Here is a 230,686-nt window from a genome sequence, read left to right on the forward strand (position 1 = left end):
AGCCTTGAGAGGCCATTACGGTTGCGATCACCCTCAAATTCGCAGGCGTCGCCTCAGCGTCGCTTCCCTCGAAAAAATCCGGACGAGCCGGGCGGACGTACCGCAATCCAAAATCGGCCAGCGGAAAGTCTCCGAGCCGGAGAATGGTCGAAACCTCCAAAAAATCCAGTTTATTCGCCACGACGCTAGCGCGCGGCTTCGGTAACGTGTTGCCGGGAATATCTCGAAGCACCGTCATTACCGCGACGCCGTCGTCCGTCCGGACGAGAACTCGGAGTAATTCGCGCGAAGGGTGAGTAAAAATCGTTGAGTTGTCTTCAAACGTAAACGCGATATACGCCGGATATGGTAAGACGTTTACAGCTCGCTGCATTCGCTCGAAGACACACGTCGCGACGCACTGTGTGGGAGCCGGCACGGGCGAGGCCGGCGGGGCAAGGATCGGCATAACTTACACCATACGCTATATCTGTATCAATAAAGATTCCTGGGATGGCCGGGACTCGAACCCGGACGCCCTTTCGGGCTGCAGATTTTCGCACCACTTCGGCTTTCGCCGCCGCAACGTATTGCGTTCGTGGTCCGGACTGTGCCTTGACCGTGTGAACGATTCGTTCAGGTAGGCCGCGCCCGTCCAGTCTCTACACCTTCCCGTTTTACACGGGCTTGGCTCGGCGTCGTCACGTCACGCGACAGAGAGTTCGCCGAATTTGAGCGCATCCCGCAAGCAGTTTCCCGGCTTGCGGCTCAACGTTAGGTTAAGTCTGCTGTGTCTACCGATTCCACCACCATCCCACGATTATTGTTCGTAATGCTCCACGACTTCTTCGGTGCGCAAATGCGCGACCGACGGGTCTTGCCCGGCGTCGCGACGTGCGCGCCGTTGACGCAATAAATCCCAAAACCGGTCGAGCTGTACTTCGAGTGCCTCGAGCCGACCGCGATCCTCATCGGATAGCTTGCCGTTCTCTCCGTGCTCGAGCAGCGCGTGCTCTTCGGTGACCAAGCTCGCGATGTGATCGCGAATCTGCGTATCGTCCATTCCGGGGTGTCCTTTCGTCGCCAGGTCGTGTGTGCGTCAGCGCCCGCCGGCTCCTTCTGCTTCTGCCCGCTCGACTCGGTCGAGCAACACGCCCAAGAGTAAGTCCCAACGCGACGCAACCGAAAATCGTGCCTCGAGCAATTCCAAGGCCGTGTCCAGGATGACGATGCCGGCCGGCAAGATGTCGGCTCGCTGAACGCGCATGCCCCGCATCCGCTTACGGCGGTCGAGATCGAGCGAGCACAACCGCCGCAGCACGCGTTGCAAATCGGCGCGCGATAAATCGACCACATCGTGCCCCATCAGACCACCACGGGCGATCGCGCCTGCGGTGGACGCCGAGCCACCCACGAGTGCCACCTTCGCACCTCGCTCGAAACCGCGTAACGGTTCCAAAGCAACCCGCGCCAGCGCGCGAGCACGTTCGATCGCCGCTGCCGGCACTGGACCGGTCCGGCCATTCAGCTCGGGGACCGCCTCGGTCAAGACGACCGCCCCGATCTCGCACGAAACGACTGCGTCCGGCTCGATCCCAGTACCGATGGCGAACTCGGTGCTGCCGCCACCCGAATCGACAACGCCGATTCGCTCGCCTGGAATCGGCCGCACGGCCGCTGCGGCACCGCGATACGCCGCGCGCGCCTCTTCCGGCCCGCTCAGGACGTCCATCCGCACGCCAAACCGCTCGCGCACCAACTCGAGAAAGAGGGTGGCGTTGTCGGCTCGCCGCACCGCGCTCGTGGTAACGGCCCACAACCGGTCGTAGCGGCCGGCCAACTCGCGATGCAGCCGGTCGAGAGCCCGCAACGTGCGAGCGATCGCTTCGGGGCGCAAATCGCCGGTGCGGCCGAGGCCTTCGCCTATTCGAGTGCCGATCGAACGCGCAAAGGGAACGCGAATGCTGTCGGTGTCATAATCTGCCAGCAGGCCGCGCGTGGAGTTGGTGCCGACGGATAGGACGGCGCCGGTCACCCGCTATGACTCGTGTTGGGAGCGAAAGACTTGGGCGCGTCGTTTCTTATGCAAAAAGTGACGCTGGGCCGACGGAACCCCATCGCGTTCGTCCCACTCTTGCGTGCTTTGCAGATAGGCCGCGATACGCTCGTCGAGCACTTCATCGCTGATTTGCGGCACCAGAACGACGACCGGACGACGGCCGCTCTTGCGAACTTCGAAGTTCAGCTCGGTGCGGCGCAGAAGCGACTGCTGGTATTTTGCGCGATGCGCTTCGACGTCGGCGGACGGCGCGGTGGCGAGGTCGCCGCTGCCAAGGCGCACCGTGGCACCGTAGGAGTTCAGGTTGATGACGATTCCGGCGGCCGGTTCGCTCACGGAGTGGTCGACGGCGCCGGGCTCACAAAAACGATCGCCTCGTTCGCACGAACCAGACGCAGCCGGTCGTGAATCTCAGGGATGGCGCCCAGCGGGTCTTGCAGCCGGCGGATTTCAGCACGCTGCGCCCCCTGGTGTTTTTGCATCGTAGCGACCTGCGCCCGAATCGATGCGAGCTTCCGGCTCATCGCGACGTTCTCGGCGATGGCCCGCGCGAACTGAATGCCGACCAGCACGATGATCAACACGGCGATGGTCAGCGCGCCGACGCGGCCGCACCAACGAACGAATTGCCGAAACGGATTGGTGCGCTTCACGAGGCGCCCGCTACCGGATCGAGCGAGCGAGCCCATTGGCCGATGGCGCGGTATTTATCGTAGCGGCGGTCGAGGAGTTCAGCCGGCGGCAACGGCGCGAGGAGCGAGAGCGCGGCGGAGACAGTCGACCAGACGCGCTCGATCACGGCGTTCGTATCTCGATGCGCGCCGCCGAGTGGTTCGGGAACGATGTCGTCGACGATTCCAAACTGTTGCAAGTCCTGTGCGGTTAACTTCAACCGTTGCGCGGCTTCTTCCGCCTTGCCGGCGTCCGACCACAGAATCGCTGCGCAGCCTTCGGGCGACGCGACCGAATAGATGCTGTGCTCGAGCATCAGAACGCGGTCGGCAATGGCTAATGCCAATGCACCGCCCGAGCCGCCTTCGCCGATAACGGTGGCGACGATCGGTACGCGCGCGATCGTAAATTCGTGCAAGCACATTGCGATAGCTTCGGACTGAGCATGCTCTTCCGACGTAATCCCGGGATCGGCACCCTTCGTATCGACCAGCGTAACGATCGGCACCGAGAGACGCGACGCCAAGGCCGCGAGACGGCGAACTTTGCGATAACCTTCGGGCGCCGGCATGCCGAAATTGCGCTGAAGATTCTCTTTGGTATCGCGCCCGCGTTGCTGTCCGATCGCCATCACCGGACGGCCGTGCAACAGTGCGAAACCGCCGACGATCGAGGGGTCGTCCCGGAATTGCCGATCGCCGTGCAGCTCGTCAAAGCGGTCGAGGCGCTCGATGTATTCCAACGCGGTCGGGCGACTCGGATGCCGCGCCATGTTGACTTTTTCCCATGGCGTCAGCGAGCCGAAGACTTCGTTCTGAATCGTCCGGTATTTTGTTTCCAGCGCGGCGATCTCGGCCGACATATCGACCGGTTGCGTCGCGTTGGCGGCGCGGATCTCGTCGATGCGGCGCTCGAGTTCGACCAAACCGCGTTCGCGCTCGACGATCACGTTGTTGCTCATCGTGCCACCGGCTTGGCGTATTCCAGCAGGCGCATCAGCGTCGCCTTGACGTTCTGTCGCTCGACCACCATGTCGATGGCGCCCTTTTCCAATAGAAACTCGGCCGTTTGAAATTGATCCGGAAGCTTTTGGCGAATCGTCTGTTCGATCACGCGCCGGCCGGCAAACCCAATCACGGCACGCGATTCGGCGATGACGACGTCGGACTGAAACGCAAACGAGGCCGAGACGCCACCGGTGGTCGGATCGGTCAATACCGTCACGAAGAAATTGCCGGCCGCGCCAAAACGCGAAACGGCCGCGCTGGTCTTCGCCATCTGCGCCAAGGCCAGCATGCCTTCTTCCATGCGCGCGCCGCCCGATGCCGTAAACACGATGCAGGGCACGCTTCGACGCAGCGATTCTTCCAACAGCAACGCGATACGCTCTCCGACCACGCTCCCCATGGTGCCGCCACGGAAATGGAAATCCATCACGCCTAGTCCGACTTCGAATTCGCCGATATTGCCGAATCCGCAAACGACCGCTTCGACCAATCCGCTTTTTTCGCGATCGGCTTCGAGTTTATCGGGATAGGAACGGCGGTCGACCCAATCGAGCGGATCGGCGGGAGTGATGTCGGCGCCGATTTCGACGAATTCGCCGTCGATTAACGACGCGATTCGATCGTAGGCCGACATACGAAAGTGGTACTTGCAGCGCGGACAGACGAACGCATTTGCAGCGAGATCCCGGCGGTACACCACCTCACCGCAGTTCGGGCACTTCGACCACACCGCGACATCTTGCGTGCGGCCGTTGCGACGGTTGGAGAGCCACTCCGGCATCGACATCGGCACAGCGCTAAGGAGCGCCGGCGTGCCGCAGCCGTCCGAGATAGAGTTTGCGCAGTTGCTTCAAATAATTGAAAATCTCGTTTTGATTGAGCTTCGACTCGCCGACGATGCGATCCGTAAACGTGTATGGGACTTCCAGCACCTTGCCGTACTTGCCCTTGACGATGACTTCGAGTCCGATCTTGAAACCGATCGGATCCAGCGTGATTCCATCGAGTGCCTCGCGACGCACCAAGAGATAACCGCTCGTAACATCTTTGACGCCGGTGAGTGGGCGCGCCAGCCAGCAAGCGATGCGGGACGTAACGATGCGCCGTTTTGGCCAATTCGCGATACCGCCGCCCGGCACGTACCGGCTGCCGACCGCAAGCCCGTATTTGCCCGACTCGAGCGCCGCGACCATTTTTGGCAAAGCGCCGACATCGTGGCTGAAGTCTGCGTCCATCGCACCAAGTGCGACCGATTCGGGGCGGGCAGCTTTCCAGCCGTCGATGACACCCGATGACAGACCCATTTTGCCGGGACGATGAAGGCATTTCACCGGCAGTTCGTGCGATAAGCGGTCGACGATTGCACCCGTCCCATCGGGAGAGTTGTCGTCGACTACCACGATCTCACCGTCTAGCCCATTCGCACGGAATGCTTCGCCAAGGGTCCGGAGCAGTTTTTCGATGCCACCGGCCTCGTTGTACGTTGGGATGACGATTGTAAACGGCAACGCCATATTCGCTCGCGTAAGTACGACAAGGGCGCGTTCAGTTCCGGCCCGTCGAAGCGCCAGCGATGGCCTCGATAACTGCCAGGAGCGCGAGTGCGGCCGTTTCAGCGCGCAGAATGCGCGGTCCCAGCCACAAGAGTTCGGCGCCGGACTCCGCCGCCGCGTCGGCTTCGGCGTGGCTGAAGCCGCCTTCGGGGCCGATAACGACGATCGCCGTCCGGGCATCGCGCAACGAAGATCCAAGACGTTCGAGTAGCGGCACGTGCGGCGCCAATTCCCACGCGAACAGTGCCGCATCGTACGAACCGAACGCCGATACGACGTCGTCGAAAGAACGAACGGGATCGATCCGGGGTATGTCGAGACGGCCGCATTGCTGCGCGGCCGCCTCGGCCAGACGCCGCCAACGCTGCAGTTTTTGCTCGCCGCCATCGCGCACGACGCTGCGTTCGGAAGTGAATGGGATCACGGCGCCGACACCCAGTTCTGTCGCTTTTTCGACGACGTAATCCATTTTCGCACCCTTCGGCACGGCTTGCGCTACATCGACGCGCAACGTTGGCTGCGCTTCGGGTGCGTGCTTAAATTTCAGCGACGCGTACAAGCGGCCCGAATCTTCAACAAGTTCGGCGTCGAATAACGTACCGGCGGAATCGACGATTTCCAGCGCGTCACCTTGGCGCAGGCGAAGCACGTTGGCGATTTTATGTGCGTCGCTGCCGGCGAGTTCGACGGACGATCCGACGCGGTGGGCTCCCGGCACGAAAAACCGTCGGGCGGGCATTACTCCGGGCGGAACGCGTCCTTGACGCGGTCGAAGAACGAGCGCTCCTCGACTTCGTCGCCTTCCTCGCGTGCGTATTCTTCGAGCAGCTCGCGTTGGCGGCGCGTCAGTTTGGCAGGAACGGCAACGCGGACGGTTACGAAATGGTCGCCACGTTGCGCACCGCGTACGTGCGGCATGCCATGCCCGCGCACGCGTAGCCTCGTTCCCGTTTGTGTGCCGGCGCCGATCTCGAGCTCGACGTCACCGTCGAGCGACGGCACGAGCACCGTCGCACCCAGTGCCGCTTGGGCGAAGCCGATCGTGACGTCGACATGCGTGTCGGTGCCTTCGCGACGAAATAACCGGTGACGCGCTACGTTGAAATAGACGTACAAATCGCCGGGCGGTCCGCCGTTAGTACCGGCCTCGCCGTTTGCACCGATACGGATGCGCGAACCGTCATCGACGCCGGCCGGCACTTGCACGGTTAGACGTCGATCCATTTGACGACGCCCGCTACCGGCACATGCGTGACACGGATGTGCGATCGTATGGCCCTCACCGCGGCATTTCGGGCATGTCGTTTGCGTGACCATCTGCCCCAGCGGCGTGTTTCGCACGACGCGCGCGATGCCGGCGCCACCGCAACGATCGCACGGCGTGACGAGGGTTCCGGGCTCGGCACCACTTCCTCGGCAGACGTCGCATTGACCGACGTGTTGAAATGCGATCTCGCGACTCGTTCCGCTAAAAGCTTCCTCGAGCGTTATCTGGAGGTCGTAACGAAGATCGGAGCCTCGCTGCGGACCGGCTTGCCGCGTGCCGGCGCGCGCGTTCCCGAAGAACATATCGAAAATATCGCCGAACGATCCGCCGCCGAAGCCGACATCGGCACCGTTTGGCGCCCCAGCGCGACCGTAATGATCGTACTGTTCGCGCTTGGCCGGGTCCGACAGCACTTCGTACGCTTCGTTGATGCTCTTGAAGTGCGATTCAGCCGCCGACTTATCGTCGGCGACGTCGGGATGATGCGTACGCGCCAGTTGGCGATAGGCCCGCTTAATCTCGTCCCCGGAGGCGTCGCGCCCGACGCCGAGGATTTCGTAATAGTCGATCGTGGACATGAAAGAAGCGCGCTACCTGCCCGTCGCGTCGGAGAGACGCTCGTTTAATGTTTTTGCCGTGCCCGCGGCAAGCGCGACCATCCGTCCGTACGGCATACGCCTAGGGCCAAGAATCGATAACGTTCCCATGGCATGCGGGCCGAAACGGTACGGCACCGTAACCACCGAAAGGTCGGTGAGTTCGTCGCTGCCGAGTTCGCGGCCGATCTTCACGCTCACGGATTCGTTCGACATCGCGTCGGCAACGATTTGATACAGCGTCTTCTGCTCTTCGACGATCCGCAAAATCGAACGCAACTTCCGCAAATCGTGAAACTCGGGTTGATCGAGCAAGTTTTGCGCGCCGGCAGCCGCAATTGGCGGACGATCCGTCGAACGCGCCGATGCCAGCGCGGTGATAACGGCGACGCGTAAATCGTCGGCCGCTCCAACTCGTTGCGCTAACTGACCGACGGCAGAGTCGGTGACCTCCAGCAATGGGCGATCGGCGAACCGGCCGTTTAGCGCGTTCGACAGTCGCGTGAGATCGTCCGCAAGCAAATCGTCGGACGTTTCGAACAGGCTTTGCGCTGCGACGCCCAGCGTCGTTACTACGATCGCGACGCCGGTGCGCGGAGACAGCCAGATCAGCTGGATGTGTTTGAACGTTTCCGTTAGTTGATATGGCTTGGTGACGAACGCCAAGTTATTGGAAAGGCGGCCCAACAGCCGCGTCGTGCTCTCGACCAACTCGTCGAGTTCGTGGCTGGCGTCCCGAAGCTCGTCGTGAATTCGACGTCGGTCCTCCAAGCTCAACTCTTCGGGGTCCATGAGCCGGTCCACATACTCGCGGTACCCGGCGTCGGATGGAACGCGCCCGGCGGACGTATGCGGTTGAACCAAGTAACCGCCTGCCTCTAATTCGGCCATCTCGTTGCGTACTGTCGCGGAGCTCACGCCCAATTGGTACTTCTGTGTAAGCGTTTGCGAGCCGACGGGTTCGGCAGTCGCGATGTACTCGTAGACCACCGTCGCGAGAATGTAGGCCTTGCGCTTGTCGAGGCCGCCCGGGTCTTCCCTCATAGCCTCATACAATAGCACTCTGGCAGCCGGAGTGCTAGGACCCAGCTCGGTGGCCGCCCGCCGCCGGAAGGCCGGCGCCCGCACGCTCTGAAAGTTTGCTCGCCATGAGCGAACGTAGCCACGCGATCGAAACGCTGCTCGAGGAGACGCGCCGCTTCGAACCCCCCGCGAGCATTGCGACTGACGCCAACGCGCAGCCTGGCATCTACGAAGAGGCCGAACGCGACCCTGTCGAGTTTTGGGCGAAATGGGCGCGCGAGCTCGACTGGATAACGCCGTTTACCACGACGCTCGAGTGGAACGAGCCGTTCGCGCGATGGTTCGGTGACGGCGAACTCAACGTTTCCGCCAACTGTCTCGACCGCCACGTCGCAGCCGGACGCGGCGAACGCGTCGCCTTCTTTTTCGAAGGCGAACCGGGCGATCGGCGCGCGATCACGTACCGCGAGTTGCTCGACGATGTTTGCCGCTTTGCAAATGGTTTGCGCACGCTCGGGATCGAGAAAGGCGACCGTATCGCGATCTACATGCCGATGATTCCAGAGTTGGCAGTCGCGATGCTGGCTTGCGCGCGGATTGGCGCCATACATTCGGTGATCTTCGGGGGATTTTCGCCCGATGCGATCGCCGATCGCGTCAACGACTCGCAATGTGTCGCGCTGATTACGTGCGACGGCGGGTGGCGTCGCGGCAAACACGTTCCGCTGAAGCGCAACTGCGACGTCGCGATGGGGTCGACGCCGTCGATCCGTCATTGCATCGTCGCGCGGCGCACCGGCGATGACGTACAGATGCACGCCGGCCGCGATCGCTGGTGGAGCGAGGTGATCGTCCATCAATCGACGAGCTGCCCGCCCGAACCGATGAACGCAGAAGATCCGCTCTTCTTGCTGTATACCAGCGGAACGACAGCCAAACCGAAAGGCATCAAACACACAACCGGCGGCTATCTGACGCAAGCACTGATGACGCACCGTTTAGTTTTTGATGTGAAGCCCGAATCCGACGTGTATTGGTGCACGGCCGACCTCGGATGGGTGACCGGACATACGTACGTGTTGTACGGTCCGCTCGCGAACGGATGCACGAGCGTACTGTACGAAGGTACGCCCGACTATCCCGACAAGGATCGCTTTTGGGAAATCATCGAGCGCTATCGTGCGACGATTTTGTATACCGCTCCGACGGCGATTCGCACGTTCATGAAATGGGGCCCGGCCTATCCGCAAATGCACGACCTCACGTCGTTGCGCTTGCTGGGAAGCGTCGGCGAGCCAATCAATCCGGAAGCATGGATGTGGTATCGCGAGTGGATCGGCGGCAATCGAACGCCCGTGCTCGACACGTGGTGGCAAACCGAAACCGGCGGCATCATGATCGCACCGCTCCCCGGGATCTCGACGCTGCTCCCCGGCAGCGCGACGCGGCCGTTGCCCGGCATGGCTGCCGACGTCGTCGACGACAAAGGCAATTCGGTCGGACCCGAGGGTGCGGGTTATGCGGTTCTCACGCGTCCATGGCCGGGCATGTTGCGCGGCATTTGGGGCGACGACGAACGCTATCGCGAGACGTACTGGAGCAAGTTTCCGCACGTGTATTTTGCCGGCGACGGCTGTCGCCGCGACGCCCATGGCAACTACTGGTTCATGGGCCGCATAGACGACGTGATGAACGTGAGCGGCCACCGCATCTCGACCACCGAAGTGGAAAGCGCGCTGGTCGATCATCCGCGCGTTGCCGAAGCGGCGGTGTGCGGGCGCTCCGACGATACGACCGGACAGGCGATCTATGCGTTCGTGACGTTACGCGGCAGTGAAAACGGCTCCGAAGAATTGGCCGACGATCTGCGAGAACACGTCGCCAAGAAGCTCGGCAAGTTCACACGTCCGAAGTACGTTACGTTCACGCCCGAACTGCCGAAAACGCGCAGCGGAAAAATCATGCGGCGTCTGCTGCGCGATATCGCCGAAGGGCGCACGTTGGGCGACACGACAACGCTCGCCGATTCCAACGTGGTGCACGAACTGCAAGAACGAGCCAAAAACGAGGCTGGCTCGTCCGATTAGCCGGCCACGTCGGGCATTACCACACTTCGTCAAAGAACGGCGCGAGTTCGTCCAGGTGTTCGATGCGTCGGGCCGGCGGTAGTGCGTTGAGAATCGTCGCTCCGTAGCGCATCGACGTAGCGCGTCCGTCGAGAAGTGCGACGACGCCGCGATCGGTCGTACTGCGAATCAGCCGCCCGAAGCCCTGTTTGAGACGCACGGTCGCAGCGGGAATCATGTAGTCCGCAAAGCCGTCCAGGCCGCGCTCTTCAAGTGCGCGGATACGGGCTGCCACAAGCGGGTCGCTCGGCGTCGGGAACGGTAAGCGGTCGATGATCACACACGACAGCGCGTCGCCGACAACGTCGATGCCTTCCCAAAACGTTCCGGTCGCGAACAGCACCGCGTTCGGCGTGCGGCGGAACCATTCGAGCAACGGTGTTCTCGGCAGTTCGCCTTGGAGTTTTACGGGGTAGGGCAATCGTTCGCGCAGGAGGGCGTACACTTCACGCAGCCGCTCGTGCGATGTGAACAGGACGAACGCGCGGCCACGCGTCCGATCCAAGCACTCTTCGATCAGCGGTGCAGCTCGTACGCTGAAATCTTTGTCTTTCGGATTGATCGCGCCCGGCGCAACGAACAACCGCGCCTGCCGATCGAAATCGAACGGCGACGGCGCGATCAGTTCGAGCGCATCGTCGATGCCGAGCGAGCGTTTGAAAAATCCGAACGGTCCTGCATTTTCGCTGCCGGCATCGACCGCGATGGTGGCGCTGGTCATCACGACGCTCTGGGTGCGTGCAAATAGCGTCGTTCGTAGAAATTCCGAGACGTCGTGAGGCGCGCAGTTCAACGCATAACGTCCGTCATTTTCAGTGCGTTCGACCCAGGCGATCGTTTCCGACTCGGCTGCCCCGGCACGTTCGATAGCCGAGGCATGTGCGGTCACCGCTCGGACGGCGAGGTCGCGCCGGCGTTGCGCTTCGGCTTCGTTATCGACGCGCTTCTTTAGGCCGTCGTGCCAGTGAGCCAGAATCCAGTTTTCGAGATCGTAAAAGACGGCGCGCAATTCTTCCAGCGTCGGCCACGCGCCCTCGTTGGCGCTGAGCGGGTAGCGTTCGCCGCGCACGGTAGCCAGCGCGGATTCCAGCCCGCGTAGCGATTCGTCGACGCGCCGCTCGAAGTCCGGCGGCAGGTGATACGAGCGATGCAGCTTACGCATCGTTCGCCCGATGGTCGCACGCGACACCGTTGAGGTGAGCGCGTCAATCGCCCACCGCTCGCACTGATGGGCCTCATCGAGCACTGCGACGTCGTAGGCTGGCAACAAACCGCCCCCCATCGCCAGATCGAGAAAAAACAGCGCGTGATTGACGACCACAATATCGGCATACTTCGCTTCGTCGCGTTTACGAAAGAAATGGCAGTCGCGGAAGCGTTCGCAAAACTCTCCGGTGCAATCGTCGGCATCCGCGTCGAGTTGCTCCCACTCGAGCGATGACGGCACGAAGGGCAATTCCGCACGATCGCCCGTGCCGGTTCGATCGCCCCACTCCCACATGCGTTGCATCGAATCCGACGATGCGACGAGCCGCTCCGAGCGCAAGCGTTCGAATTTCTGCCGGCACAGATAGTGGCTGCGACCCTTGAGCAGCGTCACGCGCAACGGGATCCCAAGCGCGCGCGCGACTAACGGCACGTCTTTGGTAACGAGTTGTTCTTGCAACGCGATCGTGCCGGTCGACAGCACGACCTTCTTGCCGCTGCGGATGGCTGGCAGCAGATAGCCCAGCGACTTCCCGACGCCGGTACCGGCCTCGACGATTGCGTGCATCCCCTCGAGCAGCGCGCGTTCGACCAACTGCGCCATCTGCACTTGTCCGGCGCGCGGCTCGAACGCGGGCAGAGCGCGTGCGATCGGGCCGCCGGGCGCGAAAACGCGCTCGATCGGCGCGGTCACGAGCGTGCGTGCGGCGAGTCGGGCGGAGCTTGGTACTCCGTTTCGAGTGCGCTCCCGGTGCGCGCGTCGACCACCATCGGTGCGACGCGAACCGGTGGCACGAAGATCAGCAACGTGGCGACGAAACCGGCAGCCAGGCCGCAAACGTGCGCTTGCCACGAGATCGAGGGCACCGTGAATGAAATGATCAGATTGATCACGAGAATGCCGATGTTGGCGCGTACCAGCTCCATTCCAGGCTTGCCCAAGCGAAATCCGATGGCAAACAACGCACCGAACAAGCCGAAGATCGCACCGCTCGCGCCAAGCGTGGGAACCATCGGGCTGCTGAAATAAACCACGCCTAGTCCGGAGGCTAGCAACGAGATGAAGTACACCAGCAGCATTCTCACCGGGCCGAGTGCGGACTCCACGAAGCGCCCCAAGATCCACAGCGAAAACATATTGACGGCGATATGCAACAAGCCGCCGTGCAAGAATGCGCTGGTGAGAATGCGCCACCATTCTCCATCGTGCAGCACCGCGTACGGGAACAGCGCGCCGTCCAGAAGGACGCGTGTCATGTCGCCTCCCCCAATCGATACCATCGCGGTTCCGGAGACGCTTATTTCCCAAACGAAGGCGAGAACGTTACACGCGATCAGCAGTCGCGTGATCATGCGACGGCATCGTCCCCCACGACAACCATCCGCGCGAGCTCGAGGGAGATCGCGTGGCGTACGTCGCCGACTTCGACCGTTACCGGTCCGCCCAATGGCGCTTTTTCGAGAACGCGCACCTGGGCGCCGGGGCACAGACCTACTTCACCGAGATATCGCAGAATTTCAGGTACGCCGTCGGTGACGCCGCTGACGACAGCGTCGCGTCCTGCCTCGATTTGCGCTAGGGGGACGCCGGTGCGGACGGGCTCGCTGAGGTCGCGCGACGGAATCGGATGACCGTGCGGGCAGGCTTGCGGATCGCCGAGCAACTCGACGAGCTTGTCTTCGACGCGCTGCGAAATCGCGTGTTCCAGCATGCACGCCTCGGCGTTGACTTCGTCCCACGACATGCCGAGCACGTCGGTCAGCAGACGTTCGGCCAGCCGATGCCGGCGTAAGATGCGCACACCGACTTCGAGCCCCTTGCGCGTAAGCTTCACCTCGCCGCGCGCGACGTACGCTACGTAGCCCTCTTTATCGAGTTTTTTGAGCATACCCGACGCCGAGGCCGGCGTTACGCCCATGGCCGACGCCAGGCCGGACGTGGTTACGCCTGGGCCTTCGAATTCGAGGCGGTAGATCGACTCGAGATACTCCTCGACCGATTCATCGAAATGACTATGTCCCGACATGCTCCCCTGTAGTTCTACGCGGCGGCTGCAGTTCCGCGATTGACGATAGGAACTCGTGCACCATCGAGATCGAACTCGACCCTTCGCCGACGCCGGAAGCGACGCGTTTGAGCGAGTCGAGACGGGCATCGCCGACGGCGAACACGCCTGGCTGGTTAGTTTCCAAGAAGTACGGATGGCGCTCGAGCGGCCACGGAGCGCGAGCTTCGATCACATCCGGACCGGTGAGGATGAACCCGTCGCGGTCGCGGGCAACGACGCCCTCGAGCCAATCGGTGCGCGGCACGGCGCCGATGAACACGAACAATCCCGCCGTGTCGACCGTCTTCGACGTTCCGTCGCCGTTGTTCGCGATCGTAATACGCTCCAACCGCTGCGCGCCGTGCGCCGCGGTTATTTCAGACGACGTGAGCACCGAAATGTTCGCTGAAGCGACGATGCGATCGACCAGATACTGTGACATACTTTTTCCGAGGTCGGTGCCGCGGATCACGATCGTAACGGTTTTCGCATATCCCGAAAAATTCAGCGCGGCTTGTCCTGCGGAGTTGCCGCCACCCACGATATGCACGTCGTTTCCCGCAACGGCGAACGCTTCGGTTTGCGCGGCGCCGTAATACACGCCGCGATTGACCAACTCTTCGCAACCTTGCGCGTTGAGCGAACGGTATTCGATGCCCGGCGCGAGCACGACCGCGCGCGCCAGCACCGACTGTCCGTCCTCCAGTGACAGCTTGCGGTCGCCGGCCTCACCCGTGAGGCGGCAGACTTCGCGAACGACGACGATGTCCGCGCCGAACCGCTGCGCCTGTCGCAACGCACGATCGGCCAAGTCCTCACCCGAAATGCCGGCCGGAAACCCGAGATAATTTTCGATTCGCGATGACGTGCCGGCTTGTCCGCCGGGGGCGTACCGATCGATCAATAACGCGTCGAGCCCTTCGGACGCTCCATACACCGCGGCGGCAAGACCGGCTGGCCCGGCGCCGACGATCGCGACGTCGTAGTGCGCCTGTTTCGGCACGGCCGACATGCCGAGACGTTCGGCCAAATCGCGAATTCCAGGCGATTTCAACGGCGCGCCTTCGTAAAAGTTCACTTCGCATTCCGGACCGTCGCGTTCGGTCCAGTCGAATGGGACGTGCATGCGCGACAAAAAGTCACGCAACTGATGACACGCCCCCGAACGGCTATCGCCGACTACCGTGCAAACCGTCGACGGATGCTCGATCGCAAGATGGCGTACGAGCGCGACACGGCGCCCCATGTTGTTGCTCACGGTCTCTGCGAAACGCTCGTCGTCGTGCATCATGCGCCAAAAGATCGTGCCGTCGACTCGGGCGACCCGCACATCGGTAATGGCTCGCACGCCGGCGAGCGCGCTCGCGCCAAGCAACAACGGGATTTCGCCGAAACCGTCGCCCGGCTCGTACTCGCCGAGCTCGGTCGGTCGGCCGTTCATCGACTTTACGATGGCGGCGCGGCCCTCGACCAGTATGTAAAAACGCGCTCCTTCGTCTTCACGCACCACCCAGTCGCCGGCCAGTACGTGCAGGTCGGCGCAGCGGCGAGCGAACCAGGTAACGTGTTCGGGCGCGCAGCCGGCGAATAAAGAAAGACCGACGAGGTCCGAAAGGTCTAGCATGGTCGCCCTTAAACGCCAAGCCCGGGCGTTAGGGTTGCGCTTCCTGACCGGCAGGTGGGACGTCCGGCGGCAAAAGCGCTCGTAACTGCCGCTTGAGATCGGCGTCCGCGAAGCTGCCGTCAACCGCGTTTCGGACGAATCGCAGCAGCGTTTGCGAGCCGCACGCCGCCTCCACGCGCGCATATTCTCGTTCGATCGTCGTGCCGAACATCGGCGGATCATCGGCATCGATGACAACGACGCAACCTTCGTGGTCGAAGCGTTCGAAGGCGTCACCGCGCGGTAACGCGGCGCCGGTGCGATCGTTCGAAGTCGGGCAAACTTCCAGCGGTATTTGGCTCTCTCGCAGGAGCCGCACGACGCTATCGTCCTGTAACGCCGCGATGCCGTGGCCGATCCGCTCGGCGTGCAGCAGTTCGACGGCGTCGCGAACGCTTTGTGGACCGGCCGCTTCGCCCGCGTGCGCCACACAGTGCAAACCGGCGGCGCGCGCATAGTCGAACGACTCGACGAAGAGTTCGGGCGGAAAACGCGACTCGTCGCCACCCAATCCGATGCCGACCACGCCGTCGCCCGCAGCCTCCACCGCTAAGCGCGCCGTCCGCAATGCGCTCTCTGCGCCGAAATTGCGCGTGAGGTCGACGATTAACTGAAAACGCGTCTCGCCACCGGCATGTAATTCCGCGGTGATATCGCGCAGTGTCGCGCGCACGTCGAGTTCGGGATGGAAGAACGTCCAAACCGACGGCGATACAAACAGCTCGCCATACACGACGTTTTGATCGCGCGCCCCTTCGGCGAACTCTCGCGCGAGACGCGCGAACCGATCGGGCGTCGAAAGCGTTCGATTAACCGCGGCGAAGCCGTACAGAAAGTCGCGAAACGATAGGAAGCGATACGGGTCGGCCGCGCTGACGGACTCGCTCGCCTCGTCGCCCGAGCCATCCGGACGGTAGCGAAGCGGCAGGCCCTGATCGCGCGCAAACTCGACGAAGGTCGCCGGGCGCAAGCTGCCCTCGAGGTGACAGTGCAGATGGATTTTGGGAATTGGACTGGCAAGGCTCACTCGGTCGCCTTCGGCGCACGGTCGATCTTTCGTTGCGCCACGCGCGGGAGGTGGCGCGGTGGGACCGTCGTATTCTTGTCCGCCGCGGGGTGGAGCAGTCCGGTAGCTCGTCGGGCTCATAACCCGAAGGTCGGTGGTTCAAATCCATCCCCCGCAACCACGTCCGGGTCCAGAAACGGCAACGTCTCTGGACCTTTTTTATTTGCCGCCGGGAATCGGCGTAGCAATCGGTTGGGGAATGCCCAGCTGAGCCGGCGAGTGTAAGCCGGTTGCGTTTCCGCGCAGGATCGCGATCGGCTTCGACGGCCCGCGAGCGGTTGAAGCGAACTCGTAGAGCGTGTCGAGCGATGGGTCGCTAATCACGAGATTGTCGCTGGTGTCGATCGCCACGCCATACGGGCGGAACGGTCCGCCGGCGAGCGCGATCGTGCCGATCGGCGCCGCATTTCCCGTAGCGTCCGTATCGAACTCGAGTACGTCACCGCCGCCCGTATTCGCGACCCACACATCGCCCTTGGAGTCTTGCTCGATCTGGCCGGGATCGTCCAGGCCCGTTTCCGATCCTTGGATACGCTGAACCGGCGGCGTATCGCCGTCCGACCCCTCAGCGAAGACCTCCAATGAATTCGACCTGCGATTGCTCACATAGACCTTGCCGGTTCGAAACGATACGTGGAAGCTTTCCGGCCCGGTAATGCCCGTATGCGGGCCGGCGATGCGCGCAATCGGCGCGACGTTGCCATTGGCACCGGCGGCAAATTCGAGCATTGCGTCGTTGCCTTCACTAGAAACCCAGATGTGCTGCGCGGCGTCGAGCTGAACGCAGGACGGTGACGCGATACGCGTTTTCGGGCCGGCTATGCGCACCGAAGGCGCGACGTTGCCGGCGTTCGGGCCCGGGTAACCGGTGATCGAGTCGCTGTCGCGATCCGAAACGTATAGAAGCTCGCCCGTGATCGGGAATGCCCGCGTCGGCCCTCTGAGCAGCGTGCTCGGCCCTTGCAAGGTGCCTGCCGGCGCGACATTGCCGTTCGCGCCCACCGGATAAAACGTAATCGAGTCGGACGCAGCATTTGCGACTTGAACGCTCGGCGTCTCGGACGGTTCCGGGTGTGACACCGAAGCGGTCCCGTTCGACGTGCAGCTACCGATGCCAAGTGCAATAAACGCTGCGACTACGTAGAGCGAACGTCTCATCGGTCGCAACTTCGGGCGGTTAATTTAGGTGTTCTTGCCAGTCCGCCGGTACTTTGCCGTGCGGCCCCGGCGTCGGTTGATTTGCCGGATGCGAGTGCGGCGCCGCGAGCGCCGGGCCTTCGACGAAATCGTCCGTCTCGAAACTATATAACCAATCTTCGCCCGGCTCGAAGCTCGCGATCACGCTGTGATTGGCATCTTCGTAATGCTTTCTCGCGTGTTGACTTGGCGAACTATCGCAGCAGCCGATGTGCCCGCATTTCGCACAGCGACGAAGATGCAGCCACCATCCGTCGCTCGCCAAACATTCGGCACATCCGGTTCCGCTCGGTTTGGATTGCGGATCTATTTCACTCATGAGTTGTTGGTGCGCACGGTTGCGAACGTTGCGCGAACGTCTTCGGTAAACAGTTGTGGTTGCTCCCAGGCGGCAAAGTGGCCGCCGACATTGTGCTGCTTGTAATATGCCAGCTTCGGATACGCGCTTTTCGACCAGGTCTCCGGCGCGGTGTACAGCTCGTACCTGAAGGCACTGACGCCCACCGGAATCGTAACGCCCTTGACGTCGAAGAATCCCAACTTGTTTTCCCAGTACAGTCGCGCCGACGGTACGCCCGTGTTGGTCAACCAGTACAGGGTAATGTTGTCGAGAACGTCGTCGCGCGAGAGTCCGCCCGGATTGCCGAAAAATGCCGGTCGAATCATCTCGTAGCTGTCCTTGTCGTGATCCAGAATCCACGCTGCCAAGCCGATCGGCGAATCGCTCAACGAATACATCGTTTGCGGCCGGTTCGCCATCTCGACCGCATAGCCGAGATGCTTGCCGTAAAAATCGCTTAATTGGTTGAAGGCACGAAGTTCGTCGGCCGATAGGTTAGATGGCGGTTTACCACCGGACGTGGCCAACGCCAACGTCTCGGCCGGTACGGTGCCGGGCATGTTTGAATGAATCGCCAGCACCGTCCCGGGTGCCACCAGCGCCATTTCTTGCGTGATGCTCGCGCCCCAATCACCGCCCTGTGCTACGAACTTTTGATATCCGAGGCGTTGCATCAGCACGATGAAGGCCTTCGCAATCCGGATCGGATCCCAGCCGAGCGTCGTTGGAGCGGGAGAGAATCCGTAGCCGGGTATCGACGGAATCACCACGTCGAATGCGTCAGAAGCGCTCGCCCCGTGCGCGGTAGGATCGGTCAGCAAATCGATGACCTTCGTTTGCTCTATAATGGAACCGGGCCAGCCGTGGGTGATGATGAGCGGCAGCGCGTTCGGGTGTTTCGACTTCACGTGCATGAAGTGAATTTTTTGACCGTCGATCACGGTCGTGAACTGCGGAATCGCGTTCAGCTTGGTTTCGCACGTCCGCCAGTTGTAGTCGCCGCCCCAGTAGGTTGCCAGCGCCTGCATCGTCGCGAGTTGAATGCCCTGCGACTGGTCGTCAACGAGTTCGCGACCGGGCCACCTGGTCGCGTTGATGCGCCGGCGCAGATCGGTGAGGTCGGCTTCGGGGATGTTGATCGGTGGGAACGCGACGATCGCGCTCGAGCCCCCGTTATCTTGCGCGAGTTGCGTCACGGCAGTACCTTCTGAAGGAGCGTGCGTAGCATTTTTGGATTGCGCGCGGCCGGCCATCCCAAGCTGCAGGGCAGCGATGGTCGTCGCCACCGTGCCGACGAAGCGACGGCGGTTGAGGCCAGTTCGGTCGGACATCATACACCTCATGCGGACGCCAGGCAAGCTTATATGGCCAGCCGCCTGGCGTCCCTTAGTTAGTAAGAGAATAGCCTCGGAACGAGGTGCACGCAAGTGGCCGGGAACGACCCTTTTTAGCCGCCGTGCGGCGGTCCCAAGTACGGAAACTCGGCCATTAGGTCTTTATGCGGCGAGAGGCCATCGCTGGTGACTTTCCCGTTCGTCAGTATTCCGAGGAAATACGCCGAGACGTCGTCGGTGAGCGCCCGGCCGTTCGTCGGATACGATGCCGGCGATCCGGGTCGATACGGTTGAAGGTCGGGCAACATTCCGGATGCAACTCGCGCGGCTTCCTCCGGCGTGTATCCTCCCGCGTGTTCGAGCGAATGCGCGAAGGTCGCCACGAATTGGGCGTCGTTAGCGGGCTCTGCGGTGATGTATGCGGCCTTCTGATCGCCGGCGAGGAACGGCACTTGCGAAGCACGCGCGCCCCGATCGACTTGTTTCCAACTGCCCGACGAACCGTCGACCGTTCGCGCCCAGATTTTAAGACTGTCGGATCCGAGTGCCGCGTTTGGCACTTCCAAGATGACCGACGCGACGTTCTTATCGATAAAGAAATCGTCGCCGGTAAACGTCAAGTTGTTAATCGCGCCGGCCGCGTCGAAAAAGAACGGGTCGCTGCGCCGTCCGGCAAAAAAGCGAATGTCGCCGGCAGTCATCACCTTCGAATCGCCTCCGGTCGAAACTGCGACGCCGTCGGCGACGATCTCGCCGTCGTCGCCGGTACGATGCAAGCTATCGCCCTCGATCCGGCGCAGCGTCGCAACTTGTCCGCTGCCGGGTGCCGCCATTATTTTAACGCTATAGGCGATATTGACGATCGCATCGCCATCCGTGTCGATCAAAATCTCGTACAGTGCGTTGCTCGCAAACGGCTCGATCGGCGTGGGCCCCGGCGGATTCACGCCGAACGACGGGTGAACGTTCATGATCAGGATGGATTTGCTGTTGTCGCCGGGCTTCGGAAACGCATAGAGGTCCGTAAAGTTGAAGCGCGCATCGCCACCGGGAAACCCAAAATCTGGGCCCGCGAAATGATGGGACATCGAATCTTTTCTCCTAGCGTACTATCTTGTTATGAAAAAACTGCTTTGGGACTACTGTGAGACTTACCTCCGCCAAATTCTGGAGGAAGCCACTATCTTCGAGGGAGTAGCAAGAAGCGCTCACTCAACCGAGGATAGGACTCATGGTGAAATTCGTATCGAGACACGTTTTCGCGTTATCTTCGCTCGCAATTTTGAGCGCCTGCAGCGGCGACGGCACCGCGCCTGCGGCGGATACCGCCAACGCCTTTCCAACGACTGCCCGCGGCGGTATCGCGATTTCGGCGCACACCAATCACGGGCACTCTTGGATGAACCCGGTCGCGAAAAGCGGCGCGCTGGTCTATATCACCGATAACGGCGCCGGTACCGTCGTCGTGTATTCGTATCCGGCACTTAACGTCGTCGGGACGCTCGCCGGCTTCGACAACGTGCAGGGCGACTGCGTTGATGCGAGCGGCAACGTTTGGATCGATAATACCCAGGCCTCGCAGCTTCTCGAATACGCGCACGGCGGAACGTCGCCGATCGCGACGTTAAGCGATCCCGGTCAGTACCCGGTTGGGTGTTCCGTCGACCCCACAACCGGCGATCTGGCCGTTTCGAATTTTTATAGCACGAACGGCCCACCGGGAAGCATCTCGATTTACAAAAATGCGACGGGCACGCCGGCAACGTTCACTCCGCCGAATTTCGCGGTCGTCTACTATCTCGGGTACGACAAGCACGGAACGCTGTACCTCGATGGTATCGACAGCGGTAGCGCTTTCTTATTCGCTTCTTTTAACGGGAAGAAATTCAAGGCGATCACGCTGCAACAGCCGATCGGCGGCCCCGGAGCCGTCCAAGCCGTGGGCGATAGCATCGTGGTCGGCGATCAGACCAACGGAAACAACGCGGCCTATGCGTTCACGATCGCGGGCAGCACCGGAAAGCTCGTGAAGACGACCCCGCTGACCGGCGCCAACGATATCGTGCAGTTCAACATCTATAAGAACGCCCTGGTAGGCGGCGATTTGAATTTCAACGGTTCGACCGCAGATCGATTCAAGTATCCGGCCGGAGGAGCGCCGAAAAAGACGGCCGCGGGCTTGAGCGCACCCATCGGCGCGGTCATCAGCCCGTGACCTGCAACTTCTCGCGCCCGGAGGATGATTTCGCGCACTATGACTGATCAAGAGATTAAACCCTACGTCGGCAAAGCGGTCCGCGTGACGTTGGCCGACCGTCGCACGCTCGCCGGCGTTCTACACGCCTCCGACACCCATGGCCACGGCCACATCCACTACGTAGTCTCATCCGACCCGATTCGCGAGGGCGATCCGCCCGTGGCTGAAGTCATCCACGGTGGAGACCAGATCACCGAGATCGAGGATGCTTCCGGGGATCCCGCAGCCACCGAGTAGCCAACCGGCGTGGGATACTCCGAAAAAGCGCTGACGCCGGCAATCGGTTCGGTCGTTCGAGGCATCGACCTCGGCGCCAAGCTGGAGGCCGGCGACGTCGCGCACATTCTCTCGTCGCTCGATGATCGTCTCGTTCTGTTTTTTAAAGATCAATCGCTCACGCCGGTGCAGCAGCGCGATTTCGCGGCGCGCTTTGGGACGCTGTACACGCACCCATTCTATCCGGGCCGCGCCGAAGCGCCCGAAGTCATGATCCTCGAACACGATGCCGCACGTCGCGCCAACAGCGATCGATGGCACAACGACGTTACGTACCTCGCGACGCCGCCGATGGGTGCCGTCCTGTACGCACAAGAGATTCCGGAAATCGGCGGCGATACGCTCTGGGCGAACATGTATGCGGCGTACGATGCGCTTTCGGAGCCGATGCGAAAGTTCGTCTCCGGATTACGCGCCATCCATTCGTTTGCAAGAAACTTCACGCCCGAGCGATTTGCCGCGCTTGGCCTTGAAGAGCGCCGCGAGCGAATGTATGCGGAGCATCCGCCGGTTTCGCATCCCGTGGTTCGGACGAACCCAAACACGGGACGCAAGGCGCTCTTCGTCAATCAAGATTTCACCTCGCACATCGAGGGTGTCTCCGCGCGCGAAAGCGACACGCTGTTGCGATTCTTGTTCGAGCACATGGCGCAGCCGGAGTTTCAAGTGCGTTGGCACTGGGAAAACGGTGACGTCGCCTTTTGGGACAACCGCTGGACCCAGCATTGCGCCCTCGCCGATTACTATCCGCAGCGGCGCGTCGTTCGGCGTGCAACGATTCTCGGCGAACGGCCCATCTGAACATTCCGCTTTCCAAAGGGACGCAGCGGCCTCCAACCCCCGCGCGAAAACTCGGCGTCGCCGACATCGCGCTGCTCGTGATGGGCAGCGTCATCGGATCGGGCATCTTCCGTACGCCGGCGGTCGTAGCGCAACGGATACCCGCTCCGACGTTGATCGTCGCCGCGTGGTTGACGGGTGGACTGATCGCGCTCTTCGGCGCTTTTGTGCTCGGAGAACTCGGCGCCCGTTGTTCGCAGGAGGGAGGCGCCTATGCGTACTTGCGGGTCGCGTTTCATCCGGTCGTGGCATTTGCGTACGGGTGGACGTCGCTACTGGCGTCGTTCAGCGGCGGATTGGCGGCGGCGGCCGTTCTATTCGCGGGATATTTTCTTTCGTCGACCGCGATGTCCGCACCACCAACGCTCGTCGCAATCGTCACGTTGACCATTCTGGTACTCATCAACTCGTTCGGAGTCCGAGCCGGCAGTAACGTCCAACATGTGTTGACGCTTCTCAAGCTTCTCGCGCTAGCAGCGGTCGTAGTCGCCGCGTTCGTCGTTCCGGCAAATCACCATCTGCCGCTTTCGCACGTCGCGGGTTCGCCGGTCGGCGTAACCCTCGCGTTCGGCGTTGCCATGATTCCGGTATTGTTTAGCTATGCCGGAGCGTTGGTTGCCAATTTCATGAGCGACGAAGTGCACGACCCTCCGAAAACGTTGCCGACCGGTTTATGGGTTGGGATGGCGGGTGTCGCGATGCTCTACGTACTCGTGAACACCGGCTGTCTTCGCGCGCTTGGAGTCGACGGATTGGCACGTTCCATGGTTCCGATTTCAGCAGTACTGCAAGAGGCGACGGGATCGATCGGAGCACGATTGACATCAATTGCAATCGCCATCGCGACCCTCGGTTTTTTGAGCAACCGAATGTTGACGGTCCCGCGGATGTACCGATCGATGGCCGATGACGGTCTCTTTTTTCGTTGGGTCGGGTGGATCGATCCGCGGACGCGCGTTCCAGTCATTGCGATCGCTCTGCAAGGGATTGCGGCCATCGTCATCGCGCTGTCAGGCGACTTCAATCAAGTCCTCAATTTCGTTGTATCGCTGGTCTATCTGTTCAACGGCCTTCTAGCGCTCGCACTGTTCGTGCTTCGCGCGCGCGACGACGCTGGAGGGGCGACGCAGGGCGGCTTTCGCGTTCCAGGCCACCCCGTGACCACCGGCCTTTATCTCATAGCTTCGTGGAGCATCGCCATCGTAACGTACGTCACGGACCCCCGCTCCGGGCTGATCGGACTGGGGATCGTTCTCTCCGCGATTCCAATATATGCGTTATGGGCGCGCAGTGCCGCGAGAAAACTGCAAGCCTGATGTTACCCAATATTCTTGAATGCTCGCGCGACGCCGCGCATACGGTCTCAGCGACGTCGTTGGCGACGGTGTGCCCGTGCGACGGTGCTCCGTTGCTGGTTCTCTATCGCAGCGGGGAGATGCCCCGCGAGGTTGTTGCATTACGCCCGTGGACGATGTGGCGCTATCGTGAGATGTTGCCGATCGACAGCGACGAGCAGCCGATCTCGCTCGGTGAAGGCGGCACGCCGCTTCTCCCTCTCGCCAATATGAAGTCCGAGCTCGCTTGTGGCGAGATCTTCGTAAAGGACGAATCACAAAATCCGACCGGTTCGTTCAAAGCGCGCGGCATGTCCGTCGCGGTGACGGTAGCTAAGCGGCTGGGTGTGCGATCGCTGGTCGCGCCGAGCGCGGGAAACGCGGGCGGCGCATTGGCCGCGTACGGAGCGCGCGCACAGCTGCCGGTACGCGTCTACGTTCCGCGAGATACGCCGGCGATGTTAACCGAGGAGATGCGCGGCTACGGGGCGTCCGTCGTGCTGGTCGACGGATTGATCGACGAGGCCGGGCGGCTGGCCGCGCAGTTCGCGCAAGAGAGCGGAGCGTTCAACGTCGCGACGTTTCGCGAACCGTATCGGGTCGAGGGAAAAAAGACGATGGGATACGAGCTTGTCGAGCAGCTCGGCCGCGTTCCGGGAACGATCGTGTATCCCACTGGCGGCGGCACCGGACTCGTTGCAATGTGGAAGGCTTTCGGCGAGCTGGAACAACTCGGGTGGATCGATGCGTCGAGGCCCGTGATGGTGTGCGTCCAAGCCGAGGGTTGCGCGCCGATCGTCCAAGCGTTCCAGCGCGGCGACACGTCGGCCCAACGTATCGAGAACGGAACGACCAAAATGTGGGGGCTACGTGTTCCTGGCGGGATTGGCGATCGCCTCAGCCTCGCAGCGCTACGCGAATCGCACGGACACGCGATCGCGGTTTCGGATGAAGCATCGGAAGCGGCGATGTGGGACCTTCACGAGCGTGAAGGCATCGATGCAACCGAGGAAGGCGGGGCGACGCTTGCGGCGCTTCGCTCGCTCGTATCGAGCGGCGTGGAGTTGCCCTCGCCGATCGTTCTTTTCAACACCGCAACGTCCTTAAAATACGCGCCGCGATAAGGGACAGCCGACAACATGACCATCGCGCTCAAGACGCTCGGGATCGCACTGGCCGTCGGTCTCGACGTGTTGGCGCTGTCGATCGTCGTCGGCATCATGGACATTCCGCGAAGCGCACGGATTCGAATGGGCGCAGCGTTCTCATTTTCCGAAGTGCTCATGCAAGTCATCGGATATGCGATTGGTACCGGTGCCGGCCGTATCGCCGGAACCATCGCACCGTACGTTGGCTTCGCGATTTTGGCGGGCGTCGGCGTGCTGGTCATTCGCGAGAGTTTCGAGAGGGCGCCGGTGCTCAAGGTCGATTCGGGCTGGGGGCTCATCGCCGCGTCGGCATCCATCAGTCTCGATTCGCTCGGGATCGGCATCTCGTTGCCCGGCGTACCGATTCCGCTGCTGCCCCTGCTGGCCACGGTTGCGGTCACGACGGTGTTGTTTACGATCGCCGGACTATCGTTCGGGCAACATCTCGGCGAGTCGAATCGGACTCGCGCACAGCTCGGCGGCGGGATCATCCTGATCGTCTTGGCCGTCGTGTTCGCCGCGCAGCGCGCGATGGGAGCGAGCTGATCGAAGGCGTTGAGGCGTCGTCTAGTCTCGGCGTTCGCCGAAGACGTCGTTTCGCAAACGTTTTAAATCGCTACCGGCTTGGCGCCGGTCGAATTCCGGCGTTCGCATGTGCTCGAGTAGCGCGTGCGCGCGTTCGATCCATGTCGCGGGGTGCGCGTGAGATTCCCGCTGACCCAGCGTCGCGCGATGCAAACGCCAGGCCGGTGCGATGCGTTCGAGCTGGTTGGTGTGATGGTGCAGATCGCGTTTTTCGCCGCTCAATACGTCGCGCATATCACCCATCGCGTCTGCCAGTCGTCGCTTGACGACGTGCGAGCTGCGAATCGGGACGACGAACCACGTAGCCGCGACACCGCACACCGCTCCGACGACGATGCAGAGAACGCGAATACCGAACACCGAAAAACTCGAACCGCTTTGCGGATCCAGAACGAGCCCGAATAAGAGCGTCGTGCAGGCCGCCCAGTACGCGTAATTGATCGGGCGAAGCCACATACCGAAAAATAATACCGCAAACATTACCATCGCATACTCGGTCGAGTTGGCGATGTGTACGAATCGCAACGACTCGGCGACGAGCGTTCCGAAGATCGCTCCGCCTATTCGCAACAACGCTTTGTACAGCGCATCAGCGCGACCGATCGCACCGCTGGTAACGATGAATGCGCTCAGCACGACCCACGGCCAGTGCATGCGGAAGGCCGTCATGCCGATTCCAAACGCGAAGGCGAGCGCGACGATCATCTGCAGCGCCATGCGATCGGTTGCGGCCAAGCGGCGCGTTGGCTCGGGGGCACCCGTCTTGCGAGGCGGCCGGGATGCCTCGACGGTGGTCGTCCAACCAGCTAGTTTTCCGGCAAACGCGGCGGCCCACGAGCATAGCTGCGCGATAATCGCGGCGGCGATCACGAGCGCGATCGCGACGGGAACACCGGCAGCTCTATCGATCGGCGCGGGAACGATCAACATCGCCATCAGCGTCAGAGCGATAACGCCGCCGATGGCCGAGGCCGAACGGCCGTACCGGCGCAACGCCACCGACGCACCCATCCCCAGCACGAAAACGATCGCCGCAATTGCGGGCAGGTGCAAGAACAGTGCGCCCACCAAAGCGCCGCCGAGTGCGATAACGGGGATCGTGACGATACGCCGCCATAGCACGTGAAATCCGTGCTGTTGCAACGAGCGCGTCAGACCGACCGACAATACCACCGAAAGAATCGCCGGCGAGTTGTTCGCTCCGAATCGCACGCACAGCGCGTACGTCAGCAAAAAACTTGCGAGCGTGCCGGCCATCGCCGGCGCCGCCGCTCTCAGCGCTCTAAGAAGCGCTGAGGATTCCCACGGCTTTTCCGACATCTTCAAACGCCGCCAAGGCACGGTCCATCTCTTCCTTCGTCAGCGCCGCACTAATCTGTACGCGAATTCGTGCCGCTCCTTCGGGCACAACCGGAAAGCCGAAACCGGTGACGAACACGCCGGCGGCCAAGAGCTTGTCGCTCATCGCGATTGCAAACGACGTTTCACCAACGATGATCGGAACGATCGCGCTCTCGCCTTCGAGCGGCGAATACCCGATGCGTTGCAAGCCGGTGCGGAAGTAGGCGGTGTTGTCGCGCAGGCGTTGCACCAGATCGGGATGCGCGTCGAGATACTCGATCGCTTCCAGCGAGCTGCACGCGACCGTCGCCGGTAACGCATTCGAAAACAGCTGCGGGCGCGAACGCTGAATCAACGTCTCGATCAGGGCAGTGCTTCCGGCAACGAATCCCCCTGCGGCACCGCCCAGCGCTTTGCCAAGCGTCCCCGTGATGATGTCGACCTGGCCGGTCAAACCGAAATGCTCGATGGTGCCGCGGCCGGTCTTGCCCATGACGCCGGTGCCGTGCGAATCGTCGACCACCACGATCGCATCGTGCGCTCGCGCGAGCTTCACGATCTCCGGCAGCTTCGCCAGATCCCCTTCCATCGAGAATACGCCGTCGGTGACGATCACGATCGGGAAGCAGCCTTTAACGGCCTCGAGCTTTTCGCGCAGCTGATCCATGTCGCTGTGCTTGTAGCGTTCGCGACGCGCTTTGGATGCCAACCGTACGCCGTCGATAATCGACGCGTGGTTCAATTCATCGGAGATAATTGCCGAACCCTGATCGCAGATCGTCGCAAACAACCCTGTATTGGCATTCCAGCAGGCGACATACGAGAGCGACGCCTCGGTTCCTAAAAACGATGCGATGCGACGCTCGAGCGTGCGGTGAATGTCGAACGTCCCGCAGATAAAACGAACCGATGCCGTGCCGGCCCCATATTGGTCGAGGCCACGCTTGCCAGCTTCGACGACTTCGGGCAGGTCGGCTAAACCCAAATAATTGTTACTCGATAGCACGATGACGTTGCCGGCCTCTTCCATATGGACTTCCGGCGCCATCGGCGTGGTGATGTGGCGTAAATGCTTGTAGGTTCCGGCCGCGCGCAGCGCGTCGAGATCGCCCTGTAGTTTCCGTTCGAAGGTTTGGCTCATGCCGTTGCAAGGTCTCCTTTAAAGTCGAGTACCACCTTCGCCGCTTCGCCGCTTTCCATCAGAGCAAAAGCACGATCGTACTCCAAGTACGGCAGCACGTGTGTCACGACCGGCGCTAAATCGATGCGACCGCTCGCCAGCAGCGTCTGCGCCTGATACCACGTTTCGAACATGCGGCGTCCGTTGATGCCCAGCATCGTGATGCCTTTGAAAATGATGCGCTGTGCCAAATCGATACGGATCGGTTGACTCGGGATACCGAGCATCGCTGCGACCGCACCGTTGCGCAACGTCTCCAAACCCGCGTCGATCGCGGACTCGGCGCCCGACATCTCGAGCAACACGTCGGCACCGTTGCCACCGGTTTTCTCTCGCACGCGGTCGGCGATGCTTTCGTCGCCGGCAAGAAACGTTTCGTCTGCGCCGAGTCGTCGTGCGATTTCGAGTTTAGCGGGATTGCGGTCGATTGCGAAGATCGCGTTGGCGCCGGCCGCACGCGCAACGCCGACGGCCATCAAACCGATCGCGCCGACGCCGGTAATCACCACGTTCTTGACGCTAACGCCGGCCGCCATTACCGTGTGGACCGCGTTGCCGAAAGGGTCCAAGATTGCGGCGTATTTATCCGGAATCGCCGGGTCGAGCTTCCAAACGTTATACTCGGGCATCGCGATGAACTCGGCGAAGGCGCCGTCGCGATCGACCCCGATAATTTCCACTTGCCGGCAAATGTGCGCTTGGCCGGTGCGGCACAACAGACACGTTAAATCGGCGATGTGCCCCTCGGCGGACACGCGGTCGCCGGGCACCACCGATCGCACCGCCGAGCCAACCTCGGTAACGGTTCCCATGAACTCGTGTCCGACGATCAAGGGTGGATGAACACGTTCCTGAGCCCATGCGTCCCAGCGATAAATGTGCTGGTCGGTTCCGCAGACGCCGGCTTTTTCAACGCGAATCAAAACGTCGTTCGGGCCAATTTGCGGAATCGGAGCGTCGGCCAGCGTGAAGCCCGGGCCCGGGGCGGCTTTGGTAAGTGCTCGCATGGATGACATGACGGCCCCAAGTATTGCACTTGGGGCCGCCGCGGTCATGCTCGACGCGGGGAGTTTAGAAGTCGTACTCGAGCTGCGCCCGGTTGTACTTGAACACCGGCAGACCGCCGAGGTACTGCGCGCCGTACGCGTATCCAACAGGACACGTCGTGCTGCTCGCTCCACAGAACGTGTTGCCGATGTAGCGATTGAAGAATCGATCGCGCAGCATCAGGCCTTTGTAGATCCCCTTACCACTCCATTTGTTAAACCGGTACGTGCCGTCGATGTCCCACTCCCAGGTGTTCGCGTTCGACACGAGCGCGTTTCCGTATTGAAGCCAGCCGTACGCGGCGAAGAAGGTGATCCGGTTGTTGGTGGACGTGTACGTGAGGGCGAGCTTCTCCGAGGAGCCGGCCGAGCGACGCTCGATCATGCCCTGCGCGCCCATCGTAGTGAAGAACGGGTCGGACGTATAGTTGTCGGTGTACGGGCTGGCCCAACCGCCGTAGTACAGGTTGACGGAGCCATTAGCATTATTCGAGCACACGGCGGTGCCGTTGTTCGTCAGCGGCAGAAAGTTCGCAACCGTAACGCCCTTGGTCGCGAGTTGAAAAGTCGAACTGCTGCAGCTCGCGCCTTTGGGAAGAAATGTCGTTTCATTGTGCCACGGCAATCCATCGTAGGCGAAGGTGAGCAGAATGTTCTTCGTAACGTTCGCACCGATGCGTGCACCGATCACCTGGCTGTCGATCTTGCCAATGTAGGAGACACCGGCATTTGATTCAGTACCGCCTTGCATCTCGACGAACGGCTTATACTTCGACTCTGTAAAGACGTATTTTCCGTCGAACCACCACATGTTAGCGAGATCCGACACGCCGTAGAAATAACCGTCGAGCGTGAGGCCGGACGGACTCGAGTAGCCGGCCTTCCCGTAGAAGAACCCGCTCGTGTTGATCGAGCCGCCGCCCGGCACGTAAATGTTGGCGGGCATACCGCTGTTGCCGGCCGGGAAGCTCGTGAGCAGGGTGGTATTCGAAAAGTTGTTGGCAGTGCGATTTTCGAACTGCCACATATCGGCAGCTTCGAACGTGAAATTCTTGAGACCGGTGAACGCAACGTCGACGCCTTGATACGCTTCCGGCTTTAGGCGCGAATCCGACGGGCCCGCCCACGGCGAGCTGAACACCTGGTCGCCGCCCTTGGCGTACCAATCGGCATTCTTAAAGCCGATGTATCCTTCGTAGAACGTGTCGAGTCCGAATCCCGGCAACGTGTCGTCGGGGTTCGTGTTGGGCGGAGCTTGGCTCACGCACGGGTCGCCCTTCGCGTGATTCGCGGCAACCGAACATGGGCCGTCGACCGGGTTCGCAAGGATGTACGAACCGCCGATAAACAGGCCTTTGAGATCCGGCAGTTGGTAGTCGGCGTGTAGGCCTATGGACGAACTCCAGGACGCCTGGTTCACGCCGGTCGAGCTATATTTCGGGCTGCTGAAGTTGAACTGCGCACCCGGATTGTTCGACGCGTTTTGACGCGTGAAATAATACGAACGGAACTGTCCGTTAAATGTTAGCGGGCCGGGGGTCGGCGTGCCCGTGACCACCGTTGCCGGCGGTGGGACTGGTGTTGGAGAGGTTTGCGCCTGGGCGTGCGCCCCCATGGCCGTCCAAAGGACGCCGGCGGCGACCAGGCCTTGCGTAATACTCCGGTAACTCAAAAGGTGCTCCCTCTAAGAAGATGACTCAAGTCACCTTTTCTTTGTGCACAGAAAATAACCTAGGTTATAAAATCGGATGGACCGCCGTTGCCGGCGATCCATCCGCGCGATGCTCTCTTGACCTACTTAGAAGTCGTACTCGATCTGAGCACGATTGTATTTGAAGAGCGGTAGGCCGCCGAGGTAGCTGGTGCCGATCGCCAAGCCCCCCGGGCACGAGGCGTGCATGTCACCACAGTATGCGTTAGATTCGGATCGCTGCGCGTAACGGTACCGCAGTAGTAATCCGCGATAGAACTTACCCTTCACCTGGCTGAAGTGGTACTGCCCGTCGAGGTTCCACTCGTTGGTGTTCTCGGGCGCCAGCGCGTTGCTGTAGTCGAACCACGAGTCGGCCGCCGTGAACACCCAACGCTTGTTGTCGGACGTGAACGTCGCTGCGATCTTGTAAGACGTACCGGGCGCGCGACGGTCGGCCATACCTTGGCTGATGCTCGTCGTGAAGAACGGGTCGGTTGCATATGAGTCGGTGTACGGGCTGGCCCAACCGCCGTAGTAAATGTCGGTCGTGCCGTTCGGATTGGTAAAACAGACGCCGGCTTGCCCAGACGATCCGCCGTTACCGGGCAAGAAGTATCCGAGCGTAGCACCCTTACTCGAGATTTGATTGGTGGCGTTGTTACACGTCACGCCTTTCGGCAAGTTCACCGTATCGTTCTGCCAGGGAATCGAATCGAAACTCGCCGCGACGACAACGTTCTTGCTAACGGCCGCGCCCAGCTGAACGCCGATGTCGGAACTGCGGATCTTGCCGATATACGACTGACCTGCGTTGCTTTCGGTACCGCCTTGCAGCGCGATGAACGGCTTGAACCGCACTTGTTGAAAAGTGTACTTTCCGTCGAACCACCACATGTTCGCCAAGTCGGAAAAGCCGTAGAAATAACCGTTTACCGCGACGGGGCTGTCCGGCGGCGCATAACCGACGTGTCCGTACGCGACGCCGGAGGTATTGATGCTACCGCCGCCCGGCTCGTAAATATTGGCGCCCATGCCGCCGCCGCCGGCGGGGAAGCTGGTAAGCAACGTGGTGTTTTCGAAGTTATTGCTCGTGCGGTTTTCGAACTGCCACATGTCGGCGGCTTCGAACGTCCACGACTTGTCGAAGACGTACGAAACGTCGGCACCTTGAAAGGCTGCCGGTTTCAAACGCGAGTCCGACGGATTGGCCCAGGGCGTATTGAACAACTGGTTGCCGGCTAAGACGCTGAGACCGTCGCCCTTGAAACCGAGGTAGGCTTCGGGGAACGTGCTCATCGCAAATCCCGGAAGCGTGTCGTCGGGGTTTGTGTTGGGCGGGGATTGAGAAACGCACGGCATGCCTTTCGCGTGCGTCGACGCGACCGTACACGTGCCGTTGATTGGATTCGCGTAGAAGTACGAACCACCGATGTACAGTCCGGGTAGAAGGCTATTCAGTGCGTAGTCGGCGTGCAGGCTGAGGCCGTTGTTCCAAGATGCTTGGTTAACTCCGTTCGAGTTGTACTTCGCGCCCGGCGTGAAGTTGAATTGGACGCCTGGATTGTTCGATGCGTTCTGACGCGTAAAGTAGTACGAGCGGATATATCCGCGGAACGTGAACGGATCGGGCGTCGGGCTCGGCGTCGGCACAACGTCTTGTGCGACGTTCGACTGCCGTACGGCCGCCGGCACGACCGAAGCCGGGGCGGATTGCGCAAATGCGCCGGCGGCCGTTGCCGCTACCGCCGCAGCGGATATCAAGAAATAGCGAAATACTGAAACAGCCACGCGGAACACTGCTCCCTTCAATAGCCGTGTGGGTCAGAGAAATTGTATCCGTTGGGGATTAAGTTATTGTTATGAAACGCTTAAGGGGCGTACCCAGCGTACACCGGTACATAAGCCCCGGCGCAGACCTCGGATCAGCCGTAGCGTCCGGTGATATAGTCCTCGGTACGCTTATCGCGGGGTTTCGTAAAGATCGACGATGTGGAATCGGTTTCGACCATTTCACCCAGTAGAAAGAACGCCGTAAAGTCGCTGATGCGGGCGGCTTGCTGCATCGAGTGCGTGACGATCGCGACCGTATACTCTTGTTTGAGAACGTGAATCAAATCCTCAATCTTGCTGGTCGCGATCGGGTCGAGGGCCGAAGCCGGCTCGTCCATGAGGATGACCTCCGGATCGACCGCTAAGCAGCGTGCGATGCACAGCCGCTGCTGCTGCCCGCCCGAGAGGTCGAGCGCGGAGCGGTCGAGGCGATCCTTGACCTCGTTCCAAAGTGCCGCGTGCGTCAGGCTCCGCTCGCAAATTTCGCGCAATACCTTCGGCCGGCGTTCGCCCTGCAAACGTGGTCCGTAGGTGACGTTTTCCATGATCGACTGCGGAAACGGATTCGGCCGCTGGAACACCATGCCGACTCGCGCACGAATCGTCACCGGATCGACGCCGCGATCGTAGATGTCGGAGTTATCGAGCAGAACTTGCCCTTGAACGCGCGCGCCCGGCGTGAGATCGTGCATCCGGTTGAGCGCACGAATAAACGTCGATTTGCCGCATCCCGAAGGACCGATGAGCGCGGTGACGCGACGGTCGGGGATGGTGAGGCTCACGTTCTTGACCGCATGGAACGACCCGTAATAGACGTTCAAATCGCGGGCTTGTAGTTTCGCTTGCGACGAAACCATCGGTCGCTGGGAGCCGGTCGCGGTCATGGCGCGGTGGTGTTCGCCGGATGCCGCCGCCTCGCCCTGGGACCGCCGCTAGAAACGATCGCCCATCGATTCGGCGTACCATTCGCGCACGTCGTGCAGGGTGAGGTCCCGGCAAAGTTCCTCGAGGACGGCCAGCACCTGCAGGCGCATCGCGACGTCCGGCCCGTCGGGGAGACTCGTCGTAGCTGCAGCTTCCATACGTTTAGGGTGCCACACACACGTTATGCGCGTCTTATGCCTGGCTTAAGCGTGCCTCAGCTCTCTCGTTTGATCCGCACGATCGGAATTCGGATCGTGAACGTGGTGCCGCGGCCTAGTGACGACTCGGCCGAAATGGCGCCGCCGTGCGCGTCCACGATGCCCTTGACGATGGCCAGCCCTAAACCGGCGCCGCCGCCGCTTTCTCGCCGGCGCGAGCGGTCTACAACATAGAACCGTTCGAAAATTCGCGGCACGTCGCGATACGGAATGCCCTCGCCGGTGTCGCGGACTCGAATGACCGCGTCGCTTCCACGGGCGTCGAGTTCGATTGCGATGCGCCCGCCGGAACGCGTGTGGCGCAACGCGTTGTCGATCAAGTTGACGAAGACTTGCGACAGACGATCGGGATCGGCTTCCACTTGAACCGGGCGTAGCGTAACGAGCTCGAGATCGACGCCTTTGCTGACGGCCTGCGGCTCGAACGACGAAATGATCGGATGCGCCACTTCTTCTAAGTCGATTTGACGTAGCGCGAGCTTCATCTGACCCGACTCGGCGCGCGCCTGTTCTAAGAGTTGACCGACCAACGCCACCAGACGATCGACTTGTTGCAACACTTGCGGCAAAAAAAGATCGCCGGCTTCGTCGTCGGGCGATGCCAGCACCGTTTCGATCATCAACTTGATCGACGATAACGGCGTTCGCAACTCATGCGACACGTTCGAAAGAAACTCGCGGCGAGCGCGCTCGAGGCGGGTCAGCGCGGTTTGATCGTCGGCCAAAACGACGACGCGCTCCATCGTACCGGTTTCGCCCAAGAGCGGGTACACCGAGACGCGATACACTCGCCCGCCGTCCTGCGCGCTCAGCGACATCGGTGCAACCGAGGCTTCACCGGTTAGGGCATCGCCGATGCGGCGTTCGATCTCGACGCTGGGAATGGCTTCGATGACGTGCGATCCCACCGCGCGCTCGAGATCGAATCCGAAGATCGCCCCGGCCGCAGGATTGGCAAATTCGATCCGGCGCTGTGCGTCGACCAACACGACACCGATCGGTAACGCGCGAGCCAGCCGTACGAACGCACCTTCTATGCGATCGTCCGGCACCGCGCCGGCGGAGGCCGCGACATCGGACGGAACTGCGCGGCGGCGCGAAATGACTGCGGCGGCGATCGTCGCGCACGCGGCTCCTGCGATCGCCCCGGGTAATCCCCAAACTATCGCGTCGGGCACCACGGCGTTACGAAGCCTTGAACATGTAACCCCGGCTGCGCACCGTCAGAATATGACGTGGCGTACGGGCGTCTTCCTCAATCTTCTCGCGCAACCAGCGAACGTGTACGCTGACCGTTTGCTGCTCGCCCTCGAAATCGTAACCCCAAACTTTATCGAGCAGTGTCTGGCGCGTCACTACTCGTCCGTTGTTTTCCATCAGGACGCGTAGCAGCGCGAATTCTTTGGGGGCCAATGCAACGATCGTGCCGCGCACCGTGAGCTGTTGCCGGGACGGGTCGAGAACGATATCGCCCAGCGCGATCGCCTCGTCGTGGCCGGACTGGATCGGCAGCTGCCGCCGCAATCGCGCTTTGATGCGCGCTAGAAATTCGTGCAGCGCGAACGGCTTGGTAACGTAGTCATCGGCTCCCAGCTCGAGCGCCAACACCTTGTCGATCTCTTGATCCTTTGCCGTCAGCATAATGATCGGCACCGAACTAAACTTGCGGATTTCCTTGCAGGCCTCGATCCCGTCGAGGGTCGGCAGCATGATATCGAGCACGATCAGATCCGGTTGTTCGCGCTGCGCGGTCGCGATCGCACTACGCCCGTCACTGGCCGTGACAACCGCGTAGCCGCTTCGTTCGAGATTGAAGCGTAGCGTCTGCAAGATCGCCGACTCATCGTCGACGACCAAGATCTTCTTGTTGAGCTCGCGTCCCCGGATAAATGGGTTACGCGTCGTCTTCGCTTCCAGCGATCCGTTCATACGATTTTGCGATCGCGCTGTAGTCCAGCGCGCCGTCCCCTTCTGCGGAGCGGGCAGTATACAGTTGATAGGCCAATGCGGTGGCCGGCATAGAATGTTTCGCCACACGCGCGGCATCGAGCGCCGCCGCTAGATCCTTACGTAACAGATCGAGCGCGAAGCCGCCTTCGAACGTCCCGGCAAACCAGGTCTTCGGTAACCATTGTTCGAGGACGTAGTTAGAACCCGTCGCGGACGAAAGAATTTGCCGGACCGCATCCAGATCCGCGCCGGCTCGTTGCGCAAACGTCAGCGCCTCGGCGTTGGCGATCATGACGTTGGCGATTACGATTTGGTTAACGAGTTTAACGGTTTCACCCATGCCGACATCGCCGACGCGATGCGCGTTGCCCATTGCGGCTAACATCGGCCGGATGCGTTCGTAGTCATTGGGCTGAGCGCCGGCCATAATCGTCAAGGTTCCCGCGGCGGCGCGCGCCGGTCCGCCGCTAACGGGAGCGTCGGCAAACCGTATCCCGCGTTCGCGCAAGCGGGCGGCGAATGAAACCGACGAGATCGGCGAGATGGTAGAGCAATCGACCACTATCGAACCGGGTGCCAATCCACCCGCCAACCCGTGCTCGCCGAAGAGCGCGTCTTCGACCTGTGGAGCGTCCGGAACGCACACGAATGCAACATCGGACTCGCGCCCGACCGCCGCCGGATCGGCAGCTTCCACAACCCCGTCGCCGGAGATCAGCCGATCGAGCGCATCCCGGCGCCGGTGCGCGCAGGCCGTAACCCAAAACCCCGACCGGCGCAACGCTCGCGCCATCGGTTCGCCCATCGTACCGAGTCCGACGAAGCCGGCGCGCTCACTCACGGCGGGCACTTTGGGCGGCGAGCGGAGCCTTTCCCGCCGCACCTAGGGGGCGCTCTCGCGCTGGCCGAAGCCCAATACTATCCATGTCGACGATCGAAGAACGCGTCAACGCAGCGCTCGACCGGGTGCGCCCCGGCATCGCTGCCGACGGCGGCGAGGTCTGGTTAACCGAAGTGCGCGACGGCGTTGCGTTCGTGCAAATGCTGGGGGCGTGCGGAGGTTGTCCCGCTTCGACGATGACGCTCAAGGGCGCGATCGAAACGGTCGTGTGTGCCGAAGTGCCGGAGATTCGAGAAGTGGTTCAGATCTGAGGGGTGTCGCCGCTAACGCTTAGTGCGTTGCGGCCATCCGTGCAGCGCAACGGCCGCAATACCAGCTCATGGCGCCATCGTGTTCGCGCGGAACCATATGCTCGCGGTGGCCACGCCGGCCGCAGGATGCGCAGGCGAAGCTCTGGCCGATCGGCGACGGTCCGTTTGCGGCCTCGTGGCGCTTCGCGACGAAGAACACCGCATAGATGACGAGCCCGATGATCAGCGGCGCCCAGGCGAAGAACGAGTTGAACGTGTTTGGCGAGATTTGTGGATTCACGACGACTTGTTCTCGTCGCGAAAGTACGCGGCGTTGATTTCGGTGTAGCTCTCATACTGCGCCGGTACGTCGGAGTCGGCAAAGATGGCTTCGACCGGGCAGGCTGAAACGCACGCTCCGCAATCGATGCACACTTCGGGATCGATGAAGAGCATTTCGTCGTCATCTTTTCCGTGGATACAGTCGACCGGACAAACGTCGACGCACGACTTGTCCTTCGTGCCGATACACGGTTCGGTAATGACGTAGGCCATAGCGTAATTTTACCGCATCGAGGCGAAAAACGCCTGCCCCAATCGGCGGAATGCAGTCGAAGCTATGCGGTTCGGCCGCGAACCAAGCGGATGAGAAACAGCGTGATGACGGCGCCGAGAACGGCGCAGACGATACTCGGGAAATTGAACCCGGTGATCCCGGCGTGACCGAACTCGAAATAGATCCAGCCGCCTATAAAGGCGCCGATGACTCCAACGACGATGTCACCGAGAATCCCGGCGGGTCCCTCACCCGGGATGATCCACTTCGCGACGATGCCGACGATTAACCCGAAAACAAGCCAAGCGAGAATGCCCATCTGTTGTCAGCTCCTTTGTGACGCTAACGTCCCCGGGCGAGCGCTCCCTTAAACTTTAATGGCTAACTTAGCCGCCCAGGGCACAGGCGTCGCGGCGTCGACGTTATTCGGGTATGCAGAAGTGGACATCCGCCCTCGCCGCCCTGCTCCTGGCCGCAGCGGCGTGCGGGCCCGCCCTCGCGGCGAGCACGACCGAGATAACGGTTACGGGAAGCGGCAGCGTCGCGCTCACGCCCGATACGGCGACGGTCAGCGCCACGGTCGAAACCAACGCCGACAACGCCGCCCGCGCAGTCTCCGACAACAACGCGCGGTACGAGCGGGTTGTCGGCGCACTCGTGCAGGCCGGTATCGCGCGGTCCGATATCACGCTGTCGTACTACACCGTCAACTACACACCCAAGCCGCAAACACCCGCGCCGGGCGACCGTTATGGCTACGCCGTGCGCCGTCAATTTGACGTAAAGGTTCGTGAGATCGGCAAGGCCGGCGCCGTGGTCGACGCTTGCACCGGAGCCGGCGCCACCGGAATCGACAACGTCTCGTTCGGCACGGCCAACCCCGACGCGGGTAAAGCTGAAGCGATCCGCCGGGCCGTCGCAGACGCGCGCACGACCGCCAATGCGCTCGCGGCAGCCGCCGGACTGCACGTCACCGGCATCGAGAGCATCGGTCAAGGCGGCGGCGAGTTCCGGCCGCAGCCGATGATGCGCATGGCCGCCGTCGCTGCGGCGCCGACCACGTTCGACCAGTCCAACGTCAACGTGAGCGCCACGGTCACCGTCACCTTCACAGCCGAGCCCTAGCTCCCGGGGCTCCACGCGCGAAACCCCGATGCGACGGCCGGGGTAGATGATGGCGATGAACACCCTTTGCGACGGTTGCGGCAACCGCCCAGTTCCCACGATCGCCGGCATCAAGCAGCTCTGCGCCGACTGCGCGCGCAAACGAATCGGATCGGGCGCATTGCCCTTCCTCGGCGCTGCCGTCGCAGCTGCCGGTCTGATTGCCGGCGGTATTCTACTTTCCGAACGGATGCAAAACGGTGACGAAAGCCGCAAAGGCGGATCGCCGCTCGACGAGCTGAACCGCCGCTTTCGAGGAACGCCCACGCTGGCGAATTTCTCGCGCGATCTCACCGAGCTCGCTCGCGAAGGCAAGCTGGATCCGGTGATCGGACGCGACGACGAGATCGAACGGGTCGTTTCGATCTTGGCGCGTCGCAGCAAAAACAACCCCGTGCTGGTCGGCGAACCCGGCGTCGGTAAAACCGCCATCGTCGAGGGTCTCGCGCAACGCATCGTCGCCGGATCCGTACCGCCCTCGTTAGCAGGCCGGCGCGTGCTGGCGCTGACACTGGGGCCGCTCGTCGCGGGAACGAAATATCGCGGCGAGTTCGAAGGCCGCGTCAAGAAGATCCTAGATGAAGTCAAACGCAGCGCGCGCGACGTCGTGCTGTTCATCGACGAGTTGCACACCCTGGTCGGTGCCGGCGCTGCCGAAGGATCGCTCGATCTCAGTTCTATGATCAAGCCGGAGCTAGCGCGCGGCGAGTTGCAATGCATCGGCGCGACCACGTTCGTCGAATACCGCAAATACATCGAATCCGACGCCGCCTTGGAACGCCGCTTCCAACCGGTGATGGTCGACGAGCCGAGCGTCGAGGAAACCGTTACGATTCTCGCAGGTTTGAGCGACGGCTACGCTCGCCACCATCGCGTTCGAATCGAACCCGAAGCCATCGAGGCGGCCGCCGCCCTTTCGGCGCGCTACATCGCGGATCGATTCTTGCCGGATAAAGCGATCGACTTGATGGACGAGGCGGCCGCCTCTGTGGCATTGCGAAACCGCGGGGCCTCCGACTCTCCGTCCGTAACGGCAGAAGACGTCGCAGGTGTCGTCACGCGGTGGACCGGCATCCCGCAAGCCGCGCTCACCGAATCGCAAGCCAACCGGCTTCTCGCGCTCGAAACGACGTTAAGCGACCGAGTCGTCGGACAAGCGCCTGCGATCGCCGCGGTGGCATCGGCGATTCGTCGCGCGCGAGCGGGTCTACAAGACCCGCATAAACCACTTGGCACGTTTCTTTTTCGCGGTCCCAGCGGCGTCGGCAAAACCGAACTCGCAAAGGCGCTGGCCGAGGCGTTGTTCGGCAGCGAATCCGCACTCGTGCGGATCGACCTGTCGGAGTTTGCCGAACAACATTCGGTGTCGCGCTTGATCGGCGCGCCTCCCGGATATGCCGGCCACGACGAACCGGGTCAATTGACAGAACCGGTGCGTCGCCGTCCATATTGTGTCGTGCTGTTCGACGAACTGGAAAAAGCGCACGCCGACGTTGCCGCGTTGCTCCTACAGTTGCTCGATGAAGGGCGGGTGACCGACGCCAAGGGACGCACGGTCGATTTCCGTCATGCGTTGATCGTGCTCACGACCAACTTAGAAGACGACGAGATGACGTTCGCGCTACGGCCCGAGTTTCTCAATCGTATCGACGAGATCGTAACCTTCGCACCATTAGGCCTTCCGGAAATCGAAGCTATCGTCGCGATTCATGTCGATGGATTGGCGGCGAGGCTGGGCGCGCGCGACGTACGTCTGCGGCTCAGCGAGACCGCCAGGCGTTTCTTGGCCGACGAAGCGCTGGCGGCCGGATCGGGTGCTCGATATGTCGGGCGGACGGTCTCGCGACACGTTTCGACGCCGCTGTCGACGGCGATACTGCGCGGTGCCTTGCCGCCGGGAAGCACCGCCGGTGTGGACGTTTCCGATGGAGCGTTAATCGTACGCGCTGCGTAGGCAGCGCGATTTAGGGGACTGCGAAGGCGCTGGTCGCCGGCGATAACGCTAGCGCTTGCGGCGCACCGACTCCGGTCGACAGCGTGAGCCATGACATTCCGGAATACGGAGGCGCGTATTGCGTGATCGTACTGTTTCCGTAGTTCGCGACGTAGAGATTGCCTTGCGCATCGATTGCAAGCGCGACCGGCTGATTTTGTCCGCCGGTAATCGTCGTAGGCGCTCCAGAATACGGCGGACCGTATGCCGTGACCGTATTCGCGCCTTGGTTGGGAACGAAGAGCGTCGCGGCAGGCGTTAGCGCAATCGCGCCTTGCTCGTTCACACCGCTTGTGATCGTCACTGCGGGCTGACTCGAAGCGGCGAACGGCGGCACAAACTGAACGACCGAGTTCGGCGTTGCGTTGACGTTCGAAACGAAGAGATTGCCGCGGCCGTCGATTGCGACGGAGTTCGGCCCATTCAAACCATTCGATAGCGTCACCGCCGGCGCGAGGTAGGGCGGCGCATATTCGGTCACCGTTCCGGCGCTTTGGTTCACGACGAATACGTCGTTGGCCGCGTCGAGCGCGAGACTCACCGGATCGTTGACGCCATTGCCGATCACCGCCGTCGGCGAACCCCCATATGGAGCGGAATACACCGTAACGGAGTTGCTGCCGTTGCCGTTAGCGACGAATAGGTTTCCGCGGGAGTCGAGCGCGAGGGCCTGCGGATGATTGACGCCGCTTCCAATCGTCGTCGCGCTCCCGGTGTAGGGTGGCGCATATTCGGCTACGCTGCCGGGCGTGCTCGCGACGAACAAATCGCCGGACGGATCGAACACCAGCGCCTGCGGATTATTCACCCCGGGAATCGTTGCCAATAAGGCGGTCGATCCGGCGGCGTACAGCGTTACCGTGTTTGCCGCGGAGTTTGCGACCGCGACGATTTGCCGCACGTCGACGGAACTCGTCCCGCTACAGGAGGCAGACGGCGCCGAACATGGATTGGCAGGCGTCGAAAATGCAGCGTTCGTGCGCAACGTCGCAGTACCGGAATATGGAGCTGACGGCGACACGACGAACGCGTTTGACGAACCTCCTTGAGGCAACACGGTCATGGCTGCGGCGCCGCTCGTTTGCATCACCGAATACGCCGGCTGCGACGGCTCCAGTAAGACGTTTTGATAGGCATCGACGAGCTGAGCGAGCAGCAAGTGTTTACCGGCGCCAAAGAGATCGATCCCGCCCTGCGCGTTCGCAGCTGCGTTCGATGCACCCGGCACGAGTTGCGCTTGCGCGGGCGTTCCGCCGTATGCCAAGTTCACGACGTTCGAACCGGCATACGATACCGTGAACGCGATGGTCTGCTGCGCGTTGAGCGCCGCCACCGGCGATGGAACGCTGGACGAATACAGCGTGACGGTTGCAGTGTAGGTTCCGGGTGCCAACGGGAACGCGGCTTGGCAGGTCGTGGCATTTGTTGCGGCAACACAATTCGATGTCGGCGATCCGAACGACACCGTCTGCGACATCGTGGTCGGACCGCTGAACGAAATCGCCATGCTTTGCGCGGCTAGGGTTGGAGCCGTCGAAACGCCGGTGACCGGAGGGGGCGACGACGCGAGCGGCGGCTGCGCGACCGGTCCGGTCGTCGGCATCGCACTCGCCGTCGGGAAGGCCGACGACCCGGGCATACGCACGCGCACAACGGTGGTACCGCTCGGCACCGGGCCGAACGCACTTTGCGCGTTAGGGCCGCCTGGAAGCAGCGACGAACCACCTTGTCCGCCGCCGCCCGCGCATGCGGCGACGCCGGCCAAAGCCGCTGCGGCAAGCAGCTTTCCGGCGCGCACGTTCATCGCAAAAGTTGCGCTACCGTGCTTTGTATTTGCGACGGCGACATTTCACCAACGACGATCTTGCTCACAACGCCCTTTCGATCGATGAAGGCGTGCACCGGCAAACCGTTGATCGAATACTCGGTGCGTAAGGTACCGTCGTCGGCGACGATCGGATACGTCAGAGAATGCTCGGTGCGAAAGAACTTGGCTTTGGCCGGGGACTCGAGAACGTCGATGCCGACGACTTGCAGGCCGGCCTTGCTCTCCGCCTGAGATTCCTTATCGATCGAAGGCGCCTCCTCGTTACATGGCCCGCACCAACTGGCGAAAAAGTTGAGGTACACGACCTTGCCGCGGAGCGCTTTGAGCGAAAACGGCTTGCCGTCGATCGTCGTGCCGCTATAGTCGGGCGCCTGCGAACCCGCGGCCGCGACCTGCGCCGCACCTTGCGAACCGCCGCTGCACGCGGCTACGGCGATCAACGCTATCGGCGCGAGAGCACGCAACGAACGCTCACCCATAGCTCGGATACGCCACCGCGCGAAGGTCGCGCTCCATTTGTTCGACCAACTCGGCGACGCTTGAAAAGCGGCGCTGCTCGCGCACGAATCGCAGGTCGCGCAGTTGCAACTCTCGTCCATAGATCGTCTCCTCGAAATCGCGCATCCACGCTTCCACCGTATGCTGCGTTCCCGTGAACTGCGGGTTGCTACCGATCGACACGAGCGCGGCCCGGTCGCGCCCGTCGAAGCGAGCGGTTGCCGAATACACGCCGTCGCGCGGCAACAGTTTTGTTGGGACCGCGACGTTCGCCGTCGGGAAACCTAACCCGTGTCCCCGGCCGGCGCCGATCTCGACTACCCCGCTCAAGGTGTAACCAGTGCCGCCGAGTAGCGCATCGGCCTCGGGCAGGTCGCCTGCGGCCACCAGGCCGCGAATGCGCGTGCTCGAGATGCGCCCGTCGTCCTCCACGTTATCGACTGGGTCGAACGCAATGCCGCGCTCTTTGAAGAACTCGCGCATCTTGGCCGCGTCGCCGGCCCGTTTGTGACCGAAGCGAAAGGTGGAACCGACGACGACCGCTCCGACGTTCAGCGCAACCAGCTTTTCCAGAAACGCGTCGGGCTCGAGGGTCGAAATACGCTCGTCGAACGCCGGAAATAAGCATTCTTCAAAGCCGGCCGAGGCGAAAAGGTTCAGCCGCTCGGCTTCCGTCGTCAAGAGCGGCGGCTCGTTTCCGGGCCGCAAAAAGGACGATGGATGATTTCGGAACGACAACACGCCGCTGCGCCACCGGGGCCGGCGCAGGCGCAGCGTCCGCCGTGCGAGCTCCTGATGGCCGCGGTGGAAACCGTCGAAGAAGCCGATCGCTAATGCGAGCGGCCTCGTGGGTGTGCGTTCCAACGCATGCCAAACCTGCATGGAAATTAAATGAACACCTTGCGGGGAGCGAGTAGGGCCCCGAGCGTTTCTCCGACGCCTACCAGCGTCCTCGATTCGTCGCGGACGAAGACGTGCCGGGACCCAACGCCCGCGGGCAACGGAACCATGCGACCGGCCCGAAAATCGGCCGACTCCCGTAGATCGAGCACGATGGTCGGAAACGGGACGATGTTCTCGGGAGCGATCAAGGCGGCCAAGGGGTCGCCTGCGATTGCCTCCATCGTCAGGGCCTCGGACAGCACGAACGGGCCGGAAGCTTCGCGGACGAGCGATCCCATGTGTGCGGGCAATCCGATCCGCTCGCCGATGTCGCTGCATAGGGTGCGGATGTACGTGCCCTCGCTGCAGGCGATGCGAATGCGCGCGATGTTGATCGATTCGACCCCGAGCAACTGCAACGAATAGATCGTGATCGTACGGGCTTTCCGCTCGACGACGACGCCCTCGCGCGCGAGCTCGTACAGCCGCTTTCCGCCGTGATGCAGCGCCGAAAACATCGGCGGCGTTTGCTCGATACGTCCAACGAACGACTCGAGCGCGGCGGGCAGCGCTTGCGCCCAGTTCGCTGGAACGGGCTGCGACGCGATCGTACGCCCGACTGCGTCCTGCGTGTCGGTCGCGATGCCGGCGACGAAGGTGCACGCGTACGCCTTGCGGCGATCGTCCAACAGCGGGATCAGACGTGTCGCTTTCCCGACGGCGATCGGCAACACGCCGGCGGCTTGTGGGTCGAGCGTCCCCAGATGGCCTGCCGGCAGCCGGCGATCGCCTGAAGCAATTCGCAATATCCGGCGCACACGGCTTACTGCCTGCGTCGACGTCAAGCCGGCCGGTTTAAAAAGATTGATGAAGCCGAGCATGGTTTCGAAGACGTCCGCGGACTACAGGGTTCCGCGCAGCTCCTTGCGCAATGCGCCGATCGCTCCAAGCACGGCGCCGGCCGCAACGATCAGGGCGGCCGCTACGCCGAACGCTAACACGCGCGTTACCGCCCACACGGCGAATAGCGCACCGCCAGCGCCCATCAGAAAATATCCCGATCGCAGCCAGCGCGCCGCCGGAAAGCGGCTGCCGATGAACCAGCCACCAACTATTCCAAACAGTGCGATGAAGATGCCGGCGCACAACGGCACGGCACCGTGCGTCACAGACCTTCTTCGACCAGCGCCGCATCGACCGCGGCGAACGCATCTTGGAGCGGGCCGGTGTACGATAGTCCGGAGGCGCGGAAATGACCGCCGCCACCCAACCGCGCGGCCGCAGCTTGCACGTTCACGCGTCCGTTCGAGCGCAGGCTAACGCGGATCTCGCCTTCGATCGCTTTGAATAACGCCGACACTTCGACGCCCTCTTGCCCGCGTATCGTGTTCACGGTGTCCTCGGTATCTTCACCGTCGGCCCCCGTCTGCTCTAGCATCTCGTCGTCGACGTACGAGTAACAATAGCGTCCGTCGTGCGCGAACGTCATGTTGTCGATGATCCGTCCCAACAGACGCGTTGCGGCAACGCGTTTGCGCAAAAAGACTTCTTCGGTGATCTCTTCTTTATCTGCGCCAAGCCGCATGAGTTCGGCACCGAGTTCCAACACGTCCGGTAATGTGTTGGAGTGCATGAAACCGCCGGTGTCGGTCATTACCGCGGTAAGAATGCACGTCGCGATATCGGCGTCTAGCGGGGCACCGAGTTCGCGCAGGATGTGCATCACCGTGCTGCCGGTCGAGCACTCTTTCTCGAGTACATAGTTAAATTTGCCGAACAACGAGTTGCCGAGGTGATGATCGATGTCCAGCACGTTGTCCCGGTCGATCGCGGGCAAGGATTCGCCCGCCCGTCCACTGTCGCTCATGTCGCAAAACACGAAAAGGGTATCGGCCGGCAAATCCTCGGGCAATTTGGACTGAACGCGATCGGCCGCCGGCATGAAACGAAGATTGCGCGGAACCACGCCCTCTTGGAAATAGAGCACGCGCTTGCCGAGCTTTTCGAGCGCCAGACCCAAGGCGAGCCCTGCGCCTAAGGTGTCGCCGTCCGGCTTCACGTGGCTGACCATCACGAACGTCGAGCGTTTGCGCAGCTGAGCGACGACTTCGGCGGTCGTCGCCAACCGCGGCGTTTCTTGGATCATGCTTGGGTCTCGCCCGCCGCTTCGCGCAGCGTTTTTGCCAACGCGATCGCCCGTTCCGACGACCGGTCTTCAATGAATGTAAGATCCGGCGTGTGCCGGAGTTCGATCTTGCGGCCGAGTTCGCCACGCAGAAACCGGCTGGCGTGCTGCAGCGCTTCGAGCGACTGCTGCGCCGCGTGCCGGTCACCGATGACCGAAACGAACACCTTGCAGTGTTGCAAGTCGTCGCTCACTTCGGCGCGCGTCACCGTGACGAACGCCAAGCGCGGATCCTGCAGCGACTGCGAAATCAGGACGCCGAGGATGCGCTGGATCTCGTGATCGATTTTGGCGAGACGCTGCTGCTTCACGCGCGCACCAACTCGGCTGCGACCTTCTCGATCGTAAACGCTTCGATGACGTCGCCTTCTTTAAGGTCTTGGAACTTGGCGATCTGAATGCCGCATTCGAACCCTTCGGCCACTTCGCGCACGTCTTCTTTAAAGCGACGCAACGACTCGACCTCACCGTCGAACACGACGACACTATCGCGAACGACGCGGGCCTTGTTGTTACGACCGATCTTACCGCTGGTGACGTAACAGCCGACGATCGTTCCAACTTTGCTGACCTTGAAGACTTGGCGCACTTCGGCCCGGCCCAGCGCGACCTCGCGCTCGATCGGCGCGAGCAAACCGCGCATCGCCTTTTTGAGGTCTTCTTCGATTTCGTAGATGACTTGGTAGAAGCGCAAATCGACGCCTTCGTTTTCGGCCAACCGGCGCGCCGTTTCGTCGGGCCGGATATTGAAGCCGATGAGGACGGCGTTTGAGGCGCTCGCCAGGTTGACGTCGTTGGGCGAAATCGCACCGACGCCGCCGTGGATGACGCGGATGTCGACGTTGTCGGTCGATAGCGATTCCATGCGCGAGCGCAGGGCTTCGAGCGACCCTTGTCCGTCGGCCTTGATGATCAAGTTGAGGGTCTTCTTGCCCTCGGTCGGCATGCTCATGAACGTTTCGAGCGAGACGCGCTGCGAACCGGTTGCCGCCATACGGACGTCGCGACGGCGCGTCGCCCGTTTTTCGGCGGTTTCGCGCGCGACGCGTTCGTCGCTAACGACCGAGAGCGAATCGCCGGCTGCCGGTACGTCGGACAAACCCATGATCTCGACCGGAACCGAAGGTCCGGCTTTCTTGACTTGTTTACCCTTGTCGTCGATGAGCGCGCGGACTTTGCCAAACGTTCCGCCCGCGACGATGATGTCGCCGACGCGTAACGTTCCATTTTGCACGAGCACGGTTGCAACCGCACCGCGTCCGCGGTGGAGCGCGGATTCGATCACGATGCCGGTCGCGCGGCGATTACGGTTGGCTTTGAGATCGCGGATATCGGCTTCCAACAGCACCGTGTCGAGCAAGCCGGCGATGCCGTCGCCGGTACGCGCCGAGACGGGCACCATTTCGATCGTGCCGCCCCAGTCGACCGGCTGCAGCCCCTGTTCGGCCAACTGCTGCTTGACGCGGTCGGGTTGCGCATCGGGCTTATCCATTTTATTGATCGCCACGACGATCGGAACTCCGGCCGCCTTGACGTGCGCGATGGCTTCGCGCGTTTGCGGCATCACACCGTCGTCGGCCGCGACGACGAGAATCGCCACGTCGGTGACTTTGGCGCCGCGGGCTCGCATCGCCGTAAACGCTTCGTGGCCGGGCGTATCGATAAACGTGATCTTGCGATCGTTGCGCTCGACGGTATACGCACCGATTTTTTGCGTGATACCGCCGGCCTCGCCGCCCGCCACGTCGGCTTGGCGGATCTTGTCGAGCAACGACGTCTTGCCGTGATCGACGTGTCCCAGAACGGTGACGACCGGCGCACGCGGCGTCATCATTTCGGGTTTGTCTTCTTCTTGCTCGACTTTGACTTCTTCGCCGGCTTCCTTGACGACGGCATTGAACCCGAACTTTTTCGCGACCGTGATTGCGACGTCGCTTGGGATGTTCTGGTTGATGGTCGCCATCGTGCCCACGCGGATGAGCTCGGTGATCACATCCTTGACCGGGACGATCATCGAGGTCGCAAGTTCTTGCACCGTGAGCAAGTCGGGAATTTCGATCGCCTCGAGGGAGCGCGCCGGCGAGGTGACGGCGGAGTGGTCGCCCTTCTTCTTGCGCTGACGCTCTTTTTCGAGCAGCAGTTCGGTTTCGCGATCTTTCTTTGCGGCGGCTTTGTCCTGATGCGACCGCACGCGATCGCCGGGACGACTGCCGCCGGCCGACGGTGCGGGCGTTTGGTCGGTTGCGCCTGGAGCGGCGCCCGGACGCGCGAACGGGGTGGCAGCAGGACGCTGGGCCGGCGCGAGCGGCCGGAACGGACCGTTACCGGCATGCCGGCGTCCCGGAGCGGTGGCCGGCGCTTGACCGGCGGGCCTCGCGACGAACGCTCCCGGTTTACCCGGAGGGGCCGTTGGCAGCGATTGGCCGGGTCGAGGTGCCACGCCGGGACGGCCGGGTAAACCGGTTTGCGGGCCGGGTGATGCGGATGCAGTGGTCGTTGGCGGCGGCGGAGCCTGGCGCCGGACAATCGATTGCTGGCCGGCCGGAACCGGGCGCAATTGCGGGATCGGCTCGTGCGCCGGCGGTTTAATCGGGCGGCGGACGGGTGCCGTAGGCGTCTCCTGCACGTCCGACGGCGGCCCGGCAGGAGCGGTTTGCTCGACGGGTGCGCTAGCTGCAATCAGCGGAGCAGTAGGAGCCTCAACCTCGGCAACTGCGGGCGGCGGCGCAACAGCCTCGCCGGCCGGCGGCTGCGTTGCTGCAGGCCGGGCCGGACGAGGGGCGGGTCCAGTGACCGGACGCAGACGCGGAACGGGTGCATCGACCGGCGCGCTCGGTGCGGGCTTGGGCGGGACCGCGGTCGCAGCCGCTTGGGACGGCGCCGGCGGCGAGACGGTCGCCGCGCCAGCCGCCGGAACGGATGGCGCCGGCGATACCGGCTTCGGGTTGGATTTGAGCAGCACGCTGCGTACCAGATCTGCGATCTGATCGGGCACCACGCTCAACTGATTTTTTGCTTCGAAGACGCCGCCCAGCCGCTCGTTGAACAGCGTGACCAGCTCTTTCGATGAGAGCCCGAGCTCCTTCGCGAGCTCGAAGATCCGTACTTTTGCCGTAGCCAAAACTCCTTACAACATGGGTCGTCCCGACTACGGACGCGCCCATTACGCGCTCAAATGCCGTCCCTCATCGCGCTAGCGCGCATGGTGGTCGACGGGGTCGATCGTGACACGAGGTTTCATCATGATCCGCTCACTAGGCTATCATATTCGGCCGCGGCGACCGAAAGACCCGGGTAACGTTTATTCTTTGCCGTTCGCGTGCCGCACGCGCTCGAGCAGAGGTAGGCGCCGCGGCCAGGCTGCCGTGGCACGTGGTGCGGATCCGCCGACCATGCGGTCCCCCGGCGAACGAACCGCTGCAGTGCTTGCTGCGGGTAGCGTTTGCGACAACCCACGCACTGCCGAACCGGCTGCACCAGCCGCTACGATCCTTCTTCCGGTCCAAGACGCTCGCGGCGGAACTCCTCGAGCTTCCGGATGAGATCCGCGTCGATATCGACACCATCGCTGTCGTCGGCTGCCGCTACCGGTTCCGAAGCCTCGGCAGGCGTTTCGTCGGCGGTGCGCTCGGCGCGTTCGACCAGATATCGATCGCGCGCTTCAGCGGATTCGCTTTCGCTGGCGATGTCGAGGCGCCAGCCGGTCAATCTTGCCGCGAGGCGCACGTTTTGCCCATCGCGTCCGATCGCCAACGAGAGTTGGTAATCGGGCACGATGACGAGCGCGACGCCATCGTCTTCAAACAACTCGACTTCGACGACTTTGGCCGGCGCCAGCGCCTTCATGATGAACGAATCGTGATCGCTCGAATACGGAATAACGTCGATCTTCTCGCCACGTAAGTTATCGGTAACGTTCGCAATGCGGCTCGACTTCGGACCTAAGCATGCTCCGACGGGATCGACTTCTGGACGGTTGCTTTTCACGGCGACCTTCGAACGGCTACCGGCTTCGCGTGCGATGGCCATGATCTCGACGGTGCCGTCGGCGATCTCCGGAACCTCGAGCTCCATCAATCGCTGCACCAATCCCTCGGCGGTGCGCGACAGAATAACTTGCGGTCCTCGCGGCGAACGTTTGACGTCGAGCACGTACGCGCGGATAAAATCGTTGATGCGATACGACTCGCCGGGAACTTGCTCGTCGAGGTACATGACCGCTTCGTCGCGGCCTTCCAGCGTAATGAACATGTTGCGCTGCTCGTAGCGTTGGATCGTTCCGGTCACCAAATCGTTGAGCTTACGAACGTATTTGTTGTAGACCGTATCGCGTTCGGCTTCGCGAATGCGCTGTACGATGACTTGCTTGGCGGTCTGCGCGGCGATTCGTCCGAAATCTTTCGGCGTCACTTCTTCGTCGAAGAAATCACCGGACTGGTACGGTTCGCCGGCTTCGCGAACGGAGATCTCGAGTTTGGCATCGGCGACTTCGTCGACGATCGTCCTCCGGTGATACACCTTGTAGGCGCCGCTTTGGCGGTCGACGACCACGATCGCGTTCGATTCGCTGCCGAAATGCCGCTTGTACGCGGTCAGCAACGCTGCTTCCAGCGCTTCGAGCAGCATCTCGAAGGCGATGTTTCGGTCCTTCGCAATCGAGTGCAGGACGTCGATCAAGCGTTCTTCGGGGATCGTTTCAGTCGGCATGTAATTTCTTTCGTTCGCGTTTGGCGCGCTGCAAGTCGGCGCGGGGATCGTATTCGAGGTTGGCGTTGCGGATGGCCGCAAAAGGTACGGGCAGTTCGCCGCTATCGGTGAGTAACAACACCGACTCGCCGCGAAGACCGGCTAGCGTGCCGCGATGCGTCTTGCTGCCGTTGACGGTCAGCGACGTCACGATCTTGGCGCGTTGTCCGGCGAATCGTTCGTAGTCGGCCGGACGCAGCAGCGGACGATCGAGCCCAGCGGATTCGACTTCGAGAGCGTACGGAATGTCGAGGGCCTCCAACGAGCCGTTCAAACGCGCAGCGACTCGCTCGCACAGCGCAATGTCGACGCCGCCTGGCCGATCGATGGTCACTGCGAACGACGTCAAGCGCTGCGTCGTACGAGCCCGCCGTGCCACGATTTCCAACATCGGAAATGCTTGCCCGTCGTGCGCGATCGCGTCGAGTTCCCGTTCGAATGCCGTTTGTAATTCGCTTCCCACGCTGTCCTGAAATAACGAAGCGCGGGACGTGCCCACGCTTTCCTACTGCTTGACCATATCATACCCAAAAGGGTTTCGGGTCGCAAGCCCGCCTTATGGCGCTTGCTCTTTGGTGTAGGGTTCGAGCAATCGCCCTTCGCACGCCACGGTAACGATGCCCTCGACGATCGGCGGGAGCGTTCCGCGCCCGGACGCGCCGCCCACGGCGGCCTGAGTGCCGTTCGGAGGCGCGAAATCGCCGGCATGATAGGCCACGGCGTTGAGCGGATAGCGCACCAGCCAGCCGGTGCACATCGTTGTCGGCCCCGATTTGTGCGCCGCCGTGACCCACATCTCGACCAATCCCTCGGAAGAACCGCCACCGCTCGACCGGTAGATGTACTTCGTTTCGGCCAGCACCTCCGGCGGCGGGGTCGGGCGCAGCGAGCCGTGCAACGAGATTTGCGGCGTGAACTGCTTGGATTGCGGATGCACCGGACCCGACGGCAGCAGGGCGCGGAGGCGAGAGTTGATGTCGGGCACGGGTGCCCGCGTCTTTTGCGGCTTCGGCTCCGGAGCCGGTGACGGCGTGGGCGCGATCTCGACCGGCCGGCGCGGTGCCGGTACCGTCTTGGCGCCCGTGCCGGGGCGCGGTCCGGGCGATCCGACACCCTTCGGCCCGGGACTAGGGGCGGTGCCCGCGGTCTTGGCGACGATGGCGGCGGCGCTGGGTCCCGGGGACGGCACCCCCGCATGCGGGGCCGGGCTGGGCGAGCTATGCTCGGCCGGCGCCGCACTCGGCTGCGGCCGGGCGGTCGCACGAGCAACGGCAGCAGCGGTCGGCACCGCGGTCGCTCGCTGTGACGGGGCCGGGCTGGGCCGCTCGGTCGGAGCAGAGGTCGGGGACGGCGGCTTCGGCGAGCGGCTCGGAACCGGACGTGCGCTTGGAACGGGTGAAGGCGCCGCGCTCGGCTGACGAACGGACACGACGACCGGTCCGATCGTCGGAACCGGGATGGGGGCCGCGGGAGCCGCCTCCTGGGGCTGCACTTCGTAGACGTTTTCGGTGGGTTGCGGCTGCGGCTGAACGTGCTGCTGCGGCACCGGGCGGGGATTCGGCGGCGCCTTACGGTCTTGTTTGGCCAGCTCGTGCCGGTTTTGCGGAAGGCGCTGCGTTTGCGGCTGCGTTATCGGCGCGTGCTGCAGCGGCGCAACGCGCGTGACGTGCGGCGGCACGGGAACGGCGAGCGCGACTTCTTTACGGCTGGCCGTCACGGCGGGCACGCGCTGCTCGACGGTAACGATCGTACCGCCTTCAACGTTCTCGGTCGCGCCTTCTTGCGACGAGCTTGCGATCACGCTCACGAGCAACAGCGCCAGCAGCGCATGTAAAACGATCGATCCAATCGTGCCGGCGGCCAGGCGCTCGCGATAGCGCGGATCTCGCGGATCGCGTTCGAACATTAGCGGCCTTTACTTGCGCTTAACTCTTCGCAGGAGCCTGCCTTCCCGCGCGCAAGGCAACGCCCCCATGGAACCCGCCGTACGCAAACGCACGAAAATCGTCGCGACCATCGGACCGGCGTCACGCGAACCGGCGATCATGCGCTCGTTGTTCGTCAGCGGCGCCAACGTGCTGCGATTAAATTTCTCGCACGGCCGCCCGGAAGAGCACGCCGAGGTGATTCGAGATGCGCGCGCCATCGCCGCCGATTTGGGCATGCAAATTGCGCTGCTGCAAGATTTGCCCGGACCGAAAGTCCGAACCGGACCGTTGGCAGACGGCGTCGCTTCGGTGCGTCTCGAAAAAGGTGCGCCGTTCGTCGTCACCATCGAGAGCATTCCCGGCACGGCCGAACGCGTGTCGACCACCTATCAAGACTTGCCGGCCGACGTTACCGTCGGCAACCGGCTGTATCTGCAAGACGGCGTCATCGTTCTTCGAATCGTTGCGAAAACTGCAACCGAAATCGAAACGATCGTCGAGTTCGGCGGCTCTCTGCGTTCCAGCCAAGGCATCAACTATCCGGACGGCACGCTCAACGTACCGTCGGTCACGCAGCGCGATCTCGACTATCTCGAATTCGGTCTGCAGCAAGGAGTCGACTTCGTCGCGCTGTCGTTCGTTCGCAGCGCGGCCGACGTCGCACGCGCCCGGGCATTCATGGCCGAGCGCGGCAAACGAGTGCCGATCATCGCCAAGATCGAAAAACACGAAGCGCTCGACGATCTCGCCAATATCATTCGCGCGGCAGACGGCATCATGGTAGCGCGCGGCGATCTCGGTATCGAGATACCGATCGAAACCGTGCCCGGCGTGCAGAAGCGTATCATCGCCGAGTGCAATCGCGCCAGCAAACCGGTCGTCACCGCCACGCAAATGCTTGAATCGATGATCGGTGCACCGCGGCCGACGCGTGCCGAAGCGAGCGATGTCGCCAATGCGATTCTGGATGGAACCGATGCCGTGATGCTATCCGGTGAAACTGCGATCGGGCTGTACCCGACCGAAGCCGTACGCACGATGGCGGAAATCGCACGCGAAGCCGAACGCGGCTATCCGCACGCGACCTTGCGCGACCGGCGCCTAGAAGACATGGAACCCACGGTCGCCGCGTCGCTAGCCGAAGCTGCAACGCGCGCCAGCGCGGAACTGAACATCCCGTATATCGTCACCGGAACGACGACCGGCAACACGGCACATCAAATCGCCGCCTTTCGTCCGCAGGCGCGGATCATCGCGCTCACGCCCGATCCGACCGTCGCGCGCCGGCTCGCACTGCTGTGGGGCACCGAGTCGTTGATCATCGATACGTACAGCTCGTTCGACGTACTGCTCTACATGACCGAACGCGAGATGTTGCGCGAAGGATTAGTCAGTACGGGCGATTTTATTGCGTTTACGACCGGCATGCCGGTCGGCGCGGGCGGCACGAACGTTCTCAAGATCCATCAGATCGCCTGAACGGACGCCGGTAAGCAGCGTGCCCGCGTGCGCCAACGCTGCGTCGTGCGTTTCCCCCGAGAGCATTCGCGCCAACTCGGCGATGCGTTGCTCGTCGCTGGAAAGTTCTTCGACGGTGATTTCGGTGCGGCCACGCGTTTCATGTTTGCGTAACGCGTAATGCCGGCCGGCCCAGGCCGCCAACTGTGCCAAGTGGGTGACGCAAACGACCTGTCCTCCGCGCGCCAATCGCCCGATGCGCGCGCCTACCGCGCCGCCGGTCGCACCGCCGATGCCGGCGTCGATTTCATCGAAGATCAATGCCGCCGTTGCATCCCGCTCGGCGGCCAACGCTGCGATCATCGCGAGTAGCACGCGCGAACGTTCGCCACCGGACGCGATGCGGGCGAGCGGCCGCGGCGTTTCGCCCACATTGGCGGCGAAGAGCAGTTCGGCGCGTTCGGCTCCGCGAACGCCGGGTTCATCCAGCGCACGCAGCGCCACCTCGATCGAACCGGATGCGAGCGCGAGGTCGGCAAATTCGTCCTTCACATTGCGTGCGAGTCGGGTAGCCGCATCGCGCCGAAGCTGCGAAAGCGTCGCGGCAACTGCGACCGCTTCGCGCGATAGCGTCACGATCCGTTCGCGCAGTTGGGTGGCGCCCGCGCCGCCTTTTTCGTAGCCGTCGAGCGTGTCTCGCGCGGAACGCGCGCGTTCCAATACGGCATCCAGCGTTCCACCGTATTTTCGCTTGAGCCGTTCGAGCTCGTCTAAACGCTCTTCGATGCGTTCGAGCTCTTCCGGATCGCCTTCGCCGTCGTCTCGCACCGCGCTCACGTCGCCGGCTAAATCGGTCGCGTCGGCTTGCAATGCATTCGCACGCGTAACCAGCGTTTCGAAGCGTTCGCCGTAGGTAGCGAACGGCGACAGCGCTGCGACGGCATCGCCGATCGAATCGGACGCTCCGCCGTCGCCCGACCCTAACCGCGCGGCAGCCGTCGCGAGCGCTTCATCGATACGTCGCGCGTCCAGCAGATATCGCTGTCGCTCGTGCGCGCGATCGTCCTCACCGAGTTGCGGAGCGGCGCGTTCGATTTCGTCGATGGCGTAGCGCGCATCTTCGAGCGCGCGCGCGATTTCGCGCGCGTCGGTTTCGAAGCGTTCGAGCCGCCGCAATGCAACGTCACGCTCGCCGATGATACGCGCGAGGCGTTCCCGCGCCGCCAGCGCATCGGGTCCGGCAAAACGGTCGAGCAAATCTTCGTGATATGCCGGCGAGAGCAGACGCTGGGCTTCGTGCTGACCGACGATCTCTGCAATCGTCGCGCCGATCTCGCGAACGACCGCGGCCGTCGCCGTGCGCCCGTTCAGGCGCACGCTACTGCGGCCACCGGAACCGGCTTCGCGTTCGATCGTCGCGTCCTCATCGGGATCGAGTTCGAAACCGCCGGTCGCCAATTGCGCGCGCAGTTCGGGAGTCGGATCGAAGCGCAACGTTACGAGCGTTCGTGCCCCGGCACGTCCCAGCGCATCGCCCGGTCCGCGCGCACCCAACGCAAAGTCGAGCGCGGCCAGCAGCATAGTCTTTCCGGAACCGGTTTCTCCGGTGAAAATCGTCGCGCCGCTCGAGAAATCGACCGCCGCACTGGCGATCAGACCGAAGTTTTCAATTTCCAGACGCCGCAACATGCGTCGATCTCGCTACCGGCGCGAGCTTTTGATCGAAACGCCCCACAACATTTTTTCTTCGAGGCGCTCGAAGAAGCGTAGCGGCGCGAGACGCGCGAAGCGCACGCTCTTCGGGTGGCGGCGCACGAGAACGCTGGTGCCCGGCTCCACGTCGGACAGGACGTCGCCGTCGCATTCGAGATGCGCTTGCGCGATTTCGGAATCGCACGAAATCTCTACGTGCGAGCGGCTAGGCACGATCAACGGCCGTGAAAATAGCGTGTGCGGTAACAACGGCGCAACGCCGAAGGCCTCGACCCGTGGTGAAATCAACGAGCCGCCCGCAGACAAGAAATACGCCGTCGAGCCGGTCGGTGTCGCCACGCAGATACCGTCGGCAGGAATGCTGACGATCGTTTCGCCGTCGAAGCGCAGTCCGAAAGGAACGACTCGCGAGACCTCACCTTTGCGCACCACCACGTCGTTGAGGGCGAAATACGACCGTTCGGCGTAGGACGCTTCGAGTGCGAGACGCTCTTCCAGGTACAATCCGCGCTCGACGGCCGCCGGCAGATCGTCGATGGCCGGATCGTCGGCGTCGAACTCCGTCAAAAAGCCGAGACGCCCGGTATTGATTCCTAACACCGGCGTATCGTGCACGATCGCGCGGCGGGCCGCGCGTAGCAGCGTGCCGTCGCCGCCGACCGTTATCAGCAGTGCCGCGTCTTGCGGATCGCCGTCATCCGGCGCGAATCCAAGTTCGCCGTGCCGTTCGTTCGAAAGCGTTACGGCGAAACCGTGTGCGCGAAAATCTGATGCCACACGAGCTGCGATAACGCGCGCGTGTTCGCGCGCGACGTCGACGTACAACGCGACGAGTTTCCGCTCGACCGACAGCATGCGATTCACTCCAGCGGTGCTCCCGATACGATACGGTCGACGTCATCTTCTGCGAAGGGCGTACCGTCGAGACGCACGCGCATGAAGAACTCACGATTCCCGGCCGGTCCAAGGAGCGGCGACGCGACCAAGGCAACCGGAACGAGTCGAAGCTGGACGATAGCATCGCGCGTTTCGAACAGCACCGCGCGATGCACCGCCGGATCGCGTACGACGCCGCCCGAACCGAGCCGGTCGCGGCCTGCTTCGAACTGCGGCTTGACCAAACAGACGGCATCGGCTCCGGCGCGCAGCTCGCGAGCGGCTCGTTTGAGGATCGTGCGAATCGAAATGAACGATGCGTCGACCACGATGAGGTCGAAACCGCCGTCGAACGCATCGTCCGGGAGCAAGCGAAAGTTCGTGCGCTCCATGACGGTCACGCGCGGATCGCCGCGTAAGCGCCAGTCGAGTTGGCCGTATCCGACATCCACTGACGTCACATGGGTGGCACCGCGCTGCAGCAGGCAGTCGGTAAACCCGCCGGTCGACGCGCCGACATCGAGCGCCTGCGCGCCGCGCACGTCGAGTTCGAACGCCTCGAGCGCGGCTTCGAGTTTTTCGCCGCCGCGGCTGACGTAGCGCCGGGGGTGCTCGATCTCGATGGCGGCATCGGCCGGCGTCGGATGACCGGCTTTGGTCGCCACCGCACCGTCGACCCGCACGCGAGCTTCCATAATGAGACTGCGCGCCTGCGAGCGCGTCATGCCCGTACGTTCCGACACTGCGGCATCGAGTCGTGTCCGCGCCGGCCGGCTCGCGGCCTTATCCGGCAGACGGCTCCTCTCGTCCGGCCCGGTCGATCTGCTCTTGCGCGCTCTTGAGCAACGTTTCGCATTCGCGCGACAACGTTTTGCCTTCTTTGAACAGTTCGGTCGCCCGCTGCAGCTCGACCGTGCCGGACTCGAGCTGTTTCACGATCGCATCGATTCGTGCGAGCTTTGCTTCAAACGTTTCGGGCAGCGCGTCAGCCATCGTCGTTCACCGCTTCCACGCGCGCGGCGAGGGTTCCGCGTTCTAACCGCGCGACGATCGCATCGCCGGGGCGCAGCGAAGACGCGTCGCGAACCGCCCGCCCCCCGGCGCTCACAATGGCGTAGCCGCGCGTCAGCGGCGCCAGCGGATCGCATACGGCCAGCGCGGCGAACGCATTCTGGAGCCGCATCGCGGCAGCATTAGAACGGCGATCACCGGCGCGATTCAGCGCGCTTTCGCTGTCGGCCAGCCTTCGCACGCTTGCGCTGAGTTGCCCGCGTATGGCCGAATCGAGGCGGGCGCTTAATCTAAAAGTTCGCGCGCTGTTGTCAACTAGGACCTGGCGCGGGCTGAGCCGCTCGAGCCTAGCGTCCATTTCCGAAAACGATGCGCGTTTAGATTCGATGATGCGCAGCACAGCGCGTTCCCCCTGAAACGAACGCGTCTCAATCCATTGAAAGTGGCGTGCCACGATCTCGCGCAACGCGCTCTCAAGATTCTGAATTCGACGGGTGAGGGTGTCCTGAGCCAACAGCCACGCATGCGCGATGAAGGCAGCCGCCTTCGAAGGTGTCCCGAAGACGCGGTCGGCCACCTCGTCTGCTAGATGACGATCCGGCTCATGGCCAATCGCCGTTATCACCGGAACGCGCGCTCGAAGGATGGCTCGGACGACTGGTTCGAGATTGAAAGGGAACAAGTCGGCGTACGTTCCACCGCCGCGCGCCAAGACGATTGCATCGATGTCATACGAACCGGCGCGATCCAACGCGTCGGCAATGTCGATTTCAGCGCCCTCGCCCTGCACGCGCGTCTCAACCAGCACAACTCGCACGGCGGGAACTTCCTCGCGCAAGGTCTTTAGGAAGTCTTGGGCTCCTTTACCATCCTTGGCCGTTACTAGGGCAACCCGGCGGATCGGCAGCGCAATTGCACGCTTGCGTTCGTCCTCGAATAGACCTTCGTCGATAAACTTTTTCTTTAGGCGCTCGTAGCGTAAGAATAGTTCGCCCAAACCTGTCAGCTCGATGGACTCGACGTCTAGGCTGAATGCGCCCCGATCGCGGTAGATTCCGAGTTTACCCACGACGATGACCGAATCGCCGTTCTTGATATCCGGTAATTTGAGCCGAACGCTGCTCCAGGCGACGCAGGAGATAATCGCGCGATTTTCTTTTAAGTCAAAGCGCAAAGCTCCGTCGCGCGATACCTTTACCTCAGAAACCTCTCCTCTAACGCCAATAGGATTGAACCACGGTCGATCGTTGAACCATTTAGCGATGTAATTGACGATCTCTCCGACGGTGCGAACCGGATAGTCGCGTTCGCCGTTCTCGATCACGGCGAAGGCGACATCTGCGGAGCTTCGGTTGCGCGATCGATCGGCGATAGTGACGGCAGCGGCGCTTCGGTTGCGCGAGGATCGAGCGTGGCATACGGCGCGGCTTCGCCGTTGGACGCATCTTCGACGCTGCCACACGACGGTTCGGTTCCGCGAAGGTAATATTCGTAGCCGCCGCCGCATCCGGCCGACTTCGCGAGCTCATCGGTGGGGACGGTGAAATCGTGCGGAGGCGTTGTCGCCAAAGCGGCTTTCATAAAACGCGCCCATATACGCGCCGGCACGTTGCCGCCGTACGATTCGTTCATTTGCGTATAGTCGTCGTTGCCGAGCCACACAGCGGTGACGAGATCCGGCGTGAAACCGACGAACCACGCGTCTCGGAAGTTCGAGGTCGTTCCGGTCTTGCCGGCGGCCGGCCGGCCGATGATCGCGTTCGGATAGCCCGTGCCCTTGTTGATTACGTCCTCCAACATCGAGGTAACGATGTAGGCGGTCCCGGCGCTCACTACGTCGGTGGCTTGCGGGTAGCGTTCGTCGAGCACGACGCTTCCCAACGAATCCTTGACGACACGAAACGGCGTCGGGTCGACGTGCAGACCTTGATTGGCGAGCGTCGAGTAGCCGCTGGCCTGATCCAATACCGAAACCACCGACGAACCCAGCGCCAGCGACAAATTGGCGTCGAGTTGCGACGTGACACCCATACGGTGCGCGTATTCGATCACGCGATCGACACCGACGCGTTCGGCGAGTTTCACCGCAACGACGTTGCGCGACTGGGTCAGCGCGTAACGCAACGTGATGTCGCCCAAGTAGCGCCCGTCATCGTCGTACGGCGACCAACGCGTGCCGTCGCCCATCGGGTAACTGACCGGCGTGTCGGCGACCGTCGCAGAGGCCGGTATGCCGGAGTCGATCGCAGCGGTATACACGTATGCTTTGAAGGAGGAACCCGGCTGACGTTTTGCCTGCCACGCGCGGTTGAACTGATTTTTTAGCGAAAACCCCGTGCCGCCCACCATCGCGAGGATCTCTCCGGTCGACGGACGGATCGCGACCAAGGCAGCTTGATGGGCGTCGATGCCGCTGCTCAGTGCTTGATTCACGCCCCAATCGATGGCGTCTTGCGCGGCACGCTGCATGCGCGGATCGAGCGTCGTGCTCACCTGCAATCCGCCTTGCTCGACGGCGTTGACGCCAAACGTTCGCTCGAGCTGCGCGATCGCGTACGTTGTGAAGTACGGATATGCGTAACTCTGTAAGCCCTCGACTCGCTGTGGAATAAGCTCGAGCGGCGCTTCATATGCGGATTCGGCTTGTTCCTGCGAGATGAAGCCACTCTCGGCCATGCGCTGCAGAACGTGCCGTTGGCGTTCGCGCGCGAGCTGCATATTGACGAACGGCGAATAGTCGGAAGGGGCTGCGACGACGCCGGCCAGCATGGCGGCTTGCTGCACGCTGACGCTGCGGATCGAGCGGCCAAAATACGTATGCGCCGCAGCATCGACGCCGTACGCGCCGGCGCCGAGATAAATGATGTTGAGATAACGCTCGAGGATCTCGTCTTTGGTGTAGAAGCGCTCGATCTCCATCGCCAGCAGCGCTTCTTCGATCTTTCGCGAGAGGGTCGGTTCGTCGTTGAGAAACAAGCGGCGCGCCAACTGTTGGGTGATGGTCGACGCACCCTGCATCTGCTGGTGCGTTAGATCGGCATACGCGGCGCGAACGATACCGCCGAAATCGACGCCGTGATGGCTGTAAAAATTATGGTCCTCGTTGGCGATGAACGCGTCGCGGGCGATTGCCGGAATTTGCGACAGCGGCGTCCAGACGCGATTCTCGCGATAGACCGACGCAAGCGGCGTGCCGTCACGCGCGAACAAACGCGTGGCACTCGCGGGCTGATAGTCGGCCATGCGTCCGATATCGGGAAGATTGCGTGCGTACGCCGCGACGATGCCGGCGATCGTGCCGGCAGCAAACAGCACGATCATCAACAGGGCGATCGCGGCTCCCCGCAGCAGCCCCCAAAAGCTCCGCCGTTTACGGCGTTTCGGCATCGACCCCGGCCGCGCGGTTGCGAGCGACCGCGTTGAGCACGCCGTTGACGAACTTGCCGGAATCCTCGGTCGAAAACCGTTTGGCCAGTTCGACGGCTTCGTTGATCGCAACGGCGGTCGGGATATCGGATCGGCACTCCAACTCGTAGGTGCCCATCTGAATCAGCAGACGATCGATGGCGGGCAATCGGTCGATGGCCCAGCCTTCGAGCAGCGGTTGCACGATCGCATCAGCCCGGTCGCGAAAATCCAACGTTCCCAACACTAACTCACGAACGAAAATTCGGTGCTCGGCGTTCTCTCCGTCGTCGCCGACCTCGGACAACGCATCGGACGGATCGCGGCTGCCGATCTCAACCGAGTACAACGCTTTGAGGGCTTGCTCGCGCCCGATTCTCCGCGCCGGCACGTCAGTGCACCGCCCGGGCGTACGCAGGGAGAAAACCGATATCGTAGCGGCCAGATCGAAACTCCGGCGTCCGCAGCAATTCCTGACACACCCCGACGGTCGTTCGAACGCCTTCGATCACCGTTGCCGAAAGGGCGCGTTCCATGCGCTCGATGGCCGCCTCGCGGGACGTTCCGAACGCCACGATCTTTGCCAGCATCGAATCGTAATACGGCGGGATCGTCGCGCCGGCGAACATGTGCGTGTCGACCCGCACGTCCGGTCCGGAGGGTAACACGAGCCGCGTCAGCGTGCCGCATTGCGGCGCGAAGTTGGCGTTTGCGTCTTCGGCATTGATACGGCATTCGATCGCGTGTCCGCGCGGCACAATGTCAGTCTGCCGCAAGCCCAGCGGCGCGCCGGAGGCGATCAGAATTTGTTCGCGCACGAGGTCGACTTCGTAAACCATCTCGGTTACCGGATGCTCGACTTGGATGCGCGTGTTCATCTCCATAAAGTACGCTTCGTCGCCCGCGCACAAAAACTCGAGCGTACCGGCATTGGTGTAACGCACGTGTTGGCACGCCCGCACGGCCATTTCATACAACGACGCTCGCACGCCGTCGGCGAGGTGCGGCGCCGGAGATTCTTCGATCAGCTTTTGATGCGACGGCTTTTGCATCGAACAATCGCGCTCGCCCAAGTGGATGATGTTTCCGAGATCGTCGCCGAGCACTTGGATCTCGATGTGGCGCGGGTTGGCGATCAAGCGCTCGAGGTAGACGCGCCCGTCTTTGAAACTGGCTTCCGCTTCGGCCGTGGCCGAGGTAAACGCGCGTTCCAGATCGGCCTCGCGGTCGACCACGCGCATACCCTTACCACCGCCACCGGCGGTCGCCTTGATCAACACCGGATAGCCGATTGCCGCAGCGGCTTTAGCGGCGTCCGCGAGGGTTGCAACGATTCCGCTGCCGGGAGTCGTCGCAACGCCGGCCTCTTGCATCACGCGTTTGGCCGTTGCTTTGTCGCCCATGGCAGCGATCACTTCGGGCCGCGGACCGATAAACGTCAGTCCGTGATCGGCGCAGATTTCGGCGAATCGCGCATTTTCTGCGAGAAACCCATAGCCCGGATGCACCGCGTCGCAGCCGGTGATCAACGCCGTCGAAATGATGTTCGGAATGTTGAGATACGAACGCGCGACCGGTCCCGGTCCGACGCAGAACGCCTCATCGGCTTGCGCGACGTGCTCGGACTCGCGGTCCGCTTCAGAAAATACCGCAACGGTAGCGACGTCCAATTCGCGGCACGCGCGTTCGACCCGGACCGCTATCTCGCCGCGGTTGGCGATTAGGACCTTGCGAAAGATTGCCTTATCCTCGATCGAGCAAGAACAGCGGCTGACCGTATTCGACCGGCAATCCGTCGCCGGCCGCGATAGCAACGATTCGTCCGCCGCCGAGACTGTGAACCGCGTTGCGAATGCCCAGCGCTTCGATGTACGCCAACTCGCGATCGGCAGCGAAGGACTCGCCGGCCGCCGGAGCAGGCTTTGCGAGCCGGAAGATGCCGACCACGTCGGCGCGGATCGTATCGACGCGTTCGGCTTGGGGCGGTGCGGACATCCCGGCGGCGCTTCGCGCGCTACGGCCGAGTTCGATATGCGCCTCGCCACGTTCGATCCGCAACGAAACGATGTCGGAAGCTGCCAAGAACTCGGCGAGCCGGCGGATACGATCGGCTCCATACGCGTCCTGAGGCATGGCCGTTAGGCTTCCGCCCGCCATTGACGAGACCCTCGGCGGCACCAGCGGCGCGACGGTTGCCAGCTCTTCCGGCGGCAGAGCGTCTCGATCTGGCGCGTACGCCGGATCGATCTCGGCCAGCGGCACCAACACGAACGCGCGCTCGCGCAGTCGTGGGTGGGGCAACACAAGCGCTCCCACGGACCGCACGTCGTCGAACGTGAGGACGTCCAGGTCGATCGCTCGTGCCCCCCATCGCGCGCCCGGCCGGCGACCCAACCGGCGTTCCAACGACTGCAGCGCGCGGAGAAACGGAACCGGATCGAGATCGGTTCGCAGCGCGACCACCGCGTTGATAAAGTCGGGCTGGTCGATTCCGCCCCACGGTTTGGTGCGATACAACTGCGACCGCACGTCGACCGCTCCCAACTCACCAAGTGCCGCGATCGCGCGCTCGATGGTCGCGGCGGCGTCGCCGAGATTCGCTCCCAGACCGACGTACGCGCGGTGAGCGCCTATGGGTCGCGCCTCCGGGACAGCGTCACGGCCGGCGTCGCGCCGTCGAGGATATCGGGCTTGGCAACCGTCACCTCCGCCGACAAGACGCGTGGATCTTCCAAGACGGCGTCGATCAGTGCGGCTGCCAGACGTTCGAGTAGCGCGAACGACGTTTCGGCGACAATCGATACGAGGCGCCGATGCAACGCATCGTAATCGATCGTGTCGGCAAGATCGTCGGACGCCGCCGCCGCGGTGAGATCGGCATCGATCGAAACGCTGAGGTCGAACGGTGCGGGGGTCTCGCGTTCGTGTGGAAATACACCGTGCCGGCCGTATGCTCGAATGCCGCTCAGCGTTATCCGACCCACCCCGCCGGCCTCCAATCGCGCAACGTTGCATCGGCCACTCGCAGCGCCTGCGAGGCCGCCGCGACGTCGTGCACGCGAACGACGTCCACACCGCCGACGACGGCTAGCACGTTGGCGGCAGTAGTACCGAACAGTCGCAAATGCGCGTCCTCACCGGTTAGCTTGCCGATCGTACTCTTCCGCGACCACCCGATCAGCGTTGGATAGCCGAGCGCGACGATGCGCGAGACGTTTTGCAACACGGCGATATTGTGATCCGCGGTCTTACCGAATCCGATCCCCGGATCGAGCCAAATACGCTCGCGAGCGATTCCTCGCGCTAACGCTCGTTCCACACAATCGAGTAAAAATGCGATGACGCTGTCGACCACATCGCCGTCGTACTGCGTTCCCACTTGATTGTGCATCGCGACGATCGGAACGGCGAACTCAGCGGCAACATCGAGCAGCTCGTCCGGCGCGCCCCACACCGAGTTGATCGCATCGGCGCCGGCGGCGCACGCCGCGCGCGCGACGCCCGGCTTGTACGTATCGATGGAAATCGGTGCCAAGGGACAGCGCAGTCGAATCGCGCGAATCGCGGGTAACACTCGACCGAGTTCGACGGACTCATCGATGGGCAAATAGCCCGGTCGCGTCGATTCACCGCCGATGTCGAGCAGGTCGGCTCCAGCCAACCATAAGCGTTCGGCATGCGCCGCAAGGTCGTCGGGGTCGGTTAAACCGTCTCCGGAAAACGAATCGGGCGTCGCGTTGACGATGCCCATGACGTAGCTTCGACTTCCCCAATCGAAGCGCCGCGATCGCAGCTCGAGCGGCGGAGGATCAATGCGCACCGGACGCCGCACACCCATCGCGTAGCCATGCATCGCGCAACTCGGCTACGAGGAACGTCGAACCGGTTACGACCACGACGTCGCCGCTCGTGGCGCGCCGCCGCGCCGTTGCAAAGGCGTCTGCGGCGGGCTCGACGGCATCGGCCGTCATGCCCGCCGAACGAGCCATCGCGGCTAGCGCATGCGCGTCGACGGCGGTGCGTCCCTCGGTTGAAAAACGAGTCGTGACGGCGTCGGTACCGGCCGTTGCCAACTGTTCTAAGATGTGTGGCGCGTCTTTGCTTTCACCTACCGCCAATACGTAGACGATGCGCCGGTCCGGGAAAAGATCGCGTAACGAAGCGGCCAGATACGACGCCTTCTCGACGTTGTGCGCGATGTCGTAGACCAACGTAACGCCGCCGTCGGCGAACATCTCCATGCGCCCGGGAATAGCGGCCGCCGACAGCCCGCGCTCGACTGCATCCGCGGAGGGTTGTAACGACGTTCGCAATCGTTCGACGATCGCGATCGCCGTGGCGGCGTTCTCTCGTTGAAAGAGCCCGTGTACGGTCAAGCGCACGCGATAGCGGTTGGACGCCGTGATGGCTTCGAACGCTTGCGCCAACGGAGGCTCGGCGCGCATCGGCTGCATCGAAACGACGTCGCGCACGCGTACCATCGGCGCGCCGGCCGCAAGCGCGCACTCTGTCAGCACACGCAACGCTGCCGGGTCGCTTGCAGCCACGACGAGCTGCACGCCGCGTTTTGCGATTCCGCCTTTTTCGCGGGCGATCGCTTCGATCGTGTCGCCCAAAACGTCGGTATGGTCGAATCCTACCGACGTGATCGCCGCCACTTCGGGCTCAACGACGTTGGTGCCATCGAGGCGTCCGCCCAAACCGACCTCGATGACCGCAACGGCCACGCGTTCGCGCGCGAAATGCAAGAATGCCAGGGCGAGCAGCGCTTCGTAGTAGGTCGGGCGGCCATACTCGGGCGTCACGCGGTCGAAAGCCGGCAACATCTCCTCGAAGAGCTCGGCAAAGCGCTCTTGCGATATTTCGGCACCGTCGACGCGCGCGCGTTCGGTCATCGAATGCAAATGCGGTTTGGTATGCAGTCCCGTCGTGTGACCGGCGGCCTGTAGAATCGACGCGACCATCGTCGACGTCGACGTTTTTCCGCTCGTACCCCCGATGTGAACGACCGGATAGGCTCGGTGCGGATCGCCCAGTTCGGCCAGCAACGCGCGCATACGATCGAGTTTGTACGAGGTGCGCGGCGAGAGCGTCTCGCCGATGGTCGATAACAAGTACGCGTGCGCTCGTTCGAACGGCGAAAACGAGCTCATCCGTCGTTGACGCGATCCGACAGCAGTTCGATCGCATGCGGCAGCACGGTAACGATCGCATCCAACGACTCGCCGACCGCCTTCGGACTCCCCGGCAAGTTGACGATCAGCGTGCGATGGCGGACGCCCGCCAGCAACCGCGAGAGCATTGCGGTGCGGACGATCTTCAGAGACTCCGCACGTATCGCTTCGGCGATACCCGGTACTTCGTAATCTAAAATCGCGGCGGTCGCCTGCGGCGTGCGGTCGCGCGGAGAAAGTCCGGTGCCGCCGCTCGTGAGAATGAGGTCGGCCGTTCCGGCGTCGGCGATATCGATCAATTCGGCTTGCAGCTGTGCCGGATCGTCGGGCAGCACGCGTTCCCGTACGACCTCGAACGCGGCGCCCAACTTGGCTTTCATCACCGGGATCGTTGCATCCGGACGCGTTCCCGCAGCGGCGCGATCGGAGAGGACCAGCAACGCCACCCTATACATCCGGCGTCTCGCCATCGCGTCGCCACTTGCCGCTTTTGCCGCCGGTCTTTTCGATCAAATAGGCCGATTCGATCGCGATACTTTTATCGAAGGCTTTGCACATGTCGTAGATCGTCAGCGCGGCGACGGTCGCGGCGACCATGGCCTCCATTTCGACGCCGGTCCGCGCGACCGTGCGCGCGTGCGAGTTGACGTGCAGCGTGCCGTCGCCGTCCCAACGAAATTCGACATGCACCGCCGAAAGCCCGATCGGATGTGCTAACGGAATCAGCGTCGACGTTTGCTTGGCCGCAGCGATGCCGGCCAGCTGCGCCGTAACGAACGGATCGCCCTTCGGGCCAGCGCCGCGCTGCAACGCGTCACGCGCATCCGCGTTCATGCGCACCGTAGCCCGCGCCCGAGCGGAGCGAACCGTTTCCGGTTTTTCCGTGACGTCCACCATGCGCACTCCGGCCGGCGTGAAATGGGTCACTAGCGTAGCCTAATAGCGCGAAGGCGCCCGTTGAAAGCGTGCCCAGATCAGGCACAAGAGCGCCAGCACCCAAAGGATGATCAGGTGTGACCAATGGCCATGGTGTGCCGAACCCGATTGCGTGAAGGCGTTAATTTTTCCCAGTCCATATAAAATGCCGAGCACGAAAAAGACGACGGCTAAAACGACCGCTACAACTTTCATTTACGTAATAATCCCCCTTAGACCGAGTAGCAACGTGATGAGTCCGAACACGACGCAATACCAACCGAACGGACGCAAGTCGTTCGTTCGAAAGTAGCGCGTAAGAAACGCGACCGAACAATAGGCGGCAACGCCTGCGACGACCGCGCCAAGGAGCGCTTCGAGAAGAGCGAGGTGCGCGTCGGGCGCCAGTAGCCGCGGAATTTCCAGCAGTCCCGCCGCCAGAATCACGGGCGTCGCGAGAAGAAACGAAAACTCTGCGGCGTCTTCGTGATTCAATCCGCACAGCAAACCGGCGACCATGGAAATTCCCGACCGCGAGATGCCGGGCAACAGCGCCAACGATTGCGCGAATCCGACCAGCACGCTCTGACCGAAACTCAGCCGTTCGATGGGCCGGGTGACGATCGAGTGCGAGCGGCGGCGTAAGCGCTCGCCAAAAAACATCGTCGCGCCGTTAATTGCAAGAAACGCCGATGCAGCGACGGGCGAACCGAATAGCGCGCGCACCGGATGCTCGAGCACGACGCCGAGCACGCCCACCGGAATCGTGCCGACGATCAGCCGCCATCCCAAGCGTTCGTCGCGATCGTCGCTCAGCCGGCCGCGCACGACGCTCGAGACGAGGCTGCGGGCGATCCCCCACCATTGCGCGCGGTAAAAAATGATGAGTGCCAGCGCCGTGCCGAGATGCAGCACGACGACGAACGCCAAAAACGACGGGGCGGAGCGGTCGATGTTCTTCCACTGCAGCACGGCGGGCACCAGAATGGTATGGCCGAGGCTGGACACCGGGAAGAGTTCGCTCACGCCCTGCAAGAGCGCCAGAACGAGCGCCTGCGTCAACGTCACGGCGCACCGTTACGCGCAGCGACGCGGCGCGGCCTTCCCCGGCTGTCGCCGGTCACCACGCGAAAAACTTGATGGTGAACGTGTAATCGCCGGGCACGGCGTGACAGTCGTGTAACGCCGGAGTGTATCGCGCTTGTCGCGCCGTCGAAACGGCGACCAGATCTAATTGGCTATTGCCGGTACTCCGCGCGACCAAGGCTGTGGTCACCTCACCGTGCTCGTCCAGCTTAACGTCGATTGCCGCGACGCCGGCGGTGCCTTGGGTGCGTGCGGCGTTCGGAACGTCCGGTTGAGGCGGCATCTCGGAAACGGCCGCTTTAATGTCGTTACCGCCGCACGGCTTCGGCGTCGGCGCGGCAGCCAGCGTCGCGACCGGTGTGGGGACCGCGGTCGGCACGGGCTTCTGGGCTACGCCACCGTTACCGGGTGCAAAACCCTGGGCTGCCGGTGTGGCCTTCGGCGCGGACGGCTGCGGATGCGGGTGCGGTTTGGGCGTGGCGGGCGGCGGCGGTTGCGGCGTGCGCACGACGATTGCCATGCTGCGACGCAGGATCGTAACGGTTTCCACGTCGCTCGACCGTCGCGGCCGCTGGATGTGATACAAAATCGCGAAAAGGAAATGCAGGATCAGCGAGATCGCAAAGGCTGCGATGAGGACTCGCTGCGAACGATTCAGTCGATGCATCGCGGCGGCGACCGTCTCGAGCGGCGCCGCGCGAAGGCGGCGCGCTCGAGCAACGGCTTACGACTCAGGCTGGAAGTCGGCGGTGAACAGATAGCTCCCCTGGACCGGCTTGCACTCTTCCAACTTCGGTGAGTAGGTGGACTGCCGCGCCGCGCGCAGCGCTGCCTGGTCGAGCGACATGTTGTTCGCACTCTTGTAGACTGACGCGGCAATTAAGTTGCCCGACGGACCGACGGTGACTTCGATCTGCACGGTCACGGCTCCGAGGCCGAGATCGCGCGCCGATTCCGGATAATCCGGTGACACGGCGTTGGTGACGGTCGCTTCGACGTTCGGATTCGCGCAGGCCGGTTTCGGAGTTCCGGGCGGAGCCGTCGACACCGGTGCCGGCGCGTTACCATGGCCGCCGGGCGCTCCGTTTTGACTACCGTTGGCCGGCTGGCTGACCGTGTTTTCGGTTGAGGAACCCGCCTTTGCAGCAGCCGATTGATGCACCAAATTGACCTTGAGCGGCTTTGGCTGCACCTGGACCTTTTTGGGTGGCGGCGTAGCTTGCGGCGGCGGAGTGGGCGTCGGCGGCGGCGTCGGAGTCGGAGGCGGCGGCGTGTGGACGCGAACGCGGATCTTCTTTGCTACCGACACTTTTTCCACTTGTTGGTCGTCGTGCTGATTCTTGAGGTTCGGTAAAAACGCACCGACGATTAAATGGACCAGCAACGAGAGGACGATCGCCCAGCCGATAAAGCTGCCGACGCGCTCGCTCGTCGTTAAATAGCGATTCTCACGCTTTTGGGGCGGCTGAGGCGGTTTGGGTGGCGGAGGCGCAGAGGATGCCATCGTTTACGGGCTCTGACCCTCGGGCGTGCCCTGGACATGGTTGGCCAAGCCGAAGTCGGTGAGATCGACCGACTTTGCCGCATCCATGATCTGCAAAATAATGCCGTAGCTGGCGTGCGGATCGGCCTTGATGATCACGCTCTTGAAGCGATGCTCGGTCTGATCTTGCAGGTCCGAAAAAGCTTGCTTTGCCTCGCCGATCGATACCACGTTCGAACCGATCGAAATATTGTTCTTATCGTCGATCCGAACCAGAATCTGCGACGCCGTTACTTTGTCTTTGTTATGCGCGTCGGGAAGTTTCGGTTCTTTGGTTACCGACGCAAGAATGATGAAGATGATGAGGAGAACCAGCAGCACGTCCGTGAAGGGCGTGATGTTGATCGTCGACATTACCTCATCTTCACCGCCACCGGTCGAAACGGCCACGTTGCTCTATCCTCTCGCTTCGGTTATGACGTGACGAAACCGACGTCTTGAAGGCCGGCCTCTTTGGCCGCGTCCAGGATACGGATGATAATTCCGTACTGTGCCTTCGCGTCGGCTACGATCGCGACGTGGTGATTCGGCTTCTTTTTGGAGGCATCGTACATGACACGGTAGATTCCCACTTCGTCGGTCTTCTCACCGTCGACGTAGATCACGCCCTTGTTGTTGACGTCGACCTCGATGTCGTTCTTGTTCTTGTTCTGTTGATTCTGATTGTTGTTGTTGTTGTTCGGAAGCTCTTTTTCAAAGCCGGGAGGGGCAACGAGCGCCGCCAGAATCATGAAGATGATCAGGAGAACGAGCAAGACGTCGGTGAACGGCGTGATGTTGATCTCCGCCATTACCTCTTCGTCTTGCCGGGCCGATAACAGGCTCACGAGATGCGATCCCCGTCCGTCAGCTTACTTGACCGGTTTGGTGGGCTGGTAGAGGTCGGTCGGAATCGGCGAACCGGTGTTGTGGAAGTGAAGCATCTCGGCCAGTTGATTGGCTGCGACGATCATTTCTTGGTTGTAGTTCTTGATTCGCGACTTGAAGTAATTGAAGAACACGACCGCGATGACGGCGATGATAAGACCGGTAGCGGTGGTGATCAATGCTTCCGAGACACCGGCGGCAACGACGGCCGGCGTCGAGTTGCCCTTGAGCGCGATATCTTGGAACGCCTTGATGATACCGAGAACGGTACCGAACAGTCCGACGAACGGCGCGATAACTGCGATCGTACCGATGATCGGCAGATTGCGCTCGAGCGCGTTCAGATGTTCCATCAGCGCGATCGAAAGCGCGTCGGTGATGTCGGCACGATTCTTCTCACCGCGCTTGAGACCGAACTCGAGAATGCGTGGCAGCATGCCTTTTTGGCTGGCGCAGATCTTGATCGCGCCTGGCAAATCGTTGTCGGAGATGCGCTGCCCAATTTGTTTGAGCAGGCCTTTGGTATCGCCGTGCTGCGAGGCAAAGAATACCAAGCGCTCGATGGCGACCGCGACGCCGATGATTGAGATGCCCAGGAGCAGCCACATATCCCAGCCGCCCTGCATCATTAGACCCCAAAATCCGGAGAACACTATGTGCGACCCTCCCGTGACGGGCTGCGTTTTCGGTGATGTTGAGCGCGTCCCATTGGCCTACGCCCGTAGAAAGTCCTGGTGCTGTTTGCCGTCCGCAAATCCGGCTAGGACCCGGACGTTTGCGGCAAGCTGTTCTTGATGAAGGCTTCGATCGCCAACGCCAGTTGCTGATTGCCTGCAGCCTTTGCAAGGGTGTCGGCTTGCGTCAACGTGTCCAGCGCTTTCTTTTTCATCGAGTCGTCGTGGCTCTGGCTCCACTCTCCGGTCTGTGCGATTCCGAGTGCATACATCGCTTGCGGATCGTTGGGTTTCGCCACGAGTGCTTTCTCTGCGTAGGCTTGCATTTGCTTGTAGTCTGGCTTTGCGAGTTTTGCTGATAAGAACGCAGCTTCCGTGTCGGCTGTGACTGCGACCTCGGGGTCGCCCTGCGCGGCGGCGAGGTCGAAGTTCTTAAACGCTTCGTCGTAATTCTTCGCATCGGCCGCAGCGACGCCGGCTTTTAAGTAGCCGTTACCGAGAACGCGTCCCGGCAGCGTGCTATTCGGATTAAGCTGCTTGATCTCTGCAGCAATCTTAGCTGCTCCCGCTGCATCATTATTAGCCGAATACGCCGCCATTAAACGTGCGTCGATATTCACTTTTGCGGTAGCCGACATTTTTGGGTCGTTCATCGCAGACGCGTGGACGCTCTGCAGCGTTGCGAGTGCGGCGGCGTTCTGTCCGGCGGCCAGCTGTGCAGTTCCGAGTGCGAAACGTGAATCCGAATTGGGCTGCAACGATACTGCTTTGGTTGCGTACGCTACGGCTTGGGACGGATTCTGATCGGCTTGCATCACGGCGGCGGCTGCGAAGCTGGCCGCAGCCGCCGGCTTGAACTGCGTTCCGATCGAGCTGACACCGTCGAACGCTTGCGCCGCGCCGGTCACGTCGCCCGAATCGTATGACGCGACCCCAAGCATCTGCTTGAGCGACTGGTCGTCGGGTGACGTTGCGAGTTCGGACTGCGCCTTGGCTTTGGCGGCGGCGTAATTTTTCTGGTGGATCAGAGCGGCAACCGCTGCGGCTGCGGGACTCAACCCACCGGTCGCGCCGCCACCGGTGCCCGAGCTTTCGCCGGACGACGTCGCCACCGATTTACCGTTGAATTTGAGCGTAAAATCGTAGAATGCCGCCACCGGCGTCGTGCCGCGGTGCGCGGGGCGATAGGTGGAGGCTTGCGCGATCGAAAGCGCGGCGGCGTTGTCGCCCTGATTGGTGCTGCGAATCACCTTCGTCGCTTTGTGCGAGCCGTCGGGGTTGATCTGCACCTGCACCACGACGATCCCAGTGCCGGCAATCGGCACCGTCGTCATCCCTTGCTTGATGAGTTTTGCGGGAACGAATTCGGTGGCGTACTGCGCGTACGCCGGCGCGGATGCCAACGCGACGGCGGCGGCAAGTGAGGCGGCGAATGGCGAAAGACGTTTCATCGAATCCTCTGCGTTAACGGTATGAGTGCGACAACTAAACGGCGATGCCGAGTTCGGGAACGCGGCGGCCGATCGCCGAAGCGACCTCCGCCAACTTGCGAGACAACACTGCGAATTGTTCGGGTGTCAACGACTGCGGGCCATCGGACGCCGCGTGCGCTGGGTCGGGATGAACTTCAACCATCACGGCATCCGCGCCCGCCGCTACCGCGGCGAGGCTCATCGGTTCGACGAGCTGCGCGACGCCGGTACCGTGCGACGGATCGACCATGACCGGTAGGTGCGTCATTTCGTGTAGCAACGGAACCACCGAAACGTCGAGCAAGTTACGCGTCGTCGAATCGAACGAGCGCACGCCGCGCTCGCACAGCACGACGTTCGGGTTGCCGGCGATCAGTACGTATTCGGCCGCCATCAACCACTCGTCGACGGTAGCGGCGAAACCGCGCTTGAGTAAGATCGGCTTGCCGGCCATTGCCGCCTCGCGCAAGAGCGCAAAGTTTTGCATGTTGCGCGCGCCGATCTGTAACATGTCGGCGAATCCGGCGACCATCTCCACATCGCGCGGATCGAGTACTTCGGTGACGACACCCATGCGATGGCGATCGGCGGCCGACCGTAAGAGCGATAAACCGTTCCGGCCCAGCCCTTGAAACGCATACGGAGAGGTTCGCGGCTTGAACGCGCCGCCGCGCAGCACGCTGGCACCCGCGGCCGCCACCGCGGCCGCCGTGGTCTCGATCTGTTCCTCGGACTCCACCGAGCATGGACCGGCGCACAATACGACAGCGTCCCCACCGAAGGTGGCACCGTTGGGGAGTTTTACGAGGGTTCGCTGAGCGGTCGTGCCGCGTCGGACGAGGTGGCGATCGGGCGGGGGCATCGGCCCCGGATTCGCTTTTGGTGCCCTAGGCTCCGTCCGAACGATGGCGCTCGAGCGCGCGCACCTCGGCTTCGAACAAGGGGCGCGACGCGCCCGGCATCAGATCGCCGAGCGCAATCGGACCGTAGCGTAACCGCGTTAGTGAGAATAGCGGGTGATCGACTGCCTCGAACATCCGCCGAACCTGTCGATTTCGGCCTTCGTGCAACGTCAGATCGACGACGGTTTCGGCGCGGCGGCGCGAAACGACGCGCACCTTCGCCGGGGCGGTGAGCCGGCCGTCGAGCGGGATGCCGCCGATCAAACGCTCGATGTCGCGCGGCAACAGCTCGCCGCGCACGACGGCGCGATAGGTTTTTTCGACGCCGTATCGCGGATGCGATAAACGATGAGCGAGATCGCCGTCGTTCGTCAGTAAGAGTACGCCGCCCGAATCGAAGTCGAGACGTCCGACGGGGACGACCCGCGCGGACGAACCGATGAGGTCGGCGACGGTGCGACGTCCTTGCGGGTCGGACATCGTCGTAACGACTCCGACCGGTTTGTGTAGCACGATGTACGAAAACTCGGAGGCCGGCATAACCGGCGTCCCATTGACGTCGACCGCGTCGCCTGGGGCGACCATCGTTCCGAGCTCACGTACCGCGCGTCCGTTGATGCGAACGCGACCGGCGGCAATCAAATCGTCGGCCGCGCGCCGCGACGCGACGCCACAGCGCGCCAGATACTTGTTCAGCCGAACCGGGCCGTCGCCGGCGTTAGTGTTTGCCGTTATCCTCGTAACCACGCGACATCGAGAGCGCTTCTTTCGTCACCGACTGGAGGAACTCGTCGTTGGTGCGCGTCTGCGCCATCTTGTCGAGAATGATCTCGGTGATGTCGCCCGTGTTGAGCACGGCCGTCGCCCGGCGCAGCATCCAAATCTTGCGCATCTCATCGGGCGACAGCAACAGCTCTTCGTGACGCGTTCCCGAACGCTTGATATCGACTGCAGGGAACACGCGCGACTCGGCGAGTTTGCGCGTCAGGTTGAGTTCCATGTTGCCGGTGCCTTTAAACTCTTCGAAGATGACGTCGTCCATCTTGGAACCGGTTTCGATCAGGGCGGTAGCGATAATCGTTAACGATCCGCCTTCTTCGATCTTGCGCGCGGCGCCGAAGAATCGCTTTGGCTTGTGCAGCGACGCCGTATCGAGTCCGCCCGAAAGCGTGCGCCCCGAGCTCGCGATGACTTGGTTATACGCTCGCGCCAAACGCGTGATGGAGTCGAGCAGGATCACGACGTCTTTGCCTTGCTCGACGAGGCGCTTGGCGCGCTCCATCGCCAGCTCCGCAACGGCGGTGTGATTCTCGGGATGCTCGTCGAAGGTCGACGCAACCACTTCGCCGTCGATGGTGCGCTGCATGTCCGTGACTTCTTCGGGGCGTTCGTCGACCAGTAGCGCGATGATGTGCGCTTCCGGATGGTTGATCGAGATCGCATTGGCGATGTTCTTGAGCAACGTCGTCTTACCGGCTTTCGGCGGCGAGACGATGAGGGCGCGCTGGCCTTTGCCGATCGGACAGAATAGATCGATGACGCGCGTCGATAGCTGGGTCGAACGGACTTCGAGCTTAAAGCGCTCCTGCGGATAGATCGGCGTGCCTTTTTCGAACACGCGGCGACCCTTGATCGCGTCGGGCTCGAGATCGTTAATCTTGTCGACCCGGATCAGGCCGTAGTATTTCTCGCTCTCTTTGGGACGGCGTACCTGACCTTCGACCAAGTCACCGCGCCGAAGTTCAAAACGCCGGATCTGCGATTGACTTACGTAAATGTCGTCGTTGCCGATCACGTACCCGGCGCGGCGTAAAAATCCGTAGCCCTCGGGAAGAACGTCGAGAATACCGCTGGCCATCTCGAGTCCCGAACGTGCGGCTTGCGCGGCAACGATCGAGGCGACGATCTCGTCCTTCTTCACCTTCGCCGGCGTTAGAATTTCGATTTCCAATTCGCCGGCAAGCGCGATTAGTTCGGTCTTTGTTTTTTCGGCGAGCTGCTCGGCGGTGAGTAGCATTGGCCCGTTGTCAGCTGTCGGGAACTGCTCGTGAAACTGGCCAGGCTGTTGAAAGCGGCGGTGACGGGCGCGACGGCGACGGCCTCCATTTTGCGGAGGGCGCATGTCGTTGTTCGGGCGATGTTCGGTTTGCAGAGGAGTGTCTCTCTCAGGAAACCGCACGCGCATCACAACGTCGATTCGCGGGCGAGGCTGCCTCGCGATCGGAACGGCGGCGCGTCACGGGGAGGGGGATGTCAAATGTCGTCGCGGCCGAAACACGTTCCGTGCTTCGCGACGACCACACTATATCACAGCCGAATCTCGGGTTCAAGGTCGAATCGATTTGCGTGGGCCGCTCACGTACGGATTACCAGCTTCATAATAGCGCAGCGGCCGCGACGCGGCGCGTGTAATGCCGATGCGGGGGCTAACGCGCACGCGCGACGGACGAAGCGGTTGACCGGCCGACAGCCATAAGGCCGCATCGGTCAACAGATTGACGCCGTCTAAAGAGCGGTCGATCGCCAACGCAGCGCACAAACGGCCCGGCCCCCGGCAAACATCTGCCGCCGACGCCCCGGGCCGGAGTTGCAACATCATGTCGTGCCCGATGACCGGCTCTAATGCTCGCACTAAAACGCCGGCGCCCTCGCCTTCCGCTTCGCCTGAAACGTTGAAGCAGAACGACGTGCCGTAAATTTGGTACACATACGAACGATGTGGGGGCCCGAATAGGGTGGCGTTGCGCGGCGTCGGCCCGATGAACCCGTGGCACGCAGGATCACCTAAGAGATAGGCTTCGGTTTCAACGATTCGTCCGGCCACAATCTCGGATCCAACTTTGCGGACGACGTATCTTCCTAAGAGCGCGCGTGCCAGCGCACGCGTTTCTTCCGGCAGTTCGCCCGCCTCGAGCCGGCGGAAGTCCGCTGAGAATGCGTCAGGCAGCGGCGTTTAGAGCGACTTCAGCTCGCGCCCGTTGTGTGAGATCGTTCTCGATGGCTTCCACGATATCGAAATCGCCCAGCTGGTTCAGCGCACATCGCAAGTGGACGTATGGCATCACGAGACTTGCCGGTACGTCACGGTGCCCGCCGAGATCTGCAATCAAGACAGGATCGTCGACCGCAAAACGCACGCGTTCGACCTTCCAACCGCGCAATGCGCGCGCGATCGCCGTTAGTGCAGCATAGCCGACGGCGCGCGATTCGGAACCGCGGGACTGCACGCTGAATGGAACGCGCATCACCCGGCTGCGCCCCGCGAGCGCGACATCGGCGTAAGCCACACCCGTACCGTGCGAGCCGGCCGCAAAGCCGATCTCTGCCGTTACCCAGTCCGGAGTCTCATTTCGTGCTGTTCGCATGATGATTCTATACCCAATTATATGCGAACATATGTTCGGAGTCAAGCGATTCGATCGCACACCATGAGGTCGCGATACAGCTCGAGCATCCGATCCACATGGCGATCGATGCCGAAGCGATCGGCGTTGCCGTTGGCGCGCCGGCGAGCGGAAGCGCCCGGGTCGAGTTCGACCCCCTCGAACGCGCGGGAGAAGCCGTCGGCGGTGGGCTTCGCATAGGTTCCCTCGCCGGCCAAGACGTCGCGACTCTGCGGGACGTCGGCCGCGATCGGCAACGCTCCGGCCGCCAGCGCTTCAACCAGGACTAAGCCCTGCGTTTCACTCGTGCTCGGCATACAGAAGGCATCGCACGAAGCGTACAGGTCGGGCAAACGTTCGCGCGGCTGAGCTCCCAAGAATCGGGTTCGTCCCATCACGTTCAATTCGGAGGCGAGCGCCTCCAGGCGTTCACGATCCGGGCCTTCTCCGGCGATGGCGAGCCGCAACGACGGGTCCGCTCCTGCGAGCGCCGCCAGGAGCACTTCGATATTCTTTTCTTTGCCCAAGCGCGAGACGCACAGCAAGAGACGCTCGCGTGGGCCGGCGCCGGCCGACGCCCGGACGGCATCACTGCGCCGGCCGGCCGCGAACCACGCAACGTCGATAGCACTGGGGACGATCTCGATCCGGGTGCGCACGCCCACCTCCCGCAGCCGGCGAGCCATCGATGCCGTCGGTACGACTACCGCATCGGCTAGGTTACCGAACGTGCGCGTTAGTTGCGAGGCCGCGTAGCGCGTCGCGTTGCGCTCGAAAGGAACGTAGTGCGCGTACTCTTCCAACTGCGTGTGATACGTAAACACCAGCGGTATGCGGTACCTGCGAGCGTAATGCAGCCCGGTCCATCCGGTAACGAATGGTGAGTGCGCGTGCACGATCGACAAGCGCTTGATAACGTTATTCACGTTGCGGCGCGCGACCAGCGGCAGGGTGAGGCGATACGGTGTCTTCGTCGGCAGCGGCAAAGACGGCATTCGAAAAACCGGGCCGTCCGGCTCGACGAATCCGGGCATGTGCGGCGCGAAGCAAAACGTCGAGTGGCCGCGCGCTTCCAACCCCTGTGCCAACGCCTCGATCGACGCCACAACACCATTCACGACGGGGCGGTAGATCTCGGTAAAAAAGCCGATTCGCAACCGGTCCACGGCACCGTCCTTCGCCCCGCCCGCGGGCTCTCCGCCCCGGCCAGGTGCGACTTTCGCCCTAGGAGAACTTCGCGTTCCTCGTGCTATAGTGCCCGGGCCACATGGCCGCCCCGAGGCGGCTCGAGCCAGCGCATCAGCGAGGCTCCTTTCTCGTGGCGTGCCGGCGCACCGCGCCGGCCGGAAAAGAAAGGCCGCCCGGCGGCCGTCCGACTCGACCTGCATCGTTTGCTTTCTCGAGGTGTTGAGAGCTGATCTTGCGGCGAGCTGGGAGCGAAAGGCGTTCGTTTGTCCCTCATTCGCATCGGCAGTTTGCGCCGATTCGTTGCAGCAGCCGTTCTGTTTGCGGCCATCGCGCCGGCATCGCGCGCCATGGCTGCGACGCCGAACGGCCGCGCGCCGTCCCACACGGTTGCGTTGGCGGCCAACGGCACCATCGTCGACATAACGACCGACGCTCCGACCGTCGCGGATTTTCTGCGCGAAGAGGGTATCCGGCTTGGCGCCCACGACTCGATCCGGCCCGCACTCGACGTCCCAATTACCGATGGAACGATCGTCGCGTATCGGACGGCCGTCCCGGTGACGCTCGCCGTCGGCGGACGCCGCACGAAGGTCTGGAGCACCGCCGACTCGGTCGCCGGTATGCTGGCCGACAACCACGTGGCGTTAGGCCGTTACGACATCGTCGTTCCGGGTCGCGCGGCAGCGGTTGCGCCGAACGGCATCGTGCGCGTCACGCACGTTACGACATGGACGAGCACGATCGTCAAGCACATCGCGCCTGGTATCGTTCATCACCTCGATGCGTCGCTCGCCTCCGAGGCTTCGCTCGTTCGATCGAACGGATCGTCCGGCATGCGCGTTTCGGTGGTGCGCTCGTTTCAAACGGGCACGACCGTACGCCACGTCACGTTATCGTCGCAGCTCGTACGGCGCGCGAAGCCTCGGGTAATGGCCGACGGATCCGAAGCGTATGCCGCGTATCAACGCTTGAGCGCGATCGGCGCGATCGACGCGCGCAACTTTGCGGCGCGCGCGATGCAAATGATTTCGATGGAGATGATCGCCACCGCATACACCGCCGATTGCGCGGGATGCAGCGGTATGACGGCGATCGGCCGGCGCGCCGGATACGGCATCGTCGCGGTCGATCCTCGTTATATTCCGATCGGCACGCACTTGTATATCGCCGGTTACGGCTGGGCGATCGCCGGCGACACCGGAGGCGCGATTCGAGGAAATCGAATCGATCTGGGTTTTAATTCGACCGGCGCAGCGCTAGCGTTCGGGCGCCGTCAAGTTACGGTATATCGTTTGAAGTGAGCGACACACCCCATCCGCGGGCGGTGCTGGCCCGTTGGGGTTTGCGCCCGCAAAAGCGGTACGGTCAACATTTTCTGGTCGATAGCGCCGTGGCAATAGCTGCGGCGCGTTTATGCGTCGACGGCGATCCGGGGATTCCGGTGTTGGAGATCGGCGCCGGAACTGGCATGCTAACGAGCGCGCTGCTGCAGCAAGGCGCGAACGTCACCGCGATCGATATCGACGCCGCGCTCTTGACGACGCTACGCGAACGCGACGACGTGCGCGGCGCGCGCTTCGAACACGGCGACGCGCTGGAGTTCGATTACGAGGCGTGGGCGGCGCAACGGACGTGGCGCGCCGCCGGCAATCTTCCATATAACATCGCAACGCCGTTGATTCTACGCCTGCTCGAGCTACCAGAAGGTCCGCGCACGATGACCTTTATGATTCAAAAAGACGTCGCCTTACGATTGAGCGCGAAGGCCGGTTCGGCGTCGTACGGCAGTCTGTCGGTTGCAGTGCAGTACGCGGCGCACGTCGAGTACGGATTCTCGGTCGGACCGAGCGCGTTCTACCCGCCTCCGAAGGTGCAATCTGCGGTCGTACGACTGATACGCCGCGACGTACCGGCGGTGCGGCCGCGCGATCTCGAGTTGTTCCGGAAGGTCGTCCGCGGAGCGTTCGCGTACCGCCGCAAAACTCTAGTCAACAGTCTCTCGCTGGCGTTAGGTTTGCCGCACGAACGTATCGAACGAGCGGCCGCGGCCGCCGGCATTCCAACGGAACGACGCGGTGAACGACTCGAACTCGACGATTTCTCCCGGTTGGCCGACGCACTGGCCGAAGGATAGTTTTAGCGGGTTTACCGCGTGGGCGACGGGGATCGTCATCGTTGCGATCGTCGTACTCTCCGCAATTGGCTCGGCGCAGCAAGTTTCCGGTCCTGTCGACCCGCAACGACTCGTCTTCGGCCTTACGCTACAAGCGCTGCTCGAAACGGGTCTGATCTCGTGCGCGTTGTTGGCGCTCCCCAGCATCGCCAAAATACCGCGTAGAGCGCTCGGCTTCACGGCTCCGACGTTGACCGTGTTCGTCGGCGCCGTGCTCGGGGCGATCGCGATGATCGTAGTCGTCGACGGCTCTTCGGCAATCGTGTCGATCTTGACGCATACCGATCACCAGCAGCAACCGGTCGAAGTGTTCGCAGGCTTGCATCAGCCGGCGGCCATCGCCGCATTCGTCCTCTTCGCTACCGTTTTCGCCCCCGCGGTAGAAGAAACGATCTTCCGCGTCTTCGTCTTTAACTTTGGAATGCGCTACGGCGGTTTTTGGCTTGGTGCGGCAGCGAGCGGCGTGTTGTTTGCCTGCGCGCACGGCGACAAGTACGCGGCAATTCCATTAGGTCTCGGCGGTGTGGTTCTGTGCGCTGTCTACTACAACACGCGCAACGCGTACGCGTCGATGATTTCGCACGCGCTGTTCAATGCGTTCACGTTGGTTGCGCTGTTGATGGGAGCGCATGCTGCGGCGGGGCATCCGCGCGGTCCGATCGCACCGTAACGTTCCTTACAGCCCAAGCTGCGAAATGCCGGCGAGCACTGCTTCGGCCGGAATTTCTTCCGTATCGCAATACTCGATGCGATGATGCAGCGACGCCGGTTTCGTGAGCGTCGCAGCGCGCCGGTGAAATCCGCGATCGGTCACGATTCGTCCGGCCAGGTGAATCGCACGCCGGTTGGGTTCGTCGTACCAGTCGGGATGGTGCGCTCGCCAAATTCCGACGATCGCTACCAAATTCGACGCCATCGCAAGGTGGAGCGGCCCGGCCGGAACGCCGACCAAGAGTTCGCTGCGTTGTAGTAGCGCTTTGAAGGTCGTCGAGAATGGCTCACCGCCGCCGGCGAACAGCCGCCGGAAACCGGCAGTTCCCTCGAACTCGTCGTCGTCCATCGAAACGATGCGCCACCGCGAATCGCGGGCTCGCAGTTCGCGGACGAATCGTTCGGCCTGCACCGCGTCCCAATTTTTCCGAGGCGCGGTGACGCCGGCACGAGAGAGGATGGCAATGCGCGTGCCGGGCGGCGCGAATTCGTGCAATCGTCCTTCGACGTTCGCAAGCACGCCGGCGGGCGCCGAAAAATCCAGAACGTTGGGCAGCGGCTGGGAAAGATCGAATCGCTGTAAGCGTTGCGGCGTTACCAGCGCGCGCGCGAGATTGCGCATCTTGGTGTGATACGGATAGGCGGCGCGGCCTTCGGTTTCCGGATAGTCCGTCCACAATAGCGTGTCCGGAGCGAAGCCTCGCACCGTTTCGGCAGGCGCTCGTGCGAGCTGCGCGATGGCCGCACCGCCGCGCAACGACGACGATCGCAAACCCCAATGGGGCGGTTCGCCGTCTACCCGATCCGACGGCGCGAGTATTCCTGAGTACAACGGTCGCAAGAGCCTTTGGCCTTCGAGCATCGCCACGTAGTCGTCGCCCGATCGCGTCACTGCGTATTCGTTACTGGGCTCGAGCAACGGCGCCAGTACGCCCAAATGCACCCAATCGCCGAGGCCGTGCGGCCAATAGAGCAACACGCGCGCATCGCGCACGCTTGCGAACCGGCCGCGATCCTCGCGCATGGCACGTTCGAAACGAATCGTTTGTAGCGCCAGGTTCATCGTACCGGAACGCCGCCACACAGATGGGCCGGCATCTCGCCGCGCAGGCTTCGGAAGAATGCGCCGGCATCGGTGTCGTAGGCCGGACATGCAACGAACGCCGGATCGTGTCGCAAATCGAGCCGCACCTGCGGGTTGGCCGCAGCGACGGCCCACACGCCCTCTTCTCGCCGCGGCAATAGTGCCGGGGCGGATCCGTCGCGCACCGCTTCGGCCTGGCGGTATGCGTTCCAATCGACGACGTACGGCCATCGTCCCGGTCGCAGCGCGGTGTCGCTAAAGATAACCAACGTGACGATCAGCGCGCAAGGAATAACCGCCGGCACGAGCTTCGGAAAGCGCCGCAAACCTACGACGGCAGCAACCGAGGCGGCCGCCAAGAGCGGAGCGACGTAATGCGAACCGATTCGACTAGGTTCGTAGTTCCACGGCTGCATGAAGACGATCTCGGCTAACAGCGGTGCGCTCAACAACAACCAGCGTCCGGCGCCGACCGGCGCGAACGCAAACGGCGCGAGCAGCAACGCGATCAAGGTGAACTTACCGCTCACATCGTGCACGCCCCAGCCGTACGGCGGATCGTTCGGCCGAACCCCGGCCAGCGTTTCGATCGACCAATACGTTAGAATCGTCACCAGACCCACCGCGCAAATGGCGATTCCCATTCGCCGGTCGCGCCATACCGCACACGCGACCCCGAACCAAATGACGAACAGCGCGGAATCTTCTTTGATACCGCATAGCAACACGACGAGAACGATCGATGGCCACCACGCGCGGCGAACGACCGCTAACGCCGCTCCGAGCGCCAACACCGGCACGAATACGTTCTCCGAGAAATTATCGTACGCAAGACCTTGCGCCGATGGCGTCAACAAATATGCAACGGCCACGACGGTAGCCGCTCGCGACGACAACCCGAGTTGGCGAGCGAGGAGGGCTAACGGAATCGCCGCAGATGCTACCGCGACCACCTGCACCGCAAGCAGCGTTTCGGCCCGCGGAATGAGGGCGAGGAGTGGAACCAACGCGATCAGTGCCCAAGATTCGTGCACTTGCAGGTGCGGGCGCCACTCGCCGTAGTTAAACGTCGAGCCGTGGCGCCAGTTCACGAGGGTCTGCAGATAGATCCCGAGATCGGCGCCGTATCGGAGCGCGTAGAGTTTGTTGAGGTCGTATGCAACGAACACCACGATGAATGCGACGACGGCCCAAAACACCGCTCGCATATGAGTTATTAGCGACCGCTCGCGCGAACGCGCTCGACGATCGCCCGCAGTTCCCGCGAAAACGTTTGTGGAGCGAATCGCTCGGCGTGCGCACGCAACATTTGCGGATCGTAGCGCGTGGCGTCGAAGGAACGCAACACCCCAGCCAGTGACTCGGGCGTAGGATCGTCAAAAAACGTTCCGGTCACGCCGTCGACGACCGTTTCGAGCGCCCCGCCGCGACGCAATGCGACTACCGGCCGTCCGGCGGCGGCAGCCTCGAGCGGCAATAGCCCAAAATCTTCCTCGCCCGGCAAGATCGCCGCGCGAGCGTCGCCCATCAGTGCGTTCAACTCGCCATCTTCGACGTATCCTAGCAACGTCGTCGTCGAATCGCGAGCTAACGCGCGCAGCTCCGCTTGCGCGGGTCCGGTTCCGGCCACCAACAGCCGTACGCCGGCCGACTGCGCCGCCCGAATTGCGAGATCGATGCGTTTGTACGGAAGCAGCCGCGAAGCGATCAAAAAATAGTCGCCGGACCCGCGTCCGACGGTAAACCTGTCGAGCTCGACCGGACAGTGCAGCACGTCGGCATCGCGTTCGTAGTAGCGGCGGATGCGCTCTGCCACATTGCGAGAATTAGCAACGTACGCAGTCGGGCGTTGCGCCGCAAGCTTATCCCAGGCGACGAGGCGTCGCACGACCGGCCGAGCCAGCATGGGCAAGAGCTGGTTGCCGCTGGAACGGCCGAAACCGCCGACGTAATCGTCGTACGCAAACGCAAAGCGGCTCACGGTATTCGTATAACAGATGTGTACGCTCCCCGGCGGAACGATCACACCTTTCGCCCACGATGTGGTCGAACTGATAATCGTGTCATAACCCGAAAGGTCGAACGCTTCGAAAGCCCGGGGATAGAACGGTGCCAGCGCCCGAAAATACTTCCCGGCGAACGGAACGCGCGCCAGATACGACGTTCGAACCCGTTCGCGCGGAATCAAATCGCCGACCGCGGACTCGTCGTAGAGCGATGTGTAAATCGGGGCGTCCGGCCACTCTTTGGCGATGGTGGCAAAAACGCGTTCGGCTCCGCCGCGCTGGTTCAGGTAGTCGTGAACGAGTGCGACGTTCAGTTGTGCGTGCTTTCGTCCCGCGGCAAGACCAACGCGATGGTCGGATTGCCCAGATACAACCGCGCAACGCGTTGCACGTCGCCAGGGGTGGTATTGGAGATTGCCTGTAGCGCGCGATTCAAGAAGTCGGGCGATGCATCGCCGCGTGCGAAGACGGCGGCTAGCCACGCGCGGGTTTCCAACGTCGTCGCGCCGGTTGCGAAATCGCCGGCGGCTTGCGCCTTAAACTGGTCGATCGATCCTTGCAGGCGCGTCGCCGCCAACACGCTCACGACCGACAACGCGGTCGCGAACGTACGCGTCGGATTTCCGATGCCACCGTTGACGTACAACACGAGATGGGCGGGTGCCCGATCGTAGGCATAATCGGCTCCAACCGCCCTCGACATGAAGGTAGGAGAAACGACGCCCGGCACTTGCGCGATATCCGATAGCGTGCGCCGCAGAAATGCAGACAACACCAGCATCGGCCCGAAATCGCGGCTAGCCACGTCGGGGGCGGGATACTGAGCGATCAACCAAGGCGCGGCGATGTCGCGGTGCGCGATCACTTCGCGCGATGCTCCCTGCAGGGGAGCAACGTGCGTCGTAACGACCGACGTAGTGCCGTCGGGTAAGGCCGATGCGAGCGAACTCAGATCGGCTGCGCCCAGCGCGTCGAGGCGACCGACCGCGCTCACCAGCGCTCCGCCGCGCCGATAGTATGTACGGTAAAATGCCGCAGCGTCGGACGGAACCAGTTGGGCCAACGAAGTGCGCGTTCCGAGCGCGGGAAAGCCGGCATTCGCCTGCGTCGAAGAGGCCTGATTGAGCATATCGACGCCGACCTGCAGTGCGTATTGCGAATACTGTGCCGACTGTGCGAGCTTCGTCGACAACGCCGTGCGCGCATCGACGACGGTCGCCGGCGCAAAATCCGGTGCGGTCAACGCCTGACGGAACATCGCAAGCACCGCCGGCGCGTCTTGCGCGAGCGCTTCGACGTAGAAATGAACGTTATCCGGATCGATCGCAAATCGAATCGATCCACCGCTCGCCGCAATCGCTCGTTCGAGCGGAACGGGCGACGCGCCGGCGACGGTCACCGGCGTCTGCAAAATCGTTTGCGCGACCAATGCCGCCAGTCCGTTCTGGCGAAGGGTTTGTCGGTCGAGCCCGGCCGGGATGACCACCTCGACGCCGACCAGTGCGGCTTGCGGGTCGCTTTGACTCACGATCGCGACGCCGCCTTGGCGGACCACCGCAGGCTGCGTCGCATCCGCCGCGGCAGCGGCGCTCGAGGGAAACGTCGTCGCAAGTGTGGCGAATAACGTCACCGCGATCAGGCTCTTCACGACGCATTCCCTTTCGGCTGATTCGACGGAACTAATAATTTGATCGAGAGCGGATTTGCCAGATAGCGACGCACGACGTCCGCTACGAATTGCGGATCGAGCGAGCGCGCCATCCGTTGGTACTCCTCGCTCGCATCGCCGGGTGCATACGACAAGTTACCTTCAACCGCATACCAGCCTAAGTTATCGGCGCGCTCGAGCGGCGCTTGCGTATCCGACGCCACGTGGTATATGAACGCTTCTAATGCCGCGGCAAACGTGTGCGCGTCGAGCGGCCGCTCCATTGCGGCCAGGCGATCGAGCATCGCGCGCTCGGCTTTGGCTTCGTCGTTTCCGCCCATCGTAACGACCATGACACCCGGATTGTGCAGCGTTACGAACTGCCCGGCAACGTACGCATCCGCGGGCGCGACGTCGCGCGATACCAAGCCGGTACCGTCGCGAAACAGATAGTCGGCGATGAAATCCATCGCGGTCGCAGCGCGCGCGTCGGCGATCGGCGGCCCAACCCATGCAAAGCCCGTACCGGAAACCGCTCCGTTCGCGTCGGCGGGACCGGTTGCACCCGACAGCGTCGAATCGAACGGCGCATCCATATTCGTCGATCCGCTGCCGTCGGTTACGGCCGAGAGCGAGGCGGCATCGACGTCGCCGGTGAGTGTGAGCATCGCGTTTCCAGAACGAAACGCCCGCTTCGCGAACGTGCCGATACTCGAGGCGGACAACGACGCAATCGCCGCGATCGAATCCGGAAGCGGCGAGTAATGCGCCGGGCCGGCCGAAAACACGTGCGCGAACAACAGGTCGTGCAGTGCGAGATCGGCGGAATACCGCTGCGCGACCGCGGCAACGGCCGCATCGCGTTGCGCCGTCTTGACCGCCGAATCGTCGATTGCGGGCGAAAAATATGCCGCGGTCATCGCGGCAACGACTCGCCGGATGGCCGAAGCCGGCACCGTGACGCCGATCCCAACGATATCTGGATAGACACTGATATTGAGTTGTCCGCCGACGCTATTGACGAGCGCGAACAGCGATTTTCCTCCGGAGAGCGGTGCCACGGCCGCCGCCGTCGCGGCCAACCGAGAGATACCGGGGGTCGCGTTATCGTAGCCGGCCCCGGGCGCACGAAACCACAGTCCCGCTGCGGCCACACCGATCGTCGGATTGGGCTCTACGACGTACGAGCCGCCTTTCGCTAGATCGCCGCGTTGCTGCGCGATGCCGGCTGCGGCGCACGGCAGCGCCGCCGCGGGCACCGCTAGCGTTAGCAGTGCGGCGGCGATCGCCGTCGTTACCTTCATGCCGGTTCCGGCGATATGTTCGGCGGGAGCCGCTTCGGTTTTTCGGCGCGCTTGAGCTCGTCGGACGGCAACCGTTCGACGTCGGCGCCGGCGGGCGGCGTCAGTTCGGCGGCCGGACGATCGAAGGGCCGGTTTTCTAGAATCGCTCGAACCTCCTCGGCATCGACCGTTTCGTACTCGAGCAGCGACTCGACCATCCGCTCGACTTTGCTCCAGTTGGTCTCGAGCAGCTGCTTGCCGTTCGAATATGCCGACTCGATGATCGCCCGCACTTGTGCGTCGATCTTGCTGGCGATTTCTTCCGAGTAGCTGCGTTCGTCGCCGAAGTCGCGGCCTAAGAAGACTTGATGCGCGCCGCGGCCATACTGAATCGGCCCGAGTTCGCTCATGCCGTATTGCGTCACCATACGGCGCGCCAGCTCGGTGGCTTTTTCGAAGTCGTTGCTGGCGCCCGTCGTGACGTCGCCAAACTTGATCTCTTCGGCCAAACGTCCGCCCAGCGCCATCGTGATCTGCGCGATCAACTCTTCGCGGGTGCGGCTATGACGGTCGTCCTCGGGCAGCGACCAGGTGAGACCCAACGCCATTCCTCGCGGGATAATGGTGACTTTGTGAATCGGATCCGATTTATCGAGCAACCCGCCGAGCAACGCGTGGCCCGACTCGTGAAACGCGGTCGTTTCCTTTTCGCGCGGCGACATGATTAGCGACTTGCGCTCGGGCCCGACCATTACGCGATCGATCGCTTCGTCGCACTCGTGCATCTCGATCGTACTTTTGTTCCGCCGAGCCGCCAGCAAGGCGGCTTCGTTGAGCAAGTTCTCAAGATCCGCTCCCGAGAAACCCGGCGTGCGCTTAGCCAGCGTCGTCAACGACACTTCTTTGCCCAACGGTTTATTGCGGGCGTGCACTTCCAGAATCTTCTCGCGGCCTCTGAAGTCGGCGCGGTCGACGACGACTTGACGGTCGAAGCGCCCGGGCCGAAGCAGCGCGGGATCCAGCACGTCGGCGCGGTTGGTCGCCGCGATCAGAATCACGCCGGTGTTTTGATCGAATCCATCCATCTCAACCAGCAACTGATTGAGCGTCTGTTCGCGCTCGTCGTGGCCGCCGCCCAAGCCGGCGCCACGCTGGCGTCCGACGGCGTCGATTTCGTCGATGAAGACGATGCACGGAGCCGATTTCTTTGCTTGGTCGAAGAGATCGCGAACGCGCGAGGCGCCGACGCCCACGAACATCTCGACGAAATCCGAACCCGAGATCGACAGAAACGGTACGCCGGCTTCGCCTGCGATCGCGCGCGCCAGAAGCGTCTTACCGGTGCCCGGCGGACCGAGCAGCAACACGCCCTTGGGTATTCGCGCGCCGACCGCTTGATATTTTTTCGGGTACTTCAAGAAGTCGACGATTTCGGCAAGCTCTTCTTTGGCTTCGTCCACGCCGGCAACATCCGCGAACGTTACCTTGGGGCGATTCTCCGACTGCATCTTGGCGCGCGATCGGCCGAACGACAACGCTTGACTCCCGCCGCTTTGCGCCTGGCGCAAGATGAAGAACAGCAGCGCTACCATCACGACCAATGGCGCGAGCGACATCAGGCTCGTAAACAGTCCGCCATTACTTTGCTGCTCGAAACTGATCGCGCCGCTCTTGACCTTACGATACACGTTGTCCACGAACGTTTGATCGACGTTCGGTACCGATACCGTATATTTGGCGCCACTGGACAGATCGCCGGTCGCGGCCAAACCGACCGCGTGAAACGACTGCACTTGGCCAGCCTCGAGCTTCTGGTAGAACGTGCCGTAATCTAATCGCGTGGCGCCTTCACTAGGCTGCACGAATTTTTCTACGATGACGAACACGGCTACGATTGCCAGGATGATCAGAATGATCGAGCGGAGATTCTTGCTCACGTGGTTGAAACCGTATACTTTCTATGAATCGTCTCGGCCCTGCCGAACGTACCGGGTGCTATAAACCGGGCCCGATGGCCGAGTTCGAGGTACACGTTTTCTGGAACCCCTCCTACGTTACCCGCGGTTTCCGTTCGCCCACGCCTCGCGGCGCGGGTTTTACCGCGGAAATCTCGCCATCGCTCACTTCGAGCTCGATGCCGGCCTTTAGAAGAAAGCGCCCGCTCGCTCTGCGCTCGAGCGCTCGAACCGCAGCCTCGACGTGCTCGAAATCGACATCGTCCAGGCCGCATTCAGCCTCCACGAGGGCGCGAACGTGGCGGCGCAATGCCGCTCGCTGCGAGCCTACCGCCTCGTCGGCGGCGATGGCTGCGGCTCTCGAAACCGCACGATCGAGCTGTGGGAACAGCGGACGCAGGGCGGTCAACGCCTCGCGCACGCCGTTACGGGCGATACTGCCGTCGGAGTTCGTCGGATCGACCGCGTACGGCGCACCCGCATCGTGACAGAACGCACGCAGTTCGGCGGCACTGTGGGCGAGGAGCGGGCGCACGAGGTCGATCGAGCCCGCAAGTAAGCGGCGGGCAGGCATACCCGCTAAACCAGCCGCACCGCTTCCTCTAAAGAGCGCCAGTAGAACGGTCTCGCTCTGATCCTCGGCATGGTGGGCGGTAACGACAGCACGAGCGCCGGTGCGTCGCGCCACGTTGAGCAATGCCTCGTAGCGGGCGTGGCGCAACTGGGCTTCGCTGGCCGCGGTTCCGTCGAGAGACGCCGTTTCGAACGGGATCCCGAGTACGGCCGACGCATTCGCGACCACGCATTCGTCTTGCAGCGACGAGCGTCTGCGGGCGTGGTCGACGTAGACCAACCGAATATCGAGTTCGAGCGGCCGCGCCGCCGCTAACGTCCACGCCAACGCGATCGAATCGGGACCACCGCTGCAGGCGACGATCAGCCGTTCGTTCGGGCGGAGGACGCCATCGCGAACGATCGCGTCGACCAGCGCTTGCTCCGGACGCGCTCCCCTCACCGCATCTGGCGCGCGATGTCGCGTTCGACGTCGCGCTTTGCGATGTCCGCGCGCTTATCCCACAACTTTTTACCTCGGGCCAATCCAAGTTGCACCTTGACTTTCCCGCGCGTAAAGTAGAGTCGCAACGGAACGATCGTCAGGCCCTTTTCGCCGACGCGGCTGTGAAAGTGCTCGATCTGTTCCTTGTGGAGTAACAGTTTGCGCGGCCGGTTGGCCTCGACGTTCGAGAAGCTTCCCTCTTTGTAGCCGGCGATGTGCATGCCCATCAGCCAGGCTTCACCGTCGCGAACTCGAGCGTACGCTTCGTTTAAACTCGCACCGCCCGCGCGAATCGATTTAATCTCGGTTCCGGTTAGCACCAGTCCGGCTTCGAGCGACTCGAGAATTTCGTATTCATGGCGAGCGCGACGATTGTCGAGCGTTGGCGTCGCGGTGTTCCGCTTCTCGGCGGTAGCTTGTCGTTGCTGTTTGGATTTCACGACAGTGGATTACGCCTGTCGTCGACGGCATCCAGCGAACCTCGCGATACGAAACTGCCCTCGGCTTGCGCGAGGACCACGCCCGCTTCGAGAATGGTCGCCTCGACGCCCAGCACGTTGCGCCGATGCCACGTCACCCGGCCGCGAACGTCGACCGTGCGATCGATCGGAACGGGCCGGCGAAAGCGAACCTTGACACTGGCCGTCACGCCGCGATGTCCGGCAAATCCGGCGGCATGCGCCATCGCTTCGTCGAGCAGCGCCATGACGATTCCGCCGTGCGCGATATCGCGCCAGCCTTGATAGTTCGACGCAAGACGGACCTTCGCGGCAACGTGGTCTCCGTCGACGTCGAAATGCAAATGCAAGCCGACCGGGTTGTCCGGCCCGCACGCAAAACAATTGCCGTCGTCGAACGGAACGTCGCTCAACGCCCCGCCTCCAACCGGTCGGCGAGATACTCGGGAAGGTTCGCTTCGCGAATTTTCGTTTGCACGTCGGCCACCGGATACGCGTAGCGAATCCATTCGACCCGCCGGGCCTCGGCGTCGAACCGCACCATCGACGGATTTGGATTCAGATCGCGCGGCTGGCCGACGCTTCCGACGTCTACGATATACCGGCAGCCTTCTTCCAGAATGAGTTCGCCGCCGTGCTGCATGTGCCGATGACCGATGGTTCCGTCCTTTTCGCGCACCCAATACTCGGCGATGTGCGTGTGTCCGACGAACACCAGCGGAGCGTCGGTCCAGTCGAAGGCGCGCGACGCCGTTCGTTTGTCGAGAATGTACTCGAAGTAATGGACCGGCGCGCCATGCACCAAAAGAAAATCCGGAAACCGCAGCTCGTACGGTAACGCGTCGAGCCACGACCGGCTTTCGGGCGTCAACATTTTTTGCGTCCACTCGATCGCCGCACGCGCTGCGTCGTTGAAATATTCGGTGCCGTAGTTTTCGAGCGCCGCGAGATCGTGATTGCCGATAACGCCGTGCCGCACTCGCTCGCGCAATAACGTCACGCACTCATTCGGATTCGGGCCGTATCCGACGCAATCGCCCAAACACAGCAATTCGTCGTCTTCGCGAACGAAGCTCAATGCGCGCTCGAGCGACTCCAGGTTCCCATGAACGTCCGAGACGATGGCGTGCGTCACAACTTCTCCAGCACGCCGGCAAAGGCGTCCGCAAAGGCTTCTCGCATCGGCGGCGTTCCCGCACTGACGCGCACGAAACGGTCTAGCGGCGGCAAACCCGGCTTTCGAATCCAAACGCCGCGTTCGAGCAACCGCGCGACAACCGCATTCGCGCGTTCGACGGTTTCGAGGTCGAAGCAAACGAAGTTGGTGCGCGACTCTATATACCCCAAACCGAGGCGTCGCGCCAGCGCGTAGTAATCGGCGCGCGCGGCGGCGGTTTGCTCCAACACCCAGCGATGGAACGTTGCGTCGTGCAGCGACGCGAGCGCGCCGATCTGCGCGTTGCGATTGACGCCGTAGTGTAAGCGGATCTTCTGAAAAATGCTCGCGTTGCGCTCGGATGCGAGCGCGTATCCGATTCGAGCGCCGGCCATCCCGTAGGCTTTCGAAAATGTGCGCAAACGCACGATTCGATCGTCGATCTCCGGACCCAGCAGTTCGTCCGCGTCCACGAAATCCGCGTACGCTTCGTCGAGCAGCAACAACGTTTCCGCAGGTAACGCTTGAGCGAACCGCGCCATCGTTTCGCGGCCGTGAAAACGGCCTCCGGGATTATCCGGGTTCGCGCAATACACCAGCGACGGCACGCGCGTTGCCGCCAGATCTAATAGCGCGTCGAGGTCGACCGTGCCGTCGGCGCGATAGTCGACGGACGCGATCGTTCCGCCGTAACCCGTCACGTGATATGCGAACGTCGGATACGTCCCGCGCGTCGCGACGGCGACGCCGCCCGCACCGACGAAGGCGCGTACGGCCAGGCCCATTACGTCATCGATGCCCGCGCCGACCAGCACTTGCGAAGGACGGCAACGGTGTTTAGCGGCCAGCGCATCGCGCAGATCCAGCGACTCGGGGTCGCCGTACCAGCTGAGGCGCGGTAACTCGGCGGTCATCGCTGCAAGCGCACCCGATGAAATTCCAAACGAACTCTCGTTCGCGCCGAGACGCACGACCTCGGTGCGGCCCAGCGACCGCATCAGTTCTTCGGGGCCGACGAACGGCGTCGTCGGTGGAATCGCCTCGACGGCGGCGGTGGGGCGCGGCATGGGCCGCTGGGTTTGGCGCACGTTCATGCCTCGACCTACGTTCCCCAAAACCGATGGACGACGACCTCATCGCCGGCGTCGATCGCCGGCGCATCGGGATGCACCACGACGTATCCGTCGGCTTGCGCGGCCAGACGAACGGAAAACGAGCGTAACTCGAGCGGCCGGGCCCGAGCATCCTCGATAGCGACCGGAACGTACCACGTCCAGCCCGGCCGGCCGCGCAACGCCGCCGTTAGCGGCAAGCGCTCGACGGACTGGCGGTGGTTCGCTCCGGTCAGCTTCAAAAAAATCGACGCTGCCACGGCTTCGAGCACGATCGATGCCGACGCGGGATTTCCGGGCAGGCCGACGATCGGCGTCGAGCCGGCGGCTCCAAACAGCGCGGGCTTTCCGGGCTTGATGCGTAGGCCGTGAACGACGACGCCCGGTTCGAACTGCGCGACGGCTTCAGGCAACCGGTCGTGCGCTCCGACCGAGGAGCCGCCACTGGCGACGATCGCATCGCATTCGGCCGCCATCAACCGCAGCGCATCGGCCAACTCGCCCGGCGCATCGCCGACCGTCGGATAGTGTTTCGTCCGCAACCCCATGGCTTGCAGCGACGCGGCAATCGCGTAGCGGTTCGAATCGCGTACTTCGCCGGCACGCGGGCGCTGGGATACCGGCACGATTTCATCGCCGCTCGAAACGATGCCGACGAGCGGAGTTCGATACACCGGAACGCGCTCGATGCCCAGCGATGCGAGCAAACCGATATGCGCCGCGTGCAGCGTACGACCGGCCGACAATACCACGTCGCCGGCACGCATATCGGCGCCGCGCGGAATGACGTTTTGGCCTCGCTCCGCCCGTCCCTCGATCGAAACGGTCCCGTCGCCTGCGCGCGCCTCCTCGATCGGCACGACCGCATCCGCGCCGGGCGGCAGCACACCGCCGGTCGGAATTCGCGCGGCCTGCGTTCTGTCGATCCCGCATGCAGTTGCTTGACCCATGCGAACGTCGCCGGCGATCTGCAGCGTCCCTGGAACGCTCGCTGCGAGGATTGCATAACCGTCCATATTCGAGCGGGGAGCGAGCGGATAATCGGCATCCGTTCGAATTTCGGATGCAAGCACTCGTCCGCGTGCCGCATCCCGTGTCACCTCTTCGACCGCCGGTGCTTCGAATAGAACGCGTGCGAAATACACCGCCAGCGCTTGCGCGGGGGCGAGCAGCGACTCGGCTGCAAAACCGGTCTCCGATAGGAGAGCCTTTTGCGGCTGCATAAATGCGCGCTTCTCCATGTTAGACATCGGCGTCGTTCGGCGCGATCCGGATCGCGTGAGGCGCTCCGCCGTTCGTCGCGGGCTCGATCCGTCGTTCGTCGACGGCATTCTGCGCTACGACGAAGAGTACCGCTCCGCGTTGTCGGTCGCGGAAACCGCAAAAGCCGAAAAGAATCGCATTTCGGCCGAGATCGGACGCGCCGCCGACAAAGCGTCTGCGGCAGCCGCGCGTCGCGACGAGTTGGCCGCCCTCACGCAAACGATCGCGTCGTCGGAAGAGAGCGCGCGCGCGCTCGCACCGGATCGCGACGATTCGCCCTTGCGTGCGCTGCTCTCCAGCTCGCCAAATCTTCTCGACGACTCGGTGCCCGACGGGAACAACGAGCGCGATAACGTGATCGTGCGCGTCGTCGGAACCCCGCGCGAATTTCCGTTCGAATCGCGCCCGCATTGGGAGATTGGCGAGACCCTGGGCGTGTTCGATTTCGAACGTGCCGCCAAACTGTCGGGAAGCCGCTTTACGCTGCTGCGTGGACCGGGCGCGCGTTTGTCCCGAGCGCTGGCATCGTTGTTCCTCGATTCGGCCGCCGAACGAGGCTACACCGAAGTTTCGCCGCCGTATCTCGTCAGCCGGGCGACGATGTGGTCGACCGGACAGCTGAGCAAGTTTGCCGATGCGATGTTCCGCGATCCCGATGCAGACTTATTCATGATACCGACCGCCGAAGTGCCTCTTACGGCGATGCACGGCGGTGAAATCCTCAATGCAACGACATTGCCGCGCCAGTACACGGCGTACACGCCGTGCTTTCGAAAGGAAGCCGGTGCCGCCGGCAAAGACACGCGCGGCCTTATTCGCCAGCATCAATTCGAAAAAGTAGAACTCGTTTGGCTGGCCGATCCCGAATCGTCGTTCGACGCGCTCGAACGCCTCGTGTCCGACGCCGAACGCGTGCTGCAAGCGCTCGGCCTTCCGTATCGCGTCGTATCGTTGTGCGCCGGCGACACCGGATTCAACGCGGCCAAGACCTACGATTTGGAAGTATGGCTGCCATCGGCTGCGACCTATCGCGAGATCAGTTCGTGTTCGAACTGCACCGACTTTCAAGCGCGCAGGTCGGCGATTCGTATGCGGCGAGCGGACGGTAAGCCCGAATTAGTGCATACGCTCAACGGTTCGGCGCTCGCGATCGGGAGAACCGTCGCCGCAATTTTAGAAAACTATCAATGCGAAGACGGCTCGGTCGACATGCCGCCGGCGCTCGTACCCTATACCGGCTTCGACCGCATCCTTCCAGAAGAACTCAGATAATTCGCTCGTCGCGGCCGAGCGCCGTCAGCAGCGCATCGACCGACAGCGAACGTTCCGGGGCGGGGCTCCCGGGCGGATATACCGCCTCGACTCGTACCCGCGTTTGTCGCTCCTCGGTCGAGCTGAGACTGCAGCGTAGGCGTTCGCTGCGCACTAATCCGAACGCGACTTCGATCGTCTGCCCATCATCGGACGTAACGTGCGCGCCGAGCACGTCGGCGACCGCGCGGCGCACGCGCGTTGCAGTATCTTCGCACGTCGCGGAAACCGTGACCTCGCCGTGCGGACGCAAACCGACCGGCCGGCGTTGCCGCCGCAAGTCGAGCCAACGCAGGATAAAACTCACGGCGCGACCGCGCGCCGGTTATGAAAGCTCGCGGATCAACTCCATGAGCTGTTGACGATCGAGATAGCGAATGTGCCCGCGCTCGCGCTGCAATGCGCTGCGCGCCTCCAGCTCGGCGATCGCCCGCGCGGCGACTTCTTTCACCGTCCCGGCTGCAGCCGCGATTTGCGATTGCGTAATCGTGGACAAGCTCGGCGACGCCGGAACCAGCCCGCGCTCGGGCATGGCGTATGGCAACAAGACACGAGCGATGCGGGCCAAGATTGGCAACGCACCTTGCGCGGTAATCGTATCGTTGACTTCACGCAACCGCTGCGCGATCACGACGCCGAGCGCCGTCGTTAACTGCGGATGGCGGAAAGCGGCTTCTTCGACCAAATCCCACGGCAGTTTGATGATGCGGGCCGTTTTCGAAAATGCCACGATGCGCGCGTTGGAAAGGCCGCGATCGAAGTACTCGGCGACGCCAAATACTTCGTGCGGAAAAATTTCGTACAAGATGCGCTCGCGGTCGACATCGTGCCCCTTGGCGCGAACGACGATGCCTTCGGTCACCACGCCGATAAACGGCCAGCTGGAGTTTTCAGCGACGAGCGCTTGCCCGCGGCGACCGGTCTGGGGGATTGCCGACGCGGTGAGCTCCTCGAGTACTTCGACGCCAAGTCCGTGGAAAGCAGGGCAACCGGCCAAGAACTGCGCCAGCGGATTTCGCTCGCTCGAGCGGCCCGGACGGGGCGTAATGCTAACGCGCCACAAACCACGCCCCACTCGACGGGTTTCTACGATATAATGTTCGGGATGCTCTTGCGTAATGCGGGCGGAGAGGCCGCGCGGTTCGTGTTCGGTGATGAAGGTGAGCGCCGTTCCGGCCGGTAGGCGGTCGAGGGCTTCGCGGATGAGGTTAGGACGGTCCCAAAAAGGAAGACCCCTAAGGTCGATTTCAGAAGGGCTCGTCACGCCGGTCACGTTCTCGGCAAGCAAAGCGCTCTACTCCTTAGAACGAGCATTTGAGAGGACGATAGGATGATACGATTTTCGGGTTTGCGCCAATTGGCGTGCGCCGCAGTGATGGGGGCGACGGTCGCATGGCCGGTCGCCGCTGCCGCCGATGATACCGCGAGCGCGCCGTATACGCATTACTCGACTGCGATTACGACCGTGTACGGATCGCAGTATCCGATCGCCGGGCACCTCGACCTGCAGCTATACGCCAGCGGCATCGTGCGCGGTTACTATCACAACGCGTATCAGAAGGCGTTTATTCAAGTCGTGGGTGGTCGAGACGGATCGTACATGTGGTTCGACATCGGACCGAGTCCGGTCGATCTTGGGCTCGGCGTCGCGAATAACGCACGGCTGCACATCGTCGCCACGATGAACTCCGACGGCTCGTTCCGTGGCCAAGCGTTCCCTCTCAACCCTGGCCTCGCCGCCGCCTTCTCCTCGCCGGCCCAGGCCGGCGGTGCTGACGCGCGCTATCCGACGAGCCAGGTCGGGCAATCACAGTTCAGCGTCTCGCCGAACAACGACGATGGTCCCGGCCAGCAATACATCTTTGCCGGTAAACCGGCTGATCCGAGCGGCGAGGACTACCCGGCCTCCACGCCCGCACCTACTCCCTAGAAAGCGGCGAGCGGCGCACCTCCGGGCGCGCCACGTGTTCCGGCCGGATACCCAGCCCGACAAGACGGGCGGGTATCCGCGTTAGGAAGGGCAGCCGCCCGACGAGTTTTGGAACCGCCCGCAGCACCGGCGAACTTCCGGTACGTAAGACGCGGCCGATCACATGGCGGCCCACCATCACCTGCAACGCTTGCGTCACGCGCGCTGCAAACTCGCGACGCCGTTGAATTCGGCGCAACGTTCGAAGGCTGACTGGCCCCTCGAGCAACTCGCTCGCCAGCATGTTGGCGGCCGCGACGGCATCTTGAATCGCCAGGTTAATGCCGACGCCGCCGATCGGGGACATCGCGTGTGCCGCGTCACCCAAACAGAGCAATCCGGAGCGGTACCACCGACGCAAACGGTCGACGCGCACCGTCAACAACCGGACGTCATCCCAGCTCGCAATTTCGTTAAGACGATCTCGCAGAAATGGCACGGTCTCGGCGATTTCTTCTCGGAACGCCTCTAAACCGCGCTCGTGAAGTCCGTCGATCGCCCCCTTCGGTATCACGTACGCCGATTGCCAATACTCACCGCGATCGATGAGGGCTAGGATCCGCCCGTTCCGAACGTAGCCGAACGTATCGTGCGGATCGTCGTCGCGTTTGGAAACGCGCAACCACAGCACGTCCATCGGTGCACCGACGTCGATCACGTCGAGTCCGGCTCGATCGCGCACGACCGATCCGCGTCCGTCGGCCGCTACCGTCAGCGCGGCCCGCACCTCGATCGGTCCTTCTGGAGTCGCCGCGCGCACGCCCACGATCCGATCGCCGTCGAGCAGTACGTCTTCGACCGCAGCGTGCATACGCAAGCGGAAATTCGGATACCGCGCCGCTTGGCCGGCTAAAAAGTTGAGAAACTCCCACTGCGGCATGAACGCCAAAAAACGACAGCGCGCACGAAGTCGCGTGAAATCCGCGACGGTCACGGTGGTATCGCCCACCTTCCCCGCCAAGCGCGTCACCCGCTGGTGCGGCTGCTGCAAGAACGCTTCTAGAACTCCCAGTTCCGACATGACGTCGAGCGTGGACGGGTGAATCGTATCGCCGCGAAAATCCCGTAGAAAATCGGCATGTTTCTCCAACACGACGACGTCGACGCCGGCGCGAGCCAACAACAGGCCGAGCATCATGCCGGCCGGTCCTGCGCCGGCAACGCAACACTGCGCCTGAATCGTAGTCGTGGACGTCATGCTCGAATCAGCGCTTCACTCCGCACGTTCGGCGGGCCTGGCGACACACGCATCGCGGACTTGCGGCACTGCCTGCCGAACTGCCGCGCATGGCCTTGTCGCACGTCATACTGCACGTCGGGTTGTGCAGCGCCATCGCCCGAGCTAGCGAGTCGACCCGCTTCGATCTTCAGCTTCGCCTCGTCGACTTGCGCGGCAACGCCCGGCTCACGCGCGGTTTTCGTATAGAACGCGGCGACGACGACGCACCCAAGATCGTCGAGTTCGATATCGCTCCCGGCACCTATGGCCTGAGCGCGGTGGTCCCGAAATACGGTTGCTCGGCCTCCGACTTCATCACGATCCTCGACGGCCACGATCGAAGCGTCAACGAAACCTTGGCAAGCGGTTCGCCGCGGCCGCCCAAAACGTTGCTGATCTCCGGTTCGTCCCCGCAATCGTTCCTCTACGTCAACCCGACGTTCGTGCTGCTGAATAAGAACACCAGCGCCTGCAATAAGCCGACGGTCGACTTCGTCCCGCTACAGGTCAGCGTCGAAAACGATCAGGACGCCTACTATGCGACCCTCGACACCAATCCCAGCGGAATTTCAGGTCCGGTTCAGCTCGCATTGCGCTTGAAAACGCCGACGCATCAGTATCACTACATCCGGGTACCGTTACCATTTCCCCCTTCCTGGGGAGGCTGGCCGGAGATGGTGCATTTCGACGTTACGCAGGGTGAGGTAGACGATTTGGCCACAGAACCGGTCAACACGTTGCTCTGTCTCAAGCTGTGGGAAACGAAAGTCCACTTTTGACGGAGCGAATTGCCGCGGGCCGGCAGCTGCCCCCGTCCGCGTTGGCACTTGCGGCGCTTGGAATTGTGTTCGGCGACATTGGAACCAGCCCGCTGTACGCGTTCCGCCAGTGTTTTACCAGCGTTTTGCACATCGAGCCAACTCACGAGAACGTGCTCGGCATCGTCAGCTTGATTCTGTGGTCGTTGATTTTGATCGTCTTCGTGCGCTACATCGGCATGGTGATGAAGGTATCGCACGACGGCGAAGGCGGCATTCTCGCGTTGCTAGCATTCGTGCTTCCCCGGGTGCAGCGCGGCGTTCCGCCCAGAGGCACCTGGCTCACGTTCTTGATCATCCTCGGGGCAGGTATGTTGTTCGGCGACGGTATCATAACGCCGGCGGTCTCGGTGTTGTCGTCGGTCGAAGGCCTCGAAGTCGCCACCTCGGCCGCGAAGCCATTCATTCTTCCCGCGGCAGTCGGCGTGTTGGCAGCGTTGTTTTTGGTGCAGCGACGCGGCACGCAAAAAATCGGTAACGTTTTCGGACCGATCATGCTGATCTGGTTCGTCACGATCGGTGCGTTGGGCGTGGGCGGCATCGTTCAACATCCGAGCGTGCTGCATGCGATCGAACCGTGGTACATCGTGTCGTTCTTCGCACGCCACGGCATCGCGGCGATCGCCGTTTTCGGCGCGATCGTCTTGTGCGTTTCGGGCGTCGAAGCGCTGTATGCCGACATGTCGCATTTCGGGCGCGGCCCGATCGCCAAAGCCTGGACGTTTGTCGTGTTTCCGGCGCTGGCATTGAACTACATCGGACAAGGCGCGCTGGTGCTGACCGATCCGAGCGCCATCCGCAACCCGTTTTACAACTTGGTTCCATCCGCGATGCTGTTCGTCGTCGTCGGGATCGCGACGCTGGCGACCATCATCGCGTCGCAAGCCTTGATATCGGGCGTCTTCACACTCACCAAACAAGCCATCGCACTCGGCTTTATCCCGCGGATGCGCGTCGTCTACACCTCGATGATGCACCGCGGACAGGTCTACGTGCCCGCGATCAATTGGTTACTAGCGGTCGCGTGCATCTCGTTGGTGATCGCTTTCCGCAGTTCGGAACGGTTGGCCAACGCATACGGACTGGCCGTCGCCGTGACGATGGTCGTTACGTCGATCGCGTACTACGTGGTCGTCAAAGATACGATGCAGTGGTCGCCGTGGGTAGCGGCACTCAGCACCGCGCCGTTTCTTGCCATCGAAATTCTCTTCGTCATCGGCGGGCTTCCGAAAATCCCCGAAGGCGGCTGGTTTCCGATCGCCGTCAGTTTGGTCGTGTTCGCGATCGCCTACACGTGGAGATTCGGCCGGCGACGCATCGCACTGAGCCACGTGGAGCAGTCGCAACCGGTCGAGGAATTTTTGGCCGAGGTTGGCGACCGCCTCGGACGTCCGTACGAAGGTACCGCCGTCTTTTTAACCGCCGACCATCAAGGCGTTCCGTTCGTCCTACGCCACCACTGGGCACGAATGCACAGCGTCGACGAACGAATCATTCTGCTAACTGTCGTGCCGACCAACGACCCGTATCTCAACGACGAGCGCCGGGTAGTCGTGGAGCGGCTATCGCCCGGCTTGATTCGCGTCACCGCTCGCTTCGGCTTCATGGAAAAACCCGATATCCGGTACATCGTCAAGGCGTGCGAGGTTTCCGGACTACGACTCGACGATCCCGACACGACGTATTACATGGCCGATCCGCAAATCGTCGCGCAGCGGCCCGGCATTCTTCACGCGACGCGTCGCGCGTTCTACGTCTTCTTGAAGCAGAACTCGAGACCGATCGGTGCGAGCTTGGGCATTCCCGCCGATTCGCAAGCCAAGCTCGGCCTCGAAGTGCCGATGTAATCCGTCGTGCTTGCGGCTGCATTGCTCGCCGGTTCGCTCGTGTTGCACCCGTGCGGCGCGCATCAAGCATACTACTGTGGATCGCTGGCACGTCCACTCGACGCCACCGGACGAATCGCAGGTCGCATCGACATCGGCTTCACCTGGCTGCCGCACGCGCTTCGCAACGCACCTTCCGCGGGAACGATCGTCGCCGCCGAAGGTGGGCCGGGCTATCCATCGGGCGCTTCGCGCGATGCTTACCGCGCGCTGTTCGGACCGCTCCTGTCTACCCACGACATGCTGTTAATGGACGATCGCGGAACCGGCCGCTCGGGCGCGATCGATTGTCGCGCGCTGCAGGGCGGCTCGATGACGTTGCCCGCCATCGCTCGTTGCGGCGCACAGCTCGGCTCCGCAGCGGGACTGTACGGATCGGCCGAAGCGGCAGACGATCTCGATGCGTTGATGGGACGGCTGGGCGTAACGCGAGCGGACCTATATGGCGATTCCTACGGCACATTTTTCGTTCAAACGTTCGCGGCCCGGCATCCCGCCCGAGTGCGCCGCATCGTGTTGGACGGTGCATATCCGGCGGGCGGCCTCGATCCATGGTATTCGAGTACGACACCCGCGATCGCCGCTGCATTCGATGCGGTCTGCAGGCGCTCGACACAATGCGCGGCGCGCGGTGCAGCCATGACTCGCATCGATCGCGTTCTTGCGCGACTGCGGTCCGGACGCGGACCGATCGACCCATCACAACTGGCATTCGTGATGGATACCGCCGGCCTCGATTCGCTGGTGTATCGCGAATTGGACGCGGCAGTTCGCGCGTGGCTAGAACGCGGCGACGGCATACCGCTACGGCGGCTAGCTCGCGAAGCATGGGATTTCGAAGAATTCGCTTCGAGCGACCCGCGAGAAGATAGCAACGGGTTGTTCGTCGCTGCGAGCTGCGCGGATAACCCGCAAGCGTACGATATGCGTTTCGCGCCGGCGCTTCGGCAAGCGCAATGGCGATCGATCGAACGTCGTACGGCCGAATCGAATGCGCAACTTTATGCGCCGTTTACGGTCAGAGAATTTTTGAGCATTCCTCTGGATTACGCGTACGTGCCGCTCTGCCAGAACTGGCCAGTCGCGCCTGCCGGGCACCCGGCGGGACAACCGTTTCCACCCGGAACGCATATGCCGGACGTGCCGGCTTTGGTGTTGACCGGCGATCTCGATACAATCACGACGCCGTCGGAAGGCGACGCGGCTGCGAAGCTGTTTGGACGCTCGCAACGCGTCATCGTTCGCAACACCGGTCACGTAACGGCAATCGACGATCCGTGGAACTGCGCGTCCGCGCTCGTGCGAACGTTTCTGGCGGGGCACTCACTCAACACGAGCTGCGCCGCTCACATTCCAGCCACGCGACTGATCGACACGTTTCCCGGGACGCGCTCCGAAATGCCGCCGGCTGCGCTCGCACGCGGTTCCGCGTCGCTCGCTACGCTTCGGGACGCTGCAAACGCAGTGGCAGCCGCCGGCGATGCGTTGGCCCGAGCGCAACAGTTCGGCACTGCCGCCGGGGACGGTCTGCGCGGCGGCCGCTTTAAGGTCGCGCCGACGGCAACCGGGAGCCGCATCGAACTGCACGCGGTGCGCTGGACCGCTGACTTTCCCGTGTCCGGAAACGTGGACTGGAACCGAGCGACGGGTGCCGTCGCCGCTCGGTTGCGAGCGCCGGGCCTCCGCGAGACCGCGAGTTGGAACGTCACGGCCGGTTCGCGTGCACGCCTCCGCATGGTCGAACCCGGCTCCGTCGAGGCGACCGCGCCGGCGCCATAGCCGCTCGTACCGCACGAAAGGCAGAGGACGGACCGCCTGCACGGGCCGAAGGAAGCGAGCGAAGCGGTACCAGAGTCCGCGTCAGATTGGTTCACCTAGTTCTCGAAAGGAATTCCTCATAATGAATATCTTCGCTCGGCTTGCCATTTCGATCGGCGTCGCGGGCGTCCTGACGGGCATGTCGCTAGCTCCGGCTCAGGCGGCCGCTCCGGTTGTCGTGAAATCGTGCAACATCATCGCCCCCAAACTGGCGAGCAAAAAGGCCGGCGGCACGCAAATCGACTACATCATCTACGGCAAGAAGCCGGCGGCACAGATCACGTTTGCGGTCGGCTACCGCAACGCGGCGCAGCATTTTTTGCGTACGGTGACCGACTATGGCACGTTCTCGCCGGGCGTCCAAATCAACCATCACTTCTCGCTGTACAACGACGTGACGTACGCCGGAAGTCAAGTGAGCTCGTGCGTTCCGATCAAAGTGAAATGGCAAGACTCCACGCTGTGGGTCGCGCCCTCGTCGCACTAACTCGCACCTAACTCGGTAAAACGAATCGGCGCGCCGTCAAACGACGGTGCGCCGATTTTTGTTAACCAGCCGCTATTCGCTATCGGGAACGCGGTGATCGGGTGGCTGCGCTAAGATCCCTTTCATGTCGAGCGAGGCCTTGAACGGCTTGAACTTGCGCGGCTTCTGTGTGAAGTCGAAGCAATCGTCTTCCGGCGAGTTCGCCCGCGTATCGGATGCTGCCAATCGCGGTAGTCCGAATTGATCTTCGGTGAACCGTAAGATGCTGCCGTGCTCGTATTGGACGTGCGAAACGAAGCCCTTCTTGGCGTACGGCGAGATGATGACGAGCGGCACACGCATGCCGAGACCGTCGTAGTCGACCATCTGCGGCGGCACGTGGTCGTACCAGCCGCCGTACTCGTCCCACATGATGAAGATCGCAGTCGATTTCCAGTATTTGCTTTCACCAACGGCATTTACGAGCGACGTCACCCAAGCGGGGCCGCTGTTCGAACCGCAGCCCGCGTGGTCGGAGTTTTCACACGTGGGCGTCACCCAACTGACTACCGGTAATTTTCCGGAACTGACAACGTCAAAAAACTTCGACTGCGGCGTGATGACGTTGCGACTCCAGTCTTTACCGTAGCGAATGTGCTTGATGGCCTGATAGGCATTCCATATATTGCCGTCGCCGTAGATCGAGGCGGTGTAATATCCCCAACTCAGCTTGGCGGTGTCGAGCTCGTCGCCGAGCGTCTGCGTGTCGTAACACGGCGTGATCGGCGACCCGATCTGACGCTGTTGATTGATGGTGTTCACCTGATCGCTGGGACCACCATCGCAGCCCCACGTGCTCGACGGGTAATCGACCGACGAGCTGGCATTACCGCGAATGATGTACTGGTGTGAAATAAAGCTGCTGGCGTCCAGATGCGACGTGAACATCCGGTCGCCGATCACGTATTGAGACGCCATGTCAAAGTACGGCTGCGATTCACTGCGCGGCACGTACCCGTACATCGGATGCGCGTTCGGACACGGCGGACCGCCGCCGCCGCAACCGACGTATTCGCGATCGAACCCGTTGTTTTGGCAATTCGTTCCGGGCAGTGACCCGGTGCCGTTGCAGGCTTGAAAAAATGACGTCGAGCTATGATCGATGTCCCATGGCGCTTCGAGTCCAACGGGTTGCAGCGTGACTTTAGCGCCCGTGCTCGTGTACCCGTACGACTGCGTGTCGGCGCCTGGAAACCCTTGAAAGAGATCGTCGAAACTCCGATTTTCTTGAATGATGATAACGACGTGTTTGATCTTACCGCTGATCTTACCGCGTGGAGCGGCCACGCGAACCGCGTCGAGAATCCGTGAAGATTGCGACGTGACCGGAAGCGGTGCCGAGCCGCTGCTCGGACTTCCGCTGCAACCGGCAATGACGGCAGCGAGCGCGACCGAAACGATGCGAATCGGGCGCCCTGAGTTTCGATACATAGATTCCCCCTTAAAGTAGCGGCTGCAAACGTACGACGGACGCTCGGCCGCCCCCCCGGGACCGGAAATTGCGCCGAACGATCGCCGCCGGCACGAAACATGTAATCGTGCGAAAATTGGGAAGAAAACCGAAGTTACTAAATATTAGGTCAGCTTATGGACGGCGCACGATTTTTGAGTTCCGACAGTGAATTGACTCAAGTTATCTTTTGCAAGCTCCATTGACGGCCTCGTCGAACTGGCAAGCGAGCGCCGCCGGACGAGGGAGTTGCCGTTGAACCACATCGCGTACCAAGGCCCAGAACGCATCCGCGCATACCGTTTGCCGGCTTCGATCGTAGCGGTACTCGCGCTGATGACCATCATCTCAGCGGCGCGTGCGGTCGCGCAGACCGCTCCCAACTCGACACCCGCTCCGGCAACGAGTTCCGCGCCGGCGGCCCCGAGCGACCCCTGCTCGAGCCTCATGGCGATCGTCAATCGACCGAGCTTCGGAACCGGCGTTTGCACCGTTCGTCCGGACCACGTCGAGTTAGAAAACGGCTACACCAACCTGGTTACCGCCGGCGGAGCAAATACCATAAGCTATCCACAATCGCTGTTGCGCATCGGTACCTTCGATCCGCACCTCGATTTCGAAGTTGGCCCGGTCACCGAAAATCATTCATCGTCGATGGGCCTTCCGGTCGACGGGATGAGCGATCTCGGCTTTGGTGCCAAGTACGAACTCGGGTATTCGTCACGAGCGTTGTGGGGCGTCAACGCCTCATTCACCGTTCCGACCGGCTCGTCGGCATTTGGGGGCGGAAACGCGACGTTTACGGGAAACTTCAATTGGGGCGACACGCTGAACTCCGAATTTTCGCTCAGCGGAACCCTCGGATTCAATGCCTCGAGTGCGTATAATGCCGGCGGCGTGCCGCAGTCGTACTTCGCCTTTACGCCGACGATCGCCCTAACCGCCGCGCTTCCCGGCGGACCCTCGCAAATCAGCGCCGAGTATGCGTATTTTTCGTCGGCCGGGCCCAGTTTGGGCTCGAAAAGCTTCGTCGATGTTTTCTATCAACGCGATTTTGGCCAACACGTGCAGATCGATATAGAGTATGGATTCCAACCGTCGTTCATCCCGGGCCAACGGCAACACTACGCCGGCGCCGGGATTTCGTTCATGAACTAGAACGTCTCGTCAGGAGGACTGCCGATGAATTCCGCAACGGCCTCGATCAATATCGGAAATACCGCTTTCATGTTGTTATGTGCGAGCCTGGTCATGCTTATGACCCCGGGGCTCGCATTTTTTTACGGCGGCCTCGTTCAGCGCAAAAACGTGCTGACGATCATGATGCAAAGCTTCATGTCGTTGGGGTGGACCACCGTCTTATGGTTCATTTTTGGATACTCCGAGTGTTTCGGCCAAGACTGGCATGGGATCATCGGCAATCCTGCGACGTATTTCTTTCTCAACGGCGTAACGCTGCACACGATGTTTACCGGGAACGACGCGGGTATTCCGCTGATCGTGCACATCGCATATCAGATGATGTTCGCGATCATCACCCCAGCATTGATAACCGGCGCCTTCGCAAATCGGGTCACCTTCAAGGCGTACTTTTGGTTCTTGACCGCATGGCTGATTTTCGTGTACTTCCCGTTCGTCCACATGGTCTGGAGTCCGGACGGCATGTTAGCGAAGTGGGGAGTACTCGACTTTGCCGGCGGCATCGTGGTGCACGCGTCGGCCGGTTTTGCGGCGCTCGCCTCGGTGCTGTATCTCGGAAAACGCGCCGTCGTGGAGAACCGGCCGCACAACGTTCCGCTGATCGCGTTGGGCACTGGTTTGCTGTGGTTCGGTTGGTATGGGTTTAACGCCGGCTCCGAACTTCGGGTCGACGCCGTCACCGCATCGGCATTTCTCAACACCGACATCGCCGCGTCGTTCGCAGCAGTCGCGTGGCTCGTAATCGAGTGGGCGAACGGCCGCCAACCGAAGTTCGTGGGTTTATTGACCGGCGCGGTCGCCGGCTTGGCAACGATTACGCCCGCCGCAGGGTACGTGTCACCGGTGACCGCCGTGATTATCGGACTGGCCGCTGGGTTGGTGTGCTACTACGCGGTCGCACTCAAGAACAAGATGGGCTGGGACGATGCACTCGACGTTTGGGGCGTCCACGGCGTCGGTGGATTCCTAGGAATCGTGCTCCTTGGCGTATTTGCGTCGACGCTGTGGAACCCGGGCGGCGCGGATGGCCTACTGCGCGGAAATCCGTCGTTCTTCGGTAAGCAGCTCACCGCAGCGATACTCTGCAGTGCCTATGCGTTCGTCTTTACATGGGTATCGTTGTGGTTGATCAACTTCGTTACGCGCGTGAAGGTCGATGAGGCCGCCGAACAGCAAGGCCTCGACATCGCCCTCCACGGCGAGGAGGCGTATCCGGTCGGCATCTAACGTGCGCGTTCTCGTTGGCTCGGCCGGACATCGCGCTCGCCGTTCACATCGGCACGCTAGCAGTGCTCTCAGGGCAGCGTGCCGATGACGCTCGGCAAGTTCTACTCGTTGGAACGCGGGTTGTAAGCGGCGCCTTTCACCGATGCGCTGGGCGTAAGACCGTTGTTGTAGCTGTATAAGAATGTGAGAGCGGTCGTGCTGTACTTATACACGTCGATCTCGCCGGCTACGTAATTCGCCGTCGCAAATTCCGTTGACTTTTGGTTAAGATGGCCCCAGAACGTTTCGCCGTGCAACGAGAACGGGCCGCCGACGACCGTGCAAGCCGGGTTGCATCCTGAGTAGATCATCAACGCTCCGATGTTGTTGGCGGAATTATCGATCGCAACGAGATGACCGGCGCCGTCGATGTCGAGGCCGCCCGGGCTGGTGTTTATATACCCGGTCGCAACGACCCCGGCACCCTTGCATTTCGCGAAGTAGACCAACTTCGGCGTGAACTGCGGGCTATATGCAGATGCCCAGCAGTCGCCTTTCGGGTCCATAGCAACGCCAACCATCTCGAAGATGGCGGGATTCGTCAGGTTGACTTTACAGCCGCCCTTCATCGTACATAACGAGACGCTGCCGTCCTTGCTGTCGTTGTCCATCATGTTCGCAACGGCAATTTTGCCGGTAAGCGAGTCGTTGCTGGCAGCATCCACCGGTTGTCCGTACGGATCGCTAGTCGACGCGGCTCTGGCTCCGCACATGCCTGGGCCTTTGAAAATAATGATCGAGCGGCTGCCGCCGTCGGGATCGATCACGTTGCCTTTACCGTCGACGGCCACCCCGTTGAGGTACAGCACGCCCGGAATGCTGCATGCCGGCGGCTCATTCTTCTTGTTGTTACTCTTGTACGCTAAGATGCTCGTGCTGTTGAATTGGCTGACATACAGGCCGCTCTTCATCGCGTCGGGCGCTTCCAGGGCTGCGATGATGCCGGCGCTGGAATACTGCGGCGCGGTGGCGGGGGCACTTGGCGAAACGCCATTGCCCGCACAGCCGGCAAGAAATCCAATGGCGACTGCACTGAGGAACGTCGCTAACAAACGCATGCCAAATAAGCTCCTTGAGGGGAATCGCGGTCGCTAGGTAACCGGATTCAGCCACGTTCCGTCCATTAGCCGGCGCTCCTCGCAGCAAAGTCTCACGTTAGTTCCATCGGGCGGCCCTCTGTCTTGGGGTCGGCAATAGGGAGCGAATCCGGTCGGCATGTAGCCACACATCGAGCGAAGCGGGCGCAAATCTGCGCCCGCTCTGCTCTGCAACGATTCATTCGTCTATCCGGGATTTTGCGGACTACATTCGGTCGCGCTGTTTTGTTTGACAGAGGCGGCGCCGTGTCTCTGTCAAAACGTGCGAATGTGTCAAAGTCGGCCGCTGAGTACAAAGTGCAGCAGCGCCATCACGCCGCGGCACTTGGCATGTGCCAAACGTGCTGCGCCGTCAAAATAGCGCCGGGCCGATCGACCTGCTCGAAGTGTTCGGCGGATGCTTCGGCGCGAACGATGCGCCGGCGACGGGTTCTTCAAGCCAAGACCGAAACGCAACGCGGCGTCTCGACGTTGGAAACGCTCGGTGACACGTATGCCGGCGACGGAGCCTACCATGCAGCGCTAACGAACTACCAACGCGCCTTGGATCTCTCCGCGGACGACCCGGCAGCGCATGCGCGGTTGTCGGTCAAGGCCGGTAACACTGCCTTTCATCGCGGAGTCGCAACCGATGTCGAGAGCTGGTGCGATGCTCCGCTCGAAAAAGCCGAGCCGGACGCGCGTGGCGCTGCCCATCTCAACATGCAGATTCGTACCCTCTGGTCGAGCTCTCGAACGGCAGACATCGTACCGCTTTCCAAACATCTGCTCGATTTCGCAATGGCTGTCGACGACGACGACCTGGCTCTCAATACACGCTTGTCATTAGCGATGGTTCTTCACTTGTTGTCTCGATACGACGAGTCGAAGTGTTATCTGCACGCGATCGACGAATCCGCCTTACCCGACGATCCCAAAGTGCTCTCCAAATACCATCGGGTGTGCGCGTTAGCGTTCACGTCTTCGGGCAACGGCGAGAAGGCGCTCGCGAGCTTCACGAAAGCGCTGCACTATGCCGAGCAAGATCGAGATCCATACGCGTACATTAGCGTCCTGCAGTCGCAGGCATTGTGCGCCAGTATACTCGGGCAGACCGAACGCGCTGCCGGCTTGTACCTTCAAGCGTTGACGGCGGCACGCGATAAGAACCTCGGCTGGATCGTCGCGTGCATTTCGCTCGAATACGCACGAGAGCTTAGTCGCCAGGGAAACCGGCATTTGGCCCACGCATACGTGAGCCAGGCGGCAATGGAAAAGAATCGCCCGCCCGTTTTACTCGAAGCGTTGGCAGAGATCGGAATACCGATCGCTCTCGAATGCAACGATGCACACCTTCTCCGCCAGTGCGCCAACGAGGATGCACTGACGTTCGCGTTTCGGTCGGGTGAGCCGCCTCGCCTCGGCCCGGTCGCGTCTTCGTTCGCCCGTTATTTCCACCGCAACGGACAGCCGCAAAAGGCTCGAGAGGTGCTCGCCAAAGCATTAAAGCACGTGAGGCACGCGGACGAAGCGTGCGATCTGCCCCTTGCGATCGCCCAGTTCGGCGACAAGCGCCACTTTGGGCAGGCTCGCGAGACGCTGCGACGCCGAATGCTGCTGCCCCATTCCGAAGTGGCGATCGCGCATTTACATTACTTTGAAGCGATCGTCTTCGATCGCGAGGGCGACGCAGAAGGATGTGCGCGCGAAGCGACGGCCGCAGCCGGCGTCTTTCGAGAGCTCCAATGGAGCAGCCACGAGCTGGCGGCAACACTTCTTGCCGCCTCCGCGCATGGTGCCCGCAACTCGGTCGATGCATCCACGAGTTCGTCGATTCCGCCCGAGCTGACGTTACGAGAACAAAGCGTCGTTCAGTTAGCGACCGTCGGGCTGTCAAATCGCGAGATCGGCCAACGACTCTCCATCTCGGCACGCACGGTCGAGTGTCATATGACCTCGATCTTACACCGATTGGGCCTGCGTTCTCGCCATCAACTACTCGAAGCGATACGGCGCTAAACTCGCTACGGGTTTCCACGATTGTACCGAACCGCCGGGATTGCTACATTTAAACCCTAGAACCCACTGGAGGCGACCCTCAAGACCGTTGTTCACGAGTTGGACGATCGATACTTTTCTGGGAGCAAACCAGTGGAGCAGAAAATGGTAGTCCGACTTTATGGCTATATCTCGCAAACTCTATGCCGCGCTCGGCGCGTCGGCTACGCTAGCAATGCTAGCGGGTTGCTCCGGCGGTAATTCGCCCGCAGCGCCTCCCGGCGCACCAGGCTCCACCGGGCAGTCCGTCCACCGACAATTTGCGACCACGGCGCGCACCGACAACAGCCTGCTCCCTCCAGGCATCGCGCGAATCACGCACGAGCCTATCGCAACGAAAAGTTTTATGGATCCGCGTGCAGCGGGTAAGCCCCTCATCTTCGTGTCCGACGCGGCCAACGGTGTTGTCGATATCTATCCTCAGGCCGGAAAGAACCAGAAGATGGTCGGTCAAATCACCGGGCTCACGCAGCCGCAGGGAATTACCACCGACAAAGCCGGCGATCTGTACGTCGCGAACACCAACAGTTCGAACGTGCTCGAGTACGCGCCACCCTACACCGGCGCACCCAAAATGACGATTAACGACCCGCACGGGTTTCCGGCAGACGTAGCGGTCTCCAGCACCGGAATCGTCGCCGTCACGAATATTTGTAACGCCCCGAAATGCCAGATCGCCAGTGGCAACGTTGTGTTATATGCCAAGGGTAGCGCGAAGAGCTGCGCCACCGTTTCCGATACGGCGTTCAACTTCACGCGCGTCATGTTCGCCGAATTCGATAGCAAGGGCGTGCTGTACGTCGATGGCATGAATGGCGGGTACCAGACATCGTTCGGGCTCGTCACGGGCGGCTGCAGCGCTACGGCCCTTACGTATTTGAACTACGTCTATACGGTGAGTTTTCCGGGCGGCATTCAGATCGATAAGGCGGGCAACATCGCCTTTTGCGACGAGGCCAACTTCGTCGTCGATACATTCGCCCCGCCGGTGAACGACGCGTTCGGATCGCCGACATCGGTCATGCCGATAACGGGATCGACCTTCCCGATCGGCATCGCTCTACTCGCATCGGGTAAGAGCCTCTACGTTGCCGACTCGGGCGGCTCCGGCGTTGCCAACGAGTATAAGTACACCGCCGGCGGCGCGGCCGAAAACTCCATCGCCGTCGGCGGCCAGCCGATCGGCATCGCGGTCACCCCATCGCTCTCGAAGGACAAGAATTAAGTGCGGCATTTACTAGTACTTCCAAAGGCCGTAGGCACGGCTGCGCTTCTTACATTTCTTGCGGCTTGCTCGGGCGGCACTTCTCAAACCCCCGCGCTATCCAGCTCTGCACATACGCTTGGACAGGCATCCGTTCGGCAAGGAACGATTTCGCCGCGTTCACCGAATGCGAGCCCCGGTTACATGCGGGCGATGAACGCCGGAACGCACCTCGTGTACATGGCGAGTTGGGGAACTGGTTCCGTCGTCGATGTCCTAACGATGAGTGGGCAACAGGTTGGACAGATCGCAAACGGATTGTCTGAGCCCGAGGGCCTGTTCGTCGACGCCAAGGGAAACCTCTGGGTTGCAGATATCAGCAACGTCCTAGTGTACCCACACGGCGCTTTATCTCCAAGCAAAACGCTCTCGGATCCGGTTGGTTATCCGGTCGACGTAACGGTCTGTCCAAATGGAACGGCGTATGTCGCAGATCTGTACGTCACCAGCAACGGCAACCAGTCGAGTATTCAAGGTTTGCGCACGGAAGCACCAAGCCGACGGGTAGCCTCACGTATCCGACCGACTTCCGAAACCCGTACCTAACGTGCGACGCTGCCGGCAACGTTTTCGTGGCGGTGTTGACAGCCGATTCTGTCGGCGCCGGCCGCGTCGTCGAATTCCCGCACGGTAAACAGTCCGGTGCGAAAGACCTCGGTATTACCCTGCAATCTCCCGGCGGCATCAAGCCGGACAATGCAGGCAACTTACTCGTGAACGATTTGGTCGCTCAGACGATCACGGAATACGCTGAAGATGGCTCGCCGACCGGTCAGTCAATCGCGACCGGCACACAAGTCGAAGGCATCGCGGTAAGCGAGAACGGTCGCATCGTTCTTGGGGCGGCCGAGAACCTCACCGGGCCATATGGGGTTTCCTGGTCGTTCCCTGGCGGCAAGCAACTGCGTACGTACACATGCTGCTCGCGCATCGGTCCTCCGCTCCAAGAAAATTATGACGACGCATTCTACCCGGGCCAAAAGGGCATCTAAATACCCCGGGCCGGCAACGTATCGTGAGATGAGCAAAGCGGGTGTAAAGCCCGCTTTGCTTGTCCGCTACAGTAGCCGTTCGAGCATACTGCCGCCGTTCTTTAGACGATTCGTCGTCGCCGATCCGGATGCAGTACCGAGATGATATTCCAATACACCCGATTTTGTCACCGGACCAAAGTTTGTGCACGTAGCGATCTTACCGTTACCGTTTCCCGTTATCGTGCCGTCAGCCGGATGCCTTCCGGTGATCTTGAACGTTTCGGCGAAGGTCCAAGTCGTCTGTCCACTGATGGTGAAAAAATTCCATTCGCCTTTGACAGTAACGGTGCCAGGAAGCGGACCTTTGGCCGTGCCCTTTGCATGGAACGTGACCGTTCCAGTTCCCGATATGCAAGACTGTTTCTGGACGGTCGTGCGCTTCGATGAAAGTACCTCGCCGAAGGACGCGGCAACCACGCCGTCACCTACGAGGTTCGCGACCGGAACCGCCGGCTCGGAAGGCGCTCCGTTCGAACAACCGGCGACTATCAGTACGACGATCGCCGCGGACGATGAAAGGCGTATGGCTTTCATGATCATCTCCCGTGATGTGTAGCTGGTCACTCCGTTGGAGGAGAGAGTGGGATTCGAACCCACGGAACGCTCGTCACGTTCTGCGGTTTTCAAGACCGCCGCATTCAACCGCTCTGCCATCTCTCCACGGCTCCGCAAGTAGTTACTGCTTGCGGGTTTCCGAGCTTCTTAGCTTCTCACCGCATTACGCCTCGACCTAGCCATGCGAACAAACTTGCAGCCTAGTACGGAGAACTATTCTAGAAACTTCAGCTCTACCGGCGAGAGGTTCTTTAATTTAGACGGATCGAAATGCGGTCGCGGCTTAGAAAGAATGTAGGCGGAAACGTCGGCCGCTTGCTGATCCGTTAGCGTTCCCGCGCGCCCAAGCGGCATGTTCGCGTGCACGAAACCGGGCATCAGGCGAGCCATCCCAGCACGGTCGTTGAATGAAGTCGGTCCCCAGAGCGGCGGAAAGTTGGCGGTTTGGTTTCCACCACCGTTCGAGCTGTGGCAGACGGCACACTGTGCGGTGTAGATCGCCGCACCCGATTTCAGATCGGCGGTCTTCGGCGCAGCGTAAGACCGAACCGGCGCGGGAGCTGGGCCGACTCGCGCGCCACGCGAAAGAAATGCAATGTAGGCTTCGATCGCAATGAGATCCGGGCCGTAATACGACGGCGGTTTGCCGTTCATGCTGAAGAAAAAGCACTCCGCGATGCGATCGCGCAGCCCGACGAAGTGTTTGGTGCGTCGACTAAACTGCGGATACTCACCATAGATCCCGGCGAGCGAGAGCGGTCTCCCTGGCCGGTCGCCGAGTAGATGACATGACGCGCAATTCAACTGTGCCGTCACGTTGCCGGGCAATAGCTGCTTGGTGTTTCTTACCAGGTCCTGGCCACGCTGGATAATCAAACCGTCACGGCCCGGCGGCATCGTCGACGCTTGCACGGTAGGCGCCGATGTCGAAGGCTTGCCGCATGCAACAAGCGCAGTCGCTATGACGATCAGAGCCAACTTGAGCGTAGTCATCCGCGTCCTTTTGCACCGGTCCGCCGGCCGCGCAGACCGATTACCCATCGCCGGACTTTCCCCTATTGATCGCACGTTGGTTGCATAGCCTTAGCTGCGTGGACGCAGGGCGCCGACCGTTACCGCGCCGAGGGTGACGATCGCCATTGCAAAGGCCAGTGTCCAAATCAACGGCTGTGGAATGCCGGCGCGTAGCCCCGGCGAACGTTCACTTGTAATTCCAGCGAGCCGCGCCGTGGCAAAGGCGCGAGGGTTGTCATGCTCTAGTAAGGTGCCGAGGTCGTACGTGGGGGCTTGCGCGTGGGTAGATCGCGTGAGCGCATACGAGCTTCCTGAGCGAGCGACGAAGACGATTACGCGCCGCGGACCGAAGATTGAGACGCTAAGGTTGGGCAGCGGCGCATCATTTCCGTTTGCGACCTCAGCCCGCACGTAACGCGCCCCGGCCTCCGGTATGGAAACGTCAAGAACGGGAGCGCCATCGGCAAAGCGCTTAATAGGGCCACCGCCGGCAAAGTCCCAGTGTTCCCCGTCGTTGCTGGTCTGGATCGATACGTCGCGCGAGAATTCGGCCTGCGTCGTACGAAAGCGTATCCGCGCGATGCGTGTGTTCGGCGTGCCGAGATCGAGGGTTACGACCGAAGTCCGGTCTTCGTCGCGCCAAGCGGACGTAGCAGAGGCATCGAGTCTTTTCATCGCTTCGGGCACCGTCGACTCAGTGGAGACGAGCGTTGCAGTATCGATCGGAAACAGCGCGTTACCATCGATAATTCGGATGCGAATCCAGCGTGCCCGAGACGGTAAAAACAACACCGTTTGGGATCCCGGATCGCTGGAATCAGCGACGCGGTAGATCAGCGCCTCGTTACGAACCTCACGCCACGTTGACCGGTCGTCTGAGATCGCGACGTCGACGCGATCGAAATACGTGTTACGCGGAGTGTCGATCGAGACGCCGGAGTAGAGCGTCCCGCTGTTGCCGGCATCGACGAGTGCTTCGGTGTAGCGGCCCGGCACGAATCCCGCGTCGCTGAGGATTGCCTGCCGCGCCGGAATCGCTGCGCATTGAGGATCCACGACATAGGGCGTTTCATTCCCTCGATCGTCGATGACACGCAGATCGTCGTAGTTGCCGTCGGGGCCAGACTCGATTTGCTGCGGTAACTCGAGCAACGCCCAGCTGGGCCGCTCGCGAGGTGCGATTGCGATCGCACGAGCGGTATTCGCCGAAAGGACGCCGGCGAAGAGCACGGCGCCGATCACGGCTGCGGCTCCTCTGCGGGTAGGCGGCGCTGATAGGCATACGAGACGCCGATCAACGCGACACCCACGAGCACGGCCGAGATAACGCGGTAACCAAGATCCAAGAACGAGAGATCGAGCAGTACTACTTTGCCCGCCGTCAGGATGATAAGACCGAGTCCCTCCCAGCGCATGAACGAGTCACGTTTGTAGAGGCCGCAGCCGATAAGAATCGCGGCAAAGATCGCCCACAAAATTGAGAGTGTGGCGCTCGAAGCTTGCAATGTTCCGCCGTAATAGGCTACGGAGTTCCACGCCTCAGCCGACAGCGCGAGCAGAGCAATCGCGTGGCTGGCCGTGCGGAGCGTCCGCACGATCGTTGCGTCGTACTCCGACGTGCCGACGACATCGATGGCTCGTGCGATTGCGTACGTCGCGACAAAGGCTGCGGCGCACGCAGCGAAGCGCTCGTTGAGGATTGGACGGATCGAGAGGATTGGATGGATCGAACCGTAGCTGTTGTACAAGGACGCGTCGCACATTACATCGAGTGCTAATAAACCGAGGCCCGCGATTTTCAGAACGTTATCGCCGAACCGCAAGCCTGCGATCGTTAGAACCGCTGCCTCCGCCGCCCAGGCGACGCTTACGAACACGGCCTGATCGAAGGCGGCGGGAATGGCGAACGTGAGAGCGGCGACTGCCAGCCACGAGTGATAGCGCGACTTCAGAACGATCGCCGCGCCGAGGTGCGCGATCGTTAGCCCGATCAGTATGGCAGCGAGCAATGTCCGGTGCTCCGGGAACAACGAGGCTTCCAAACCTACCAGAAGACCGCCGAGCGCGACCGCGCTAACGATCGAGCGGAATGGATCGAGCGAGCCGCGCACTTTCGTTACGATCCATCCTGCGAAAGCGAATGTCGCGTAAAGCCCGGTGTAGATGATCGCCCGTTGCATGTCGTCGAGACTCTGCGCGTGCGAGAAACTGCCAAGCATGTAGAGCATCGTGCCGCCAAGCGCGATGGGAGCAATGATGCGAGTATCGATCAGTTCGGCGAGCAGAAGCAAGCCGACATCGAGCACGCCAACGTATGCCGCCAGCATCCATTGATCGGCACTTTGCGTCCCGGCCAGCATCGGCGCAAGAAAACCACCAATCGCTGCGAGGATTCCCAGACGCTCACTGCGTCGACGCCAGGCTAACGAGGCGATCACCGCATTGACGGCGACCATTCCAGTCAGGGCTAACGCGGGCGATGCGAGGTGGAACAGCGCATTCGAGGCGTAGAGCGAGAGAAACTCGATCCCGATGCCAAGCGCGGTGATGCCCTCGGAGAAATACAGTTGGCCTTTATTGGCAAGGCGCTGAGCGTAGACGATTGCGACAGCCCCGGCGACCAAGCCGATTGTGACGCGAAGGACCGGCGTGATCCAGTCGTGATCGAAGGCTACTTTCAGGAAGAATGCCGTGCCGATAAAGACGAGCAGTAACCCCACAATGTGGAGCCATCGGCCGGCCAATAACGCCTCGAGGTCACCTCCCGTCAATGCGGCTCTTCCAACCGGTGCCGCCTCGAGGGCCGGGGGTTCGACCATTTGCGACGTCGCGGCGACCGGCGGGGCTGGCTCCCCCATCTCTGTGGGGGCCTCTTCTAGGGTTGCGCGAGCGCTAGCCGCCGCAACGGCGGCGCGGAGATCCCGTCTGATCATGCCGAGGTCCGTCTCGACGATCGAAAGCCGCGGAATCAGACTCTCAAATTGGGTGGTTTCCATGAAACGTACTCCTCTGTAACGAGTGCACGTTCAGGCTAGCCCTTTCAAAGCTCGGAGGCGTCCGTAGTCCTACGGATGTTGCTCCGGAGGCCCGGCTGGGGGTTGCATTCGAACTCCCCCACCCTTGAATCCCGAATTGATCTCGCGCCCAGACGTCGAGCGGCGGCTCCGAAATGCCGTCGAGCACACGCCGCTTACGCTGTTGCACGCGCCGCTTGGCGCGGGGAAGACGGCGGCGGCGAAAATGGCTTTTGCCGGGACGCCCGGAGTCGTTTGGATGGAGGCGCGCCCTTGGCACCGAGATGCGTTCATCCGTGGCGTCGTCGAAACGGTCCGCGGCGCACGCGCGAATTTCGGGCGCATGACGCTCGGCGCTCTAGATGCCGGCGCGAGCGCGGCTCACATCGGCGGAACGTTCGCGACGGAACTCGCCCACATCGATGAGCCCTTAACGCTGATCGTCGACAACGCTCACGTCTTTACTGGCGAACCTGGCTTCTCGCACTTCGTCGATGCGGCCGTCAACGCGCTTCCCGCCGGCGCTCACATTCTCGCGATGGGCAGATCGCTTCCGGACATTACGCTCGGAAGAGTCTTCCCGCGTGGCAAGGCGCAGATCGTAGACGGTGACCTACTGGTTTTCAACAGCGAGGATATTCGCGCGCTCGGGCGCCATTTTGGGCGCGAGATCGACGGCGAAACGATCGCTGAGATTGAAAAGAGCACCGAAGGGTGGGCGGCCGGCGTTACGCTCGCGGTTAGCGGGCAACGCATTCTCGTACCGACAGCAAAGGGGCCACGCAACGCGGCGGAAGTCTACCTTACGAAGGAGCTCTTGTCACGTCTCGATCGGCACGTCATCTTTTTTCTCGAGCGGGCGGCGGTATTCGAGACGCTCGATCTGCGAGTCCTAGATACGATCAATGCATTCGCTGGGGCTCGCGATCTGATCGCGAGCTTGCGCCGAGAGGGCGCGCTGTTGAGCGAGATCGGCCCCAATTGCTATCGCTTACATCCGGTGTTACGCGAGCTGGCCGAACGGCGGCTACATAAACGCGGCGCGGCGGGTGCGGCCCATCGCGACGCCGCAGAAGCGTACATTCAGGCGGGTGAACCCGCGGCAGCCCTTTTTCACGCCGACGAGAGTAGCGACCCCACAACGGCTGTCGCGTTTCTACGGAATCATGCAGCAGCCTTAATCGCCACGGGCGATCGCGTCCGAGTGCGCGGCCTAGCGACCCGCATCGATCCCAAGGGGCCCGATGCCGGCGTACGCTGGTTCGTCGACGCGCTCTTGGAAAAAGCCAGCGGGTCCGCCGATGTGCGCGCTACGCTTTCACGCGTCGTCGATGCTGCCGATGCATCGAACGATGCTACGATCGCATTTCAGGCTCGTGCCCAAGCCATCGAGCATGACATTGGGCATCTGGTCTCCGTCGACGACGCGATGCTGGACGATCTCGCACGACGCGCAGAGCCGCTGGGTCTACCTGCGGTAGCAACGACGTTGGTGATGCGCGGGTGGTCTCGAGCTATCGGTCACGACTTCGTTGGCGCCCTTGCCGCTGTTGCTACGCTGGACGTCGGCGATGCGGCGGTGCGGTTCAACGTGGATGTTTTACGCGCCTACGCACAGACGTCGCTTGGCCAAGTCGATTCGGCCGAGGAAACGCTCGACGCGTTAATTGGCTTGCTTGAGAATGACGATCAAGTGGTTCTCCAAACGTTGACGCTTGTATGGTTCGCGCGTCTCGGGCTGGTCTGGGGTCAGACTACAGCGGCAAGTGATGCAGCCGCACAAGCCGAACGGCTTGCTGCCGCTCTGGATCTACGAGCCGAAGAGGCCGCATTATACGTAGCGCTCACGGAAATCGCAACGCACAATGGAGACGTCGATGCCGCAATGCGCTATGCAGAGCGCGCGAAAAGCCGCTCCGGCCAAGCATGGTATGCCGGCGACGTTAGCCGCGTTCGGGCGTTTGCCGAGATCGCGCTGGCGCGCGCGGCGTTTCTCGGCGATGACTATGCAGTCGCGCGAGAGCTCGCAGATCGCGCAGCGGCGCGGATCGATTTTCCACCGGTACAGCGGGCCGCTGCGCTGGGCGAATCTGCAATCTATACTCTGCTATGCGAGCCTAGTGCTGCGGCAACGGCGATCGCTCGCGCTCGCGAGGCACTATCGATAGCTTCACCCTCCGATGCTGCCGACGCGGCGACGCTCGCCACTGCCGATGACCTACTGGCATTCCTCGATGCAGCCAATGGTGTCGTGCATGCTTCGCTATTGACCGGCTGCGAACGTTTTGCATCGCTCATCGCGCATCGTCGAGGTTTGGTAACCTTGGAACACGCCGGTATCGCCGTCGGAAGCGCTCGGCGCGGTAGGAATAACAGCTCGGTTGCCTTTGACGCTACGCTCGAACTCCTCACGCGAGACGGTCCGCGTTTCGAAGCTCGGCTCGCACGTGCCTACGCATCGTCGTTCATGAAACCAAACTCTACGCAGCCCGTCGCGCCGGATTTGCATCTGACGCCACGCGAGCGAGAGATTCTCTCGCTGCTCATCGATGGCTTAACGAACAAAGAAATTGCAGAGCGGCTGATCGTAAGCCCCCGCACCGTGGAGACGCACGTCGAGCGTGTCCTCGGAAAGCTCGAAGTTGGCTCGCGCTCTCGCGCAATTGCAAAGGCGATACGACTTGGTGTACCTTCGCTCGATAGCCCGGGATGAGCGGCGTTACCAAGGTTTCCGATTTGGTACGGTTTGGCGGCGGTTTCCCTGCAATTCCTGCCACGATCGATATCGGCCGAATCCGACGTACTGCCCCATGGAGTAGAAGTCGTAAACTCTAAGGACTAGAACCTGAGGTTTTTCGTGTCACAGGTGGAGCTTCTGCACCTTTGCCGAAGAGTGCCACGAAACCGGTAGATCCCAACTCGACGCGAAATCACGAGGCTCCCATGGCATGACGCCGACAGTTGTTGCTCCACGATCGCCGCGATTCTCCATCGTCATTCCAGCGCAAAACGTCGACGAAACCGTCGTTGCTTGCGTCGAACGTTATGCCGACGCGTTTGCCGATTCCGAAATCATCCTTGTTCTATACCGCCAGGCCGACCCGGCGTCCGATATCATCGAACGTATAACCGCCACTAAAGGCAACGTCGTCGGCCTACGCGTCCCCGATGGAGTCGGCAGAGGCGGCGCCGTTCGCGCGGGCATCCTCGTGGGGCATGCAGACATCGTCGGATATGTTGATTCGGCCGGATCGACGCCGCCCAGCGAGATGCGCCGTCTATGCGAGTCGATGGGTGACAACGACGGCGTTATCGGGTCGCGCTGGCTGCCCGCGTCGAAGGTTTCCGGCAGCCGGCCCCTACGCTTGAAGATCGCGAGCCGCAGCTACAACCTGCTTGTTTGTCTGCTCTTCGGGCTTCGCTACTCGGACACGAAATGCGATGCCAAGGTTTTTCGCCGCGCGGCACTGGATCGCGTTATGCGTGTGGTCGAGACGTCAAATATCGCGTTCGATGCCGACATACTATACGCAATGAAACGCCTCGATATGCGCGTGCACGAAGAACCGATCTCGTGGACGGAAGCACCGGATTCGCGCTTAAAGCTTTTGCCCGCGTCGCTGCGCTCGTTTGCCGCCGTCGTACGCCTCCGTCTCCATCACTCGTTTTTGTCGGGCATCGTGCCGTTGTACGACCGCGTGTTTCCAACCAATCCGGTTCGGTTACGCGATAACTTACGGATTTTGATAATCAACTGGCGCGACCCTAAACACCCGCAGGCCGGTGGCGCTGAAAACTATCTCCTCGAGCAAGCCAGGCTCTGGACGCAGTGGGGTCATCACGTCGAGTGGATCAGCGGAGGATTTCCGGGCGGCTCTTCGCGTGACTCAATCGATTCTATTCCGATACGACGCGTCGGAAATTTCATGACGGTGTACGCGGGCGTACCGTTCGTGTACCTCAAAGAGTTTCGCCATCGGTTCGACGTCATCGTCGACTCGTTCAATGGACTGCCATTTTTCTCGCCGTTGTTTTCGATGAAGCCCAAGGTCTGCATCCTCTACCACGTTCACCGGGAGCTTTTCAAAAAGCACCTGGGAGGATGGTTGGGTAACGCGCTCGCGTGGTGTGAAGAAACGTTCGTTCCGATGATCTACCGCAAAGTGCATTTCGTGACGATTTCACAAGACACGCGCCATGAAATGCTCGCGGTGGGAATCGGCGATTCGAGCGCCGGACTCGTGCGCTGCGGCGTGGGCTCCGAACTCGGGCCGGGCAGCAAATCCGACGTTCCGACCGTTCTGTATCTCGGAAGACTCAAGGCGTATAAACGCGTCGACGAGCTCATCGAGATCTTTGCCAACGTGCGAAAAGAGATGCCGGCGGCGGTTCTTCGCATCGCCGGAACGGGCGACGCGCTGCCGACGTTGCGCGCGCTGGTCCAGCGCCTAGGGCTCGGTGACTCTGTGGTCTTCGAAGGGTTCGTCGATGATGCACGCAAGCTCGAGTTGCTGCAAGGCGCGTGGGTGATGGCCAGCCTTTCCGAAATCGAGGGATGGGGCATCAGCGTGATCGAGGCTAACGCCTGCGGTACGCCGGCCGTCGTTCACGACGTTCCAGGACTGCGCGAAGCGATCGTCCACGGCACGAGCGGTCTGATCGTTCCGGACGGGCAAGACGTTGGAGCGGCGATTCTGCGGATTCTGCAAGATGCGCCGTTGCGCGCCGCCCTCGAGCGCGGATCGTTGGCTCGCGCACAGACGTTCTCGTGGGAGATCGCCGCGCGAGAGATGTTGTACGAGATGATGCGCGCGATATCGGGCCTCGAAGTTCGCGGCGTGGACTTGGACCGGAGGTGGACGTTCTTCGGCGCCGTCGGAGGCCGCAACTCATCGAGCCTCCTCGATACGTACTCGCTGCGACAGTAACGGGAGCGCCCACACCCTCCAGCATTTGGCTCGTACGACGATGCAATCGCGTTGCGCGGCCGGGAAGGAAGCCCAGCACTCGGCGCAAAGGACCAATGACCCTATGTCCCAAGCCCTTACGCGCCGATTATCCGGCTGGAACGTCGCATTGCCCGTCTATGCAATTGCGGCATTCATCGGTCTTGCAGGTTTGCTGTTGCAGCCCGGGACCGTGGGCCATCACTGGGATTGGCTCATTCCATCGGACCCCATGGAATTGCGTCACTTCGCCCAAACATCGGCTTCCGCGTGGCAAGACTTTGCCTTCGGATCGTACGTAACATATCGCTACGGAACGACCTTAACGAGTTTTCTATTAGGAGCGCCGGGCTTTATCGGACTAGGCGGATCCTTCGTCACCAAAGCGTTGCTCGTCTTCAGCGTCTTCACTTGTGGAGCCGGCATGCGGTTCTTGCTGCTGACGCTCGTACGGACCGAGCCGGACGAACGCGACGGCCTCTATGCGACGTTATGCGGATTACTGTATGCGCTCGCACCGTTTGCCTACAATCAGATGATCGCCGGTGACCAAAGTGCGCTGATCTCTAACGCGCTCAGCCCGATCGCGATCGCACTTGCCATCCGTGCCATGTCCGCTCAGGGCAGGATGTGGTGGGCATTCGCGATCGGCTCGGCACTGCTGCTCATGCTCGTCGTTGCATCGGCGCAAGTTTTCTTGTTCACCGCCGCGATCATGTGGATCGTTTGCCTCGTGCTGTGTAGGTCGTGGCGTTCGGTTTTACGATTAGCGGCCGTGACGGCCGGCACGATTGCGCTCTGTTCCTTTTGGATTCTCCCGGCATTTCTGGGCGGTGGGGCCGTGCACACCGTCCTGCAAACCGCTTCGCCGGACCGTGCGTTTGCAACGTACGAACAGTTTACCAATCCGATTTTGACGCTAACGACAATTGGTTTCCCGGGCGATTTTTATCTGCGCGCATTGGGGTCTTCCGGCCGCGCGAGCGTTGGTGCCGTTGCGTTTTTTGCAGCCTATGCCGTTCTAGGAGTGCTTTGGATCGCGGCGTTGATTGCGCGCCGCTCCACGTTGTTGATCGTACTGAGCGCGATATTTGTATTGGCGGCATGCCTGCCGCTAGGCGGCAATCCGATCATCGGACCGCTCATTCTGACAGTCTTCAAAGCGCTGCTGCCGTACAGTCTCATCCTTCGAACGCCGCAACACATCATGTTCGTCGTTACGCTGATCTTCCCAATTTTAGCGTTTCTTTCGGTACGCGTTATTCCCGCGAAATATTTTGTCGGATCGCTCGCGGGCGGTGCCTTGGTCGTGCTGGCCTACAGTCAAGGATTTCTGTTTCACAGCGATTTTTTCGGCCTGCTCGGGCCTTTTCCTGAGACCTTGGGTGAGGCCGAGGTCGCACAAATTGATTCCAGAACGTGGGATCCGCAGTACCGGACGCTGTTCGTTCCAAACGATGGCAGCTTTTATTTTCACCGGGCGATTTTTGATTACTACTTCGAAAGCGGCGACGAGAGCCAGGTCCGATTTCTCCCTAGCATGACGATGGCCGCGGGGTCGAAGTGGACTCCGTACGACGGCGCTCAGGCCGAGCTCAAAGCCCTCGACGAACTCATTCCCGACGGGGCCGATCCATCGATGCAACATCTGTTACTGCAGATGGCGGGGATCAAGCACATCGTCGTCCATCAGATCGGCGTACCCGGCGCCGGCGTACGACTCGCCGGCAACAATTCCAGACAGTACCTCGAAGCTGCGCTGCAGCGAAGCGGCGTGGCATCGCTCGAGCAATCCTTGGGCGATCGCACGCTCTGGAGTTTCGCCGACCCCGTGACGCGGGCGTACGCGCCCGACTGCGTTTTCGGCGTACCGCCGCAAGCGGGTCCGTACGACATACTAGCGCTGGGGCACGCCGCCGCGCCATGCGCACGGCCAGCTGCGATTCCCGCCGACAGTACCCAGCGTTCGCTGGAGGTCTACCCGTCGTCGATGTTCCGTACGAACCCGGCGCCCGGTATCCCGTTAGGCGATCTGAAATCGAACGTCCAGTTTGTCTCGGCTTCACGTCAAGGCTTCGTCACAACGGTGCCGAGTGGCGTTAACGACGTAGAAACCGTAAAGCTTTCGCAGATGCCGGCCAAGGCGACCGGCATATCGATGCGCATGTATTCGAGCGGCCCGCGCCGCGTGTGGGTGCAGCTCTTTGCCCCCGACGACAGCAACTACTACCAAGCTATGGTCGATTTCAGCGGCAAAGTGCAGGACGTCGTGCTCAATTTCTCCATATTCGGGCGGGTCGGTTACCCGGAACGCAACGCGATCCGTGTCGCTCGTTTTGTGTCCCGCAACGATCAGCCGCGTGACGAGCAGATGTATCTGGGATCGGTCCGCTGGGTAACCCACCCATCGCATTCTAGGAACGCTAGCTATCTGGCGCTCGCAACGAATCGCTGGGACCAATACTATTTCGGCAGCGATCGGCCGCACGTATTGTTTGAAGCATTGCCCGGGATGGCCCCGGTATACACCGCCATCAGCGTAGCGCGTACGGGCAATTACGCCATTTTCGCTCACGTCCAAGAGTATCAACGCCCACTGTCGCTGCAAGTTTCTGTCGAAGGAAAGTGGAGCCCGTGCTCTCCTAGCCGTTCGGTTGCCGACGTGTCGGAGCGCTTGATTAGTCTAACGCAGACCCGGCTGACTGCCGGTACGCACACGATCGGTATGCGTTACTGCAGCATCCCCCCGCGCCCTCGCACGCAAGACGTCGGGGTGCAATCGTTGATTGTTGCCGCAGCCGGCTTGGCTCCGCCCGCGCAATGGTCGACGGGCAGCGTCGACACCGACGTTATCGATCAACGGGGCGGAGCCATCGTGCTGCAGACCAGTTCTCACCTGGTGGTATTGACGGATGCGTTCGACGATCGTTGGACGGCTGAGCAGAACGGCACACCTCTGGCGCACATTATGGTCAACGGCTACGCGAACGGCTGGCTCGTGCCCGATCCAGGGGCTGGTGGCGTCGTCGTGACCTTCGCGCCGCAGCGCTTTTTTACGCTCGGAATGAACATTACGTTCATCCTGATATTTCTTGGACTCGGCGCAATCGTGCTCATTCTCATCACACGCAGGCAGACGGCCGTCGCGACACCCTAACGATCTTTTGGAGGTATTGCATGCGATCCACACACAGGTTGGCTCTCCTCGTTAGCGCGTGGTGTGCAGTTGGGGTGCTCGCAGGCTGCGCTCCACAAACACAAAGCTCGCTGCCCGTAACGAGCTCGACGGAGCAACCCGCGACGCCTGAGGCAAAGACATCGCCCCCATCATGCAAAGGGCAACAGACAACGAAACAGTACGCGACGGTTGAAGAACAACTGCAAGCGGCGGGCGGCAGAGCTTGCGTTCCGGCCTTCGGCGGGTTCGGTGGGAAGATCGCTTACCCGAACCTCAATCCGTCCATCGACGTGACGATTACAAGTAGCACGACCAACTATAACAATATGCCGAACCTGGGCAGCGGAACGCCGATCCTGTACATTCAGCTCAGCATCTCGGGCGCAACGTCGTTCGGGCAGACACTACCGGCGGGCGGCGCGCTTGTCGGCGCCGGCATCGTCCCAAAGCAAATTTATACGGCGTTCGGCCAGGCCTCCGCCTTCGGATTCAAACAGAACCTGACTCCGTGCTATTCGCGCGCTGGAAAGAGTACGTACGGCGGCAAACTCGGCGGCTTTGGAAAACTGCTCGAGGGGCAGAGCGCTCCTAGTGCGGCCACCGCCGTCGTGGAAATCTATCCGGGAAAGCAAGCCTCGCTGAAGTGCTAATGCGCGAGCATTAGGTACCCGAATAGAGCGGCGCGCGCGTTCCGTCCGACCAGTGCGAGACGGGAATAAAAAAGCACGTCCACGGTTCTGGCATCGTATCGCGTGCGTCGAAAACGATGGGGGAGAGAAGGCGATCGGCTCCCCAGCTCGCTCCGGCATTTGCGCTGTCGGCCGCGGACGAAAATATCATTACGTGCGAATACCAAGCCTTTGCATCGTCGTTTAAGTATTGCGATTTGGACATCATGTATGCCATCGAGCCGGGAGCCGGCACCGGTAACCTGTGATCGGCGATCTCCGCGACGATACGAGCTTGGATCTGCGACTTGCTCGCGCCCGCTACCGCCATCTTCGTTCGTTCGAACGTATATACGAGCACCGTGCGCGCTGCGGCGGCGTTGTAACACGTGGGCGCGCGCATCGCGGTACTCCAAAAGTTTGGGGCTGCGAACGGCTGCATCCACCCTCGCTCGACGATACAAACGAAGCCATTTCGGCCCTTCTGCGCGACGGCGTAACCGTGGGCTCCCAAAACCATGATGGTCGCGTACTGCGAAATCGACACCGGCGCGGCGCTTCGCGCGAGCGCCACCTCAGCTCGCGCATCCACGAGATACTGCGAGACCGGGGCCATCGTATCGTTGCCGGCGGTCGCAGCAAGCGTAAGAACGCCGCAGAAGAGCGCGCAAACTCGAATTAGGATCGTCATCTATAAAGCCCCCCAGCTTCCTCGGTGCTCTGCTAACGTCCCAACCGGATGTTTTGCTACGCTGTCGGTACCGGGTTTCCGATTTCGAACATGAGAAAGCGAGGCCGCCGCTTGAGCCGTAAGAACAGGCCCGGGTCGCGCCACAATAGGTGCGTAGCCGGCTGAGGCACTGCGGTCCGGCGAAGAACGAAGCCTGCATCGGCGATCGCTTGAAGCATCTGGGTCAACGGGCGATAATAGCACGACACCTCGAACCCGAACGATGGCCAACGTTCCTTTACGAGGACGCATTCGTTCGAATCTATACCTGGCGGTGCTTCGTTGGGGTGCGTTACCGAGAAAAACATCGAACCACCGGGCCGTAACAACGAGCGGCAGTTACTAAGACCGCCTTTCCAATCTTTGACGTAATCGAGCACGAGGGAACAAACGATTACGTCGATTGCATTACGTTCGACCAATTCGAACGGTTCGCGAACATCGTGCACGCGAATGCGAGCGCGCCCCTCGAGGCGCGACGCCGCGATGGCGGCAAGCTGCGGGCTTGCATCGATACCGGTCAGCGTTCGAGGGTTACGTTCCGCGAAAAGCGCCAACAGTGTGCCGGCGCCGCAGCCAACGTCCATAACATCTTTGTCCGCAATATCGCCGACGAGATCGAGCATCGAAGGACGTTCGTACGAGGCGTTATACGGCGATCGCTCCGCATGCCCGGCGAACGCCAGAGCGCGATCGACGTACAAATGGTCGTTCAAACGGGGTTGCGGCACAGAAAGTGTTCGCCGGGCTAGATGCGCTTCGCTAATTCGGGTTCGCGCCGGTGAATCGGGTGATGCGAAGCCGCTAACGTGCCGCCGCCTCCACCGCGGGCCGTCGCGACGATTTCGGCGACGATCGAAAGTGCGGTTTCGGCGATCGTAACGCCGCCGAGATCGAGTCCGGCTGGCCCGTAAATGCGGGCGATGTCGGCTTCATCAAAGCCGTCTTCTTGCAACGCATCGCGACGCGAACGTTGCGCGCGGCGGCTCCCCAGTAATCCGACGTACGGAGCACTGCTGCGCAGACCGCAACGCAACGCCGGCAAATCGATTTTCGGATCGTGCGACAGCACCACCAACGGTGTCGTCTCACCGAGCAGTATGGGCAGTACGTCGTCCGGCCACGCGACCATGATTTCATCGACCGCCGGAAGGCGATCGCTCGTCGCAAATGCGGCTCTGGGGTCGATCGCGAGCGTCCGAAAATCGAGTCGTCGCGCAAACTCCGCGAGTTCGTTTGCCAATGCCGTCGCCCCGACGACGACGATCGTCCGGCGTTTCGAAACGCGTAGGTGAAACACGCCCCTACTTCCATTTCGTCCATCGGGTACGTCGAAATCGGCGTCGTCTCTGCCCTCGGCGGCGCGTTGCGCAAACGATGCAAATGCTTCATCCGGCTTCCACACGCTGATATCGAGGGAGCCGCCGCATCCGCTGCTGCCGGTTAGCAGGTCGTCGCCGCTCAGGTCGATCGTTAGATCGCGTACCCTCCCGTCGACCGCGGTCGCACGAGCGGCCTCAACGATATCCGACTCATAGCAGCCCGCACCGACGTTGCCGACGATGCTTCCGTCGAGCGCGATCGCCATCGACGTGCCGATTTCGGCCGCTGCGGCGTCACGCCGCCCGACCAGCGTCGCGATCGCAAACGGAACGCGCGAACGCTGCCACGCGAGCGCACGCGCAAAGACCGCGCGCACTGCCGGCGCCTACTTCTGCTCGGGCTCTTCCAACTGTCGGCCAGTCAGCAGCGGGAGCAGTGTCTCGGCTTGCGTGATGAGTTGTTCGCCGGAAATCATATCGGTCGCATCGGCGTCCACGACGCCGTCGCGGAGTTGGTCGATGCCTTCTTCGACTTGGGATTCGGGATCGTTGGGCGGTCGTTCAGTCATGTTCGTATACTTCCCCAATTATGAAAAGTTAACGGGGCGACACGTCGCACGTGCCGCCCCGCCTGGTTTATTCCAGAATAACGACCGGCGTTAGAACGCCTTGTAGCCGTTCGGTGAACCCCAGCCGCCAGGGCCGGAGTAGTTGCCGTATTGGCCCGTACCTGCCGTGCACAGATAGCTTCCGTTACACGAGCCATCGCTTCCGGCTAAGACAGGGTAGAGGTGCTTCTGGGCCTTTTTGGTCCACAGCTTCTTGCCGCCGTTCTGCTTCGTCGAATTTCCGGCTGCACCGAAGATCCCGCCGATGAGCGGTGACGAGATGCTCGTCCCGGCGACGGTAAACCAGCCGCCTTCGTTATAGGTGTCGTACTCAGCGACTTCTTGCGCCACGGCCGAAACGTCGTTGGCCGTGCGGTTCGAACAGCCAGGGTCCTTTTGCCATGTCGGTTTCGGTTCCGAGGAGCAGCCGGCACCCGAGTCGCGCCAGATCGTCTCTGAGTAGCCGCGCTTTCCTTTGGCCGTCAATAGGACCGTTCCACCGACGGAAACGACCGAGTCGTAGCTCGCCGGGTATGCGATTCCGTAGCCCGCATCGCCCGCGCTGGCGACATACGTGATGCCGGGTTGATCGAAGTCGCTGCGAACCATTCCGCCGCCGTCGTAGCTGTTGCTCACGACCGTAGCACCGAGTTTGACTGCTTCGGCTTCTGCTGCGCTAAGATCGGCCGAGCTGTTCGAGTTCGCCTCGACCAAGTAGATCGTGCACGCCGGGCAACCGACCGATACCATTTCGATATCGAGATCTTCTTCAAGAGCCCAGCCGGTGTTGCCGGCCGGATAGTTGCTCGTCTGCCCCGTCTGATTGTACTTCGTAAACGTCGGGGCCGGAATACTGAAGTACGAACGGTATGCAGCCAGGTCGCTCGCCGCGTTCGGATTATCATACGCATCGACGATCGCCACGATCTGACCCTTACCGCCGGTCGGCTTCAGGTTGTACGCCTGGAGGATTTCGGGCGCGGTGATACCGGCGACATCGGGTCGGACTGCCGGTCCAACGAGAGCGTCGCACTGAGCCTGGTTGATGCGGCTGCCGCTGCATGCGGGGTGGTAGCTCGTCATCGGGAACACCGGCGTGCTATGCGCGCCGGCCGGCAAACTGGCGCCCGCGCCGCTCCCGGATGGCAGCGTAGAAGTTCCAGCGTTGGAGCTGCACGCCGCGATTGCGAACATAGCCGCAATTGGCATCGCCCGCTGAATGAAATGGTTCACAAGAGACCTTTCTATAGCCTTAGCAACGTATTCTTGAGGAGGGGACCCTTTCTTCTCATCGCCACGAGGTTTGACCTACTTCGGAGGGGGCGGTGAGCCGGCGTGCAGCGGGCCATCTGTAGCCGAACGATGGATAAGTGGAAACGTGCTGATTCCGGCGGCGGTTCGTATGGTTGAAACGTCGGCGGTAAGGGTTTTGATTGCCGCGTTTTCGCTGGGACATTGGAGATCGGGTGAGGTCCAGTCTTGCCATGTGACGTGCGTCGAGGAGCCGAACGAAGCGCTCTTCATGCAGGCTCCTTCGGTGCTCGGTGCCGCCTTAGCGGCCTTCAGGTCGGTGAAAAACTGGGCCGCCTGCTTTGACGTCAGAACGAACGTATGGACGCTGCTTTGTACGATGCCCGCGCGATTTTGCATGACGGACGACGCACGGCCGCCCGATTCTACCGTTATCTTGAAGCCAAGCGTATTCGTCGATCCGGAGTTGAGGATCGTCGCTTGGTCCGTGGGCGCCGGCGTAGCGGCGATAACGGCAGCCGCGGTTGCGGCACAGGCCACGCCGATTGCTGCCGCGATGTAGGCCATCGTCGATGCGCGCATCTAAAATGCTCCCAGGCCGTTCGGCGATCCGAGGCCCGTCGGCCCATCGTAGCCGACGGCGGCTTGGCAAATGTATCCGACTGACGACGCGCAGCTTCCGGTCACCGGCGCGTACAGATTATTGCCGCTCGTGATGTCGTATAAGTGCGTTTTGTTCTGCCAGACGTGCTGCGGCGCGTTAATCGACTTGCCGTTGCCGGCGCGTGCGAAAATTCCCGCGATAATCGGCGTCGATGCACTGGTTCCGCCGAACGCCGTCCATCCGCCGTATCCGCTAAAGTAGACCGCGACCGGCGTCAAAACGGACGCTTCGGCAGCGACGTCGGCCTCGGACCGGTACTTACACTGTCCGTCGGTTTCCCAGGACGGCTTTTTCACGATGGTGCTGCAGCCGCTGCCGGTTCCACCGCAGCTTCCGCTGCACTCGTTGTCGGCAAGCTCGTTCCACACGGTCTCGCTCCAACCGCGGTTATTATCGGCGTGTTTGAGCAGCGTGCCGCCCACACACACGACCGTCGATAGCGAGCACGGTTGCTGCGGTCCGCCGCAGTCACCGAGGCCGCCGCCCTCGTCGCCGGCAGCCGCGACGAACACGTGCCCCGCAGTAGAGAACGTCGGGTTTGACCCCTGTCCGCCACCGCTGCACGACTTATATTCGCTTACACCGTATGAGTTGCTAATAACGATTGCACCGAGCTTGACGGCTTCGCCGACCGCAGCGTACAAGTTTGACGTCGAGTTGTCATTGGCTTCGATCAACAAAAGGTGACAGGCCGCGCACATCGCCGATGCCATGTCGAGATCGAGCGCTTGTTCTCCCGACCAACTTACATTCGCAGGCGGCAGTTTCGTGCCGCCGGTTTGGTTGCGAATCTTCAGACAACTGCTGTTCGTGGTGCAGGCAGATTCTTTGTAGTACGAACGGTAGGCAGCGAGATCGGCCGATGCGTTCGGATAGCCGTAGGCATCCACGATCGCGATCAGCGTCGGGTGGCCGGTAGGCAATGCGTAAGCTGCGATCAGATCCTTCGGCCCGTACCCTGCGTGCGTCGTGTTGGGGTTCAAGTCGTTGGCACGCAAGTCCGAGCGTTCCAGCGCAAAACAGCGCATTTGGCCGACTCCCTGCACGGGCGGGCAGACGCGATTGACCGCATCCGGCCGAAGCAGCGGGATCTCACCGCTACCGCTTGCCGCGAATCCGGCGCCGGACGCCTGTGGAACGATGCCGCCACCGCCTTGACACGCTGCTAATGCGATTATCCCAGCCAGCGCGAGCATGCGAACGGAGAAGCGGTGCATCGGGACCTCCGAAGGGTTCTGCAGTATGGGTCGCTATTTCTAGTAACGTGCCGAGACGAGCGAGCGTTCCAGTCTCGATCAAGTCTTGCATACCGGCGGGCGAGGCCCCTATGGAGTTTTGCCTCCGGACGCCCTGGAATCGCGTTTTACGCGTGCGCGGCGACGGCGAACGGATCGTCGAAAGTGATTTCGTTGCCTTAAGTCATCCTCTGCACCGGTCGAGCGACCCGCTGCTTCGCGAGGCCGCGGACCAGCTGCGGGCGTATTTTCGCGGCGCCGTGCGGCGCTTCGACCTCCCGTTGCTGCTCAACGGAACCGCGTTACAGTGCGACGCGTGGGCCTGCGTTTCCGAACTCGAGGTCGGCGAATTCGTTTCGTATGCCGACGTCGCGCGTGCGATCGCGCGGCCGGCAGCGCATCGCGGCGTCGCGGCCGCAATGAGCGCTGCACCGCTCGATCTTTTCATACCGGCGCATCGTGTCATTGGAAGCGACGGGCGCGTTCGCGGAGCGCTTCCTGGTTCGATGCGCGCTACGCTCGTCGCGTTCGAACGAGCGACCCTCGCAAAGAAGCAAATTCCAGAAGTTACTGTTTTACCGCGTCGATGATCACGATGCCGCGGCCGCCGAAATCCCGGAGCAGCGATAAGGCGTTAACGGCCGCACCGATCGGCGTGTTAGGATCGGTCGCTTCTGATATCGTAAACCCGGTCTGCCGTTTCGCTTGCTGATCGATCGGGTCACGGAGCGACTGCGGCAGCAACTTGAACTTCCCCACCATGCCCAGCATCGGGCCCGCTTTTGCGTCGAGCGTCTCGGGATCGACGGCCAGCACGACAATTCCGTGCTGTTTTCCGTTTTCGACGCGTTCGAACACTTGGAAGTCGACGCCGAGGTCGCGCGTATGCGAGCGAACCGCTTCGACGGTGTTTCCCGCCAGCGCGTTGTGGTATCCGCCGGGAGGATGCGCGTTGAGATCGCCAAGCCAGGCTTCGAGCGTCGGCATGAAGGCTTGCGTTCCCGCCACGACGTCGTGACCGTCGTAGGTTCCGGCCCCTTGCGTGAAGATCGCGTTATCGCCGACGCCGGGACGTTTGGTAATGGTAGTGTGCCATTGGCGCGCCGACAGGATGGCGGCGCCATCGAACATCGGAAAGTCGACCGGATCGGTGGGGGCCGGTGACGGCTCGCCCGCGCCCGATTGAGTCCCATGATGGCCGCCCGAACATCCGGCGGCGACGGCTATCGCGAATACGATGCCGCGTAAGCGCTTGGAAATCATGACCGCGGCGGCTTCGAGGAGATGCGACAGCGTACCCGTAAGGCTGGATTTTCAGCAACGGAGGTACCATGGCGATTACATCGATCTTGCGCGCGGGCGCCGCGGCACTGTTGTTTTTGGCATGCTCGTCTCCGGCCGTCGCCCTGGCGCCGCATACGCCGGTCTTCATCGATCCTACGGCACCCGTGAACGTCAGCGCCGGTGAAGAGTTCTTCCTTGCGATGCCGTCCAACGCCACGACCGGCTACCAATGGACGCAAACGACGGCGGACGGCACCATCATCGCCTACGAGGGCAACGTCTACGAAGAGCCGTTTCAGTCGCTTCCCGGCGCGGGCGGACAGCAGATATTTATCTATCACGCGAATCGCAGCGGGTCGACCGTCGTGACGCTGATCTACGCGCGGTCATGGGTGCCGAACGACCCGTCGAAGCAAACCGTCACCTTCAACATTACGGTGAAATAAGTGAGCGATTCCGACCCACGCCTGTCGTACGGCTCGTATCTTCAGGTCGGCCCGTTGCTGGGGTTGCAGCGGCCGCTATCAGAGCCGGCACACCATGACGAGTTGTTGTTCATCGTTATCCATCAAGTGTACGAACTCTGGTTCAAACAGATCTTACACGAGCTCGACGCCGCAATGCGATCGATCGACGCGGACGATTTATTGCGCACGTCCAAGCGCTTCCGCCGCATCGACGCGATCCAGCGGCTGTTGGAACAACAAATCGATGTGCTCGAAACGATGACCCCGCAAGAGTTCAACCAATTTCGCGATAACCTCAATCCGGCCAGCGGCTTTCAATCGGTTCAGTTTCGAGAGATCGAGTTCGCGAGCGGATTGCAACGTCCCAACATTTTAAGCCAGATCGAACTCGATCCGGAGCAGCGGGAGCGACTGGAGCGGCGGATGGCCGAACCGACGCTCTACGATCGCGCGAAAAGCCTCTTACGACGTCGCGGCTTCGCCGTCGATACGCACGACCGGCTGCTCGAAACGTTCCATACGATTTACACGCGCGAAGACCAGTATTACGATCTGTATCTTTTTCTTGAGGAATTGATCGAGTTCGACGAGCGGCTGTTGCTGTGGCGAGGCCGCCACGTTCGAATGGTCGAGCGTATGATCGGGGCGAAGACGGGTACCGGGGGTTCGTCGGGAGCGGCCTACCTGACTCGAACGCTCGAGACCAAACTATTTCCCGAACTATGGGAAGTTCGCACGACGCTCGGCGGTTCGCCGGCGTACGCTTAAGGAACGCGATGACGACGACAGTTACCAAAGCGCTCGAACGCGAGCATTTCCCGATCCTCGACGATTCGACGTATCTTGTCAGCCACTCGATGGGCGCTGCACCGCTAGGCGCGAAAGCGGCGCTCGAATCGTATTGGAACGAGTGGGCCGCAGAAGGCCCCGAAGCCTGGGAAAAGTGGCTTCCACGCATCGCAGAGACCGCCGACGGAATCGGCAGGCTGATCGGTGCGCCGGACGGCAGCGTCTTTTTGGGCCCGAACGTTTCGTCGTTTCAAGCCGCGCTCGCGACCTGCATTCCGCTGCAAGGCGAACGCAACGAAGTGCTGTACGAATCGCTGCAATTTCCGTCGCTCACCTACGTATGGAGCGAGTGGAAACGGTTCGGCGCCGTCATCAAGACGGTCGACTCGTCCGACGGCCGCACCATTCCAACCGAACGCATCGTCGATGCGATCACCGAGCGCACCGCAATCGCGGTGCTGTCGCACGCGTACTACGTTTCGGGGGCGATTGCCGACGTTCGAACAATTCAGCGCCGGTGTCGCGAGGTCGGCGCGCTCTTGTGCGTCGACGCGTATCAAACGACCGGCATCTATCCGTACGACGCCACCGAATGGGATCTCGACATCGTCACCGGTGGTTCGCATAAGTGGTTGTGCGGCGGCCCCGGCTGTGGATGGCTGTACGTCAAACCCGCCCTGCTGGACCGCTTTCGTCCGGCCGTGACCGGCTGGATGGCACACGCGCGGCCGTTTGCATTCGAACCCGCTCCGATCGACTACGCGCCGACGATGTACCGCTTCGGCAACGGAACGCCGACGATTCCAGGGTACGTGGCCGCCAAAGCCGGACACGACCTCATTCACCGAGTCGGAGTGGCACGGATTCGGGAACACAACGTACGACTGACGACGATGCTAGCCGGCATGGCGCTCGAGCGCGGCTTGCGCGTCAACACGCCGCTCGAGCCGGAGCGCCGCACCGGATGGATCGGCATCGATTTCGACGATTCCGAACGAGTCTGCCGCGCCCTCATCGAGCGACGCGTCTTCGTCGATTACCGGCCTGGTTGCGGGATCCGCGTCAGTCCGCACTTCTACACGACCGACGCAGAAATCGACGACTTTTTCGAAACGCTCGACGACCTGCGCTGAAACTTTCGCGGCCGTAGCGCGGTCGCACGTGTGCCGTGATCGTCGATCATCGTAACCCCGGCGCCGCTTTCCGGCGCCTTTCGTTGCCCGTTGCCGCCCAATTGGTCGGCGATCAACTTTTGGGCATCGTCGACACGATCGTGATCGGTAGCTTAGGTGCCGTCGCACTCGCCGGCGCTACGGCAGCAAACGTCACGTTTCTGGTGATCGTCTTCTCGGTGTTCGGATTGTTGAGCGGCACGGCGATCGTCGCCGCGCAACGCATCGGTGCCGGCGATATCGATGGATTCGCGTTGACGGTGCGGTCCGGTGCATTGATCCCGTTGCTCTGCGGCACCGGTTACCTATTGTTAGCGTTCGTGGGCGCGCAACCGGTGATCCATTTGCTGGTCGGGCATCTGCCCAGCGCAGACGCGAGCGCGACCTACTTGATGCTACGCTGCGCGTCGATCATACCGATCGCGATTTCGGGCACCTCGATCGTCGGATTGTCCGCGGCCGGAAACCGCATTCTGGGCGTGCTGGTGCTCTTGACGATCAATCTCGTCCACATTCCCTTGGTTCTGGTGCTCGCGCTGGGTTGGTGGACGCATCACCCATACGGCATCGTCGGAGCGGGGGTATCCTCGCTGCTGTCGGAAACGGTCGGAATGATCTGCGCGGTCGTCTATGTTGCGGCCAAACCTTCATACAAAATATTCGCTCGCGCTCGCATTTCGGTTTCGGAGGCGTTGCGTTGCGCGCGCATCGGATTACCCGAATCGATCTTCTTAGTCGGCGTGATGCTCCCGGACGTCGTCATCGTCGCGATGTTGGCGCCGCTCGGGCCCACGATCGTTTCCGCATTCCGCGCTCTAAACGTCGTATCTGACTTGACCTTGGCATTGCCGTTACCGCTGCAGCAAGCGGCACAAACGGTCATCGGACAACGCCTCGGCGCCGGCGATCCCGATGGCGCGCGTTGGTTCCTGTTGCGTGCCCAACGGTTCGCGACGGTGCTCGGTTTTGCGGGCGGAGCGATCGCCGCAGCGTTCGCGTGGCCGTTGGCATTCGCGTTCACCTTGAACGCGACCGTGGCAAGCATTGCCGCACTGCCGCTAGCGTTACATATGATCACGCTTCCGCTCAAAGGATGGGCCATGGTTTCTCTCGCGCCGATCAGAGCTGCCGGCGATACGCAGTTTTCTATGGCGATCGGTTTGGCGTGTAGCGCTTTGGTCATTCCGTTTGCCTGGTTCGGTATCGAACGGTTGCATATCGGGTTGTACGCGATTCCGCTCGGCTGGATCGCAGCGTGGGTAGTACGCGCGGTCTGGACCCAGATCAAACTCCGCGACGGCGAGTGGGCGCGCCGGCCGCGCCTAGCGGTGTAGGGCGTGTCGATGCTACGGTTCGGAGTCGCAACCGCAGACCATCAGTGCGAAGCCTACGACGGAAACGACGACGTGCGGGACGTGTGGGAACGCGTGCGAGCGTTAGTGCCTCGCGGTAAAGCCACCGATTTCTGGAATCGCTACGGCGAAGATGTCGAGCTCGCGAAAAGCCTCGGCTGCACGGCATTTCGACTTTCCCTGTCGTGGGCGCGGCTCGAACCGCAGCCCGGCGTTTGGAATGACGAATCGTTCGCACATTACCGCGACGTGTTGCAATCGATTCGCGCAGCCGGAATGTCGGCCATCGTCACGCTCGTCCACAATACGTGGCCGTTGCACGTGCAAGCCGCCGGCGGAGGCGCGGGACCGCTCGACGCGGAGTTTCCCAACCGTGTTACGGCCTTTGCGACCGAGGTCGCGCAACGCCTCGGCGACCTGATCGACGACTACGTAACGCTCAACGAGCCGAACCAGCTGGTGTACGGCTGGATCAAAGGTTTCTGGATGCCCGCCTACGCGATGCCGCCCGGACAGCCGCCGTATCAAACCGGCGACGAACAGATGGACGACGTCTTGATCCTTATTCCGAACCTGTTTCGCGCACACGCCAAGGCGCGCGATGCGATTCGCGCGATCCGCCCAACCGCACGCGTCGGCACGAATCCGCTGGTGTTGGGATTGCCGCAATGGTTGCAGCGTTGGGTCGACCGCAACGCCACGCACCTCCGTTCGCCCAACGACGCCAAGCGCCAAGCGGCGCGCATCGCGCAGTCCGCGATTGCCGAAGGCGGACGAGTGGATTGCTCGATCGCCCAGTTGACGCTAACCCGGCAGCGAGAGCAGCACGCGTTCTTCTCGGAGCCGTACTTTTGCACGCATCTCGCGGCGCTGCACGCGGCAACGCTCTCGCTACCCGACACGCAAACCTGGCGCGCGAACGTCGGCGTCGTTTCGCAGACGCTGACGGCCGACATCGTCGGCGGCTGGTTTCCGGCTGCGACCGTCTGCTATTTCGAATCGATGGAAGCGGCGGTCGCAGCGCTCCGTGCGGAAACGGTCGACGCTGTTTTCGACGACGAAGCGATGCTACGGGCGTTCGTGGATGGCGGCTTTTCGTCGACCCGGTTGCCCAGTTCCGAGCAGTATTTCGCCGTCGCGATGGCGCTCGGAAGCCGAACGCTGCTCAACATCGCGGACCGAGCGATTCGCGATCTGCGAGCGCAACGTTCGGATATCCCGAACGCGCGCAATCGGAAAACGATCGCACACCTGGGCGATGGCGACGCACGCGCAGATGCTTCGAACGTGGCCGTACCCGACATGGACCGGTCGATCGAACGGATTCGCAAGCGCGGCGTGCTGCGCGTCGGCGTACATCCGGGCGTTCCCGGCTTATGCGAACTGGTCAAGTCGGCGACGAAGCCCTCGGAACGGTATAGCGGATTGGAACCGCAGGTCGCGCGCGCCATCGCGAAGCGTATTTTCGGAGATCCGGATCGCGTGCGGTTCGTCGAAGTCGGGGGCGCCCAGCGGCTGCAAGCGACGCGCTCGTGGGTCCATACGATCTTTGCGTTTCGCAAGAGCATCGCCATCTTCGGAACGCTCCTCGGAACGAATTGGTGGAACCTGGGTATGGCCGGCAAGCTGCCCGGCTTTCTGTGTCCACCAGAATGTGTCGGCACGCTCGATTTTGTCGGCCTGGATTATTATTGGGGCGTGCCGTCTATTTGGCCGTCGCAACTGCACCGCCTCAGTGCTGCGGCGGATTTTCAATATGCGAACGCGCCGGTATGGCCGAGCGCACTCGATTCAATTCTCACCCAGGCCACACGCGACTTTCCGGGCAAGCCGATTTTCATCATCGAAAACGGATGCGTCGCCCGCGCGGCGGGCTTCAGTCGCGCCGACTATCTCCGCGCGCACGTCGAACAAGTGCGACGATCGGTCGAACGCGGCGCGCCGGTTGAAGCGTATCTCTGCTGGAGCATCACGTCGAACCGAGAGTGGGGTTTGCCGTTCGACGACGGCAGCGACTTCGGTTTATATCACATCGATCTCGATACCGATCCCTCTCTCAAGCGCATGCCGACCGAATCCAGCCGCGAGTACGCTTCGCTGATCGTCAGTCAGAAGAGCTAAACACGGTCGCGATCTCGCCGTGTATCCGGCGGTTGGTCGCCAGGATCGACGGCGCGTCTAGGCGAGCGCGTTCTCCGTTGGTTTGTGACACCGTGCCGCCGGCCTCGCGAATCAGCAGCGTCCCTGCGGCGACGTCCCATGGTTTGAGATCGAACTCCCAAAAGCCATCGAACCGGCCGGAGGCGACGAACGCCAGATCCAACGCCGCGCTTCCGTCGCGCCGAACCGCTTGCGCGCGATCCGACATCGCCGCGAACCATTTGCCGTTGCGTGCATAATCGGATGGCTGGAAGCCGGTGCAAACCATCGCGTCGCCAAGACGTTGGACGGTCGAAACCTGGATCGGCGCTCCGTTCAATCGTGCGCCCTCGCCACGACGAGCCGTAAAACACTCGTCGATGGCCGGCGCATAGATGACGCCCGCAAGGAGTTCTCCATCGCGCTCGTAGCCGATCGACACGCAATACAGCGGATATCCGTGCGCGAAGTTGGTCGTTCCGTCCAGCGGATCGACGATCCAGCGCTCTCCCGAGCTGCCCGCTCGCGATCCACTCTCTTCGGCTAAAACGGCGGCGTTCGGAAACGAGCGACACAACCGTTGGAGAACCGCGGACTCGGCGGCGCGGTCGGCGTCGGTCACCAGGTCGCCCCGTCGCCCTTTCTCGCTCACCATTCCCGGGTCGCGAGCATGACGCGAGAGGAGAGCCCCGGCTTCGCGCGCTGCAGTGATCGCGACGTCGAGAGGATCGACCGGCATCTTCGACCGGTTGGACGCGAACGCTCCGCTTCCGCTCGAAGGCGAAGGGCGCTCGTGCTTTCCGGGGTATACTGGGGTCGAGTTACCTCGCTAGGTGAGGCGTCCACGCAACTACACGCCGCTGCCCCGAAACGTCGAGAGACGCCAAGTGGGTGGACCAGACTACGCCGATACAAGGCGATGTCTAACGCGGCTACGACCGGCAAAGCCTTCGGGCTTCGGTTTCGACGGTGCGTGGTGTCAAAGCTCGGTGCGAATGGGGTGCGAAATGGCGTTCACGCAGGGATTTATCTCTGATTTGGTCGGTCGGCGAGCGACCGTCAATGATTTAACGATCGGCAAAGTTGCCGATTTTCTCATCACTAGTCCGGACGACGCTTTTCCGCCGATCGACGGATTGGTGATTAAAACTGCGCGCGGTTTGCGCTTTGCACCGATGGACACCGTGGCCGACGTCGACCGAAACGGAACGGTGGCGTTGACCGTCACACCCGACAAAGCCGCGCCCAGCGACGACGAGCGCCTCTATCTGGTTGCCGACCTGCTCGATAAGCAGATCGTCGACGTGAACGGCCGTAAGGTCGTGCGCATCAACGACATCGAGGTCGCCGATACCGGCGGCCGTTTGCGCGTGTTGGCTGCCGATGTCGGCGTCGGTGGACTGCTGCGGCGATTGGGGCTGCGCTCGCTCGGACGGCGAGTAACGCCGGTTAACGCGCCAGGGATGCCGAATTCGATGATCGCGTGGAGTGCGGTCTCACCCATCCGCGAAGCGAATCCGGCCAACGTGCGGCTTTCGGTGACGCAAAACCGGCTCGCCCGGCTGCATCCGTCGGAACTGGCCGAAATCATCAGCGAACTTTCGGCGCGCGAAGCCGCCGCGGTCGTAGGACAGCTCGACGACGAGACTGCCGCCGACGCGTTCGAACATCTCGACGTCGAGAAGCAAAAGACGATCATCGGCGATATCGGTACCGAGCGTGCCGCCGACATCATCGAAGAGATGGATGCCGACGATGCCGCCGATCTTCTCGGCGAGCTGCCCGCGGAACGGCAATCCGAGCTGCTGGCGGAGATGAACGATTACACCGCCGGTGAGCTGCGCGAACTCGTCAAGTACGATGAAGATACGGCCGGCGGTCTCATGACCACCGACTTCGTTTGGATTTACCCGCACCGCACCACCGAAGCGACCATCCGCAAGATTCGGGAAATCGCTCCGGCGACGGAGTTCATTTACTATCTTTACGTGCTCGACAAGAACGACCACCTGATGGGAACGATCTCGCTGCGCACCCTGCTGCTGGCGTTGCCGACGGCCTTTATCGACCGCGTCATGAATACCGACGTCGTCAGCGTCGCGGCCGATACGCCGGCCGTCGAAGTGGCCGCGACGATCGCCCGCTACGACCTGTTGGCCGTTCCTGTACTGCGCGACGACGGCACGATGATCGGAATCGTGACGGTCGACGACGCCATCGACGCGATCATGCCAGGCGACGTCGCCAAGAAGCTGCCGCGCTTCACCGCACGCCACCATTCGGTTTCAACCGGTGTCAGCTCCGGTACCTGAAACGGCCGCGTCCGGCCCTCGGCCACGCAAACGTTCGCTCCTAAAATCGCTGATGATCTTCGCGGCGATTTTAGGTCCGGGTTTCATCACGGCCTCGGCCGGCAACGACGTCGGCGGCATTCTGCAATATTCACAAGCCGGTGCGCAATTCGGATACTCGCTGCTGTGGGTGATGATTCCGCTGGCGATCGCGCTGATCGTCGTGCAAGAGATGGCGACGCGCATGGGGACGGTCACCGGCAAAGGCCTCGCTGCACTCGTGCGCGAGAACTTTGGCGTTCGCATTTCCTTCATCGCGATGTTGCTGCTCTTCTTCATCAACACGCTGTTGACGAGTACCGAATTCGCCGGCATCGCCGCAGCGGCCCAGATCTTCGGTATATCGAAGTATCTGGCGGTCCCGGTCGCACTGATCGTCGTGTTTCTCTTCGTATTGCGCTTCGACAACAAAATCGTCGAGCGAACGTTCGTCGTTTTATCCTTGATCTATCTGACGTATATCGGGTCGGCGGTGATGGCACATCCCAACTGGCACGAGGTCGCCCACGGAGCGTTGGTTCCGTCGTTTCCGTTTCGTACGGTCGGTTGGATTGCGGCCGTCGTGGGGTTAATCGGGACCACCATCTCCCCGTACATGCAGTTCTTCCTACAGTCGGCGGTCGTCGAAAAAGGTAGGCGCGCCAACCAGCTGACGGCCGCTCGGATCGACGTCGTGAACGGCTCGGTCCTAGCGATCGTCCTGGCCGGCTTCATGATCATCGCCAATGCTGCCACGATCTATCTCGCGAACCAGCACGGCGCGCACATCGTCGCGAATACCGTGTCGGACTTCGCTGCGGCGCTCAAGCCGCTCGCCGGTGAATCTGCCGCCGTCATCTTCGCGCTCGGCATTTTGAATGCAGGCGTATTTACCGCCGCCGTACTTCCACTCTCCACGTCGTACATTATTTGTGAAGCCCTGGGATTCGAAGCTGCGATCGATCGCACGTTCGAACAGGCGCCGGTCTTCTTCTCACTGTTCGCGGCCGGTCTGGTCGCAGGCGCGGCCATCGTACTGATCCCGAATTTGCCGTTACTGCAGTTGGTGCTGTTCGCCCAAGTACTGCAAGGCATCGTGCTCCCGGCCGAGCTCGTCTTGATGCTCATCATCATCAACCGCACGCACATCATGGGGCGCCACACCAACTCGCCGGTGGCCAACGCGATCGCCTGGACCACCGTCGTGGTCGTCGGATCGTTATCCGTGCTGTATGTGGCCGGACAATTTTTTCCAAGATTGCTTGGGTCGCATTAAATGCAGGCCGGCGATTCCGCCCGTCGACTAGTCGAGCTGGCCGAGGCGATGGCGCAGGCGAGTCATTCCGGCATCGCGTCGATGGCCGGTGAGTTCGCCAAGCGCATCGACTGCGGCATCGTCGTCGAGGACGAGCACCACCGGAGCATTGCAACCATTACCAACGGTTCGCACGATGACGCGCACCGACTGAAAGTCGCCATCGGCAGCGACGCCGATCCGGCCGGCTGGCTGATCGTGCTTCGCTCTAGCACGAATGACGACGCGGCCGGTCTCGACCTGTCGATGCGCGTCGCGGCGGCGGCATTTGCGACGCAATTACGGCGTTCGAACGATCGCACACGGCGAAGCGAGTTCTGGGAACGCTTGTGCGCGGGAGACTATCGCGACGCGCCGTCCGCCCGCGATGACGCGAGCGCATGCGGCGTCACGTTGCGAAACGCCTACACCGCCGTCGCGTTCGAACCCGACCCCGCAACGCCGGCCGACGATCGTCGCGTGGCGCGCGATGCGATCGCCGGAGCCTTTCACCTGGAAGACCCGTCGATCGGAGCCATCGAGGACGCTGGAACGTCGATCGTGTTCGTTCCAACCGAACGCGAGATCGATGCCAGCAACGTTCGAGCGAACGCCGAACTCCTCGCGCGAAACTGCGCGCGCCGTCAGCCGCCGTTGCCGCTATGGGGCGGCGTCGGAACGGTCGAGCCGCCAATGCGCCTGCGCGAGAGCGCCGGCCGCGCACGCGCAGCGCTCGCCATCGCGCGGCGCGTCTTTGCCGAGCCACGCGTGGCGGCCTACGATGCCCTCGGCGCCTATCCGGTGTTGTACTTCGGGGATGTCTCCACGCTGCACGACTTCGCAAAGCGGATCCTCGGGCCGTTGCGCGCCTACGACGAATCGCATCAAACCGAACTCGAACGCACGCTGCGCGTCTACTTCGAAACCGGCGAAAATCTCAAGGTCGCGGCCGGCAAGCTCGACGTTCACCGTCACACCGTCCTCTATCGATTACGGCAGATCGCCGAGATCTGCGCTCTGTCTCTGGAGAACCACCATGACCAACTGGCATTCCGCGTAGCGATGGCGATCGATGCACTCCACACCGCCTGAACGCCGCCGCCCCGCCGGCAAGCGCGACGTGCTCAAACTTGCCACCGAACAAAACGTGCGGTTCGTTCGCCTCGCGTTCGCCGACATTCTCGGCGTCAGTAAGAACGTATCGATTCCCGTTTCAGAACTCGACGACGCGCTCGCCGGCCGCGTTACGTTCGACGGCGGGTCGATCGACGGATTCGTGCGCGGCGAAGAGCTGGATATGCAACTGCGGCCCGATCCGGCGACCTTCGCGATCTACCCGTGGTCGAGCGGCGAAGGGCGCGAAGCACGGTTGATCTGCGACATCGCGATGCCGGACGGAACGCCCTTCGAAGGCTGCCCGCGCACCACGCTTCGGCGCGCGCTCGAAGCGTCGGGAAGTTTGGCGAGCGTCCGTGCCGGAGTCGAAGCCGAGTTCTTCTTGTTCGCGCATCGCGCCGACGACGAAGCCTCGACCGCAACGGTCGACGTCGGTTCGTACTTCGATTTCTTGCCCAACGATCGCGGCGAAGACGCACGCAACGCGATCGTCGCCGCACTCGGTGCGATGGGCGTGCCGGTCGCGTCGGCGCATCACGAGCACGCCCCCGGGCAACACGAGATCGATCTCCGCCACGACGACCCGCTTGCGACAGCCGATCACGTCATGACGTTGCGAACGGTCGCCAAACACGTCGCGGCCGGCTTCGGACTCGATGCAACGTTTATGCCCAAGCCGCTCGAAGATCGCGCCGGCAACGGCCTGCACGTCGACTTCCGTCTCGACGATCGATTCGACGCAGACTCCGCGTCGCACGTCGTGGGCGGTTTATTGGCGCACGCGCCGGCGGCGACGGCAGTCTGCAATCCGACCGTTAACTCGTACAAGCGATTGGTCGCAGCGTGGGACGCGCCCATCTATACCGTCTGGTCGGAGCGCAGCGCAAACGCGATGGTCCGGGTGCCGCCTGGCCAGAGCCCACCACGCGTCGAGATGCGCAGCCCCGATCCAGCCTGCAATCCGTATCTCGCGTTGGCGGTGCTGATCGGGGCGGCCGCCGACGGTATCCGGCAACGAACGCTGGCCGGACCGCCGTTTTCGGGTTCGACCTACGATCTTGACGAACGCAAACGCCGCGAATTCGGCATCGGGATTCTTCCGAAATCGCTGCGACAGGCGATCGACGAGCTGGATCGCGATCCGGTGGTGCGAGCCGCGCTCGGCGATCACATCTACCACGCGTTTCGAGAGGCAAAACTTGCCGAATACGAACGCTATCGCCGCGCCGTGCACCCGTGGGAGCGCGAACGCTACTTGCGCCTCTACTGATTGGCGCGAAGTTCGCGCGCGGCCGTCTGCAACCGGCCCCACAACCGCTCGACGTCGTCGCGCGTGGTACGCAAGTTGCCGATCGCAACGCGGATCGCGTACCGCCCTCGCAACTTCGTATGTGAGATAAATCCTTCACCGCTGGCATTCACGGCATCTAATACTCGCTCGTTGAACGCGTTACGCTCGTTCTCGGGTGTGCCGCAATAGCGAAAACAGACGACCGATAGTGGATGCGGGGCGAGCAACTCCCAATCGTCGCTCGCTTCGATCCGAGCAGCGAATTGCTGCGCCAACGCGACGTGCTCGCGCAACAAGGCGCGAATGCCTTCGACCCCGAGGCGACGTAGCACGAACCACAGTTTGAGCGCACGAAACCGCCGTCCTAGCTGCAATCCATAATCCATGTAGTTCACGACGTCCGTCTCCGGCGTCGTGAGATATTCCGGAACCAAGCTAAACGCTTGCCGCACCATCGACTCGTCCTTGACGAACAACACCGACAAATCCATCGGAACGAAGAGCCATTTGTGCGGATTAACCACGAACGAGTCGGCGCGTTCGGCACCGCGTAATAGCCCTCGCAACTCGGGAACCGCACCGGCGTTACCGGCGTACGCCGCGTCGGCGTGCAACCAAATTCCAAAGCGCTCCGCGATATCGGCGATGTCGTCGAGCGGATCGAACGATGTGGTCGACGTCGTACCGGCGGTTGCAACGATTGCGAGCGGCCGCATTCCCGCGGCGATGTCGGCCGCAATTCGCCGTTCGAGTTCGCGAGCATCCATCGAAAAATTTGCGTCCGACGGAATTTGCACGACGTTATCTTGGCCGATTCCCAGCGCGATTGCGGCTTTCTCGACGTGCGAATGCGTTTGATCGCTGATATACACGCGCAATCGCGGCAGGTCGCGTCCGGTCATACCCAGCCGGCGCACGTCGAGGCCGAGCGCCTCACGGGCGGCCGCCAGCGCGGTGAAGCCGGCAATCGACGCCGTGTCGTAGATAATGCCCGTCCAATCGGCCGGCAGTCCGAGCAGATCGGCCAGCCATCGCATCGTTACCTGTTCGAGTTCGGTGGCAGCGGGCGACGTGCGCCACAGCATCGCTTTCACGTCGAGCGTGGCGGCTAGCGCTTCGGCTGCGACGGCGCTGGGTTCGGCGCTGGTCGCGAAATAGGCGAAAAAGCGCGGATGATTCCAGTGTGTCGTCGCGGGGACGATGATTTCTTTAAAATCGTGGAAGATACGCTCGAACGATTCGCCGTGCTCCGGCGGGCGCTCGGGCAACCGTGCCGTCACATCGCCGGGGCGCACCGCAGGAAGGACGCGATACTCTTCGGGGTTAGCATAATACTCGGCGATCCAACGACCGACCGATGCGAAGTCGCGTTCGAGCGAATCGAATCCGTTCATGCGCTATGGGTTGGCGACGCGCGCGCAGAACGCCCGTTCCCGTGAACCATCGATCCGTCGTTTCGTCCGATGCGCCGTCGCCGATCGGACCCTATAGTCAAGCCATCGTTTCCGGGCAAGACGTGTTCTGCAGCGGGCAGATCCCCCTCGACCCGCAGACCGGCAATATCGTCGAAGGCGATATCGCGGCGCAAACACAACGCGTGCTCGACAATTTGCAGGCCGTACTGGTTGCTGCCGGGGCGAGCTTCGACGACGTCGTAAAAACGACGATCTTTCTTATCGATATGGGTGACTTCTCGGCCGTAAACGCTGCGTACGAACGTGCTTTCGGGCGGGCAAAGCCCGCCCGATCGACGGTAGCGGTAGCGGCGTTACCGCGCGGCGCGCGTGTCGAGATCGACTGTATCGCGCGCCTGAAAAACGCCTAGACGAAGCCCTCTAGGGAACGGTTTGCGTCGAAGCCGTACGTAGTTTGGCAGTTTCTTCGGAGGCCATGCGCGCGACGTCAGGATCGAGCGATTGTTTCGCTGCGGCCAGCTGCGTGAGGGCCAGCGAGTTATTGCCTTGCGCGGCGTAGGCCAGCGCCAGCAAGTAGCGGATACGCCCGTCCGAAGGAGCTGCTGCGATTCCACGAAGCAGCGCCGATTGCGCGAGCGGGTACAGTGCATTGTGCTCGTAGTCGATACCGAGGTCCACGTATGCTTCGGGCAGATAGGGTCCCACGACCGTCGCTTGCACGTAGTATTGCACGGCACGCTTCCAGTCGCCGTTGCGGTCGGCTAAGAAACCGAAGTTGACGAGCGCTTCGGGGCGTTCCGGTTCGAGTTGCCGGGCGCGCGCGAGCGAGGGCTTCGCCGAATCGCCGTCGCCCGATTCTAAGAACGCAGCGCCGAGGTTATTCGTGCAGCTGTAGTTGGTGTTATCGATCGACAGGCACTTGCGGAAATAGGTGACCGCATCGGCGTAATCGCGCGTATCGAAATAGGCGAGTCCGACGCCGTTGAGCGCAGTCAACGATTGGGGATCGCTATCGAGCGCGCGTTTGAAAAACGCGAGCGCTTCGACCGGACGGTGCAGCGTCGCATAGATTTGCCCGACTTCGGCTTGAATGTTGGCGTCGGTCGGTTCGCTGGCGGCGAGCTGTTCCATCTGCGTTTGGTAGGCGTTGAGATCGCCTTTACGCTGATGCATCGCGACCAGGTCGCCGACAGAATCGGTTCCGGGTAGCGCCGCATTGAACTGCGCGATTGCATCGTCGACGCGATTTTCGGTCGCATATACGACACCGAGCCGGTTATGCGTCTCTTTATCGGTCGGCATATGTTGCAGAATGTGCAAATACACCACTTCGGCTTTGTCGAGTCGGCCTTGGCGATAATATAAATCGCCGAGGAATCGTTCGGGTGAGGCTTCGCCCGGATGCGACACAACGTAGGTCTCGAGGCCTTTGACCGCCCCGGCGAGGTCGCCGGCGGCGATACGCTCGCGGGCCGCGTGTATGGCTCCTTGCGGGTCGGACACGAAGATCGGCTCGAAGATCGATGGGTCGTTCACGAGCTTGGTTTGGGCGAAAGCCCGGCCCCCTGCCAGCGCGACCAGCACGAATACGATAACGGCGTATTTTGAAAATCGGCGATTCATGGCAACCTCCCCGACGGACCCAGTTCTCTCTACCGATTATAACGCCCGCAAGGGCGCTCCGTGACGCCGAGAAGCCCTTTTTCTAACGCACCAACGGCAGCACGTCGCTGGGCGTAAGCGGATAGAAGGTCATGATCACGACTGCTACCGTGCATATGCCGGCGCTCAGCCAAGCAAGCGGGACGAACGGCCGTACGTCTCGCACCCGATGCTGCGTCTGCGAATACATTGCAAACACGACCTTAGCGTAGGCGTACAGCGAAATCGCCGTACCGACGATCAGCAGCGCGGCCATCCAAACGTAGCCGGCTCCGACGCTCGAGGACAGGATCAAGATTTTTCCGAGGAAGCCGGCGGTGGGCGGCAGTCCCGCCATTCCGATTAGGAAGAACGTCATCGAGGCAGCCAGCCAGGGGCGGCGCTGTGCCAGCCCGGCGTAGTTGCCAAGCCACGAGCCTTCTTCCCCTCCACCCGACATCGCGGCAGCGACCGCGAACGCCCCGAGGTTCATAAACGAATACGCGACCAGGTAATACATGGCGTAGCGCAGCCCGAGGGCCGTCGTGCCTGCCATTGCGGTGAGAATATACCCGACCTGTGCGATGCCGGAATAGGCCAGCAGCCGCTTGAGATCGTGCTGCGCCAACATGCCGACGTTGCCGGCAATCATCGAGATCCCAGCCACGATCCAGATCGGCAACAGCACCGCCCCGGCGGCCGCCGACGGCAACGCGGCATACGCGAATCGAGCGAAAACTGCCAACACCGCGGCTTTGGTTGCCACGCTCATGAACGCGGTGACCGGCAACGGCGCGCCTTCGTACACATCGGGCGCCCACGTATGGAACGGAACCAAACTCATCTTGAACGCCAAGCCGACTAAGAACAAGCCGGCACCTAACCAAAAAATCGGACTGGACGCCAACGCCGGATTCACGAAATCGGCGAACTGCACGCTACCGGTCGCGCCGAAGAGCAGACCCATTCCATAGAGCATGAAGCCCGACGCAGTCGAGCTGAGGATCAAGTATTTGAGCGCGGCCTCGCGCGCGGTCTTGCGATCGACGAGACCGCACAGACAATACAGCGCCAGCGAAAGCAGTTCGAGGCCGAGGAAGACCGTCATGAGATTGGCGGAGCCGGCCATCAGCATAGCGCCGCACGCGCTCCACAACATCAAGGCAACGGTGCCGCCGAGCACTTCTTCGTCACCGAGGGCTCCATATAAGACGAGCGATCCGGCCAACGCGATCAGAACGACGATTTCGAAGACGGATGTAAAACCGCCGGTGAGAAATCCGCCGAAAAACGTACTGCGATCGTGACCGTATTGACTCGCCGCGAATCCGGCCGCGGCGGCGGCTCCGGCCAGCCCGATGGCGATGTTCAGATAGCGCGGCGCGTGCTTACGCGAAAAGAGATCCGCCACCAGCACCAGCAGTCCGGCGACGCCGACGATCCCGATCGGCAGCAGCGCCAACCAGTCGCCGGTCGTAAACGGAAGCGCGATCACTTCGGAATCCCCGCAAATGCGGCCATGATCGCGTGCGGCTGCACGCCGACGATGACCAGCGCGGCCAACAGCGGCGCGACCGCTAATCCTTCGAGCCAGTTCATATCCGGACGTATCGGTAAATCGTCGACCGGGGGACCGTTCATTACATCCTGATACAGGCGGATAAAGTATGCCGATGCGAGGACGATCGCGACCAACGCGACGATCGCGGCCCACAGTCCGCCGGCCTGGTAGACGCCGATCAGAATCACGAGCTCGCCCGCAAAACCGGCCAAGCCGGGCAAACCGAGTGCGGCGACGCACGCAATGCAAAACGCCCCCGCCATGCGCGGATTGTCGCGGCCGAGTCCGCCAAGCCGCAGGACCGAACGCGTTCCTTCACGCTCCTCGACGTACCCCAACAGCAGAAACAGCGCGGCCGAAAACAGTCCGTGCGCGACCAGATACACCATCGCGCCTTCGAGCGCGACGCGATTACCGATTGCGACGGCGATCAGAATCAAGCCTAAGTGCGAAAGCGAAGAATACGCCACGATGCGCTTCGCGTCGTTCGCGACCAGCGCCGCAACGGCTCCGTACAACAACGAAATCGCGCCCAGCACGATGAGCAACGGTGCGTACTCGTGCACGTAGTCCGGTAAGAACGCTAGCCCGATCGCCAGGAATCCGTACAAGCCGGCTTTGGACTGCACCGCGGAAACGACGGCGACCATCGGCGATGGTAAAGCAGAGTACGTCAACGGCATCCACGTGTGCAGCGGCCACACCGGCGTTTTCACGAGAAACGCTATTGCAAAGCCGGCAAAGATCCACGGAGCCCACGCGCCGGCGAGATGCACGTCGGTACGGCCGATGACGTCGGTCGAACCGTAAATGACGCCGAACGCGGCGGTTGCCATCAGCAACAACAAGCCGCCCGCAAAGTTGTAGATGAAGTAGCGCCAGGCCGTGGCCGGATGCACGCTCCACCCGATCAATCCGAGGAAGACCGGCACGAGCATCAGATCCCAAAACAGTGCAAATGCCAGCAGATCGCGCGAGAGAAACAATCCCAGCATCGCGCCTTCGAGCACCAGCATCCACGCGACGAAGCCGCGCGTTCGCGGCACGTTAGTGACCGCGATGGCGCATGCCGTGCAGAGCGCCAACAACAGTGCTAGCCAAAATGAAACGGGCGTTGAGCCAAAGTGAAATGCCGCTTCGAACGGGCGGGAAAGCCAGCGGAAACTCCACTCCTGGTCGACACCCGCGATGGTCATGACGAACGTGGCAACCGCGACGATCGTTCCGAGCACGCGCGAAATCCGATTGTCGTCGCGTGGTAGCGCGCACAGCACGCCGGCACCGACGAACGGCAGCAGAATGGTCGCAAGTACCAGCATCAGTGCGTTCCCACGGCGGCGATTGCGTAGTACACGATAAAGCACGCTGCCCCAAACGCCAGGACGAGTGCGTACGCACGCACGAGCCCGGTTTCGAAGGAACGCATCAACGTTCCCAAGCCGCGCGCGACGGTCGCCACCTCGCGAACCGCGCCGTCGATCACGTGTGGATCCACGAAGCGGGTGAAGGCGGCTCCAAGCCACGTCGACGGCCGCACGATCAACACGTCGATGGCTTCGTTAAAGTAGAACAGGTGCGTCAAGACCGGCGGAGTGCCGAAGGTCTCCGCACGCAGACGTTCGACCGCGTTCGCGAGCGCGGCGCCGGTGGCGTAGCGGCTATATGCGGCACCGAATCCCGCGAGCACGAACAGCAGCACGATGCCGGATGCGACGAGTTCGGAAACCGGCGCTGCGGGCAACGCTTGCAAAGGGAATTGCGGCGCGAAGTATTGCGACCACAGCGAATGCTCGCCGCCAAACATCAACACCGCGCCGATCGCTACCGTTGGAACGATCAATACTGCAACCGGTAGCCCCATCAACCACGCCGGCGGATGATGGTGCGACGCTGCGTGCGACGGCACGGCAGTCTGCGGACGAGCGATACCCAATTGCGCCGGATCGACATCGCCACGATAGTTGCCCAAGAACGTGACGAACAGCAGGCGGAACATATAGTACGCCGTGATGCCCGCCGTTAGTGCGCCTGCGAGCGCGAGCCACGGATGTCCGTGCTCCAACGCTCCGTAGATCACTTGGTCCTTCGAGAAGAATCCGCTGAGCGGCGGAATGCCGCAAATCGAGAGCACGCCGGTAAGAATCGCCCAGAACGCCAGCGGCATGCGTTTGCGCAAACCGCCCATACGCCGCACGTCTTGTTCGTCGGCCAGCGCGTGAATGACGATACCGGCGGCCAAAAAAAGCTGCGCTTTAAAGAATGCGTGCGTAAAGAAATGTGCGACGCCGCCGGTGTACGCGCCGACGCCGACGCCCATGATCATGTAGCCGATCTGCGACATCGTCGAGTAAGCCAGGATTCGTTTGATATCCCACTGCACGCAGCCGAGAATGCCGCCGGCAACCGCCGTCAAACCGCCAATGACCCCGGCCAGTTCTTGTGCGTGCGGACTGGCGCTCCACAGCGGAGCGCAGCGCGCGATCAAATAGACGCCGGCCGTGACCATGGTGGCCGCATGAATCAGGGCCGACACCGGCGTCGGGCCTTCCATCGCGTCGGGCAACCAGGTGTGAAACGGAATCTGGGCCGATTTGGCCGCCGCACCGATAAATAGACCGATGCAAATCGCGAAGAGCAATCCGGGACCGTACGAACCGGCTGCCGCGAATCCGTCGCCGTACCCGATCGAACCGGTCACCGAGAAGATCGCGAAAATCGCAAACATAATGCCGGCGTCGCCGGCGACGTTGATAACCAGCGCTTTACGCGCCGCGGCCACCGCCGACGGGCGCTCGAACCAGAATCCGATCAGGAAATACGATGCGAGGCCGACGAGACCCCAACCGACGAGCAGCCCGACAAAGTTGTCGGACAACACCAGCGTGAGCATCGCGAACACGAAAAAGTTGAGATAGGCGAAAAAGCGCGCGTTGGCGCGATCGCCGTCCATATACCCGATCGAATACAGATGGATCAAGAAGCCGACACCGGTGACGATCAAGGTCCACAGCAGCGACAGCGGATCGAGCAGCAATCCAAAATCGAAGCTACCCGGCATCCACGATCCGAGCATCTGGCGCGCGCCGAGCGCGCTACCGGCATGTTGCGTACCGGCCGGCCACGATATGACGGCCAACACGAACGAAACGCCGAGGATCGCACTGGCGAGCCACCCGGCGCGCGCGCGCAACTGTGGGCCGAACGCCCAGCAGAGAATCGCGCCGGCCAGCGGCAGCAACCAGAGCGCGACGATCGCCGGATACGACCCGTCGACGCCGAGAATATGATGCACGCCGCTCATCCGCGCAACAACCTAATATCGTCGACGTCGACGTGCCGCTCGGAACGGAACGTCGTGACGACGATCGCGAGGCCGATCGCAGCCTCGGCCGCTGCCACAGTAATCACCAGAAACGCGAAGACCTGTCCCGCGTTGGCCACCCACGATCTAGCGTAGGCGATAAAGAGCAAGTTGGCGGCATTGAACATCAGCTCTATGCTCATCAACATCACCAGCGGATTGCGACGCACCACGACGCCCGCAACGCCGAGAAAGAACATGACCGCCGACAGTCCTACGTAATCGGCAATAGGCACCGGCACGTCAGTCTCCTCCCCGCAGAATCGCCTCGCGGTTCGAGCGTTCGACTTGCTCGGCGTGACGGCGCGTTGGGACGAACGGGCCGCGATCTCCGGCCAACATCACGACCCCGATGACGGCGACCATCAGAATCAAGGCGGTGACTTCGAACGGCAACAGATGTACCGTGAATAAGGCTTTGCCGAAGTCAGCGACGCTGCCGAAGACGTTTGCGGTTCCGACAGGTCCGAGCGTCGACGTACCGCTCGCGGAAACGAGCGTGCCGCGTTGGGTCGAGGCGGCGTACGTCAAAAAACCGAGCGCGCCGAGTAAGATGATGGTTGCCGGAATCCACACGCGCGGCAACCGGTTCGGTCCCATCGAAAATGGAGCGACGCCGCTGCTGAGCAACGCGATCACGAAAACGAACAGAATCAGGATCGCACCCGAATACACGATGATCTGCATCACGGCCAAAAATTCGGCCGAAAGCGTCATGTAGAGTGCGGCGAGCGCTGCGAAGTTGGCGAGCAGTGCGACGACGCTGTAGACCGGTTTCCGCGCCGAAATCGTCCATACCGCGCTGGCAATGACGAACGCGGCTAAGAACCAGAACGCGATCATCCCGCCAGCCCCTTGCGCTGGGTCTTGAGAATTTCGCCACGGAACGTCGCGGAGTACCCTTCGGCGACGTCGGTCGTGGACTTGATTTCCGCCACGCGACCTAAATCGCCGGGGATCCCGCCGGGACGCTCGTCAGGCGCGGCGCCGACACCCGCATCGGGCGGCACGAGTAGACGGTTCTTATCGTACACGAACGAACCGCGACGGTAGTCGGCCATTTCGAAACGCGGGGTAAGCACGATCGCGTCGGTCGGACACGCTTCTTCGCACATGCCGCAAAAGATGCATCGCAGCTCGTCGATCTCGTAGCGCGCGGCGTACCGTTCGCCGGGCGAGCGCCGTTCGTCCGGAGCGTTCTCGGCACCGATCACGGTGATTGCATTGGCCGGGCACGCGCTCGAGCACAATTCGCAGCCGATGCAGCGCTCTTTGCCATCGTCGTAGCGGCGTAATTCGTGCAAACCGTGGAAGCGCGGCGCGTGCTGTTTTTTCACCGTCGGGTATTCGATCGTCGGCCGCTTTTTGAACATGTAGCCGAACGTAATCGAAAAACCCCTGAGAATCGCGCCGACGTTGTAGAGATTTTTTCTCACGTTATCCTCGCAGCGCCACGATGACGGCGGTTACCACCAAGTTTAGCGTCGCGATCGGCAGCAGCACTTTCCAGCCAAACGCCATCAGGCGGTCGTAGCGTAGTCGTGGAAGCGTCGCGCGCAGCCAAATGTAAAAGAACATGAAGCCGGCGACCTTCATCAAGAACCAAATGACGCCCGGCACCATCGTCAAACCGAACGGCGCGTTCCAGCCTCCGAAAAACAGCAGCGTGGCGATACACGAGACGGTCAGCATATTCACGTACTCGGCGATGAAGAACAAACCGAAGCGCAAACCCGAATATTCGGTGTGAAACCCGGCGACGAGTTCGGTTTCGGCCTCGACCAAGTCGAACGGCGTGCGGTTGGTTTCGGCCACCGCCGTGATCACGTACACGACAAACCCGACGATTTGCGGCACGAAGAACCACCAGCGGTTTTGGGCTGCCACGATTCCATCGAGCGACGTCGTGCCGGCGAGAATCAGCACGCCGATAAACGACAAAGACATCGCGAGTTCGTAGCTGATCATCTGCGCGGTCCCGCGGATGCTGCCTAACAACGGATACTTCGAACCGGAGGCCCAGCCGCCTAACGAGATACCGTACACGCCGATCGACGTAATCGCGAGAATAACGAGAATGCCGGCGTTGACGTTGCCGATCGCCCACGTTCCCGCGGACGACGAACCGAACGGAATGACCGCGTATACCGCAAAGGCGGTCAACAGCGAGATGAACGGCGCAAGCCGGTAGATCAGTGGATCGGCAGTTGCCGGCGTCAGATCTTCCTTCAGCATGAGTTTCGCCGCATCGGCGGCCGGCTGCATCAAGCCCCACGGTCCTACGCGATTCGGCCCGGGGCGCAGCTGCATCCAGCCCAACACTTTGCGTTCGGCCAACATGGAATACGCGAACGTCGTCATTACGACGACGAGCAGTACGATCGATTTCACCAAAACGACCAGCCACAACGGCGCGGCATTGACCGTGTCGACGACTCCTTGCATCAACGCGCCACCACGGCAGAGAGCCCCGCATCGTTGCGCGCCTCGAGCGTGGCCACCGTCGGATCGTTGCGCCACGTACCGCCGCCCGACAAGATGCGCGGTGCGCTGGACGGAGCATCCGGCGATTGCTCCCAAGCGAACGGTCCGGAACCGAAGCCGAACGAGTCGGACGTCGCTGCGGCGCTCTCTGCAACCGCGCGTTCCAGCGTTTCCTGCGACGGCAGATCGACGTCCAGCGACTCCGCCAAGCCGATCAACATCTCTAAATCCGAAAGTACGCCGGCCGGCGCTTCGATGGACGCACGAACGTCGAGGACCGCCCCGGTGAGCGCGGTCGTCGTCCCAAATTTTTCGAAGGCGCCCTTGGCCGGCAGCACGAGGGTCGCCAGCTGTGCGGTTTCGGTGACGAACAGTTCGCTCACCGCCAAGAACGGAATCGCAGACAGCGTTTGCGCTATGGCTGCTCCATTGGCGGCGTTGCGAACCGGATTAACGCCGAACAGCGACAGCACGTCGAGTTTCCCGGCCGCTGCGTCTTCGAACATCTGCACCGCCCCGCGCGCTGAATCTTCGGGACGATAGCCGGGCCGCGCGTTGGGCAACATGCCCATGGCTTCGGCGCCGCGCGCGTTGCCTTGTTCGCTCGCGATGTAGGTTCGTACACCGGCAATGCCTGCAAACGCTTGCGCGAAGGCGCGTCCGACGGCAGCGTCCACACCGTCCCAAATCAATGCGACCCGTTCGACGCCGTCCGGAAGCGAAGCGCGCGCTCGTGCGGGATCGTCCTCGCGAATCAGCGTGGCGTTGCCATGCAAGCGCGCTTTACGTACGCGCAACCACATCACGGGCGCCAGTTCTTCGGGCGAGCCACCGGCGATGACGATCGCCTGCGCGTTCTCCAGCTCCTCGTACGTCCCGCCGTTTACGCCCGGCGTGGCCTGCCGTTGGCGACCCGCTCGCCAGTCCAAATTGGGCGTGCCGAACTCGCGAAACACGTGCTGCAACACATACGCTTCCTCGTTGGTCAAGCGTCCGCCGCCGATCGCCCCGGCGCCGTTGGCACCCAAACGCTCGCGCGCCGAACGCAACGCTTTCGCCCACAGGGCAAAGGCGTCGTCCCAGCCGATTTGCACGAACGTGCCGTTCTTCTTATACAGCGGTTGCGTTACGCGCTCTGGCGAGTTGTAGAAAGCGATATTGTAGCGTCCGCGATCGCACAGCCAGCCGTCGGACACGGTGTCGTCTTCGATCGACATCGTGCGCAGCAACGTTCCGTACCGAACGTCGGCAAACTCCCCGCAGCCAACCGCACATTGCGTGCACGTCGTTTTCGTACGGTTGAGATCCCAGGGACGCGACTTGAACCGATAGGTCTTGGACGTCAACGCACCGACCGGACACAATTCGGTGACGTTCCCCGTGAAGTTGTGTTCGTACGGACGATCGGTGGCCGTTGCAATGATATCGCCGGCGCCGCGGTCTTTTACGACCAGTTGGCGCTCGTCGGCGATGATATCGTCGAATCGCACGCATCGTTGACACACGACGCAACGTTCTTCATCGAGCACGATGGTCGGACCGAGATCGACGGCCTTCGGCTTGCGCGTCTTCGGGTCGACGACGTCGGACGTCGGTCGCGCGTACGCCATTGCGTAGTCCTGAAGATCGCACTCGCCGCCTTTGTCGCAAATCGGACAATCGAGCGGATGATTGACCAGAAGTAGTTCGAGAATCATCGCGCGCCCCGCATCCACGCGCTCACCTTGGGTTCGCACCACCATGCCCTCGGCGGCCGGCGTGTTGCAGGCGATCTGCAGCTTCGGCATACCGTCGATTTCGACCAAACACACGCGGCACAGACCGGCCGGCCCGAGCTTTGGGTGATAGCAGTACACCGGAATTTCTTGCTTGACGGTTTTCGCCGCTTCGACCAGCAACGTGCCCTTCGGGACGGAAACCGGAACGCCGTCGATCGTCAGGTTGACGTTCATGCGGTCACCGGTTGCGGCACGCCCGAAACGCGCGACGCAAATTGCTCGGGAAACTGAACGATGACCGATTTGAGGAACGGCTCGATCGAATCGCCCAACGCGCACAAATTCAAACCGGTGATCGTCGACGATACTCGCAGCAGCATGTCGATATCGCCGGGAACGCCCTCGCTATGCACCAAGCGCTCCAATACCCGCTCGAGCCAGTGTCCGCCTTCGCGACAGGGCGTGCATTGGCCGCACGATTCGTGCGCGAAAAATCGCACCAAATTATACGCGGCTTTCACAAAGTCAGTCGTATCGTCGAAAACGACGAACGCGCCCGACCCCAGCATCGACCCGGCCTTGGCCATGTTTTCGTAATCGTATGGCAGATCGAGATGCTCCTCAAAAATGCACGCCGACGAACCGCCGCCGGGTTGAACCGCCATGAACGAGCGACCCGCGCGCAATCCTCCGGCGATATCGATAATTTCTCGTACGGTCGTTCCGAGCGCGACTTCGTAGTTGCCGGGCTTTTGCACGTGACCCGAAACGGACACGATTTTGTAACCTTTGCTGCGCTCGGTGCCGACCGCAGCGAACCACTCGGCCCCGCGTTCGAGGATCGGCACGAGGTAGGCGAGCGTTTCGACGTTGTTGACGACGGTGGGCTTACCGTATAAGCCGGCGATGGCCGGAAAGGGTGGTTTGAGCCGCGGCTCGCCGCGCTTACCCTCCAGCGAGTTGAGCAGACCGGTTTCTTCGCCGCAGATATAGGCGCCGGCGCCCCGATGTACCGTGACTTCGAGGTCGAAGCCGGTGCCGAAAATATTCGAACCGAGCATGCCGGCAGCGCGCGCTTCTTCGACTGCTGCCGAGAAAATCTCGTATCCGCGCTTGAACTCGCCGCGAATATAGATGTACGCGTGATGGCACGCGATGCCATACGAACCGAGCAACATGCCTTCGAGCACCAAGTGCGGCGCTTCTTCGATCAGCATGTGATCTTTGAACGTGCCGGGTTCGGCTTCGTCGCTGTTACACACCAAGTACCGGACGTTTTGGTCGGTCGGAAGGAACGACCACTTCTTTCCCGTCGGAAAACCGGCCCCGCCGCGCCCGCGTAGTCCGGAACGTTCCGCCAGATCCAGCACGTCGGACGGCTTGAGTTCGCGCACCGCGCGCTCCCATTGCTTGTACCCGCCGCGATCGCGATAGACGGAGATGTCCCGGAGGTCGGCCTCGCCGATGCCGGCGGTCAATACTTTAGTGACCGGCACGTTCGCCCGCTTCTTCCCGTTCGACGACATCGACCACGCGCTTCGAATCCGTAACCGCGCGTTCGCGAGTTCCGCGGAAAAAATCGGAATCGCCCGCGACGATCCGATCCAGCATAATGATGCCGCTCTTGTCACCAACGCCGCCCGCGTTGTTCGGGCTCTCGACGCCTTGCGCTCCCGGCGACTTGCGACCCGTCGACACTTGGTCGTCGGCACGCAGGCGCCAGGTGCGAGCGGGCGCTGCGGTCTGCGAGGCAGGCGCGACGCCGTAGGTTCCGGCGCGCATCGAATCGAGCATCGCCTCGATCTTGTCTGGCGTCAGATCGTACACGAACTCGAGATTTACTTGCATGCACGACGCTCGATCGCAGGCCGCCAAACATTCGACTTCTTCGTACGAGAACACACCGTCCGAGGTCGTTTCTAAATGACCGACACCGAGACGTTCGCGGAAGTATGCCATGACGTCGTCCGCGCCGTTGATCGCGCATGCTAGGCCGCGGCATGGCTGCAGCATATACCGGCCGACCGGTTTGCGATACAACAGCGTGTAGAACGATACCGTGCCCTCGGTTTCGGCCGGCGTAATCGACAGCATGTCCGACACCGCTTCGATCGCGTCCTGGCTGACGTAGCCTTGTGCTTCTTGAAAGAGATGCATGAGCATCAGCAACGCCGAGCGTTTTTCTTCGTACCGACCGATGATGGTCTCGCACTGCGGCTGCAGACGGGCGCGTAGCGCGGCGAAATCCGTCGTGCCGTTCACCGGTCGACCTCGCCGAAGACCGGGTCGAGCGAACCGAGGATCACGACCAGATCGGCAATCAGATTGCCCGGGGCCAAGCTCTTGACCGATTGCAAATTGTACATGCTCGGCGGCCGCGTGCGGATACGATACGGGCGGTTTTCTCCGTTGCTCACGACGTAATAGCCGAGCTCTCCGCGCGGCGACTCGACGGCCTGATACACGTCACCCGGCGGCACCCGGAACCCTTCGCTGACGACCTTGAAGTGGTGGATCAAGGCTTCCATCGACAACGCAATCGTCTCTTTGGGCGGCCCGGCAACCTTTGGATCGTCGATCATCACGGGACCGGGTTGGTTTAGGCGCTCGCGTACCTGTTTGAGGATGCGATGCGACTGCTCCATTTCGTCGAGACGCACGAGAAAGCGCGCGTAGGCGTCGCCTTCGTCGCGTACCGGAACGTCGAAATCGTACGTTTCGTAACCGGTGTACGGAAATGCCTTACGCACGTCGTAGGCGATGCCGCTGCCGCGCAGGCTCGGGCCGGTGACGTTCCATTGCAGCGCTTCTTCGGGCGAGAGTATTCCGATGCCGATGGTGCGATCTTGAAAGATCGGATTGGCCTGCAGCAGGCCGCGCAGATCGCGCATGCGCCCGGGGAATTTGGTGAGAAACGCGTCGAATTCGTCGTTGAATCCGGCCGGCAGATCGCCGTTAAGGCCACCCACGCGAACGTAGTTTGGATGCATGCGCGCGCCGCCCGACGCTTCGGACATGTCGAGAATGTTCTCGCGCAAATCGAAGCAATAGAAAAACACGGAAATTGCTCCGAGATCGATGCCGTGCGTTCCGAGCCAGACGCAATGCGACGCGATGCGCGTCAGCTCCATAACCATCACGCGGATGTCGAGCGCGCGCTGCGGTATGCGATCGCTGATACCCAGCAGCTTTTCGACGGCAAGCGCGTAGCACAACGAGTTAGACTCGGGCGCGAGGTAATCCATGCGCTCGATGACGGTTTGGGCTTGCGACCAGAAGAGATTTTCGGCCGTCTTCTCTATGCCGGTGTGCAGGTAGCCGATCTCCGGCTCGGCCTTCACAACGCTCTCGCCCTCGATCTCGAGAACGATTTGCAAAACGCCGTGAGTCGATGGATGCTGTGGCCCCATCGACAACACCATCGCGTTGCCTTCTTGCGAAACTATTTCCGGCGTTAGCACCTGGGTGGAAAGGCTCACGTTGCGTTCCCCTCGCGGGCGCGCTTCACTTGATCTTGCAACGCCGCAAGCGTTTCACCCGACGGCGGCGTTCCGGCTTGCACGTTGCTCTTTAACGCGAACGCGGGACGCGGAGAGCGTTCGGCCGCCGCACCGCGAACCGGGTAGTCCTTGCGCAGTGGATGGCCCTCCCACGTGTACGGCATTTGAATGCGCCGCAAATCACGATGACCGTCGAACACGATCCCAAAGAGATCGAATACTTCGCGCTCGGCCCAGTCGGCCGACTTCCATAAGTCCATCACGGATGGAAGGTGCGGCTCGTCATCGGGCACGCCACAGAGGATGCGAACGCGTTGCGGTTTACCGATCGTTTCGGGCGTCGCGCGCTGCGGAGCGAGACGCAACAGATGATAGACCACGTCGAACCGCGGCGTGCGTCCCAAATAATCGACGGCCCCGAGGTCGAGCAGCATCGCATAGCCATCGGCTTTGAGCGCTTCGAGGCGAGCGCGCAGCGCGGCGATTTCTACTCGTTCGATGACGGCGTCATCGATATCCGGACGGAGCGCCGTCGGATCGAGCGCGGCTCCTGCGAGGGGCGGCGTTTGCGTGCTCGGCATGCGTCGGCTCCTCGCTTACGACCGGGCCAGGATCCCGCCGCGACCGCCTTCACGGATCTGCTGCTGGATCAAGTTGACCGCGTATAAGAGACCGTCCGGTGTCGGCGGACAGCCCGGCACGTACACGTCGACCGGCACGATGGTATCGATGCCCTGAACGACCGCGTAATTATCGAAGATGCCGCCGGAGCTAGCACACGCGCCCATCGAGATCACCCACTTCGGGTCGGCCATCTGGTCGTACAAACGCTTTACGACGGGCGCCATTTTCCAGGCGACACGGCCGGACACAATCATCAAGTCGGCCTGGCGCGGCGAACTGCGAAAGACCTCAGAACCCAGCCGCGCGATGTCGTACTCGGCCGAAGTGACGGTCATCATCTCAATGGCACAACATGCGAGCCCCATGGTCAAGGGCCACACCGACGAGCTCTGCGCCCAGCGTGCAACTTCATCGACACGCGCGAGCAGAAACTGGCCGGGACTCACCGCCATACGAAGCCGCCCTTCTTCCATACGTAGGCGTAGCCGATTGCCAACACCACGATGAACACGGCCATCTCGAGCAACCCGAAGACACGCAGCTGGTGCATCAGGACGGCCCACGGATAAAACGACGCAGCCTCGACATCGAAGATGACGAACAGCATCGCAACCAAATAAAACCGCACCGGAAAGCGCCCCGCGACGGCCGAGGTGGGCTCGACGCCACATTCGTACGCTTCCGATTTTTGCGGATTCGGCTTACGACGGCCCAGCAGTCCCGGCAGTATGGTAAACATCAGCGCCGCTGCAAGCGCGACGCAGAGGAAGATCGCGACCGGGACGTACGGATTCATGGCGGTGGGACGTTTTCACAACCTCCGCACGATGACCTGGCGAGTTGTCGAACCGTGGCGTTTGCGCTAAGCCGTCCGTTGCCGTACAATTCGCGCATGCGTTATTTCGTTTTGGGAGCGTTGCTGCTATTCTCGCTCGGTGACGGCTGCTCGTCGTCCCCGGGAGTTGTCGGCGTGCAAGATTACGGCCAGGTAACCGGCCGAGTGCTCGATGCGATGACGAACCGTCCGATTTCGGCCGCGCTGGTTTCGGTCGGCTCGTTGTACACTGCGTCGGCCGACGCGCGCGGCGCGTTCACGTTAACGAAGGTGCCGGCAGGCGATCAGACGGTTACGGCTCGGGCCCCGGGCTACACCCCGGCGACGGCGGACATTACGATCGAGAAAGATAAGGGCGCCTCGATCGGTTACATCCGGCTCGTTCCGCTGATCCATCCGGCCGGGTTGCCGACCCTAGCGCCGCCTGCCACGCCGACGCCGAAGACCTCCCCGAGTACGGCACCGACCGAGGCTCCGGCACCTGGCGTCGCACCTACGCCGGGCGGCGAACCCAATCCGGCGGCCGCACCGCCGTCGTCCGCAACGCCGTCGCCTTCGCCCTCGGGCTCAACGAGCAGCTAGTTTAGTCGCAGGGCGGCGAGATCGAGGTCGTACTCGATCGACCGAAAGATCTCGTCCGGAATCTCGCCACTCTCGCGAAGTCGTGTGATAGCCGTCCGCTCGCCTTCGAGTGCCAAGCATTGCAGGCGGTGATCGATTTGCGACTCGACTGCAGCCTCGTCGTCCTCGCGCTGCGCCTTACCCCGCAAGACGTCGATGCGATGACGATACTCTTCGATGAGCCGGCCGCCGACTTCCATCTCCGGGCCACCGGTATGATCGCGCATGTGCGTGCGTAACTGGGCCATTCCCGCTTCGAGCGCAACGATGCGCAGGCGGTTTTCGCGGCCGTGACCGCGGCTGGACTCGGTCATCCCCAAGCGCTCGATCAGCGGGCCGAGCGTGAGCCCTTGCAGCACGAGCGTGACGAACACAACGCAGACGGTAAAGAAAATCACCACGCTGCGCTCGGGGAAAAGCTGATCCCCGAACGTGTACGGCAAGGCCAAAGCGGCGGCCAGCGACACGATGCCGCGCATTCCCGACCATCCGATCAGGGTGACCGCCTGCCATGGCGGCGACGGATCTCTCGCGCGAACGCGCGCGCTGAACAAGCGCGGCAGATACGTCGCGGGAAACACCCATACCAGCCTGATGGCGATTACTAAAAACGCCACGAGCGCGCCGTACAGCGCATAGTCGCGCACGTGCGGCTCTAATTCCAGCAGAATTGCCGGCAGTTGCAGGCCGATGAGCAGAAACGCGAACGCGTTCAGCACGTACGTTAGCACGCGCCACACGCCGGAGTTGAGCAAGCGCGATTCGGAATCGATGAAATGCCGAGACCGCCAACTCAATACGACGCCGGCCGTCACCGCAGCCAAGACGCCCGAGAAGTGAAACTCTTCTGCCGGTAGATAGGCCGCGTAGGGTGCCAGTAGCGAGACGATGCTGGCGGTCGTCGGATCGTCGAAGCCGCGTTTGCGCATGTAGCGCAAAATCGCTTCGAGTATGAGCGCGCTGGCCAACCCGACGACCACACCGCCGATCGCGACCACCAAGAACGAGATGCCGGCGCGCACCAGCGAAAACGTGCCGAGCACTGTCGCAGCCACCGCAAAGCGGTACAGAACCAGCGCGGTCGCGTCGTTGACCAGGCACTCGCCTAAGATGATGGCCGAAATCCGGCGCGGGATCGAGAGACGCTCGAAGATTGCTTCGGCTGCGACCGCATCGGGCGGCGACACGATCGCCCCAAGAGTAAAGGCGATCGGCCAACCAAAACCCGGAACGACCGCATGCACGACCACGGCGACGACGACCGTCGTAAAGATGACGAGGCCGAAGGCCAGCAACGAGATCGGCCGCCAGTTGCGCCGCAACTCCAATGAATCCGTCGACCACGCTGCGGAATACAATAGCGGCGGTAGTACCACCAGCAGGATGATCTCGGGGTCGAGATGCGGATGCGGTAAATTGCGCGCGAACGCCAAACCGACGCCTCCGATCACGAACGAGATCGGATACGGAATGTTGAGCCGCCTCGCGAGGATGCTCAACACGACGACGATGCTGAGAAACGTTACGAGCAGCAGCGCGTCGGTCATGCCCGCGGCTTCCCTACAACGGCTTTATGTCCCGCCGCGTCGAAGCGTACGTACGCGTGGCGTACGAGATTATCGCGTTGCTGCTGGGCGGCATCATCATTCTTACGACGCTCAACGACGTCTTTCAAACGGCGATCGTACCGCGCGCCGTCGGCCGTCGTTTGCGCATGAGTTATTACGTGTGGCGCGGGGCCTGGAACGTGTGGCCGTCGCTCGCATGGAACGTCGCCGGAGGCGATGCCGAGCGGCGTGAAGATTTGCTCGCGCTATTCGCGCCGGCCATGTTGATGCTGCTGCCGATCATGTGGGGGCTGTTCCTGATCGTTGGGTTCGGAACGATTTTTTGGAGTTTGCGATACGGGTTGTCGCCGCGCGGAGGGAACTTCGGCGACACCGCCTATTTTGCCGGTACGTCGCTAACCACGCTCGGATTCGGCGACATCGTCGGACGCTCGGGCATTGCGCGATTTGTTTCGATCGTCGCGGCGTCGACCGGCCTCGGCCTGTTTTCGATCATCACCGCATACTTGTTTTCACTCTTCGGCTCGTTTCAGGCGCGCGAAACATTCGTCGTGATGCTGGGTGCTCGCACCGGCGTACCACCGAGCGGCGTCGACCTGCTAACCATCGCCGGCCACGGCGGTACGAGAAGCAATCTCCCGACGCTCATGATCGAGGCACAGCGCTGGATCGCGCAAGTCATGGAAAGCCATCTGGCCTATCCGGTGCTGGCATATTTCCGATCGAGCCACGACTACCAGTCCTGGATCGGAACCCTTGGAACGCTGCTGGATTCTGCAACGCTCGTAATGACCACGATCGAAGCGGTCGACGACGGTCAGGCGCGGGTACTCTACGACCTCGGCCGCCATGCCACACACGATCTCGCCGGGCACTTAGGTGTCGAGTGGAAAGGTACCGCCCCCGGCCTGGAGCAGGCCGAGTTCGAGCGCGCCTGCACGCACCTGCGCGACGCGGGTTACCGGATTGACGACGCGGAGGCGGCGTGGAGTCGATTCTCTTCGCTGCGCGGCGCGTACGCACCGCAACTCGACGCCCTCGCCCGCTTCTTCGCGATCCCACCGCTGCAGTGGATCGGCGACCGCAGTCCGCTATCGCGGCCGCACTAGCCGGCCGAACGCGTTCTAGAAGCCGTGCACCCGATCGACGCGGTGCAGAAACGCACGCGCATCGTCGATCGGAACCGCAAACCCGATGCTGGGTTCATCGTCGAAACGCGAATCCGCCAGACCGACGATCTCACCGCTGTCGGCGATAAAAACCGGGCCGCCGCTGTCTCCCGGAATAACCGCCGCGGTTACCTCGATCGCATCCTTTCGAACCGACGAAAGCAATCCCGAACTTAACGAGGTCGCGAGCCCGAGATCTTCATCTTCGAATTCATCCGGCACGGGATATCCCAGCAGTCCGACCTGGCGTCCGACGTACGGGTGCAGATTGCCGGATGTACCCAGCTTGACGACCGGCAAATTCGGCTGGCGCGTACGCAGCAGTGCGACGTCTTTGTCGTCGTTGGTTGCAATGACGGTAGCCGGGATCCGCTTGCGATTGCCGCTCGTAACGTGCAAGTCCCACGCGCCTTGCACCGCGTGCGCAACCGTCAGTACGTCGCTGCCCCACGGTCCCGATGCGATGACGAATCCGGTGGCGAATGCTTCGTCGTATTTGTCTTTCTTATGCTCGGGCGGAATCTTCATCGTGAGCAGCACCACCGACGGTTCGATCGCACGCACGGACGCAACCAACGCGTCGTCCGAGTTGCGCGTACAGGCGCACAGCGCCAACGAAGCGAGCAGGGCGAGGGATCGCAGCGTCAACCGAGACGTTCGCGTATGACGTCGCGCAATCGATCGACGCCTTCTCCCGTACGGGCGCTGATGCACAACTCACCCGGCGGCGGCTGTGCGCTCTCACGATCGCATTTGTTGAACACGTGCAGTTGCGGTTTCCGGTTCAGTTCCAGTTCTTCCAGAAGCGCGTCGACCGCCGCTCGCTGGCGCGGCCAATCTGAGTTGCTCGCGTCGATCACGTGGACCAGCAAATCGGCATCCGTCAATTCTTCGAGCGTCGCGCGAAACGCGTTCACCAAATCCTTGGGAAGATCGGTGATGAAGCCAACGGTGTCGGCGACGCGTGCATACCGGCCATCGCCGAGATACGCGCGGCGCACCGTGGGATCGAGGGTCGCGAACGGTCGATCGGCTACCAATGCGTCGCTGCGTGTGAGCGCGTTGAGCAGCGAAGACTTGCCGGCGTTAGTATAGCCGACCAGCGAAATCAGCGACTCGCTGCGATGCGACGAACGCCGCAGATCGCGTTGGCGCCGAACGTCGGCTAACTGGCGTTCGAGCGTTGCAACGCGTTCGCCGATGCGCCGGCGATCGACTTCGAGTTTGGTTTCACCCGGCCCGCGAGTTCCGATGCCGCCACCCAACCGGGAAAGATCCGCACCGATACCGATCAGGTTCGATTGGCGATAGCGCAGTTGCGCCAGTTCGACCTGCAGCTTACCTTCGCGGCTTCGCGCGTGTTGCGAGAACACGTCGAGAATCAGCATCGTTCTGTCGACGATGGGCAATGCGATCTTCGCCTCGAGATTTTTACGCTGGCGCGGCCGCAAATCGTTGAAACTCAACAAAAGTCCGGCCCCTAACTCCTTAGCACGTTCGGCGATTTCCAGAACTTTGCCGCTGCCGATCATCGTCGCGGGGTCGACGGCATCGCGTTTTTGCACGATGCGTTCGATCACGGTCGCACCCGATGCGGCCGCCAACGCTTCGAACTCTTCCAGCTCGGGTTCTAACGGCCGGCGCACATCCTGCAGATCGACGGCGACCACGATCGCTCGCGTACTCATGATGCGATCGGTTTCAGGCGATCGATCAGCCAGCGAATGCCATCGTTGTATTGCGGACCCGGACGCATCAGAATATCGGGCGGCTGCACGGTGTAGACGCGTCGCGCGCGCACCGCTTGCAACCGGCTCCATGGAACCGTACCGAGCGCCGCATCCAGATGCACCATCGGATCGGCAACGATGATTGCGGGCTGCGCGCGCATCAGCGCTTCGGAACTATACTGCGCGTACGCCGCGGGTAAATCGGATGCCGCGTTGGTACCGCCGGCCAGCGCGATGAGCGTCGCGACGTACGACCGATTGCCGGCCGTCCAGATCGGCGCGTTGCCCAGCACGACGAACACCGACGGAGCGCGGCGAAACGCGTGCGTTTGGGCGTGCAGTTCGGCCGTCGTACGACGGAGGCCGGCCACCTTTTCATCCGCTTGCGCGCGCCGGCCGCACAGCGCGCCGATCGTGCGCAGGTTGCTAAAGATCGTCTCGTAGCCGTCGTCGTCCAAGAGCACGATGCGAACGCCGGCGTGCTGCAACGCCTGCGTTTGTCGCGCCTGCGAACGAATTCCGACCGCGACGTCGGGATGGAGGGCGACGATGCGCTCGGCATCGATCGACGACGCATCGGCCACGCGCGGCAACGCCCTCGCGCGCGGATCGTCGGTAAAGGCCGAAACGGCAACGAGATTGCCGCCGGCGCCGATCGTGTATAAATCGTCTGCGACGAACGGTGCCAACGCGACGATACGCGCGCGCGTCGTGCCGAGTGCCGGTGCCGACTGCATGCGGCCGGCGCAAGCGGACAAAACAACAACGACGAGTACGAAAAGCCAACGCGATCGCATCCGCCGCCCTTTCTGCCGCCAGGAAGGGCCGCCTGCCGCCCCAAACGTGGACGATAGGTTTGCGCGCGGGAAGCCGGTGAGATGCCGGCACGGTCGCGCCACTGTATGCGGGGAGCCGCTCGACGCCACTGTCCTTTGGATGGGAAGACGCGAGCAAACGACGACGATCCGCGAGTCAGGATACCGCTGCAAACCATGCACCGTCCTCCTCGCGTAAAGGAAGGGATCGTCCATGTTGCCGTTTTTTGCGGCCGCCGTTGCGGCCGTCACCTCGCCCGTCCCATCGGCTTCGCCATCGCCGATTCCGCAAATCGTGCGCGTCGTTACCAGCGACCGCTCTGCGGAAGCGATATCGAAGGCCACCCGTGTCACCTACGTCGTGACGAAACAGCAAATCAAAGAAAATGGGTACCGCACGATCGGTTCGGCGTTGACGAAACTGCCGGGCGTCGAAATCGAGAGTTACGGCGCCATCGGGTCCAACGTCTCGTTCGGTATTCGCGGCAATAACAGTGCGCAAGTGCTGGTGTTGGTCGACGGCATGCCGGCTCCCGGAGGTTTAGCAGGCAGCGTCAACCTCGGCACTTTCTCCACGGCGGGTATCGATCGAATCGAGGTGGTCGAAGGCGGTGGCTCGACGCTGTACGGCACCGGCGCCGTCGGCGGCATCATCAACATCATCACCGATCGCTCTACCCAAAGCAACGGAATCGCGCGGTACGGAAGCTTCGGCGACACCGAGTTCCAAGCCGGCGCCGAGGGCTTGATCATCGACCGCACGTATGCGAATAACGCGTTCGGGTTGCCGTCGTACACATCGTTTGGCACGGTCATGCCGACGACACGCAACAACTCGAACTACGGTGCGACGACCCTGCGCTATTCAGGCTCCAAGACGTTCGGTTCGATCACTGCCGAAATCAACTTGAGTACTGCCGACGAGGTTATCGGGTCGCCCGGATATTATCCATACGTGTCGACGACGTCGCTGCAAAATGAAGTCGATAATATCGCCGGGCTCACCCTGCACCATAACGGCGCGCAATCGACCACGACGTTGCAATTGGGCGGCACGCAGCAGCAACTCGCCTATAACTGCAACGAGACTCAAGAACCGTTCGAGTGCGGTCAACCTTCGCAGTCGCTCAGCTTCGAATCGCGCGTCACCGCCAATCTGCGGAACGCCGTCGACGCCGGAAATCAACACCTGGTGTACGGCATCGATCTGTCGCGTGGGACCGTGATGGCGAATAGCGGCGGCGCACCGGTGGTCGTGCCGTCGGGTGCTCCCCAGCCACCGGCGGTCACGACCGCCGGATTGGCACAGACCGCGGCGTACGTTCAAGATAACGTCGATTTCTCGCGCTCGTTACATGCTTATGCGGGTATTCGCGGCGAGCGCGATGGAGCTCAGGGCGGCGCGATCTCGCCTTCGGTCGGGATCGAAGCCGATGCGGGCAACGGTGTTGCTCTGAAGGTGAATTACGCGACGGCGTTTCGCGCGCCCAACGCCAGCGAACTATACTACCCCGGCTACGGAAACCCGAACCTACAGCCGGAACGTTCGCAGGTTGCCGACGCAACATTGCATTTTACCGGCGGCGCGGTCACGGCCTCGGCCGGATGGTTTAGCACCCGCAGCAACGATTTGATCGTCTCGACCCTGATCGAATGTCTGCCTCCCTCTTATCTCAATTGTATTTACCTGCCTGAAAACGTTGCGCATGCGCTGCAACAAGGCTTCACGTTGGAAGGCGCAACCCGGCCGCACGGCGGAATCAGCGCGTCATTTAATGCAACCGACTTGTATACTGCGGAGAACCTTACATCGAATACGCGATTGTCGAACGACCCGGTCATGACCGTCAATCTCGGGCTTAAATTCGTACCGGCTAGGTCGGGCATTTTCGGCGGCGCGGAGATTTGGGAGCGCGTTGTCGGACAACGCGGCTCGGTCGACTATGCGCAACCGCTCTTCTTTCAGCCGGCGGCGTATTCGAATTTGACGGCGTACGTCGACTTCCGTGTCGCACCGAAGATCAATCTGTACTTGCGCGGTTACAATCTCGGCAACGAGCGCTATGCCGACGTTGGATCTCCGTTCGGGGGATATCCGATGCCGGGACGCTCCTTTGCGCTCGAGTTGCAAACGAGGTGATGGTGCGTCTCGCCGTCTTACTGCTGCTCGCGCTATGCGCATCGGCAGCCGGTCTGCTGATCGGCGGTACGGCCCTTGGGGGCGGTGAGATTCTGCACGCACTGATGCACCCGTACGGTACCGGCGTCGTCGATCGCATCGTGTGGGATTTGCGCCTGCCACGAGTGTGTATTGCGGCCGTCGTCGGCGCCTGTTTAGCGTTGTGCGGTGCGTTGCTGCAAGGCATGCTGCGTAACCCGCTGGTAGATCCATATCTCACCGGCGTGAGCGCTGGTTCGGCCGCCGCGATCGCCGTTGCGCTAATGATCGGCGTCGCGCCGGCGGGGCTGCCGGCGATCGGTTTCGGTGCGGGACTCGGCGCCGCGATACTCGTAGCCGCGTTGGCGCGGCGCGGAAGCGGCATCGATTCGAATCGTTTGATCTTGGCCGGCGTTTCGCTATCGACGCTCTTCGCGGCAATCGTCACCCTGGCAATCGTACGCGCGCAATCCAGCGACTTCGCCGGAGCGGTGGTTGCATGGTTGGCCGGTTCGATGGCGGGGCGCGACTGGCACGATCTTTGGACGGTCCTACCTTATGCCGGCGCCGGCATCGTCTTGGCGACCTTCAGCGTGCCGGCACTCAACGCATTGCGCGTCGGCGATGTACGCGCGCGCAGTGCCGGTGTCGATATCGATCGCGCGCAATGGATCATCCTCGCGGCGTCGTCGCTGTTGGCGGCAAGCAGCGTCGTATTGGCAGGCATGGTCGGGTTTATCGGTCTCATCGTCCCGCATATCGCTCGTCGCCTGGTCGGGTCGGACGCGCGCGTCATGCTTCCCGCATGCGCGCTGCTCGGCGCCGCGTTGTGTACCGCTGCCGACGCGATCTGCCGCTGGATCGTCGCACCGGCAGAACTGCCGATCGGCGTATTGCTGGCATTCATCGGGGTTCCGGCGTTTCTGTATTTATATCTTCGCCAGGGCGCGCCACGATGATCGCATTGACGAATCTCGCGCTGACCGCCGGAAAGCGTACCGTACTCGCCGGAATCGACGCGACGTTCGAGCGTGGCGCGTTCACGGCGGTGCTTGGCGCGAACGGCGCCGGCAAAACGACGCTGCTGCGCGGTATCGCCGGGTTGCGCGCACCGGCGGAAGGCTCGATTCGCATCGATGGAGTCGACGTGCACGCTCTGCCGTCAACGCAACGCGCGTTGCGGGTTGCGATGATCGCCGCCGACGAGGTCGTGCTGGAAGGTCTAACGGTCCGCGAAGTCGTCGCCACCGGGCGTTTTCCGCACCATCGGTGGTGGGAGTGGAACGAACGGCCGCAGGATCGCGAGGCGGTGGCACGGGCACTCGACGACGTCGCGCTGGCCGACTTCGCGCGCCGGCCGATCGAGACGCTCTCCAGCGGCGAACGGCAGCGCGCTTGGATCGCGCTGGGCCTGGCGCAAGAGACACCCGTACTGTTGCTCGACGAGCCCACGAGCCACCTCGACGTACGCGCCGCGCACGTCGTGCTTCGGCTCTTACGAGGGCTGTGCGCCGCCGGCAAGACGATCGTTTGCGTTTTGCACGACGTCAACGAGGCGGCCGCGTTTGCCGATCGCGTCGCACTGATCGGCGACGGCGGAATCATCGCTGCAGGCGCGTGCGATACGGTGCTCGAGCGTACGAACTTGGAACGCGCTTACGGTATCGCTATGGAACGCGTCGCGATGCCGGACGGCAGCGTCCGGCTGTTCGTGCCCGACTGAACTTAGCGGTGCAGACGCAGGTCGGTGCTGAGCACCCAGCCGCGTATGTGCTGGTATTTGCCGGATGTGATGATGATGCCGATGGCGTCTTCGTAACCGTTCTGCAGCCGCAACTGCACGAAGTCGGGCACGCACGATTCGACCGTCGCACGCGTTCCTTGCGAAACGAGCCGTGCGTGCGGCAGCAGTTCGCGTGAGATGTCGAACGAAGCCGCGTTGTAGTCACGTAGCCGGAAGCGGGAATCCCACAACAGCACGTCGGGGTCATCTGCCTCGCTGTACAGCACGACGTGATTGCCCGCGTGGAGGTCGCACTGCGCGAACGCGGCCGTCGACATCACGGCGGCCATCGCGAGCGCCAATACGAACACCGCGACGTTACGCACCGGCGTCCTCTTTCACGATGACCACGAGCAGCGCCAAATCGTCCCGCAGCCGGTTGGCGCCGCGCTCCGCCACGCTGCTCGCGAGCGCGTCGGCCAAGTCTTGAGCCCGAGCTGGAGCCAGTCCGATCAGTGCCTGCGCTCCGTCGGTACCGAGCATGTCGCCTTTGCGGTCGCGGGCTTCGGTGAGACCGTCCGTCGCCAGCACGAGCGCGTCGCCCGGTCGAAGCTGCACGGCACGCGTTTCGAAATCCGATTGCATCACGCCCAAAATCGGCCCCGTAACCTCGAGCGTCCGAACGTCCCCTTTCGAGCGCAGGAACGCCGCGTCGTGACCGGCGCTTGCGTAGCGAAATTCGAACGTTTCGGTGTCGAGCATCCCCACCAGCATCGAAACAAAGAGGTCCCGATTGCGCACGGTTCGCTCGAACGTCTCGTTGAATTCGGCCAACAGCATACCGGGGTCGTCGTGCCGCAACGACATCCCCCGGACGGTGAATTTAATGAACGCCGTCAACACCGCGGCGTCGATGCCTTTGCCGCTAACGTCGGCAATCATCAACAACGCGCGCTGCGGCGTCGTTCGGAAAACGTCGAACACGTCGCCGCCGACCGCCACGCGGATCGACGCCGACCGGTAGGCCGTGCCGACGTCGCAGTGCGGCAACGGTACCGATTCGCTTCGAAACGCGCGCTGCAACGTCTGGGTGGTCGTGCGTTCTTCTTCGAGCTCGCGATCCAGACGGCCGCGATAGGCGTTGAAGAGAATCGCCAGCACTCCGAACAGCAATAACCAAAACGCACGCACGTACGCCGACCGATCCAGTTGCGCTTGCGTGCTGCCGGCGAATGCGGCGTTGGCTGCGGCCAAGTCACGACGCAGCACAGCGACGACTCGCGACTCGTAGTCGGTGAATAATTTATTTCGCATGTCCAGATCGGCGATCTGCGTTGCGTTCGGGCGGCGTAGCAGCGGGACGGCTACCTGTTGCCGCCAGTTATCCTGAATCAGCGCGTAGTCGGCCAGCACGCGATCGGCATCGTTGAGACGCTGGACTCGTAGCGTCCGCCGCACCGATGCGAGTTTGGTGTCGAAATCTTGGACGGCATCATCGTATTGCTCGGTGTAGAACGAGTCCCGCGACAACGAATATCCGCGCAGCGCATTTTCTTCGACGATCTGTAAACGGCGCAACTCTTCAAACGTGAGCTGTGCGAGCTGGATGCTCGCCTGACGATCGAACGTAGCGGCCATATTGGCGCGCGTCTGAAACGCGCCCACGACCGCGATGGCGACGGCCACGACCAGGAACGCCGTCAGTAGCGCGGTCGCCGAAACGCGACCAAGCGGCATTGGCGTTCTCACGCTATGCCGCGACCAAGCGGCATCGGCGTTCTCACGCTGCGCTCCGCGGACCGATCCAAGCGTCACCGGCGAGCCGAGGGGTCGAGATGCGAACCTCCGAACAGGATTGCGCCATGCAAAACGGGTTAAACCCAGGAATTTTCAAGTCGTACGACGTGCGCGGAATTTATCCGGCCGAACTAAACGACGACACCGCATACCAGATCGGACGCTGCTTCGCCGCGATGCTCGGCGCCAAGCGCATTGCCGTAGGCCGCGATATGCGTCCTTCCGGGCGTTCGCTCTTCGACGCGTTCGCTCGCGGAGCGTGCGAATCCGGCACCGACATCCTCGATATCGGACTCGTTTCGACCGACGCGCTCTATTTTGCGGTCGGGAAATACGGCCTGGACGGCGGCGCGATGATCACGGCATCGCATAACCCGGCGCAATATAACGGCATGAAGCTGACGCGCTCCGAGGCGCGCGCAATCTCGCTCGACACCGGGCTGGGTGAAATACGCGACCGGTTGATCGCGGGCGATCTTCCGCCGGCCGCCGCAACCCCCGGCACGATCGAGCACCGCAACGTCCTCGATGCTTTCGCCGAACACTGCCTCTCCTTTGTCGACGTTTCGAGCATCAAACCGTTCAAAATCGCCATCGACGCGGGGAATGGGATGGCCGGCGAGACCGTTCCGTACGTGTTCAAACGATTGCCGTGTGAAGTCGTTCCGCTCTACTTCGAGCTGGACGGCAATTTCCCAAACCACCCCGCCAGTCCGATCGAGCCGGAGAATATGGCCGACGTGCAGGCCGCCGTCGTGCGCGGCAAATGCGACCTCGGCGTGGCGTTCGATGGCGATGCCGATCGCATGTTCGTCGTCGATGAATCTGGGCGTTTGGTCGATGGCAGCACCGTTACGGCGCTGGTCGCGCTGAATACGTTAAAAAAACATCCTGGTGCCACGATTTTATACAACTTGATCAACAGCCGAAGCGTCCCCGAGCTGATCGAAAAAGCCGGCGGCGTTCCGGTTCGCTCCAAAGTCGGCCATTCGATCATTAAAGGCGTGATGCGCGAGCGCGACGCGGTTTTTGGCGGCGAACATAGCGGCCACTTTTACTTTCGAGATAATTGGTATGCAGATTCCGGAATGATCGCGCTGCTGCAGTGTCTCGAGGTGTTTTCGAAAGCCGGCGCACCGGTGAGCGAGGTGATCGCGCCGATCGATACGCGCGCGCGGTCGGGCGAAATCAATAGCCGCATCGAGGACGTTCCGGGAAAGCTCCGCGAGATCGAGCGTCACTACGCCGGTGCGCAGGTCGATCACCTCGACGGCATTACGATCGCCTATCCGAACTGGTGGATGAACGTGCGCCCATCGAACACGGAGCCGCTACTGCGACTCAACGTCGAAGGCGATACACGCGACTTGATGGAGCGTAACCGGGACGAAGCTCTGGCGCTCATCCGCTCGTAAGGGCGTTTGACCATGTCGGAATCCGACGCGCTGCGTCGCTACGAACGTGCGCGCGACGATGTGGTCGCACAGCTCGCGCTGCTCGAGGAACGTCTAACCGGCGAACGGCAGTCGGCCGTCGCAGCCGCGCGCAAACGGTTGGCTCGAGGTAAGTTCGTCCTCGCCATCGTCGGAGAATTCTCCAGCGGCAAGTCATTTCTCATCAACGTCTTGCTCGAAAAATTCCGTTACGAGGACACCGGCGGCGCGCGCCAGCTGGTCGGGTTGTTGACGACCGATATCAATCCGACGACGGCCACCATTACCGAGCTCGGTTACGGGACCTCCGACGAAGCCACTGCGGTGTACGAAGACGGTCGCACCGAGCGCATTCCGCTGGCATCGCTGGGCCGATTTACAGCCGTGGGTTCCGGCGACGCCGGCGGATTGCACGACGCGACCGCCGACGAACGCGACGCGCCGAGGCAGGTCACCGTGAAGACCGACTCGCCGTTCTTGCAGCGTGGGTTCGTAGTCGCCGATACTCCCGGCCTCGCTTCGGTCAATCCGGCGCACCGGCGCGCGACGCTGCAGTTTCTGCCATCCGCCGATGCCGTGGTGTACGCAATCGACACGCAGCAGCCGTTTACCGAAGGCGACGCCGCATTTCTCGGAATCATACGCGAGCATATCGACTCGATCTTCATCGTGCAGACGAAGATCGATTTATGGCAAGAGATGCAAGGCGGACGGCCGGCGTGGGAAGACGCGTTCGACCGCATCGCGAGATTGGCCGCGATTCACGCGCCTGGCACGTACGTGCTGCCGCTTTCGGCACGCCAGTACGCGCAAGGGGTACTCGACGGCGACGCCGCTGCAGCCGACGCGAGCCGCTTTCCACACTTCCTCAACGTGTTGGATGCCTCGTTGGTCGATCGCACCGGGCGAGCGCGCTTACGGCGCGCGGGCGAACGCGCCGCCGATGCATCCAGCGACGAACTCGAACGATTGGACGGCGATTTGGCGATGCTGGCGCTCGACGATGCCGCGCTCGAGCGGCGTCGCGCGGCCGCCGTTCCCGAACTGCGCCAACTCGACGAGCGCTGTCGCGAACGGCGCGAAGCGTTCATGGCGGCCGGAACGGAGCGGCGTCTAGATATCGACCGGCGCGGCGCGGAACTGAGCACCGAGTTGGAACGAGCGCTGGCCCAAGCGTTCGATACGGCCGACGTCGCGCGGTTGCGCGATCGCCAACGCCTGCACGTGGTTGCCGACCGAGTTGTGGCACACGTCGTCGGCGATTTCGCACAAGTTACGGCGTCGTCCGTGGTCGACGAGCTCGACGCCGGCTTGGCCGAAGCCCGCGCGTTGGTACCGTTGCGCTGGTCGGCCGGCGAATCGGCGGCCCACGCATTTGGAACGCAGGCGGGAACCACGCGCTGGGGGGGTGACGTGCGCGCGGCGATCGCATCCACCATCGTTTTCGAAGCGATCGGCGGTCCGTCGATTGCGCTGGTTTCCGATATCGCGGGACGCTTCGCGGCACGCCGTTCGGGCGACTACATGAAACGAGAACTGATCGCCGACTTGCGATCCGAGATCTTCCCGCGGCTACGCGCCGAAATCGCATCGTTCGTCGCCGATGCCGGGGTACGGCTGCAGCACATTTACGACGATCTCGCACATGCGTTAGGGCGCGCCGCAATCGCCAAGCGCGACGGCGATTTAGGCAGCATCGAACGCGCGTTGGAAGCGCGCGGTTTGGGCGATGCGGCGGCCGCAGGGGCGCGGTTACGTGCACGCCGCCAAGCCGTTGAGGATGCGGCCGCACACGTCGCCAAAGCTGCGGGCGCGTTCGTTTCGGCCGCGAGCGAATCGGCGCCGGCCGATGCCGGGCCGGCCATCGTACGGTCGGCGCACGCCGCCCGTGCGTTCGACCCCGTGTCGTACGATCGCGGTTTGCAGCCGCAACGTTGGCGTGTGGCCGTCTTCGGAGCACTACGCCGCGGTAAGTCGAGCTTGATCAACGCCTTTGCAGGCCGCACCGCGATCGACGATCGCATCGCCGGCAGCGTGCGGTTTCCGATCCACGTGCGCTACGGAGATCGAGATACGGCGTTCGCGCTGGACGAGCGTGGCGAGTGGGAAGAAATACCGTTCGCAAGCGCGGCCGACGCGGCGGCCGAACGCGCCGTGCTGGTGCTGGTGCCGTGGAACTTACCGCGCGAACTCGTGCTGGTGCACGTGCCGGCGTTCGACTCGGGCGATCCGCATGCTGAGGACGTCAACGTTGCGGTTGCAACGCACGCCAGCGAGATGGTGTGCTTATTTTCGCGCCAACTTTCGGATCGCGAGCTGGATCTGTACGCGCAATTAGCCGAGTTGGGGCGGCCAATGCTGTTCGCGCACACCATCGCCGATAACGAATCGTCGAACGAACGCCGGCACGTCGTCGAGCTGGCCGCCGGCTATTTACAAGAACATAACGTCGCGGTCGAGCGAATCTTCACCGTTTCGGCCCGCGACTACGAAACTGCACGAGCGGCCGGGCGTGCCGCTTCGCCGTGGAACGAAACCGAAGCGCTCCGTTCGACGCTCGAAGCCCATGCGGAAACGCACATGTCGCGCCTGCAGCGGCGTGCTGCGGCCGCGTCGACGCCGCGGGAGACCGAGCCATCCGCCGAGACGCCGGGCCGCCCGCGGGGGTTGTTCGCGCGGCTACTCGGCAGGCAGCAGTAGACGCCCGCTCGTCGAATCAGACCGACCGAAGGAGCCACGCGCACGTCCAATTCAACGGTTTTCGCCCCAGCATTCATCGCCGTCGGCGATGGGGCTTCGACCTTCGGACGCTTGGTCGTCGAGGATGGCCGCATTGCCGCCGTTCTTCCCGCCGATGGACCGTGGGATGTCGCCGTTCCGCCGCGCGCGACCATCGCGCCCGGTCTAATCGACGTCCACACAAACGGCGCCGCCGACGCGCTGTTTAATCGCGATCAAGGCAACGCCGTCGCCATCGCCTCCAGCGAATACGCCCGCTGCGGCGCGACCGGCTTTGTCGCCGGCGTTATGACCGCGCCGTTCGAATCGATGCTGCATGCGGCGGCCGAAATCGTCGAGGCGGCGCATCAGCTCGACGAACACGGCGCGCGCGGGGCACGCTGTCTCGGGGTCCATTTCGAAGGGCCGTTTCTCAACCCGAAGTTCCGTCGCGTCCATCGCCAAGAGTGGCTCGCGCCGGCCAGCGCCGAACGCGCGCGCGAAATGGTCGACGCGTGCATGGGCGGTTGCGTGTTGGTGACGATGGCGCCCGAAGTCGAAGGCGCCGGCGATGCGCTGCGGGTGTTCTTAGAAAATGGGGTGGTTTGCTCGGCCGGCCACACCGCGTCGCGATATCGCGAAGGACTGCTGGCGATCGCGTTGGGCTTTCGCTCGCTGACGCACGCCTTCAACGGCATGCCGCCGCTCGACCATCGCGACCCGTCGATTCTGGCCGCGTTCATTCAAGACCGGCGCACCTTCGTGCAACTGATTTGCGACGGATTTCACGTCGCGCCGGTGATGGTCGACGTGCTGCATCGAACGCTGGGCGATCGCATCATCCTGGCGACCGACAACATGCCGGCCGCCGATCCCGGCTACCACATTGCCGATGGGTTGGTGCGGTCGGCCGACGGCACGATCGCGGGCAGCGCGTTACGGATCGACGATGCCGTCCGCAACTACATGTCGTACGCGCAGATTCCGTTCGCGCAGGCGGTCGTCGCAGCGACCCACGCTCCCGCAAAACTCATCGGCCAGGAACGCGAGATGGGGCGCATCGTCCCGCGCATGCGCGCCGACCTTTCGGTGTGGGATGAGGAATATCGCATCGCGAGTACGATCGTCGGCGGACGGTTCGTGTACCAGCGCGACGAAGTTCCGGCGTAGCGCCATTCGCGTTTAGACGACGTCGACCAAATCGTCGTCCTGCCCGATCGGCCGGTCGCGCTTAGCCGCAGCCGAACGGAGCATGACGAACGCTGCATAGAACACGACGATCACGACCAGCCAGCGCACCGCGACGAGCGGGAGCGATTTAACGATATAGGCGGCGATCAACACGCCGGGCACGCCGCCCAGGATCAAACCCAGCGCCGCACGCATCGAGAACGCTTTGTAGCGGATAAAGCGAAGGCTTGCGAACGGCATCAAAAACGCACACGCGCCCATCATGATGGGGAACGCGGCGATCGGGTTCATCCCCAATAGGCTGATCAAAATCATGCACGGCGCATACATCCCGATGCCGATCGTCATCAAGGCTCCCAAAATAAAGCACACGACGATACCGACCAGCAGCCGCACACCGGATAAGCCCAGCGCGGTCCCGCCGGTTAAGCCGAAATGGCTGCCCTCCAAGTTGCTGAGCACAAATAATATGGCGGCCGCTACCAGCGCAACGCCCATCCCGATCTGCACGTAACGCCGCGGCAGTTGCGAAACGACGCCGGCGCCGAGCCACGCGCCGGCCACCGCAGCCAGAATCAATCCGACGAGCGTGACGGGCGCCACGGTGACGATCGTAATAAAAACCGCCGCCTCTACGATCGTCGGTATGGTGTGACCGACGTTGAGCGTTCCGGGTATCTGCTCGTCAGGAACGAGCTTCCATAACTTAAACATCGACGTGGTCGGAGCGAACGACCCAATCCCGAGCGTATCGAAGAAATCTGTGATAAAGCCGACGGCGGCTTCGATCGGTTTCGGCCAGCCGGCGCGATGCTCCGGAAGCGCTCGAACCAGCGCGACGACGATCAGCACGGCCACAACGCCCAATGCGATATGCAGGATGAGTTGAACGCTCATCGAGCGCCGTTATACCTTTCCGGCGCTCCGGCCTTCACTCGACGAGCCGTAACTCCATGAACGTCGCCTTGTCGTACGTCAGGGTGCCGTACGGTTCGCAGACGGTGAAACCGATCGATGCGTATAGCTCGTACGCCCCCGGCAAGAGGTCGCGCTGGGTGTCGAGCACGGCACGCGCGTAGCCTCGCTTGCGGCAGAAATCGACTGCGGCCGTAACGAGCGCTCGCGCCAATCCGTGCTCGCGGTAGTGCGGCCGGACGTACAGCCGCTGCACGATCGCCGTCCGGCCGTCGAGACGGGTAACGGCAATGCAGCCGGCAGCAACGTCGTCTATCAATGCGATAAACGCGGCGTTTGGTTCGCCGTACGCGGTACGGACGACGGATACGTCCGGGTCGCGACCGTGACGCAGTTGCGCGGGAAGGCTGCGTTCGTATTCGACTAGTAGTTCGAGTAACTGCCGAAAAGCCGGCGCCTCCCGAACCTGCGCTACGGGTGCGCCCGTCACGTTCCGGCTCGAATTACGAGGCGAGTTCGCGGACCGCTGCAGCGTTGAAATATGCCGCCCGAGGATGGTGCATAACGATAGCAGCGGTCGATTGCTCCGGCACTAACGCGTACGCGTCGGTCAACGATACGCCGATACGTTCGGTGACGTTTAAGAGCTCGAACACGTCTCGATGCTGCGCCAGGTCGGGACACGCGCCGTATCCCCAGGAGTAACGCTTTCCGCGTTCGGACGTTAGGCCCAGCTCGGCCCGGATGCGACGATGCGTGAGCTCGGCTAATGCCTCCGCCGACTGCACGGTGAAGCCGTGCAAGAAATACGACTCGCTATAGTCGCCGGCATCGTGTAATCGTGCAGTCTGCAGCGAAGCGTCCGAGCCGATCGTAACGACTTGAAGCGCGACGACGTCGCTCGCGTTTCCGCCGTCGGGTTCGCGCAGGTAATCCGCCAAACTCAAATGCTCGCCGCCGGCCTGGCGCGGAAACGCGAAACGCGCGAGAACCTTCGAGCGATCGGCCGGGTCGTAGATCAGCACTTCATCGCCCGCACCGGCCGCCGGAAAATAGCCGTACACGGCTTTGGGTTCCAATATCGCACCGGCTTCGGCATCGCCGATATAGCGCTGCAAGCGCGGCTCGAAGTCGTCGCGCAACAATCGGTCGTACGCGTCGCCTTTGGTATTCGACGCACCCCACGACAGCCGGAAGAGGCTGCGCTTGTCAAAACGCGGCCACAGTTCGCGCAACTCGACATGGTCGACCGTCCGCACTCCCCAAAAAGGAGGGACCGGAATGTCCGCGCGTTCGTCTTTCACGGCCGACCGCCGCACCGTTACATTCGCAGCGGGCGCGGGGCGTTCGCGTTGCGTCATCGCCGCCAAACGGGTCCGCTGCAGCAACTCTTCTTTGCGTTCGGTGCTGCCGGTCAGCGCGTCCATCAGGTCCAATCCTTCGAACGCATCCTTTGCATAAAACAACCCGGGCGAGAAGAACCTTTTTCCGTCGTCCAGGAGCGCGATGCGACGGCCGAAGTCGCGGTTGATGGCAGCCCCACCGACGATCACCGGGAACGACAAGCCACGGGCGTCCTGTTCTTGCACGCAAATCGGCATCTGCTTGCTGGTCGATACCAGGAGTGCCGAAAGACCGATCGCGTCGGCGCCGACCTCTACGGCTTTGTCGAGGATCACGTTCACCGGAACTTGTTTGCCGAGATCTACGACGGTGTAACCGTTGTTCGAGAGAATCGTTTTTACGAGATTTTTGCCGATATCGTGAACGTCGCCGAAGACGGTAGCGATTACGACCGTGCCTTTGGTCGTGCCGTCGCGCTTTTCTAAGAACTGTTCGAGATGCGAGACGGCCTTCTTCATTACTTCGGCCGACTGCAGGACGAACGGCAGAATCAGTTCGCCGCGCCCGAAACGGTCGCCAACTTCTTTCATGGCCGGAAGCAGTACGCGATTGAGCGTGTCGATCGGGGTGCGCTCGGCCAGCACCGCATCGATCTTCGCCTCGATCCCTTCTTTGCGTCGTAACAAGATCGCCTGATGCACGCGCTCCGGCGCCGTCAACGTCGCGTCTTCGTCGACGCCGGCCGCAGCGCGCACGACGCCCGCATCGCCGATGAAGCGCTCGATCAAACGCGCTAGGGCGTCGGCGCGGCGGTTGAAGATCAGGTCGTCGCACGCCTCGCGCACGTCCGGTTCGATTTCAGGGTACGGCGTGATGTCGTTGGGATGCACGAGCGCCATGTCGAGGCCGGCGTCGACGCAATGGTGTAGGAAAACCGAGTTCAGCGCCGCTCGAGTCGGCGGCGATAGACCGAACGAGACGTTCGACACGCCGAGCGAGGTCAGTACGCCGGGCAACTCGCGCTTGATCGCGCGGATGCCTTCGATCGTCTCGACGGCCGAATCGACGAATTCGGCTTCGCCGGTTGCCAGCGTAAACGTCAGCGCGTCGAAGATCAAGGCGCCGCGCGGAATACCGTATTCGCCGACGGCGATGTCGTCGATGCGTTTCGCAACCGATAGTTTCGAATCGGCAGTCTTTGCCATTCCCGACTCGTCGATGGTTAAGGCGATGACCGCAGCGCCGTGTTCCACGGCCATCGGCAGCAGCACGTCGATCTTCGAACGACCGGCCTCGAGATGCACCGAGTTGATCACGGCGCGACCGGGATAGTTTTCGAGCGCCGCCTCGGTGACGGCGGGCTCGGTCGAATCGATGAATAGGGGCGCTTCGGTCGACTGTGCGAGTCGGCGAACGACTTCGCGCATCTGCTCGAGTTCGTCGGGACGTTCGGTCAACGCGCAGCATATGTCGAGCGCGTAGGCTCCGCCTTCGACTTGTTCGCGCGCGACCGCGACGATCGCGTCGTAATCGTCGGCCAGCAGAAGCCGCTTGATCTTGCGCGACCCTTGGCTGTTAATGCGTTCGCCCACGACCAGCGGCCGCGGTTCTTGTTCGAGTTCGACGGCGGTCATGGCCGATGCGAGAGCTTGCGGCCGCCGGTCGTCCCGCGGTGACGCCGCTCCTCGCTCGCGACGCGGCCCGTCTCCGAGGTCGTCGATGGCGGCACGCAGCTCGGCAATGTGCGCGGGTGTCGTCCCGCAACACCCGCCGATCGCGTCGACGCCGAACGTGCGGACGAAATCGACCAGCTCGTGCGCCAACTGCTCCGGCGATTCGGGATAAATGGTTTCGCCGGCCGGTCCCATCAGCGGTAGACCCGCGTTCGGAATCACGCTAACGAAACACCGCGAACGTTCGCACAGGTAGCGTACGGCGTCGCGCATCTGCGCCGGTCCGGTCGAACAGTTGAGACCGATGACGTCGATCGGCAATGCATCCAGCGTCGCGGTAACGGCGCGGATATCCGTGCCGAGCAGCATCCGGCCTTCTTGAATTAACGTCGGCTGTGCTTGAATGGGAACGCGCCGAACGCCGCGCGCAAATTCGCGCGCGATACCGGCGATGGCAGCTTTGCATTCGAGCAGATCTTGCATCGTTTCCAGCAACAGAACGTCGACGCCGCCTTCGATCAAGGCCCGAGCCTGCTCGCCATAGATGTCGGCTAATTCGGCAAATGTAATTTTAGAAAGCGACGGATCGGACGACGAGACCAGCATGCCGGTCGGGCCCATCGAACCGGCCGCAAACCGCGGCCGCTCCGGCGTCGAGAATCGATCGCACGCCGCACGCGCGATTTCGGCCGCGCGGCGATTCACTTCGACGGTACGATCGCCCAAGCCGTATTCCGAGAGCTTGAGGCGCGAACCCATAAACGAATCGGTTTCGACCACATCCGCACCGGCTGCCAGATATGCGGCGTGGATTTCGGCAACGACGTCGGGGCGTTCCAGCACCAGCGCTTCGTGACAACCGCGGCGCGACAAACCGCCGAAATCGGCGTCCGACAGCTCCATCGCGATCAGTTGCGTTCCCATCGCGCCGTCGTACAACAAGACGCGGCGCGCGAGCGCGTCGAGATACGGGCTCGTGAATGGTTGCTGCATCATCTCGTACCGTCCAAAAAATCCGTCGCGCGAATTTCTCCGACCGAATGACCGGCCCAATTCAGAACTGGCGGTTGCGCCAGCCGCTCCAAGCGCGCGAACGCATCGGCGTCGATGGCGCCGAGCGCGCGCAACGCAGTAATGGTTCCCGGGGCGCGGGCGCGTCCGTTGCCATCGATCACTTTCGAGGCATATCCGTACCCTTTATCGACAACGCCGACGCCGTGCACGCCTTCGGCGCCGGTCTTGCAGACGACGTTGTCGCTCGCCTGCATCAGCACCGTATCGAGCTGATTCGTTCCGGCCACGTATTCGGGAAACGTACGCATGGCGCTTGCGACGACGTGCAGCGCACGCGCGTCGGCCGCATGTTCGTAGCTCGAAGGATCCGCCAACCGGGCGAAAGCTAACGCCGCCCTGCGCAAGCTGGTGGCATAGACGGGTATGCCGCAGCCGTCGACGCCGAGCGGCCAGGTCGCCGCGTCATCGTCGTGGACGCGCGCACAAAACTCGAGAATGCGTTGCTGCGCGGGGTGGTCGACATCGAGATAGCTCGCCACGTCGGCGTCGAGCATCAAGCTCAACGCCAAGATGCCGGCGTGCTTGCCCGAACAGTTGTTATAAATCGCCGTCGGTTCGATATCGCCGCGAATCATCGCTCGCGCGCTCGCTTCGTCGTACGGCATCTGAGGACCGCATCGCAACGCCGACTCGTCGAGACCGATCTTCGATAAAATCGAGCGCACCGCCGCGATGTGGAACGGCTCGCCGTAGTGCGATGCCGACATCACCGCTACTTCGCGCTGCTCGAACCCAAAGCGTTCGACCGCGCCGCCGGCCACGACCGCGCCGGCAATGAACGGCTTGGCGGACGAACGCAAATAGACGGGACGGTCGACGTCGCCGCGGACGAACCGAACGCGACCGCGGACATCGACCGCGCACGCGTCGACCCGATGCAGCGACTCTACCAAGTCGCCGCGGGTGACTTCGACCGTCAATCGTTCTTACACCAGCGCCGGTTCGACGACGACGGCTTCTTGTTCGGCGAAGACGGGGTTGCTCAGATACCGTTCGCCGGTATCGCAGCCGAACGTGACGATCGTCTTGCCGGCAAACTCCGGACGCGCCGCAACGTGCAACGCAGCCCACACGTTGGCGCCGCCGGAAATACCGACCAGCATGCCTTCTTCGCGAGCCAAACGTCGAGCCGTTCCGATCGCGTCCGCGTCGGTAACGCGAATGACTTCTTCGTACACCGACGTATTGAGAATCGCCGGCACGAAGCCCCCGCCGGTGCCTTGAATCTTGTGCGGCCCGGGTTTTCCACCGGAGAGCACGGGAGAAGCATCCGGCTCGACCGCGATGATGTGAATGTCGCTCTTGCGCTCTTTGAGCACCTCGCCGGCGCCGGTAATGGTGCCGCCCGTCCCGACCGCGGAAACCAAGGCATCGACGCGACCGTCGGTGTCGCGCCAGATTTCTTCGGCAGTCGTCCGGCGATGGATTTCCGGATTCGCCGGATTTTCGAACTGCTTGGGCTGAAAATACTTGGCCGGCGACGCGTTAAAAATTTCTTCGGCCCTTCGAATCGCACCGGGCATGCCTTCGGATCCCGGCGTCAATACGACTTGCGCGCCGTACGCTTTCAACAAATTGCGGCGCTCGATCGTCATCGTTTCAGGCATAACCAGCACCAACGCATACCCTTTTGCAGCGGCGACAAACGCCAAAGCGATGCCGGTGTTACCGCTCGTTGCTTCCAGAATGATGGAGTCGGGGCGAAGATGGCCGTCGCGCTCGGCCGCCTCGATCATTGCAACGCCGATGCGGTCTTTCACCGAACCCGCCGGATTGAACGACTCCATCTTCACGAGCACCGTTCCCGGCAAGCCGCGATTCAAGCGCGGAATTTTTACCAGCGGCGTGTTGCCGAACGTGTCGGCTAAGTTTTCGTAGATCCGTGCCATTTCTCGTCCTATAACCTTCCCCCCGGGTGGGGCGTTTCACAGTGCACCGGGGCTTTGCGCCCTCGGGCGGCTAACCTTTTTGCATGCATCGATACCGCGCCGGTCTCGCCAGTGTTCCCCTTTTGGTCGCGGCTTTGGCACTCTGCACGCCCGGGAACGGCCAGGCACAGGCGGCCGGCCCAACTCAGGCAGATGCACTGGCTGCGATACGCGCCTTTGCTCCCGTCGCGATGGAGCGGCAGGGCACGCCCGGCCTTTCGGTCGCGATCACGACCAAGCAAGGCACGGTCGATGTTATCACCCTCGGTTATGCCGATGTGGGCGCAAAGACGCCCGTCACGCCGGATACGCGCTTCGCGATCGGTTCGATCACCAAGTCGATGACGGCATTGGCTTTGATGCAGATGTACGACGGCGGCTCGCTCGATCTACAGGCACCCGTTCGCCACTATCTCCCATGGTTCCGGATCGACTCGAACGGAAAACCAATCTTGATCCACCAAGTGCTGTCGCACACCGCGGGATTACCAGACGATTATTCGTCGCAGCCGGCGTATCGCTACGACGTGGTCGCGCTTGCAAAGGCGCGGCTGTTGTTCGCTCCCGGTACGTCGTGGTCGTATTCCAACGACGGGTACGCGACGGCAGGCGCGATTTTGTCGACGCTCGACCGCCGCGCCTGGGCCGACTCGTTGCGAGCCCGCGTATTCGATCCGATCGGCATGACCGCCGCCGCCCCAGCGTTTACTCCCGAGGCGTTGCAACGCGCGGCCGTCGGGTATCAGTGGCTGTACAACGATCGTCCCGGCTCGCTGCACCCGGCATTAACACCGTCGCCGGCGATGGACTTCGTCGATCCGGCCGGTTCGGTGCTGGCGACGCCCGAGGATATGGCTCGGTACATGCGCTTCTATCTCAATGGCGGCCACACTTCGAACGGCACCGCATTGATCTCTTCGCGAGCCTTCACGCGTATGACGAACGCGGATCGTCTCAACGACGGTAAGGTAGCCGGAGACCCCGCGGGTGAGATGGCTGAAGCGCCGCAGATGTACCGGCGCTACGGTCTCGGATTGTCGATCGAAGACGACGGCGGCGATCGCGTGATCGGCCACACGGGCGGCGTTTCGGGTTACACCGCCTGCATGCAGATGAATACGACACGCGGTTTCGGCGTCGTCGCGATGGCCAATCTCGTCGAAGCACCGTTACACCCGTGCGCGATCGTTCTGTATGCGATGGCGGTATTGCAAGCGCAAAGCCAAGGGCGCGCGCTTCCCGCCCCGCCGCCGGCACCCGATCTGCGGCACGTCGAAAACGCCGAACGATACGCCGGCACCTACACGTCGCAGGACGGCCGCAAATTCGAAATCGCCGCGTCCGGCGGACAGGTATCGCTGGTCGACGCGTCCGGTACATTCGCGGCCTATCCCCGCGGCGACGATACGTTTTGGGTCGACGCTCCAAACTTCGTTCAGTTCGAGGTTGCATTCGGTCGCGATCGCAATGGGCGCGTCGTCGAATGCAACTACGGTTCGCAGTGGTTTACCAACCAGCATTACGCGGGTCCGCGCACGTTCGCGCATCCCGCCGGGTGGAACGACTTGGCCGGACGCTACCAGAACGACTTTCTCGGACAACCGTACGTTTCTCGCGTCGTGATCGTAAACAACCGTCTGACGCTGGACGGCACCGACGCGCTCACGCCGCTCGCCAATGGAACGTTTTCGTTAGGTTCGTCGATCGTGCGATTCGACGCGCGCGCGGGCACGCAACCGCAACGCATGTGGGTCGACGATACGCCAATGTATCGTATCGAACTTCCCTAACCGTTGGACGACTTCGCGCGCACCGCGCAGAGGATCGCGCAAACCGCCGCGACCGGCGAAAAGACGCAGTTGCTCGCGGCGTATCTCCGCGGCCTCGAGAGCGACGACGATCTCGCCGCGGCCGTTCGATTTTTCACCGGAAATCCGTTCGCGGCCAGCGACCGGCGTACGCTCTCAATCGGTGGAGCGACGATCGCGAGGGTCGCACAACGATTGTGGGGGTTCGACGATTCGGCGTTTCGCGCCGCGTACCGTGACGCGGGCGACCTCGGCAGCGCGCTGGCGAGGTTGGTTCGGCCGCCGCAACATGCGTCGCTCTTCGCGCGGCCAGCACTTGAACCGGCAGCGCTGAGCGAAGCGTTCGCAGCCATCGCGAGTGCGTCGGGAAAGAACTCGGCGAAGCGTCGCGAGACGCTGTTGGAAGACGTCTTCCGAGCGACCAGCGATCCGGCGTCGATCGCCTTTGTGGTTAAAATTGTCACCGGCGATCTGCGCATCGGATTGCGCGAGGGTCTGGTGCTCAACGCGATCGCCGCCGCGTTCGGAGCCGATCCGCCGGCCGTCCGCCGGGCGTTCATGGCCGCCGGCGACGCCGGCGCCGTGGCGGCTGCGGCCCGCCACCAGACACTCGCCGAAATACACGTAGCATACGGCAATCCAATCGGCTTTATGCTTGCCTCGCCGATGCCGTTCGGCGATACATACGCGCCGTTAACCGGCGCGCGCTGGGCGGTCGAGGATAAATACGACGGCATCCGCGCCCAAGCGCACGTCGACGGCGACCGCATCGCATTATTTTCGCGAACACTGAACGATGTCGCGGCGACGTATCCTGAAGTCGTCGCAGCGCTTCGTGAGTTGCCGCGGCGCGCGATCTTCGACGGCGAGATCGTCGCGATGCGCGACGGCAACGTGCTCCCATTTCGCGCGCTGCAGGCACGAATCTCTCGCAAAGACGTCGCCGACGAACTCCGCGAGGATGTTCCGGTCGCATACGTCGCGTTCGATCTTTTGGCGGATGGCGACGAGCTGTTGCTGGACGAGCCGTACGAGCGACGTCGCGAGCGGCTCGCGTCGATACTCGAGTCGTTGACGAGCGTCAAGGTCGCGCCGTGTGAGATGCTCGATGCCGCGGATGCACCACTCGTCAATCCCGCATTCGAAGCGGCGCGAGCCCGCGGCAACGAAGGCTTGATGCTTAAGCGCGCCGATTCGCCCTACGCGCCGGGTCGTCGCGGCAAGTGGTGGATCAAGTTAAAGCGCGAGCTATCGACGCTCGATGTGGTGGTCGTGGCGGTCGAATGGGGCCACGGTAAACGCTCCAAAGTGTTGTCGGACTACACGTTTGCGGTCCGCGGCGACGATGGCCAACTGGTCGCGATCGGCAAAGCCTACTCCGGCTTGACCGATGCGGAGATCGCCGAGTTAACCCCGTGGTTTCTCGAACATCGCCTCCCACGCGAATCGCAACGTGCGAAAGCTCGCTCAGGGGAGATTCCGGTCGAACCGGAGGTCGTGATCGAGGTCGCCTTCGACATAATTCAGGTCAGCGACTTACACGAGAGTGGTTTTTCACTACGCTTTCCGCGTATCGTGCGTATTCGCGACGATAAGCCGTCCTACGAAATCGACACGCTCGGACGAGTACGCGAAGTCTACCAAGAACAGTTGCAGCGCGAACGGCTGTGAGCGGAAGCGCTACGCTTTTATAACAATGAAGGCCCGCAGCGTTGCGAGCCTACATCAATACGTTGTCCCTTAGAGCGGTTGGCCGTCGTCGCTCTTGCCTAAAATGAACGGGCGCAGCAACGGAAGCGGGGGATCTCCGCGCGAGAGCAGTTCGTTGTGGAACTTCTCCAGCGTGTACGCCGAGCCCATCATCTTCTTATAGTCCGAACGCAGCTTAAGGATCATGAGTTTTCCGAGCGTGTAGTAGCCGTACATCGGGTCTTGCGTTCCGCGCAGCGACTCTTCGACCGCGACTTGCGGCGTCTGATAGCACTGCGAGGTAAACGTCTTCTCGGCTTGCTGCAGCGTCATGCCCTGGGTATGCAGTTTGACGCCGACGATGTACCGGCACTCGCGCAACAACGCTTCTTCGAGCTGCGACAGGCGAACCCGCGGATCGCCGTTACCCCAGCCCTCGTCGACCATCATCTGCTCGGAATAGTGCGCCCAGCCTTCGGCGAACTCGGAACTCACCGATAGCTTGCGCGTCAAGCTCAGGTCGAGATTACGGTCGATCGAGAAGTTGGTGAAGTGGCCGGGATACACTTCGTGCGCCGAGATGATCGGAAACTCGAAGTCGTTGAACTGCGCCAAATAGTCTTCGGTTTGTTTTTTGTTCCACGTCGGATCGACCGGCGTCACGTTGTAGTACGCCTGGGTCGCTACGGTCTCGAGCGGACCGGGCGAGTCTTCCGACGCGGTGCTCGTTGCGCGCTCGAACGCCGGCGTTTCCATGACCGTGATGTTGGCATTGGCCGGAAGCGTCACGATATGTTTGGCTTCGATAAACGCGCGCAGCGCCACGAGGTCGGTGCGTGCTTTGTCGAGCAACTTATCCGGCGCGGGGTGCACCTTGGCGAGCGACAGATACACGGCCAGCGGTGTCGCCTTCGGGTTAATCTTGCGGGCGGTCTCGACGAACTGCGCTCGGGTCGCTTGCAGCGCGTTCTCACCGTACGCGAGATATTGGTCGAGCGACATGTCGACCGCGTCTTCGTAGAGCAGCTTCTTCTTGTACGCATCGGTGCCGATCGCATACGTGCCCGACGGATGCAGATGCTTGATCCACGCCGCATAGGCGGTCATGGCTTTCATCACGCCGGCGTTGGCTTGTTTCAACTGCGATTGCAGCGCGGCGTCTTTTACGCCGTTAAACGCCAGAGGTACGCTGGACTTAAAGAAATCGACCGCGCCGGCCGCGTCTTCGTACGAAATACGTTGCGTGACGGCATCGACCGTCGTCGTATTCCGCTCTCCATCTTTGAGCATCGCCGGAATGGCACGCTCGCGCGAGATCGCATATCCGAGGCGGGTCTTCAGCGGTGCGTAATCGCGCGCCATGATGCCAAACACCGCGCCACTTGCCGATTGCGTGTAATCGTCGGGATCGTGTTTCCACACGGCCAACGTGTCGTTGTTCAGGATGTCGTCCTGAATCGTGTTGCCGAGGAGTGTGGCGTCGAGCGCGATCGAAGCCGAAAGCGTGCTGCGATCGATCGCTTGCAGTTTCGTCCAGGTGTCGCGATCCAGGGTCAATTCTTGCTGCACGCCGGCCGCCGAAAAGTCGCCCAGCTGTGCGTCGTAGTCGTGCACGCCCACGAACGTCGCGTTCAGCGGATTGAGTTTGAAATACGTCGTGTAATACGTCTGTGCCAGCGACTCGTATTGACCGTCCTGGCTGCCGCCCGGCGCGGGTGAGGCGCCGAGCAATGCGAGGATGAGGGAAGCGCCCAGCACGCGCCGGATCGTAGTAACAATCATTGCGACTCCCGGCCGCAACGAGTGCGGCGACTTCTTACTTATTGGTGAACTTTGCGACGCGTTTTTCGTTGTACGCAGCCAGGCCCTCTTTGGCATCCGAGCTCTTGAAGAGTAGCGATTGCAGCTCGCGCTCGAGCGCCAACGCGTCTTGCAACGGGAGCTCGGCGCCGGTTTGCACGGCACGCTTGATGTGGCCGACGGCCATCGGTGCTTTGTTGGGCGTGCAGAACTGTTTGGCATAGTCGAGAATCTGCGCGCGGAACTCGTCGGCGCTGCCTTCATACACTTCGTTCACGATGCCCCAATCGAGGGCTTGCTCGAAACTCACCGTCTTGCCGGTAACCATCAGCTCGATCGCACGCGATTTACCGACGAGGCGCGCCAGGCGTTGCGTTCCGCCCGTACCCGGCAACACGCCGAGCGCGACTTCGGGAAGGCCGATCTTGCCGGCATCTCGCCGAGCGATACGAATGTCGGCCGCCATGGCAATTTCGAGGCCGCCACCGACCGTATGCCCGTTGAGCGCCGCGATCACCAACTTGGGCGTTTGCTCCAGACGGCTGAGCGTTTCGTTAGCATGCAAACAAAACATGTACTTGAACTCGGGCGTGACCGCGTTCAACATTCCGATGTTGGCCCCGGCCGAGAAGAACTTTTCACCTTTGCCGGTCAGCACGATCACTTCGACGTCGGAGTCGAAGCGAGCGTCCAAGATCGCTTCGTCGAGCTGACGCATCATCTCGTGCGTGTACGTATTGGCGGGCGGATCGCACATCTCGATGACGCCCACGTGGCCGTCTTTGAAATAGTTGATGACGCGCTTGCCATCGAGCGAACGCTGTTCGCGTCCGAAGGGAGTCTGTTGGGTGGTGCCGTTGGTCGTTACGCTCATGCCAATTTGCCTTTCGGGGCGATCCAGTTCGGGTTCTTGAAATATTCTGCGAGGAAGTGCTCGTCCTCCGGCGCCGGCAGAACGGTCGGCACGTACGCCGCCCATTCCGCGTCGTTCAGGCGACGGCCGTCGACTGCGTAGTGCGCGTCCGCGAATGCGCCGATTTTGCGATTGAAGCGCATGTCCGGTACGTACAGCTTGGTATCGCCCTCCACAACTTCGTTGACGCGTGCGACGGTTCCGGAGACTTCGTCGTAAAACTGTTGGCGGGCGCGTTCGTTCAGGGTTTCGCGATCGACCGCGTCGGTCGTCTTATCTTCGTCGACGCGACCTTTGATGCCCCACGTGTAGGCCCACTGCGCCGATCCGGAATGGTCCGTGCCGAACAAATCGAGCGATCCCGCGATCCATTTGTTGTAATACTTCTGCTGCATGGCAACCGGGATGACGCCGGCCTTGGCGATACGGCGCAGGCCCGTTATACCGGTGCCCATGTGAAACGACTCTTCGCGCAACATCGGGCCCATCGACGCCGCCAGCGGCGCGAAGCCCGAATGCTGCAGCATCGTTAACTGAAACTTACCGTCGCGATCCATAAAATTCGTGTAGGCGAAAAAGTCCAGCCAGTGCGTGACGTCTTCGTTGAACGCGTTGAGCAGGCGGTTTTTCTTGCCGAAGGCACGGCGTTCGAGCATCTTCTGCGCTTCGATCTTGCCTTCGCTGCCGAAGTGCTCGACCAGCAAATGGCACATCTGATATCCGTGACGGGTTTCTTCGACCATGATGCGCACGAGCGACGCGAGATCGTACTCGGTCGGAGCGTTGTTCACCAGAAAGCGTTGCTGCTCGTTGGAAGCAAACTCGGTATCGCCTTGATAGACGACCATGTTCAGCACCGCGTCGCGCATGCGCTGATCGGGGATCTCACGCACCTTTTCCCAGCGCCGCTCGCCCTTGAAGTCGCCGAAGTAGATCTCCGGGGTCGCCAGGTCGCCGTACTTGGCTTCAAACGTATAACCCGGCATGAACCGCTCGATCAGTTCCCGGTCGAGGCCGATATCGTGCTGCCATTCCTGTAGCAGATCGATCCAATCGTTAAAGGTCCCTATCCGTGCCGCCATGCCCGCTCGCTTTCTGTGACATATTTTTGACCAAGTGCAAGAATAATGTCATACTAGGCCTGATGGGCATCGCTGTCAAGCCGGAGGAGCGTTCCGGGACCCGGCCGACCTCCTTGATCTTTAGCCTCTATGGCGATCTCGTGCATGGAGCCGTGGGTGAATCCGAACCCGCCTTATGGCTTGGAACCCTGGTCAGGCTGATGGCCGCGTTCGGGTTATCTGAAGCGGCGGTCCGCCAAGCGGTTTCGCGGATGGCTCGCCAGGGCTGGCTCACGGCGCGTCGCGACGGCAAGCGTGCCTACTATACGGTAACGCCACTTGGACGCCGTCGCATCGACGAGTTGAGCCCTCGAATCTACGGCCCGGTCATCGAGTGGGACGGACATTGGCGGCTGCTGGCCGTCACAGTGGACGTGCGGGATGCTCGCGTCCGGCTGCGTCAAGAGTTACGCGTGCTGGGGTGGGCGCCGCTGTTGCCGGCGATCTGGATTTCCCCGGCCGATTCGCTCCGTTCCGCCGCAGAAGCCGCCGAACGCTACGGCGTCGCCGGCGAAGCGCACCTGTTTCTCGGAACCTACGAGGGGCCGCTTAGCGACCGCGCGCTCGTGGAGCGTTGCTGGGATTTGCCGGCGATCGCCAGCGCGTACGAACGCTTCATCGATCGGTACCGGCCTCGCCTCGATCGCGAGCTCGCCGCCGGCGCCGCCGGCGACCCGGAGGCGTTCGCCGAGCGTCTGTGGCTGGTGCACGATTTCCGCAAATTCGCATACATCGACCCGGGCCTGCCGAGCGAACTGGTGCCGGCACATTGGCCCGGGACAATCGCTGCCGCGATCTTTCGCGAATACTACGCCGTGTTGGCGCCAAAAGCTCAGCATTTCCTAACGCGAACCACCGCTGAGGCCTAACGGAGGCGCTGCCGCATGCGTCGAACCGTGCGGGCCATGCCCAAAGCGTTCGCTATTTTCATTTCCATCGTCGGCTTAGCCGTGGCGTTGTCCGACTGCGGCGGCAGTTCGTCGTCCACACCGGCGCCCTCGCCATCGGTATCATTTACGCCGAATCCGACGGTCACGAAGGCAACGGTTTTGGTCACGATCCTCGGCTCGCCGGCTCCGAACATTCCGGTCCAGGAATCGACCCCTGCAAACCCGGCGAGCCCGCGGCCGGGCACGCCATTCATTACGACGAAAACCGGCAAGGAGGGCATGGCTCGGTTTTACAAACTCGACCCGAACAAAACGTACTGTTGGGTGGCCATCCTTGGGTCCAGCCCCTCGAAAAACTCGTCGACGTGCGCCAACTGGACCGTGTGGCAGTTCGACACGATTAATCTAGGAACGCAGTAGATTCGTTAGTCTTCGTCGTCTTGAAGATGCAGATGACAGCCGTCGTCGGCATCCGATAACACGTCACGGGCTTCGGTGAGCACGGTCGCGGAAAGCGGACGCTCGGGCGGTTCGACCGTCCCTTGCTCGGCCAGAAAATCCGTCTCCGACCAGTCTTCCCACGTTTCGAGCGGCTCCAGATCTTCTTCCCTGTCGGGGAACCGCACGCAGAACCCCTGATCCACATGCATGCCGACGACCATGACGCGCGTGCCCCGGGGAAAGTACGTTCCGTCTTTCCAGAGGGTCCCATACGCGGCGTCGTACGACTCGCCGATCCGAACTGACTCTGCCATATGCCAGGTTATACCCCAAACGGATTCATCGGTTTCTCTCCGATATAGGTCAGAACGCTTTTCGTTTCGCTATATAAGCGCATCGTTTCCATGCCAAGTTCGCGACCGTATCCGGATTGCTTGTAGCCACCGAACGGGACGCCCGGGAAAACCGCGTAGGGCGTGTTGATCGCGACGGTACCGCTGCGAATCGCGCGCGCCACCCGATTCGCGCGCCCAATGTCGCACGTCCACACGCTCGCCGACAACCCAAAATCGCTGTCGTTTGCCAACGCAACCGCTTGGCGTTCGTCCTTGAACCGGACGAACACAGCGACCGGCCCGAAGATCTCTTCGCGTGCGACGCGATGTTCGTGCTTGGCTTCGTAGGCCGACGGACTCCAAAACGTACCGCCGGCAAACGCCGGATCGAGATCGCTCGGCGCGCCGCCTCCCAGCAGCAGCGCGGCGCCTTCTTCTTGGGCGATCGCGTGATACCGCTGGATTTTATCGCGCTGTTCTACCGACGTAATCGCGCCGACGTGCGTCGTCGGATCCTCGGGATTGCCAACGCGCAATCCGCGCGCTTTTTCCACAAACGTCTGTACGAACCGATCGTAGATCGCTTCGTGCAGCAACACGCGCGAGCGCGCTTCGCACGTTTGTCCGGCGTTCGAATAAATTCCGTACAATGCGCCGGCAACTGCCGCATCGATGTCGGCGTCGTCGAAGACGACCGAGGGGGATTTCCCGCCGAGTTCGAGCGTAACGCGTTTTACGGTTTCGGCAGCGCGTGCCGCGACGATCTTCCCGGTTTGCGTCGATCCTGTGAACGCAATCTTATCGATTCCCGGATGCGCGACCATCCACTCGCCGGTTTCGCGTTTCGATCCCGTAACGACGTTGAGCACGCCTTCGGGTAGTCCGGCCTCGAGCGCGATCTTCGCGAGTTCCAAAGCCGACAGCGGCGTCGACGGCGCGGGCTTCAGTACGACCGTGCAGCCCGCAGCCAATGCGGGCGCGACCTTCCACGCCGCCAGCAACAGCGGGAAGTTCCAGGGAACGATCGCACCGACCACGCCGACCGGTTCTTGCACGGTCGCCGCCAAATACGTCGGCAGCGGCGGGGGTATCGATTCGCCGTAGTTCTTGGTCGCGGCGCCGGCATAAAATTCAAAGCAGTCGACGATCGCGCCCAGCTCGCCGCCGGCGGTCGAAATCGCCTTGCCGTTGTCGCGCACTTCGAGCATCGCAAGCTCTTTCGAGCGCTCGCCGATGAGCTGCGCCATCTTATAGATGATTTTCGCGCGACGCGATGCAGCGGTCGACGGCCATTTGCCTTCGAACGCGCGGCGCGCTGCGGCGACGGCGTCGTCGACGTCCTGCTGCGAGGCTTCGCCAACGGCGCCGAGCGACGCGCCGGTCGCCGGATTGACGTTGTCGTAGGATCCGCCGCGCGCTTCGCGCCACGTTCCGCCGATAAAGAGTTGGGTTGTCTGCGACGCTACGGCGGTCAACTTATTCCTCGCTTTCCAGGCGTTCGAAAAGAGTAGCTATACCTTGTCCCACGCCGATGCACATCGTCGCCAAGCCGTATCGTCCGCCGCGGCGCCGCAATTCGTGCAACAGCGTCGTGGCAATTCGTGCACCGCTTGCGCCGAGCGGGTGGCCGAGCGCGATGGCTCCGCCGTTCACGTTTGTTTTCTCGGGATCGAAGTCGAGTTCGCGCATGCATGCAACCGCTTGTGCGGCGAAGGCTTCGTTCAACTCGACTACGTCGATTGCCGACGCCGGTACGCCGCTCCGTGCCAACGCCTTTCGGACGGCCGGGATAGGCCCAACGCCCATGATTGAAGGGTCGACGCCGGCACTCGCGCACCCGGCGAAACGCGCCATCGGCCGCAAACCTAGTTGCTTAGCGGTGCCGGCGTCGCACAACAACAGCGCGGCTGCGCCATCGTTGATACCGGATGAGTTGCCGGCGGTCACCGTACCGTTTGCGCGAAATGCGGGCTTGAGCGCTGCCAGCGCTTCGGCGGTGGTTTCGGGACGCGGATGCTCGTCGACCGAAAACGCGCGCACGCTGCCTTTCATCGCTACTTCGACCGGCACGATTTCGTCGTCGAACCGTCCGGCTCGCATCGCATCGGCGGCCCGCTGTTGCGAACGCAGGGCGAACGCATCTTGCTCTTCGCGCGACACGCCGTATCGATCGGCGACCTTCTCGGCCGTTTCGCCCAACGAGATCGTCCAATGCTCGGGCATTTTCGGATTGGTCATTCGCCAACCCAAAACCGTATCGAAGATCTGTTGCGCGCGATCGAACGACGCTTCGGCTTTCGTTAGCACGTACGGCGCGCGCGTCATCGATTCGACGCCGCCGGCGATCACGACATCCGACTCGCCGAAGGCGATCGATTGCGCTGCCGAGTTGATCGCCTGAAGACTCGACCCGCACAGCCGGTTGATCGTCGTCCCGGCGGTCGTCACGGGCAACTGCGCCAGCAGCGCCGCCATGCGCGCGACGTTTCGATTATCTTCACCGCTACCGTTAGCGGCCCCGAAAAAGACGTCCTCGATGCGTTCGGGTTCGATCCCGGCTCGCCGCACGAGACCCGCGATGGCCGTGGCGGCGAGATCGTCGGGCCGTACCGTCGCCAATGCTCCCCGGTAGCGTCCGATCGGCGTTCGAACGGCGTCGACGATCCAAACCTCGCGTTGTGCGGCCATTACCCTCCGGTGAAACCAGGAGCGACCGATTCGGCTGCGGGGGTGGGCTCGAGCGGAGCCTCGTCCTGCATGTCGAGCAACCACAGCGACCGGTGTGGAGCGAATTCTTGGCCCTCGGCCGCAGCCAGACGCTCGAGGATTCGTGCGATGCGTCGCCCACCGATCTCGCGGCCCCACAGGACGGGCCCTTCCGGATAGTTGGCGCCCAGACGCATGGCGAGGTCGATGTCGTCGGCGTCGGCCACATCTTCTTGCACGGCGATCATCGCCTCATTGACGATCGACCCAATCGTGCGCCCGAGATAGAGCCCGGGGACGTCTTCCACCAGCACGACGCCTTTGCCGAGCGACGTAAACACGTCTTGCGCCAGCTCGAGCGCATCGTCGGCTACGTCCTCGTTGTCGACGACCTCGATGCAACTATGGGTTTCAAGCGAGCCCAACACACCGAACGCAACGACGCGCTCCGGATGCGCGAGCGCGTTGGCTGCGGCTCCGACATCGGTAGCGTACGCATCGCTGAAAATAACCGTCGACGGTTCGAGCATCGCATCGATCGTTTGCAGCACCCGCTTACGGTCTTGTAAGCCGTCGCCAACGTCGAACACGATCGTCGAAGACGTATCCAGCTCTTCGATCATGTCGTCGTTCTCAATCCGCTGCACGGCATTGAAACGCCGCTCGAGCGCTTCCGCAAGTTCGTCCGCGAGGCGTCCGAAACCGATCACGGCGGCCGACTCATCGTCGTTGCGCACGATCTCGGTTGCAGCCTCCGGTTCGAGCCGTTCCGGCGTGCCGTCCCGATAATCGTAAAATCCGCGACCGGTCTTTCGACCGAGCGAACCGGCACCGACGAGCTCGCGCTGCACTGCAACCGGCTCCAAACGCAACGCAGCCGTGCGCTCGTACACCGACTCTGACGTCGCAAGATTGACGTCGAGGCCGATGAGGTCCATCAACTCGAACGGCCCCATGCGAAAGCCCGCAGAACGCGCTAGCGCGTCGAGTTCGGGAGCGGTCGCGACTCCATCGGCCAGTGCCAACATCGACTGCAAGTAGTACGGGCGCGCGACCCGATTGACGATAAAGCCAGGACTGTCGGCGGCGATCACCGGCGTTTTATTCAGCCGGCGAGCGAACTCCATCGTTGCATCCACGGTTTCGTCGTCGGTTTCTTCGCACGGAACGACTTCGACCAGTTGCATCGCTTCGGGTGGGTTAAAGAAATGCAATCCGATAAAGCGCTTTTTATGCGTGACCGATTTCGACAGTTCGTCGATCGAAAACGACGACGTATTGGTCGCCACCACGGCGTTCTCACCCAGTGCGGCGTCCAGCAACTGCACGACCGCGCGCTTCAGATCTTCACGTTCGGGAACGGCCTCGACCGCAAGCACGGCGTCGGACCGATCCGGAATGGAAGCGGCGAATTGCACGCGTTCTATCATATCTGCCGCGCCTGCACGCGCCGCCGCACGGGCGATCCGATCGCGCGCGGCTTCTATGGCGGCCGGGTTGGGCTCGATCACTTGCACGCGATACCCGGCACGCGCCGCGATCGTCGCAATTCCCGCGCCCATCGTCCCGCCGCCGACGATCAGTATTGGTTCGTCCACGCTAGATTCGTTCGCGGCCGGGAGGCGTAAACGCTTCGTCGTACCTGTGGGGCATGGAGAAGCCACTGTGGCGGCGCCGCGGCACGCGTCTGCTCGTCGACTCGCCGCATATGCGGCTTCGCGCCGACGAACTGGAGTTGCCCGACGGTACCGTCATCGCGAACTATTACGTTCGCGAATCCGACGGGTTCGTCGTCATCTTCGCGCTAACGGAAATCGAACGCGTCGTACTCGTTCGTCAGTACCGGTACGGCAGCGACGCGATTCACCTCGAGCTTCCGGCCGGGACCCTGGATGCCGGCGAAGATCCGCTGGATTGCGCTCGACGCGAGCTCCTCGAAGAGACGGGCTACGCGGGAGGCGATTGGGAGTTCGTCGGCGGCTACTATGCAGAGCCGGTCCGCTCGAATTCAAAGGCGTACGTCTTTCTGGCCACCGGCGTCGGGCGGACGCGCGATCCTGAATTGGACCCCACCGAAGTGATCGAAGTAGAGGAAGCCTCGCTCGACGACCTGCGCGCCATGCTGCAGGACGGCAGCATCGACGCCGGGCATGCCGTTGCAGCCGGCTACCGTGTACTGGACCGGCTCGGCCGGTTGGGAAACCCGTGAAACACGGCCGAGACCCGGCGGGTACTAATGATGGAGAAATGAGACGATGAAACTGACGAACATCAACCCGCTACTGCTGACCTTCCTAAAGGTAACCGCCGTCGTGACGGTGGCCACCGTTTTGCTGCTGATCGGACTAGTGCTGCTGAAGATCGTTTTGGCAGCGGCGATCGTAGCGGCCCTCGTCGTGGGCGCGCTGTTCGTCTATTCGTTGTTCCGCCGGCGTGCGCGAATGCCGGTTATTCGCTAAGCAGCTCCTGTAACGAGGCGGTCACGCGGCCGGGATCTTCCAGCATTGGCATATGGCCGCTGTGCTCGCAGACGACGAGTCGCGCGCGTGGAAATGCATCCGCCGCTACCCGCGCCTGTTCCAACGGAATAAGCGCATCGAACGCGCCGGCAACCACCAGCACGGGAATTGCTAGATCGCCCGCGATGTCGTCGGACGGATTTCGTTCTGCCATACCGCGCAACATCGCGGCCGCCCCAGCCGGCCGCGTGCTGGAAAGTATTCGCCGCAGGTCGTTCACGATTTCGGGCCGGGCCGTCGCCGTTTCGGTTGCCGTCAGCGCACCGAGATAGGCATCCACCACCGGTTCGATCGACGCGCCGCTTTCGACGCGATCCGCCAACGCCCGTCGGCGTTGCGCCATCTCCGGTGTGTCGGCATCGATCCGGCTCGACACCAGCGCGAGCCGCGAAACGCGTTCCGAAAACATCCGCGCGAATGCCAACGAGACGTAACCGCCGAGCGAGTGTCCGACGATCGTAGCGCGTTCGATTCCGCACGCGTCCAACACGCCGGCCACGTCTGCGGCGAGCGTATCCATTAAATAGGGACCAGCCGGAGCGTCCGAATTTCCCATGCCGCGCAAGTCCGGACGGATGACGCGATGCGTTTGCGCGAGCGCGAAAATCTGCTCGTTCCAGATTTCGTGCGTCAGCGAAAATCCCGCGAGTAACACGATCGCATCGTCTCCGCGGCCGTCGACGGCGACGTCGATGCGCGTGCCGTCATCTGCTAAAACTTGCATCCGACAACGTAATACTGTATAAGGTAGGCAACAACCCTGGTCGCTTGCCGGCCAGAGAAAGGATGACTCCACACGTAATGGCAGTCAAACAAACCCGCAAGAAAGCCGCGACAACTGCGAAACGCAGCACTCGCAAGGCCGTGCGGAAAACAACCCGCAAAGCGACGCGCAAGACCGCTCGCAAGAAGACGACGCGTAAAGTAACGCGTAAGAAGGCCACTCGCAAGAAGGCCACTCGCAAGAAGGCCACTCGTAAGAAGGCCACTCGCAAGAAGGCCACTCGCAAGAAGGCCACTCGCAAGAAGGCCACTCGTAAGAAGGCCACTCGCAAGAAGGCCACTCGTAAGAAGGCCACTCGCAAGAAGGCCACCCGTAAGAAAGCGACGCGCAAGGGCGCGCGCAAGAGCGTCCGCAAAACCACAAGAAAAGCGACGCGAAAGACCGCCGGACGCAAGCGCACCGGCCGACCCGCCACCCGTAAGAAAGCCGCGGCAGCGTAAGCTACAGCGGCTTTTCTTCTTCTCAAGGCGGGTCGCGAAAGCGGCCCGCCATCGTTTTTAAACGGTCCGAACTTTCGGACACAGCACCCAAATTGCGACGAACGTGGCGGCGCACAAAATTCCCGCGAGTACGAACATCTCATGCACGCCGATCGCGGCTGCGATGGCGCCGTCGACCAGCGACCCAGCCGGAACGACGCCGATAGCGATCATTGTATACACCGCCATGGCGCGTCCTCGAACATCGTCCGGCGACAACGTTTGTATCAGCGTATTGGTCGCGCCGAGCAGCGTCATCGTACCAACGCCTGTTAAGAAGAGTATCGGTAGCGTCACCCACAGATTTGGCGCTACGCCGAGCGCGACGATCCCGCACGACATCAGCAATCCGGCCTGCAGCCACAACCGCGACCGTCGCTCGCGTTGCGCAAAGTACGCGGTCACGAGCGCACCGCCGAACCCGCCCGCGCCGATCGCGGAAACCGCCAAGCCCAATCCACGCGGGCCGGCGCGCAGCACGTTTTCGACAAAGGCCGCGATCAGTTGGCTGTAGGGGCGAGCGAAGACGGCCGTGATAAAGAATGCGAGCACGATCCACTTGAGAATCGGGTCGCCGATCAAAAATGCGATCCCGCGTTGCATCGCCGCCCAAATCGGCTCGCGCCGGTTGCTCGAGGGCGGCGCCGGTCGCATCATCGCGACCGCGACGATGACCGCCAGCGTAACGACAGCGTTCACGTAGAACGCGCCGGCGACGCCAACCCAAACGATCAACACGCCGGCGATTGCCGGACCGATCACGGCCGGCGCGTTGAACGCCACCGAGTTCAACCCAACGGCGTTACCCACGTACGGCCGATCGACGAGCAGTGGAACCCAGCTCTGTCGAGTCGGCGAATCGAAGGCATTGGCCGCCGCGTTCAAGGCCGAAGCCGCCACCAGCGTCGTGAGATCCAAGCGGTGCAGGCTCGCTAAAACGGCCAGGAGCAATGCCGCAAACGCCATGGTCGCGTTGGTCACGAATAAAACCCGCCGGCGCGGAAGGCGATCGGCCACCACGCCGGCCAGCGGCGACAGCAGCAATACCGGCACCGCGCGCGATGCACCGAGAATGCCGAGGTCCAGCGCGGCCTTGTGCGGCGAACCGGCCATCGCCGCAACGAAGTAGCCCATCGCCGTGAACTGCATCCACGTCCCGACGTTGGAGACGAGCAGGCCGATCCACAATAAACGAAAGTCGCGAAAGCGCAGCGCCGCAAATATTTGCGACGAGCGGCGCGGCGCTAATTCTTCGTGCGTTACGTGCGAGCCCGCAGCCGTACCGCCGTCGCGATCAGTTCTGCTGCGTGCCCCTCCTCGAACGCCGACGAGTCGATGCACAAATCGTAATTACCCGGATCGCCGAACTTCGCTCGATACCAATCGTTGACGTATGCGGCGCGCATTCGATCGACTCGATCGACCTCGGCCTCCGCCACATTGCGCTCCGCACGCGATGCGCCCGCAACGCGCTCGACGCGCCACGCGCGCGGCGCGTATACGAAGACGCGCAGCACATCGGTGCGCTCCTTCAGGACGTGGGCTCCTCCGCGTCCGACGATGACGCAGTCGCCCGCATCCGCGAACTCCCGTAACGCTTGTCCGATCGCATCGACCAACTCTCGGTCGAAGGCCGGCGACGTCGATGCCTCGCCCAGTTCCGGCGTTCCGCGTTCGAGGCCGGTCAACAGCCGCTCGCTGAGCGAACGGCCGACGTCCTCGTTTTCTTCGACTTCCTGCTGGCTGATGTGTAAACGCGTCGCCACGACCACCGGCAGTTGGCGATCGACGTACAGATACGAGAGCGCCTCGGCTGCCCGGCGAGCGACGCCCACCGCGCCGGCGCCGTACAGGTTGGAGACCGTTATCACCATGGAAAGGGGTGTACGCAACGCCGAAGCATACACCCTCGATGCCGATCGTCGAAACCCGGGACCTGCGCAAGGTCTTTCGCTCGGTCAAGCGCGTTCCGGGGGCGTTCGGCGCGCTCAAAACGCTCTTCTCGCGCACCTATGAAGATCGCGTCGCGGTCGAAGGCGTTTCGATGTCGCTCGAAGCCGGCGAGTTGGTCGGCTACATCGGTCCCAACGGTGCCGGTAAGTCGACGACGATCAAGATGCTCACCGGAATCTTGGTGCCGACCTCGGGCTCGGTGCAAGTGGCCGGGATCGTGCCGTGGCAGCGGCGCAAAGATAATGCCCGCAACATCGGGGTCGTGTTCGGACAGCGTAGCCAACTGTATTGGGATCTGCCGCTGGTGGAGTCGTTCGAGTTGCTGCGTGCCATTTACAGCGTTCCGCACGACCGGTATCGACGCAATCTCAACGAGTTCATCGAGATTCTCGAGATGGAGCCGTTCTTGCGTACGCCGGTGCGGCAACTGTCGCTCGGGCAGCGGATGCGCGGCGATTTTGCCGCGGCACTGCTGCACGAACCGTCGATCGTCTATTTGGACGAACCGACGATCGGCCTCGACGTGGTCGCCAGGGACGCCATTTCGCAGTTCATCGCGCGCATCAATGCCGAGCGCGGCACCACCGTCGTGCTAACGACCCACGACTTAGCCGAAGTCGAACGACTCTGCCGGCGGATAATTTTGATCGACAAAGGCAGGATCGTCTACGATGGTAACGTCGAGCGTATCAAGGCAGAATATGGACGCTATCGCACGCTCGTCGTGCATTTCAGCGAACCGGTCGCCGAGCCGCAGCTCGATGGAGCGGAACTCGACGGCCGCGATAAGCAAATCGCACGATTCAAATTCGATCGCAACACCCAACGCGTCGATCGCCTCGTTCGGCAAGCCAGCGAGCGCTATGGCGTCGAGGACGTCAGCATCGAAGAGCCCGATTTAGAATCGATCATCAAACACATCTACGTTCGAGGATATGAGGAAAACGCGTCGTGATCGTTTCGAGTGGCGGCAAGAAACCCAACGTGCACGCGAGCGCCTACGTCGCGCCCACCGCGGTGATTAGCGGCGACGTGACGATCGCTTCGGGCTGTGCGATCATGCACGGTGCGGTCATCGTTTCCGAGGGTGCGCCGGTGCGGATCGGCTCGGACTGCGCGATCATGGAATACGCCGTATTACGCGCCAGCGGCGGCACCGCGATGCAGTTCGCGCTCGAGCTCGGCGACCGGTGCCTCGTCGGTCCCCACGCCTACATCGCGGGCGCGACGCTGGGTGACGGTTGCTTCGTCGCGGGAACCGCCAGAATACTCAACGCCGCGATACTCGAGGACGATTGCAGCGTCGCTTCCGGAACGACCGTGCACGCGGGCGCGCACATGACCCACGGAACATCGGCGGGCGCAGATGCGGAACGTTTTGAGGCCCAACTCTTCGAACGCGTCTTCAACGAGAAGGTCGAAGGTGACGTTCGCGGGCGCATCGCCGAATCGTATGCAAAATTTTTGCGCAAAGCGCACGCCCGCGATGGCACCGTTAACGAAACGAAAGCGCCGAAGGCGCCGGTTCGCCGGTCGGGCGAAGAACCGCCGGCCACGCAGACTACCGAAGTCGACAAGGTGGTCGATGTCATGATGCTCGAGCTGGAAGAAATGGAACACCGCCGTCAGGAGGCGATTCGTCGCCAGCGAGGCCATTGACCGAATTCTTTAGGTGGAACGCCTGGGCGCCGTACGTCGAGTTTGCCAAGAAAGCGTTCGCGCGCGAAGCCACCTATCGAATGGAGGTGCTCACCGAGATCGGGTCGCTGGTCTTGCGCGTGTATATTCTGCGTTCGCTCTGGACCGCGCTGTACGCGCAGAACGCCGCGCCGATCAATCTGCCGCTCCACGCCATGATCACGTACGCGACGATCGCCATGCTGATGTCGCTCATTCTCGAAGTCGACGGCACCCGGCTGATTCGCGAAAAGGTACGCGAAGGCACGATCGCGACCGATTTGATGAAGCCGATCAGTCTGCCACTGTACTTCTTTAGCGACGGAGTCGGCCAAACAGTCCTCCACGCGATCTTGGTCGTTCCGTCGATGCTGTGTGCGTTGCTGCTGGTGCACATCGACGTTCCACCGCCCGCCACTCTGGCCGCCTTCGCAGTTGCGTTTGCGATCGGCTATTGCGTCAATTTTTTCTTGAACTTCTTGATGAATTCGGTGGCGTTCTTTACGCTCGAATCCTTTGCGGTACAGTTGATCGTGCGTTGGGCATCCGATCTGTTGTCGGGACAGATTATTCCGCTGACGTTTTTCCCGGGCGTGCTCGGCCGAATCGTCTTTGGCTTACCGTTCGCGGCGATCTACTCGACGCCGCTGCTGATCTACGTCGGCATCATTCCTCAATCGGGTTGGCTCGCCGCGTTTGCCACGCAGATCCTATGGCTAGCGCTTTTCGGAGCACTCTCCATGACCGTCTGGCGCGCCGCCTCGCAGAAGATCGTCGTCCAGGGCGGCTAGGCTAGTGGCCGCGAATCTCTTTGATCGTCGCTTCGACGACGCTTGGAGCGTCCTGATACAGACCCTTCAAAAAGTTGACCGTTCGGGCCGCGCCGTCTTCGAAGCTAAAGCTGCAGTTGTTCACAAGGTTCTTGTTAAAGGCCAACTGGCCGCCGCCGTAGACGAGCTCGCAACCCTCGAACATGCAATTCTCGAAGTGGCCATCGTCCAAAACGACGCGCATGTCTTTGAAAACTTCTTTGTCATGAAGGGTCACAATAGCATTCCTATCGGTACGTGATGCCGGCTTTTTCGAGAATCGTGCGGCCCGCACCGGTAAGGATGAAATCGGCGAACGCTTTTGCTTGCGCCGGATGCGGAGCGGCAGCCATCACCGCAAGCGTGTACGTGATTTTATCCGACAGCGACGCTTTGCCGGGAAGTGGATAAAACTTCAGCTTGCGGGCGATGGCTTCGGTGCGATAAAAGAACCCGACGTCGGCCTGTCCTGTCTCGATTCGCGCGAGGAGATCTTCTTCCGGAAACGTTTGCGCCGGATTCTCATCGTCGCCGAGAATCTTTTGCTCGACCGCATCGCCGGCCAACAGTTTCATCCCGACGATCGTGTACTCGCCCTTGGGGTCGACCTTCGGGTCGGTACGCCCGATCACGAGCCCGTTGGTCTGCAACGCTTGAATTAGCGGGGTCTTTCCAGCAGCCACGGCGCCGAATAGTGCGGCGTCTTTCGAATTCGGGGACCATCCGATGCCTAAGCGCGTACTTGCGAACGTTTTTTGCGTCGCGACCTTCGAACCCAGTTTCGTCACTTGCTGTGGATCGACGCTGATGAAGTCGTCGGGACTCTTTGCGCCCGACGCGATTAAATTAGAGAGCATCTTGCTGCCGCCGCCTTGGCCTTCGAAATCGATGCCTTGCGACGCCAACGCAGACTTGATCGGACCTTCCATCGGTGTCACGAGCGAACCGGCGTACAGAACCGATACGACCGCATCGGATGCGGCGCGCCCGGAACTCGGGACGAACGATACGACTGCGATAACCGCGACGACTGCGGCGACGATCGAACGCTTCATGAACGAGGCTCCCCTACAACGCGATGTGCAACGATCATCGAAGCTACGACGCGGTCGACAAGCGCTTGCATGTGCGCCCCGGTCGCCTTTACCAGCCAGATGGTGCCGCGGTATTCTAGCAGAACCGCGCGCACGTTTCGTGCTTCGGCAATCAACACATCGTGGCCCGCAATCCGGCGTGACGCCGGAGCCGCCGAGATACCGGCCGATTTGAACAGCTGGTTGCGGTCGTTCGTTGAAGCCGGGAGCGAGACCGATTCATCGTGGATCTCGATTTCGCGGCCGTCCGGCGCCCGCATTGCCACGACCATCGTTTGCGGCCAATGCGCGCCAAGTCCGGCGAACGCGAAACCTTCGGGTTTGCGAACCGACAAACCTAACCATCGATTATCGTACGCGTTACCGGCGATAGAATATGGCTTGGCATTGGCGGGAACCGCCGTTGTCGTACCGTCGACCGTATAATCGAGAATTCGAATATCGACGTTGCCGAGAATCTGCCCGAGACCGCCTAACCCGTCGAGGGTTCCGGAATCCAGCGAACTGGTATACACGCTGAAGCGCGCGGCATCCGCCGGTCCGGGAGCGTAGAGTGCAGCATCGATCGGCGTCCAGCGATCGCCGATGCGCACTTCATCCCACGCATGGCCTCCCCAAATTCCGCCGGCATACACGAGCCCGATCCGGACTCGCGACGGAATACCCGCAGCGCGCGCGAGCGAGCCGAGCAGAATGGAATAACCGAAGCACGTGCCGCGCCGATCGTTGACGACCTCCGAAGCCGGCACGATCGATATACCAAGATCGAAGCGCATATTCGCCGCGGTCCAGCGCTGTAGCGCGAGGGTCGCCTTCCAAGGATTGCGTTCGTTTTTTACGACCGTACCGGCAATGCGGCGAACCTCGGTATCGTCGGACTGTAACAGTGCGTTGGGCGTCAGGAACGGCTGCAGAGCGGCCGCGGCTGGTTCCGGCGCTGCCGTCACTGCGCCGGGCGCGATTCGGCGTACCCGCAACACAACGTACCTCGGCGTCTTTTCGAGGACCGTTTGATTGCCGGCCGAGAAGTCGGGCCAACCCAAACTCGGATTGCGTGCGATGATCTTGAGCGTAATTGCTTGCATCATTCGTTGTTGCGGAAGGCGGATGTTCGAGGTTACGATCGAGCGCGTAAAGGTTTCAGACGGGATGTCCGCTGCCGAAATTGCCGGCGCAATGGCTGCCGCGGGCAAACGCAACGCTTCGATTTCACCGAGCGGACTTGCCATGGTTTGACGCACCATCCATCCCGACGCATCCAGCCACATCATCGATGGCGCCGGCATAGCGCTCATCCGTTGCTCGACTTTGACGGCGGACGTGCCTTCTACGGCATCGTTTGCCGAGACGACCGTGTCGGACACCGTTAGGACGTTACCGAATTGTGGGCTGAACGTTTGGTACGCAAACATGTCGCCTGCGAGACGTAAGCGCTGCACGGCTTGCCGCTTGGCGGCGTCCGGCCCGGCCAGCGACCCTTGAAACGAGAGCCGGCGGTCGTACGAATGGCCACCTGCAATCGTCGTGACGCGAATGGACTGTCCGGCGACGACGGCGTGGACGACCGTGGGTTGTCGCGAACTCGACGACGTACTGTCGACCGCTAGCAGATCGCCCGATGGGGATTCGCAATACACATCCGTGCTCTTGAGCTCCAGCTTGGTACCGAGCCGGTTAAACACCATGTCGGAATCGATCGTCGTTATGACGTTTCCGCTCGCGTCCACGCGGCGCTTCTCACCGTAGGTTCCAATCGTCTGCCCGCCCATGCGGTAGACGGCACCGATCGCGGTTTCCACCGGCGAGGGTCGGGCGGTGCTCGCAGCGGCGACCATATTGAGCGCGAGCAAAGCAGCGTGAATCATCGAGAGGCTCCTAACGTGGCAGTTGCGGTGTACGCTCCCAATCGTCTCGACGACGCGAGAAACGTTACGCTCGACGCGGAGATATAATTTCTTTTGCGTACTATGTAATACTATCGCCGTTCGTGAGACAGCCGGTGTGAGGTACACTGTAATCGCCGAGTCAACCGAGCAACACTTCACCGACCTCGTCGAAGAATTTCGAGGAGGTTTGACGCGCCTCGCAGCCTCGTACGAACCGCTGCCGCAAGCCCGTGAAGACCTGCTACAGGATATCTACATGGCGCTGTGGGTTGCGTTGCCGAAGTGGCGAGGTGAGGCGTCGTTGCGAACGCTCGTCTACCGGATCGCGCACAATCGCGCGTTGACGCACGTCTGGAAAAGAAAGCGGCGCGGGACACCAGAGACGATCGACGATGTGACCTTGCCGGACGATACGCCGGGGCCCGAACAAACGGCAATCGCCGCGGCCGATCGAGACCGGCTCGTCGACGTAGTGCGAGCGTTGCCGTTGGCGCTTCGACAACCGATGCTGCTAGCGCTCGAAGACCTTTCGCATTCCGAGATGTCTGCGGTACTCGGGATCACCGAGAACAATGTTGCAGTCCGCTTAAGCCGCGCACGCGCGTTACTGCGCGAACGCATGATGAGGAGTTAAGCCGTGACCGATCGCGAGATGCAAGCGTGGCGCGACGCATGGTCTGACGTAGATGCGCCCGATCTTGGCGAAACGACGGCCAACATCGCAAAACTACTCCAACGGCATCGGCGGCTCGCCGCGCTGCGTCTGGGCGGAAACCTTGCTTTCGCCGCCGCGCTGCTGGCGGGCAGTTTTGCGTTCGCGGAGCGAGTCCAGCAGCCGGAAATGATTTTTTGGGCCGTCGCGGTTTGGATCGCGACGCTCGCCACGCTGGCATTGGCGTTAGAAGCGTGGCGCAAAGAACAACCGCACGACGCGGAAACGGTCGCCGGTTTCACCGGCTTCTATCGAAGTACGGCCATCGCCGATCGCTGGAAAGCGCGTAGCGGGGCGACGCTGCTGGCGGTCTTGTTTACCGTTTCGGCGGCGTGGCTCACCGTCGACCTGGTACTGGGGCGAATCGGCGGCGGCCACTACGCCGTCGTTCTCACAATCGAGGTCGTGGTCTGCGCCATTTGGGCGTTCGCATTCGAACGCATGTGGCGGCGTGCGACCGTCGTGTTAGAGCGCTCGAGCGACGAAGCGATACCCTAGCTTATGCTTCCGGCAGATCCCAGAGCAATATCTCGCCGCAGCCACGGACGTCGATCGACGGAATATCGTACATCCGCACGGCGTCTCCAGCCGCAACGTCCTTGCCGTTGACGGTCACCGCGCCCTCGGCCAGGTACAAAAAGCCGCGCCGTTTCGGGGCGAACGAAGACGTGACCGATCCATCATCGAGCCGCGCGACCGAAAACGTTGCGTCGGCGGTGATGCGAATCGGCGCATCGCTCGACGGATCGCCACTCACCGCGCGTAGCCACATATTCTCGCGAGCGGCCGCCTCGAATTGACGTTGGCCGTAGGACGGCTTGGCGCCCAGCGTTCCGGGCACGATCCACATTTGTACCAGGCGCAGCGGCCTGTCCGAACTGTGATTGAACTCGCTGTGCTTCACGCCCGTTCCGGCGCTCATATACTGCACGCCGCCGGGACCGACGACGCCGCGGCTGCCGGTGCTGTCTTGATGCAGCAGCTCCCCCGTCAGCACGTAGGTAACGATCTCCATGTCCTTGTGCGGATGCGGCGGGAAGCCCGCACCGGCTGCGATCGTATCGTCGTTGAGCACGCGCAAAGCGCCCCAGTTGACGTTATTTGGATCGAAGTACTCGGCGAAGCTGAACGAGTGGTACGTCTGCAGCCAGCCATGATCGAAGAACGCCCGTTGGTCGGAGCGTTGAATTGCAAAAACTGGTTCGGTAAGGATCGCGCTCATATAGGCATACAACCGGCGGGGGGCGCGCTGTGGTTGCGAGGAGCGTCGCGCCCTCCCGGCCAAGCCCGCCGCGTGGTCGCCGCTTACATCCAGTACTGGCGCATCAGCCTGCTGACGATTCTCGAGTACCGGGCAAACTTCGTGATGTGGTTCTTCTTCACGATCGCCTACCACGGCGTAGCGCTCGGCGCGCTCTACGTGACGATGCGGCAGTTTCCGTCCATGAACGGCTGGGACTTCAGGCAGATGTTCTTTCTCTACGCGCTCTGGATGGCCGGCCACGAGCTGCACAATCTGCTTTTTTTTACGATCGTCAGCGTGCCCGAATATATCCGTGAGGGACGCTTCGACCGGTTTTTAATCCGGCCGCTCGACACGCTCTTTCAAGTGATTACCGTCCCGCAGCAAATCTCACCCGACGGCATGATTCTCGGCATCGTCACGCTATGTGTCGCCACCGCGGTAGCGGGCGTGCGCGTCGACTGGCTGTTCGTGCTGTTCGTTCCGCTTATCGTGGCCGGCGGAGCGATGATCGACCTTGGCATCTCGCTGGCGGTCGCGACGATGGCCTTCTGGTTCATACGAATCGACACGTTGCGTTGGGTCGCAATGTCGCTCGAACAGGACTTCACGCGCTATCCAATCAGCATCTATACGCGCGGCGTGCGCATCGTGCTGACCTACCTACTCCCGTTCGCGTTTATGAACTACTACCCGGCAACGTATTTCTTACAGAAAAGCGATCCGGGATTGCACCTCAACGCTGCGGTCGGATTGCTGACACCAGCCGTCGGCGTGGTTTGGGTGGCCGCAGCCTACGCGTTTTGGCGCGTTGGACTGCGGCATTATCAGGGCACCGGATCCTAACGAAGCCCGAAGCGCTTCGGACGGACGTCTACGCCGGTTCGATCGTGACGGTTTTCATCGCGTCGCCGCGCTTGATCGCATCCAGCGCTTCGAATCCGTCGGTCATTTTTCCGAACACCGTGTATTGGCCGTCGAGAAAGCGTGCGTCGCCCAAGCAGATATAAAACTGCGATCCGGCGCTGTCGGGATCCGACGTGCGCGCCATCGCGAGCGCGCCGCGGTCATGCGATCGCTTGTTGAACTCGGCTTTGAGCCGGTAGCCCGGGCCGCCACTGCCCGAACCATCCGGATCGCCACCCTGGATGACGAATCCGGGCTCGACGCGATGAAACTTGAGACCGTCGTAAAAACCGCTCTTCGCCAGTTTTAGAAATGCAGCGACGTGCACGGGCGCGTCGTCGGGAAAAAATTCCAGCACGATATCGCCCTTGTCGGTCGCAATGCGGGCGTGCGAGTGTCGAGCTTCGTCGTCGAGGGTTTTGACTTCGTCGGGAGAGGGCGGCGTTTGCGCCATCGGTTGCATTCCTTCCATAGGTGAATAAGCGTCAACGGCCGGTGCCTTGCGCAGCGAACAGCCAAAAGCCTCGCCGCCGGCCAACAGGTCCATTTTAGCCCCGCGAGCTAGGCGTTTAAACCGCGCCTCGTGCGAGCGAGCGTCGGTGAAGGTCTCCGGATACCACCAGGCGAGCAGAGCGACCGGCCTCCGTGAACGGGTGTACTTGGCGCCCGTGCCGGCGGCGTGCGACCGGACCCTGCGGGCCAAATCGGTCGTAGCCCCGGTATACAGAGACCCGTCGGAGCAGCGGAGCACGTAGACGGCGGCTTCGGTCACGGTTTAAGCGTTTGCACCTGGGTAGAATCTCTGACGGCGCTTATGAATAGACCCTTCGAAGAAGTCGGCGAAGAGACGAAACCCTTCAATCTCCAGCTTCGGCTGCCCCCGCTGCCCCGCTCCGCTCGGACGGGGCGCGACGCATTTGCGGCGCTAGCGAAGTTCCATGAGGTTTCACCGGCCGATATCGAGAGCCTGACGTTCGCGCTCGGCGAGGCGTTGGCGAATGCGATCGAGCACGCAGCCTGCGACGCTGAAATCGAAGTCTCGGTCACGATCGATACGCGGACGATCGTCGCAACCGTTCGCGACCGTGGACGCGGCATTTGCCTACCTCCATCCGATGGCACGCTTCCGTTTCCCGATAACAGCGCCGAAGGCGGCCGCGGATTTCCAATCATGCAGCGTTGCACGGACTTCTTTGAAGTCAGTACGACGCCCGGCGACGGTACCGTCGTTACGCTCGGCCGGCGCCGGCGCGACGCCGTCGCGTAAGTCACAGCAGCGGAATGTGAGGGGCCGCATCGAGCGGCAGCAGACCCGCCGCGCGTGGATCGTCGGATATTTCGAATTGTCGTTTGTACGGCACGAATCCGCACTTGCGGTAAAACGCGATCGCTCCAGGATGATCGAGCGTACACGTGTGCAGCCAAACGCGGTGGATCGAACGCTCCCACGCCCGTTGTAGCGCGAATCGCATAAGGTATCGTCCGAAGCCCCGGCCTTGCGCCTCTCGCACCAAACCGAAAAACGCGACTTCGCACGAACCGGCTTCACGGAAATCTAGCTCCAACATTCCATCGGGCGACTCGTCGCGTCGAAGCTCGTAATTTTCGACATCCGGATCGTCGAGAATCGCTTGTAGCGACGGGTCGGACATCGTTAATCGCGACGACCATAAATACGGCGCCCCGATGCGCCGGAACATGTTGCGGTATGCGTCGACATCCGGTCGAACCGGCGCGACCGTTGCGTCGTTGCGTGCCTCGAAACGTTCGGACGGCCGAGCGTGCATTTCGAGGAACGTGACGAGGTTTGCCAGCTTGCCGGACGGCAGGTCGTGATACCCGTCGGCGATCATACCGTCGCCTCGGCCGAAACGACCGCATTGAGGCTTTCGTCTATTGCGGCAACGGTTTCGTCGATGTCGGCCTGCGTATGGGCGGTCGAAACGAACATCACTTCGTTTTGCGACGGCGGAAGCAGAATTCCGCGCTCGAACATCGCGTGATAGTAGCGTGCGTAGGCGTGCTTGTCGGCCGCTAGCGCATCGTCGAAGTTGCGGTTAGGGGCACCCGCACGAAATTTGAAGTCGACGATCGACTCGTCGCTAACGACCGCATACGGCAAGCCGTGCTTCGCGAGCGCGGTTCGAATGCCGCCGGCTAGCCGTCCGGCATTTTCGCGCATTTGCGAATAATATTCCGGATGGCGTTCGAGCAGGTCGAGAACGCGGTGCGCCATCCCGACCGAAAATGGATTGCCGCCATGCGTTCCGCCGGTAAACGCCGGGCCGTTCGGTGCCAACACGTTCATCACGTCGGCGCGGCCACCGAACGCGGCGAACGGAACGCCGCCGCCGGCGATCTTACCGATCGCAGTGAGATCCGGAGTAATGCCGGTACGGCCCTGCGCGCCGCGCAATCCGAAACGCAGCCAGGTAATGACTTCGTCGAACACGAGCAACGCACCGTAGCCCCGCGCGCGCTCGCGAAGCCCTTCCAAAAATCCAGCGTCGGGCGGCACGTAGCCCATGTTGCCGACGATCGGTTCGACCAAGATGGCGGCCAGGTCGTTTTCTCGACCGTGCACGACGCGATCGACGTCGTCGAGATCGTTATAGCGGGCGACCATCACATCGGCCGCTACGCCGCGTGGGATGCCGCCGGCATCGGTGTCGCTCGTATTCGCCGATGCACCCGCGCCAAGCAATGCGAGATCGAAGTGACCGTGGTAGTTTCCGGCAAACCGCAGCACCTTGTCGCGCCGTGTAAACGCGCGAGCCACGCGCACCGCGCTCATCATTGCTTCGGTGCCGGTGGTGACGAAGCGCATCGACTCCATCGACGGAAGATACGATCGAATACGTTCTGAGAGGCGTAGCTCGTTCGGATGGGTCGTGCCCCACACGAAACCGTCGCGCGCGATCTCGTCTAAGCCGGTAACCAGCGCCGGATGCGTGTGCCCGAACAATAGTGGGCCGTAGGCCATCACGTAGTCGATATAGCGGCGTCCGTTTTCGTCGAACGCGTAGGCATCCCGGGCCGACGCTTGAACGAACATCGGGCCACCGACGGCCCAGCCGGAACGAACCGGCGAGTCGCAGCCGCCGGCTAATGCGGCGCGTGTATACAAAGGTCTCATGCGTGTCGACAACGATTCGACACAAGAGATTCCGCCCATCGTCGTTTTCGGAAAGCCGTTATGCCCCATATCGAAGTTATTATCGAGCCGTCCAGCAACATTCGCGAACTCGTCGAGCGCCTGCCGATCGCGGCCGAGGTGATGCAAGCGTTCGGCCTCGGATGCAGCGGCTGTGGCGTGAGCGCCGCCGAGACGATCGAGCAAGGCGCGCTGGCGCACGGGCTTCGCGTCGAACCGATCTTGGCAGCGTTGCAGCAGGCGCGCCTATCGGGATTCGTCCCGCTCATTTCCAACGAGGACCGGCGGCCGGTGCGCCGCGCGCCATCGGCCTTTCGCGGGCGCGCCGCGATCAAGCGCATCATCCCGATTATGTCCGGCAAGGGGGGCGTCGGAAAGTCGCTCGTCACGGCATTGCTGGCACTCGGATTGCGGCGACGCCACCTGCGCGTCGGCATCCTCGACGCCGATATCACGGGACCGTCGATTCCAAAAATCTTCGGTCTGCACAAGCCGATGACGATCGAAGCCGATCCGGTGCTCAAAACGCCGCAAGGTGGCCCGCAGCCGCTGATGGCGCCGGTTCTCACACGTTCGGCCATCGAAGTCGTCAGTTCGAATTTGCTGACCGAGCAAGAAGACACCGCGATGATTTGGCGCGGACCGATCTTGAGCGGCGTCATTCGGCAGTTCTTCGAGCAAGTGACGTGGAGCGAACTCGATTATCTGTTAATCGATCTTCCGCCGGGAACGTCGGACGCGCCGCTGACCGTACTGCAATCGCTCAAGATCGACGGTGTCGTCTTGGTCACCATGCCGCAGGCGCTGGCGACGATGATCGTACGCAAAGCCACGAACCTCGTGCACCAACTGCAAAAACCGATTTTGGGCGTTGTCGAAAACATGTCGTATTTCGTCGCGCCCGACACGGGTACGCGATACGATATTTTTGGACCGTCCTACGCCGATCAGGTCGCCGAGTTAGCGCGCGCCCCACTGCTGGCGCGGATTCCGCTGGATCCGCTGAAAGCCGCATTGGCGGATGCCGGCGATGTCGAAGCCATCGACGATCCGATCTGCGACCAACTCGCCGCGCGCCTGGTCGAGATGGCCGAAGCACGGCCGGCCGTTAAAGAAACGATTTCGCTGCTATAACACGCCTGCGTCGAAGACGCAGGCACCGCCGATCCAGGTCTGCAGAACGCGGCAATCGGTAAATGAAGCCCCGTCGAACGGATCGCGGTCGAGCACCACGAAGTCGGCGTTCAGACCGGCGCGCAGGTCGCCCGTCACGTGTTCGGCATATCCAAAACGCGCCGCATTCACGGTATACATCGCGAGCGCGGCGTGCCGCGATAGACGTTCGGATGGTTGATGATGATCGACGGCAGCTTGCATTCCGGCGAACGGATCGAGCTCGCATACCGGGCTGTCGGATCCCCCGCACAGCATCGCGCCGGCCCGCTCGATACGTGCCAACGCGTTCATCGAACGCGTTCGTTCGACACCCAAACGCCGTTCGTACAACTCGTCGCTACCTCCCCACGCCGCGTCGAACTGCGGCTGCATCGACAACGCGATCCCTAACCGCGCGCAGGTTTCGATGTGCTCGTCCGACGCCAGTTCGAAATGTTCGATGAAGTGACGACAGCCGTTCCTCGACGGGCGATCGTCGAGCACTCGACGCCACACGCGCAGAGCTTGATCGATCGCCTCATCGCCGATGGCATGCACGCCGGCCGCGATGCCGAGCCGGTCGGAAGATTCGAAATACTCGAACAGTCCGTCATCGTCGAAGCGTAACGCGCCGGAACCACCGCCGCAGTAGGGCGCCGACATCGCGGCCGTACCGCTCCCGATCGACCCATCTAAGAAGACGTCGCCGCCGACGTACGGCAAACCGAAGGAACGCGCCAATTCCGGATCGGGCTCGCAAATCTTCGAATGCACGTCGGCCGGGAGCGCGCGCATCGCGGCTACTTCGGCCGCATAGTCGTCGCGCGCAAACCCCACGAGCTGTGCGTGCAGATGCGCCACGCCGCGCGAGAGCGCGAAATCGACCGCACGACGCTCGGCTGCTCGCCGCACGTCGAGTGGCGTGCGTTTGGCAAACCGCGCTTGTGCTTGCCAGTTCGCGTCTCGCGTTAAGCGGCCGGTCGGAACACCATCATCGTTGCGTTCGATACCCTCGACACCGCTCGGCAACTCGAGCCATTGCAACGTGCGTGCGTTGACGATGCTCGAGTGCGAGTCGACCCGCGTGAGCATCGCGATTCTATCGGAATGGAACCGCTCGAGCGCGGTTGCATCGGCCGCCCCGTCGGGCCACAACGCGTCGTCGTAACGTCCTCCCACGACGATGCCACCATCGACCGGAAGTCGTTCGACCGCTTCGTGCAGGGCGCGATTGGAACGCACGCTCGAAAGGTCGCGCGTGCCGCTCAGATAGCCGGAAGCGGCGAGATGGACGTGACAATCGGCCAGCGCCGGTATGACGATCGCTCCGCCGACGTCGACGCGGAGCGCGCCTAACCCGGCCGGCTCTTCTCCGACGGCCACAATGCGATGCTGGTCGATGACGATATTGTCGCTACACGCAAAACGGCGCGACGGAGCATCGAATGAATACACGCGCGCATTATGGAAGAGCAGCACGTGGGTACGGTACGATGAAAGCGTCGAAGCTACTGCTCGGCCTCTGCGCCGGAGTGACGGCAGGTTATACGCTAATGCGAACGGTGCAAGCCCTCCGCGAGTACCGTCGTCCTTCGCCCGCGGTCGAGCGCGATGCGCGAGCCTATGCCGAGTATCGACGCGCCCTCGACGTTGCTGGGACCGTTCGAGGGCTCGCCAGCGCGTATTTGTTCGCTTACGGCGCGCCCGGTCGCTTCACCGATCGTGCGACGGCGTTCGCCCCGCCGTGGCTGCGCCCGGCGTTATTCTCCTTGCCGATCGTGACCATGTCTTCGTTGCTCGATTTGCCGATCTCGTTCGTCGAAAGCTATACGCCCGAGCGGCGCTACGGTTTGAGCGATCAGTCGATCGCGGCCTGGCTCGAAGAATACTTGAAAGGCACCGCGCTGTCGGCTGCATTCTCGGCGGTGCTGCTGAGTTTATTCGGTATCGCGGTCCGGCACGCGCCTCGTACCTGGCCGCTGGTAGCCGCCGCCGGCACGCTGCCGCTGTTAGTCGTCATGAACCTGGTCGTTCCGCTCTGGATACTTCCGATGTTCAATAAATTCGTGCCGCTCGACGGACCGCTCGAAGATCGGTTGCGCAAGCTTGCCGGACGCTATGGCGCCGCCACGGCCGAAATACTGCGTATGGATATGAGCCGCCAAACGCGCAAAGCCAACGCCTTCGTTACCGGCGTCGGCGGAACGCACCGTATCGTGCTCGGCGACACCCTGATCGACGCGTTCACGCCCGACGAAGTCGAGTTCGTCGTCGCGCACGAGCTCGGCCACTACGTCACCAAAGATACGTGGCGTCTCATCGCCTTTTCGGAACTGATGGCCGCCATATTATTATTCTGGGCGCAACGCGCGACCCCGGTTCGCGAGCGGGCGAGGATGCGCAAACGGCCGATTTTATTGGCGCGCTTCGTCGTCACGATGAGCGCAGCGTCGCAACTGTTGCGACCGCTGTTGCTGGCGTTTTCGCGTTCGCGCGAATGGGCGGCCGACGATTTCGCACTCGAGGCCACCGGTGACGCCGCGAGCGGCGCTGCCGCGTTATCGCGCTTACGCGACCAGAATCTAGCCGACGACGCACCGCCGCACTGGTACGAGTTGCTGTTCGGGTCGCATCCCGCGCTCAAGGACCGCATCGCGAAGTTGGAGGCTGCGGAGCGTTAGCTTCCGCGCAACCATTGCGAAGGTCGTGTGCGTTCCGCGATGGTTTCTCCGCGCAGCTCGGCTCGTAGTTCCCCGAAGGTCCCGAAGCCCTGCGCGAACGCATCGTGCTTGTGGATCGATTCGTCGTTCACTTGCCGGGCCGAAACGTATGCATCGTCGCCAAGATCGCCGTACATGTCGAGCGTCGCCGCGAGCATCGCGCGCGCCGCATCTTCCACAAATCGAGGCCGCGAGTGCGCCTTACTTACCACGAAGAACTCGTCGGGCCGCTTGAGCAGGCCATACGTTTCGCTCGACATTGCGTTCTCGACGATTTCGATGACGTCTTCGACCGCGACCGTTTGCGGTTTGGCCGGATGTCCGACGAGCAGCGATCCACGGCTACGCTGATTGTGCGTGGCTTGCGGGATCGCGTCGAGCGCACGCGCGGCTGCGCCGGCATCGAAACCGGCCTCACGCAATTTGCGTTCGGAACGCTCGCGCATCATCTCTTGCGCACACGGGCAGGCGGTCATACCGAACGCTTCGGCTCCGACGAGCGTACGGGAGCCGTTCGGCGTGGCATACGCGATCGCTAGAAACGTATAGCGTTCTTCCGTCGGCAGCGCGCTCACGGGCGTCCAACGCTCCAACCCAAAACTCGCGCGCACGCGCACTTCCGCGTGCGGTGCGTCTTGTGCGACGACGATGGCGCGCGCGATCGAGCCGGGCAAATGCGCCAGCGAACCGTTCGGGTCGTCGCGCAAGCACGTGTCGATCGTGTCGGCGAGAATTTCCGAATACCGCGACATGTGCGCGCCCGCGAGGTTCGGCCCCAACGCGTTCGACATCGAGAACTCCGCATCGTACGCTCGAAGGTTCGCATCCGATCCGCTTACGATCGTGCGCCGAACCGAACGAACGCCGGCGCGCTCGAGCGAGATTGCAACATCCGGCGCGAGCGACTGGCGATCGATCGAGAAATGCAGACTCCGCTCGACCCTGCGAACGAATTCGAAAGCGCGTCGTCGCACGAGATGCGGCGCAATTTCGGCTAGCGGCGCCGCATCGTACGGCCGGTCCTCAAGGTCGTCGCGAACGACCTGGCCGTCGATCGCCAGCACGTCGATGTCGATCGGCCGAGGAGCGAGCCGAATGCTCGAGGTCGAGCGACCGACGGCAGCCTCGATCGCTCGCGCGAACGCTTCGAACGCGTCGCGATCGAGCGGGGTTCGAACGGCCACCGCGAGGTTGAGGTATTCGGGCCCGGTGGCTCCGCCGGCCGGAGGCGAGGCGTAGAACGCCGATACCGCCGTCACCTCACACCGAGCGCGCAGGCGCTGCAGAGCGGCAAGGATGTTGGCTTGACGGTCGCCCAGATTCGAACCGATCCCGGCGTACACTTCGTGCACCGCGCCAGCGTGCGGGGGACGAACGCTCGCCTCCTGCGGAAATCGCCGGGCGGGCCGGAGACGGGCCGCCCGGCGCGAACCACCCTCTTATGAAAACGTACGCTGCAAAAAAGTGGGATCTCTCGGGTCTGCAAGGCATCTCCGACGCAACGCTGGAGATGCACTTCGGACTGTACGAAGGTTACGTGAAGAACGCGAACCTGCTCAACGAAAAGCTCGACGCCTTGCGCTCTGCCGGTGAAGCCGCCGGCGCCAACCCGAGCTACGCCGAACTCGTGCGCCGCCTCGGATTCGAATACAACGGTATGCGCTTACACGAATACTATTTCGACAACATGACCAAGTCGCCGGCCGACATCGGTAACGGCAAACTCTATACCGCGCTCGGCGAGTCGTTCGGTGGATTCGATGCGTGGAAGAAAGACTTCGTCGCCGTCGGCGGTATGCGCGGCGTCGGCTGGGCGATCGCGTATCGCGACGACACCAACGGTCAGATCAGCAATAACTGGATCAGCGATCACGAAAACGGCCACCTCGCGGGCTTCACTCCGATCGTCGTGCTCGACGTTTGGGAGCACGCGTTCATCAAAGACTACAAACCGTCTGAACGCGGCAAGTACATCGAGGCGTTCTTCGCCAACATCGACTGGAAGCGTTGCGAATCGCGCCTCCCGTAAACCGCTCTATATAGACTGCTCCGCTTCGGGCGGTTCCGTGCTACACGGAGCCGCCCGTTTTTTGTACCGTCGTCGCCTTATGCCCCGGGCGGCCACTGCATGCTTTGCGCCAGCGCGTCGTAGGTGCTGCTGAAGAACTCGGCTAGCAGCGCATGCGGATCTCGAGCGGCGCGGACGTCGGAGTAGCGGAGAATAAACTCGCCCATGTTCGTGTCCCAGCCGGCCGCCGAAGGACCCACGCATGCGGTTTCGATTCCATCCGGTTTCGGATAGCCGTAGCTCCAGAATGCGGGTTCGGGAAAACGCGCATCCCCCGGCCAAAAGCCGGTGCAAATCTCTTGTGCGTTCATGCCAAGGCGCATGATGATGTCTTGCGACGGCGGCTCGGCCGGACGCCCCGAATAGCGCGCGTACGCGATGTCGAACGAACCGAAGAAAAACTGTACCAGCGTATGTCGCAAGCGATACGGTGCGCGGTGCCGCTCGAGCGCCGTGTTGGCCTGCAGCAAAACTTGTGAGAAGCGCCGTGCGTACGCCGGATCGTACGAACGATGCTCGGTGTCTTCGTGAAACGGAAGCTTGTCGGGAAGCTCTACTGGAACGTCCCAGATTCGGACGTCGAGGCCTAGCTCGTCCAGCAGCCGCATCGTTTCACGATAGAAATCGGCCACGGTACGGGGAACCAGCGGAATCGAACGATCGGTTCCGTCGCTGACGAGCACGCGCATACCGTGATCGATCAGGTCGAACTCGACCGAGAACGAACGTTCTCCATACGGAATCGCACCCGTCCACATGCCGCGCGGCGTTACATACAGCGCAACGTGCGCCCACTGCGGCTCGGGCGGCGACAACGCCAAGCGAATCTTGCCGATTACTTGCACGTAGCGGTGCAGCGTCTCGCAGGTCTCGCGCCAGGCTTCAAGAGGCAGTTCCGGCCAGGCTTCCACGCGATCGCTCATCGTACGTACAAATCCCTTCGGGTCGCCGGAATGCGGCTCGTGCCGTCGGGCAGCGGCTTGGCCAGCAGCGTCTGGACCAACCCCATTCGCCCGAGCGTAAAGTTGCGCGCACTTCCCGTCATATACAGCCGCCAGACCCGCTCCGTTCGCTCGTCGGTTGCATCGATCGCCGCGACGCGGTTCTTCCCGAGGTTCTCGACCCACGCACGCAACGTTCGTGCGTAGTGTTCGCGCAGATTCTCGACGTCGCGCACTTCAAAACCGGCCAACTCGGCCGAACGCAACACCGTTGCGATCGCTAGCAAATCGCCGTCCGGAAAGACGTACCGGCCAACAAAGTCGTTGGCGAGGCGGATCCCCTTGCCATCCCGCGATTGCCCCGTGATTCCGTGATTGAGAAACAGGCCGCCGGGTCTGAGCGCGCGGTAGGCGACGGCGAAATATTCGTCGAGACGCTCGCGACCGACGTGCTCGACCATCCCGATCGATGCGACGGCGTCGAATTGCCGGTCGCCGAGATCGCGATAATCCAGTCGTTCGATTCGAGCCAGGCCGCCGAGTCCCAGTGCCGCGATGCGGCGGCGCGCCTCTTCGTACTGCCGTTGCGAAAGCGTGATCCCGAGCGCTCGAATGCCACGCTGCGCGGCGGCGATGACCAACGCTCCCCAGCCGCAACCGATGTCCAGCAGTTCCGAACCCGGCGCCAAACGGAGCTTATCGAGCGAATATGCGAGTTTGGCGCGCTGTGCCGCTTCGAGGGTGGTGACGCCGTCGTCCCAGTACGCGCACGAATACACGAGTTGCGGGTCGAGAAAGCTGGCGTATAACTCGACCGGCTGATCGTAGTGAAAACCGATCGCCGCGGCATCGCGCGTCTTCGAATGGATCGCACCCGTTAGGTGGGCCGACCCCGACGCGCGCGGCGGTCGCGGCAGCCTAGCCATTGCCGCCGCCATGCGCGCCAGGTCGATCGGCGACAACCGCTCGGTGCTGCGCTCGAGGACGTCGATTGCGGTTTCGAGATCGCCGTCGACGTCGATCCAAGCCTCGACGAATGCTTCACCCGGTCGCAAGCTCAAAGGCGGAGAAAACGCCGCGCGCAATGCGGACGGCCCGTTAACGCGCAGTTCGAAGCGCGATCCCGGGGCAGCGATGACGGTTCCGTCCCAAAGGCGAATGGCGACGTCGTGTCCGAGCCGGTCGCCAAATAGCATCGCGAGAATTTCCATCGATCGCTCGAGCACGCTGTTCCCGGACATGCATTTTTCTTAGCGCTACGAAAGAAGCGGCCCTCTGCCCGGGGACGCCGACCGGCGACTGCGAAGACCCTCGCAATGAGCGACGCGGCAGTATATCCGTATATTTTGGATCCGAAGTTGGCGCCGGCAATATGGGGCGGCGACGAACTCGTGAAGCAATACGGCAAACACGGCGACCCGTCGGCGAAGATCGGCGAGTCGTGGGAGTGCTGGGACACGGACACGGTTATAAACGGACCTCTGAAAGGCGATTCGGTCGCGACCCTGCGGCAATCGCAAGGAAAAAGCTTTCTCGGCGACATCGACCCGACTCGCATCTTTCCGGTTCTTACGAAGATCATCACCGCGCACGATTGGCTCTCGGTACAGGTGCATCCGAACGACGCGTACGCAAAACGGGTCGAGCATCAAGCAAACGGCAAGACCGAGTGTTGGTACGTGTTTTCGGCCGACCCCGGCGCTGAGTTAGTGCTTGGGTGGACGCGCGACACATCGCGTGAAGAATACGAACGTCGCGTCGCCGATGGGACGCTCGGCGAGATTCTGCGCCGCATTCCAGTCAAGGCAGGCGATACGGTATATATTCCGGCCGGCATGGTGCATGCGATCGGAGCGGGTGTCACCCTCTTCGAAACGCAGCAAGCTAGCGATTTAACGTACCGGATGTTCGATTGGAACCGTATCGGAGCCGATGGAAAACCGCGCGAACTGCACATTCAAAAAGCCGCCGACGTTTTAGATTATAAGGCGACGGGCGCCGGCACGCTGGATCAAATCGCCTACACGTTCGACGGCTTACAGCGTTTGGCGTTGATCGCCGACAATCACTTCGTAGTCGAACGGATCGTCGCGACGAGCGAACCGGCAACGATGAAAACCGGCGGACGGCCGTTGATCGTGATGTCGCTAGATTGCCCGATGAACGTCGGCTGCAACGACGTCGAAGTGTCGCTTACCCCATACCAAACGGCCTTGATTCCGGCGAGCGCCGAAAGCTGCACGGTTCGTTCCGAGGGCGACGGCGACGCACCGTTCATGTTCGTTACGCCGCCCGAACATCGCGACGACCTTGCGGTGCAAATGGTAGCCGCCGGTATCGAGCAGTCGCGCATCGACCGCTTTATGGAACAGTTCGCGTCGCTGCACGTGTAGGATTTGCGTCGTTCGCGCTCGCGCTAGTTGTAGCGACGAGCCCGGCGGCGGTTACCGCGTCATCCGCGCAGCAACGCGCGATCGACGTTGCATTGTCTTCGACGGAATTGCGCGGCGCCCACGTAGGGCTGCTGGCCGTGGATACATCGGGTGCCACGGTGTACGCGCGCGATCCGGACGACGACTTCGTCCCGGCCTCTACGTTCAAACTAATCGTCGGATCGGCGGCGCTCTCAAAATTGGGACCCGCATTTACATTCGGCACCAGCGTGGATGCGATCGGACCGGTAACGAGCGGAACGCTCAACGGCGATCTGGTACTGCGCGGCGGCGGCGACGCACAACTCTCGGTCGCCGATCTACAGAGCGCTGCGACCGCCGTTCGTGCGGCCGGTATCGTGCACGTAACCGGCGACGTCGTTGCCGATGCATCCTATTTTTCGGCACCTCGTTTTCCCGGCGGATGGATGATCGACGATCTGCCGTACGAATACGCGGCCGTTCCGTCGGCGCTGTCGCTCGAACGCAACATCGCACACGTTCGCGTGCGTCCTGGCTCGGCCACCGGAGACCCCGCGCAGCTTTCGATCGCTCCGGCCGTTAACGCGTTCACGATCGTCAATCGCGCGGTGACGGGCGCACGCGGCAGCGACGATACCACCGATCTCGACCGGCCCTGGAACGTGCCGTCCGAGATCGACGTCACCGGTAGTTACCCGTTGGGAGCGCCGCTTTCCGACGACCTCGAGCCGGCCGTTCCAGATCCGCCGTCATACGCGGCCGCGGTCTTTCGCGATGCACTGGTCGCGCGCGGCATCGCCATCGACGGCGCCGTCCGCTTCACATCTGCGCCTGGCGGAACGCATCTCTGGCAACATCGTTCCGAGCCGCTGCGAACGATGCTCGGCGATTTCTGGCGCCCCAGCGTCAACCTGATCGGCGAACAGCTGCTCGAGGCGCTCGGCGTGGCGTCGCCGGCAACTGCTCACCTCGACGATCGGGCCGCCGGCATAGCGGTCGAAACGGCATGGCTGCGCTCGATCGGCATCGACCCGCGCACGCTGACGATCGCCGACGGTTCCGGGCTGTCGGCATACGACCGCATTACCCCGCGCGCGCTGGTCGCGATTCTGAGCGCCGGTTGGCACGGACGCTACCGGACGACGATCTTGGCCGCGCTGCCGGTTTCCGGCCGAAGCGGCACCCTGGTAAACGACTTCACGTCGGCGCCGCTGGCCGGTGCCATCGTCGCCAAGACAGGCACGACCAATCACGCCCGGCTGTTGGCCGGATACGCCAGGCGGCCGGATGGCAGCACCACCATCTTTGCCTTGATGATCGAGAACTGGATGGACGACCGCCCCGATGCGAACGCGCTCCTCAATCGAGTCCGCCAGACGGTGTTGCGCGCTCTCACCGGCGGTTGACGCATCCGCCGGCGCGCGACAAACGTTATAGAATATGTATGAACGCAACTACGCAAACCGCGACCTTCGCCGCCGGCTGTTTTTGGGGCGTCGAGGCCGCGTTTCGCCAGATCCCCGGCGTGCTTGACGCCGTCTCGGGCTACATCGGCGGAAGAACGCAAGACCCGACCTATCGCGAGGTCTGCGGACATGGAACCGGACACGCCGAGGCGGTCGAAGTTACTTTCGATCCGTCACGGGTGACCTACGAACAACTATTGCAGGCGTTTTGGAATCTGCACGATCCGACGCAGGTCAACCGGCAAGGTCCGGATGTCGGCGATCAATATCGCTCGGCCATCTTCACCTATTCGGACGAGCAGATGCGCACTGCAACCGCGTCGCGCGATGCGGAACAGGCAAATCATCGCCGGCCGATCGCAACGCAGATTCTTGCGGCCCCCACGTTTTATAGAGCCGAAGAATATCATCAACGCTACTTCGAAAAGAATGGTGGAGCGGCGTGTCACATTCCGACCGCACGATGAATCGCGTCGCTTTTCTCGGCGGATTGCTCGTTCTCGGTGGAGCGACGGCGTCGCGCGCTTTCGCCTCGCCATCGCAACAATACGCGGTGACGCACAGCGACTCGCAGTGGCGTGAGCTCCTCGGTGGCGAGCGCTACGACGTCATGCGCCAGAAAGGAACGGAACCGGCAAACTCCAGCCCGCTGCTAACCGAGACTCGAGCGGGCCTCTATCGCTGTTACGGTTGTAATCTGGCGTTGTTTTCGTCGAAGACGAAATACGACAGCGGAGAAGGCTGGCCGTCGTTCTACGACGTGTTGCCGAACGCGATCCGCGAACAATCCGACTACGGGCTGGTCGAAGCGCGCACCGAAGTGCACTGCCGTCAATGCGGGAGCCACCTCGGCCACGTGTTCGATGACGGTCCCGCGCCGACGCACCTACGCTACTGTATCGACGGCGTCGCGCTCAAGTTCGTCCCCGGCGCTAGCGCCTAGACTTCTCTTAGCTTCGTTTTTCGAATACGCGCTGGTCTTTGACCGGCGCGTATTCTTCTCGTTCATAGAAACGGTGCGCGTCCTTGCGAATCACGTTGGAGCGCACGCGGACACGCCGTGCGCCCTGTTCGCGCGCCCATTCTTCGGCGGTACGCAGCAACGCGGCGCCGATTCCGTTACTTCGATTATTCTCGTCGACCGAGAGGGCGAGAATCTCCGCACCCTCGCAATCTGCAAGTTCGTCGCGCATTTCGACGGCGATAAATCCAACGACGTTCGACTGGATTTCTCCGACGTAGATTTTCCGTCGATCCGAACATCGAAGCACCATGCGCTCGATCGTTGCCGCATCGTTCGGATATCCGAGCTGTGCGAACAACGGAACGAGCGCCGAAGCATCGGCCGGCAAAGCCGGCCGTATGCGGACGCTAGCGGGCGGGGACGGCTGCCGTGACGCCGTTGGAAGCTACCGTGATGTTATTGCCCGGTTTAGCACCCGGGGTCGGCGGAACGAGTTGGAACTCGTACGTTTTCACGCCGCTTTCCGGAGGCGTGAACGTCACCTTACCCGGCGAGCAGAGACGATCGGCGCAGAACGACGCGACCCAGCCGGGTGCGAGGTTCTCTGCGGTCAACGTCACCGGCTGGCCGGTCTTGGCGACGACGATCAAGCGATACTTGTACGTCGAACTCACGCTGCCGGGAAGATCGGCGCCGGTCCATTTTGTCACCGAAATCGCCATGTTCGAATTTTGCTTGACGGCAACGGCTACTGTGCCTTCGGCCGCGCGTTCCGTCACGCGATCACGGATTTCGGCCGCCGGGCTCTTCGGATCGACCATGTCGGCGTAATGCTTGGCGGAATCGTACGCCTGTTGTGCTTGCGGTCCGTCACCGAGCGTCACGTATGCATCGCCCAGCGACAGCAACTCATCGGCGGCGTTGGCGGCGTTATCGCTGCGATCTTTGGGCGCCGAGGTTTTGACTGCAGCCTCCAACAACGCCGTGCTCTTTTGGAACGGCGCGATCGCTTGTTGCGGCTGACCGGAACGCTTGTAGAAAATCGCGAGCCAGCTAAAGCCGTCGGGATCTTGCGGACGCCTGTTGGTGTACTTCGTCGCGTACGGAATCGCCGCGGCGTAATCGCCCGCGGCGCCCAGGGCGCGCGCCATACGGAAGATCGTCGTCGGATCGCTCGGCTTCAACGCCAGCGCGTTGCGCGTGGCGCGCACCGCACCCGCCGAGTCGCCGAGGTTCGCGAGACCTTTTGCCTGCAACAGATACGCGTCGAACTTCTGTTGCGGAGTATTTTGCAGGCGCAATACCGCGGTTGCAGCGGCGTATTGCAGCGCGCCCTCTTCACGGCTGGTACGGGCGTAGTCGTACGAGTCGGATTGCGACGACGGCAGCCCGTTCAAGTAGGCTTCGGCGTCCGCGACTTGCTTGACGGCGGCGGCCGCTCCCGCGCGAACTTGCGTGGGCGAGCCGGTCAGCGTGAACTGCCCGGTGGCCAGCATCGAATCGAGTTTCTTCTGCACGGGCGACAGGTAGTACACGTTGTGGCCTTGGCGCGCGCCATTGATAAACTCGGCGAGTTGCGCGGGCGTCACGCCGCCGGTCCAACGGGCGCGTACGATGCCGTTCTTGTCGACGACGATCGTCGTCGGAATCGCTTCGACGCTGATCAGCTGCCGAAGGTGCGGGCTGACCAAAATCGTTTGGTACGGAACGCCCCGCGTGGATATGAAGCTTTTAACGACCGGAACCGTTTCGTTGTCGTCGAGTCCCAGAAAGACGACGTCGGGCGCGTGCAATTTGTGGTAGGCCGTTATCATGTCGGCCGTTTCGTGACGGCACGGCGGGCACCACGTCGCCCAATCGTTCAGAACGACGACCTTGCCGCGTAGTTGAGACGACGTTACCGTCTTGCCGTCGAGCGATTGCCCTTCGAACGCCGGGAGGGCGGTCCCGACCGATGCGGGCGCCGTCGGGGTCGCGGCCTGGGATTGGCCGTAGGTCGCGACAAGGGCGAACAATGCGGCGAACGTTGCGATCGTGCTTTTCATGCTTCTCTCCAAAAGGTACTCAGCCGACGGTCAGGATTGAACTGACGACCTGCTATTTACGAAACAGCTGCTCTACCACTGAGCTACGTCGGCGAAAATGCGGCCCCGCGCCGCGGCCTCCTGGCTTTGGCCCGCTCGGCAGCGCGCCCCTGCCGCGCCCAGCGACCGGTTTGACGCTACTCTGATAGGCGGTCGCCTCCCCAGCCCGTACAATCCAACGATGAGCAAGCATCTCGTTTCGCTACTCCTGGCCGCAGTCGTCCTGGCCGTGCCGCTTCGGACCCTGGCCGATCAAAACGCGACCTATCACGGTCCCGTTGGCGCTTCGGAAAAAGCGTTCGTCGCAGCCGTCCAGGCCGATCTTATGAAACGGTATCCGACCGCAGCCGACGCCGAAAAGGCCGGCTACATCCGCTATACCAACGAAGACGAAACCGGCGCAATCAGCTATGCGAACCTGCACTGGCAATCGATGGATGCCAAGCACCCGAGCCAACTATGGTACGGCAAGGACGGAAACTTGCTAGGCGCCGATTACTCGGTGCTGGTGAGCGCAAATTCCGGACGGCCGACTCTGTGGGGCATCAATCCCGGACGATGGGTAGAGTTCGACGGACACGTTCACTACGTCGAGCGCGATCCTACTACCGGAAAGCTGACGTACGATCATTGGATCATGAATCCGAAGTTTGCCGCAGCCGGCGGTAGCACCACGCAACCTAGCGCGGCGACGCTCGTCGCGTTAAAAAAAGTGCCCAACGCGTCTGCAGTGGCGACGATCTTCGAGTTCCCGTCGATCTGGGATCTGATCGTTTGGGTCAAGCCGAATCCGAGCGGCGCGTTCGCCGATAAAAACCCAGCGGTTACGCCGTAGGAGCCACTTCCCCACCGGGGTCCGCGTCGTGGAACGTGCCACGTTTGGCGCGATCGTCGAGTTCGAGATCGTCGAGCAAGTAGTACACGATCTTGCGGTCCGCAAAGCCGACCTTGGCGAGCGATCGACCGCCGATCTCGACGACCTCGTGAATGTGGCCTTCGCGCCCGGCGTACTCGTAGTTGACCGCCGTGTAGTTGGCGTCGCCGGCCTTCGGATGCGGGATCGCGCGGACGCCGCGCAGCGGCGTTCGATGCCTATGCATGCGTTCGAGGTTCGCCGCGGTGCGGTGCGAAGCATCGCACATGCTGATTCCCTTTAACGGCAAGCGGCCGCAGATCGATCCTTCGGCGTTTATCGCCCCAACCGCGGTCCTCATCGGCGACGTCGTCGTCGGCCCGCAGGCAAGCATCTGGTTCGGCGCCGTGCTGCGCGGCGACAACGGTCCGATTCGTATCGGCGCCCGCACGTCGGTTCAAGATAACGCGGTCGTGCACGTCAGCGAGCACGGTGGCACGTACGTCGGCGACGACGTCACCGTCGGACACGCCGTGGTAATGGAAGATTG

General features: G+C 62.1%; 225 protein-coding genes, 3 tRNA genes and 2 riboswitches (1 of these 230 cut by a window edge). Of the genes, 73 read left to right on the top strand and 155 right to left on the bottom strand.

Going from position 1 to position 230,686, the window contains the following annotated elements; genetic code table 11:
- The 11 genes from VGF98_07595 to hrcA all read right to left on the bottom strand — a co-directional run.
- A partial coding sequence (locus VGF98_07595; GenBank protein ID HEY1681480.1) for a hypothetical protein occupies window positions 1–448 on the bottom strand: 448 nt, incomplete at its 3' end.
- Window positions 449–799: 351 nt separating this feature from the next.
- Window positions 800–1,042 (bottom strand): DUF2630 family protein, encoded by a 243-nt coding sequence (locus tag VGF98_07600; GenBank protein ID HEY1681481.1) that lies wholly within the window; start codon window positions 1,040–1,042, stop codon window positions 800–802.
- 36 nt (window positions 1,043–1,078) lie between these two features.
- Window positions 1,079–2,014 (bottom strand): hypothetical protein, encoded by a 936-nt coding sequence (locus VGF98_07605; protein ID HEY1681482.1) that lies wholly within the window; start codon window positions 2,012–2,014, stop codon window positions 1,079–1,081.
- Between the two features lie 3 nt (window positions 2,015–2,017).
- Window positions 2,018–2,374 carry a hypothetical protein gene (locus VGF98_07610; protein ID HEY1681483.1) on the bottom strand — a complete coding sequence of 119 codons (357 nt, stop codon included), beginning with the start codon at window positions 2,372–2,374 and terminating at the stop codon, window positions 2,018–2,020.
- Complete coding sequence (locus VGF98_07615; protein ID HEY1681484.1) at window positions 2,371–2,691, bottom strand: hypothetical protein; 321 nt, start codon at window positions 2,689–2,691, stop codon at window positions 2,371–2,373. The genes VGF98_07610 and VGF98_07615 overlap by 4 nt, the downstream gene beginning before the upstream one ends.
- The gene (locus VGF98_07620; protein ID HEY1681485.1) at window positions 2,688–3,671 is read right to left on the bottom strand and encodes an acetyl-CoA carboxylase carboxyltransferase subunit alpha; all 984 of its coding nucleotides are present in this window, start codon (window positions 3,669–3,671) and stop codon (window positions 2,688–2,690) included. Before VGF98_07620 ends, VGF98_07615 begins: the two co-directional genes overlap by 4 nt.
- Window positions 3,668–4,498 carry an acetyl-CoA carboxylase, carboxyltransferase subunit beta gene (accD, locus tag VGF98_07625; GenBank protein ID HEY1681486.1) on the bottom strand — a complete coding sequence of 277 codons (831 nt, stop codon included), beginning with the start codon at window positions 4,496–4,498 and terminating at the stop codon, window positions 3,668–3,670. The genes VGF98_07620 and accD overlap by 4 nt, the downstream gene beginning before the upstream one ends.
- Before the next feature lie 16 nt (window positions 4,499–4,514).
- On the bottom strand, window positions 4,515–5,225 hold the full coding sequence (locus tag VGF98_07630; GenBank protein HEY1681487.1) for a polyprenol monophosphomannose synthase: 711 nt from the start codon (window positions 5,223–5,225) through the stop codon (window positions 4,515–4,517).
- Between the two features lie 37 nt (window positions 5,226–5,262).
- Entirely contained in the window at window positions 5,263–6,009 is a 747-nt protein-coding gene (locus VGF98_07635) for a 16S rRNA (uracil(1498)-N(3))-methyltransferase (GenBank protein HEY1681488.1), read from the bottom strand.
- Entirely contained in the window at window positions 6,009–7,115 is a 1,107-nt protein-coding gene (gene dnaJ / locus VGF98_07640) for a molecular chaperone DnaJ (GenBank protein HEY1681489.1), read from the bottom strand. The genes VGF98_07635 and dnaJ overlap by 1 nt, the downstream gene beginning before the upstream one ends.
- 12 nt (window positions 7,116–7,127) lie before the next feature.
- A complete protein-coding gene (gene hrcA / locus VGF98_07645; protein HEY1681490.1) occupies window positions 7,128–8,177 on the bottom strand; it encodes a heat-inducible transcriptional repressor HrcA in 1,050 nt (349 codons plus the stop codon).
- A 104-nt stretch (window positions 8,178–8,281) separates the two neighbouring features.
- Between hrcA and acs the strand changes: the two genes are divergently transcribed.
- Window positions 8,282–10,243 carry an acetate--CoA ligase gene (acs, locus tag VGF98_07650; protein HEY1681491.1) on the top strand — a complete coding sequence of 654 codons (1,962 nt, stop codon included), beginning with the start codon at window positions 8,282–8,284 and terminating at the stop codon, window positions 10,241–10,243.
- Window positions 10,244–10,259: 16 nt separating this feature from the next.
- On the opposite strand, the gene VGF98_07655 is transcribed toward acs, so the two are convergent.
- The 5 genes from VGF98_07655 to add are packed head-to-tail and all read right to left on the bottom strand — an operon-like array spanning window position 10,260 to window position 16,226.
- Complete coding sequence (locus tag VGF98_07655) at window positions 10,260–12,182, bottom strand: ATP-dependent DNA helicase (protein HEY1681492.1); 1,923 nt, start codon at window positions 12,180–12,182, stop codon at window positions 10,260–10,262.
- On the bottom strand, window positions 12,179–12,841 hold the full coding sequence (locus VGF98_07660; protein HEY1681493.1) for a rhomboid family intramembrane serine protease: 663 nt from the start codon (window positions 12,839–12,841) through the stop codon (window positions 12,179–12,181). The genes VGF98_07655 and VGF98_07660 overlap by 4 nt, the downstream gene beginning before the upstream one ends.
- Entirely contained in the window at window positions 12,838–13,515 is a 678-nt protein-coding gene (locus VGF98_07665; GenBank protein HEY1681494.1) for a metal-dependent transcriptional regulator, read from the bottom strand. The genes VGF98_07660 and VGF98_07665 overlap by 4 nt, the downstream gene beginning before the upstream one ends.
- The gene (locus VGF98_07670) at window positions 13,502–15,160 is read right to left on the bottom strand and encodes an FAD-dependent oxidoreductase (GenBank protein HEY1681495.1); all 1,659 of its coding nucleotides are present in this window, start codon (window positions 15,158–15,160) and stop codon (window positions 13,502–13,504) included. The genes VGF98_07665 and VGF98_07670 overlap by 14 nt, the downstream gene beginning before the upstream one ends.
- Window positions 15,161–15,188: 28 nt before the next feature.
- Complete coding sequence (add, locus tag VGF98_07675) at window positions 15,189–16,226, bottom strand: adenosine deaminase (GenBank protein HEY1681496.1); 1,038 nt, start codon at window positions 16,224–16,226, stop codon at window positions 15,189–15,191.
- Window positions 16,227–16,309: 83 nt separating this feature from the next.
- Here add and VGF98_07680 point away from each other — a divergent pair.
- Window positions 16,310–16,386 (top strand) — tRNA-Met (locus tag VGF98_07680).
- 38 nt (window positions 16,387–16,424) lie between these two features.
- Here VGF98_07680 and VGF98_07685 read toward each other — a convergent pair.
- The 4 genes from VGF98_07685 to VGF98_07700 all read right to left on the bottom strand — a co-directional run bounded on the left by VGF98_07685 (window position 16,425) and on the right by VGF98_07700 (window position 20,224).
- Window positions 16,425–17,423, bottom strand: a complete 999-nt coding sequence (locus tag VGF98_07685) for a hypothetical protein (protein HEY1681497.1) — start codon at window positions 17,421–17,423, stop codon at window positions 16,425–16,427.
- Between the two features lie 19 nt (window positions 17,424–17,442).
- Window positions 17,443–17,781 carry a UBP-type zinc finger domain-containing protein gene (locus VGF98_07690; GenBank protein HEY1681498.1) on the bottom strand — a complete coding sequence of 113 codons (339 nt, stop codon included), beginning with the start codon at window positions 17,779–17,781 and terminating at the stop codon, window positions 17,443–17,445.
- A complete protein-coding gene (locus VGF98_07695; GenBank protein HEY1681499.1) occupies window positions 17,778–19,136 on the bottom strand; it encodes an alpha/beta fold hydrolase in 1,359 nt (452 codons plus the stop codon). Before VGF98_07695 ends, VGF98_07690 begins: the two co-directional genes overlap by 4 nt.
- Before the next feature lie 113 nt (window positions 19,137–19,249).
- Entirely contained in the window at window positions 19,250–20,224 is a 975-nt protein-coding gene (locus VGF98_07700) for a DUF4331 family protein (protein HEY1681500.1), read from the bottom strand.
- 143 nt (window positions 20,225–20,367) lie between these two features.
- Between VGF98_07700 and VGF98_07705 the strand changes: the two genes are divergently transcribed.
- Genes VGF98_07705 through VGF98_07730 form a run of 6 tightly spaced genes read left to right on the top strand, consistent with a single transcriptional unit; the run spans window position 20,368 to window position 25,537 of the window.
- Entirely contained in the window at window positions 20,368–21,351 is a 984-nt protein-coding gene (locus VGF98_07705) for a hypothetical protein (protein ID HEY1681501.1), read from the top strand.
- A gap of 39 nt (window positions 21,352–21,390) precedes the next feature.
- Window positions 21,391–21,630, top strand: coding sequence for a hypothetical protein (locus tag VGF98_07710; protein HEY1681502.1), 240 nt, complete (start codon window positions 21,391–21,393; stop codon window positions 21,628–21,630).
- A gap of 9 nt (window positions 21,631–21,639) precedes the next feature.
- Window positions 21,640–22,470 carry a taurine dioxygenase gene (gene tauD, locus VGF98_07715; GenBank protein ID HEY1681503.1) on the top strand — a complete coding sequence of 277 codons (831 nt, stop codon included), beginning with the start codon at window positions 21,640–21,642 and terminating at the stop codon, window positions 22,468–22,470.
- On the top strand, window positions 22,395–23,825 hold the full coding sequence (locus VGF98_07720) for an amino acid permease (GenBank protein ID HEY1681504.1): 1,431 nt from the start codon (window positions 22,395–22,397) through the stop codon (window positions 23,823–23,825). Before tauD ends, VGF98_07720 begins: the two co-directional genes overlap by 76 nt.
- Window positions 23,825–24,967, top strand: coding sequence for a threonine synthase (locus tag VGF98_07725; protein ID HEY1681505.1), 1,143 nt, complete (start codon window positions 23,825–23,827; stop codon window positions 24,965–24,967). Before VGF98_07720 ends, VGF98_07725 begins: the two co-directional genes overlap by 1 nt.
- A gap of 15 nt (window positions 24,968–24,982) precedes the next feature.
- Window positions 24,983–25,537, top strand: a complete 555-nt coding sequence (locus VGF98_07730) for a manganese efflux pump (protein ID HEY1681506.1) — start codon at window positions 24,983–24,985, stop codon at window positions 25,535–25,537.
- A 21-nt stretch (window positions 25,538–25,558) separates the two neighbouring features.
- Here VGF98_07730 and VGF98_07735 read toward each other — a convergent pair whose 3' ends face one another.
- The 10 genes from VGF98_07735 to VGF98_07780 all read right to left on the bottom strand — a co-directional run bounded on the left by VGF98_07735 (window position 25,559) and on the right by VGF98_07780 (window position 36,599).
- Window positions 25,559–26,833 carry an FUSC family protein gene (locus VGF98_07735; GenBank protein ID HEY1681507.1) on the bottom strand — a complete coding sequence of 425 codons (1,275 nt, stop codon included), beginning with the start codon at window positions 26,831–26,833 and terminating at the stop codon, window positions 25,559–25,561.
- Window positions 26,834–26,858: 25 nt separating this feature from the next.
- A complete protein-coding gene (locus tag VGF98_07740; protein ID HEY1681508.1) occupies window positions 26,859–28,058 on the bottom strand; it encodes a glycine C-acetyltransferase in 1,200 nt (399 codons plus the stop codon).
- Complete coding sequence (gene tdh / locus VGF98_07745; GenBank protein HEY1681509.1) at window positions 28,055–29,113, bottom strand: L-threonine 3-dehydrogenase; 1,059 nt, start codon at window positions 29,111–29,113, stop codon at window positions 28,055–28,057. Before tdh ends, VGF98_07740 begins: the two co-directional genes overlap by 4 nt.
- 55 nt (window positions 29,114–29,168) lie before the next feature.
- A complete protein-coding gene (locus VGF98_07750) occupies window positions 29,169–30,815 on the bottom strand; it encodes an OprD family outer membrane porin (protein HEY1681510.1) in 1,647 nt (548 codons plus the stop codon).
- Window positions 30,816–30,941: 126 nt separating this feature from the next.
- On the bottom strand, window positions 30,942–32,624 hold the full coding sequence (locus VGF98_07755; GenBank protein HEY1681511.1) for a hypothetical protein: 1,683 nt from the start codon (window positions 32,622–32,624) through the stop codon (window positions 30,942–30,944).
- A gap of 134 nt (window positions 32,625–32,758) precedes the next feature.
- On the bottom strand, window positions 32,759–33,550 hold the full coding sequence (gene pstB, locus VGF98_07760) for a phosphate ABC transporter ATP-binding protein PstB (protein HEY1681512.1): 792 nt from the start codon (window positions 33,548–33,550) through the stop codon (window positions 32,759–32,761).
- A gap of 48 nt (window positions 33,551–33,598) precedes the next feature.
- Complete coding sequence (locus VGF98_07765; protein HEY1681513.1) at window positions 33,599–33,748, bottom strand: hypothetical protein; 150 nt, start codon at window positions 33,746–33,748, stop codon at window positions 33,599–33,601.
- 56 nt (window positions 33,749–33,804) lie between these two features.
- Window positions 33,805–34,986 carry an ATP-binding protein gene (locus tag VGF98_07770; protein HEY1681514.1) on the bottom strand — a complete coding sequence of 394 codons (1,182 nt, stop codon included), beginning with the start codon at window positions 34,984–34,986 and terminating at the stop codon, window positions 33,805–33,807.
- A gap of 7 nt (window positions 34,987–34,993) precedes the next feature.
- On the bottom strand, window positions 34,994–35,737 hold the full coding sequence (locus VGF98_07775; protein ID HEY1681515.1) for a response regulator transcription factor: 744 nt from the start codon (window positions 35,735–35,737) through the stop codon (window positions 34,994–34,996).
- Window positions 35,703–36,599: an NAD(P)-dependent oxidoreductase gene (locus VGF98_07780; GenBank protein ID HEY1681516.1), complete on the bottom strand. Its 897-nt coding sequence runs from the start codon at window positions 36,597–36,599 to the stop codon at window positions 35,703–35,705. The genes VGF98_07775 and VGF98_07780 overlap by 35 nt, the downstream gene beginning before the upstream one ends.
- Before the next feature lie 83 nt (window positions 36,600–36,682).
- On the opposite strand from VGF98_07780, the gene VGF98_07785 reads away from it, so the two are divergent.
- The gene (locus tag VGF98_07785) at window positions 36,683–36,910 is read left to right on the top strand and encodes a NifU family protein (protein HEY1681517.1); all 228 of its coding nucleotides are present in this window, start codon (window positions 36,683–36,685) and stop codon (window positions 36,908–36,910) included.
- A gap of 19 nt (window positions 36,911–36,929) precedes the next feature.
- On the opposite strand, the gene VGF98_07790 is transcribed toward VGF98_07785, so the two are convergent.
- The 3 genes from VGF98_07790 to VGF98_07800 all read right to left on the bottom strand — a co-directional run bounded on the left by VGF98_07790 (window position 36,930) and on the right by VGF98_07800 (window position 37,764).
- The gene (locus VGF98_07790; protein HEY1681518.1) at window positions 36,930–37,190 is read right to left on the bottom strand and encodes a hypothetical protein; all 261 of its coding nucleotides are present in this window, start codon (window positions 37,188–37,190) and stop codon (window positions 36,930–36,932) included.
- Window positions 37,187–37,444, bottom strand: a complete 258-nt coding sequence (locus VGF98_07795; protein ID HEY1681519.1) for a ferredoxin family protein — start codon at window positions 37,442–37,444, stop codon at window positions 37,187–37,189. The genes VGF98_07790 and VGF98_07795 overlap by 4 nt, the downstream gene beginning before the upstream one ends.
- Before the next feature lie 62 nt (window positions 37,445–37,506).
- On the bottom strand, window positions 37,507–37,764 hold the full coding sequence (locus VGF98_07800) for a GlsB/YeaQ/YmgE family stress response membrane protein (protein HEY1681520.1): 258 nt from the start codon (window positions 37,762–37,764) through the stop codon (window positions 37,507–37,509).
- 113 nt (window positions 37,765–37,877) lie between these two features.
- Between VGF98_07800 and VGF98_07805 the strand changes: the two genes are divergently transcribed.
- Both VGF98_07805 and VGF98_07810 read left to right on the top strand, forming a co-directional pair.
- The gene (locus VGF98_07805; protein ID HEY1681521.1) at window positions 37,878–38,570 is read left to right on the top strand and encodes an SIMPL domain-containing protein; all 693 of its coding nucleotides are present in this window, start codon (window positions 37,878–37,880) and stop codon (window positions 38,568–38,570) included.
- A 55-nt stretch (window positions 38,571–38,625) separates the two neighbouring features.
- On the top strand, window positions 38,626–40,563 hold the full coding sequence (locus VGF98_07810) for an AAA family ATPase (protein HEY1681522.1): 1,938 nt from the start codon (window positions 38,626–38,628) through the stop codon (window positions 40,561–40,563).
- Window positions 40,564–40,573: 10 nt separating this feature from the next.
- Here VGF98_07810 and VGF98_07815 read toward each other — a convergent pair whose 3' ends face one another.
- The 11 genes from VGF98_07815 to VGF98_07865 form a co-directional block, all read right to left on the bottom strand.
- On the bottom strand, window positions 40,574–42,406 hold the full coding sequence (locus tag VGF98_07815) for an NHL repeat-containing protein (protein HEY1681523.1): 1,833 nt from the start codon (window positions 42,404–42,406) through the stop codon (window positions 40,574–40,576).
- The gene (locus VGF98_07820) at window positions 42,403–42,909 is read right to left on the bottom strand and encodes a TlpA disulfide reductase family protein (GenBank protein HEY1681524.1); all 507 of its coding nucleotides are present in this window, start codon (window positions 42,907–42,909) and stop codon (window positions 42,403–42,405) included. Before VGF98_07820 ends, VGF98_07815 begins: the two co-directional genes overlap by 4 nt.
- Window positions 42,902–43,810 (bottom strand): riboflavin biosynthesis protein RibF, encoded by a 909-nt coding sequence (gene ribF / locus VGF98_07825; protein ID HEY1681525.1) that lies wholly within the window; start codon window positions 43,808–43,810, stop codon window positions 42,902–42,904. Before ribF ends, VGF98_07820 begins: the two co-directional genes overlap by 8 nt.
- 5 nt (window positions 43,811–43,815) lie before the next feature.
- Entirely contained in the window at window positions 43,816–44,691 is an 876-nt protein-coding gene (gene truB, locus VGF98_07830) for a tRNA pseudouridine(55) synthase TruB (protein ID HEY1681526.1), read from the bottom strand.
- Between the two features lie 21 nt (window positions 44,692–44,712).
- Window positions 44,713–44,979, bottom strand: coding sequence for a hypothetical protein (locus tag VGF98_07835; protein HEY1681527.1), 267 nt, complete (start codon window positions 44,977–44,979; stop codon window positions 44,713–44,715).
- Complete coding sequence (locus VGF98_07840; GenBank protein ID HEY1681528.1) at window positions 44,976–45,956, bottom strand: DHH family phosphoesterase; 981 nt, start codon at window positions 45,954–45,956, stop codon at window positions 44,976–44,978. The genes VGF98_07835 and VGF98_07840 overlap by 4 nt, the downstream gene beginning before the upstream one ends.
- Window positions 45,953–46,306 (bottom strand): 30S ribosome-binding factor RbfA, encoded by a 354-nt coding sequence (gene rbfA / locus VGF98_07845; GenBank protein ID HEY1681529.1) that lies wholly within the window; start codon window positions 46,304–46,306, stop codon window positions 45,953–45,955. The genes VGF98_07840 and rbfA overlap by 4 nt, the downstream gene beginning before the upstream one ends.
- Window positions 46,303–49,116 carry a translation initiation factor IF-2 gene (gene infB, locus VGF98_07850; protein HEY1681530.1) on the bottom strand — a complete coding sequence of 938 codons (2,814 nt, stop codon included), beginning with the start codon at window positions 49,114–49,116 and terminating at the stop codon, window positions 46,303–46,305. Before infB ends, rbfA begins: the two co-directional genes overlap by 4 nt.
- A gap of 362 nt (window positions 49,117–49,478) precedes the next feature.
- Window positions 49,479–50,702, bottom strand: coding sequence for a transcription termination factor NusA (nusA, locus tag VGF98_07855; protein ID HEY1681531.1), 1,224 nt, complete (start codon window positions 50,700–50,702; stop codon window positions 49,479–49,481).
- Entirely contained in the window at window positions 50,692–51,240 is a 549-nt protein-coding gene (locus VGF98_07860) for a hypothetical protein (protein HEY1681532.1), read from the bottom strand. Before VGF98_07860 ends, nusA begins: the two co-directional genes overlap by 11 nt.
- A gap of 57 nt (window positions 51,241–51,297) precedes the next feature.
- Window positions 51,298–52,647, bottom strand: a complete 1,350-nt coding sequence (locus VGF98_07865; protein HEY1681533.1) for a hypothetical protein — start codon at window positions 52,645–52,647, stop codon at window positions 51,298–51,300.
- Window positions 52,648–52,714: 67 nt separating this feature from the next.
- Between VGF98_07865 and pyk the strand changes: the two genes are divergently transcribed.
- Window positions 52,715–54,148 (top strand): pyruvate kinase, encoded by a 1,434-nt coding sequence (pyk, locus tag VGF98_07870; GenBank protein HEY1681534.1) that lies wholly within the window; start codon window positions 52,715–52,717, stop codon window positions 54,146–54,148.
- On the opposite strand, the gene VGF98_07875 is transcribed toward pyk, so the two are convergent.
- From VGF98_07875 to VGF98_08010, 28 genes are all read right to left on the bottom strand, one after another.
- Window positions 54,056–55,816, bottom strand: a complete 1,761-nt coding sequence (locus VGF98_07875) for an AAA family ATPase (GenBank protein ID HEY1681535.1) — start codon at window positions 55,814–55,816, stop codon at window positions 54,056–54,058. The genes pyk and VGF98_07875 overlap by 93 nt on opposite strands.
- Before the next feature lie 12 nt (window positions 55,817–55,828).
- Complete coding sequence (locus VGF98_07880) at window positions 55,829–56,695, bottom strand: NAD(+)/NADH kinase (protein HEY1681536.1); 867 nt, start codon at window positions 56,693–56,695, stop codon at window positions 55,829–55,831.
- A gap of 5 nt (window positions 56,696–56,700) precedes the next feature.
- Window positions 56,701–57,510 carry a TlyA family RNA methyltransferase gene (locus tag VGF98_07885; GenBank protein HEY1681537.1) on the bottom strand — a complete coding sequence of 270 codons (810 nt, stop codon included), beginning with the start codon at window positions 57,508–57,510 and terminating at the stop codon, window positions 56,701–56,703.
- Entirely contained in the window at window positions 57,500–57,709 is a 210-nt protein-coding gene (xseB, locus tag VGF98_07890; protein ID HEY1681538.1) for an exodeoxyribonuclease VII small subunit, read from the bottom strand. Before xseB ends, VGF98_07885 begins: the two co-directional genes overlap by 11 nt.
- Window positions 57,702–59,051 (bottom strand): exodeoxyribonuclease VII large subunit, encoded by a 1,350-nt coding sequence (xseA, locus tag VGF98_07895; protein HEY1681539.1) that lies wholly within the window; start codon window positions 59,049–59,051, stop codon window positions 57,702–57,704. The genes xseB and xseA overlap by 8 nt, the downstream gene beginning before the upstream one ends.
- Window positions 59,048–61,114, bottom strand: coding sequence for a PBP1A family penicillin-binding protein (locus VGF98_07900; GenBank protein HEY1681540.1), 2,067 nt, complete (start codon window positions 61,112–61,114; stop codon window positions 59,048–59,050). The genes xseA and VGF98_07900 overlap by 4 nt, the downstream gene beginning before the upstream one ends.
- Window positions 61,098–61,523: a transcription antitermination factor NusB gene (gene nusB / locus VGF98_07905; GenBank protein HEY1681541.1), complete on the bottom strand. Its 426-nt coding sequence runs from the start codon at window positions 61,521–61,523 to the stop codon at window positions 61,098–61,100. The genes VGF98_07900 and nusB overlap by 17 nt, the downstream gene beginning before the upstream one ends.
- Window position 61,524: 1 nt before the next feature.
- The gene (gene accC, locus VGF98_07910; protein HEY1681542.1) at window positions 61,525–62,946 is read right to left on the bottom strand and encodes an acetyl-CoA carboxylase biotin carboxylase subunit; all 1,422 of its coding nucleotides are present in this window, start codon (window positions 62,944–62,946) and stop codon (window positions 61,525–61,527) included.
- A complete protein-coding gene (gene folK / locus VGF98_07915; GenBank protein HEY1681543.1) occupies window positions 62,876–63,766 on the bottom strand; it encodes a 2-amino-4-hydroxy-6-hydroxymethyldihydropteridine diphosphokinase in 891 nt (296 codons plus the stop codon). Before folK ends, accC begins: the two co-directional genes overlap by 71 nt.
- Complete coding sequence (gene folB / locus VGF98_07920) at window positions 63,763–64,116, bottom strand: dihydroneopterin aldolase (protein HEY1681544.1); 354 nt, start codon at window positions 64,114–64,116, stop codon at window positions 63,763–63,765. Before folB ends, folK begins: the two co-directional genes overlap by 4 nt.
- The gene (gene folP, locus VGF98_07925; GenBank protein HEY1681545.1) at window positions 64,104–64,985 is read right to left on the bottom strand and encodes a dihydropteroate synthase; all 882 of its coding nucleotides are present in this window, start codon (window positions 64,983–64,985) and stop codon (window positions 64,104–64,106) included. The genes folB and folP overlap by 13 nt, the downstream gene beginning before the upstream one ends.
- Window positions 64,942–66,285 carry a folylpolyglutamate synthase/dihydrofolate synthase family protein gene (locus VGF98_07930; GenBank protein HEY1681546.1) on the bottom strand — a complete coding sequence of 448 codons (1,344 nt, stop codon included), beginning with the start codon at window positions 66,283–66,285 and terminating at the stop codon, window positions 64,942–64,944. The genes folP and VGF98_07930 overlap by 44 nt, the downstream gene beginning before the upstream one ends.
- Window positions 66,282–66,761, bottom strand: coding sequence for a MogA/MoaB family molybdenum cofactor biosynthesis protein (locus VGF98_07935; protein ID HEY1681547.1), 480 nt, complete (start codon window positions 66,759–66,761; stop codon window positions 66,282–66,284). Before VGF98_07935 ends, VGF98_07930 begins: the two co-directional genes overlap by 4 nt.
- Window positions 66,754–67,233: a cyclic pyranopterin monophosphate synthase MoaC gene (moaC, locus tag VGF98_07940; protein HEY1681548.1), complete on the bottom strand. Its 480-nt coding sequence runs from the start codon at window positions 67,231–67,233 to the stop codon at window positions 66,754–66,756. Before moaC ends, VGF98_07935 begins: the two co-directional genes overlap by 8 nt.
- 9 nt (window positions 67,234–67,242) lie before the next feature.
- A complete protein-coding gene (locus VGF98_07945) occupies window positions 67,243–67,437 on the bottom strand; it encodes a hypothetical protein (protein HEY1681549.1) in 195 nt (64 codons plus the stop codon).
- Entirely contained in the window at window positions 67,438–68,289 is an 852-nt protein-coding gene (locus tag VGF98_07950) for an undecaprenyl-diphosphate phosphatase (protein ID HEY1681550.1), read from the bottom strand.
- 52 nt (window positions 68,290–68,341) lie between these two features.
- Window positions 68,342–68,974 carry a TonB family protein gene (locus VGF98_07955; GenBank protein HEY1681551.1) on the bottom strand — a complete coding sequence of 211 codons (633 nt, stop codon included), beginning with the start codon at window positions 68,972–68,974 and terminating at the stop codon, window positions 68,342–68,344.
- Window positions 68,975–69,031: 57 nt separating this feature from the next.
- Entirely contained in the window at window positions 69,032–69,811 is a 780-nt protein-coding gene (locus tag VGF98_07960; protein HEY1681552.1) for a TonB family protein, read from the bottom strand.
- A 3-nt stretch (window positions 69,812–69,814) separates the two neighbouring features.
- Window positions 69,815–70,240, bottom strand: coding sequence for a biopolymer transporter ExbD (locus tag VGF98_07965; protein HEY1681553.1), 426 nt, complete (start codon window positions 70,238–70,240; stop codon window positions 69,815–69,817).
- 23 nt (window positions 70,241–70,263) lie between these two features.
- The gene (locus VGF98_07970; GenBank protein ID HEY1681554.1) at window positions 70,264–70,677 is read right to left on the bottom strand and encodes a biopolymer transporter ExbD; all 414 of its coding nucleotides are present in this window, start codon (window positions 70,675–70,677) and stop codon (window positions 70,264–70,266) included.
- 24 nt (window positions 70,678–70,701) lie between these two features.
- Entirely contained in the window at window positions 70,702–71,346 is a 645-nt protein-coding gene (locus tag VGF98_07975) for a MotA/TolQ/ExbB proton channel family protein (protein HEY1681555.1), read from the bottom strand.
- A 131-nt stretch (window positions 71,347–71,477) separates the two neighbouring features.
- Window positions 71,478–72,842, bottom strand: coding sequence for an energy transducer TonB (locus VGF98_07980; protein ID HEY1681556.1), 1,365 nt, complete (start codon window positions 72,840–72,842; stop codon window positions 71,478–71,480).
- Window positions 72,843–72,876: 34 nt separating this feature from the next.
- A complete protein-coding gene (gene aroF / locus VGF98_07985) occupies window positions 72,877–73,725 on the bottom strand; it encodes a 3-deoxy-7-phosphoheptulonate synthase (GenBank protein ID HEY1681557.1) in 849 nt (282 codons plus the stop codon).
- A 25-nt stretch (window positions 73,726–73,750) separates the two neighbouring features.
- A complete protein-coding gene (locus VGF98_07990) occupies window positions 73,751–74,512 on the bottom strand; it encodes a pseudouridine synthase (GenBank protein ID HEY1681558.1) in 762 nt (253 codons plus the stop codon).
- A complete protein-coding gene (gene rho, locus VGF98_07995; protein ID HEY1681559.1) occupies window positions 74,484–75,782 on the bottom strand; it encodes a transcription termination factor Rho in 1,299 nt (432 codons plus the stop codon). The genes VGF98_07990 and rho overlap by 29 nt, the downstream gene beginning before the upstream one ends.
- 309 nt (window positions 75,783–76,091) lie before the next feature.
- Window positions 76,092–76,712, bottom strand: a complete 621-nt coding sequence (locus tag VGF98_08000) for a DNA-3-methyladenine glycosylase (GenBank protein ID HEY1681560.1) — start codon at window positions 76,710–76,712, stop codon at window positions 76,092–76,094.
- Window positions 76,705–77,130, bottom strand: coding sequence for a hypothetical protein (locus VGF98_08005; GenBank protein HEY1681561.1), 426 nt, complete (start codon window positions 77,128–77,130; stop codon window positions 76,705–76,707). Before VGF98_08005 ends, VGF98_08000 begins: the two co-directional genes overlap by 8 nt.
- 41 nt (window positions 77,131–77,171) lie before the next feature.
- Entirely contained in the window at window positions 77,172–78,314 is a 1,143-nt protein-coding gene (locus tag VGF98_08010) for a glycosyltransferase (protein ID HEY1681562.1), read from the bottom strand.
- A gap of 285 nt (window positions 78,315–78,599) precedes the next feature.
- Between VGF98_08010 and VGF98_08015 the strand changes: the two genes are divergently transcribed.
- Genes VGF98_08015 through VGF98_08025 form a run of 3 tightly spaced genes read left to right on the top strand, consistent with a single transcriptional unit; the run spans window position 78,600 to window position 81,179 of the window.
- Entirely contained in the window at window positions 78,600–79,637 is a 1,038-nt protein-coding gene (locus VGF98_08015; GenBank protein HEY1681563.1) for a ubiquitin-like domain-containing protein, read from the top strand.
- Window positions 79,634–80,470: a 16S rRNA (adenine(1518)-N(6)/adenine(1519)-N(6))-dimethyltransferase RsmA gene (rsmA, locus tag VGF98_08020; protein HEY1681564.1), complete on the top strand. Its 837-nt coding sequence runs from the start codon at window positions 79,634–79,636 to the stop codon at window positions 80,468–80,470. Before VGF98_08015 ends, rsmA begins: the two co-directional genes overlap by 4 nt.
- On the top strand, window positions 80,412–81,179 hold the full coding sequence (locus VGF98_08025; GenBank protein ID HEY1681565.1) for a type II CAAX endopeptidase family protein: 768 nt from the start codon (window positions 80,412–80,414) through the stop codon (window positions 81,177–81,179). The genes rsmA and VGF98_08025 overlap by 59 nt, the downstream gene beginning before the upstream one ends.
- Before the next feature lie 6 nt (window positions 81,180–81,185).
- On the opposite strand, the gene VGF98_08030 is transcribed toward VGF98_08025, so the two are convergent.
- The 12 genes from VGF98_08030 to VGF98_08085 form a co-directional block, all read right to left on the bottom strand.
- Window positions 81,186–82,283: a hypothetical protein gene (locus VGF98_08030; GenBank protein ID HEY1681566.1), complete on the bottom strand. Its 1,098-nt coding sequence runs from the start codon at window positions 82,281–82,283 to the stop codon at window positions 81,186–81,188.
- On the bottom strand, window positions 82,280–83,512 hold the full coding sequence (locus VGF98_08035; protein ID HEY1681567.1) for a DUF2079 domain-containing protein: 1,233 nt from the start codon (window positions 83,510–83,512) through the stop codon (window positions 82,280–82,282). The genes VGF98_08030 and VGF98_08035 overlap by 4 nt, the downstream gene beginning before the upstream one ends.
- A gap of 8 nt (window positions 83,513–83,520) precedes the next feature.
- Window positions 83,521–84,624 carry a glycosyltransferase gene (locus VGF98_08040; GenBank protein HEY1681568.1) on the bottom strand — a complete coding sequence of 368 codons (1,104 nt, stop codon included), beginning with the start codon at window positions 84,622–84,624 and terminating at the stop codon, window positions 83,521–83,523.
- On the bottom strand, window positions 84,621–85,958 hold the full coding sequence (locus VGF98_08045; protein ID HEY1681569.1) for an insulinase family protein: 1,338 nt from the start codon (window positions 85,956–85,958) through the stop codon (window positions 84,621–84,623). The genes VGF98_08040 and VGF98_08045 overlap by 4 nt, the downstream gene beginning before the upstream one ends.
- Window positions 85,955–87,262 carry a hypothetical protein gene (locus tag VGF98_08050; protein ID HEY1681570.1) on the bottom strand — a complete coding sequence of 436 codons (1,308 nt, stop codon included), beginning with the start codon at window positions 87,260–87,262 and terminating at the stop codon, window positions 85,955–85,957. Before VGF98_08050 ends, VGF98_08045 begins: the two co-directional genes overlap by 4 nt.
- A complete protein-coding gene (gene ftsH / locus VGF98_08055; protein ID HEY1681571.1) occupies window positions 87,259–89,178 on the bottom strand; it encodes an ATP-dependent zinc metalloprotease FtsH in 1,920 nt (639 codons plus the stop codon). Before ftsH ends, VGF98_08050 begins: the two co-directional genes overlap by 4 nt.
- Window positions 89,179–89,290: 112 nt before the next feature.
- Window positions 89,291–90,211, bottom strand: a complete 921-nt coding sequence (gene tilS / locus VGF98_08060; GenBank protein ID HEY1681572.1) for a tRNA lysidine(34) synthetase TilS — start codon at window positions 90,209–90,211, stop codon at window positions 89,291–89,293.
- The gene (gene smpB / locus VGF98_08065) at window positions 90,208–90,693 is read right to left on the bottom strand and encodes an SsrA-binding protein SmpB (protein HEY1681573.1); all 486 of its coding nucleotides are present in this window, start codon (window positions 90,691–90,693) and stop codon (window positions 90,208–90,210) included. Before smpB ends, tilS begins: the two co-directional genes overlap by 4 nt.
- On the bottom strand, window positions 90,690–91,124 hold the full coding sequence (locus VGF98_08070) for a PaaI family thioesterase (protein HEY1681574.1): 435 nt from the start codon (window positions 91,122–91,124) through the stop codon (window positions 90,690–90,692). The genes smpB and VGF98_08070 overlap by 4 nt, the downstream gene beginning before the upstream one ends.
- Complete coding sequence (locus tag VGF98_08075) at window positions 91,121–91,846, bottom strand: metallophosphoesterase family protein (GenBank protein ID HEY1681575.1); 726 nt, start codon at window positions 91,844–91,846, stop codon at window positions 91,121–91,123. Before VGF98_08075 ends, VGF98_08070 begins: the two co-directional genes overlap by 4 nt.
- On the bottom strand, window positions 91,843–92,961 hold the full coding sequence (locus tag VGF98_08080; GenBank protein ID HEY1681576.1) for an aminotransferase class I/II-fold pyridoxal phosphate-dependent enzyme: 1,119 nt from the start codon (window positions 92,959–92,961) through the stop codon (window positions 91,843–91,845). The genes VGF98_08075 and VGF98_08080 overlap by 4 nt, the downstream gene beginning before the upstream one ends.
- Window positions 92,962–92,969: 8 nt before the next feature.
- The gene (locus VGF98_08085; GenBank protein ID HEY1681577.1) at window positions 92,970–94,202 is read right to left on the bottom strand and encodes a molybdopterin molybdotransferase MoeA; all 1,233 of its coding nucleotides are present in this window, start codon (window positions 94,200–94,202) and stop codon (window positions 92,970–92,972) included.
- 16 nt (window positions 94,203–94,218) lie between these two features.
- On the opposite strand from VGF98_08085, the gene serS reads away from it, so the two are divergent.
- Complete coding sequence (gene serS / locus VGF98_08090; protein ID HEY1681578.1) at window positions 94,219–95,514, top strand: serine--tRNA ligase; 1,296 nt, start codon at window positions 94,219–94,221, stop codon at window positions 95,512–95,514.
- On the opposite strand, the gene VGF98_08095 is transcribed toward serS, so the two are convergent.
- Window positions 95,507–95,860 (bottom strand): hypothetical protein, encoded by a 354-nt coding sequence (locus tag VGF98_08095; GenBank protein HEY1681579.1) that lies wholly within the window; start codon window positions 95,858–95,860, stop codon window positions 95,507–95,509. The genes serS and VGF98_08095 overlap by 8 nt on opposite strands.
- A gap of 18 nt (window positions 95,861–95,878) precedes the next feature.
- Window positions 95,879–96,817: a DUF2249 domain-containing protein gene (locus tag VGF98_08100; protein HEY1681580.1), complete on the bottom strand. Its 939-nt coding sequence runs from the start codon at window positions 96,815–96,817 to the stop codon at window positions 95,879–95,881.
- Window positions 96,818–96,883: 66 nt separating this feature from the next.
- Here VGF98_08100 and VGF98_08105 point away from each other — a divergent pair, with 66 nt between their 5' ends.
- Window positions 96,884–97,483 (top strand): hypothetical protein, encoded by a 600-nt coding sequence (locus VGF98_08105; GenBank protein ID HEY1681581.1) that lies wholly within the window; start codon window positions 96,884–96,886, stop codon window positions 97,481–97,483.
- Here VGF98_08105 and VGF98_08110 read toward each other — a convergent pair.
- Window positions 97,473–98,720: an FAD-dependent oxidoreductase gene (locus tag VGF98_08110; GenBank protein ID HEY1681582.1), complete on the bottom strand. Its 1,248-nt coding sequence runs from the start codon at window positions 98,718–98,720 to the stop codon at window positions 97,473–97,475. The two genes, VGF98_08105 and VGF98_08110, sit on opposite strands and share 11 nt — an antisense overlap.
- A gap of 89 nt (window positions 98,721–98,809) precedes the next feature.
- Here VGF98_08110 and VGF98_08115 point away from each other — a divergent pair, with 89 nt between their 5' ends.
- The 4 genes from VGF98_08115 (at window position 98,810) to VGF98_08130 (ending at window position 103,750) form a co-directional block, all read left to right on the top strand.
- Entirely contained in the window at window positions 98,810–99,520 is a 711-nt protein-coding gene (locus VGF98_08115; protein ID HEY1681583.1) for a hypothetical protein, read from the top strand.
- Window positions 99,517–101,406 carry a KUP/HAK/KT family potassium transporter gene (locus VGF98_08120; GenBank protein ID HEY1681584.1) on the top strand — a complete coding sequence of 630 codons (1,890 nt, stop codon included), beginning with the start codon at window positions 99,517–99,519 and terminating at the stop codon, window positions 101,404–101,406. Before VGF98_08115 ends, VGF98_08120 begins: the two co-directional genes overlap by 4 nt.
- Before the next feature lie 6 nt (window positions 101,407–101,412).
- Window positions 101,413–103,224: an alpha/beta fold hydrolase gene (locus VGF98_08125; GenBank protein ID HEY1681585.1), complete on the top strand. Its 1,812-nt coding sequence runs from the start codon at window positions 101,413–101,415 to the stop codon at window positions 103,222–103,224.
- A 121-nt stretch (window positions 103,225–103,345) separates the two neighbouring features.
- Complete coding sequence (locus VGF98_08130) at window positions 103,346–103,750, top strand: hypothetical protein (protein ID HEY1681586.1); 405 nt, start codon at window positions 103,346–103,348, stop codon at window positions 103,748–103,750.
- 72 nt (window positions 103,751–103,822) lie between these two features.
- On the opposite strand, the gene VGF98_08135 is transcribed toward VGF98_08130, so the two are convergent.
- Entirely contained in the window at window positions 103,823–105,220 is a 1,398-nt protein-coding gene (locus tag VGF98_08135; protein ID HEY1681587.1) for an alkaline phosphatase family protein, read from the bottom strand.
- Between the two features lie 274 nt (window positions 105,221–105,494).
- Here VGF98_08135 and VGF98_08140 point away from each other — a divergent pair, with 274 nt between their 5' ends.
- Together VGF98_08140 and VGF98_08145 are read left to right on the top strand one after the other, a co-directional pair.
- A complete protein-coding gene (locus tag VGF98_08140) occupies window positions 105,495–106,397 on the top strand; it encodes a hypothetical protein (protein HEY1681588.1) in 903 nt (300 codons plus the stop codon).
- Between the two features lie 24 nt (window positions 106,398–106,421).
- On the top strand, window positions 106,422–107,666 hold the full coding sequence (locus tag VGF98_08145) for an ammonium transporter (protein ID HEY1681589.1): 1,245 nt from the start codon (window positions 106,422–106,424) through the stop codon (window positions 107,664–107,666).
- A gap of 101 nt (window positions 107,667–107,767) precedes the next feature.
- Here VGF98_08145 and VGF98_08150 read toward each other — a convergent pair whose 3' ends face one another.
- Complete coding sequence (locus VGF98_08150) at window positions 107,768–108,763, bottom strand: hypothetical protein (GenBank protein HEY1681590.1); 996 nt, start codon at window positions 108,761–108,763, stop codon at window positions 107,768–107,770.
- A gap of 453 nt (window positions 108,764–109,216) precedes the next feature.
- Here VGF98_08150 and VGF98_08155 point away from each other — a divergent pair, with 453 nt between their 5' ends.
- The 4 genes from VGF98_08155 (at window position 109,217) to VGF98_08170 (ending at window position 113,095) form a co-directional block, all read left to right on the top strand.
- Window positions 109,217–110,800, top strand: coding sequence for a LuxR C-terminal-related transcriptional regulator (locus VGF98_08155; GenBank protein HEY1681591.1), 1,584 nt, complete (start codon window positions 109,217–109,219; stop codon window positions 110,798–110,800).
- A 385-nt stretch (window positions 110,801–111,185) separates the two neighbouring features.
- Entirely contained in the window at window positions 111,186–112,064 is an 879-nt protein-coding gene (locus VGF98_08160; protein HEY1681592.1) for a hypothetical protein, read from the top strand.
- 183 nt (window positions 112,065–112,247) lie between these two features.
- The gene (locus VGF98_08165; GenBank protein HEY1681593.1) at window positions 112,248–112,649 is read left to right on the top strand and encodes a hypothetical protein; all 402 of its coding nucleotides are present in this window, start codon (window positions 112,248–112,250) and stop codon (window positions 112,647–112,649) included.
- Window positions 112,650–112,675: 26 nt separating this feature from the next.
- Window positions 112,676–113,095: a hypothetical protein gene (locus VGF98_08170; GenBank protein ID HEY1681594.1), complete on the top strand. Its 420-nt coding sequence runs from the start codon at window positions 112,676–112,678 to the stop codon at window positions 113,093–113,095.
- A gap of 66 nt (window positions 113,096–113,161) precedes the next feature.
- On the opposite strand, the gene VGF98_08175 is transcribed toward VGF98_08170, so the two are convergent.
- The 5 genes from VGF98_08175 to VGF98_08195 form a co-directional block, all read right to left on the bottom strand.
- Window positions 113,162–113,671 (bottom strand): hypothetical protein, encoded by a 510-nt coding sequence (locus VGF98_08175; protein HEY1681595.1) that lies wholly within the window; start codon window positions 113,669–113,671, stop codon window positions 113,162–113,164.
- A 35-nt stretch (window positions 113,672–113,706) separates the two neighbouring features.
- Window positions 113,707–113,797, bottom strand: a tRNA-Ser gene (locus tag VGF98_08180).
- A gap of 108 nt (window positions 113,798–113,905) precedes the next feature.
- Window positions 113,906–114,685 (bottom strand): c-type cytochrome, encoded by a 780-nt coding sequence (locus VGF98_08185; GenBank protein ID HEY1681596.1) that lies wholly within the window; start codon window positions 114,683–114,685, stop codon window positions 113,906–113,908.
- Between the two features lie 90 nt (window positions 114,686–114,775).
- The gene (locus VGF98_08190; protein HEY1681597.1) at window positions 114,776–115,948 is read right to left on the bottom strand and encodes a DUF3999 family protein; all 1,173 of its coding nucleotides are present in this window, start codon (window positions 115,946–115,948) and stop codon (window positions 114,776–114,778) included.
- Entirely contained in the window at window positions 115,945–117,702 is a 1,758-nt protein-coding gene (locus VGF98_08195) for a DUF2339 domain-containing protein (GenBank protein HEY1681598.1), read from the bottom strand. Before VGF98_08195 ends, VGF98_08190 begins: the two co-directional genes overlap by 4 nt.
- Before the next feature lie 124 nt (window positions 117,703–117,826).
- Between VGF98_08195 and VGF98_08200 the strand changes: the two genes are divergently transcribed.
- The 4 genes from VGF98_08200 (at window position 117,827) to VGF98_08215 (ending at window position 126,494) form a co-directional block, all read left to right on the top strand.
- Window positions 117,827–120,433, top strand: coding sequence for a LuxR C-terminal-related transcriptional regulator (locus VGF98_08200; protein ID HEY1681599.1), 2,607 nt, complete (start codon window positions 117,827–117,829; stop codon window positions 120,431–120,433).
- A 235-nt stretch (window positions 120,434–120,668) separates the two neighbouring features.
- Window positions 120,669–122,648 carry a glycosyltransferase gene (locus tag VGF98_08205; GenBank protein HEY1681600.1) on the top strand — a complete coding sequence of 660 codons (1,980 nt, stop codon included), beginning with the start codon at window positions 120,669–120,671 and terminating at the stop codon, window positions 122,646–122,648.
- A 103-nt stretch (window positions 122,649–122,751) separates the two neighbouring features.
- Window positions 122,752–125,823: a hypothetical protein gene (locus VGF98_08210; GenBank protein ID HEY1681601.1), complete on the top strand. Its 3,072-nt coding sequence runs from the start codon at window positions 122,752–122,754 to the stop codon at window positions 125,821–125,823.
- A gap of 38 nt (window positions 125,824–125,861) precedes the next feature.
- Window positions 125,862–126,494: a hypothetical protein gene (locus VGF98_08215; GenBank protein ID HEY1681602.1), complete on the top strand. Its 633-nt coding sequence runs from the start codon at window positions 125,862–125,864 to the stop codon at window positions 126,492–126,494.
- 10 nt (window positions 126,495–126,504) lie between these two features.
- Here VGF98_08215 and VGF98_08220 read toward each other — a convergent pair whose 3' ends face one another.
- The 7 genes from VGF98_08220 to VGF98_08250 all read right to left on the bottom strand — a co-directional run bounded on the left by VGF98_08220 (window position 126,505) and on the right by VGF98_08250 (window position 132,304).
- Entirely contained in the window at window positions 126,505–127,203 is a 699-nt protein-coding gene (locus VGF98_08220) for a hypothetical protein (GenBank protein ID HEY1681603.1), read from the bottom strand.
- Window positions 127,204–127,259: 56 nt separating this feature from the next.
- On the bottom strand, window positions 127,260–127,973 hold the full coding sequence (locus tag VGF98_08225; GenBank protein ID HEY1681604.1) for a class I SAM-dependent methyltransferase: 714 nt from the start codon (window positions 127,971–127,973) through the stop codon (window positions 127,260–127,262).
- Window positions 127,974–127,990: 17 nt separating this feature from the next.
- Entirely contained in the window at window positions 127,991–128,941 is a 951-nt protein-coding gene (locus VGF98_08230) for an XdhC family protein (protein ID HEY1681605.1), read from the bottom strand.
- 9 nt (window positions 128,942–128,950) lie between these two features.
- Window positions 128,951–129,133 carry a hypothetical protein gene (locus VGF98_08235; GenBank protein HEY1681606.1) on the bottom strand — a complete coding sequence of 61 codons (183 nt, stop codon included), beginning with the start codon at window positions 129,131–129,133 and terminating at the stop codon, window positions 128,951–128,953.
- A gap of 90 nt (window positions 129,134–129,223) precedes the next feature.
- Entirely contained in the window at window positions 129,224–130,405 is a 1,182-nt protein-coding gene (locus VGF98_08240) for a hypothetical protein (GenBank protein ID HEY1681607.1), read from the bottom strand.
- A 75-nt stretch (window positions 130,406–130,480) separates the two neighbouring features.
- A complete protein-coding gene (locus VGF98_08245; protein ID HEY1681608.1) occupies window positions 130,481–131,005 on the bottom strand; it encodes a hypothetical protein in 525 nt (174 codons plus the stop codon).
- Complete coding sequence (locus VGF98_08250) at window positions 131,006–132,304, bottom strand: S8 family serine peptidase (protein ID HEY1681609.1); 1,299 nt, start codon at window positions 132,302–132,304, stop codon at window positions 131,006–131,008.
- A 110-nt stretch (window positions 132,305–132,414) separates the two neighbouring features.
- On the opposite strand from VGF98_08250, the gene VGF98_08255 reads away from it, so the two are divergent.
- Window positions 132,415–132,912 (top strand): methylated-DNA--[protein]-cysteine S-methyltransferase, encoded by a 498-nt coding sequence (locus tag VGF98_08255; protein HEY1681610.1) that lies wholly within the window; start codon window positions 132,415–132,417, stop codon window positions 132,910–132,912.
- Here VGF98_08255 and VGF98_08260 read toward each other — a convergent pair.
- Entirely contained in the window at window positions 132,890–133,585 is a 696-nt protein-coding gene (locus VGF98_08260; protein ID HEY1681611.1) for a hypothetical protein, read from the bottom strand. The genes VGF98_08255 and VGF98_08260 overlap by 23 nt on opposite strands.
- A 68-nt stretch (window positions 133,586–133,653) precedes the next feature.
- On the opposite strand from VGF98_08260, the gene VGF98_08265 reads away from it, so the two are divergent.
- The 5 genes from VGF98_08265 to VGF98_08285 are packed head-to-tail and all read left to right on the top strand — an operon-like array spanning window position 133,654 to window position 139,507.
- The gene (locus VGF98_08265) at window positions 133,654–134,052 is read left to right on the top strand and encodes a protease inhibitor I42 family protein (GenBank protein HEY1681612.1); all 399 of its coding nucleotides are present in this window, start codon (window positions 133,654–133,656) and stop codon (window positions 134,050–134,052) included.
- A complete protein-coding gene (locus VGF98_08270; protein HEY1681613.1) occupies window positions 134,053–134,841 on the top strand; it encodes a tryptophan 2,3-dioxygenase family protein in 789 nt (262 codons plus the stop codon).
- An 8-nt stretch (window positions 134,842–134,849) separates the two neighbouring features.
- The gene (locus VGF98_08275; GenBank protein HEY1681614.1) at window positions 134,850–135,995 is read left to right on the top strand and encodes an aminotransferase class V-fold PLP-dependent enzyme; all 1,146 of its coding nucleotides are present in this window, start codon (window positions 134,850–134,852) and stop codon (window positions 135,993–135,995) included.
- A gap of 35 nt (window positions 135,996–136,030) precedes the next feature.
- Window positions 136,031–137,368, top strand: coding sequence for an MATE family efflux transporter (locus VGF98_08280; GenBank protein ID HEY1681615.1), 1,338 nt, complete (start codon window positions 136,031–136,033; stop codon window positions 137,366–137,368).
- Window positions 137,369–137,377: 9 nt separating this feature from the next.
- Window positions 137,378–139,507 (top strand): family 1 glycosylhydrolase, encoded by a 2,130-nt coding sequence (locus tag VGF98_08285; GenBank protein ID HEY1681616.1) that lies wholly within the window; start codon window positions 137,378–137,380, stop codon window positions 139,505–139,507.
- On the opposite strand, the gene VGF98_08290 is transcribed toward VGF98_08285, so the two are convergent.
- Window positions 139,491–140,264, bottom strand: a complete 774-nt coding sequence (locus VGF98_08290; protein HEY1681617.1) for an inositol monophosphatase family protein — start codon at window positions 140,262–140,264, stop codon at window positions 139,491–139,493. The genes VGF98_08285 and VGF98_08290 overlap by 17 nt on opposite strands.
- 79 nt (window positions 140,265–140,343) lie before the next feature.
- Window positions 140,344–140,532: riboswitch (M-box (ykoK) riboswitch) on the top strand.
- Here VGF98_08290 and VGF98_08295 point away from each other — a divergent pair.
- From VGF98_08295 to VGF98_08310, 4 genes are read left to right on the top strand one after another with little or no spacing between them, the layout of a single operon-like run.
- Window positions 140,533–141,837 carry a CBS domain-containing protein gene (locus tag VGF98_08295; protein ID HEY1681618.1) on the top strand — a complete coding sequence of 435 codons (1,305 nt, stop codon included), beginning with the start codon at window positions 140,533–140,535 and terminating at the stop codon, window positions 141,835–141,837.
- A 52-nt stretch (window positions 141,838–141,889) separates the two neighbouring features.
- Window positions 141,890–143,131, top strand: a complete 1,242-nt coding sequence (locus tag VGF98_08300) for an Nramp family divalent metal transporter (protein ID HEY1681619.1) — start codon at window positions 141,890–141,892, stop codon at window positions 143,129–143,131.
- Window positions 143,132–144,241 carry a helix-turn-helix domain-containing protein gene (locus VGF98_08305; protein ID HEY1681620.1) on the top strand — a complete coding sequence of 370 codons (1,110 nt, stop codon included), beginning with the start codon at window positions 143,132–143,134 and terminating at the stop codon, window positions 144,239–144,241. It abuts the gene before it with no gap.
- Window positions 144,222–145,535 (top strand): glutamine synthetase family protein, encoded by a 1,314-nt coding sequence (locus tag VGF98_08310; protein HEY1681621.1) that lies wholly within the window; start codon window positions 144,222–144,224, stop codon window positions 145,533–145,535. Before VGF98_08305 ends, VGF98_08310 begins: the two co-directional genes overlap by 20 nt.
- Here VGF98_08310 and VGF98_08315 read toward each other — a convergent pair.
- Window positions 145,529–146,950: a pyridoxal-dependent decarboxylase gene (locus tag VGF98_08315; GenBank protein ID HEY1681622.1), complete on the bottom strand. Its 1,422-nt coding sequence runs from the start codon at window positions 146,948–146,950 to the stop codon at window positions 145,529–145,531. The two genes, VGF98_08310 and VGF98_08315, sit on opposite strands and share 7 nt — an antisense overlap.
- A 41-nt stretch (window positions 146,951–146,991) precedes the next feature.
- Here VGF98_08315 and VGF98_08320 point away from each other — a divergent pair, with 41 nt between their 5' ends.
- Window positions 146,992–147,381: a RidA family protein gene (locus VGF98_08320; GenBank protein ID HEY1681623.1), complete on the top strand. Its 390-nt coding sequence runs from the start codon at window positions 146,992–146,994 to the stop codon at window positions 147,379–147,381.
- A gap of 10 nt (window positions 147,382–147,391) precedes the next feature.
- Here the strand turns inward: VGF98_08320 and VGF98_08325 are convergent, their stop codons facing one another.
- The 15 genes from VGF98_08325 to VGF98_08395 form a co-directional block, all read right to left on the bottom strand.
- A complete protein-coding gene (locus VGF98_08325) occupies window positions 147,392–148,594 on the bottom strand; it encodes a tetratricopeptide repeat protein (GenBank protein HEY1681624.1) in 1,203 nt (400 codons plus the stop codon).
- A gap of 82 nt (window positions 148,595–148,676) precedes the next feature.
- Window positions 148,677–150,107 carry an NADH-quinone oxidoreductase subunit N gene (locus VGF98_08330; protein ID HEY1681625.1) on the bottom strand — a complete coding sequence of 477 codons (1,431 nt, stop codon included), beginning with the start codon at window positions 150,105–150,107 and terminating at the stop codon, window positions 148,677–148,679.
- Window positions 150,104–151,492 (bottom strand): NADH-quinone oxidoreductase subunit M, encoded by a 1,389-nt coding sequence (locus tag VGF98_08335; GenBank protein ID HEY1681626.1) that lies wholly within the window; start codon window positions 151,490–151,492, stop codon window positions 150,104–150,106. The genes VGF98_08330 and VGF98_08335 overlap by 4 nt, the downstream gene beginning before the upstream one ends.
- Entirely contained in the window at window positions 151,492–153,465 is a 1,974-nt protein-coding gene (gene nuoL, locus VGF98_08340) for an NADH-quinone oxidoreductase subunit L (GenBank protein ID HEY1681627.1), read from the bottom strand. The genes VGF98_08335 and nuoL overlap by 1 nt, the downstream gene beginning before the upstream one ends.
- Window positions 153,466–153,470: 5 nt before the next feature.
- Window positions 153,471–153,776, bottom strand: a complete 306-nt coding sequence (gene nuoK / locus VGF98_08345) for an NADH-quinone oxidoreductase subunit NuoK (protein ID HEY1681628.1) — start codon at window positions 153,774–153,776, stop codon at window positions 153,471–153,473.
- Between the two features lies 1 nt (window position 153,777).
- Window positions 153,778–154,377, bottom strand: coding sequence for an NADH-quinone oxidoreductase subunit J (locus VGF98_08350; protein HEY1681629.1), 600 nt, complete (start codon window positions 154,375–154,377; stop codon window positions 153,778–153,780).
- Entirely contained in the window at window positions 154,374–154,970 is a 597-nt protein-coding gene (gene nuoI, locus VGF98_08355; GenBank protein ID HEY1681630.1) for an NADH-quinone oxidoreductase subunit NuoI, read from the bottom strand. The genes VGF98_08350 and nuoI overlap by 4 nt, the downstream gene beginning before the upstream one ends.
- A 1-nt stretch (window position 154,971) precedes the next feature.
- Window positions 154,972–155,979, bottom strand: coding sequence for an NADH-quinone oxidoreductase subunit NuoH (gene nuoH / locus VGF98_08360; GenBank protein ID HEY1681631.1), 1,008 nt, complete (start codon window positions 155,977–155,979; stop codon window positions 154,972–154,974).
- The gene (locus VGF98_08365) at window positions 155,979–157,970 is read right to left on the bottom strand and encodes a molybdopterin-dependent oxidoreductase (GenBank protein HEY1681632.1); all 1,992 of its coding nucleotides are present in this window, start codon (window positions 157,968–157,970) and stop codon (window positions 155,979–155,981) included. The genes nuoH and VGF98_08365 overlap by 1 nt, the downstream gene beginning before the upstream one ends.
- Window positions 157,967–159,232, bottom strand: coding sequence for an NADH-quinone oxidoreductase subunit NuoF (nuoF, locus tag VGF98_08370; protein ID HEY1681633.1), 1,266 nt, complete (start codon window positions 159,230–159,232; stop codon window positions 157,967–157,969). Before nuoF ends, VGF98_08365 begins: the two co-directional genes overlap by 4 nt.
- Window positions 159,219–159,998, bottom strand: coding sequence for an NAD(P)H-dependent oxidoreductase subunit E (locus VGF98_08375; GenBank protein HEY1681634.1), 780 nt, complete (start codon window positions 159,996–159,998; stop codon window positions 159,219–159,221). The genes nuoF and VGF98_08375 overlap by 14 nt, the downstream gene beginning before the upstream one ends.
- Window positions 159,995–161,215, bottom strand: coding sequence for an NADH dehydrogenase (quinone) subunit D (nuoD, locus tag VGF98_08380; protein HEY1681635.1), 1,221 nt, complete (start codon window positions 161,213–161,215; stop codon window positions 159,995–159,997). The genes VGF98_08375 and nuoD overlap by 4 nt, the downstream gene beginning before the upstream one ends.
- Window positions 161,212–161,817 (bottom strand): NADH-quinone oxidoreductase subunit C, encoded by a 606-nt coding sequence (locus VGF98_08385; protein HEY1681636.1) that lies wholly within the window; start codon window positions 161,815–161,817, stop codon window positions 161,212–161,214. The genes nuoD and VGF98_08385 overlap by 4 nt, the downstream gene beginning before the upstream one ends.
- A 15-nt stretch (window positions 161,818–161,832) precedes the next feature.
- Window positions 161,833–162,312 (bottom strand): NADH-quinone oxidoreductase subunit B family protein, encoded by a 480-nt coding sequence (locus tag VGF98_08390; protein ID HEY1681637.1) that lies wholly within the window; start codon window positions 162,310–162,312, stop codon window positions 161,833–161,835.
- Window positions 162,303–162,656: an NADH-quinone oxidoreductase subunit A gene (locus tag VGF98_08395; protein HEY1681638.1), complete on the bottom strand. Its 354-nt coding sequence runs from the start codon at window positions 162,654–162,656 to the stop codon at window positions 162,303–162,305. The genes VGF98_08390 and VGF98_08395 overlap by 10 nt, the downstream gene beginning before the upstream one ends.
- A gap of 96 nt (window positions 162,657–162,752) precedes the next feature.
- Here VGF98_08395 and VGF98_08400 point away from each other — a divergent pair, with 96 nt between their 5' ends.
- Window positions 162,753–163,277, top strand: a complete 525-nt coding sequence (locus VGF98_08400) for a carboxypeptidase regulatory-like domain-containing protein (GenBank protein ID HEY1681639.1) — start codon at window positions 162,753–162,755, stop codon at window positions 163,275–163,277.
- On the opposite strand, the gene VGF98_08405 is transcribed toward VGF98_08400, so the two are convergent.
- Window positions 163,274–164,863 carry a Na+/H+ antiporter gene (locus tag VGF98_08405; GenBank protein ID HEY1681640.1) on the bottom strand — a complete coding sequence of 530 codons (1,590 nt, stop codon included), beginning with the start codon at window positions 164,861–164,863 and terminating at the stop codon, window positions 163,274–163,276. The two genes, VGF98_08400 and VGF98_08405, sit on opposite strands and share 4 nt — an antisense overlap.
- Window positions 164,864–164,919: 56 nt before the next feature.
- Here VGF98_08405 and VGF98_08410 point away from each other — a divergent pair, with 56 nt between their 5' ends.
- Complete coding sequence (locus VGF98_08410; protein HEY1681641.1) at window positions 164,920–165,993, top strand: potassium channel family protein; 1,074 nt, start codon at window positions 164,920–164,922, stop codon at window positions 165,991–165,993.
- Between the two features lie 15 nt (window positions 165,994–166,008).
- Here the strand turns inward: VGF98_08410 and VGF98_08415 are convergent, their stop codons facing one another.
- Genes VGF98_08415 through VGF98_08425 form a run of 3 tightly spaced genes read right to left on the bottom strand, consistent with a single transcriptional unit; the run spans window position 166,009 to window position 168,580 of the window.
- Window positions 166,009–166,701 (bottom strand): serine protease, encoded by a 693-nt coding sequence (locus VGF98_08415; protein ID HEY1681642.1) that lies wholly within the window; start codon window positions 166,699–166,701, stop codon window positions 166,009–166,011.
- The gene (gene hflX, locus VGF98_08420) at window positions 166,698–167,741 is read right to left on the bottom strand and encodes a GTPase HflX (GenBank protein ID HEY1681643.1); all 1,044 of its coding nucleotides are present in this window, start codon (window positions 167,739–167,741) and stop codon (window positions 166,698–166,700) included. Before hflX ends, VGF98_08415 begins: the two co-directional genes overlap by 4 nt.
- Entirely contained in the window at window positions 167,738–168,580 is an 843-nt protein-coding gene (locus VGF98_08425; protein ID HEY1681644.1) for an ABC transporter substrate-binding protein, read from the bottom strand. Before VGF98_08425 ends, hflX begins: the two co-directional genes overlap by 4 nt.
- A gap of 66 nt (window positions 168,581–168,646) precedes the next feature.
- Window positions 168,647–168,766: riboswitch (cobalamin riboswitch) on the top strand.
- Between the two features lie 46 nt (window positions 168,767–168,812).
- Here VGF98_08425 and VGF98_08430 point away from each other — a divergent pair.
- From VGF98_08430 to VGF98_08440, 3 genes are read left to right on the top strand one after another with little or no spacing between them, the layout of a single operon-like run.
- Window positions 168,813–170,738 (top strand): TonB-dependent receptor, encoded by a 1,926-nt coding sequence (locus VGF98_08430; protein ID HEY1681645.1) that lies wholly within the window; start codon window positions 168,813–168,815, stop codon window positions 170,736–170,738.
- Window positions 170,738–171,715 (top strand): iron ABC transporter permease, encoded by a 978-nt coding sequence (locus VGF98_08435; protein HEY1681646.1) that lies wholly within the window; start codon window positions 170,738–170,740, stop codon window positions 171,713–171,715. The genes VGF98_08430 and VGF98_08435 overlap by 1 nt, the downstream gene beginning before the upstream one ends.
- Entirely contained in the window at window positions 171,712–172,479 is a 768-nt protein-coding gene (locus VGF98_08440) for an ABC transporter ATP-binding protein (GenBank protein HEY1681647.1), read from the top strand. The genes VGF98_08435 and VGF98_08440 overlap by 4 nt, the downstream gene beginning before the upstream one ends.
- Window positions 172,480–172,481: 2 nt before the next feature.
- On the opposite strand, the gene VGF98_08445 is transcribed toward VGF98_08440, so the two are convergent.
- Window positions 172,482–172,865, bottom strand: coding sequence for a hypothetical protein (locus VGF98_08445; protein HEY1681648.1), 384 nt, complete (start codon window positions 172,863–172,865; stop codon window positions 172,482–172,484).
- The gene (locus tag VGF98_08450) at window positions 172,858–174,216 is read right to left on the bottom strand and encodes a PP2C family protein-serine/threonine phosphatase (protein ID HEY1681649.1); all 1,359 of its coding nucleotides are present in this window, start codon (window positions 174,214–174,216) and stop codon (window positions 172,858–172,860) included. Before VGF98_08450 ends, VGF98_08445 begins: the two co-directional genes overlap by 8 nt.
- Window positions 174,217–174,341: 125 nt before the next feature.
- On the opposite strand from VGF98_08450, the gene VGF98_08455 reads away from it, so the two are divergent.
- The 3 genes from VGF98_08455 to VGF98_08465 all read left to right on the top strand — a co-directional run bounded on the left by VGF98_08455 (window position 174,342) and on the right by VGF98_08465 (window position 179,597).
- The gene (locus tag VGF98_08455; GenBank protein ID HEY1681650.1) at window positions 174,342–175,691 is read left to right on the top strand and encodes a hypothetical protein; all 1,350 of its coding nucleotides are present in this window, start codon (window positions 174,342–174,344) and stop codon (window positions 175,689–175,691) included.
- Between the two features lie 12 nt (window positions 175,692–175,703).
- Complete coding sequence (locus tag VGF98_08460) at window positions 175,704–178,409, top strand: dynamin family protein (protein HEY1681651.1); 2,706 nt, start codon at window positions 175,704–175,706, stop codon at window positions 178,407–178,409.
- A gap of 111 nt (window positions 178,410–178,520) precedes the next feature.
- Window positions 178,521–179,597 carry a hypothetical protein gene (locus VGF98_08465; GenBank protein HEY1681652.1) on the top strand — a complete coding sequence of 359 codons (1,077 nt, stop codon included), beginning with the start codon at window positions 178,521–178,523 and terminating at the stop codon, window positions 179,595–179,597.
- Window positions 179,598–179,609: 12 nt separating this feature from the next.
- Here the strand turns inward: VGF98_08465 and VGF98_08470 are convergent, their stop codons facing one another.
- From VGF98_08470 to cysK, 5 genes are read right to left on the bottom strand one after another with little or no spacing between them, the layout of a single operon-like run.
- Window positions 179,610–180,515, bottom strand: coding sequence for a sulfite exporter TauE/SafE family protein (locus tag VGF98_08470; protein ID HEY1681653.1), 906 nt, complete (start codon window positions 180,513–180,515; stop codon window positions 179,610–179,612).
- A 34-nt stretch (window positions 180,516–180,549) separates the two neighbouring features.
- Window positions 180,550–181,023 (bottom strand): GNAT family N-acetyltransferase, encoded by a 474-nt coding sequence (locus VGF98_08475; GenBank protein HEY1681654.1) that lies wholly within the window; start codon window positions 181,021–181,023, stop codon window positions 180,550–180,552.
- Between the two features lie 13 nt (window positions 181,024–181,036).
- Entirely contained in the window at window positions 181,037–184,546 is a 3,510-nt protein-coding gene (metH, locus tag VGF98_08480; GenBank protein ID HEY1681655.1) for a methionine synthase, read from the bottom strand.
- Complete coding sequence (locus VGF98_08485; protein HEY1681656.1) at window positions 184,543–185,544, bottom strand: asparaginase; 1,002 nt, start codon at window positions 185,542–185,544, stop codon at window positions 184,543–184,545. Before VGF98_08485 ends, metH begins: the two co-directional genes overlap by 4 nt.
- Window positions 185,545–185,550: 6 nt before the next feature.
- The gene (gene cysK / locus VGF98_08490; protein HEY1681657.1) at window positions 185,551–186,513 is read right to left on the bottom strand and encodes a cysteine synthase A; all 963 of its coding nucleotides are present in this window, start codon (window positions 186,511–186,513) and stop codon (window positions 185,551–185,553) included.
- An 83-nt stretch (window positions 186,514–186,596) separates the two neighbouring features.
- Between cysK and VGF98_08495 the strand changes: the two genes are divergently transcribed.
- Together VGF98_08495 and VGF98_08500 are read left to right on the top strand one after the other, a co-directional pair.
- Entirely contained in the window at window positions 186,597–188,342 is a 1,746-nt protein-coding gene (locus VGF98_08495) for a serine hydrolase domain-containing protein (protein ID HEY1681658.1), read from the top strand.
- 3 nt (window positions 188,343–188,345) lie between these two features.
- A complete protein-coding gene (locus VGF98_08500) occupies window positions 188,346–190,031 on the top strand; it encodes an ATP-dependent DNA ligase (GenBank protein HEY1681659.1) in 1,686 nt (561 codons plus the stop codon).
- Between the two features lie 69 nt (window positions 190,032–190,100).
- On the opposite strand, the gene VGF98_08505 is transcribed toward VGF98_08500, so the two are convergent.
- From VGF98_08505 to VGF98_08515, 3 genes are read right to left on the bottom strand one after another with little or no spacing between them, the layout of a single operon-like run.
- Complete coding sequence (locus tag VGF98_08505; protein ID HEY1681660.1) at window positions 190,101–191,831, bottom strand: DUF885 domain-containing protein; 1,731 nt, start codon at window positions 191,829–191,831, stop codon at window positions 190,101–190,103.
- Window positions 191,832–191,865: 34 nt separating this feature from the next.
- Window positions 191,866–192,723, bottom strand: a complete 858-nt coding sequence (locus tag VGF98_08510; GenBank protein HEY1681661.1) for an enoyl-CoA hydratase/isomerase family protein — start codon at window positions 192,721–192,723, stop codon at window positions 191,866–191,868.
- Complete coding sequence (locus VGF98_08515) at window positions 192,720–193,844, bottom strand: Phenylacetic acid catabolic protein (GenBank protein ID HEY1681662.1); 1,125 nt, start codon at window positions 193,842–193,844, stop codon at window positions 192,720–192,722. The genes VGF98_08510 and VGF98_08515 overlap by 4 nt, the downstream gene beginning before the upstream one ends.
- 62 nt (window positions 193,845–193,906) lie before the next feature.
- Between VGF98_08515 and VGF98_08520 the strand changes: the two genes are divergently transcribed.
- Both VGF98_08520 and VGF98_08525 read left to right on the top strand, forming a co-directional pair.
- Complete coding sequence (locus tag VGF98_08520) at window positions 193,907–194,752, top strand: PaaX family transcriptional regulator C-terminal domain-containing protein (GenBank protein HEY1681663.1); 846 nt, start codon at window positions 193,907–193,909, stop codon at window positions 194,750–194,752.
- A gap of 36 nt (window positions 194,753–194,788) precedes the next feature.
- Window positions 194,789–195,193, top strand: coding sequence for a hypothetical protein (locus VGF98_08525; protein HEY1681664.1), 405 nt, complete (start codon window positions 194,789–194,791; stop codon window positions 195,191–195,193).
- Window positions 195,194–195,198: 5 nt separating this feature from the next.
- On the opposite strand, the gene VGF98_08530 is transcribed toward VGF98_08525, so the two are convergent.
- The 4 genes from VGF98_08530 to VGF98_08545 are packed head-to-tail and all read right to left on the bottom strand — an operon-like array spanning window position 195,199 to window position 199,853.
- Window positions 195,199–195,528 carry a hypothetical protein gene (locus VGF98_08530; GenBank protein ID HEY1681665.1) on the bottom strand — a complete coding sequence of 110 codons (330 nt, stop codon included), beginning with the start codon at window positions 195,526–195,528 and terminating at the stop codon, window positions 195,199–195,201.
- Window positions 195,529–195,536: 8 nt separating this feature from the next.
- On the bottom strand, window positions 195,537–197,024 hold the full coding sequence (locus tag VGF98_08535; GenBank protein HEY1681666.1) for an aldehyde dehydrogenase family protein: 1,488 nt from the start codon (window positions 197,022–197,024) through the stop codon (window positions 195,537–195,539).
- A 1-nt stretch (window position 197,025) separates the two neighbouring features.
- Window positions 197,026–198,237 carry a thiolase family protein gene (locus VGF98_08540; protein HEY1681667.1) on the bottom strand — a complete coding sequence of 404 codons (1,212 nt, stop codon included), beginning with the start codon at window positions 198,235–198,237 and terminating at the stop codon, window positions 197,026–197,028.
- Complete coding sequence (locus VGF98_08545; protein HEY1681668.1) at window positions 198,237–199,853, bottom strand: 3-hydroxyacyl-CoA dehydrogenase NAD-binding domain-containing protein; 1,617 nt, start codon at window positions 199,851–199,853, stop codon at window positions 198,237–198,239. Before VGF98_08545 ends, VGF98_08540 begins: the two co-directional genes overlap by 1 nt.
- Window positions 199,854–199,906: 53 nt before the next feature.
- Between VGF98_08545 and VGF98_08550 the strand changes: the two genes are divergently transcribed.
- Window positions 199,907–200,464, top strand: a complete 558-nt coding sequence (locus tag VGF98_08550) for an NUDIX hydrolase (GenBank protein ID HEY1681669.1) — start codon at window positions 199,907–199,909, stop codon at window positions 200,462–200,464.
- Window positions 200,465–200,510: 46 nt separating this feature from the next.
- Entirely contained in the window at window positions 200,511–200,714 is a 204-nt protein-coding gene (locus VGF98_08555) for a hypothetical protein (GenBank protein HEY1681670.1), read from the top strand.
- Here the strand turns inward: VGF98_08555 and VGF98_08560 are convergent.
- Entirely contained in the window at window positions 200,704–201,498 is a 795-nt protein-coding gene (locus VGF98_08560; GenBank protein ID HEY1681671.1) for an alpha/beta hydrolase, read from the bottom strand. The genes VGF98_08555 and VGF98_08560 overlap by 11 nt on opposite strands.
- A gap of 77 nt (window positions 201,499–201,575) precedes the next feature.
- On the opposite strand from VGF98_08560, the gene VGF98_08565 reads away from it, so the two are divergent.
- Window positions 201,576–201,998: a hypothetical protein gene (locus VGF98_08565; protein ID HEY1681672.1), complete on the top strand. Its 423-nt coding sequence runs from the start codon at window positions 201,576–201,578 to the stop codon at window positions 201,996–201,998.
- A 57-nt stretch (window positions 201,999–202,055) separates the two neighbouring features.
- Here the strand turns inward: VGF98_08565 and VGF98_08570 are convergent, their stop codons facing one another.
- Window positions 202,056–203,378, bottom strand: coding sequence for an MFS transporter (locus VGF98_08570; GenBank protein HEY1681673.1), 1,323 nt, complete (start codon window positions 203,376–203,378; stop codon window positions 202,056–202,058).
- Entirely contained in the window at window positions 203,297–203,911 is a 615-nt protein-coding gene (locus VGF98_08575) for a cytidylate kinase-like family protein (protein HEY1681674.1), read from the bottom strand. Before VGF98_08575 ends, VGF98_08570 begins: the two co-directional genes overlap by 82 nt.
- Before the next feature lie 38 nt (window positions 203,912–203,949).
- On the opposite strand from VGF98_08575, the gene VGF98_08580 reads away from it, so the two are divergent.
- From VGF98_08580 to VGF98_08590, 3 genes are read left to right on the top strand one after another with little or no spacing between them, the layout of a single operon-like run.
- On the top strand, window positions 203,950–204,945 hold the full coding sequence (locus tag VGF98_08580; protein HEY1681675.1) for an ATP-binding cassette domain-containing protein: 996 nt from the start codon (window positions 203,950–203,952) through the stop codon (window positions 204,943–204,945).
- A complete protein-coding gene (locus VGF98_08585) occupies window positions 204,942–205,649 on the top strand; it encodes a DapH/DapD/GlmU-related protein (protein ID HEY1681676.1) in 708 nt (235 codons plus the stop codon). Before VGF98_08580 ends, VGF98_08585 begins: the two co-directional genes overlap by 4 nt.
- On the top strand, window positions 205,646–206,458 hold the full coding sequence (locus VGF98_08590; GenBank protein ID HEY1681677.1) for an ABC-2 family transporter protein: 813 nt from the start codon (window positions 205,646–205,648) through the stop codon (window positions 206,456–206,458). Before VGF98_08585 ends, VGF98_08590 begins: the two co-directional genes overlap by 4 nt.
- A 1-nt stretch (window position 206,459) precedes the next feature.
- On the opposite strand, the gene VGF98_08595 is transcribed toward VGF98_08590, so the two are convergent.
- The 3 genes from VGF98_08595 to VGF98_08605 are packed head-to-tail and all read right to left on the bottom strand — an operon-like array spanning window position 206,460 to window position 209,435.
- Window positions 206,460–206,681 (bottom strand): hypothetical protein, encoded by a 222-nt coding sequence (locus VGF98_08595; GenBank protein HEY1681678.1) that lies wholly within the window; start codon window positions 206,679–206,681, stop codon window positions 206,460–206,462.
- 43 nt (window positions 206,682–206,724) lie between these two features.
- Entirely contained in the window at window positions 206,725–207,531 is an 807-nt protein-coding gene (locus VGF98_08600; protein HEY1681679.1) for an extracellular solute-binding protein, read from the bottom strand.
- Complete coding sequence (locus VGF98_08605; GenBank protein HEY1681680.1) at window positions 207,528–209,435, bottom strand: transglutaminase-like domain-containing protein; 1,908 nt, start codon at window positions 209,433–209,435, stop codon at window positions 207,528–207,530. Before VGF98_08605 ends, VGF98_08600 begins: the two co-directional genes overlap by 4 nt.
- Window positions 209,436–209,571: 136 nt before the next feature.
- Here VGF98_08605 and VGF98_08610 point away from each other — a divergent pair, with 136 nt between their 5' ends.
- Both VGF98_08610 and VGF98_08615 read left to right on the top strand, forming a co-directional pair.
- Complete coding sequence (locus tag VGF98_08610; protein ID HEY1681681.1) at window positions 209,572–210,090, top strand: sigma-70 family RNA polymerase sigma factor; 519 nt, start codon at window positions 209,572–209,574, stop codon at window positions 210,088–210,090.
- A 3-nt stretch (window positions 210,091–210,093) separates the two neighbouring features.
- Window positions 210,094–210,666, top strand: a complete 573-nt coding sequence (locus tag VGF98_08615; GenBank protein HEY1681682.1) for a hypothetical protein — start codon at window positions 210,094–210,096, stop codon at window positions 210,664–210,666.
- A gap of 1 nt (window position 210,667) precedes the next feature.
- Here VGF98_08615 and VGF98_08620 read toward each other — a convergent pair whose 3' ends face one another.
- Complete coding sequence (locus VGF98_08620; GenBank protein HEY1681683.1) at window positions 210,668–211,390, bottom strand: pirin family protein; 723 nt, start codon at window positions 211,388–211,390, stop codon at window positions 210,668–210,670.
- A gap of 72 nt (window positions 211,391–211,462) precedes the next feature.
- Here VGF98_08620 and VGF98_08625 point away from each other — a divergent pair, with 72 nt between their 5' ends.
- Complete coding sequence (locus tag VGF98_08625) at window positions 211,463–212,257, top strand: ABC-2 family transporter protein (protein HEY1681684.1); 795 nt, start codon at window positions 211,463–211,465, stop codon at window positions 212,255–212,257.
- Window positions 212,258–212,285: 28 nt separating this feature from the next.
- Here VGF98_08625 and VGF98_08630 read toward each other — a convergent pair whose 3' ends face one another.
- On the bottom strand, window positions 212,286–213,089 hold the full coding sequence (locus VGF98_08630) for a peptidylprolyl isomerase (GenBank protein ID HEY1681685.1): 804 nt from the start codon (window positions 213,087–213,089) through the stop codon (window positions 212,286–212,288).
- A gap of 42 nt (window positions 213,090–213,131) precedes the next feature.
- Between VGF98_08630 and VGF98_08635 the strand changes: the two genes are divergently transcribed.
- Window positions 213,132–213,584 (top strand): ATP-binding protein, encoded by a 453-nt coding sequence (locus tag VGF98_08635; protein ID HEY1681686.1) that lies wholly within the window; start codon window positions 213,132–213,134, stop codon window positions 213,582–213,584.
- A gap of 1 nt (window position 213,585) precedes the next feature.
- On the opposite strand, the gene VGF98_08640 is transcribed toward VGF98_08635, so the two are convergent.
- The gene (locus VGF98_08640) at window positions 213,586–214,170 is read right to left on the bottom strand and encodes a GNAT family N-acetyltransferase (protein ID HEY1681687.1); all 585 of its coding nucleotides are present in this window, start codon (window positions 214,168–214,170) and stop codon (window positions 213,586–213,588) included.
- Complete coding sequence (locus VGF98_08645) at window positions 214,167–215,453, bottom strand: glutamate-1-semialdehyde 2,1-aminomutase (GenBank protein HEY1681688.1); 1,287 nt, start codon at window positions 215,451–215,453, stop codon at window positions 214,167–214,169. The genes VGF98_08640 and VGF98_08645 overlap by 4 nt, the downstream gene beginning before the upstream one ends.
- Before the next feature lie 60 nt (window positions 215,454–215,513).
- Here VGF98_08645 and VGF98_08650 point away from each other — a divergent pair, with 60 nt between their 5' ends.
- A complete protein-coding gene (locus VGF98_08650) occupies window positions 215,514–216,605 on the top strand; it encodes a P-loop NTPase (protein HEY1681689.1) in 1,092 nt (363 codons plus the stop codon).
- Here VGF98_08650 and VGF98_08655 read toward each other — a convergent pair.
- Complete coding sequence (locus VGF98_08655) at window positions 216,600–218,081, bottom strand: amidohydrolase (protein ID HEY1681690.1); 1,482 nt, start codon at window positions 218,079–218,081, stop codon at window positions 216,600–216,602. The two genes, VGF98_08650 and VGF98_08655, sit on opposite strands and share 6 nt — an antisense overlap.
- Here VGF98_08655 and VGF98_08660 point away from each other — a divergent pair.
- On the top strand, window positions 218,072–219,307 hold the full coding sequence (locus VGF98_08660) for a M48 family metallopeptidase (protein HEY1681691.1): 1,236 nt from the start codon (window positions 218,072–218,074) through the stop codon (window positions 219,305–219,307). The two genes, VGF98_08655 and VGF98_08660, sit on opposite strands and share 10 nt — an antisense overlap.
- On the opposite strand, the gene mptA is transcribed toward VGF98_08660, so the two are convergent.
- Window positions 219,304–220,698 (bottom strand): GTP cyclohydrolase MptA, encoded by a 1,395-nt coding sequence (gene mptA, locus VGF98_08665; protein ID HEY1681692.1) that lies wholly within the window; start codon window positions 220,696–220,698, stop codon window positions 219,304–219,306. The genes VGF98_08660 and mptA overlap by 4 nt on opposite strands.
- Before the next feature lie 89 nt (window positions 220,699–220,787).
- Here mptA and VGF98_08670 point away from each other — a divergent pair, with 89 nt between their 5' ends.
- Window positions 220,788–221,375, top strand: coding sequence for a Fe-Mn family superoxide dismutase (locus VGF98_08670; GenBank protein ID HEY1681693.1), 588 nt, complete (start codon window positions 220,788–220,790; stop codon window positions 221,373–221,375).
- 77 nt (window positions 221,376–221,452) lie between these two features.
- On the opposite strand, the gene VGF98_08675 is transcribed toward VGF98_08670, so the two are convergent.
- The gene (locus VGF98_08675) at window positions 221,453–222,337 is read right to left on the bottom strand and encodes a DUF5996 family protein (GenBank protein HEY1681694.1); all 885 of its coding nucleotides are present in this window, start codon (window positions 222,335–222,337) and stop codon (window positions 221,453–221,455) included.
- Window positions 222,334–223,596 (bottom strand): cyclopropane-fatty-acyl-phospholipid synthase family protein, encoded by a 1,263-nt coding sequence (locus VGF98_08680; protein ID HEY1681695.1) that lies wholly within the window; start codon window positions 223,594–223,596, stop codon window positions 222,334–222,336. The genes VGF98_08675 and VGF98_08680 overlap by 4 nt, the downstream gene beginning before the upstream one ends.
- Before the next feature lie 75 nt (window positions 223,597–223,671).
- On the opposite strand from VGF98_08680, the gene VGF98_08685 reads away from it, so the two are divergent.
- From VGF98_08685 to msrB, 4 genes are all read left to right on the top strand, one after another.
- A complete protein-coding gene (locus tag VGF98_08685; GenBank protein HEY1681696.1) occupies window positions 223,672–224,748 on the top strand; it encodes a type I phosphomannose isomerase catalytic subunit in 1,077 nt (358 codons plus the stop codon).
- 80 nt (window positions 224,749–224,828) lie between these two features.
- Window positions 224,829–226,175: a D-alanyl-D-alanine carboxypeptidase/D-alanyl-D-alanine-endopeptidase gene (gene dacB / locus VGF98_08690; GenBank protein HEY1681697.1), complete on the top strand. Its 1,347-nt coding sequence runs from the start codon at window positions 224,829–224,831 to the stop codon at window positions 226,173–226,175.
- A 38-nt stretch (window positions 226,176–226,213) separates the two neighbouring features.
- Window positions 226,214–226,702, top strand: a complete 489-nt coding sequence (gene msrA / locus VGF98_08695) for a peptide-methionine (S)-S-oxide reductase MsrA (protein ID HEY1681698.1) — start codon at window positions 226,214–226,216, stop codon at window positions 226,700–226,702.
- The gene (gene msrB, locus VGF98_08700) at window positions 226,678–227,178 is read left to right on the top strand and encodes a peptide-methionine (R)-S-oxide reductase MsrB (GenBank protein HEY1681699.1); all 501 of its coding nucleotides are present in this window, start codon (window positions 226,678–226,680) and stop codon (window positions 227,176–227,178) included. The genes msrA and msrB overlap by 25 nt, the downstream gene beginning before the upstream one ends.
- A 7-nt stretch (window positions 227,179–227,185) precedes the next feature.
- On the opposite strand, the gene VGF98_08705 is transcribed toward msrB, so the two are convergent.
- From VGF98_08705 to VGF98_08715, 3 genes are all read right to left on the bottom strand, one after another.
- Window positions 227,186–227,587, bottom strand: a complete 402-nt coding sequence (locus tag VGF98_08705) for a GNAT family N-acetyltransferase (GenBank protein HEY1681700.1) — start codon at window positions 227,585–227,587, stop codon at window positions 227,186–227,188.
- Between the two features lie 19 nt (window positions 227,588–227,606).
- The gene (locus VGF98_08710; GenBank protein HEY1681701.1) at window positions 227,607–229,244 is read right to left on the bottom strand and encodes a redoxin domain-containing protein; all 1,638 of its coding nucleotides are present in this window, start codon (window positions 229,242–229,244) and stop codon (window positions 227,607–227,609) included.
- 21 nt (window positions 229,245–229,265) lie between these two features.
- Window positions 229,266–229,337, bottom strand: a tRNA-Thr gene (locus VGF98_08715).
- Between the two features lie 127 nt (window positions 229,338–229,464).
- On the opposite strand from VGF98_08715, the gene VGF98_08720 reads away from it, so the two are divergent.
- Window positions 229,465–230,118, top strand: coding sequence for a hypothetical protein (locus VGF98_08720; GenBank protein HEY1681702.1), 654 nt, complete (start codon window positions 229,465–229,467; stop codon window positions 230,116–230,118).
- On the opposite strand, the gene VGF98_08725 is transcribed toward VGF98_08720, so the two are convergent.
- Window positions 230,108–230,383, bottom strand: a complete 276-nt coding sequence (locus VGF98_08725) for a hypothetical protein (GenBank protein ID HEY1681703.1) — start codon at window positions 230,381–230,383, stop codon at window positions 230,108–230,110. The genes VGF98_08720 and VGF98_08725 overlap by 11 nt on opposite strands.
- Before the next feature lie 40 nt (window positions 230,384–230,423).
- Between VGF98_08725 and VGF98_08730 the strand changes: the two genes are divergently transcribed.
- Window positions 230,424–230,686 carry the beginning of a gamma carbonic anhydrase family protein gene (locus VGF98_08730; protein ID HEY1681704.1) on the top strand. The gene runs 280 nt beyond the window's last position, so only the first 263 of its 543 coding nucleotides appear in the window; the start codon lies at window positions 230,424–230,426; its stop codon lies off the right edge, out of view.

The organism is Candidatus Tumulicola sp., from assembly GCA_036490475.1.
Lineage (GTDB): Bacteria > Vulcanimicrobiota > Vulcanimicrobiia > Vulcanimicrobiales > Vulcanimicrobiaceae > Tumulicola.

What these genes read in the sequence shown, in the direction of transcription:
- VGF98_08220 (HEY1681603.1), bottom strand. Translation starts at nt 127,203, where the DNA reads ATGACGATCCTAATTCGAGTTTGCGCGCTCTTCTGCGGCGTTCTTACG.
- VGF98_07685 (HEY1681497.1), bottom strand. Translation starts at nt 17,423, where the DNA reads ATGAGACGTTCGCTCTACGTAGTCGCAGCGTTTATTGCACTTGGCATC.
- VGF98_08285 (HEY1681616.1), top strand. Translation starts at nt 137,378, where the DNA reads ATGCTACGGTTCGGAGTCGCAACCGCAGACCATCAGTGCGAAGCCTAC.
- VGF98_08195 (HEY1681598.1), bottom strand. Translation starts at nt 117,702, where the DNA reads ATGGAAACCACCCAATTTGAGAGTCTGATTCCGCGGCTTTCGATCGTC.
- VGF98_07635 (HEY1681488.1), bottom strand. Translation starts at nt 6,009, where the DNA reads ATGCCCGCCCGACGGTTTTTCGTGCCGGGAGCCCACCGCGTCGGATCG.
- cysK (HEY1681657.1), bottom strand. Translation starts at nt 186,513, where the DNA reads ATGGCACGGATCTACGAAAACTTAGCCGACACGTTCGGCAACACGCCG.
- VGF98_08390 (HEY1681637.1), bottom strand. Translation starts at nt 162,312, where the DNA reads ATGGCGGTGAGTCCCGGCCAGTTTCTGCTCGCGCGTGTCGATGAAGTT.
- VGF98_08640 (HEY1681687.1), bottom strand. Translation starts at nt 214,170, where the DNA reads ATGATCGCCGACGGGTATCACGACCTGCCGTCCGGCAAGCTGGCAAAC.
- VGF98_08325 (HEY1681624.1), bottom strand. Translation starts at nt 148,594, where the DNA reads ATGAATCGCCGATTTTCAAAATACGCCGTTATCGTATTCGTGCTGGTC.
- VGF98_08315 (HEY1681622.1), bottom strand. Translation starts at nt 146,950, where the DNA reads ATGAACGGATTCGATTCGCTCGAACGCGACTTCGCATCGGTCGGTCGT.
- serS (HEY1681578.1), top strand. Translation starts at nt 94,219, where the DNA reads ATGTTAGACATCGGCGTCGTTCGGCGCGATCCGGATCGCGTGAGGCGC.
- VGF98_08605 (HEY1681680.1), bottom strand. Translation starts at nt 209,435, where the DNA reads ATGATTCACGCTGCTTTGCTCGCGCTCAATATGGTCGCCGCTGCGAGC.
- VGF98_08550 (HEY1681669.1), top strand. Translation starts at nt 199,907, where the DNA reads ATGGAGAAGCCACTGTGGCGGCGCCGCGGCACGCGTCTGCTCGTCGAC.
- VGF98_08110 (HEY1681582.1), bottom strand. Translation starts at nt 98,720, where the DNA reads ATGACGTCCACGACTACGATTCAGGCGCAGTGTTGCGTTGCCGGCGCA.
- VGF98_07980 (HEY1681556.1), bottom strand. Translation starts at nt 72,842, where the DNA reads ATGAAACGTCTTTCGCCATTCGCCGCCTCACTTGCCGCCGCCGTCGCG.
- VGF98_08560 (HEY1681671.1), bottom strand. Translation starts at nt 201,498, where the DNA reads ATGCAAGTTTTAGCAGATGACGGCACGCGCATCGACGTCGCCGTCGAC.
- VGF98_07660 (HEY1681493.1), bottom strand. Translation starts at nt 12,841, where the DNA reads ATGATCACGCGACTGCTGATCGCGTGTAACGTTCTCGCCTTCGTTTGG.
- VGF98_08255 (HEY1681610.1), top strand. Translation starts at nt 132,415, where the DNA reads ATGGAGTTTTGCCTCCGGACGCCCTGGAATCGCGTTTTACGCGTGCGC.
- VGF98_08580 (HEY1681675.1), top strand. Translation starts at nt 203,950, where the DNA reads ATGCCGATCGTCGAAACCCGGGACCTGCGCAAGGTCTTTCGCTCGGTC.
- accD (HEY1681486.1), bottom strand. Translation starts at nt 4,498, where the DNA reads ATGCCGGAGTGGCTCTCCAACCGTCGCAACGGCCGCACGCAAGATGTC.
- VGF98_08645 (HEY1681688.1), bottom strand. Translation starts at nt 215,453, where the DNA reads ATGAGACCTTTGTATACACGCGCCGCATTAGCCGGCGGCTGCGACTCG.
- VGF98_08245 (HEY1681608.1), bottom strand. Translation starts at nt 131,005, where the DNA reads ATGCGCGCATCGACGATGGCCTACATCGCGGCAGCAATCGGCGTGGCC.
- VGF98_07865 (HEY1681533.1), bottom strand. Translation starts at nt 52,647, where the DNA reads ATGTTCGAACGCGATCCGCGAGATCCGCGCTATCGCGAGCGCCTGGCC.
- VGF98_08680 (HEY1681695.1), bottom strand. Translation starts at nt 223,596, where the DNA reads ATGTCCGGGAACAGCGTGCTCGAGCGATCGATGGAAATTCTCGCGATG.
- VGF98_07725 (HEY1681505.1), top strand. Translation starts at nt 23,825, where the DNA reads ATGTTACCCAATATTCTTGAATGCTCGCGCGACGCCGCGCATACGGTC.
- VGF98_08505 (HEY1681660.1), bottom strand. Translation starts at nt 191,831, where the DNA reads ATGATTGTTACTACGATCCGGCGCGTGCTGGGCGCTTCCCTCATCCTC.
- VGF98_07670 (HEY1681495.1), bottom strand. Translation starts at nt 15,160, where the DNA reads ATGCTAGACCTTTCGGACCTCGTCGGTCTTTCTTTATTCGCCGGCTGC.
- VGF98_08305 (HEY1681620.1), top strand. Translation starts at nt 143,132, where the DNA reads ATGCAGGCCGGCGATTCCGCCCGTCGACTAGTCGAGCTGGCCGAGGCG.
- VGF98_08005 (HEY1681561.1), bottom strand. Translation starts at nt 77,130, where the DNA reads ATGCGAACAGCACGAAATGAGACTCCGGACTGGGTAACGGCAGAGATC.
- VGF98_08675 (HEY1681694.1), bottom strand. Translation starts at nt 222,337, where the DNA reads ATGAGCGATCGCGTGGAAGCCTGGCCGGAACTGCCTCTTGAAGCCTGG.
- VGF98_08295 (HEY1681618.1), top strand. Translation starts at nt 140,533, where the DNA reads ATGGCGTTCACGCAGGGATTTATCTCTGATTTGGTCGGTCGGCGAGCG.
- VGF98_08725 (HEY1681703.1), bottom strand. Translation starts at nt 230,383, where the DNA reads ATGCATAGGCATCGAACGCCGCTGCGCGGCGTCCGCGCGATCCCGCAT.
- nusA (HEY1681531.1), bottom strand. Translation starts at nt 50,702, where the DNA reads ATGCCGACTGAAACGATCCCCGAAGAACGCTTGATCGACGTCCTGCAC.
- VGF98_08710 (HEY1681701.1), bottom strand. Translation starts at nt 229,244, where the DNA reads ATGAAAAGCACGATCGCAACGTTCGCCGCATTGTTCGCCCTTGTCGCG.
- VGF98_08365 (HEY1681632.1), bottom strand. Translation starts at nt 157,970, where the DNA reads ATGAACGTCAACCTGACGATCGACGGCGTTCCGGTTTCCGTCCCGAAG.
- VGF98_08085 (HEY1681577.1), bottom strand. Translation starts at nt 94,202, where the DNA reads ATGCAGCCGCAAAAGGCTCTCCTATCGGAGACCGGTTTTGCAGCCGAG.
- msrA (HEY1681698.1), top strand. Translation starts at nt 226,214, where the DNA reads ATGAACGCAACTACGCAAACCGCGACCTTCGCCGCCGGCTGTTTTTGG.
- VGF98_07775 (HEY1681515.1), bottom strand. Translation starts at nt 35,737, where the DNA reads ATGAACGGATCGCTGGAAGCGAAGACGACGCGTAACCCATTTATCCGG.
- VGF98_08460 (HEY1681651.1), top strand. Translation starts at nt 175,704, where the DNA reads ATGTCGGAATCCGACGCGCTGCGTCGCTACGAACGTGCGCGCGACGAT.
- VGF98_08530 (HEY1681665.1), bottom strand. Translation starts at nt 195,528, where the DNA reads ATGGCAGAGTCAGTTCGGATCGGCGAGTCGTACGACGCCGCGTATGGG.
- VGF98_08660 (HEY1681691.1), top strand. Translation starts at nt 218,072, where the DNA reads ATGAATACACGCGCGCATTATGGAAGAGCAGCACGTGGGTACGGTACG.
- VGF98_08540 (HEY1681667.1), bottom strand. Translation starts at nt 198,237, where the DNA reads ATGGCCGCACAACGCGAGGTTTGGATCGTCGACGCCGTTCGAACGCCG.
- VGF98_07705 (HEY1681501.1), top strand. Translation starts at nt 20,368, where the DNA reads ATGGTGAAATTCGTATCGAGACACGTTTTCGCGTTATCTTCGCTCGCA.
- VGF98_07795 (HEY1681519.1), bottom strand. Translation starts at nt 37,444, where the DNA reads ATGGCCTACGTCATTACCGAACCGTGTATCGGCACGAAGGACAAGTCG.
- VGF98_08080 (HEY1681576.1), bottom strand. Translation starts at nt 92,961, where the DNA reads ATGAACGTGCGCCAAACCCAGCGGCCCATGCCGCGCCCCACCGCCGCC.
- VGF98_07840 (HEY1681528.1), bottom strand. Translation starts at nt 45,956, where the DNA reads ATGATCCAAGAAACGCCGCGGTTGGCGACGACCGCCGAAGTCGTCGCT.
- VGF98_08620 (HEY1681683.1), bottom strand. Translation starts at nt 211,390, where the DNA reads ATGAGCGCGATCCTTACCGAACCAGTTTTTGCAATTCAACGCTCCGAC.
- VGF98_08685 (HEY1681696.1), top strand. Translation starts at nt 223,672, where the DNA reads ATGAGCGACGCGGCAGTATATCCGTATATTTTGGATCCGAAGTTGGCG.
- VGF98_07960 (HEY1681552.1), bottom strand. Translation starts at nt 69,811, where the DNA reads ATGGCATCCTCTGCGCCTCCGCCACCCAAACCGCCTCAGCCGCCCCAA.
- VGF98_07930 (HEY1681546.1), bottom strand. Translation starts at nt 66,285, where the DNA reads ATGAGCTCGTTTTCGCCGTTCGAACGAGCGCACGCGTACTTGTTATCG.
- VGF98_08350 (HEY1681629.1), bottom strand. Translation starts at nt 154,377, where the DNA reads ATGATCGCGTTCTGGTTCTTAGCCGCGTTCGTCATTGCCAGCGCGGTA.
- xseB (HEY1681538.1), bottom strand. Translation starts at nt 57,709, where the DNA reads ATGGCTGACGCGCTGCCCGAAACGTTTGAAGCAAAGCTCGCACGAATC.
- VGF98_08310 (HEY1681621.1), top strand. Translation starts at nt 144,222, where the DNA reads ATGCACTCCACACCGCCTGAACGCCGCCGCCCCGCCGGCAAGCGCGAC.
- VGF98_08260 (HEY1681611.1), bottom strand. Translation starts at nt 133,585, where the DNA reads ATGATTTCCAAGCGCTTACGCGGCATCGTATTCGCGATAGCCGTCGCC.
- VGF98_07730 (HEY1681506.1), top strand. Translation starts at nt 24,983, where the DNA reads ATGACCATCGCGCTCAAGACGCTCGGGATCGCACTGGCCGTCGGTCTC.
- VGF98_08520 (HEY1681663.1), top strand. Translation starts at nt 193,907, where the DNA reads ATGGGCATCGCTGTCAAGCCGGAGGAGCGTTCCGGGACCCGGCCGACC.
- nuoH (HEY1681631.1), bottom strand. Translation starts at nt 155,979, where the DNA reads ATGCAAGGAGTCGTCGACACGGTCAATGCCGCGCCGTTGTGGCTGGTC.
- VGF98_08050 (HEY1681570.1), bottom strand. Translation starts at nt 87,262, where the DNA reads ATGAAGGTAACGACGGCGATCGCCGCCGCACTGCTAACGCTAGCGGTG.
- acs (HEY1681491.1), top strand. Translation starts at nt 8,282, where the DNA reads ATGAGCGAACGTAGCCACGCGATCGAAACGCTGCTCGAGGAGACGCGC.
- VGF98_08565 (HEY1681672.1), top strand. Translation starts at nt 201,576, where the DNA reads ATGGCAGTCAAACAAACCCGCAAGAAAGCCGCGACAACTGCGAAACGC.
- VGF98_08670 (HEY1681693.1), top strand. Translation starts at nt 220,788, where the DNA reads ATGAAAACGTACGCTGCAAAAAAGTGGGATCTCTCGGGTCTGCAAGGC.
- VGF98_07665 (HEY1681494.1), bottom strand. Translation starts at nt 13,515, where the DNA reads ATGTCGGGACATAGTCATTTCGATGAATCGGTCGAGGAGTATCTCGAG.
- VGF98_07785 (HEY1681517.1), top strand. Translation starts at nt 36,683, where the DNA reads ATGTCGACGATCGAAGAACGCGTCAACGCAGCGCTCGACCGGGTGCGC.
- VGF98_08165 (HEY1681593.1), top strand. Translation starts at nt 112,248, where the DNA reads ATGCGGGCGATGAACGCCGGAACGCACCTCGTGTACATGGCGAGTTGG.
- VGF98_07765 (HEY1681513.1), bottom strand. Translation starts at nt 33,748, where the DNA reads ATGGAAGCTGCAGCTACGACGAGTCTCCCCGACGGGCCGGACGTCGCG.
- VGF98_08455 (HEY1681650.1), top strand. Translation starts at nt 174,342, where the DNA reads ATGCAAAACGGGTTAAACCCAGGAATTTTCAAGTCGTACGACGTGCGC.
- VGF98_08115 (HEY1681583.1), top strand. Translation starts at nt 98,810, where the DNA reads ATGGCCTTGTCGCACGTCATACTGCACGTCGGGTTGTGCAGCGCCATC.
- tdh (HEY1681509.1), bottom strand. Translation starts at nt 29,113, where the DNA reads ATGTCATCCATGCGAGCACTTACCAAAGCCGCCCCGGGCCCGGGCTTC.
- aroF (HEY1681557.1), bottom strand. Translation starts at nt 73,725, where the DNA reads ATGCCCCCGCCCGATCGCCACCTCGTCCGACGCGGCACGACCGCTCAG.
- VGF98_07975 (HEY1681555.1), bottom strand. Translation starts at nt 71,346, where the DNA reads ATGATGCAGGGCGGCTGGGATATGTGGCTGCTCCTGGGCATCTCAATC.
- ribF (HEY1681525.1), bottom strand. Translation starts at nt 43,810, where the DNA reads ATGCAGGTTTGGCATGCGTTGGAACGCACACCCACGAGGCCGCTCGCA.
- VGF98_08210 (HEY1681601.1), top strand. Translation starts at nt 122,752, where the DNA reads ATGTCCCAAGCCCTTACGCGCCGATTATCCGGCTGGAACGTCGCATTG.
- VGF98_08275 (HEY1681614.1), top strand. Translation starts at nt 134,850, where the DNA reads ATGACGACGACAGTTACCAAAGCGCTCGAACGCGAGCATTTCCCGATC.
- VGF98_07820 (HEY1681524.1), bottom strand. Translation starts at nt 42,909, where the DNA reads ATGGGTGAGCGTTCGTTGCGTGCTCTCGCGCCGATAGCGTTGATCGCC.
- VGF98_07935 (HEY1681547.1), bottom strand. Translation starts at nt 66,761, where the DNA reads ATGTATAGGGTGGCGTTGCTGGTCCTCTCCGATCGCGCCGCTGCGGGA.
- VGF98_08035 (HEY1681567.1), bottom strand. Translation starts at nt 83,512, where the DNA reads ATGCGAGCGGTGTTTTGGGCCGTCGTCGCATTCATCGTGGTGTTCGTT.
- VGF98_08440 (HEY1681647.1), top strand. Translation starts at nt 171,712, where the DNA reads ATGATCGCATTGACGAATCTCGCGCTGACCGCCGGAAAGCGTACCGTA.
- VGF98_08555 (HEY1681670.1), top strand. Translation starts at nt 200,511, where the DNA reads ATGAAACTGACGAACATCAACCCGCTACTGCTGACCTTCCTAAAGGTA.
- VGF98_07735 (HEY1681507.1), bottom strand. Translation starts at nt 26,833, where the DNA reads ATGGCCGGCACGCTCGCAAGTTTTTTGCTGACGTACGCGCTGTGCGTG.
- VGF98_07710 (HEY1681502.1), top strand. Translation starts at nt 21,391, where the DNA reads ATGACTGATCAAGAGATTAAACCCTACGTCGGCAAAGCGGTCCGCGTG.
- hflX (HEY1681643.1), bottom strand. Translation starts at nt 167,741, where the DNA reads ATGAGTACGCGAGCGATCGTGGTCGCCGTCGATCTGCAGGATGTGCGC.
- metH (HEY1681655.1), bottom strand. Translation starts at nt 184,546, where the DNA reads ATGATGCAGCAACCATTCACGAGCCCGTATCTCGACGCGCTCGCGCGC.
- VGF98_08425 (HEY1681644.1), bottom strand. Translation starts at nt 168,580, where the DNA reads ATGCGATCGCGTTGGCTTTTCGTACTCGTCGTTGTTGTTTTGTCCGCT.
- folP (HEY1681545.1), bottom strand. Translation starts at nt 64,985, where the DNA reads ATGCATGGCTACGCGATGGGTGTGCGGCGTCCGGTGCGCATTGATCCT.
- VGF98_07900 (HEY1681540.1), bottom strand. Translation starts at nt 61,114, where the DNA reads ATGCCGAAACGCCGTAAACGGCGGAGCTTTTGGGGGCTGCTGCGGGGA.
- pyk (HEY1681534.1), top strand. Translation starts at nt 52,715, where the DNA reads ATGGAACCCGCCGTACGCAAACGCACGAAAATCGTCGCGACCATCGGA.
- VGF98_08430 (HEY1681645.1), top strand. Translation starts at nt 168,813, where the DNA reads ATGTTGCCGTTTTTTGCGGCCGCCGTTGCGGCCGTCACCTCGCCCGTC.
- truB (HEY1681526.1), bottom strand. Translation starts at nt 44,691, where the DNA reads ATGCTCGGCTTCATCAATCTTTTTAAACCGGCCGGCTTGACGTCGACG.
- VGF98_08335 (HEY1681626.1), bottom strand. Translation starts at nt 151,492, where the DNA reads ATGCTGGTACTTGCGACCATTCTGCTGCCGTTCGTCGGTGCCGGCGTG.
- VGF98_08265 (HEY1681612.1), top strand. Translation starts at nt 133,654, where the DNA reads ATGGCGATTACATCGATCTTGCGCGCGGGCGCCGCGGCACTGTTGTTT.
- VGF98_08250 (HEY1681609.1), bottom strand. Translation starts at nt 132,304, where the DNA reads ATGCACCGCTTCTCCGTTCGCATGCTCGCGCTGGCTGGGATAATCGCA.
- VGF98_08030 (HEY1681566.1), bottom strand. Translation starts at nt 82,283, where the DNA reads ATGAACCTGGCGCTACAAACGATTCGTTTCGAACGTGCCATGCGCGAG.
- VGF98_08145 (HEY1681589.1), top strand. Translation starts at nt 106,422, where the DNA reads ATGAATTCCGCAACGGCCTCGATCAATATCGGAAATACCGCTTTCATG.
- VGF98_08150 (HEY1681590.1), bottom strand. Translation starts at nt 108,763, where the DNA reads ATGCGTTTGTTAGCGACGTTCCTCAGTGCAGTCGCCATTGGATTTCTT.
- VGF98_08155 (HEY1681591.1), top strand. Translation starts at nt 109,217, where the DNA reads ATGCGCCGGCGACGGGTTCTTCAAGCCAAGACCGAAACGCAACGCGGC.
- VGF98_08405 (HEY1681640.1), bottom strand. Translation starts at nt 164,863, where the DNA reads ATGACCGACGCGCTGCTGCTCGTAACGTTTCTCAGCATCGTCGTCGTG.
- VGF98_08470 (HEY1681653.1), bottom strand. Translation starts at nt 180,515, where the DNA reads ATGAGCGTTCAACTCATCCTGCATATCGCATTGGGCGTTGTGGCCGTG.
- VGF98_08525 (HEY1681664.1), top strand. Translation starts at nt 194,789, where the DNA reads ATGCCCAAAGCGTTCGCTATTTTCATTTCCATCGTCGGCTTAGCCGTG.
- VGF98_08400 (HEY1681639.1), top strand. Translation starts at nt 162,753, where the DNA reads ATGCGTTATTTCGTTTTGGGAGCGTTGCTGCTATTCTCGCTCGGTGAC.
- VGF98_07880 (HEY1681536.1), bottom strand. Translation starts at nt 56,695, where the DNA reads ATGCTGTCGGTCGAGCGGAAACTCGTCGCGTTGTACGTCGACGTCGCG.
- VGF98_08105 (HEY1681581.1), top strand. Translation starts at nt 96,884, where the DNA reads ATGATACGATTTTCGGGTTTGCGCCAATTGGCGTGCGCCGCAGTGATG.
- VGF98_08650 (HEY1681689.1), top strand. Translation starts at nt 215,514, where the DNA reads ATGCCCCATATCGAAGTTATTATCGAGCCGTCCAGCAACATTCGCGAA.
- VGF98_07955 (HEY1681551.1), bottom strand. Translation starts at nt 68,974, where the DNA reads ATGCATCGACTGAATCGTTCGCAGCGAGTCCTCATCGCAGCCTTTGCG.
- VGF98_07695 (HEY1681499.1), bottom strand. Translation starts at nt 19,136, where the DNA reads ATGATGTCCGACCGAACTGGCCTCAACCGCCGTCGCTTCGTCGGCACG.
- VGF98_08600 (HEY1681679.1), bottom strand. Translation starts at nt 207,531, where the DNA reads ATGAAGCGTTCGATCGTCGCCGCAGTCGTCGCGGTTATCGCAGTCGTA.
- VGF98_07620 (HEY1681485.1), bottom strand. Translation starts at nt 3,671, where the DNA reads ATGAGCAACAACGTGATCGTCGAGCGCGAACGCGGTTTGGTCGAACTC.
- VGF98_07690 (HEY1681498.1), bottom strand. Translation starts at nt 17,781, where the DNA reads ATGAGTGAAATAGATCCGCAATCCAAACCGAGCGGAACCGGATGTGCC.
- hrcA (HEY1681490.1), bottom strand. Translation starts at nt 8,177, where the DNA reads ATGAGGGAAGACCCGGGCGGCCTCGACAAGCGCAAGGCCTACATTCTC.
- VGF98_07800 (HEY1681520.1), bottom strand. Translation starts at nt 37,764, where the DNA reads ATGGGCATTCTCGCTTGGCTTGTTTTCGGGTTAATCGTCGGCATCGTC.
- VGF98_08290 (HEY1681617.1), bottom strand. Translation starts at nt 140,264, where the DNA reads ATGCCGGTCGATCCTCTCGACGTCGCGATCACTGCAGCGCGCGAAGCC.
- VGF98_08175 (HEY1681595.1), bottom strand. Translation starts at nt 113,671, where the DNA reads ATGAAAGCCATACGCCTTTCATCGTCCGCGGCGATCGTCGTACTGATA.
- VGF98_07945 (HEY1681549.1), bottom strand. Translation starts at nt 67,437, where the DNA reads ATGAAAGTTGTAGCGGTCGTTTTAGCCGTCGTCTTTTTCGTGCTCGGC.
- VGF98_07700 (HEY1681500.1), bottom strand. Translation starts at nt 20,224, where the DNA reads ATGTCCCATCATTTCGCGGGCCCAGATTTTGGGTTTCCCGGTGGCGAT.
- VGF98_07810 (HEY1681522.1), top strand. Translation starts at nt 38,626, where the DNA reads ATGAACACCCTTTGCGACGGTTGCGGCAACCGCCCAGTTCCCACGATC.
- VGF98_07600 (HEY1681481.1), bottom strand. Translation starts at nt 1,042, where the DNA reads ATGGACGATACGCAGATTCGCGATCACATCGCGAGCTTGGTCACCGAA.
- VGF98_08235 (HEY1681606.1), bottom strand. Translation starts at nt 129,133, where the DNA reads ATGACTGAACGACCGCCCAACGATCCCGAATCCCAAGTCGAAGAAGGC.
- VGF98_07815 (HEY1681523.1), bottom strand. Translation starts at nt 42,406, where the DNA reads ATGAACGTGCGCGCCGGAAAGCTGCTTGCCGCAGCGGCTTTGGCCGGC.
- dnaJ (HEY1681489.1), bottom strand. Translation starts at nt 7,115, where the DNA reads ATGTCCACGATCGACTATTACGAAATCCTCGGCGTCGGGCGCGACGCC.
- VGF98_08160 (HEY1681592.1), top strand. Translation starts at nt 111,186, where the DNA reads ATGGATCCGCGTGCAGCGGGTAAGCCCCTCATCTTCGTGTCCGACGCG.
- VGF98_08510 (HEY1681661.1), bottom strand. Translation starts at nt 192,723, where the DNA reads ATGAGCGTAACGACCAACGGCACCACCCAACAGACTCCCTTCGGACGC.
- VGF98_07875 (HEY1681535.1), bottom strand. Translation starts at nt 55,816, where the DNA reads ATGTTGCGGCGTCTGGAAATTGAAAACTTCGGTCTGATCGCCAGTGCG.
- VGF98_08450 (HEY1681649.1), bottom strand. Translation starts at nt 174,216, where the DNA reads ATGCCGCTTGGTCGCGTTTCGGCGACCGCGCTACTGACGGCGTTCCTG.
- VGF98_08135 (HEY1681587.1), bottom strand. Translation starts at nt 105,220, where the DNA reads ATGTATCGAAACTCAGGGCGCCCGATTCGCATCGTTTCGGTCGCGCTC.
- VGF98_07805 (HEY1681521.1), top strand. Translation starts at nt 37,878, where the DNA reads ATGCAGAAGTGGACATCCGCCCTCGCCGCCCTGCTCCTGGCCGCAGCG.
- VGF98_07740 (HEY1681508.1), bottom strand. Translation starts at nt 28,058, where the DNA reads ATGAGCCAAACCTTCGAACGGAAACTACAGGGCGATCTCGACGCGCTG.
- VGF98_08130 (HEY1681586.1), top strand. Translation starts at nt 103,346, where the DNA reads ATGAATATCTTCGCTCGGCTTGCCATTTCGATCGGCGTCGCGGGCGTC.
- VGF98_08720 (HEY1681702.1), top strand. Translation starts at nt 229,465, where the DNA reads ATGAGCAAGCATCTCGTTTCGCTACTCCTGGCCGCAGTCGTCCTGGCC.
- VGF98_08300 (HEY1681619.1), top strand. Translation starts at nt 141,890, where the DNA reads ATGATCTTCGCGGCGATTTTAGGTCCGGGTTTCATCACGGCCTCGGCC.
- VGF98_08635 (HEY1681686.1), top strand. Translation starts at nt 213,132, where the DNA reads ATGAATAGACCCTTCGAAGAAGTCGGCGAAGAGACGAAACCCTTCAAT.
- VGF98_08185 (HEY1681596.1), bottom strand. Translation starts at nt 114,685, where the DNA reads ATGACTACGCTCAAGTTGGCTCTGATCGTCATAGCGACTGCGCTTGTT.
- VGF98_08575 (HEY1681674.1), bottom strand. Translation starts at nt 203,911, where the DNA reads ATGGTGATAACGGTCTCCAACCTGTACGGCGCCGGCGCGGTGGGCGTC.
- pstB (HEY1681512.1), bottom strand. Translation starts at nt 33,550, where the DNA reads ATGACCGCGACCGGCTCCCAGCGACCGATGGTTTCGTCGCAAGCGAAA.
- VGF98_08595 (HEY1681678.1), bottom strand. Translation starts at nt 206,681, where the DNA reads ATGCGCGTCGTTTTGGACGATGGCCACTTCGAGAATTGCATGTTCGAG.
- rho (HEY1681559.1), bottom strand. Translation starts at nt 75,782, where the DNA reads ATGCTACTCACCGCCGAGCAGCTCGCCGAAAAAACAAAGACCGAACTA.
- VGF98_08385 (HEY1681636.1), bottom strand. Translation starts at nt 161,817, where the DNA reads ATGCCGAGCACGCAAACGCCGCCCCTCGCAGGAGCCGCGCTCGATCCG.
- VGF98_08495 (HEY1681658.1), top strand. Translation starts at nt 186,597, where the DNA reads ATGCATCGATACCGCGCCGGTCTCGCCAGTGTTCCCCTTTTGGTCGCG.
- VGF98_08435 (HEY1681646.1), top strand. Translation starts at nt 170,738, where the DNA reads ATGGTGCGTCTCGCCGTCTTACTGCTGCTCGCGCTATGCGCATCGGCA.
- VGF98_08395 (HEY1681638.1), bottom strand. Translation starts at nt 162,656, where the DNA reads ATGAATCCGTACGTCCCGGTCGCGATCTTCCTCTGCGTCGCGCTTGCA.
- VGF98_08205 (HEY1681600.1), top strand. Translation starts at nt 120,669, where the DNA reads ATGACGCCGACAGTTGTTGCTCCACGATCGCCGCGATTCTCCATCGTC.
- VGF98_08515 (HEY1681662.1), bottom strand. Translation starts at nt 193,844, where the DNA reads ATGGCGGCACGGATAGGGACCTTTAACGATTGGATCGATCTGCTACAG.